Source organism: Mycobacterium sp. WMMD1722 (assembly GCF_049315205.1).
GTDB lineage: Bacteria > Actinomycetota > Actinomycetes > Mycobacteriales > Mycobacteriaceae > Mycobacterium.
Genome location: NZ_CP186056.1, coordinates 170,446 through 401,131, shown reverse-complemented (window position 1 = coordinate 401,131; position 230,686 = coordinate 170,446). Strand labels below are relative to the sequence as shown.

The 230,686-nt window shown below is 69.0% G+C and carries 196 protein-coding genes, 5 tRNA genes, 3 pseudogenes and 1 other annotated feature (2 of these 205 running past the window's edge); of the genes and pseudogenes, 74 read left to right on the top strand and 130 right to left on the bottom strand.

Annotation, left to right across the window (positions count from 1 at the left end):
* From ACN27E_RS01840 to ACN27E_RS01825, 4 genes are all read left to right on the top strand, one after another.
* Positions 1 to 559, top strand: the final stretch of a protein-coding gene (locus tag ACN27E_RS01840) for an alkaline phosphatase family protein (protein ID WP_422746332.1). It extends 1,151 nt beyond the left edge of the window; 559 of the gene's 1,710 nt are visible here — the last part of the coding sequence; the start codon falls outside the window, past its left edge; its stop codon occupies positions 557 to 559.
* Positions 560 to 565: 6 nt separating this feature from the next.
* Entirely contained in the window at positions 566 to 1,480 is a 915-nt protein-coding gene (locus ACN27E_RS01835) for a hypothetical protein (RefSeq protein WP_422746331.1), read from the top strand.
* Positions 1,481 to 1,531: 51 nt separating this feature from the next.
* Complete coding sequence (locus ACN27E_RS01830; protein WP_422746330.1) at positions 1,532 to 3,814, top strand: SpoIIE family protein phosphatase; 2,283 nt, start codon at positions 1,532 to 1,534, stop codon at positions 3,812 to 3,814.
* Between the two features lie 62 nt (positions 3,815 to 3,876).
* Positions 3,877 to 4,119 (top strand): hypothetical protein, encoded by a 243-nt coding sequence (locus tag ACN27E_RS01825; RefSeq protein WP_422746329.1) that lies wholly within the window; start codon positions 3,877 to 3,879, stop codon positions 4,117 to 4,119.
* Positions 4,120 to 4,341: 222 nt separating this feature from the next.
* Here the strand turns inward: ACN27E_RS01825 and ACN27E_RS01820 are convergent, their stop codons facing one another.
* Complete coding sequence (locus ACN27E_RS01820; protein ID WP_422746328.1) at positions 4,342 to 5,064, bottom strand: NUDIX hydrolase; 723 nt, start codon at positions 5,062 to 5,064, stop codon at positions 4,342 to 4,344.
* Between the two features lie 83 nt (positions 5,065 to 5,147).
* On the opposite strand from ACN27E_RS01820, the gene ACN27E_RS01815 reads away from it, so the two are divergent.
* Both ACN27E_RS01815 and ACN27E_RS01810 read left to right on the top strand, forming a co-directional pair.
* Complete coding sequence (locus ACN27E_RS01815) at positions 5,148 to 6,167, top strand: SPFH domain-containing protein (protein ID WP_422746327.1); 1,020 nt, start codon at positions 5,148 to 5,150, stop codon at positions 6,165 to 6,167.
* Positions 6,167 to 7,054, top strand: coding sequence for a hypothetical protein (locus ACN27E_RS01810; RefSeq protein WP_422746326.1), 888 nt, complete (start codon positions 6,167 to 6,169; stop codon positions 7,052 to 7,054). The genes ACN27E_RS01815 and ACN27E_RS01810 overlap by 1 nt, the downstream gene beginning before the upstream one ends.
* Before the next feature lie 103 nt (positions 7,055 to 7,157).
* On the opposite strand, the gene ACN27E_RS01805 is transcribed toward ACN27E_RS01810, so the two are convergent.
* The 6 genes from ACN27E_RS01805 to ACN27E_RS01780 form a co-directional block, all read right to left on the bottom strand.
* A tRNA-Ile gene (locus tag ACN27E_RS01805) sits at positions 7,158 to 7,231 on the bottom strand.
* 27 nt (positions 7,232 to 7,258) lie between these two features.
* A complete protein-coding gene (locus tag ACN27E_RS01800) occupies positions 7,259 to 8,095 on the bottom strand; it encodes a carboxymuconolactone decarboxylase family protein (protein ID WP_422750173.1) in 837 nt (278 codons plus the stop codon).
* Positions 8,096 to 8,117: 22 nt separating this feature from the next.
* Complete coding sequence (locus ACN27E_RS01795; protein WP_422746325.1) at positions 8,118 to 9,488, bottom strand: metallopeptidase TldD-related protein; 1,371 nt, start codon at positions 9,486 to 9,488, stop codon at positions 8,118 to 8,120.
* A gap of 31 nt (positions 9,489 to 9,519) precedes the next feature.
* Complete coding sequence (locus tag ACN27E_RS01790; RefSeq protein ID WP_422746324.1) at positions 9,520 to 11,037, bottom strand: TldD/PmbA family protein; 1,518 nt, start codon at positions 11,035 to 11,037, stop codon at positions 9,520 to 9,522.
* Positions 11,038 to 11,064: 27 nt separating this feature from the next.
* Positions 11,065 to 11,907, bottom strand: a complete 843-nt coding sequence (locus ACN27E_RS01785; RefSeq protein WP_422746323.1) for a CbiQ family ECF transporter T component — start codon at positions 11,905 to 11,907, stop codon at positions 11,065 to 11,067.
* A complete protein-coding gene (locus tag ACN27E_RS01780) occupies positions 11,904 to 13,952 on the bottom strand; it encodes a DUF2232 domain-containing protein (protein WP_422746322.1) in 2,049 nt (682 codons plus the stop codon). The genes ACN27E_RS01785 and ACN27E_RS01780 overlap by 4 nt, the downstream gene beginning before the upstream one ends.
* A gap of 91 nt (positions 13,953 to 14,043) precedes the next feature.
* On the opposite strand from ACN27E_RS01780, the gene ACN27E_RS01775 reads away from it, so the two are divergent.
* Positions 14,044 to 14,466 (top strand): MarR family winged helix-turn-helix transcriptional regulator, encoded by a 423-nt coding sequence (locus ACN27E_RS01775; protein WP_422746321.1) that lies wholly within the window; start codon positions 14,044 to 14,046, stop codon positions 14,464 to 14,466.
* Positions 14,467 to 14,495: 29 nt separating this feature from the next.
* Positions 14,496 to 15,701, top strand: coding sequence for an MFS transporter (locus ACN27E_RS01770; protein WP_422746320.1), 1,206 nt, complete (start codon positions 14,496 to 14,498; stop codon positions 15,699 to 15,701).
* A gap of 12 nt (positions 15,702 to 15,713) precedes the next feature.
* Here ACN27E_RS01770 and ACN27E_RS01765 read toward each other — a convergent pair whose 3' ends face one another.
* Positions 15,714 to 16,826: an esterase-like activity of phytase family protein gene (locus ACN27E_RS01765; protein WP_422746319.1), complete on the bottom strand. Its 1,113-nt coding sequence runs from the start codon at positions 16,824 to 16,826 to the stop codon at positions 15,714 to 15,716.
* A complete protein-coding gene (locus ACN27E_RS01760; RefSeq protein ID WP_422746318.1) occupies positions 16,823 to 17,560 on the bottom strand; it encodes a VIT1/CCC1 transporter family protein in 738 nt (245 codons plus the stop codon). The genes ACN27E_RS01765 and ACN27E_RS01760 overlap by 4 nt, the downstream gene beginning before the upstream one ends.
* A 100-nt stretch (positions 17,561 to 17,660) precedes the next feature.
* Between ACN27E_RS01760 and ACN27E_RS01755 the strand changes: the two genes are divergently transcribed.
* Complete coding sequence (locus ACN27E_RS01755) at positions 17,661 to 19,598, top strand: acyl-CoA dehydrogenase (protein ID WP_422746317.1); 1,938 nt, start codon at positions 17,661 to 17,663, stop codon at positions 19,596 to 19,598.
* Here ACN27E_RS01755 and ACN27E_RS01750 read toward each other — a convergent pair.
* Positions 19,595 to 20,083 carry an LppP/LprE family lipoprotein gene (locus ACN27E_RS01750; protein WP_422746316.1) on the bottom strand — a complete coding sequence of 163 codons (489 nt, stop codon included), beginning with the start codon at positions 20,081 to 20,083 and terminating at the stop codon, positions 19,595 to 19,597. The genes ACN27E_RS01755 and ACN27E_RS01750 overlap by 4 nt on opposite strands.
* 154 nt (positions 20,084 to 20,237) lie before the next feature.
* Here ACN27E_RS01750 and ACN27E_RS01745 point away from each other — a divergent pair, with 154 nt between their 5' ends.
* A complete protein-coding gene (locus ACN27E_RS01745) occupies positions 20,238 to 20,783 on the top strand; it encodes a hypothetical protein (RefSeq protein ID WP_422746315.1) in 546 nt (181 codons plus the stop codon).
* 202 nt (positions 20,784 to 20,985) lie between these two features.
* On the opposite strand, the gene ACN27E_RS01740 is transcribed toward ACN27E_RS01745, so the two are convergent.
* Positions 20,986 to 21,058: transfer RNA gene (locus ACN27E_RS01740), tRNA-Asn, on the bottom strand.
* A gap of 154 nt (positions 21,059 to 21,212) precedes the next feature.
* On the opposite strand from ACN27E_RS01740, the gene ACN27E_RS01735 reads away from it, so the two are divergent.
* Complete coding sequence (locus ACN27E_RS01735) at positions 21,213 to 21,461, top strand: hypothetical protein (RefSeq protein WP_422746314.1); 249 nt, start codon at positions 21,213 to 21,215, stop codon at positions 21,459 to 21,461.
* A 16-nt stretch (positions 21,462 to 21,477) separates the two neighbouring features.
* On the opposite strand, the gene ACN27E_RS01730 is transcribed toward ACN27E_RS01735, so the two are convergent.
* From ACN27E_RS01730 to ACN27E_RS01720, 3 genes are all read right to left on the bottom strand, one after another.
* Entirely contained in the window at positions 21,478 to 21,768 is a 291-nt protein-coding gene (locus ACN27E_RS01730; RefSeq protein ID WP_422746313.1) for a DUF7155 family protein, read from the bottom strand.
* Positions 21,769 to 21,850: 82 nt separating this feature from the next.
* A complete protein-coding gene (dnaG, locus tag ACN27E_RS01725; protein ID WP_422746312.1) occupies positions 21,851 to 23,797 on the bottom strand; it encodes a DNA primase in 1,947 nt (648 codons plus the stop codon).
* Between the two features lie 20 nt (positions 23,798 to 23,817).
* A complete protein-coding gene (locus tag ACN27E_RS01720) occupies positions 23,818 to 25,089 on the bottom strand; it encodes a deoxyguanosinetriphosphate triphosphohydrolase (protein WP_422746311.1) in 1,272 nt (423 codons plus the stop codon).
* A gap of 72 nt (positions 25,090 to 25,161) precedes the next feature.
* Here ACN27E_RS01720 and ACN27E_RS01715 point away from each other — a divergent pair, with 72 nt between their 5' ends.
* Positions 25,162 to 27,147: a TPM domain-containing protein gene (locus ACN27E_RS01715; RefSeq protein ID WP_422746310.1), complete on the top strand. Its 1,986-nt coding sequence runs from the start codon at positions 25,162 to 25,164 to the stop codon at positions 27,145 to 27,147.
* Between the two features lie 9 nt (positions 27,148 to 27,156).
* On the opposite strand, the gene ACN27E_RS01710 is transcribed toward ACN27E_RS01715, so the two are convergent.
* Positions 27,157 to 28,551, bottom strand: a complete 1,395-nt coding sequence (locus ACN27E_RS01710; RefSeq protein WP_422746309.1) for a glycine--tRNA ligase — start codon at positions 28,549 to 28,551, stop codon at positions 27,157 to 27,159.
* A 94-nt stretch (positions 28,552 to 28,645) separates the two neighbouring features.
* On the opposite strand from ACN27E_RS01710, the gene ACN27E_RS01705 reads away from it, so the two are divergent.
* Together ACN27E_RS01705 and ACN27E_RS01700 are read left to right on the top strand one after the other, a co-directional pair.
* Entirely contained in the window at positions 28,646 to 29,005 is a 360-nt protein-coding gene (locus ACN27E_RS01705; RefSeq protein WP_422746308.1) for an ArsR/SmtB family transcription factor, read from the top strand.
* The gene (locus ACN27E_RS01700) at positions 29,002 to 29,418 is read left to right on the top strand and encodes a Fur family transcriptional regulator (protein WP_422746307.1); all 417 of its coding nucleotides are present in this window, start codon (positions 29,002 to 29,004) and stop codon (positions 29,416 to 29,418) included. Before ACN27E_RS01705 ends, ACN27E_RS01700 begins: the two co-directional genes overlap by 4 nt.
* Here ACN27E_RS01700 and ACN27E_RS01695 read toward each other — a convergent pair.
* From ACN27E_RS01695 to recO, 3 genes are read right to left on the bottom strand one after another with little or no spacing between them, the layout of a single operon-like run.
* Positions 29,407 to 29,790, bottom strand: a complete 384-nt coding sequence (locus tag ACN27E_RS01695; protein ID WP_422746306.1) for a hypothetical protein — start codon at positions 29,788 to 29,790, stop codon at positions 29,407 to 29,409. The genes ACN27E_RS01700 and ACN27E_RS01695 overlap by 12 nt on opposite strands.
* Positions 29,791 to 29,793: 3 nt before the next feature.
* Positions 29,794 to 30,714: a decaprenyl diphosphate synthase gene (locus tag ACN27E_RS01690; RefSeq protein WP_422746305.1), complete on the bottom strand. Its 921-nt coding sequence runs from the start codon at positions 30,712 to 30,714 to the stop codon at positions 29,794 to 29,796.
* Positions 30,665 to 31,495 (bottom strand): DNA repair protein RecO, encoded by an 831-nt coding sequence (recO, locus tag ACN27E_RS01685; RefSeq protein WP_422746304.1) that lies wholly within the window; start codon positions 31,493 to 31,495, stop codon positions 30,665 to 30,667. The genes ACN27E_RS01690 and recO overlap by 50 nt, the downstream gene beginning before the upstream one ends.
* Before the next feature lie 62 nt (positions 31,496 to 31,557).
* Here recO and ACN27E_RS01680 point away from each other — a divergent pair, with 62 nt between their 5' ends.
* Together ACN27E_RS01680 and ACN27E_RS01675 are read left to right on the top strand one after the other, a co-directional pair.
* Positions 31,558 to 33,075, top strand: coding sequence for an amidase (locus ACN27E_RS01680; RefSeq protein ID WP_422746303.1), 1,518 nt, complete (start codon positions 31,558 to 31,560; stop codon positions 33,073 to 33,075).
* 281 nt (positions 33,076 to 33,356) lie between these two features.
* Positions 33,357 to 34,025 (top strand): MmpS family transport accessory protein, encoded by a 669-nt coding sequence (locus ACN27E_RS01675; protein WP_422746302.1) that lies wholly within the window; start codon positions 33,357 to 33,359, stop codon positions 34,023 to 34,025.
* Between the two features lie 8 nt (positions 34,026 to 34,033).
* Here the strand turns inward: ACN27E_RS01675 and era are convergent, their stop codons facing one another.
* From era to ACN27E_RS01650, 5 genes are read right to left on the bottom strand one after another with little or no spacing between them, the layout of a single operon-like run.
* Complete coding sequence (era, locus tag ACN27E_RS01670; protein WP_422746301.1) at positions 34,034 to 34,933, bottom strand: GTPase Era; 900 nt, start codon at positions 34,931 to 34,933, stop codon at positions 34,034 to 34,036.
* Positions 34,930 to 35,193: a cytidine deaminase gene (locus tag ACN27E_RS01665; RefSeq protein WP_422750171.1), complete on the bottom strand. Its 264-nt coding sequence runs from the start codon at positions 35,191 to 35,193 to the stop codon at positions 34,930 to 34,932. The genes era and ACN27E_RS01665 overlap by 4 nt, the downstream gene beginning before the upstream one ends.
* A gap of 46 nt (positions 35,194 to 35,239) precedes the next feature.
* On the bottom strand, positions 35,240 to 36,547 hold the full coding sequence (locus ACN27E_RS01660) for a hemolysin family protein (RefSeq protein WP_422746300.1): 1,308 nt from the start codon (positions 36,545 to 36,547) through the stop codon (positions 35,240 to 35,242).
* Positions 36,544 to 37,098 carry an rRNA maturation RNase YbeY gene (ybeY, locus tag ACN27E_RS01655; RefSeq protein ID WP_422746299.1) on the bottom strand — a complete coding sequence of 185 codons (555 nt, stop codon included), beginning with the start codon at positions 37,096 to 37,098 and terminating at the stop codon, positions 36,544 to 36,546. The genes ACN27E_RS01660 and ybeY overlap by 4 nt, the downstream gene beginning before the upstream one ends.
* Before the next feature lie 4 nt (positions 37,099 to 37,102).
* Positions 37,103 to 38,146 carry a PhoH family protein gene (locus ACN27E_RS01650; RefSeq protein ID WP_422746298.1) on the bottom strand — a complete coding sequence of 348 codons (1,044 nt, stop codon included), beginning with the start codon at positions 38,144 to 38,146 and terminating at the stop codon, positions 37,103 to 37,105.
* A gap of 116 nt (positions 38,147 to 38,262) precedes the next feature.
* Between ACN27E_RS01650 and ACN27E_RS01645 the strand changes: the two genes are divergently transcribed.
* A complete protein-coding gene (locus tag ACN27E_RS01645) occupies positions 38,263 to 38,868 on the top strand; it encodes a DUF998 domain-containing protein (protein ID WP_422746297.1) in 606 nt (201 codons plus the stop codon).
* Here the strand turns inward: ACN27E_RS01645 and ACN27E_RS01640 are convergent.
* Genes ACN27E_RS01640 through hrcA form a run of 3 tightly spaced genes read right to left on the bottom strand, consistent with a single transcriptional unit; the run spans position 38,830 to position 41,834 of the window.
* Positions 38,830 to 39,579, bottom strand: a complete 750-nt coding sequence (locus tag ACN27E_RS01640) for a 16S rRNA (uracil(1498)-N(3))-methyltransferase (RefSeq protein ID WP_422746296.1) — start codon at positions 39,577 to 39,579, stop codon at positions 38,830 to 38,832. The two genes, ACN27E_RS01645 and ACN27E_RS01640, sit on opposite strands and share 39 nt — an antisense overlap.
* 36 nt (positions 39,580 to 39,615) lie before the next feature.
* On the bottom strand, positions 39,616 to 40,773 hold the full coding sequence (dnaJ, locus tag ACN27E_RS01635) for a molecular chaperone DnaJ (protein WP_422746295.1): 1,158 nt from the start codon (positions 40,771 to 40,773) through the stop codon (positions 39,616 to 39,618).
* 17 nt (positions 40,774 to 40,790) lie between these two features.
* A complete protein-coding gene (hrcA, locus tag ACN27E_RS01630) occupies positions 40,791 to 41,834 on the bottom strand; it encodes a heat-inducible transcriptional repressor HrcA (RefSeq protein WP_422746294.1) in 1,044 nt (347 codons plus the stop codon).
* Between the two features lie 106 nt (positions 41,835 to 41,940).
* Here hrcA and ACN27E_RS01625 point away from each other — a divergent pair, with 106 nt between their 5' ends.
* Entirely contained in the window at positions 41,941 to 42,255 is a 315-nt protein-coding gene (locus tag ACN27E_RS01625) for a type II toxin-antitoxin system VapB family antitoxin (RefSeq protein ID WP_422746293.1), read from the top strand.
* Here ACN27E_RS01625 and ACN27E_RS01620 read toward each other — a convergent pair.
* The 8 genes from ACN27E_RS01620 to ACN27E_RS01585 are packed head-to-tail and all read right to left on the bottom strand — an operon-like array spanning position 42,252 to position 61,769.
* Positions 42,252 to 42,464: an MbtH family protein gene (locus ACN27E_RS01620; RefSeq protein WP_422746292.1), complete on the bottom strand. Its 213-nt coding sequence runs from the start codon at positions 42,462 to 42,464 to the stop codon at positions 42,252 to 42,254. The genes ACN27E_RS01625 and ACN27E_RS01620 overlap by 4 nt on opposite strands.
* Entirely contained in the window at positions 42,442 to 43,746 is a 1,305-nt protein-coding gene (gene mbtG, locus ACN27E_RS01615) for an NADPH-dependent L-lysine N(6)-monooxygenase MbtG (protein WP_422746291.1), read from the bottom strand. The genes ACN27E_RS01620 and mbtG overlap by 23 nt, the downstream gene beginning before the upstream one ends.
* Positions 43,743 to 48,068, bottom strand: coding sequence for an amino acid adenylation domain-containing protein (locus ACN27E_RS01610; RefSeq protein ID WP_422750170.1), 4,326 nt, complete (start codon positions 48,066 to 48,068; stop codon positions 43,743 to 43,745). The genes mbtG and ACN27E_RS01610 overlap by 4 nt, the downstream gene beginning before the upstream one ends.
* A 20-nt stretch (positions 48,069 to 48,088) precedes the next feature.
* Positions 48,089 to 53,287 carry an amino acid adenylation domain-containing protein gene (locus ACN27E_RS01605; RefSeq protein ID WP_422746290.1) on the bottom strand — a complete coding sequence of 1,733 codons (5,199 nt, stop codon included), beginning with the start codon at positions 53,285 to 53,287 and terminating at the stop codon, positions 48,089 to 48,091.
* The gene (gene mbtD / locus ACN27E_RS01600; RefSeq protein ID WP_422746289.1) at positions 53,280 to 56,213 is read right to left on the bottom strand and encodes a mycobactin polyketide synthase MbtD; all 2,934 of its coding nucleotides are present in this window, start codon (positions 56,211 to 56,213) and stop codon (positions 53,280 to 53,282) included. Before mbtD ends, ACN27E_RS01605 begins: the two co-directional genes overlap by 8 nt.
* On the bottom strand, positions 56,210 to 57,529 hold the full coding sequence (locus ACN27E_RS01595; protein ID WP_422746288.1) for a polyketide synthase: 1,320 nt from the start codon (positions 57,527 to 57,529) through the stop codon (positions 56,210 to 56,212). Before ACN27E_RS01595 ends, mbtD begins: the two co-directional genes overlap by 4 nt.
* A complete protein-coding gene (locus ACN27E_RS01590; RefSeq protein WP_422746287.1) occupies positions 57,526 to 58,263 on the bottom strand; it encodes a thioesterase II family protein in 738 nt (245 codons plus the stop codon). Before ACN27E_RS01590 ends, ACN27E_RS01595 begins: the two co-directional genes overlap by 4 nt.
* Positions 58,260 to 61,769 carry an amino acid adenylation domain-containing protein gene (locus ACN27E_RS01585; protein ID WP_422746286.1) on the bottom strand — a complete coding sequence of 1,170 codons (3,510 nt, stop codon included), beginning with the start codon at positions 61,767 to 61,769 and terminating at the stop codon, positions 58,260 to 58,262. Before ACN27E_RS01585 ends, ACN27E_RS01590 begins: the two co-directional genes overlap by 4 nt.
* 96 nt (positions 61,770 to 61,865) lie before the next feature.
* Between ACN27E_RS01585 and ACN27E_RS01580 the strand changes: the two genes are divergently transcribed.
* Positions 61,866 to 63,524 carry a (2,3-dihydroxybenzoyl)adenylate synthase gene (locus tag ACN27E_RS01580; RefSeq protein ID WP_422746285.1) on the top strand — a complete coding sequence of 553 codons (1,659 nt, stop codon included), beginning with the start codon at positions 61,866 to 61,868 and terminating at the stop codon, positions 63,522 to 63,524.
* Positions 63,525 to 63,546: 22 nt separating this feature from the next.
* Here the strand turns inward: ACN27E_RS01580 and ACN27E_RS01575 are convergent, their stop codons facing one another.
* The 12 genes from ACN27E_RS01575 to ACN27E_RS01520 form a co-directional block, all read right to left on the bottom strand.
* On the bottom strand, positions 63,547 to 63,975 hold the full coding sequence (locus tag ACN27E_RS01575; RefSeq protein ID WP_422746284.1) for an SRPBCC family protein: 429 nt from the start codon (positions 63,973 to 63,975) through the stop codon (positions 63,547 to 63,549).
* A gap of 50 nt (positions 63,976 to 64,025) precedes the next feature.
* Positions 64,026 to 64,448, bottom strand: coding sequence for a nitroreductase family deazaflavin-dependent oxidoreductase (locus tag ACN27E_RS01570; RefSeq protein WP_422746283.1), 423 nt, complete (start codon positions 64,446 to 64,448; stop codon positions 64,026 to 64,028).
* A gap of 81 nt (positions 64,449 to 64,529) precedes the next feature.
* Complete coding sequence (locus ACN27E_RS01565) at positions 64,530 to 67,919, bottom strand: pyruvate carboxylase (RefSeq protein WP_422746282.1); 3,390 nt, start codon at positions 67,917 to 67,919, stop codon at positions 64,530 to 64,532.
* Between the two features lie 26 nt (positions 67,920 to 67,945).
* Positions 67,946 to 69,700, bottom strand: coding sequence for a dihydroxy-acid dehydratase (locus ACN27E_RS01560; RefSeq protein WP_422746281.1), 1,755 nt, complete (start codon positions 69,698 to 69,700; stop codon positions 67,946 to 67,948).
* A complete protein-coding gene (locus ACN27E_RS01555) occupies positions 69,697 to 71,418 on the bottom strand; it encodes a phytoene desaturase family protein (RefSeq protein ID WP_422746280.1) in 1,722 nt (573 codons plus the stop codon). Before ACN27E_RS01555 ends, ACN27E_RS01560 begins: the two co-directional genes overlap by 4 nt.
* Position 71,419: 1 nt before the next feature.
* The gene (locus ACN27E_RS01550) at positions 71,420 to 71,731 is read right to left on the bottom strand and encodes a hypothetical protein (protein ID WP_422746279.1); all 312 of its coding nucleotides are present in this window, start codon (positions 71,729 to 71,731) and stop codon (positions 71,420 to 71,422) included.
* Between the two features lies 1 nt (position 71,732).
* Positions 71,733 to 73,187: an aminobutyraldehyde dehydrogenase gene (locus tag ACN27E_RS01545; protein ID WP_422746278.1), complete on the bottom strand. Its 1,455-nt coding sequence runs from the start codon at positions 73,185 to 73,187 to the stop codon at positions 71,733 to 71,735.
* Complete coding sequence (locus ACN27E_RS01540) at positions 73,184 to 73,768, bottom strand: TetR/AcrR family transcriptional regulator (protein ID WP_422746277.1); 585 nt, start codon at positions 73,766 to 73,768, stop codon at positions 73,184 to 73,186. Before ACN27E_RS01540 ends, ACN27E_RS01545 begins: the two co-directional genes overlap by 4 nt.
* 91 nt (positions 73,769 to 73,859) lie before the next feature.
* Positions 73,860 to 75,407 carry an APC family permease gene (locus ACN27E_RS01535; RefSeq protein ID WP_422746276.1) on the bottom strand — a complete coding sequence of 516 codons (1,548 nt, stop codon included), beginning with the start codon at positions 75,405 to 75,407 and terminating at the stop codon, positions 73,860 to 73,862.
* A 97-nt stretch (positions 75,408 to 75,504) separates the two neighbouring features.
* Entirely contained in the window at positions 75,505 to 76,509 is a 1,005-nt protein-coding gene (gene dmpG, locus ACN27E_RS01530) for a 4-hydroxy-2-oxovalerate aldolase (RefSeq protein ID WP_422746275.1), read from the bottom strand.
* Complete coding sequence (locus tag ACN27E_RS01525) at positions 76,506 to 77,450, bottom strand: acetaldehyde dehydrogenase (acetylating) (RefSeq protein ID WP_422746274.1); 945 nt, start codon at positions 77,448 to 77,450, stop codon at positions 76,506 to 76,508. The genes dmpG and ACN27E_RS01525 overlap by 4 nt, the downstream gene beginning before the upstream one ends.
* Positions 77,451 to 77,464: 14 nt before the next feature.
* Positions 77,465 to 78,427 (bottom strand): hypothetical protein, encoded by a 963-nt coding sequence (locus ACN27E_RS01520; RefSeq protein ID WP_422746273.1) that lies wholly within the window; start codon positions 78,425 to 78,427, stop codon positions 77,465 to 77,467.
* Positions 78,428 to 78,584: 157 nt separating this feature from the next.
* Between ACN27E_RS01520 and ACN27E_RS01515 the strand changes: the two genes are divergently transcribed.
* Both ACN27E_RS01515 and ACN27E_RS01510 read left to right on the top strand, forming a co-directional pair.
* On the top strand, positions 78,585 to 79,358 hold the full coding sequence (locus ACN27E_RS01515) for an IclR family transcriptional regulator (protein ID WP_422746272.1): 774 nt from the start codon (positions 78,585 to 78,587) through the stop codon (positions 79,356 to 79,358).
* A complete protein-coding gene (locus tag ACN27E_RS01510) occupies positions 79,355 to 80,116 on the top strand; it encodes an SDR family NAD(P)-dependent oxidoreductase (protein WP_422746271.1) in 762 nt (253 codons plus the stop codon). The genes ACN27E_RS01515 and ACN27E_RS01510 overlap by 4 nt, the downstream gene beginning before the upstream one ends.
* 3 nt (positions 80,117 to 80,119) lie before the next feature.
* On the opposite strand, the gene ACN27E_RS01505 is transcribed toward ACN27E_RS01510, so the two are convergent.
* From ACN27E_RS01505 to ACN27E_RS01495, 3 genes are all read right to left on the bottom strand, one after another.
* Entirely contained in the window at positions 80,120 to 85,267 is a 5,148-nt protein-coding gene (locus ACN27E_RS01505; protein WP_422746270.1) for a beta-ketoacyl synthase N-terminal-like domain-containing protein, read from the bottom strand.
* 73 nt (positions 85,268 to 85,340) lie between these two features.
* A complete protein-coding gene (gene hemW, locus ACN27E_RS01500) occupies positions 85,341 to 86,516 on the bottom strand; it encodes a radical SAM family heme chaperone HemW (RefSeq protein WP_422746269.1) in 1,176 nt (391 codons plus the stop codon).
* A gap of 33 nt (positions 86,517 to 86,549) precedes the next feature.
* The gene (locus ACN27E_RS01495) at positions 86,550 to 86,816 is read right to left on the bottom strand and encodes a YdeI/OmpD-associated family protein (protein WP_422746268.1); all 267 of its coding nucleotides are present in this window, start codon (positions 86,814 to 86,816) and stop codon (positions 86,550 to 86,552) included.
* Positions 86,817 to 86,954: 138 nt separating this feature from the next.
* On the opposite strand from ACN27E_RS01495, the gene ACN27E_RS01490 reads away from it, so the two are divergent.
* From ACN27E_RS01490 to ACN27E_RS01475, 4 genes are all read left to right on the top strand, one after another.
* Positions 86,955 to 87,080, top strand: coding sequence for an Ms4527A family Cys-rich leader peptide (locus ACN27E_RS01490; protein ID WP_422746267.1), 126 nt, complete (start codon positions 86,955 to 86,957; stop codon positions 87,078 to 87,080).
* Positions 87,081 to 87,200: 120 nt separating this feature from the next.
* Complete coding sequence (locus ACN27E_RS01485; RefSeq protein WP_422746266.1) at positions 87,201 to 88,889, top strand: nitrite/sulfite reductase; 1,689 nt, start codon at positions 87,201 to 87,203, stop codon at positions 88,887 to 88,889.
* A gap of 5 nt (positions 88,890 to 88,894) precedes the next feature.
* On the top strand, positions 88,895 to 89,611 hold the full coding sequence (locus tag ACN27E_RS01480) for a phosphoadenylyl-sulfate reductase (protein ID WP_422746265.1): 717 nt from the start codon (positions 88,895 to 88,897) through the stop codon (positions 89,609 to 89,611).
* The gene (locus ACN27E_RS01475) at positions 89,590 to 90,309 is read left to right on the top strand and encodes a sirohydrochlorin chelatase (RefSeq protein WP_422746264.1); all 720 of its coding nucleotides are present in this window, start codon (positions 89,590 to 89,592) and stop codon (positions 90,307 to 90,309) included. The genes ACN27E_RS01480 and ACN27E_RS01475 overlap by 22 nt, the downstream gene beginning before the upstream one ends.
* 7 nt (positions 90,310 to 90,316) lie before the next feature.
* On the opposite strand, the gene ACN27E_RS01470 is transcribed toward ACN27E_RS01475, so the two are convergent.
* The 6 genes from ACN27E_RS01470 to ACN27E_RS01445 form a co-directional block, all read right to left on the bottom strand.
* On the bottom strand, positions 90,317 to 91,378 hold the full coding sequence (locus ACN27E_RS01470; RefSeq protein ID WP_422746263.1) for a sulfate/molybdate ABC transporter ATP-binding protein: 1,062 nt from the start codon (positions 91,376 to 91,378) through the stop codon (positions 90,317 to 90,319).
* 18 nt (positions 91,379 to 91,396) lie between these two features.
* Entirely contained in the window at positions 91,397 to 92,209 is an 813-nt protein-coding gene (cysW, locus tag ACN27E_RS01465; RefSeq protein ID WP_422746262.1) for a sulfate ABC transporter permease subunit CysW, read from the bottom strand.
* Positions 92,206 to 93,048: a sulfate ABC transporter permease subunit CysT gene (gene cysT, locus ACN27E_RS01460; protein ID WP_422746261.1), complete on the bottom strand. Its 843-nt coding sequence runs from the start codon at positions 93,046 to 93,048 to the stop codon at positions 92,206 to 92,208. The genes cysW and cysT overlap by 4 nt, the downstream gene beginning before the upstream one ends.
* On the bottom strand, positions 93,045 to 94,103 hold the full coding sequence (locus ACN27E_RS01455) for a sulfate ABC transporter substrate-binding protein (RefSeq protein WP_422746260.1): 1,059 nt from the start codon (positions 94,101 to 94,103) through the stop codon (positions 93,045 to 93,047). Before ACN27E_RS01455 ends, cysT begins: the two co-directional genes overlap by 4 nt.
* A gap of 123 nt (positions 94,104 to 94,226) precedes the next feature.
* Entirely contained in the window at positions 94,227 to 94,316 is a 90-nt protein-coding gene (locus ACN27E_RS01450; RefSeq protein ID WP_422746259.1) for an Ms4533A family Cys-rich leader peptide, read from the bottom strand.
* Between the two features lie 129 nt (positions 94,317 to 94,445).
* Positions 94,446 to 94,643 carry a hypothetical protein gene (locus ACN27E_RS01445; RefSeq protein ID WP_422746258.1) on the bottom strand — a complete coding sequence of 66 codons (198 nt, stop codon included), beginning with the start codon at positions 94,641 to 94,643 and terminating at the stop codon, positions 94,446 to 94,448.
* 89 nt (positions 94,644 to 94,732) lie between these two features.
* Between ACN27E_RS01445 and ACN27E_RS01440 the strand changes: the two genes are divergently transcribed.
* The 3 genes and pseudogenes from ACN27E_RS01440 (at position 94,733) to ACN27E_RS01430 (ending at position 98,384) form a co-directional block, all read left to right on the top strand.
* The gene (locus tag ACN27E_RS01440) at positions 94,733 to 95,902 is read left to right on the top strand and encodes an FAD-dependent oxidoreductase (protein WP_422750169.1); all 1,170 of its coding nucleotides are present in this window, start codon (positions 94,733 to 94,735) and stop codon (positions 95,900 to 95,902) included.
* 191 nt (positions 95,903 to 96,093) lie between these two features.
* A pseudogene (locus ACN27E_RS01435) lies at positions 96,094 to 98,022 on the top strand (glycoside hydrolase family 15 protein); the annotation flags it as partial.
* Between the two features lie 98 nt (positions 98,023 to 98,120).
* Complete coding sequence (locus ACN27E_RS01430) at positions 98,121 to 98,384, top strand: ANTAR domain-containing protein (protein ID WP_422746257.1); 264 nt, start codon at positions 98,121 to 98,123, stop codon at positions 98,382 to 98,384.
* On the opposite strand, the gene ACN27E_RS01425 is transcribed toward ACN27E_RS01430, so the two are convergent.
* The gene (locus ACN27E_RS01425; protein WP_422746256.1) at positions 98,381 to 99,751 is read right to left on the bottom strand and encodes an MFS transporter; all 1,371 of its coding nucleotides are present in this window, start codon (positions 99,749 to 99,751) and stop codon (positions 98,381 to 98,383) included. The genes ACN27E_RS01430 and ACN27E_RS01425 overlap by 4 nt on opposite strands.
* 169 nt (positions 99,752 to 99,920) lie before the next feature.
* Here ACN27E_RS01425 and ACN27E_RS01420 point away from each other — a divergent pair, with 169 nt between their 5' ends.
* The 6 genes from ACN27E_RS01420 (at position 99,921) to ACN27E_RS01395 (ending at position 105,952) form a co-directional block, all read left to right on the top strand.
* The gene (locus ACN27E_RS01420; protein ID WP_422746255.1) at positions 99,921 to 100,841 is read left to right on the top strand and encodes a LysR family transcriptional regulator; all 921 of its coding nucleotides are present in this window, start codon (positions 99,921 to 99,923) and stop codon (positions 100,839 to 100,841) included.
* 124 nt (positions 100,842 to 100,965) lie between these two features.
* Positions 100,966 to 102,258, top strand: coding sequence for a flavin-containing monooxygenase (locus tag ACN27E_RS01415; RefSeq protein ID WP_422750167.1), 1,293 nt, complete (start codon positions 100,966 to 100,968; stop codon positions 102,256 to 102,258).
* Positions 102,251 to 102,694, top strand: a complete 444-nt coding sequence (locus tag ACN27E_RS01410) for a RidA family protein (protein ID WP_422746254.1) — start codon at positions 102,251 to 102,253, stop codon at positions 102,692 to 102,694. The genes ACN27E_RS01415 and ACN27E_RS01410 overlap by 8 nt, the downstream gene beginning before the upstream one ends.
* Positions 102,691 to 103,359 (top strand): DUF1028 domain-containing protein, encoded by a 669-nt coding sequence (locus ACN27E_RS01405; RefSeq protein ID WP_422746253.1) that lies wholly within the window; start codon positions 102,691 to 102,693, stop codon positions 103,357 to 103,359. The genes ACN27E_RS01410 and ACN27E_RS01405 overlap by 4 nt, the downstream gene beginning before the upstream one ends.
* Entirely contained in the window at positions 103,356 to 104,528 is a 1,173-nt protein-coding gene (locus ACN27E_RS01400; RefSeq protein WP_422746252.1) for a M20 family metallopeptidase, read from the top strand. Before ACN27E_RS01405 ends, ACN27E_RS01400 begins: the two co-directional genes overlap by 4 nt.
* Complete coding sequence (locus tag ACN27E_RS01395; RefSeq protein ID WP_422746251.1) at positions 104,525 to 105,952, top strand: aspartate ammonia-lyase; 1,428 nt, start codon at positions 104,525 to 104,527, stop codon at positions 105,950 to 105,952. The genes ACN27E_RS01400 and ACN27E_RS01395 overlap by 4 nt, the downstream gene beginning before the upstream one ends.
* Before the next feature lie 27 nt (positions 105,953 to 105,979).
* Here ACN27E_RS01395 and ACN27E_RS01390 read toward each other — a convergent pair whose 3' ends face one another.
* The 4 genes from ACN27E_RS01390 to lepA are packed head-to-tail and all read right to left on the bottom strand — an operon-like array spanning position 105,980 to position 110,070.
* Positions 105,980 to 106,666, bottom strand: coding sequence for a sensor domain-containing protein (locus ACN27E_RS01390; protein WP_422746250.1), 687 nt, complete (start codon positions 106,664 to 106,666; stop codon positions 105,980 to 105,982).
* Positions 106,666 to 107,415, bottom strand: coding sequence for a sensor domain-containing protein (locus tag ACN27E_RS01385; RefSeq protein ID WP_422746249.1), 750 nt, complete (start codon positions 107,413 to 107,415; stop codon positions 106,666 to 106,668). Before ACN27E_RS01385 ends, ACN27E_RS01390 begins: the two co-directional genes overlap by 1 nt.
* 38 nt (positions 107,416 to 107,453) lie before the next feature.
* The gene (locus ACN27E_RS01380; RefSeq protein ID WP_422746248.1) at positions 107,454 to 108,167 is read right to left on the bottom strand and encodes a sensor domain-containing protein; all 714 of its coding nucleotides are present in this window, start codon (positions 108,165 to 108,167) and stop codon (positions 107,454 to 107,456) included.
* 4 nt (positions 108,168 to 108,171) lie between these two features.
* A complete protein-coding gene (lepA, locus tag ACN27E_RS01375) occupies positions 108,172 to 110,070 on the bottom strand; it encodes a translation elongation factor 4 (RefSeq protein WP_422750165.1) in 1,899 nt (632 codons plus the stop codon).
* A gap of 45 nt (positions 110,071 to 110,115) precedes the next feature.
* On the opposite strand from lepA, the gene ACN27E_RS01370 reads away from it, so the two are divergent.
* Positions 110,116 to 110,769 carry a type II toxin-antitoxin system PemK/MazF family toxin gene (locus tag ACN27E_RS01370; RefSeq protein WP_422746247.1) on the top strand — a complete coding sequence of 218 codons (654 nt, stop codon included), beginning with the start codon at positions 110,116 to 110,118 and terminating at the stop codon, positions 110,767 to 110,769.
* On the opposite strand, the gene ACN27E_RS01365 is transcribed toward ACN27E_RS01370, so the two are convergent.
* Together ACN27E_RS01365 and ACN27E_RS01360 are read right to left on the bottom strand one after the other, a co-directional pair.
* A complete protein-coding gene (locus tag ACN27E_RS01365; RefSeq protein ID WP_422746246.1) occupies positions 110,770 to 111,378 on the bottom strand; it encodes a GNAT family N-acetyltransferase in 609 nt (202 codons plus the stop codon). It abuts the gene before it with no gap.
* Between the two features lie 19 nt (positions 111,379 to 111,397).
* The gene (locus tag ACN27E_RS01360) at positions 111,398 to 111,829 is read right to left on the bottom strand and encodes a CBS domain-containing protein (RefSeq protein WP_422746245.1); all 432 of its coding nucleotides are present in this window, start codon (positions 111,827 to 111,829) and stop codon (positions 111,398 to 111,400) included.
* 119 nt (positions 111,830 to 111,948) lie between these two features.
* On the opposite strand from ACN27E_RS01360, the gene ACN27E_RS01355 reads away from it, so the two are divergent.
* A complete protein-coding gene (locus tag ACN27E_RS01355) occupies positions 111,949 to 112,818 on the top strand; it encodes a ribonuclease Z (protein WP_422746244.1) in 870 nt (289 codons plus the stop codon).
* On the opposite strand, the gene ACN27E_RS01350 is transcribed toward ACN27E_RS01355, so the two are convergent.
* From ACN27E_RS01350 to ACN27E_RS01340, 3 genes are read right to left on the bottom strand one after another with little or no spacing between them, the layout of a single operon-like run.
* Positions 112,802 to 113,641: a transglutaminase family protein gene (locus ACN27E_RS01350; protein WP_422750163.1), complete on the bottom strand. Its 840-nt coding sequence runs from the start codon at positions 113,639 to 113,641 to the stop codon at positions 112,802 to 112,804. The two genes, ACN27E_RS01355 and ACN27E_RS01350, sit on opposite strands and share 17 nt — an antisense overlap.
* Positions 113,642 to 113,675: 34 nt before the next feature.
* The gene (locus ACN27E_RS01345; protein ID WP_422746243.1) at positions 113,676 to 114,650 is read right to left on the bottom strand and encodes an alpha-E domain-containing protein; all 975 of its coding nucleotides are present in this window, start codon (positions 114,648 to 114,650) and stop codon (positions 113,676 to 113,678) included.
* A gap of 12 nt (positions 114,651 to 114,662) precedes the next feature.
* Complete coding sequence (locus ACN27E_RS01340) at positions 114,663 to 116,180, bottom strand: circularly permuted type 2 ATP-grasp protein (RefSeq protein ID WP_422750161.1); 1,518 nt, start codon at positions 116,178 to 116,180, stop codon at positions 114,663 to 114,665.
* A gap of 317 nt (positions 116,181 to 116,497) precedes the next feature.
* Between ACN27E_RS01340 and rpsT the strand changes: the two genes are divergently transcribed.
* A complete protein-coding gene (rpsT, locus tag ACN27E_RS01335) occupies positions 116,498 to 116,758 on the top strand; it encodes a 30S ribosomal protein S20 (RefSeq protein ID WP_422746242.1) in 261 nt (86 codons plus the stop codon).
* 11 nt (positions 116,759 to 116,769) lie between these two features.
* Here rpsT and holA read toward each other — a convergent pair whose 3' ends face one another.
* Genes holA through ACN27E_RS01320 form a run of 3 tightly spaced genes read right to left on the bottom strand, consistent with a single transcriptional unit; the run spans position 116,770 to position 120,152 of the window.
* Positions 116,770 to 117,732, bottom strand: a complete 963-nt coding sequence (gene holA, locus ACN27E_RS01330) for a DNA polymerase III subunit delta (RefSeq protein ID WP_422746241.1) — start codon at positions 117,730 to 117,732, stop codon at positions 116,770 to 116,772.
* Positions 117,733 to 117,744: 12 nt separating this feature from the next.
* On the bottom strand, positions 117,745 to 119,313 hold the full coding sequence (locus tag ACN27E_RS01325; RefSeq protein ID WP_422746240.1) for a ComEC/Rec2 family competence protein: 1,569 nt from the start codon (positions 119,311 to 119,313) through the stop codon (positions 117,745 to 117,747).
* Positions 119,310 to 120,152, bottom strand: coding sequence for a ComEA family DNA-binding protein (locus ACN27E_RS01320; protein ID WP_422746239.1), 843 nt, complete (start codon positions 120,150 to 120,152; stop codon positions 119,310 to 119,312). Before ACN27E_RS01320 ends, ACN27E_RS01325 begins: the two co-directional genes overlap by 4 nt.
* Positions 120,153 to 120,296: 144 nt before the next feature.
* Here ACN27E_RS01320 and ACN27E_RS01315 point away from each other — a divergent pair, with 144 nt between their 5' ends.
* A complete protein-coding gene (locus ACN27E_RS01315) occupies positions 120,297 to 121,358 on the top strand; it encodes a dihydrodipicolinate reductase (protein ID WP_422746238.1) in 1,062 nt (353 codons plus the stop codon).
* On the opposite strand, the gene ACN27E_RS01310 is transcribed toward ACN27E_RS01315, so the two are convergent.
* The 6 genes from ACN27E_RS01310 to ACN27E_RS01285 all read right to left on the bottom strand — a co-directional run bounded on the left by ACN27E_RS01310 (position 121,355) and on the right by ACN27E_RS01285 (position 125,465).
* On the bottom strand, positions 121,355 to 122,197 hold the full coding sequence (locus tag ACN27E_RS01310) for a DegV family protein (RefSeq protein WP_422746237.1): 843 nt from the start codon (positions 122,195 to 122,197) through the stop codon (positions 121,355 to 121,357). The two genes, ACN27E_RS01315 and ACN27E_RS01310, sit on opposite strands and share 4 nt — an antisense overlap.
* Positions 122,198 to 122,199: 2 nt before the next feature.
* Positions 122,200 to 123,012 (bottom strand): diglucosylglycerate octanoyltransferase, encoded by an 813-nt coding sequence (gene octT, locus ACN27E_RS01305; protein ID WP_422746236.1) that lies wholly within the window; start codon positions 123,010 to 123,012, stop codon positions 122,200 to 122,202.
* Complete coding sequence (gpgP, locus tag ACN27E_RS01300; protein ID WP_422746235.1) at positions 122,999 to 123,691, bottom strand: glucosyl-3-phosphoglycerate phosphatase; 693 nt, start codon at positions 123,689 to 123,691, stop codon at positions 122,999 to 123,001. Before gpgP ends, octT begins: the two co-directional genes overlap by 14 nt.
* Positions 123,688 to 124,056, bottom strand: coding sequence for a ribosome silencing factor (gene rsfS, locus ACN27E_RS01295; RefSeq protein WP_422746234.1), 369 nt, complete (start codon positions 124,054 to 124,056; stop codon positions 123,688 to 123,690). Before rsfS ends, gpgP begins: the two co-directional genes overlap by 4 nt.
* On the bottom strand, positions 124,053 to 124,673 hold the full coding sequence (gene nadD / locus ACN27E_RS01290) for a nicotinate-nucleotide adenylyltransferase (protein WP_422750160.1): 621 nt from the start codon (positions 124,671 to 124,673) through the stop codon (positions 124,053 to 124,055). The genes rsfS and nadD overlap by 4 nt, the downstream gene beginning before the upstream one ends.
* Before the next feature lie 63 nt (positions 124,674 to 124,736).
* A complete protein-coding gene (locus tag ACN27E_RS01285) occupies positions 124,737 to 125,465 on the bottom strand; it encodes a GntR family transcriptional regulator (protein WP_422746233.1) in 729 nt (242 codons plus the stop codon).
* A gap of 147 nt (positions 125,466 to 125,612) precedes the next feature.
* On the opposite strand from ACN27E_RS01285, the gene ACN27E_RS01280 reads away from it, so the two are divergent.
* Genes ACN27E_RS01280 through ACN27E_RS01265 form a run of 4 tightly spaced genes read left to right on the top strand, consistent with a single transcriptional unit; the run spans position 125,613 to position 131,204 of the window.
* Positions 125,613 to 127,115 (top strand): amino acid permease, encoded by a 1,503-nt coding sequence (locus ACN27E_RS01280; RefSeq protein ID WP_422746232.1) that lies wholly within the window; start codon positions 125,613 to 125,615, stop codon positions 127,113 to 127,115.
* Positions 127,115 to 128,554 carry an FGGY family carbohydrate kinase gene (locus ACN27E_RS01275; protein WP_422746231.1) on the top strand — a complete coding sequence of 480 codons (1,440 nt, stop codon included), beginning with the start codon at positions 127,115 to 127,117 and terminating at the stop codon, positions 128,552 to 128,554. The genes ACN27E_RS01280 and ACN27E_RS01275 overlap by 1 nt, the downstream gene beginning before the upstream one ends.
* Entirely contained in the window at positions 128,551 to 129,963 is a 1,413-nt protein-coding gene (locus tag ACN27E_RS01270) for an NAD(P)/FAD-dependent oxidoreductase (RefSeq protein ID WP_422746230.1), read from the top strand. Before ACN27E_RS01275 ends, ACN27E_RS01270 begins: the two co-directional genes overlap by 4 nt.
* Complete coding sequence (locus ACN27E_RS01265) at positions 129,960 to 131,204, top strand: NAD(P)/FAD-dependent oxidoreductase (RefSeq protein WP_422746229.1); 1,245 nt, start codon at positions 129,960 to 129,962, stop codon at positions 131,202 to 131,204. The genes ACN27E_RS01270 and ACN27E_RS01265 overlap by 4 nt, the downstream gene beginning before the upstream one ends.
* Before the next feature lie 85 nt (positions 131,205 to 131,289).
* Here the strand turns inward: ACN27E_RS01265 and ACN27E_RS01260 are convergent, their stop codons facing one another.
* From ACN27E_RS01260 to ACN27E_RS01250, 3 genes are read right to left on the bottom strand one after another with little or no spacing between them, the layout of a single operon-like run.
* Positions 131,290 to 132,738 carry a vWA domain-containing protein gene (locus tag ACN27E_RS01260; RefSeq protein WP_422746228.1) on the bottom strand — a complete coding sequence of 483 codons (1,449 nt, stop codon included), beginning with the start codon at positions 132,736 to 132,738 and terminating at the stop codon, positions 131,290 to 131,292.
* The gene (locus ACN27E_RS01255; protein ID WP_422746227.1) at positions 132,738 to 133,613 is read right to left on the bottom strand and encodes an AAA family ATPase; all 876 of its coding nucleotides are present in this window, start codon (positions 133,611 to 133,613) and stop codon (positions 132,738 to 132,740) included. Before ACN27E_RS01255 ends, ACN27E_RS01260 begins: the two co-directional genes overlap by 1 nt.
* Positions 133,614 to 133,628: 15 nt before the next feature.
* Positions 133,629 to 134,885, bottom strand: coding sequence for a glutamate-5-semialdehyde dehydrogenase (locus tag ACN27E_RS01250; RefSeq protein WP_422746226.1), 1,257 nt, complete (start codon positions 134,883 to 134,885; stop codon positions 133,629 to 133,631).
* Positions 134,886 to 134,952: 67 nt separating this feature from the next.
* Between ACN27E_RS01250 and ACN27E_RS01245 the strand changes: the two genes are divergently transcribed.
* Both ACN27E_RS01245 and ACN27E_RS01240 read left to right on the top strand, forming a co-directional pair.
* The gene (locus ACN27E_RS01245) at positions 134,953 to 135,828 is read left to right on the top strand and encodes a ribokinase (protein WP_422746225.1); all 876 of its coding nucleotides are present in this window, start codon (positions 134,953 to 134,955) and stop codon (positions 135,826 to 135,828) included.
* 8 nt (positions 135,829 to 135,836) lie between these two features.
* Positions 135,837 to 136,670 carry an enoyl-CoA hydratase/isomerase family protein gene (locus ACN27E_RS01240; protein ID WP_422746224.1) on the top strand — a complete coding sequence of 278 codons (834 nt, stop codon included), beginning with the start codon at positions 135,837 to 135,839 and terminating at the stop codon, positions 136,668 to 136,670.
* A gap of 18 nt (positions 136,671 to 136,688) precedes the next feature.
* On the opposite strand, the gene ACN27E_RS01235 is transcribed toward ACN27E_RS01240, so the two are convergent.
* Positions 136,689 to 138,740 (bottom strand): NAD(+) synthase, encoded by a 2,052-nt coding sequence (locus ACN27E_RS01235; protein WP_422746223.1) that lies wholly within the window; start codon positions 138,738 to 138,740, stop codon positions 136,689 to 136,691.
* Positions 138,741 to 138,783: 43 nt separating this feature from the next.
* On the opposite strand from ACN27E_RS01235, the gene ACN27E_RS01230 reads away from it, so the two are divergent.
* The 7 genes from ACN27E_RS01230 to ACN27E_RS01200 all read left to right on the top strand — a co-directional run bounded on the left by ACN27E_RS01230 (position 138,784) and on the right by ACN27E_RS01200 (position 145,416).
* The gene (locus tag ACN27E_RS01230) at positions 138,784 to 139,323 is read left to right on the top strand and encodes a cysteine hydrolase family protein (RefSeq protein ID WP_422746222.1); all 540 of its coding nucleotides are present in this window, start codon (positions 138,784 to 138,786) and stop codon (positions 139,321 to 139,323) included.
* 76 nt (positions 139,324 to 139,399) lie between these two features.
* Entirely contained in the window at positions 139,400 to 140,455 is a 1,056-nt protein-coding gene (locus tag ACN27E_RS01225) for a glucose 1-dehydrogenase (protein ID WP_422746221.1), read from the top strand.
* An 85-nt stretch (positions 140,456 to 140,540) separates the two neighbouring features.
* Complete coding sequence (locus tag ACN27E_RS01220; protein ID WP_422746220.1) at positions 140,541 to 141,209, top strand: hypothetical protein; 669 nt, start codon at positions 140,541 to 140,543, stop codon at positions 141,207 to 141,209.
* A gap of 30 nt (positions 141,210 to 141,239) precedes the next feature.
* Positions 141,240 to 142,373, top strand: a complete 1,134-nt coding sequence (locus ACN27E_RS01215; protein WP_422746219.1) for a BTAD domain-containing putative transcriptional regulator — start codon at positions 141,240 to 141,242, stop codon at positions 142,371 to 142,373.
* A 50-nt stretch (positions 142,374 to 142,423) separates the two neighbouring features.
* A complete protein-coding gene (locus ACN27E_RS01210) occupies positions 142,424 to 143,896 on the top strand; it encodes a serine/threonine-protein kinase (RefSeq protein WP_422750159.1) in 1,473 nt (490 codons plus the stop codon).
* A gap of 29 nt (positions 143,897 to 143,925) precedes the next feature.
* A complete protein-coding gene (locus ACN27E_RS01205; RefSeq protein ID WP_422746218.1) occupies positions 143,926 to 144,762 on the top strand; it encodes an NAD-dependent protein deacetylase in 837 nt (278 codons plus the stop codon).
* Positions 144,763 to 144,771: 9 nt separating this feature from the next.
* Positions 144,772 to 145,416, top strand: a complete 645-nt coding sequence (locus tag ACN27E_RS01200; RefSeq protein ID WP_422746217.1) for a hypothetical protein — start codon at positions 144,772 to 144,774, stop codon at positions 145,414 to 145,416.
* Here ACN27E_RS01200 and ACN27E_RS01195 read toward each other — a convergent pair.
* On the bottom strand, positions 145,413 to 146,159 hold the full coding sequence (locus ACN27E_RS01195; protein ID WP_422746216.1) for a 3-oxoacyl-ACP reductase family protein: 747 nt from the start codon (positions 146,157 to 146,159) through the stop codon (positions 145,413 to 145,415). The two genes, ACN27E_RS01200 and ACN27E_RS01195, sit on opposite strands and share 4 nt — an antisense overlap.
* A gap of 112 nt (positions 146,160 to 146,271) precedes the next feature.
* Between ACN27E_RS01195 and ACN27E_RS01190 the strand changes: the two genes are divergently transcribed.
* Positions 146,272 to 146,826, top strand: coding sequence for a TetR/AcrR family transcriptional regulator (locus tag ACN27E_RS01190; protein ID WP_422746215.1), 555 nt, complete (start codon positions 146,272 to 146,274; stop codon positions 146,824 to 146,826).
* Positions 146,827 to 146,840: 14 nt separating this feature from the next.
* Here ACN27E_RS01190 and proB read toward each other — a convergent pair whose 3' ends face one another.
* The 11 genes from proB to ACN27E_RS01135 form a co-directional block, all read right to left on the bottom strand.
* Positions 146,841 to 147,944, bottom strand: coding sequence for a glutamate 5-kinase (gene proB, locus ACN27E_RS01185; protein WP_422746214.1), 1,104 nt, complete (start codon positions 147,942 to 147,944; stop codon positions 146,841 to 146,843).
* Positions 147,941 to 149,401: a GTPase ObgE gene (gene obgE, locus ACN27E_RS01180; protein WP_422746213.1), complete on the bottom strand. Its 1,461-nt coding sequence runs from the start codon at positions 149,399 to 149,401 to the stop codon at positions 147,941 to 147,943. Before obgE ends, proB begins: the two co-directional genes overlap by 4 nt.
* Positions 149,402 to 149,483: 82 nt before the next feature.
* The gene (rpmA, locus tag ACN27E_RS01175) at positions 149,484 to 149,750 is read right to left on the bottom strand and encodes a 50S ribosomal protein L27 (RefSeq protein ID WP_422746212.1); all 267 of its coding nucleotides are present in this window, start codon (positions 149,748 to 149,750) and stop codon (positions 149,484 to 149,486) included.
* 14 nt (positions 149,751 to 149,764) lie between these two features.
* Complete coding sequence (gene rplU, locus ACN27E_RS01170) at positions 149,765 to 150,076, bottom strand: 50S ribosomal protein L21 (protein WP_422746211.1); 312 nt, start codon at positions 150,074 to 150,076, stop codon at positions 149,765 to 149,767.
* 141 nt (positions 150,077 to 150,217) lie between these two features.
* Positions 150,218 to 153,115: a translation initiation factor IF-2 N-terminal domain-containing protein gene (locus ACN27E_RS01165; RefSeq protein WP_422746210.1), complete on the bottom strand. Its 2,898-nt coding sequence runs from the start codon at positions 153,113 to 153,115 to the stop codon at positions 150,218 to 150,220.
* Positions 153,116 to 153,408: 293 nt separating this feature from the next.
* Entirely contained in the window at positions 153,409 to 153,819 is a 411-nt protein-coding gene (gene ndk / locus ACN27E_RS01160) for a nucleoside-diphosphate kinase (protein ID WP_422746209.1), read from the bottom strand.
* Positions 153,820 to 153,849: 30 nt separating this feature from the next.
* Positions 153,850 to 154,257, bottom strand: coding sequence for a DUF4233 domain-containing protein (locus ACN27E_RS01155; RefSeq protein ID WP_422746208.1), 408 nt, complete (start codon positions 154,255 to 154,257; stop codon positions 153,850 to 153,852).
* Positions 154,254 to 155,663 carry a bifunctional tetrahydrofolate synthase/dihydrofolate synthase gene (folC, locus tag ACN27E_RS01150; RefSeq protein ID WP_422746207.1) on the bottom strand — a complete coding sequence of 470 codons (1,410 nt, stop codon included), beginning with the start codon at positions 155,661 to 155,663 and terminating at the stop codon, positions 154,254 to 154,256. The genes ACN27E_RS01155 and folC overlap by 4 nt, the downstream gene beginning before the upstream one ends.
* Positions 155,663 to 158,332, bottom strand: coding sequence for a valine--tRNA ligase (locus ACN27E_RS01145; protein WP_422746206.1), 2,670 nt, complete (start codon positions 158,330 to 158,332; stop codon positions 155,663 to 155,665). The genes folC and ACN27E_RS01145 overlap by 1 nt, the downstream gene beginning before the upstream one ends.
* A 60-nt stretch (positions 158,333 to 158,392) precedes the next feature.
* Positions 158,393 to 159,652, bottom strand: a complete 1,260-nt coding sequence (locus tag ACN27E_RS01140; protein WP_422746205.1) for a saccharopine dehydrogenase family protein — start codon at positions 159,650 to 159,652, stop codon at positions 158,393 to 158,395.
* Between the two features lie 11 nt (positions 159,653 to 159,663).
* Entirely contained in the window at positions 159,664 to 161,658 is a 1,995-nt protein-coding gene (locus ACN27E_RS01135; protein WP_422746204.1) for a S9 family peptidase, read from the bottom strand.
* Positions 161,659 to 161,682: 24 nt separating this feature from the next.
* Between ACN27E_RS01135 and ACN27E_RS01130 the strand changes: the two genes are divergently transcribed.
* Complete coding sequence (locus ACN27E_RS01130; protein WP_422746203.1) at positions 161,683 to 162,840, top strand: FAD-dependent oxidoreductase; 1,158 nt, start codon at positions 161,683 to 161,685, stop codon at positions 162,838 to 162,840.
* Positions 162,841 to 162,870: 30 nt separating this feature from the next.
* Here the strand turns inward: ACN27E_RS01130 and ACN27E_RS01125 are convergent, their stop codons facing one another.
* The 7 genes and pseudogenes from ACN27E_RS01125 to ACN27E_RS01095 all read right to left on the bottom strand — a co-directional run bounded on the left by ACN27E_RS01125 (position 162,871) and on the right by ACN27E_RS01095 (position 171,296).
* A complete protein-coding gene (locus ACN27E_RS01125; RefSeq protein ID WP_422746202.1) occupies positions 162,871 to 163,443 on the bottom strand; it encodes a transglycosylase family protein in 573 nt (190 codons plus the stop codon).
* Positions 163,444 to 163,661: 218 nt separating this feature from the next.
* Positions 163,662 to 163,889, bottom strand: a pseudogene (locus tag ACN27E_RS01120) (transglycosylase family protein); the annotation flags it as partial.
* Positions 163,890 to 165,022: 1,133 nt separating this feature from the next.
* A complete protein-coding gene (gene mobA, locus ACN27E_RS01115; RefSeq protein ID WP_422746201.1) occupies positions 165,023 to 165,589 on the bottom strand; it encodes a molybdenum cofactor guanylyltransferase in 567 nt (188 codons plus the stop codon).
* A gap of 19 nt (positions 165,590 to 165,608) precedes the next feature.
* The gene (locus tag ACN27E_RS01110) at positions 165,609 to 166,718 is read right to left on the bottom strand and encodes a 2-oxoacid:ferredoxin oxidoreductase subunit beta (RefSeq protein WP_422746200.1); all 1,110 of its coding nucleotides are present in this window, start codon (positions 166,716 to 166,718) and stop codon (positions 165,609 to 165,611) included.
* Positions 166,715 to 168,655 (bottom strand): 2-oxoacid:acceptor oxidoreductase subunit alpha, encoded by a 1,941-nt coding sequence (locus ACN27E_RS01105; RefSeq protein ID WP_422746199.1) that lies wholly within the window; start codon positions 168,653 to 168,655, stop codon positions 166,715 to 166,717. The genes ACN27E_RS01110 and ACN27E_RS01105 overlap by 4 nt, the downstream gene beginning before the upstream one ends.
* 521 nt (positions 168,656 to 169,176) lie before the next feature.
* Positions 169,177 to 170,268 carry a dihydrodipicolinate reductase gene (locus tag ACN27E_RS01100; protein WP_422746198.1) on the bottom strand — a complete coding sequence of 364 codons (1,092 nt, stop codon included), beginning with the start codon at positions 170,266 to 170,268 and terminating at the stop codon, positions 169,177 to 169,179.
* Positions 170,269 to 170,270: 2 nt separating this feature from the next.
* Positions 170,271 to 171,296 (bottom strand): Rieske 2Fe-2S domain-containing protein, encoded by a 1,026-nt coding sequence (locus ACN27E_RS01095; protein ID WP_422746197.1) that lies wholly within the window; start codon positions 171,294 to 171,296, stop codon positions 170,271 to 170,273.
* Between the two features lie 90 nt (positions 171,297 to 171,386).
* Between ACN27E_RS01095 and ACN27E_RS01090 the strand changes: the two genes are divergently transcribed.
* The 7 genes from ACN27E_RS01090 (at position 171,387) to ACN27E_RS01060 (ending at position 177,807) form a co-directional block, all read left to right on the top strand.
* A complete protein-coding gene (locus ACN27E_RS01090; protein ID WP_422750157.1) occupies positions 171,387 to 171,983 on the top strand; it encodes a TetR/AcrR family transcriptional regulator in 597 nt (198 codons plus the stop codon).
* A 49-nt stretch (positions 171,984 to 172,032) separates the two neighbouring features.
* A complete protein-coding gene (locus tag ACN27E_RS01085; RefSeq protein ID WP_422746196.1) occupies positions 172,033 to 172,716 on the top strand; it encodes a hypothetical protein in 684 nt (227 codons plus the stop codon).
* Positions 172,717 to 172,770: 54 nt separating this feature from the next.
* On the top strand, positions 172,771 to 173,850 hold the full coding sequence (locus ACN27E_RS01080; RefSeq protein WP_422746195.1) for a YncE family protein: 1,080 nt from the start codon (positions 172,771 to 172,773) through the stop codon (positions 173,848 to 173,850).
* A 9-nt stretch (positions 173,851 to 173,859) separates the two neighbouring features.
* Positions 173,860 to 174,684 carry a formate dehydrogenase accessory sulfurtransferase FdhD gene (gene fdhD, locus ACN27E_RS01075; protein WP_422746194.1) on the top strand — a complete coding sequence of 275 codons (825 nt, stop codon included), beginning with the start codon at positions 173,860 to 173,862 and terminating at the stop codon, positions 174,682 to 174,684.
* Between the two features lie 106 nt (positions 174,685 to 174,790).
* A complete protein-coding gene (locus ACN27E_RS01070; RefSeq protein WP_422746193.1) occupies positions 174,791 to 176,095 on the top strand; it encodes a nucleotide disphospho-sugar-binding domain-containing protein in 1,305 nt (434 codons plus the stop codon).
* Between the two features lie 109 nt (positions 176,096 to 176,204).
* The gene (locus tag ACN27E_RS01065; RefSeq protein WP_422746192.1) at positions 176,205 to 176,636 is read left to right on the top strand and encodes a ubiquinol-cytochrome c reductase iron-sulfur subunit; all 432 of its coding nucleotides are present in this window, start codon (positions 176,205 to 176,207) and stop codon (positions 176,634 to 176,636) included.
* 106 nt (positions 176,637 to 176,742) lie between these two features.
* Positions 176,743 to 177,807: a fatty acid desaturase family protein gene (locus ACN27E_RS01060; RefSeq protein WP_422746191.1), complete on the top strand. Its 1,065-nt coding sequence runs from the start codon at positions 176,743 to 176,745 to the stop codon at positions 177,805 to 177,807.
* A gap of 75 nt (positions 177,808 to 177,882) precedes the next feature.
* On the opposite strand, the gene clpX is transcribed toward ACN27E_RS01060, so the two are convergent.
* The 6 genes from clpX to ACN27E_RS01030 all read right to left on the bottom strand — a co-directional run bounded on the left by clpX (position 177,883) and on the right by ACN27E_RS01030 (position 182,896).
* On the bottom strand, positions 177,883 to 179,163 hold the full coding sequence (gene clpX / locus ACN27E_RS01055; protein ID WP_422746190.1) for an ATP-dependent Clp protease ATP-binding subunit ClpX: 1,281 nt from the start codon (positions 179,161 to 179,163) through the stop codon (positions 177,883 to 177,885).
* 331 nt (positions 179,164 to 179,494) lie between these two features.
* Positions 179,495 to 179,773 carry a hypothetical protein gene (locus ACN27E_RS01050; RefSeq protein ID WP_422746189.1) on the bottom strand — a complete coding sequence of 93 codons (279 nt, stop codon included), beginning with the start codon at positions 179,771 to 179,773 and terminating at the stop codon, positions 179,495 to 179,497.
* A gap of 126 nt (positions 179,774 to 179,899) precedes the next feature.
* Positions 179,900 to 180,559 (bottom strand): ATP-dependent Clp protease proteolytic subunit, encoded by a 660-nt coding sequence (locus tag ACN27E_RS01045; RefSeq protein ID WP_422746188.1) that lies wholly within the window; start codon positions 180,557 to 180,559, stop codon positions 179,900 to 179,902.
* The gene (locus tag ACN27E_RS01040; protein ID WP_422750155.1) at positions 180,556 to 181,158 is read right to left on the bottom strand and encodes an ATP-dependent Clp protease proteolytic subunit; all 603 of its coding nucleotides are present in this window, start codon (positions 181,156 to 181,158) and stop codon (positions 180,556 to 180,558) included. Before ACN27E_RS01040 ends, ACN27E_RS01045 begins: the two co-directional genes overlap by 4 nt.
* A 177-nt stretch (positions 181,159 to 181,335) precedes the next feature.
* A complete protein-coding gene (gene tig, locus ACN27E_RS01035) occupies positions 181,336 to 182,772 on the bottom strand; it encodes a trigger factor (protein ID WP_422746187.1) in 1,437 nt (478 codons plus the stop codon).
* 50 nt (positions 182,773 to 182,822) lie between these two features.
* Positions 182,823 to 182,896 (bottom strand) — tRNA-Pro (locus ACN27E_RS01030).
* 123 nt (positions 182,897 to 183,019) lie between these two features.
* Between ACN27E_RS01030 and ACN27E_RS01025 the strand changes: the two genes are divergently transcribed.
* Positions 183,020 to 183,090, top strand: a tRNA-Gly gene (locus ACN27E_RS01025).
* 120 nt (positions 183,091 to 183,210) lie between these two features.
* On the opposite strand, the gene ACN27E_RS01020 is transcribed toward ACN27E_RS01025, so the two are convergent.
* Both ACN27E_RS01020 and ACN27E_RS01015 read right to left on the bottom strand, forming a co-directional pair.
* Positions 183,211 to 184,677, bottom strand: coding sequence for an APC family permease (locus tag ACN27E_RS01020; RefSeq protein WP_422746186.1), 1,467 nt, complete (start codon positions 184,675 to 184,677; stop codon positions 183,211 to 183,213).
* Positions 184,674 to 186,065, bottom strand: a complete 1,392-nt coding sequence (locus ACN27E_RS01015; protein WP_422746185.1) for an FAD-binding oxidoreductase — start codon at positions 186,063 to 186,065, stop codon at positions 184,674 to 184,676. Before ACN27E_RS01015 ends, ACN27E_RS01020 begins: the two co-directional genes overlap by 4 nt.
* 249 nt (positions 186,066 to 186,314) lie before the next feature.
* Here ACN27E_RS01015 and ACN27E_RS01010 point away from each other — a divergent pair, with 249 nt between their 5' ends.
* Together ACN27E_RS01010 and ACN27E_RS01005 are read left to right on the top strand one after the other, a co-directional pair.
* Positions 186,315 to 188,738 carry a CocE/NonD family hydrolase gene (locus tag ACN27E_RS01010; protein ID WP_422746184.1) on the top strand — a complete coding sequence of 808 codons (2,424 nt, stop codon included), beginning with the start codon at positions 186,315 to 186,317 and terminating at the stop codon, positions 188,736 to 188,738.
* A 50-nt stretch (positions 188,739 to 188,788) separates the two neighbouring features.
* On the top strand, positions 188,789 to 189,553 hold the full coding sequence (locus ACN27E_RS01005) for a DUF1542 domain-containing protein (protein WP_422746183.1): 765 nt from the start codon (positions 188,789 to 188,791) through the stop codon (positions 189,551 to 189,553).
* Positions 189,554 to 189,562: 9 nt separating this feature from the next.
* Here ACN27E_RS01005 and ACN27E_RS01000 read toward each other — a convergent pair whose 3' ends face one another.
* From ACN27E_RS01000 to ACN27E_RS00960, 9 genes are all read right to left on the bottom strand, one after another.
* Positions 189,563 to 190,189: a C39 family peptidase gene (locus tag ACN27E_RS01000; RefSeq protein WP_422746182.1), complete on the bottom strand. Its 627-nt coding sequence runs from the start codon at positions 190,187 to 190,189 to the stop codon at positions 189,563 to 189,565.
* Between the two features lie 126 nt (positions 190,190 to 190,315).
* Positions 190,316 to 191,995 carry a cation:proton antiporter gene (locus tag ACN27E_RS00995; protein WP_422746181.1) on the bottom strand — a complete coding sequence of 560 codons (1,680 nt, stop codon included), beginning with the start codon at positions 191,993 to 191,995 and terminating at the stop codon, positions 190,316 to 190,318.
* A gap of 33 nt (positions 191,996 to 192,028) precedes the next feature.
* Complete coding sequence (locus tag ACN27E_RS00990; RefSeq protein ID WP_422746180.1) at positions 192,029 to 192,835, bottom strand: Fpg/Nei family DNA glycosylase; 807 nt, start codon at positions 192,833 to 192,835, stop codon at positions 192,029 to 192,031.
* Between the two features lie 15 nt (positions 192,836 to 192,850).
* Complete coding sequence (locus ACN27E_RS00985) at positions 192,851 to 193,330, bottom strand: ribose-5-phosphate isomerase (protein ID WP_422746179.1); 480 nt, start codon at positions 193,328 to 193,330, stop codon at positions 192,851 to 192,853.
* A 26-nt stretch (positions 193,331 to 193,356) separates the two neighbouring features.
* Positions 193,357 to 194,316 carry an isopenicillin N synthase family dioxygenase gene (locus tag ACN27E_RS00980; protein ID WP_422746178.1) on the bottom strand — a complete coding sequence of 320 codons (960 nt, stop codon included), beginning with the start codon at positions 194,314 to 194,316 and terminating at the stop codon, positions 193,357 to 193,359.
* A complete protein-coding gene (locus tag ACN27E_RS00975; protein WP_422746177.1) occupies positions 194,313 to 195,716 on the bottom strand; it encodes a purine-cytosine permease family protein in 1,404 nt (467 codons plus the stop codon). Before ACN27E_RS00975 ends, ACN27E_RS00980 begins: the two co-directional genes overlap by 4 nt.
* 55 nt (positions 195,717 to 195,771) lie before the next feature.
* Positions 195,772 to 196,215 carry a nucleoside deaminase gene (locus ACN27E_RS00970; protein ID WP_422746176.1) on the bottom strand — a complete coding sequence of 148 codons (444 nt, stop codon included), beginning with the start codon at positions 196,213 to 196,215 and terminating at the stop codon, positions 195,772 to 195,774.
* A gap of 39 nt (positions 196,216 to 196,254) precedes the next feature.
* On the bottom strand, positions 196,255 to 198,054 hold the full coding sequence (locus tag ACN27E_RS00965; protein ID WP_422746175.1) for an AMP-dependent synthetase/ligase: 1,800 nt from the start codon (positions 198,052 to 198,054) through the stop codon (positions 196,255 to 196,257).
* Between the two features lie 102 nt (positions 198,055 to 198,156).
* Complete coding sequence (locus ACN27E_RS00960) at positions 198,157 to 198,777, bottom strand: DsbA family protein (RefSeq protein WP_422746174.1); 621 nt, start codon at positions 198,775 to 198,777, stop codon at positions 198,157 to 198,159.
* 94 nt (positions 198,778 to 198,871) lie between these two features.
* Between ACN27E_RS00960 and pepN the strand changes: the two genes are divergently transcribed.
* Both pepN and ACN27E_RS00950 read left to right on the top strand, forming a co-directional pair.
* On the top strand, positions 198,872 to 201,493 hold the full coding sequence (pepN, locus tag ACN27E_RS00955) for an aminopeptidase N (protein ID WP_422746173.1): 2,622 nt from the start codon (positions 198,872 to 198,874) through the stop codon (positions 201,491 to 201,493).
* A 99-nt stretch (positions 201,494 to 201,592) separates the two neighbouring features.
* Positions 201,593 to 201,955: an HNH endonuclease gene (locus ACN27E_RS00950; RefSeq protein WP_422746172.1), complete on the top strand. Its 363-nt coding sequence runs from the start codon at positions 201,593 to 201,595 to the stop codon at positions 201,953 to 201,955.
* A 64-nt stretch (positions 201,956 to 202,019) separates the two neighbouring features.
* Here the strand turns inward: ACN27E_RS00950 and ACN27E_RS00945 are convergent, their stop codons facing one another.
* The 6 genes from ACN27E_RS00945 to ACN27E_RS00920 form a co-directional block, all read right to left on the bottom strand.
* Positions 202,020 to 203,210 carry a GGDEF domain-containing protein gene (locus ACN27E_RS00945; protein ID WP_422746171.1) on the bottom strand — a complete coding sequence of 397 codons (1,191 nt, stop codon included), beginning with the start codon at positions 203,208 to 203,210 and terminating at the stop codon, positions 202,020 to 202,022.
* A 36-nt stretch (positions 203,211 to 203,246) separates the two neighbouring features.
* Positions 203,247 to 204,431 (bottom strand): sensor domain-containing diguanylate cyclase, encoded by a 1,185-nt coding sequence (locus tag ACN27E_RS00940; RefSeq protein ID WP_422746170.1) that lies wholly within the window; start codon positions 204,429 to 204,431, stop codon positions 203,247 to 203,249.
* Between the two features lie 43 nt (positions 204,432 to 204,474).
* On the bottom strand, positions 204,475 to 205,296 hold the full coding sequence (locus tag ACN27E_RS00935) for a DUF1206 domain-containing protein (RefSeq protein ID WP_422746169.1): 822 nt from the start codon (positions 205,294 to 205,296) through the stop codon (positions 204,475 to 204,477).
* A gap of 140 nt (positions 205,297 to 205,436) precedes the next feature.
* Positions 205,437 to 205,910: a DUF5130 domain-containing protein gene (locus tag ACN27E_RS00930; RefSeq protein ID WP_422746168.1), complete on the bottom strand. Its 474-nt coding sequence runs from the start codon at positions 205,908 to 205,910 to the stop codon at positions 205,437 to 205,439.
* The gene (locus tag ACN27E_RS00925) at positions 205,897 to 206,127 is read right to left on the bottom strand and encodes a hypothetical protein (RefSeq protein ID WP_422746167.1); all 231 of its coding nucleotides are present in this window, start codon (positions 206,125 to 206,127) and stop codon (positions 205,897 to 205,899) included. Before ACN27E_RS00925 ends, ACN27E_RS00930 begins: the two co-directional genes overlap by 14 nt.
* A 27-nt stretch (positions 206,128 to 206,154) precedes the next feature.
* Complete coding sequence (locus ACN27E_RS00920) at positions 206,155 to 206,841, bottom strand: HNH endonuclease (RefSeq protein WP_422746166.1); 687 nt, start codon at positions 206,839 to 206,841, stop codon at positions 206,155 to 206,157.
* A gap of 145 nt (positions 206,842 to 206,986) precedes the next feature.
* Here ACN27E_RS00920 and ACN27E_RS00915 point away from each other — a divergent pair, with 145 nt between their 5' ends.
* The gene (locus ACN27E_RS00915) at positions 206,987 to 207,391 is read left to right on the top strand and encodes a globin (protein WP_422746165.1); all 405 of its coding nucleotides are present in this window, start codon (positions 206,987 to 206,989) and stop codon (positions 207,389 to 207,391) included.
* A gap of 25 nt (positions 207,392 to 207,416) precedes the next feature.
* Complete coding sequence (locus tag ACN27E_RS00910; RefSeq protein WP_422746164.1) at positions 207,417 to 208,985, top strand: glycoside hydrolase family 13 protein; 1,569 nt, start codon at positions 207,417 to 207,419, stop codon at positions 208,983 to 208,985.
* On the opposite strand, the gene ACN27E_RS00905 is transcribed toward ACN27E_RS00910, so the two are convergent.
* From ACN27E_RS00905 to ACN27E_RS00865, 9 genes are all read right to left on the bottom strand, one after another.
* On the bottom strand, positions 208,982 to 209,641 hold the full coding sequence (locus ACN27E_RS00905; protein WP_422746163.1) for a hypothetical protein: 660 nt from the start codon (positions 209,639 to 209,641) through the stop codon (positions 208,982 to 208,984). The two genes, ACN27E_RS00910 and ACN27E_RS00905, sit on opposite strands and share 4 nt — an antisense overlap.
* Positions 209,638 to 210,051 (bottom strand): acyl-CoA thioesterase, encoded by a 414-nt coding sequence (locus tag ACN27E_RS00900; protein ID WP_422746162.1) that lies wholly within the window; start codon positions 210,049 to 210,051, stop codon positions 209,638 to 209,640. Before ACN27E_RS00900 ends, ACN27E_RS00905 begins: the two co-directional genes overlap by 4 nt.
* Complete coding sequence (locus ACN27E_RS00895) at positions 210,048 to 214,877, bottom strand: NAD-glutamate dehydrogenase (RefSeq protein WP_422746161.1); 4,830 nt, start codon at positions 214,875 to 214,877, stop codon at positions 210,048 to 210,050. Before ACN27E_RS00895 ends, ACN27E_RS00900 begins: the two co-directional genes overlap by 4 nt.
* 57 nt (positions 214,878 to 214,934) lie before the next feature.
* The gene (gene ettA, locus ACN27E_RS00890) at positions 214,935 to 216,608 is read right to left on the bottom strand and encodes an energy-dependent translational throttle protein EttA (protein WP_422746160.1); all 1,674 of its coding nucleotides are present in this window, start codon (positions 216,606 to 216,608) and stop codon (positions 214,935 to 214,937) included.
* Between the two features lie 75 nt (positions 216,609 to 216,683).
* The gene (gene ssb / locus ACN27E_RS00885; RefSeq protein ID WP_422746159.1) at positions 216,684 to 217,148 is read right to left on the bottom strand and encodes a single-stranded DNA-binding protein; all 465 of its coding nucleotides are present in this window, start codon (positions 217,146 to 217,148) and stop codon (positions 216,684 to 216,686) included.
* 139 nt (positions 217,149 to 217,287) lie between these two features.
* A complete protein-coding gene (locus tag ACN27E_RS00880; protein WP_422746158.1) occupies positions 217,288 to 219,297 on the bottom strand; it encodes a cytochrome c oxidase assembly protein in 2,010 nt (669 codons plus the stop codon).
* A 43-nt stretch (positions 219,298 to 219,340) separates the two neighbouring features.
* Entirely contained in the window at positions 219,341 to 221,680 is a 2,340-nt protein-coding gene (locus ACN27E_RS00875) for a glycerol-3-phosphate 1-O-acyltransferase (protein ID WP_422750153.1), read from the bottom strand.
* Positions 221,681 to 221,682: 2 nt separating this feature from the next.
* Positions 221,683 to 223,275 carry an HAD-IB family hydrolase gene (locus tag ACN27E_RS00870; protein WP_422746157.1) on the bottom strand — a complete coding sequence of 531 codons (1,593 nt, stop codon included), beginning with the start codon at positions 223,273 to 223,275 and terminating at the stop codon, positions 221,683 to 221,685.
* Complete coding sequence (locus tag ACN27E_RS00865) at positions 223,272 to 224,750, bottom strand: wax ester/triacylglycerol synthase family O-acyltransferase (RefSeq protein ID WP_422746156.1); 1,479 nt, start codon at positions 224,748 to 224,750, stop codon at positions 223,272 to 223,274. Before ACN27E_RS00865 ends, ACN27E_RS00870 begins: the two co-directional genes overlap by 4 nt.
* Before the next feature lie 87 nt (positions 224,751 to 224,837).
* Between ACN27E_RS00865 and ACN27E_RS00860 the strand changes: the two genes are divergently transcribed.
* Positions 224,838 to 224,911: transfer RNA gene (locus ACN27E_RS00860), tRNA-Arg, on the top strand.
* Here the strand turns inward: ACN27E_RS00860 and ACN27E_RS00855 are convergent.
* Positions 224,880 to 226,286 (bottom strand): PE-PPE domain-containing protein, encoded by a 1,407-nt coding sequence (locus tag ACN27E_RS00855; protein ID WP_422746154.1) that lies wholly within the window; start codon positions 226,284 to 226,286, stop codon positions 224,880 to 224,882. The genes ACN27E_RS00860 and ACN27E_RS00855 overlap by 32 nt on opposite strands.
* A gap of 158 nt (positions 226,287 to 226,444) precedes the next feature.
* On the opposite strand from ACN27E_RS00855, the pseudogene ACN27E_RS00850 reads away from it, so the two are divergent.
* The 6 genes and pseudogenes from ACN27E_RS00850 to ACN27E_RS00825 all read left to right on the top strand — a co-directional run.
* A pseudogene (locus ACN27E_RS00850) lies at positions 226,445 to 227,091 on the top strand (pyrimidine reductase family protein).
* Positions 227,060 to 227,686, top strand: a complete 627-nt coding sequence (locus tag ACN27E_RS00845) for a class I SAM-dependent methyltransferase (RefSeq protein ID WP_422746152.1) — start codon at positions 227,060 to 227,062, stop codon at positions 227,684 to 227,686. Before ACN27E_RS00850 ends, ACN27E_RS00845 begins: the two are co-directional and overlap by 32 nt.
* An 83-nt stretch (positions 227,687 to 227,769) precedes the next feature.
* A complete protein-coding gene (locus ACN27E_RS00840) occupies positions 227,770 to 228,336 on the top strand; it encodes a DUF222 domain-containing protein (protein WP_422746151.1) in 567 nt (188 codons plus the stop codon).
* A 14-nt stretch (positions 228,337 to 228,350) separates the two neighbouring features.
* Positions 228,351 to 229,591 (top strand): IS3 family transposase gene (locus ACN27E_RS00835; RefSeq protein WP_422746150.1). Its coding sequence is split into 2 segments (ribosomal slippage): positions 228,351 to 228,636 and positions 228,636 to 229,591, totalling 1,242 coding nucleotides; the frame shifts between segments, so codons are not numbered across the junction.
* Positions 228,626 to 228,742, top strand: a sequence feature (AL1L pseudoknot). It overlaps the preceding gene by 117 nt.
* Before the next feature lie 194 nt (positions 229,592 to 229,785).
* Positions 229,786 to 230,538 (top strand): enoyl-CoA hydratase, encoded by a 753-nt coding sequence (locus ACN27E_RS00830; RefSeq protein ID WP_422746149.1) that lies wholly within the window; start codon positions 229,786 to 229,788, stop codon positions 230,536 to 230,538.
* A gap of 3 nt (positions 230,539 to 230,541) precedes the next feature.
* Positions 230,542 to 230,686, top strand: partial view of an acyl-[acyl-carrier-protein] thioesterase gene (locus ACN27E_RS00825; protein WP_422746147.1) — the 5' end (the start) only. 620 nt of this gene lie beyond the right edge of the window; the window shows 145 of its 765 coding nt (coding positions 1-145); the start codon lies at positions 230,542 to 230,544; the stop codon falls past the right edge of the window.

Below are 230,686 nucleotides of genomic sequence, written 5' to 3'. Positions count from 1 at the left end.
GCTGCTGGACGCGGTCGCCGCACGGGAAGCCGCCACCGGCGAGGACTGGACGATCATCGTGGTCACCGACCACGGACACCAGCCGCAGCAGGGCTTCGGCCACGGCTTCCAGTCGCCCGACGAGACGTCGACGTTCGTCATCGCCGACGGTCCCGACTTCGCCGACGGCGCGATCAATCTGTCCTACGAGATCGCCGATGTCGCACCGACGGTGGTGAGCCTGTTGGGCGCCATCCCCGACGGCAACATCGACGGCGTGCCGCTGATGTCGCTCAGCGGGGACAGCCTGATCCCGCCGGATCTGACCCAGGCGCTCGAGGCGGCGATCGCGGCCAACCAGTGGCCGGACCCCTTGACCAATCTGGCGTTGAGCGTCCGCACGATCTTCGCCACGATTCCCTACTACGTCGTGGACTTCACCGGCAGCCAGAACAATCCGCTCTACACGGTGACCGACATCGTCGCGCAGATCGTCGCGCAGCTGACCGGGGTGCAGGTGTTCCCGCCGGATCGTGCGACCCCGCGCCAGCCGCAGCAGCCCACCACCACGGCGGTGTGACGCTCGTTGACGACGAGCCTGCCCGCGGCGATCTTCGCCGTCCTGCTGACCATGGCCGCGGTGAGCTCCGCCCCGGCCCACGCACAGCCCAGCGCGCCGCCCGATCTGCGGGGTTACACCGCGGTGCCGCCGGACGGATTCATGACCGGGCGGGAAGCCTACTTCCAGACCCCTGACGGACTGCTGTGCGCGGTGCTGCCCGATCAGGGGCGGGCCGGCTGCGACGGACGGCTGCCCGGAACGACCGGCGGCGCCAACGAGATCGTGCTGGCCGCGGATGTCAATGCCCGGGGCCTGCGGACCACCGCGAGTCCTGGCTTCGTCAGACCGCTCGGCGGCGCGGCGCCCGTGCTCCGCGAGGGTCAGAAGCTGGCGGTCGGCGATTACGAATGCGGGGTGGGACCGGGGCCGTCCACCTCATGCACCAAGGGCTCGCCGCCGACACAATGGCTGGTGGTCTCACCCACCGGCACCGGCATCGGTCCGGCCACCACTGGCCTGCCCGACGGGTTCCCTGATCCCAACGATTACGTCGTCGGTGACGAAAGCTACATCGTCGGGGTCGGCGCCAAGAACATGTTCCCCGTGTTCACCGTCGAAGGCGGACTGACCTGTTCCATCGTCGTCTACAGCGGAGGCGAGATCGGTTGCGACGGTCCGCTTCCCGGCGTCCCGGGCGGCGAGAACGAGGTGTACACCCAACTGCCGGGTGCCACCGGGGTTCGCCACACCGACACCCCCAGATTCGCCACCCCGGCCTACCCGGGACCCGTGCGCCAGCTGCCCGTCGGGCACCGCGTCAACGGGATCGGCTCGACGTGCATGGCAATTGCCGGCGGAGTGGCGTGCTACGGCACACTCGCCGGAGCCGCGCAGGGCTTCGAGGTGTCACCAGAAGGAGTCTCGACGTTCGGCGGCTGACGTCGCCGTCGGTGGGACGCGGGTCAGGCGCGACTGGTTTGATGGACACCAATGCAAAGCGATAGCTGGTTACCATCCGCCGGACAGTCGGCTGAGCCGGTGGAGGACCTCGTCCCGGTGGGCACACCCATCGACCTGGACAACTGCGCTCGCGAACCGATCCACATCCCGGGCAGCATCCAGCCGCGGGGGGTCCTGGCGGTGGTGCGGGAACCCGAGTTCCGGATCCGCCAGGTCAGCCAGAACGTCGCCGAGCTGCTGGATCGGCCCGTCGAGGAGGTGCTCGGCGCCCACCTGTCGGCGCTGATCGGCGTCGAACAGGCTTCGACGATCGAGCAGGCGGCATCGAGTTTCAGCGATCTGCGCCAACGCAATCCGGTCGACCTGGTACTCGATGTCCGCGGCGTTCTCCGTCCGTTCGACGCGATCCTGCACCGTGAGCCGGGTGGCGTGCTGCTCGTGGAACTCGAAATCGCCTACGGAGAGCGGCCGTTCTCGTTCCCGAACACCTACCAGGCGGTGCGCAGTTCCATCGAGGAGCTCAACCGCGCGGCCACCCTGGGCGAGTTGTACGACCTGACGGCCGCGGCGGTGCGCGCACTCACCGGCTTCGACCGGGTGATGGTCTACCGCTACGACGCGGAGTACAACGGCGAGGTGGTCGCCGAGGCAAAGCGCTCCGACCTCAATTCCTTCCTCGGCCTGCACTACCCGGCATCCGACATTCCCGCCCAGGCCAGGGCGATGTACGAGAAGAGCTGGCTACGGCTGATCTCCGACGTCGACTATGTGCCGACCCCGCTCGTGCCGACCGTCGACCCGGCGGTGGGTGTACCGCAGGATCTGACCCACGCCACGCTGCGCAGCGTCTCGCCGATCCACATCGAGTACCTGAAGAACATGGGTGTGCGCGCCTCGATGTCGATCTCGCTGTTGCGCCACGGCCGACTGTGGGGCCTCATCGCCTGCCATCACTATGCCGGTCCGCACCTGCCCCCGTACGGCACCCGGGCAGCCGCGGAATTCCTCGGTTCAGCACTGTCGCTGCGACTGGTCGAAAAGTACGAGGGTGATGAGCTGGAGAAGCGCCTCGCCTCACAGGCGGTGTTGACGAAGCTGACCGCAGCCGCCGTCAACGAGGCGATACCGCTGACCGTCGCCCTGCTCGGAGCGCCCGATCTGCGCGATCTCGTACCGGCCGACGGCGTGGTCGTCGACATCCAGGGTGATCGGCGGGAGCGCGGCATCGTGCCACCTCCCGAGATCGTGTCGGCGGTCGCGTCGTGGGCGCTCCGGGGTGACGACGAGGTCGCCTGCACCGACGACCTGACCGGCGCCCTGCCCGAGGTGGACATCGACCCTCAGGTGGCGGCCGGCGCCCTCGTGCTGAACCTGCCGGACGGTCAGTCCGCGATCTGGTTCCGCCGCGAGGCAATCCGATCGGTGGACTGGGGCGGCGATCCGCACAACAAGGCGATCGCGGTTCAGGAGGGCGACGAGGTCCGGCTCAGCCCGCGCAAGTCCTTCGAGCGGTGGCGGGAAATCGTGCGCCAACGCAGCAATCCGTGGACGCCCAGCGAACTCGAATCGGCGGACTCGCTGCGGCGTTCGCTGGTCGAATCGCTCTACAACCGCACCCGGGACGAGCTACGTGTGGCCGAGATCCTGCAGCGCAGTCTGATGCCGGAGACCCTGCCGAGCCTCGACAACTGGCTGCTGACAAGCCATTACGAACCGGCTGGACAGGGCCGGGTGGGCGGCGACTGGTATGACGCATTCCAGTTGCGCGACGGCCGGCTGATCGTCGTCCTCGGCGACGTCGCCGGGCACGGAATCACGGTCGCGGGCACGATGGCTCAACTGCGAAATGCCCTGCGGGCGCAGCTTTTCGCGGGCAACGATCCGGCGGATGCGCTCGCGCAGCTCAACGATTTCAGCTCACATATGCTGCCCGGCGCGCTGGCCACGGTGGTGATCGCCCGCATCGAACTCGGATCCGGACACGTGGAGGCTGCCAGCGCCGGTCACCTGATGCCCTACCTGACGAACTCGGGAACATCCGCGGTGGCCGCGCCGATCCAGCTGTCCCCACCGATCGGCCTGCGGGGCGCGACGTACTCACAGAGCGAGTTCACCGTCGAACCCGACCACGGGATGGTGTTGTTCTCCGACGGTCTGGTCGAACGACGGGGAGAGGCGATCGACGACGGACTCGCGCGTCTGTCATCGACCCTCGGCCGGGCACGTGACGCACCGGCGTCGTGGCTGTGGACCGAGATGGGGTCGACCGACACCGACGACGACGTCACGGTCGTGACCCTGCGCCGCCTCTGACCTCTTGCGCCTTCACGCCGAAATCTACCGATCTTGAGGGCGGAGCAGCTACGCTGCCCGCCGTGAAGACAGCAGTGCTAACTATTGCGCTCGCGGCGGCGTTCGGGGCTGCCCCGATCGCGCCGGCGTCGGCTCAAGACTCGTGCGACCCGAACTACTCCGGTCCGTGCGTCCCCATCGCCAGTGATGTCGACTGCGCCGGTGGCAGTGGAAACGGGCCCGCCTATGTCTCCGGACCGGTCACCGTGGTCGGCAACGACATCTACGGCCTGGATCGCGACGGCAACGGGACCGGGTGCGAGTAGTCAGCCCTGCAGCGCGGTCATCCCCCCGCGCCGAGGGCGGCCGCCAGATCAGCTTCCGTCTTGGCCAGGAAGTTCTGGAATTCGTCGCCGACCATGAATGTCGTGGTGAACTGGCTCCTATCCAACGCGAGTAAGGCGGGCGGGGCTCGGACCCGCGACCTACGCGTGTCGGGTCTTGCCGTTTCTCGGACATAACCGCCGAACAAACGCCGACCGCGTACGTTATCGGGACCTTGCGGTCTGGGTCTGAAGCATTGGTGGGTAGAGCGTGGGTATCGGCCCCCGGGTGTAGAGCTGGGCCGGTCGTCCGCCATCGGGGTTGACGGTGGTGTGGCCCGTGGGCTGGAGGAATCCCTGCGTGCCCGTCACCTTCCGGTGAAAGTTCCGGGCGTCGAGTGTGGTGCCCCAGACGATCTCGTAGACGCGGCGTAGCTCGGCGACGGTGAACTCCGGTCGACAGAACGACGTGGCTACGGGGGTGTACTCCAGCTTGGCTCGGGCGCGCCGGAGACCGTCGTGGAGGATGCCGTGGTGATCAAAGGCGAGCTGCGCGTTCGCGAGCGCCCGGACCGGTGTCCATGCGGCTGCGGTGGCGTCCCCGCCTGCACACGGCGTCGCGGGGTCGGGAGTCAAACACAGGTAAGCCACCGTGATCACTCGCATGCGCGGATCGCGTTGGGGTGCACCGTAACTCCCGAGCTGTTCGAGGTGTAGGCGCGGGTTGGACAGCCCGGTCTCCTCCTCGAGTTCTCGTCGAGCCGCGTCGTCGAGATCCTCGTCGGGCCTGACGAAGCCTCCCGGTAGCGCCCACATGCCCTGGTAGGGCTCGATTCCGCGGCGTACGAGAAGCACGACGAGAGCGTCATCGCGGATGGTCAGCACCACCAGGTCCACGGTGACCGCGACGAGGGGATATCCCGCGGTGCCAGAGTCCGAGTTGGTCACACACCGAGATTAATCGTCATGTTGACGAGAATCCACCCGTGCAGTTATCGTCTAAGAGACGATAACTAGTGAGAGGACATAACATGGCCGTCATCACGCGCTACCCGTTCCTGCACCACCTCAGGGTTGCCCCGACGGTGCACGTCCGCGCGCTTCGCCGAGGCAAGGTGGTCCACGAGGGCGCCGGTGCGGCGTTCTGGTTCCGGCCGCTGAGCGCGGCGATGTCGGAGGTACCCCTCGACGACCGCGAACTGCCGATGCTGTTCCACGCCAGGACCGCCGACTTCCAGGACGTCGCCGTGCAGGCGACAGTCACCTACCGGATCACCGATCCGGTGCTGGCGGGCCAGCGCATCGACTTCGCGATCGACACCGACACCGGGCGGTGGCGCGCCAGCCCGCTGGAGCAGGTCGCCGGGCTGTTGACCGAGACCGCTCAGCAGCACGGAATGGACCTCTTGGCGCGCATGCCGTTGACCGTCGCGCTCGTCGAGGGCATCTCCGCGGTGCGGGCCAGCATGAGCGCGGGCCTGCGCGCCGACGACCGCCTGGTCGAGACCGGCATCGTGGTGATCGGCGTGCGGGTCGTCGCGCTGCGCCCGGAAGCCGACGTCGAGCGGGCGCTCCAGACACCGGCACGCGAGCAGGTTCAGCAGGAAGCCGACAAGGCGACCTTCGAACGACGTGCGCTGGCGGTCGAACGGGAACGCGCCATCGGCGAGAACGAGCTGCAGACCAGGATCGAACTGGCCCGCCGCGAGGAAGAGCTGGTCGCCCAGCACGGCGCCAACGAGCGTCTCAAGACCCAGGAGACCTGGGCCGCCGACGCCATCGCCACCGAGGCCACCGCACGCCGCGACGTGGCCCTGGCCGATGCCAGGGCGCAGGCGACCCGGCTGGTGGGTGAGGCCGATGCGGCCGCCGAGACCGCGCGCCTGGCCGCCTATCGCGACGTCGAGGAGGCCACGCTGCTGGCCCTGGCGCTCAAGGAGTTGGCCGCCAACCTCCCCCGCATCGACCACCTGAGCGTGACCCCGGACTTGGTGACACCGTTGCTCACTCGGCTGAGCGCCGGTCACGCCGGCGAGGGGGGTGACCGGTGATGCTGGCCCCACGGGTGGTGCTGGTGCACCGGCGTACCGAACTCGACGATGCGATCGCACGCCACGGCACGGCCGGTCAGGCTGCGTTCTTCCTGACCAGCCGCGGCCGCTCCATCGACGAACTCGAGCTCCGGCACGCCCTGGACCAGCGTGCGCTCGCCACCGTCACCGCCGAGATCCCCTCGCATTGGCGACGGGGTCGGGTCGAACGCGGCGATCTGTCCCGGTTTCTGTTCGAACCCGACGACGTCGTCGTGGTCGTCGGTCAGGACGGGTTGGTCGCCAACGTCGCCAAGTATCTCGACGGCCAACCCGTCATCGGCATCGATCCGGATCCGGACCGCCATCCCGGCGTCCTGGTGGCCCACGGGGCCGACGCCGCCGGCGCATTGATGCAAGCCGCGGTCGACGGGCACCCCGACGTCGAGTCCCGAACGATGGTCTGCGCGGTCACCGACGACGGGCAACAGCTCGACGCCCTCAACGAGATCTACGTCGGGCACGCCAGCCACCAAACCGCCCGCTACCGGCTGACCCTGCCCGACGGACGTGGCGAACGCCAGGCGTCCTCCGGGCTGATCGTGGCCACCGGCACCGGTGCTACGGGGTGGTGCCGCTCCATCTGGACCCAGTGCCACAGCGAGCTGACACTTCCCGATCCCACCGAAGCGCGACTGAGCTGGTTCGTCCGAGAGGCCTGGCCGTCTCGGACCAGCGGAACAACGCTCACCGAAGGAGACCTCGCCGGAACCGGGTTGATGATCGACGTCGAATCCGAGACCCTGGTGGCCTTCGGCGACGGCATCGAAACCGACGCCCTCCACCTCTCCTGGGGCCAACACCTCACCGTCGCGTTGTCCCGCAAACGCCTACGCCTGCTGCGATGACGCTCTGAACCGTGTTGCCGGAACGATGACGGTCTATCGCCACGGTCGTTTGCGATAGCGACCTCGACTCGAGGTCCTCGATCGTGAAAAGCAGCCTCTGACGTGGGGCGGGCGGGGCTCGAACCCGCGACCAATGGATTATGAGTCCACGGCTCTAACCGACTGAGCTACCGCCCCCGGGCGCTTGGCGCGCAGACCATGCTGTCACACCGCGTCGGCGAAGACCGTCTGGCCGTCGTCGTCGACGAGATACCGCTCGGTGCCCGACGCCACACGCGGCGCGTCGGCGGCCAATGCCACCGCGATCTTGTTCGTCGCGTTACGCATGACGTCGAGCGTCAACTCGATCCATTCGTCCTGGGAGAAGTGCTCACGCATCCCCGCGGCCACCTCGGCCGGGATCGCCCAGGGCGTCCAGACCAGCGCGTCGACGTAGCGCAACGCCGACTTGTGCCGTTCGGTCAGCTTCGTCGAGCGTTCGAAGTCCTCGATGTCGGCGTAGAGGTCTTCCGTGCCGCCCGCATCGAGGGCTTTACCCTCCCGCAGCGACTGGCACAGCCGGCAGTGATGCGCGGCCGCACCCCGCAGCCGCACCACCTCCGTGGTGACCGGGTCGAGTGCGCGCAACCGCGCCACCGACGGCACGAAATCGCCGAGCAGCACCCCGGCCGGATCTGTCTCGTGATCCCAGGCCACCGGCGCCGCGCTGCCGGGCTTGCTCAACCCGAGTGCGTCGAACCCCGCCCATACCCGCGGGACGAAGTCGGCGACGAAGATCGCCGCCACGACCCGAAAAGCGCTGTCCCCCAGTGCGGTGAGGAATTGCTTGCGTTGGTTCGCACCGATCCCGGCCACATCTGTGGCGAACTGCTCGGCGAACGCCGCCACCACCGACTCGCAGTCGGACTTCGCGTCGAACAGGTCGGCCTCCACCGGTAGCGGCGTCAGCCGCAGGGCCCGTCCACACGTCAACCGGATCACCGTGTCCAGCCGGGGGTCTCCCGACGACATCGTGACCAGACCGGACAGCTGCTCGAACACCGCATCGACGGGCACGAGGGGATTATTGCGCCTGACTGACCGACGACATGTGAAAGTCGGGAATTCGCAGCGTCGGCATGGCGGCCCTGGTCGCCCAGTCGCCCCATTCCCGCGGGAGTGTCACCTCGCTGGCGCCGGCCTCGGTGGCCCGCCGCAGCAGATCCAGCGGGCTCTCGTTGAACCGGAAGTTGTTCACCGCCGCGGTCACCTCGCCGTCCTCCACCAGGTAGACGCCGTCGCGGGTCAGGCCCGTCAGCAGCAGCACCGTCGGATCGACCGCGCGGATGTACCACAGTGTGGTCAACAGCAAGCCGCGCTCGGTGCCGGCCACCATATCCGCCAGGCTCGCCGTTCCGCCCGTCATCACCAGGTTCTCCGCCGGAACGGCCACCGGCTGGTCGAACTCCGCGGCCGCCGCCCGCGGGTAGGCCAGCGCATTCACGGTGCCGTCACGCAGCCAGTCGACCCGGTCGATGTCCATCCCGTTGTCGAACACCGACACCCGCTCCGAGGACGTCGCCGCGACCACGAAGGGCGTGCACGCCAATCCCGGTGCCGCCGGATCGGAGAACAGCGTCAGCGGCAGGTCGGTCAGCGTCTCCCCCACTCGGGTCCCCCCGGGCGCCGACAACGCCGTGCGGCCCTCTTGGGCGCCGCGGCCGTCCATGGTCCAGTTGAGGTAGATCATCATGTCCGCCACCGTGGACGGCGGCATCAGCGTCTCGTACCGCCCGGCGGGCAGCTCCACCGTGCGGCGCGACCAGTCCAGGCGCATCGAGAGATCGGCGAGCAGCACATCGGTGGGCACATTCACGAAGTCCGGCGTGCCGATTCCGGCCCAGGCGCTGCCGCCGCCTCGTTTGGCGTTGATCTCCACCGAGCCCGTCGGCTGGGTGTAGCGCCGCCGCAACCCGGTCGACGTCGCCACGAACGTGGTCTCCAATACGTGACGGGCGAAGCCGTAGAGCGTGTCCGCACCGCGGAAGCCGCGGGCCAGGCTGCCGGCCACCCCGGCGAACACCTCCGTGCCGGTCATCGGCACCGGGGTGCCCCAATCACCCGGCGTCTCGGTCGCCGCCAGGGCCGGCGCGGCATCCCGGGCCTCGGGCGCGGAGACGGCCGCGTCCTGCGAGGCCGCCACCAGAGCGGGGATCGCCGCGGGCTCCACCTCACTGGAGCGCACCGAACCCACCCGAGCCCGATCCCCCTGGCGGACAACCGAAATCACCGTCGTACTGCGGCTCACCGATTCGCCGTTGGTGGTCATCGAATTCCCCGCCCAGCGCAGCGACGCATCCGCCCGGTCGGCCACCAACACCACGGTCTCATCGGCCCGTCCCCGGCGCTGCGCTTCGGCGAGCACCGCCTCGACGACCTCCTGCGGTTCGATCATCGGCGTACCCCGATTGACCTCTTCGCTGCGCTCATCGGCCGGCCTCCTCACGGGTGTTGAGCACGTTGATGCCCCGGAACAGCGCCGACGGACAACCGTGGCTGACCGCCGCCACCTGACCGGGTTGCGCCTTACCGCAGTTGAACGCACCGCCGAGCCGCCAGGTCGACGGTCCGCCCACCGCCTCCATCGCACCCCAGAAATCCGTGGTGGTCGCCTGATAGGCCACGTCGCGCACCTGCCCGTCCAGCCGGCCGTCACGGATCCGGAAGAACCGCTGCCCGGTGAACTGGAAGTTGTAGCGCTGCATGTCGATCGACCACGATTTGTCCCCGACGATGTAGAGGCCGTCGGTCACGCGGGAGACCAGCTCCTCGGTGCTGACGTCCTCGGCCGACGGTTGCAGGGAGACGTTGGCCATCCGCTGGATCGGCACATGGTGCGGGGAGTCGGCGTAGGAACACCCGTTGGAGCGGGCGACCCCCAACCGCGGGGCGAACACCCGGTCGAGCTGATAGCCGACGAAGACGCCGTCGCGTACCAGATCCCAGCTCTGAGCCCGCACTCCCTCGTCGTCGAAACCGACCGAGGCCAGACCGTATCGAACCGTGCGGTCGGCGGTCACGTTCATCACCGGCGATCCGTAGCGCATCGAGCCCAGCTTGTCCGGGGTCGCGAAAGACGTTCCGGCGTAGGCCGCCTCGTAACCGATCGCCCGGTCGTATTCGGTCGCGTGGCCGATCGACTCGTGGATGGTCAGCCACAGGTTGGTCGGGTCGATCACCAGATCCGTCGGACCCGCGGTGACGCTGGGCGCCTTGGCCTTCTCGGCGAGCAGCACCGGCAGCTCGGCCAATTCGTCGGTCCAATTCCAGATCTCGTCACTCGCGAGCACCTCCCAGCCGCGCGCCGCCGGCGGCGCCAGCGTCCGCATGCTCTCGAACGTGCCCGCCGCGGTGTCGACGGTCACGGCCTCCAGCGTCGGCAGAACACGGACGCGCTGCTGGGTGATCGACGAACCGAAGGTATCGGCGTAGAACGTCTGTTCCTTGGCCGTGCTGAGCCCGGCCGACACGTGGTCCACGCCGTCCGCGGCGAGCAGTCGGCCCGAATATTCGCCCAGCACACCGATCTTGTCCGCCGCGGGCACCGCGAAGGGATCGACCAGGTAGTCCGACACCCAGCTGACGTCGCGGTACACCGGTTCGGCGGCGAGCTCGATGCGTTCGGCGTTGAGCGGAGCGAGCGCCTGGGCCACCTGCACGGCGCGTTGCGCGGTCGCCGCCGCCACCGCCGGGTCCAATTCGGCGTTCGACGCGAAACCCCACGTGCCGTCGACGATCACGCGCACGGCCAGCCCGATCTCACGGTCGAGGACGGCGGTCTCGAGCTCACCGTCGCGCAGTTGCACCCACTCGGTGGTGATCGCGTGGACCCGCAGGTCGGCATAGCTCGCACCGGCTGCCAGGGCGGCCGACAATGCGGCGTCGGCCAACTGGTGTCGCGGTAGCGCAAGGAAATCGGCGTCGATGTGTCGCGGCGCTGTCACGCCACCACCGTAGTAGCCGCCGGGCCGTCAGGTCGGGGCGGAGCTCGTCGGTAGCACCGTCAGCTCGACGGCCAGCGCCGCCCCGCACACCACGACGATGATCGCGAGCGCGATCCAATCCCTGGCTTTCGGACCGGCCGGTGCCGCGGCGATCTGGCCGGCCCCGCCGCGGGCGGTGATCGCGTCGCCCATCTCGTCGGCGCGGCGCAACGCCACGGTGATGGTCGCCGCCAACAGGTCGACGACCTCGATCAGCCAGCGCTTGCGGCGGGCCCGCCGGCTGGCCAGGTGCTGTTTGGGCCGCAGCCGGCGAGCGGCGTACAGCGTGGTGAACTCGTCGATAAGCATCGGGAATGCCCTCAGCGCCAACGCGATCGCCACCGACCAGTCGTCGACCGGGATGCGCAGCGAGCGTAAGGGCCGGCCGAGCTTTGCGATCGACGGGGCGATCTCGGCGACATTGGTGGTCCACGAGACCATCGCGCCCAGACCGAGCAGCACGATGGACAGCGCGGTGATGCGCAGGAAATTGAGCAGGCCGCCGAACCCGATCTCGATCGACCCGAAGTCGACCACCGGTGCCTTGCCGGCGAACGTCGCCGTCAGACCGCCGAGGAAGAGCAGGAACCACAGCCACCCCGGGATCGACGGCAGTGCGCCGCGCGGGATGTGCGCGATACGTGCGGCGATGACGATGAGCAGGCCCACGGTCAGGATGGGCACCCACCCTGGGTAAAAGGTCAGGAGCACCCCGATGGCGGCGACGATGATCAGCTTGGTGCCCGCCCACATCTGGTGAATCGCCGAGCTGCCGGGGACCGGGCGCAACAGCACCACCGGGCGGCGCTGCCGTCGTGCGGGTGTGGTCACGACACCCCTCCGGCGGCGGTCTGCGGGGATACCAGGGCACCGTCTTGCAGATGCAGCGTCCGCGAGCACAACTCTTCCATCCCCGAGAAGTCGTGGGAGATGACGACGACGGTCAGCCCGGCGGTCCGGCGCAGATCGGCCAGCAGTCGCAGCAGACCGCGGGCACTGGCGGCATCGAGCCCCGCCAGCGGCTCGTCGAGGATGAGCGCACGCGGCGAGCGGGCCATCAGCCCGGCGAGGACGACGCGGCGCATCTGGCCGCCGCTGAGCTGGTCGATGCGCCGATCCACCAGAGTCGAATCCAGGCCTACGGTGGCCAGCGCCCGCACCACCCGCCGGTGGTCATGCGGCGAGAATCCCGCGGCCGAGGCGATCTCCTCACCGACGCTGGTGCGCATCAGCTGAAGGCGCGCGGCCTGGAACGAGATGGCCACCGATCCGACCTGATCGCTGACAGGCTGTCCGTCAAGCAGGCACTGTCCGACCGTCGGCACCGTCAGGCCGGCCATGATCCAGGCCAGTGTGGACTTCCCCGACCCGTTGAGCCCGTGGATGAGCACACCGTCGCCCTCGGGCACCACGAAGTCGACCCCGCGCAGTGCGGGTTTCGCCCACGGCGTTCCGCTGCCGTATTCGTGGCCGACGTCGATCAGCTCGAGCACCGGGGTGGCCGCGGTGTCGGCGACCGGCGCGGTGGCTGTCGGCGCCTGCGCGGTCTCGACCATGTCCGTGTTGTCGGCGGCGCTGCCGTTGCCGGTGAGGTTGATCGTGCGGTCGGCGCTGCGCGCCTCGTCGTTGTAGTGGGTGATGTGCACCAGCGCCATCCGATGGTGTTCGGTCAGGCCGGACAGCACGCCCATCAGTCCCTCGCGACCGGCCTGATCGACCATGCTGGTCACCTCGTCGGCGATGAGCAGCGATGGTTCGCGGGCCAGTGCGGCAGCGACCGCCAGCCGCTGCAGTTCACCGCCGGACAGGCCGCCGGTGTCGCGCTCGGCCATGCCGTCCAGTCCGACCTCGGCGAGCAGCTTCGGCACGTCGGTCGTGGTGCCCGGCGGCAGACCCCACACGACGTCATCGGCGACCCGGGTGCCCAGCACCTGACTCTCCGGATGCTGCATCACCACCGCGGTGCCGCCGAGCCGGCCGAGGCCGACCGCGCCGGGGCGTTCGATCGTTCCGGAGGTGGGTTCGCGGCCCGCGAGCATCAACATCAAGGTGGTTTTTCCCGATCCGTTGGCGCCGGTGATCGCGACGTGCTCGGAACTCTCCACCGACAGTGACACCGGGCCCAGCGCGTCGTGGCCGGTGCCGGGGTACCGGAACCGGACATCGGTCATCCGGGTCGGTACCGGGGCGATCGGTCCGCTCTCGGGCAGTGTCTCGAGCTTGTGGACGTCGGGGATGCCGAGCAGGCGGCTGAGCACCCGCGACAGCGCCCACCAGCCCACCAGCGTGACGAACAGGATGCTCAGGACGCCCGAGCTGCCGATGAGCAGCGGCCAGTAGTGCAGCGCGGTGGCGAAGTCGTGTTTGAGCCGTTCGGCGACGCCCTCGCCGTCCGGGAGACGGGCGATGACCGCCGCCACGCCGTTGACGTTGGCGGTGATCGAATCGAAGATCAGATTGCGCAGTCGCGCCAGGACCGCCAGGGCCAGCACGGACGCCGCGCCGAAGACGGTTCCGGCGACCAGTGCGGTGATCAGGACCGTCGCGGTGCCCCGTCCGCGCCGTTTGACGATGCCGGTCAGTCCGCCGATGTAGGCGCAGTTGATCACGGTCATCATGCCGCCCATACCGGCGATGAGGAACGCGATCGTGGCGCCGGCGACCGTCGCGGCCAGCAGTACCCGCAACCGGTAGCGGTAGGCCAGCACGCCCATCGGGACCGTGCCGAGCAGCGATAGCGCGGCGGCGAACGGGACGACGACGGCGATGATGGCGGTGGCGGCACACAGTGCGGCCATCACCGAGGCCTGCGCCAGCTCACCCGGGTGCAATGATCCGGCACGTCGAGGTGGGCTCGCCGTCCCGGTAGCGGTCATCACCTGATTCTGCCAGCCTGAGGTGCAGAGGCCGTGCCCGCGGTCGGGCCCCGTCGGCCACTGCATAGCATTCCTATGTATCATGGCGGTCATGACAGGTGAGCATCTGGGCGCCGAACTGCTGTCCGTCGTCGCCAGGTTGAACCGGTTCGCAACCCAACGCACCAAGTTGCCGCTGCCGTGGGCCCAGGCCCGGTTGTTGTCGACGATCGAGGACCGCGGCGAGGCCCGGATCTCCGATCTGGCCTGTCTGGACCACTGTTCGCAGCCCACGATGACCACCCAGGTCCGCCGGCTCGAGGACGCCGGCCTGGTGTCCCGCACGGTGGACCCGCAAGACGGACGAGCGGTGCTGATCCGCATCACCAAGAAGGGCAGGCAGGTGCTGGCCGACGCGCGCATCGACCGCGGCGCGGTGATCGACCCCCGCCTCGAGCGGCTGTCGGCGACGGACCGCGAGACGCTCGCCGCGGCCGTCGGGGTCATCGAGCGGCTGCTGGCCCAGACCGACTGAACACCGACACACCAGAGGAGTCACCACGCATGTGGCGTCAACCCAAAGCCGTCTGGGCCGTGGCCTTCGCGTCCGTCGTGGCGTTCATGGGCATCGGTCTGGTCGACCCGATCCTCAAGCCGATCGCCGACAACCTCGACGCGTCGCCATCGCAGGTCTCTCTGCTGTTCACCAGCTACATGGCCGTGATGGGCGTGGCCATGCTGATCACCGGCGTCGTCTCCAGTCGAATCGGACCCAAACGGACCCTGCTGCTCGGTCTGGCGGTGATCATCGTCGGCGCCGGCCTGGCCGGGATGAGCGAGACGGTCACCGAGATCGTGGGCTGGCGCGCCCTGTGGGGGCTGGGCAACGCCCTGTTCATCGCCACCGCGCTGGCGACCATCGTCAGTTCGGCGCGCGGATCGGTGGCCCAGGCGATCATCCTCTACGAGGCGGCACTGGGCCTGGGCATCGCCGTCGGACCACTGGTCGGTGGGGTTCTCGGTGAAATCTCCTGGCGCGGGCCCTTCTTCGGGGTGTCGGCACTGATGGCCGTCGCGCTGGTGGCCACCGTCTTCCTGCTGCCGGCCACACCGCGCGCCGCGCGCGCGACCACGCTGGCCGATCCGTTCCGCGCGCTGCGCCACCGCGGTCTGCTCGGGGTGGCGGTCACCGCGCTGTTCTACAACTTCGGGTTCTTCACCCTGTTGGCTTTCACCCCGTTCCCGCTGGATCTGGGTGCCCACGAGATCGGACTGATCTTCTTCGGCTGGGGCCTGGCGCTGGCGTTCACCTCCGTGGTGGCCGCCCCTCGGCTGCAACATCGCTTCGGCACCGTCCGCACGCTGATCGTGAACCTTCTGGTGTTCAGCGCGACCCTGGTCGTGATGGCGGTGTGGACCGACAGCAAGGCCGTCCTCGCCACCTGTGTGGTGGTGGCCGGGCTGTTCATCGGCATCAACAACACCCTGATCACCGAGACGGTCATGAAGGCGGCGCCGGTGGAGCGCGGCGTCGCCTCGGCGGCCTACAGCTTCCTGCGCTTCTCCGGTGCGGCGGTGGCGCCCTGGCTGGCGGGGGTGCTCGGCGAGCAGATCAACGTGCACCTGCCCTACTGGGTGGGCGCCGCGGCGGTGCTGCTGGCCGCGGCGGTACTCACCCTCAGCCGCGGCCACCTGGGCGGCATCGACGCCGAGCAGGGTCAACGCGCCGAACTCGAGGATCAGGCCCGCGCGGTGACCGTCGGCGACTGACCACCGCCCCGCTCAGAGAGCGAAGGCCAGCACCTGGGTGATCTGGGTCGCCGAGAAGTTGTCGTCGCTGACCATGACCACCGTGCGCCGCCCATCCGGCAGCGTCGGGCCCAGCGTGATCCCCTCGACGTTGTCCAACGGCGTCAGACCCGGCGTCGTCGTCAGGTCGGCCAGCAGCGTCTTGCTCATCGCCCGGGCGGATTGTCCGGCCACCGCCGGCCGGGCCAGCACGTCGTCGGCGCCCGCGATGTCGGCCCGGTAGATCCGCACCGTCACGTGGGTGCCGTAGCCCCGTTCCACCACCAGAAACGACGAGTCGTCGAGCGCCACCAGATCGGAGAGCCCGTTGTCACCGCCGGGCCCAGCCGTCACCGGATCGAGTGGGTAGAGATATTGCGCTGCGGCGGAACGTGTTTCGGGATCCAACCGGGTCACCCGGGTGAGCGCCCCGCCGCCCTCGGCCGGGGGCGGACCATCCTCGTAACGGGGGCCCTCCATCGCGGCCCACAACCAGCGGCCACTCGGGGTCAGCGTCAGCCCCTCCAGGGCGCTGTTCTGCCGGGGGCCGCGCTCGTCGGCCGACATCCGCAACCCGTCGGGCAGGGTGAACTCACCCAGGTAGCGGCCATCGAGGTCGGCGATGCGCACCCACGGGTCGAGCAGCAGCGGCGCGGCCGGATCGTCGGTGCGCCGCTCCCCCTCGCTGGACCAGTACAGCCGCTGACGCCCCGCGTCGAACGCGATGCCCTCGGCGTCCGGCGGCACCACCGGTGGATCGGAGTCCGCGTCCAGCGGCCGAAAGGCAGCCCCGGAGGCGTCCAGCCAGGGCCGGGTCGAGAGGAGCTGCACGGCGTCCACGCCGTTGCCCGAGGTCGCGATCCGGGCGGTGTAGAAGCGGGCCGGGCTCTTCGCCGAGCGGTCGTCGCTGACGATGTAGTACAGGTCGCGACCCGGGTCGTAACTGATGCCGGACAGGCCGCCGACGACGGTGCCCTCGAACGTCGCGGCCCTCGGCACCTGCCGCTGGCCGAGATAGCGCAGGTCCGGCGGTTCGGCGTGCGCCGGCGCGCAGCCGCTCACTGTCAGCGCACCCGTCAGCAGCGCTGCGGCGACTGCGCGCGTCATCCGGTCACGGTGCCGATCAGCGACCCGACCGCATAGGTGGCCGCAATCGCCACCCCGCCGAGGGCGAGCTGGCGGGATGCGGCCATGACCACGGGTTTGCGGGTGAAACGCGCCGCGGTGCCTCCCACGATGAGCAGACCCACCCCGCCGCAGGCCAGCCCCGCCCACAGCGATTCGAAGCCGAGCAGGTAGGGCAACAGCGGGATCACCGCACCGATCGCGAACATCAGGAACGACGAGATCGCCGCGACCCAGGGGGACGGCTTCTCCCCGGGGTCCACGCCGAGCTCCTGCACCAGATGGAAGTTCAGCGCCCGGTTCTCGTCGCGGTGGATCTCCTCGCTCGCGGCTTCGGCGGTCGTCTCCGACATCCCCATGTCGATCAGCATGGCGGCGAGTTCGGCCTTCTCGGCTTGGGGATGGGCCCGGAACGAACGCCGTTCGACGAGCACCTCGGAGTCGATCTGTTCATTGGCGGTCGTCACCGACGTGTATTCGCCCAGAGCCATGGAGAACGCCCCGGCCAGCAGGCCGGCCACGCCGCTGAGGACGACGGTCTGAGCTGACGCTCCGGCCGCCACGCCGGCGATCAGCGCCGTGTTGCTGACCAGACCGTCCATCGCGCCGAAGGTGGCGGCGCGCAGCCAACCGCCGGTCACGTCCGCGTGCTGGTGGTCGAGGCTGTGCGGTCGGCCGCTCGGCGACGTGCCCGACGGCCGGTTCGACTCGGTCATGGGGATATTGAACGCTGCCGCACGGGGGGCTGCCCGGTCAGGTTGACCTGGGTTTGCCACATCACAGTTTCCGGGAGCGTTCAGCGGGTTACCGTCGAGTATGACCACCACTGCGGATCATCTGCGCAACTCTCTCGACGGCCGCTGGCGCGATGTGAAGAACGCCATGCGGGAGAAATTGTCCGACGAGGTATTCAAGCCGCACTACACCCCGAACACCGTCATCGCCCGGACCAAGGTCAACGAGCAGCTGCGCATCATGGCCGCGGCGGGTGCCGCCGAGGACGGCTTCGCCAAAGAGCACGGCGGCAACGGCGACGTCGGGGCGGCGGTCACCCAGATCGAGATGCTGGCGATGAGCGATCTGTCGTTGATGGTGAAAGCCGGTGTGCAGTGGGGCCTGTTCGGCGGCGCGGTGGAGAACCTGGGCACCGAACGCCATCACGAGCAGTACGTCCGGAAGATCATCGACTGCGACCTGCTCGGCTGTTTCGCCATGACCGAGACCGGCCACGGCAGCGACGTCCAGTCGCTGGAGACGACCGCCACCTACGACGCGTCGACCGGTGAATTCGTCATCAACTCCCCGACGCCGACCGCACGCAAGGACTACATCGGCGGCGCCGCCCAGACCGCCCGGATGGCAGCGGTGTTCGCCCAGCTGATCACCGAGGTCGACGGCGAGCCGGTCGGTCATGGCGTGCACTGTCTGCTCGTGCCGATCCGCGATGAGAACGGCAACGACATGCCGGGCGTCACCACCTCCGACTGTGACTACAAGGGCGGTCTGCCCGGTGTCGACAACGGCCGCATCGTGTTCGACAACGTGCGGGTACCGCGGGACAACCTGCTCAACCGCTACGGCGACGTCGCCGAGGACGGCACCTACAGCTCCCCCATCGACAACCCGAACCGCCGGTTCTTCACCATGCTCGGCACCCTGATCCGCGGCCGGGTCACCGTCGGCGGGTCCGGCGCCGCCGCCGCCCGGGTGGCCCTGGACATCGCGACCCGATATGCGTTGCAGCGCAAGCAGTTCTCCGCGCCCGAGGGCGACGAGGTGCTGATCATGGACTACCTCGTGCACCAGCGCAGGCTGCTGCCGCTGATCGCCCGGTCCTACGCGTTGCAATTCGCGCAGAACGAACTGGTGGCCAAATGCCATGAGCTGCAGAGCGCCGAGCACCCCGACGCCGAAGAGCAACGCGAACTCGAGGCCCGGGCCGCCGGCCTCAAGGCCGCCAACACCTGGCACGCCAGCCGGGCGATCCAGGAGGCCCGTGAAGCCTGTGGCGGCGCCGGCTATCTCGCGGAGAACCGGCTGATCGGGCTGCGGGGTGACATCGACGTGTTCACCACCTTCGAAGGTGACAACCACGTGCTCACCCAGCTGGTCGCCAAGGAGCTGTTGACCGCCTACGCCGACGACGTCAAGGGCATGAGCCCGGTGGAGTGGGTGCGGTTCGCGGCGAACTTCGCCGGCGAGCGGGTGCTCAAACGCACTGCGGCCGAGACGATCATGCAGACCATCCTGGACAGCCGTCAGGACAACGAAGAAGAGGGCAGCCTCTTCAACCGCGGTACCCAGGTGCAGATGTTCGAGGAACGCGAGGAGTACCTCATCTCCACGGTGGCCCGCCGGCTGCAGCGCCGGTCCAAGGAGATGAGCGCGTTCGACGCGTTCAACTCGGTGCAGGACCACGTGTTGCACGCCGCGCGGGCGCACATCGACCGGATCGTCCTGGAGGCCTTCGTGGCCGGCATCGACGCCTGTGAGGACGAGGAGGCCCGCCGCATCCTCGGCCTGGTCTGCGACCTCTATGCGCTCTCGGTCATCGAGGACGACAAGTCCTTCTTCGTGGAGCACCGGTTCCTGTCGACCGAGCGGGCCAAGCGGGTGACCAGTGGCATCAACGAACGCTGCCGCAACCTACGGCCGTACGCCGAGCTGCTCGTCGACGGCTTCGGCATCCCCGAACAGCTGCGCTACGCGGCGATGATGGATCCCAAGGAGTTGATGACGGCCGGACCGGCTTAGCCGCCGGGGATCGGATCCAGGGCCTCGAGGCCGCCGTTCTGCCCGACACCGAAACGCACGGTGCCGATACCCGTCGGGCAGCACGGCGCCTCGTCGCCCTGACGCCACTGGTACTGCACCGTCACCGAGTCCGTACCGCCGGTCAGCACCGACACGTAGGGACGCGGCTGCGCGGTCGCCGGGCCCAGGGGTGTGTCCCGGTCGAAGAACAGCACCTGCTGCGTGCTGTCCGGCCGCTGGGGGTCGGAGGAGATCTGTACCCAGTACAGCCGGCAATCCAGACTGTGGCCGCGGGCGACCTCGGTCCACGGCGCGCCCGCCTGCGGCGCCGCGGCGATCTCCCGTTGCACGGTGGCGGGCCTCGGCCCGTCGCCGGGCACACAGGTGTCCGCCTTCGGGGGCGGGGCACCGGGTGGGCTCCAGCCACATCCCGCTGCTATCAGGCCGAGCATCGACACCGCGTGCACCGTCCAGAAGACCCGCATGCGCCCCAGGTTACGGGCCGGACCAGCACAGCAACGATCCCCGTTTCCCAAGACGGGATAGTCGGCGCGATGCACTATTGACGCGTAAGTCGAACGTTTTGACGGCGTGATCGCCCTGGCAGGCCGCCCGCCGCAGCGAGAAAGGTCAATGAACATGTGGGCCAACAAGAGTTTTTTCCGGCGCGCTGAGCCGTCCACTTGGCACCGGCGGCGGTCCGTTGTGGTGGCGGCGGGTGTCAGCGCGGCGCTGCTCGGATCGATGCTGCTCGGCCACACCGCGGTCGCCTCGGCCGACGGTGTGGAGCGCCCCTCGATGTCCCCGGGTCCGTCCGGTGTCTCCCCGGGTGAGAACGGCACGAACACGGGTAGGACGGGGGTGGCACGCAATAGCATCACCGACGACGGCCCAGACACCCCGCGCCTTCCGGCGTTCCGCACCCAAGGAGGAACGTTCCTGCCCTTTGCCAACCTGCCGCGATTCGCCGACGACGAATTCCTCAGTTGGCTCTCACCGAGACAAATCCGGACCGAAGTCGACGCCGCTGACCACGAATTGGTCAGGATTCAGCGCCGCCCGACCTGGGAGCGCACCGTCCCGCCCGCTGGACTGATCGAGGGGGGACCGGATGTCCCGGTGGATGGCATCGTGAGCAACGAGCTGTTCTTGTCGTTTCCGCGGGTCCAGAACCAGTGGAAATGACGGCGGGGGTCGGCGCCTTGACCGGCCCTCCAAGAATCCCCCAAGAATCCTTGGAGAGCCGGGGGCCAATCTCTTCTTGTGACGCTCGATCGATCAGCCCTTACCTGATCGAGAAGGACGCTCCCCCGGTCGGCCCTTACCTGATCGGGAAAGCAGAAGGCGGGCCCATCGCCACCGACGATGGGCCCGCCTTCTCCTTCTGCTCCCCCGGCTGGACTCGAACCAGCAACCCTTCGATTAACAGTCGAATGCTCTGCCAATTGAGCTACAGGGGACCGTCCCGGCCCCACCTCGATGCGGACCGAGGAGTGACTCTAGCGCATGCACCGGGGGGCTTACCAACTCGCTCCCGGCGGGCTCCCCGACCCGGCGCGCACTGCCCCGCGTGAGGCAGGATGGAGGCACACACCGTCTCGTTGGAGGGTTCTGTTGTTCGGGTATGTCGCCGTATTGGCCGTCGGCTATGTGTTGGGCACCAAGGCGGGCCGGCGCCGCTACGAGCAGATCGCGGGGACCTATCGGGCCGTGACGGCAAGTCCCGCGGCCAAGGCCGTCATCGATTCGTCCCGCCGCAAGATCGCCGAACGTGTCTCACCCGACCCGAATCTGGTGACGTTGACGCCGATCGACGAGAAGACCGCGGTGCTGCGCCCCGAGGAGCGCACCGAGAACAACTGAGCGCAACGATGCGGGGCTACCGCATCCCCCCGACGCCCTGCTTGATGGTCTGACCGGGCGCCAGCGGGCCGGTGGCCACGCCGACCCCGCCACTGCCGAACGCGACCGACGGGGTGCCGATGCTGGCACCGTTGCCGTTGGAGCGGCCGAGGCAGATGCCGTCCTCCTTGTTGCCGTACCAGGCCAGGCACGCCGGAGCGGCGTGAACGCCCGCCTCGGGAGCGGTGAAAGCCGCGGCAGCGATGGGCGCAGCGACGGCGGCGGCCGCGAAGGCGCCGACGGTGACGAAGCGCTGGAAGCGAGTCATGGTTGCCACAGTGAAGATGCCTTCCGCTTTGCCGTTCCCCCGACGGTGTTATAGCGCGCTCACCATATCGCGTTACACCGGCTCACGCAGAGAGGTCGTCCCCGGCCGCCTGTTCGAGCAGGCTGCGGCGGTAGGCCTCCATGGCGACCAGGTCGCCGAACAACGCGTGGTACTCGTCGCCCTGCTCCACCGGAGACATCCGCTGCAGCTTCGATTTGACCTCGGCGATCTGGCGTCCGACCCATACCTCCTGCAGCCGGGCCAGCACACCGGCGATGTAGCGTGGCAGCTTCTCCTCGTCCTCGACGCGAAACGCCTCGGCGACCAGTTCGTTGATCAGGCCGGCGGCCGCGGGCGATCCGGTCTGGTCGCGTACCGCCTCGATCCACTGCGCCCCCGACATCCCCGCGGCGGTGCCGCCCGCGGCACCGAGCGCGGTCCGCACGGCCCGGTAGCCGGGATGGGTGAAGCTGTCCACGGTCAGCGCGTCGAACACCGGGCCGGCGATCACCGGGTACTGCAGCGCCGCTTTGAGCGCTTCGCGCTGCGGCCACAGCGTGGGATCGGTCGGATTGGGCCGGGCGACCGGCTCGTGCGCGGCCCGCTCCTGGCCCGCCGCCGGCGCGGGACGCCGCCGCCCCTTCTCCCGCTCGGGCATACCGCGCTTCTGCGCCTCCTCGCGCACCCGGGTGAGCACCTGCGCCTCATCGGGCCACCCGGTCCACCCGGCGAGCCGGCGGGCGTACTCGTCGCGCAGCGCATAGTCGCGGATGCGGGCGGCCAACGGCACGCACCGGCGCAGCGCATCGACCTGCGCCGACGGATCGTTGTCCAGGACGTCGCCGGCCGGGATCTGGCTGCGGATCGCGAATTCGAACATCGGGATCCGGCGCGCCACCAGATCGCGCAGCGCGTTGTCCCCCGATTTCAGTCGCAGGTCGCAGGGATCCATACCCTCGGCGGCGATGGCGACGAAGGATTTCCCGGCCACCTGCTGATCACCGTCGAACGCCTTGAGCGCGGCGGCCTGACCGGCGGCATCGCCGTCGAAGACGAAGATCAACTCACCGCGGTACCAGTTGTCGTCCATCATCAGTCGGCGTAGCAGCGCGAGGTGCCCGTCGCCGAATGCGGTGCCGCAGGAGGCCACCGCCGTCATCTCCCCGGCCAGGTGCATCGCCATCACGTCGGTGTAGCCCTCGACGACGACGGCCCGGTGCGATTTGGCGATGTCGCGTTTGGCGAGATCCAGCCCGAACAGCACCGACGACTTCTTGTACAGCACCGTCTCGGGGGTGTTGACGTACTTGGCCTCCATGGGGTCGTCGTCGAAGATGCGGCGCGCTCCGAAGCCGATGACTTCACCGCCGCTGGCGCGGATCGGCCACAGCAGCCGGCGGTGGAAGCGATCCATCGGCCCGCGCTTACCCTCGCGCGACAGCCCCGCCGCCTCCAGCTCCTTGAACTCGAACCCCTTGCGCAGCAGGTGTTTGGTCAACCGCTCCCAGCCCGACGGTGCGAACCCACACCCGAAGCGCGCCGCGGCCTGGGCGTCGAAATTGCGCTCCATCAGGTATTTCCGCGCGGGTGCGGCCTCCTCGGAAGTCAGCTCCGCGGCGTAGAACTCCGCCGCGGCGGCGTTCGCGGCGAGCAGGCGGCTGCGGCTGCCGCGGTCGCGCTGCACCGCGGTGCTGGTGGTGCCGGTGTAGGTGACCGTGTAGCCGACGCGGTCGGCCAGCAGCTCGACGGCTTCGACGAAGCTGACGTGCTCGATCTTCTGCAGAAAGGCGTAGACGTCACCGCCCTCACCGCACCCGAAGCAGTGGAAGTGGCCGTGGTTGGGCCGTACGTGAAACGACGGGGACTTCTCGTCGTGGAAGGGGCACAACCCCTTGAGCGAATCCGCGCCGGCGCGGCGCAGCTGAACGTAGTCACCGACGACGTCCTCGATGCTCACCTTCTCCCGGATGGCGGCGATGTCACGGTCGGGGATCCTGCCCCGCCCCCGTGTCGCTTCGCCTCCGGCCACCGAGTCAGTCTAGAGGCCGGTCACAGAGGGCGGGGCGAGCGCGCTTCGTGCACACGCTCCAGCCGACCCTCGGTGTAGGACGCGATCTGATCGACCACCGCGCGCAGCCGGGCTCCGTCGTCGCCGGCAGCGGTGAAGGCCGCCGCGAACTGGGGATCGAGGCTGCCCGGCGCCTGGGCCCACAGCGCCAGCGCCACCTCGTGGATGCGGGTGCGCTGGTCGGTCTGGATACCGAGGTGTCCGTGGTCGGACATGATGAAGTGCAGGGCCAGCGTCTTGAGCAGGGCCACTTCGGCGCGCACCAGAACCGGCACCACCAGATCGGCGTCGAAGCGCCGCAGCGGCGCCGTACCGGCGATCTCCCGCGTGTGGGCGATCGCGGCGTTGGCGAATCGGCCGACGAGTTCGCTGGTCAATCGTTTGAGCGCGACGGAAGCGGCCAGGGTGCCGTCGTACTTCCCCACCGCCACCACCACCGGGACCTCCGAGAGCCGCTGCGCCGCGGCCAACAGATCATCGGGGGTCAACGCCGGGAACGACCGCGCCCCCAGATGGGCCAGTGCGGCGGCCGCGTCGGCGTCGGCCAGCACCCGCAGATCGATCCGGCCGGACACCACCCCGTCCTCGACGTCGTGCACCGAGTAGGCGACGTCGTCGGCCCAATCCATCACCTGGGCCTCCAGGCAGGGCCGCTCGGCAGGGGCGCCGTCGCGCACCCACTGCGCCGCGGGCAGATCGTCGTCGTAGAAGCCGAATTTGCGGCGGTCGCCGAACCGTTGCCACGGATACTTCGTCACCGCGTCGAGCGCCGCCCTGGTCAGGTTCAGACCGGCCGAGTGCCCCTCGGCGTCGAGCACCTTGGGTTCGAGTCGGGTCAGGATCCGGAAGTTCTGCGCATTGCCCTCGAAACCGCCGAAGGACCGCGCGATTTCGTCGAGTGCACGTTCGCCGTTGTGGCCGTAGGGCGGATGCCCGATGTCGTGGGCCAACCCCGCGAGATCCACCAGATCGGAGTCGCAGCCCAGCCCGACGGCCATCCCGCGGCCGATCTGGGCGACTTCCAGGGAATGCGTCAGCCGGGTACGCGGGGTCTCCCCTTCGCGCGGACCGACCACCTGGGTCTTGTCGGCAAGGCGGCGCAACGCCGCACAGTGCAGCACCCGCGCACGATCCCTGGCGAAGTCGGTGCGGTGTTCGGTGTCGGTGCCCGGCAGCGAGGCAGCCTTGGGCGCTTCGGCCACCAGCCGCGCGGTGTCGAAGTCGTCGTAGCTGTCCTGTTGTCGTGGGCTCACCGAGGCATAGTCTGCCAGCCCGCCCGGGGGAAACTTCCGGCCCGGCCGACGCCTCGCACTACATTGGCGACCATGCGATTCGCCCGGCTCTTCGGCCTGCTCGCCGCGATCCTCACCGCTGTCACCCTGGTGGCTCCCGGTGCCGCCGCCGAACCTCCGCTCCGGTTGCCGACCTACATCACCGACCACGCCGGCGCGCTGAGCCCGTCCGGCCAGAGCCAGGTGCAGGCCGCCGTGGACCGCCTCTACAACGACCGCCGCATCCGGCTGTGGGTGGTCTTCGTCGACGACTTCTCCGGCCAGGACCCCCAGAGCTGGGCGCAGGCCACCTATCAGCGCAGCGGTCTCGGGGAACAGGACGCGATCCTCGCGGTGGCGACGGTCGACCGGGCCTACGCCTTCCTGGCTCGCCCCGACGCGCTGGGCGGCGCCGACATCGACGAGGTGCGCCGCAACGACGTCGAACCGCTGCTGCGCCGGGGCGACTGGGCCGGCGCCGCAGTGGCCGCCGCGGACGGTCTGAACAAGACGTCCTCCGGCGCCGGGGTCAGCTGGACCGGGATGCTCGCGGTACTGGGCGTCATCGCGCTCGGCCTGCTCGGGTTGGTGCTGTGGCAGCGGCGCAGGCGGCACAAGCGCCGGGAGGCCGAGTTCGCCGCCGCGCAACGCGTGGATCCGTCGGATCCCGAAGCGCTTTCGGCGGTGCCGCTGGAGGCACTCGACGAGCTGTCGCGCCGGATGGTGGTCGAGGTCGACAACGAGGTCCGCACCAGCGAGAGCGAATTGACACTCGCCGTCGAGGAATTCGGTGATCGTGACACCGCGGCGTTCACCCAGGCGGTGACCAACGCCAAGAACACGCTGGCCCAGGCCCTCAACGTGCGTCACATCCTCGACGACGCCGTCCCCGAGACCCCGCAGCAGCGCCGCGATCTGCTGACCCGGGTGATCGTGGCGGCGGCCAAGGCCGACCGGGAGCTCGAGGCGCAGCGCGATGCGTTCGCCCAACTGCGGGATCTGGTCATCAACGCACCGGACCGGCTGGACACGATGACCCGGCAGATGGTGGACCTGACGGCGCGGTTGACGCCGGCCGAGCAGACGCTGACCCAGCTGCGGACCCAATTCGCCGAGGCCGCACTGGTTTCGGTGTCCGACAACATCGACGAGGCCCGGCAGCGGCTCGAATTCGCCGACCACAACATCAGCACCGCACGGGGTCTGGTGGCGCGGCCCGCCGACCGACAGACCGGGCTGGTCGACGCCATCCACGCCGCCGAAGCCGCCCTCGGTCAGGCGCGCACCCTGCTCGACGCGGTCGACAGCGCCGCCACCGATATCAGCCGGGCAGTGGCGGGTCTCCCCGCGGCAATCGCCGACGCACAGAACGGCATCGACCAGGCCGGGTCGCAGTTGGCCCAGGGCAGACTCGCGGTCGCCACCGAGCTCAGCGCGGCTCGCGATGCCGCCGTCGAGGCGGTGGCGCACGCGCAGAGCGCGGGCAGTGCCGATCCGCTGGGCAGCTTCACCCGCCTGACCAAGGCCGACGCCGAGCTGGACCGCATGCTCGCCGACGTGGCGCAGGAGCGCCAGACCACCGAGCGACTCACCCGTCAGTACGACCAGGCGCTGTTCTCCGCGCAGTCACAGGTGCGGGCGGTCTCGGACTACATCGACACCCGCCGCGGCATCGTCGGCCCGGAGGCCCGCACCCGGCTGGCCGAGGCGGTCCGCCAATTGCAGGCCGCGCAGGACAAACGCGCCGACGACCTCGCCGCGGCGATCGCCCACGCCAACGGCGCCGCCATGCTGGCCGGCCAGGCGCAGTCGATGGCCAACGCCGATGTCGTTGCCGCCCAACGCCAGTTCAACGGACCCTACGGTGGTGGCGGGGGCGGTCAAATGGGCGCGGTGATCGGCGGCATCCTCATCGGCAACATGCTGGGCGGTGCGATGCGCGGGGGTTTCGGCGGCGGCGGATTCGGCGGCGGCTTCGGTGGTGGCGGATTCGGCGGCGGCGGAGGGGGCGGCTTCAGCGGCGGTGGCGGCCGCTTCTAGCCGCTCCCATCAGGCGCCCTTGAGCCGCACCGCCAGGTAGTCGCTGACCGCGTCGAGTGCCACCCGGTCCTGGGTCATGGCGTCGCGCTCGCGGATCGTGACCGCCTGGTCCTCCAGCGAGTCGAAGTCGACCGTGATGCAGAACGGCGTGCCGATCTCGTCCTGACGGCGGTAGCGCCGGCCGATCGCGCCGGCGTCGTCGAATTCGACGTTCCACGACTTGCGCAGTTCGGCGGACAGATCCCGCGCCTTGGGCGACAGGTCGGCGTGCCGGGACAGCGGCAGCACCGCCGCCTTGACCGGCGCCAGTCGCGGATCGAGCCGCAGCACGGTGCGCTTGTCGACGCCGCCCTTGGCGTTGGGCGCCTCGTCCTCGGTGTAGGCGTCGACCAGGAATGCCATCAGTGACCGCGTCAACCCGGCCGCCGGTTCGATCACGTAGGGCACATAGCGGGTGTCGGTGGCCTGGTCGTAGAAGGACAGGTCGGTGCCCGAATGCTTCGAATGCGTCGACAGGTCGAAGTTCGTGCGATTGGCGACGCCTTCGAGCTCACCCCATTCGCTGCCCTGGAACTTGAACCGGTACTCGATGTCGACCGTGCGGTCCGAGTAGTGCGACAGCTTCTCCTTGGGGTGCTCGTAGAGCCGGAGGTTGTCGCGATCGATCCCGAGGTCGACGTACCACTGCAGGCGGGTGTCGATCCAGTACTGGTGCCATTCGGCCGCGGTCGACGGCTCGACGAAGAACTCCATCTCCATCTGCTCGAACTCGCGGGTGCGGAAGATGAAGTTGCCCGGGGTGATCTCGTTGCGGAAGCTCTTGCCGATCTGGCCGATGCCGAACGGGGGCTTACGTCGCGCCGTGGTGACGACGTTGGCGAAATTGACGAAGATGCCCTGTGCGGTCTCGGGCCGCAGATAGTGCAGACCCTCCTCGGTCTCGATCGGACCGAGGTAGGTCTTGAGCATCATGTTAAAGTCGCGTGGCTCGGTCCACTGGCCCTTGGTGCCGCAGTCGGGGCACGAGATCTCCGACATCGCGACCGAATCGGGGTCGTCGAGCCCCTTCTTCTCGGCGAAGGCTTCCTGCATGTGGTCCTGCCGGTGCCGCTTGTGGCAATTCAGGCACTCAACGAGCGGATCGTTGAACACCTCGACGTGGCCGGAGGCCACCCAGACCTCACGGGGCAGGATGATCGCGCTGTCCAGGCCCACGACGTCGTCGCGGCCGGTGACGACCGACCGCCACCACTGCCGTTTGATGTTCTCCTTCAGCTCGACGCCCAGCGGACCGTAGTCCCAGGCGGACTTGGTGCCGCCGTAGATCTCGCCGGACTGGAAGACGAGGCCACGGCGTTTCGCCAGGTTCGCCACGGTGTCGATGATCGAGGAAGATGAAGCCACGGTGGACAAGAGTAGCGACCGGCCGCGCGCCCGCCGCCCCGTGTTGGCGCCAGCCCGTTGACATGCGCATGGTCGCATGTATTCTGGGTTCCTAATGAAAACCGTTTCCACGATACCGCCGGCCGATGGCCATTTTCATGCCTCGAGCCCTGCGCCGCCGTTGCCCAGCCGCGAGGTCCTCGACACCGCGGGCGAACTCCTGCGCGCCCTGGCCGCCCCGTTGCGGATCGCCATCGTGTTGCAGCTGCAGCAGTCCGCGCGCTGCGTGCATGAACTCGTCGACGCGCTCGGCGTGCCGCAACCGCTGGTCAGCCAACACCTGCGCATCCTCAAGCAGGCGGGCGTCGTGGCCAGCGAACGGTCCGGCCGGGAGGTGCTCTACCGCCTCGTCGACGCCCACCTCGCGCACATCGTCAACGACGCCGTCGCGCACGCCGCGGAGGGACACCAGTGAGCCCCGCACCGGTCCGCGCCACCCGCCAGCGCGCCGCGATCACCGAACTCCTCGACGAACTCGACGACTTCCGCTCCGCCCAGGAATTGCACGATGTGCTGCGCCAGCGCGGCGAAGGCATCGGCCTGACGACGGTGTACCGCGCACTGCAGTCGATGGCCGAGGCCGGGCTGGTCGACGTGCTGCGCACCGACACCGGTGAATCGGTCTACCGTCGCTGCTCCGACGAACACCACCACCACCTGGTCTGCCGGGCCTGCGGCTCGACCGTCGAGATCAAGGGCGGCGACGTCGAGGAGTGGGCCGCCAGCGTGGCCCGCGAGCACGGCTTCTCCGACGTCAGCCACACCATCGAGATCTTCGGGGTGTGCGGCGACTGCGCACAGATCCCCAAGACCGCCTCAGCCGACTAGCGCGCGGCGCACCTCGGCGCCGCCGGCCAGCACCAGCAGCACCAGCGTACGCAGCGCGTCGTCGCCCAGACCGGTTCCCGGAAAGTTGTAGCGCAGCAACACATCTGCGGTCTTCTTCTTCGCCGCCAACGACACGGTGCCCAACAGGGTGATGTGCGCCTGGGTGAGCACCGCACTGCGTAGCCGGTTGTCCAGCGGGCGGTCCCAGGCCAGGATCTGGGTGAGCGAGACCAGCTCGAGATCCTCGGCGATGGTCACCACCCGCAACGAGGCGATGGTGCCGTCATGGCGGACCGTCAGCGCACCGTCCTCTTCGCGGGTCAGGTCGACGATGTCGGTCAGCACCGCGGCCAGTCGTTGGGAGAAGTCCACCGGTCAGGCCCTACCGAAGCGGCGGTTGCGGTGAACGTACTCCTCGCAGGCGGCCCACAGATCGCGGCGATCGTAATCGGGCCAGAGCTTGTCCTGGAAGACGTATTCGGCATACGCCGACTGCCACAGCAGGAAGTTGCTCGCCCGCTGCTCCCCCGAGGTCCGGATGAACAGGTCGACATCCGGAATGTCGGCGCGGTGCAGATGCTTGGCGAACGTCGCCTCGGTGATCCGGCTCGGGTTGATCTTCCCGTCCACGGCCTCCTCGGCCAGCTGACGGGCGGCCTCGACGATCTCGGTGCGGCCGCCGTAGTTCACGCAGTAGTTGATCGTGATGACGTCGTTGTCGACGGTCATCTGCTCGGCGATGTCGAATTCCTTGATGACACTGCGCCACATCCGCGGCCGCGAACCGACCCAGCGCATCCGCACGCCCATGTCGTTGAGGTTCTCCCGGCGGCGGCGCACCACCTCGCGGTTGAACCCCATCAGGAAGCGGACCTCCTCGGTGCTGCGCTTCCAGTTCTCGGTGGAGAACGCGTACACCGTCAGATGTTTGATCCCGATTTCGATCGCACCGCAGGTGATGTCGATGAGCACCGCCTCGCCCATCTTGTGGCCCTCGGTGCGCCCCAGACCGCGCTGGGTGGCCCACCGGCCGTTGCCGTCCATCACCACCGCGACATGCTGGGGCACCTGGTCGGCCGGGATCTTCGGGGCTGCGGCTTTGGACGCGTGCTGCGGCGGACGGCAGAACCGGCCGTTGGTGTTGGGCGGCAATTCCGGGAAGACGACCGGCCACGTCGACTTGTCCGGAAACTCGGGATAGTCCTCGGCGGGCGCGTCGAGCTGGGGAAACTGCTCCTTCTTGCGCTCAGCTGCCCGCCGCGAGCTGCCCACCCGGTTCGTCACCACGGTGCACATCCTGCCGCAACACGGTGATGCGGTGGTCGGCGACCACATGATCAACCCGCTGGACCCGCTCCACCAGCGGCAACGTCCGTAACTGACGTTCCAGATACCACTGCAGATGAGCGGCCACCAGCCCGCTGGCCTGGCTGCGGTGCGACGTCGTCGACGCCTCGGCGGCGGCCCAGTCACCGTCGTGCAGCGCCGACATCAGATCCAGCACAGCCTGGGGTGGGGTGACCGACCCGGAGGGCCGGCAGTGCACGCACACACTGCCGCCCGCGGCGACGTGGAACGCCCGGTGCGGGCCGGGGGTGGCGCAGCGGGCGCATTCGGTCAGCGCCGGCGCCCAGCCCGCGATCCCCATGGCGCGCAGAAGATATGCGTCGAGCACCAGTTCCCGGGGCCGGCTGGCGTCGGCGACGGCGCGCAACGCCCCGACGGTGAGCCGGTGCAGGGCGGGCATCGGCGCGCGTTCCTCCCCGGCCAGCCGCTCGGCTGTCTCCAGAACCGCGCACGCACAGGTGTAGCGGCCGTAATCGCTGACGATGTCGGAGGCGAACGCATCGATGGCCTGAACCTGGGTGACGATGTCGAGATTGCGGCCGGGATGGAGCTGGACGTCGATGTGGGCGAACGGCTCCAGCCGAGCACCGAACTTGCTCCTGGTGCGGCGCACGCCTTTGGCGACCGCGCGGACCAGCCCGTGGTCGCGGGTCAGCAGGGTGACGATCCGGTCGGCTTCCCCCAGCTTGTGTTGGCGCAGCACGACGGCGCGGTCCCGGTACAGCCGCATTCGTCCAGTGTTCCACCCCGTCGCCCAGACTCCGGCGCGCAGCGCCGATAAGGTTGGGATCAATGGCCGACTCGTCTTCACCCCGATCCCGCCGCATGTCGTTCCCGACCCTGACCGACCAGCTCTATCAGCTCGCCAGCGGGGCGGTGACGGCCGAGGATCTGACCCGCCGGTCGCTGCACGCGATCGCCGCGAGCCAAGCCACTCTCAATGCCTTCCGGGTCGTCCTGACCGAACAGGCACTCGCCGACGCCGCCAGGGCCGACCGGTTGCGGGCCGCGGGCCGGGACCTGCCGCTGCTCGGCATCCCGATCGCGGTCAAGGACGACATCGACGTGGCCGGCGTGCCGACCCGCTTCGGCACCGAGGGAACCGTCCGGCCGGCCACCGCGGACGCCGAGGTGGTGCGCCGCCTGCGGGCCGCGGGTGCGGTGATCGTCGGCAAGACCAACACCTGTGAGCTCGGCCAGTGGCCGTTCACCAGCGGCCCGGCGTTCGGGCACACCCGCAATCCGTGGTCGCGCGAGCACACCCCGGGCGGTTCGTCGGGCGGCAGCGCCGCGGCGGTGGCCGCCGGACTGGTGACCGCGGCGATCGGCTCCGACGGCGCCGGCAGCGTACGCATCCCGGCGGCGTGGACCCATCTGGTGGGCATCAAGCCGCAGCGGGGGCGGCTGTCGACGTGGCCGCTGCCCGAAGCCTTCAACGGGATCACGGTCAACGGTGTGCTGGCCCGCACGGTCGCCGACGCGGCGCTGGTGCTCGACGCCGCGTCCGGCAACGCCCCGGGCGATCTGCACCGGCCTCCGCCGGTGCGGGTCTCCGATTTCGCCGCGCACGCCCCCGGGTCGCTGCGGGTCGCGCTGTCGACCAAGTTCCCGTTCACCGGCTTCCGCGCCAGGCTGCACCCGCAGATCGCCGCGGCGCTGCACGACGTCGCCGGGCAGTTGGAGCTGCTCGGCCACCGCGTGCGGCCCGCCGATCCGGACTACAGCCTGGGAATGTCGTGGAACTTCCTGTCCCGCAGCACGTCCGGGCTTCGGGATTGGGGTGAGCGGCTCGGCTACGACGTCGAACTGGACCCGCGGACCAAGGCCAACATGCGGATGGGCTGGCTGCTGTCGCAGGATGTCCTGCGCAAGGCGCGGGCGCGGGAAGCGGCCGCACAGACCCGGATCGGCTGGCTGTTCAACATCTGCGACGTCGTGCTGGCCCCGACCACCGCGCTACCCGCTCCCCTGGTGCACGATTTCGACGAGCGCGGCGGCCTGTCGACCGACCGCGCGATGATCAAGGCCTGCCCGGTGACCTGGCCGTGGAATCTGCTGGGCTGGCCCTCGATCAACGTGCCCGCCGGGTTCACCTCCGACGGGCTGCCGATTGGGGTGCAGCTGATGGGACCGGCGAACAGCGAACCGCTGCTGGTCTCCCTGGCCGCCGAACTCGAGGCGATCAACGGCTGGGCGGCGCGGCAGCCCGAAGTGTGGTGGGAGACCGCACAGATCCCACCGGGGACTGCGGGCCAGGACCAGACCGCACCGTCCAGCTCAGCCGAGGTCCAACTGCGCGAGACGGCCTGAGGACGTGGCGGCGCCCTTCGCGAGTGTGAAACCATTGCGATATTCGCGCCGGTTTCTCGCGGTGAGTACACACTCGACGACCCTCGCGCGCTCCGGCGAGCATAGAAACCCAAGCGGCCCGACTGTTTCGGGTCGCGCTGCCAGTTCTTGGCGATCAATGCGGGACGCCGCGTGCGTCAGAACACAGGGAGAATCCCTATTCCTCGCCAAACGATCCTGGTTTAGCCTCGATCTGCACGCTCGGGTCGGGGCTCCTCGCGCCTTCGCCAAAGGTAGTAATAGTGAGTATCACCGCCATAAGGGTCGTCGCCCCGACGTTGGGGCTCGTTGCCCTCATCGCCACCGCCTCGGTTTCGCTCGCCACGGCTGACCCACCGCCGCCCGGCTCGTGCGACCCCGGGTCCCTGCCCCGCGACGCGCGGCCCGGGGACGACATGTGCGTCAGCCGCGACTTCGCCCGGCGCACGGCACAGGAAAATGCTGATCCCGCCGCCAACAAGGCACCCGGTGGCGGGGACTACGGTCCGGAAACCTGCCTACCGGGCTTCGTGTGGCGTGAGGCGTTCGCCGGCGACACCATTTGCGTCACGCCCGACATCCGCGCGCAGAACCTGGCGGCCAACGCGAATCCGGGCGCCAATAAGTCAGGGCCTGGCGTAGATGAATTGCAGCCCACGCCAGCGCCACAGCAGGCCGCCTCGCGGACCGTCACGTTTGAGGTGACCGGAGCCGGCACCGTATACGCCATCGAGATGGATCCACCCAGCGGGAAGGTCGGCGAGAACACCGGTGTGCCGTTCACCCGGACCATCACGATAGGTCCCGATGTCGAACTCCTCCAGGTGATCGCGATCGGCAAGACCGGATCGCAGGGCTGTCGCATCCTGCTCGACGGCAGGGTCGTTGCCGAACAGCCGGTCGGCAACTCGCACTGCTCCTTCGCCCCCTGAGAGGCGGCTCAGAAGCCCAGCCGGCCCAGCTGTTTCGGATCGCGCTGCCAGTTCTTGGCGATCTTGACCCGCAGGTCGAGATAGACCTTGGTGCCGAGCAGCTTCTCGATCTGGGTCCGCGCGGCGGTGCCCACCTCCCGCAGCCGGGCCCCGCCCTTGCCGATCACGATGCCCTTCTGGCTGTCGCGCTCGACGTAGAGGATCGCGTGCACATCAATCAGATCGTCTCGGCCCTCGCGGGGGTTGACCTCCTCGATGACCACCGCCAGCGAATGCGGCAGTTCGTCGCGCACGCCCTCCAGGGCCGCCTCCCGGATGAGCTCACCCATCAGCACCTCTTCGGGCTCGTCGGTGAGCTCCCCCTCGGGGTAGAACGCGGGCCCCGGCGGCAGCTTCTGCGCCAGCACATCGGTGAGCACGTCGAGTTGTTCGCCCTTGGTGGCCGATACCGGCACGATGTCGACGTCCGGACCGGCGAGCTCGCTGACGGCCATCAGCTGCGCGGCGACCCGATCCTTCGCGACCTTGTCGATCTTGGTGACGATCACCACCAGGGTGGTGCGCGGCGCGACGGCCCGGATCTGCTCGTGGATCCATCGGTCCCCCGGCCCGATCGCCTCGTCGGCCGGGATGCACAGACAGATGACGTCGACCTCGGAGTAGGTGTCCTTGACCAGGTCGTTGAGGCGTTGCCCCAGCAGGGTGCGCGGGCGGTGCAGACCCGGGGTGTCGACGAGGATGATCTGGAAGTCCTCGCGGTGCACGATGCCGCGGATGGTGTGCCGTGTGGTCTGCGGCCGGTTCGACGTGATCGCCACCTTCGAACCGACCAGCGCGTTGGTCAGCGTGGATTTGCCGGTGTTGGGGCGGCCGACGAAACAGACGAATCCGGAGCGGAATTCGCTCACTGGACGGTGCCCGACCGGTCGGTGACGATCACCGCGGCGCCGGCCGAGAGCTCATGCACGGCGGCGACGCCGGGGTCGTCGGACGACCCACCCACCAGGACGGCCGCTTCCAGTCCGGTCGCCCCGCTGGACACCGCGGCGGCCACCGCGGCCTGCAGCGCGGTCAGGCCCAACGCGGTCAGGCCCACCGGCGCACCGGCGTAGGTGCGGCCGTCGAGATCACGCACGGCCGCCCCGCTGGCGGCCTCCACGCGTCCCATCGCCCCGCGCGCCAACGTCACCAGCTTCGCGTCCTCGGCGTCGAGTTCAGGCACCCCGTTCCTCCGCTTCGCTGTCGTCGTCCTCGTCTTCGGCCGGGCTGATCAGCACCGTGCCGATCCGTACCCGGCCCCGGTGGTCGGGGCCGCCCTCGGCCTTCAGCCGCAGGCGGTCCCACGTGACCTCGGCCCCCGGCAACGGCACCCGGCCCAGCTCCAGGGCGACCAGTCCGCCGACGGTGTCGACGTCGAGATCCTCGTTGACCGGAATGTCGTAGAGCTCGCTGAGGTCCTCGATCGGCAACCGCGCCGACACCCGGTACTGGCCGTCGCCGAGTTCCTCCACCGGCGCCACCTCGTCGGTGTCGTATTCATCGGCGATCTCCCCGACGATCTCCTCGAGCACGTCCTCGATGGTGACCAGCCCGGCGATCGCGCCGTATTCGTCGACCAGCAGCGCCATGTGGTAGCGGTCGCGCTGCATCTCCCGCAGCAGCTCGTCGAGCGGTTTGGAGTCCGGCACGAACACCGCAGGCCGCATCACCTGCTCGACGCTGGTGTCACGGCCGCCGTTGACCGAGTAGTAGGTCTGCTGGACAAGATCTTTCAGATAGACGACACCCACCACGTCGTCGACGTTCTCCCCGATCACCGGGATGCGAGAGTGTCCGCTGCGCACCGCCAATGATGTCGCTTGACCTGCTGTTTTATCGGATTCGATCCACACCATCTCGGTGCGCGGCACCATCACCTCACGGGCCGGGGTGTCGCCGAGTTCGAACACCGACTGGATCATCCGGCGTTCGTCGTCGGCGACGACACCGCGCTGCTGGGCCAGGTCCACCACCTCGCGCAGTTCGATCTCGGAGGCGAACGGACCGTGCCGGAAACCGCGGCCGGGGGTCAGCGCGTTACCGATCAGCACGAGTAACCGGCTGATCGGCAACAGCAGCACCGAGATCGCCTGCAGCGGAAGCGCGGTGTAGAGGGCGATCGGGTAGGCGTTCTGGCGGCCCAGGGTTCGCGGTCCGACTCCGACCGCCACGAAGCTGACGACCGCCATGATCGCTGCCGCGGCGGCCAGCCCCCAGCTGACGCCGAGGTGCCCGTCGAGGTAGGCGGCCAGCAAAACCGTCGCGGTCACCTCGCAGCTGATGCGCAGCAGCACGATGAGGTTGATGAACCGCGGACGCTCGTTCATCACCCGGGACAGTCGGACCGCGCCGGGCCGTTCCTCGCGGACCAGTTCTTCGACGCGGGCCATCGACACGGTGCTCAGCGCGGCGTCCATCGCGGCGAACAGTCCGCCGAAGGCGATCAGGACGAGGGCGCCGATGAGTTGCGGGAGTCCGTTCACCGCGTGTCGCCGTCATCCCAGGGATCGAAATGCCGGGATCGGTCCAGCAGCCGGCGGTCCCGTTCGGTCTGACGGTCCTGGTGGTAGGCCTCGACCTGTTCGGCCACCCACTCCTCGAGCAGTTCGCGCTGCAGGGCGAACATCTCCTTCTCTTCGTCCGGCTCGGCATGGTCGTAGCCGAGCAGATGCAGGACGCCGTGCACGGTGAGCAGCGCCAGCTCGTGACCGAGCGAATGTCCGGCCGTATCAGCCTGTTTCGCGGCGAACTCCGGGCACAGCACGATATCGCCGAGCATCGCCGGGCCCGGATCGGGCGCGTCGGGGCGTCCGCCCGGTTCCAGCTCGTCCATCGGGAAGCTCATCACGTCGGTGGGTCCGGGCAGATCCATCCACCGCATGTGCAGGTCGGCCATCGACGACGAATCGAGCAGCACCATGGACAGCTCGGCGGCCGGATGCACCTTCATCTTCCCGATGACGAACCGGGCGACACTGATCAATTCGTCTTCGGAGACGTCGATGCCCGATTCGTTCGACACCTCGATGCTCATGGAATCACCTTCGCGGACGGCCGGCGGACGCTCGCCGCTGGGCCCGGTTGAGCTGTGCGGGGTCCTCGAACCGGGCGTAGGCGTCCACGATCTCGGATACCAACCGGTGACGGACCACGTCGGCGCTGGTGAGTTCGGCGAAGTGGATGTCGTCGACATTGCCGAGCACCCGGGCGGCGGTCTCCAGACCCGACGCCGCACCCCCGGGCAGGTCGACCTGGGTGACGTCACCGGTCACCACCATCTTCGAGCCGAAACCGAGCCGGGTCAGGAACATCTTCATCTGCTCACCGGTGGTGTTCTGCGCCTCGTCGAGGATGATGAACGCGTCGTTCAGACTCCTGCCCCGCATGTAGGCCAGCGGCGCCACCTCGATGACACCCGCACCCATCAGTTTGGGGATCAGCTCCGGGTCCATCATGTCGTGCAGCGCGTCGTAGAGCGGACGCAGATAGGGGTCGATCTTCTCGCTGAGCGTTCCGGGCAGGAAGCCGAGACGTTCGCCGGCCTCGACCGCCGGCCGGGTCAGGATGATCCGGCTGACCTGTTTGGTCTGCAGCGCGCTGACGGCCTTGGCCATCGCCAGATAGGTCTTACCGGTGCCCGCAGGCCCGATGCCGAACACGATGGTGTTCGCGTCGATGGCGTCGACGTAGCGCTTCTGGTTGAGCGTCTTGGGCCGGATCGTCTTGCCGCGCCGCGACAGGATGTCCAAGGTCAGCACCTCGGCCGGCGACTCGTTGCCCGCGCCGGTCAGCATCGCGACGCTGTGCCGGATGGCGTCGGGGCTGAGCGCCTGACCACCGGAGACGATGGCGATCAACTCGGAGACGACGCGCTCGCCGAGTGCGACGTCGGCTGGTTCGCCGGACAGGGTGAGCGTGTTACCGCGCACATGGATCTCGGCGGCCAGCTGGGACTCGAGGGCTCGGAGGTTGCCGTCGGCCGAGCCGAGCAGACCCATCACGAGGTCGGGCGGAACATTGATGGCGCTACGCACAGGGGCCGAGACCGGGTTCGCGTCAGCGTTCGTTTCGCGGGGCGTCACGTGCGGTGTTCTGCCTGCTTTCTATGTTGTGACGGCGGTGCTACCGCTGGCCATCTTACCGTCGGGTACCACGGCGCCCCACTCCTTGAGCGCTGCTGGTTAACCTGGCCATGCGTATGCCCGCACCACCGACGCCCCGGCCCCGCGCCGCCGCAGCCGCATGGATCACCGGTGCGGTGGTGTATCTGGCCGCCGAGGCTCTCGCGGCCGGCGCATACCGGCCGGCCTACGACTACGCCCACGACTACATCAGTGAGCTCGGCGTGCCCGGCCAACCGCTGGCCGGCCTGATGAACGTCGCATTCGGTGTGCAGGGCGTGATGTTCCTGCTCGGAGCCACCCTGGCCCAGCCCCGCCGCGCCACCTGGCTGACGGCGTTCGCCGCCGCCAATGCGGTGGGAAATCTCCTGGTGGGGGCCGTGCACGCGGGATCGGGACCGCTGCACGTCGTCGGCGCGACCCTGGCCATCATCGGGGGGAACGCCGCGGCGGTCGCGGGCGCGGGTCTCGGTCGCCACCGCGGTTACCGGTGGACGTCCCGGGTGCTGGGCGTGACCGGGTTGGCGGGCGCCGCAGCGCTGGTCGCCCAGGCATGGACCGGCGTCGACGTGTTGCCCGCCGCGGTATGCGAACGCGCCGCGGTCTACCCGATCTTCGCGTGGCAGCTGCTCGCGGCGGCGTGGCTACTGCCAGCGCGGCGTGAGCACCCCCAGCGCGCCTAACGCCACCGCCGCGGCGGTCGACGTGCGCAGCACCGTCGGCCCCATGCGTACGGCGATCGCGCCGGCCTGCGTCAGCTCCGTCAGCTCCTCGTCGCTGATCCCGCCCTCCGGTCCGACGATCAACGTCAGCTCCGGCGCATCGGCCAGCGGCACGGCGGTCAGCGGTTTGGTGGCCGATTCGTGGAGCGCGAGCACCCACCCGCCCGCGGCCACCGCCGATTCCACCCGGCGCACCAGCTCGCTCGTCGTCACCACCCCGGTGACGGGCGGAATGACGGGCCGGCGGGACTGCCGGGCCGCTGAACGGGCGACCGCACTCCAGCGCCGCAACCCCTTGTCGACCTTCGCCGCGGACTCCCATCGCGCCACACAGCGGGCGGCCTGCCAGGCGATCACCGCGTCCGCGCCGGCCTCGGTGGCCAGTTCCACGGCCAGCTCACCGCGGTCGGATTTCGGGATGGCCTGCACGACGGTCACCGTGGGGACCGACGGGGCGACGGCGCGGCGCTCGAGCACCCGCGCGGTCAGCCGGCCCTTCTGGACGTCGGTCACCACACAGTGCGCCACCGCGCCGGCGCTGTCGCTCAGATCGAGGTGTTCACCCACCCGGATCCGGCGCACGGTGGCCGCGTGGTGACCCTCGTCGCCGTCGACCAGCGCCTCGGCGCCGGGCTGCGGGACGCGTTCGACGTAGAACAGCGCTGAACTCACCGGCGAATCCGCTCCGCTGCTCGCTGAGCGCCCACCTCAGCGGCCGGTGAACGTCTCGCGTAGTCGGCTGAACAGGCCGCCGCCGCCGTGCGACGCGGCGGACGCCGCGGTCGACCGGACCTCGGCGACATCCCGGGAACGGTGCTCCTTGAGTTGGCGCAGCAGTTCGGTGTCGGTGTGGTCGAGGCGGGTCGGGATGACCACGTCGATGTGAGCGTGCAGATCGCCGCGCACCCCGGATCGCAGATGCGGCATGCCGTGCCCGCGCAGGGTCGTCACCGCGCCGGGTTGGGTGCCGGCCGGAATGTCGATCTCGACCGGGCCTTCCAGGATGCCCTCCACGGTGACCGTGGTGCCCAGGGCCGCGTCGAACATCGGTACCGACACCGTGCAGTGCAGATCGTCGCCGTCGCGCAGGAACACCTCATGGGGCTTCTCGTGCACCTCGACGTACAGATCGCCGGCCGGGCCACCGCCGGGACCCACCTCGCCCTGGGCGGCCAGCCGCACGCGCATCCCGTCGCCGACACCGGCCGGGATCTTCACGCTGATCTCGCGGCGGGCCCGCACCCGGCCGTCGCCGCCGCAGCGGTGACACGGGTCGGGGATGACCTCGCCGACACCGCCGCAGACCGGACACGGCCGCGAGGTCATCACCTGGCCGAGCAGCGACCGCTGCACGGTCTGGATCTCGCCGCGGCCCCCGCAGGTGTCGCACGTGGTCGGGGTGGAGTCGCCGTGGGTGCCCTTGCCGTGGCACAGATCGCACAGCACGGCCGTGTCGACAGTGACCTGTTTGGTCACGCCGGTGGCGCATTCGGCGAGGTCGAGGCGCATCCGCAACAGCGAGTCGGACCCGGGCCGAACGCGTCCGATGGGACCCCGCGACGCGGTTCCGCCGCCACCGAAGAACGCCTCGAACACGTCACCCAGACCGCCGAAACCGCCGGGGAACCCGTTGGCCGAGGCGCCCGCGCCCTCGAGCGGATCCCCGCCGAGGTCGACGATGCGCCGCTTCTCGGGATCGGAGAGCACCTCGTAGGCGGCGCTGATCTCCTGGAAGCGGGCCTGGGCCTGTTCGTCGGGGTTCACATCGGGATGCAGCTCACGGGCGAGCTTGCGATAGGCGCGTTTGATCTCCTGATCGCTCGCGCCCTTGCTCACCCCGAGCAGGCCGTAATAATCGCGTGCCACGCTTACCTTTCGAGTGCTTACCGGCTGCCGAGTACTTCGCCGATGTAGAGAGCAACCGCAGCGACATTAGCGATCGTTCCCGGATAGTCCATTCGAGTGGGGCCCACCACACCCATGCCGCCGAACACCGTTCCGGAACGGCCGTACGCGGTGCTGACCACTGACGCACCGAGCATCTGCTCGGCCTCGGTCTCGTGGCCTATCCGTACCGTCACCTTGCCCGCTTCCTGCTGGGCGGCCAGCAGCCGCAGCACCACCACCTGTTCCTCGAGCGCCTCGAGGACCGAACGCAGTGAACCGCCGAAGTCCGCGGTGTTGCGGGTGAGATTCGCGGTGCCGCCGAGCAGCAGCCGTTCCTCGGTGTGCTCGACCAGCGTCTCGACCAGGACGGTGGCCGAGCGGCCGACGGCGTTGGCCAATCGGCCCGACAGACCGCTGCCGCCGTCGAGGTGGGAGGCCAGATCCGACACCGCGACCGACGCCGCCGAGAGCCGCTTGCCTTCCAGAGCCTTGCCCAGCAGATCGCGCAGCGTCGCCAGTTCGTGGTCGTCGATCGGGTCACCGAGTTCGACGATCCGCTGGTCGACCCGGCCGCTGTCGGTGATCACCACGAGCAGCAGCCGCGCCGGAGACAGCGCCACCACTTCGAGGTGGCGGACGGTGGACGTCGACAGAGTCGGGTATTGCACGATGGCGACCTGACGGGTCAGCTGGGCCAGCAGGCGCACCGCACGGCGCAGGACATCGTCGAGGTCGACTCCGCTGTCCAGGAACCTCAGGATCGCGCGGCGCTCGGAACTCGACAGCGGTTTGACGTCGTCGATGCGGTCGACGAATTCGCGGTAGCCCTTCTCGGTCGGGATCCGCCCGGAGCTGGTGTGGGGCTGGGTGATGTACCCCTCGGCTTCGAGCACCGCCATGTCGTTGCGGACCGTCGCGCTCGACACGCCGAGATTGTGCCGCTCCACGAGGGTCTTGGAGCCGATCGGCTCCTTGGTGGCCACGAAGTCGGCGACGATGGCACGCAGCACCTCGAAGCGGCGGTCATCGGCACTACCCATGTGTTCACCTCCGTCTCACGCACCTCACGGGCAGGATCAACCGCTATTTTACGGGGACCTGAGCGAGTGTGACGCAAGGGACGCTTCGCTGGACTAACCTTCTGCTGTGATCTTCAAGGGTGTGCGCGACGGAAAGCCATACCCGGAGCACGGCTTGAGCTACCGAGAGTGGTCGCGCATCCCGCCGCGGCAGATCCGCCTCGACGAACTGGTCACCACCACGACGGTGCTCGCGCTGGACCGGCTGCTGTCGGAGGATTCGACGTTCTACGGCGATCTGTTCCCCCACGCCGTGCGCTGGCAGGGCGTCAACTACCTCGAGGACGGTTTGCATCGCGCGGTGCGGGCCGCGCTACGAAACCGGACGGTGCTGCACGCCCGCCTCTACAACATGGACATGCCGTACGCCGAGCAGGTTTAGCCGTTCATGGCTTCTCGCAGGCTGCGCGGGCGCAGATCGGTCCAGTTCGCCTCGACGTAGGCCAGGCAGTCGGCGCGGCTGCCCGCGCCGAATACGACCTGCCAGCCGGCGGGCACGTCGGCGAATTCCGGCCACAGGCTGTGCTGCTCCTCGTCGTTCACCAGGACCAGAAAGGTGCCGTTGTCGTCATCGAAGGGGTTGGTGCTCATCGCTTCTCCTGTTCGCGCGATCGATCGAGGGCTCGCTCGTCCCGGTGAGTTCGGCACCGAGGACGCGGTCGGACAGCAGGCCCAGACAGCTCAGATTGGGAAATCCGGGGCCCTGGTTGAGACCCGCCAGGCCGGGCAGGAACAGCTTCGGCGTCACCCCCGCGACGGCGAGGTCGTGGCCGATCGACTCCTGCAGCGTTTCCCCGTGCAGCGGTCCGCCCAGACCCAGCTCGATCAGATCGCGGGCGTCCTGGCCGAGCAGCGGCACGAACCACAGCGGGTCGGCACCCTGACCGTCGATGACCAGGTCGAAACCGTGCACGGTCTCGAGGCGTTCCCCCGCCCGGTCGGTGTGCAGGGTCAGCCGGATCCGTCCGTCGCGCGGCACGGCGTGGGCGACCCGGCCGCGCAGGTGCCGGATCCGGTCGTCGGCCAGCAGCGCCTCCTGCACGCGCGCGGAGAACACGCCGCGGTCGGTGCGCAACATCGCGTCGCGCCGTTCGCTCGGGGTCAGACTGGTCCAGCCCGTCGGGTCGGAGAACAGCATGTTCTCGAAGAAACCCTCGCCGCGAGTGAACAGTGTGACCTGCGGGCTGATCACCGTGATCGTCGAAACCCGGTGGCGGAAGAGCTCGTTGAGCATCGACGCAGCCGTCTCACCGCCGCCGATCATTGCGACGCGGTCGGCGACGATCAGTTCGTGCGCCGCCGCACGACGCCAGAAGTCGGCGATCGACATGACCCGCGGGTGCCCGGGCAGCAGAGTGCGTTCCGCTTGACCCGGCCCGGTGATCATCACCGCGTCGGCGGTCAGCACGTCGGTGCCGGTGCTCAGCTGCCAGCTCCGCCCGGCCACCGATATCCGCTGCACCTCACCGCTCATCACGGTCATCCCGATCGCCTCGGCGACCCAGCGCAGGTAAGCCGCCCAACGCCGGTGGTTCGGTGCGGGTCTACCGCGGTCGATCCACTCCGCGAATTGGGAGGTGGCGATCAGATAGGCCTGCCAGCTGTGCCGGGTCATCCGTTCGTCGAGTTCGGCGTTGCGCCGGGGCACCAGCGCGGACCGGTAGGGGAACCCGATGTCCTTCTCGGGGCTGGTGCCGAGCCGGTGCTCACCGTCGGTCCAGCCACCGGCGGCGGTCCAGTTGGCGGCCACGCCGGCGCGTTCCACCACGACGACCTCCGGCGCGTCGACCCCCATGGCGCGCAGTTCGGCGGCTTTCGCGGCGACGGCGACGGCCTTGGGTCCCGCGCCGATCACGGCCAGGGTGGCGCTCATCGGGCTACCTCCTGCAGGATGTGCAGCCACAGGGACTGAAGGATCTCGATGTCGGCGGTGGACAGCACGTCGGGCAGGGTGCGCCACTGGGTGGCCAGCACCGGCCCGTCCGCGCCGGCGACCACCGCCGCGGTCACGGTGAGTTCATGTCGGACGGCCAGCTCCGGCTCCGGGATCAGCGACGCGCGGTTCAGCATCGCGCGGTCGACGCCGCCCACCCCGACGTCCACCCGGCCCAGATAGTTCAGCAGCAACTGCGGCTCCGGATACGCCGACAGCCGTTCGGCGGTGTCCGCGCGGAGATAGCGCAGCAGGCCGAAATCGATTCCGTGTCCCGGGATCTCGGGGACCGCGCGGTCACCGGCCACCCGCACCGGGTAGATCGCGCTGAGGAGGCCGACGGTCTCACCGGTGTCGGCCCCGTCGCCGATCGTGGCGTCGGCGCGGCCGTGGATCTCGACGGCGAGCAACGGCGCAGGTGTGTCCTGACCCCGCCGGGTCCGCCATGCGGTGATCGTGCGGGCCGCCGCCGCGGTCAGCAGCTGTGGCAGCGGCCCGGCGGCGAGCAGCCGCTGGGTCAGGGCCGTGTCGGCGTTCGTCACGGTGATCGAGAGGTCGCGGGCCCGGTCGGTGTCTGGCCGTACCCGGCGCGATCCGAGGTCGGGGTCCACACCGTCGAGTTGGGCCGCCCAGAAGTCGGCCGTGTCCAGTTCGGCGGCACGCCGGTGCAGGCGCGCCGACCACTGCCGGTAGGTGGTGTGTTCGCGCCCCGGCACGGGAGCGCGGCCCGCGGCGAGCGCGTGCCGGCCGGTCTCCAGTTCGCCGAGTACGACGCGCCACGAGGCCGGGTCCAGTGCGAGCACGTGCGCACTGAGCAGCAGCAGACCGGCGCCGTCGGCCGGCCGCAGCCACACCGCCGACCAGAGCCGGCCCGCCTCCGGGTCGAGCGCGTCCACGGCGCGCGCGGTCTGTTCGGCCACCGCGGCGGTGAGGTCCCCGTCGACCCGGACCTCGGCGAAGACGCTCTCGATGTTCCAGTCAGGTTGCGGGATGAACGCCATCGCGGCGCGGTCCAGGCGGCAGCGCAGCACCTGGTGCCCGGCGGCGACGCTGTCGAGCAGGGTGCGCACCGTGTCGGCGGTGACGCCGTCGGGCAGGGCGATCGCCTCGGTCTGCGCCAGTCGGCGGGGCTCACCGTGGTCATAGAGCCAATGCACGTTGGGCAGCACGGGAATCGGCGCGTCCGAGGTGGCGTCGGATGGTCCGGCGTCGCTGTGCGGGTCGGCTTCGGCGTCGATCGCCGCGGCGAGTTCGCGCAGCGAGCCACACTCGAGCATCAGCCTGGCGCGCAACGGGATTCCGCGGCGGCGGGCGGCCTGTACCACCGACAGCGCCACGATGCTGTCCATGCCGAGGGTGAGCAGATCCGCGCCGACGTCGATCTCGGGGGTTTCGAGCAGTTCGGCGACCGCCTCGGCCAGCGCCTTCTCGGTCGGGGTCTCCGGTGCGGCGGCCGGTACGGCCACCGCGGTGCCGTCGCGCTGGGCCAGTGTTGCGTCGTCGATCTTGCCGTGCGGGGTCAACGGCAAGGTGTCGAGCACGACGATGGAGTGCGGCACCAGGTAGCGCGGCAGCCGGGTGCTGAGCATCCGACGAAGATCGCCGACCGCCACCTCCTCACCCCCGGTGGCGGCGTAGGCCGCCAACCGCGGACCACCCGGGTGTCGGCGCACCGCGACGTGGGTCGCACGCACGGCCGGATGGGTCTGCAGCACGGCCGCCACCTCCCCCGGTTCGACGCGGAATCCACGGATCTTGACCTGGTCGTCGCTGCGGCCCAGATACTGCAGGGCGCCGTCGAGATCGCGGCGTACCACGTCTCCGGTGCGGTACATGCGGCCACCGGGATGGTGCGGATCGGCCACGAACCGGCCGGCGGTCTCACCGGGACGCCCGAGATACCCGCGGGTGGTCTGTGGTCCGGCGAGATACAGCTCACCGGCGACGCCGTCGGGGACCGGACGCAACCACGCGTCGAGGACGTAGGCCCTGGTGTGCCGGGTGGGCCGACCGATGACCGGGTCCTCGTGCTCGGCGATCGGGGCGACGACGGCTTCCACCGTCGTCTCGGTCGGGCCGTAGCAGTTGTGCGCGGCCATCCCGGTGCGCGCGCATTCGGCTCGGATCGACCGCCACGGGGCGGGGCCGATCGCCTCGCCGCCCAGGGCCAGCACCGCCAGCGGCACCCGGGAGAGCAAACCGAATGCCTGCAGCTGAGCGAACATCGACGGGGTGGTGTCGATCATGTCGATCCGGTGCCGGTCGATGGCCGTCACCAGCGCCTCGGCGTCGCGCTGGACCTCATCGCCGATGATGTGCACGGTGTGGCCGTCGAGCAGCGCCACCAGCGGCTGCCAGGCGGCGTCGAACGTGAACGACCAGGCGTGGGCCACGCGCAGCGGTCGACCGAGCCGCGCCGCGGCGGGCCGCAGGATGTGGTGTACGTGGTCGTCGCCGTAGGCGAGCACCGCGTCGTGGGTGCCGATCACCCCTTTCGGCACACCGGTGGTGCCCGAGGTGAAGACGACATAGGCGGCCTGGCCCGGTGCGGCGGCTGCGGGTGTCCAGTGGTCGTCGCCCGCGCCGGCCGCCGCCAGGAAGGCCTCGTCGACGACGAACGAGGCCGCGCTCTGACGCAGGATCTGGCCGATACGTTCGCCCGCCATCGCGGGATCCAGCGGCACGACGGCACCGCCGGCCTTGAGGATCGCGAGCATCGCGGTGACGTATTCGGGTCCGCGCGGAAGACCAACGGCCACCGGTGTTTCCGGGCCCACGCCGCGGCGGGACAGCTCGGCGGCGAGCCGGTCGGCGGCCATGTCGAGTTCGGCGTAGCTCAGCGCGCCGCCCTCCCAGCTGAGCGCGACGGCATCCGGGCTTCGACGCGCGGCCGCGGTGAAGGCCGTGTGCACCCCGGCCGACTCGACCGCCGAACGGGTGATGGCGGGCTGTCCCGACGGGACTTCGTCGTCGGCCAGGATGCTGAGGTCGCGCAGCGGTCGTTCCCAGCAGTCGATCAGGCGCTGCGTGGTGCGCAGCAATCGCTCACCGAGGCTGTGCGGGGTGATCGAACCGAGCGCACCGGAGAGCGTCTCCACGAGCACGGTCAATTCGCCGTCGCCGAGGTGGGCGGCGATGGTGACCGGGAAGTGCGACAGGCTCTCCAGGGCGGCCGGGGTGAATGTCGCGCCGTTGGCCTCGAACCGGTGGTCGCCGCCGACCAGACCGCCGGGCGGGAAGTTCTCGTAGACCAGCAGCGAGTCGAACAGCTCGCCGACACCGGCGATCGCCCGAAGCTCCGCGTGGCTGAGATGACTGTGTTCGCGCAGGGCAGCGGCCTCGCGCTGCAGCGCGGCGCACTGTTGCGCGACACTGCCGGCGGGATCGAGCCGCACCCGCAGCGGCACCGTGTTGATGAACAGACCGATCATCGTCTCGACGCCGGTGAGCTCGCTCGGGCGTCCGGACACCGTGACGCCGAAGACGACGTCGCGGCGATCGGTGAACACCGAGAGAATCACCGCCCAGGCCATCTGGACGAGGGCGTTCACCGTGACACCACGCGACCGGGCGGCTTCGCTCAGTTGCGCGGTGGCGGCGGCGTCCAGGCGCACCTCGGTGCGGCGCGGCAGCCCTGGGGTGGGTTCGACGGCGCTCAGCGCGGGAGTGAGCAGGGTCGGACCGTCCAGACCGGCCAGATGCTGCGCCCACAGCGCCCGGCCGGCGTCCTGGTCGCGGCCGGCGAGCCAGCCGATGTAGTCGCGGTAGGGCCGCGGCGGCGCGGCCAGTGCGGCCGGATCACCTCCGGCCCGGTAGAGGCCGAGCAGTTCCCCGACGAACAGCGGCAGCGACCAGCCGTCGATCACGATGTGGTGGGCGACGATCAGCAGTCGCCAACGCGCACCGGGCTTCTCGATCAGCACGAAGCGCAGCACCGGTCCGCGGCCGAGGTCGAAGGGCCGCCGCCGCGCTTCGTCCTCGACGTGTGCGGCCTCGTCGTCGCTGCGCACGCGGTGGTGTTCCCAGGGCAGCTCGACGCTGCGGGGCACCACCTGCACCGGACGAGGCAGATCACCCCGGAAGAACGACGCCCGCAGATTGGGGTGGCGCACCAGCATCGCCGTCGCGCACCGCTGCAGGAGCGGAACGTCCAGTCCCCCCGACACATCGGCGGCCATGGCGATCACATACGGATCGCCGTCGGTCCGGTCGGCGAGCACCGTCATGGAATAGAGCCCCTGCTGCAGCGGGCTCAACGCCATGATGTCCTCGATGGTCTGGGTCACGGGGCGCCTCCGTGCGATGCACCCCACGAAGCCGTCAAGGCCGCGAGTTCGTCGGCGGACAGACCCGAAGTGCTCATCGGCGCGTGGCTGGTGTCCACAGCGGGATCGCCGGCGGCCACGGTCGCCGCGTCGACCGCGGCGGCGAGTTCGTGCAGCGTGGGATGCTCGAACACCATGCGCGCGGTCAGCTTCAGCCCGTCGTCGCGGGCCCGGGCGGCCATCTGCACGGCCAGGATGCTGTCCCCACCGAGGGTGAAGAAGTCGTCGTGGCGATCGGTGACCGTGACCTCGAGAACCTGACCCAGCAGTGTCGCCAGGGCGCGCTCGGTGTCGGTGGCGGGCGGTTCGGCCGGTCCGCCCCCCGTCGGGCGCAGGTTCGGTGCGGCCGGCCGGTCGTCGGAACCGACCAATTCGAGGACACCGCGACCGGTCCAGCGTGCCCGGTCACCGGTGCGGTGCAGCCGCGCCCCGGGCACGGTGCCGAACGGTTGGGCGACGAAGCGGGTGGCGGTGAGGCCCGGTGTGTTCCAATGCGCCGCGGCCAGCGGACCGCCGCCGGTGTACAGGTCACCGACCACGCCGACCGGCACCGGCTGCAGCGCCTCGTCGAGGACGTAGAGGCTGTCGCCGCTCCATTCGTCGAGGATGCACTGCCGCTCGCCCGGCTCGCCGATCTGCACGTCGCGCAACGTCAGATCGGGTTGTTCGGCGAAGGTGGCCACCACGCGGGTCAGCCAGCCGACGAATCGCTGCGCAGTCTGGTGGGAGTAGAGCTCCGGCCGGTAGATCACATGGCCGCGGTATCCCTTCGACTCCTCGTCGGCGGCGAAGAAGTTCAGCGACAGGTCCGCGTGCGCGGCGTCGAATGTCGGTTCCAGCACGGTGACCGTCGTGTCGCCGTCGGGGTGGTGCTCGATCACCCGGTTTTCCGGGAGTTGTTCGCGCACATGGACGACCACGCTGAACAGCGGGTTGCGCGCCAGGGTGCGCACCGGGCTGACCGCGTCGACCACCTGGTCGAAGGGCAGATCCTGGTGGGCATAGGCGCCCAGCGCCATCTCGCGGGCGCGGCGGCACACCTCGCGCAGGGTGGGGTTGCCGCTCAGGTCGTTGCGCAGCACCAGGATGTTGATGAAGAAGCCGACGAGCTGATCCAGTTCGGGCTCCGAACGCCCCGCCACCGGAGTGCCGAGCGGGATGTCGTGCCCGCCGCCGGCCTTGTGCAGCACCACCGCGACGGCGGCCTGCAGCAGCATGAACTCGGTGAGGCCGAGATCGCGGCACAGCGCCGAGAGCTTCTCGCGTACCGCACCGTCGATGTGGAACTCGACGGCCTCGGCGCGGCCGCTGGGGACCGGCGGCCGGGCGAAGTCGGGGCGCAGCCCGGTCTCCTCCGGGACCCCGGCGAGCTGACGGGTCCAGTACGCGCGCTGCGGGGCGGCGACGTCGCCGTCCTCGGCCAGCAGCGCGGCCTGCCAGGCCCCGAAGTCGGCGTACTGCACCGGAAGTGGCGCCCACGCGGGCGCCTGACCCGACGTCCGTCCCTGGTAGGCGATCAGCAGATCGGTGAACAGCACGGTCGCCGACCAGTGGTCGCCGGCGATGTGGTGCATGACCAGCGACAGCACGAGCTGGTCGGGTCCGACGCGCAGGATCGCCGCGCGGATCGGCCGGTCGTGTTCGAGATCGAATACGTGGCCGCGTTCCTGGTCGAGTTCGCCGCGCAGCCAGTCCTCGCCCTGGCCCTCGGCGCGGCGCACGTCCACCGGCTCGCCGGCGGTGACGATCTGGTACGGCACGCCGTCGATCTCGCGGTAGACGGTGCGCAGGATCTCGTGCCGGTCGACGACGTCGCCGATCGCCGCGGCCAGCGCGTCGACGTCACACCGCCCGCGCAGCCGCGCCGCGAACGGGATGTTGTTGACCACACTGGGCCCGTCCACGCGGTAGGCGAACCAGGACCGCAGCTGCGCCGACGAAAGCGGCGCCGGCCCATCGAGATGCAGCGGGATCAGCCGCGGCCGGGCGGGCCCACCTCCGCCGGCACGGACCGCATCGACGTGTTCGGCGATCCGCGCCACGGTGGCGAGTTCGAAGACCTGCTGGACTCCGATGTCGACTCCGCACGCCGAACGCACTGCGGCGACGAGTTTCGTGGCGAGCAGGGAATGGCCGCCGAGGTCGAAGAACGAGTCGTCCGCGCCGATGGCTGCGCCGCGGCCGAGCAATTCGGCGAACAGGCCGGCCACCGCACGCTCGGTGTCGGTGCCGGGCTCGCGGAACTCGATCGTCGAGGCAATCTGCGGTTCGGGCAGGGCCGAGCGGTCGATCTTGCCATGGGCGGTGATCGGGATCGCGTCGAGCACGACGTAGGCCGCGGGCAGCATGTATTCGGGCAGCGCCGCGGCGACCCGCGAGCGGATCCGGTCCAGCGCCACCGACGCGCGGTCCTCGCCGCTGACCGGGGTCAGATAGCCGACCAGGCTCTTGCCCAGGCCGGGTAGATCGCTGACCACGACAACGGCCTGCCCGACGCTCGGATCGACCGAGATCGCGGCGGCCACATCGCCGAGTTCGATGCGAAATCCGCGGATCTTGACCTGCTCGTCGGCGCGGCCGACGAATTCGATGTCACCGGCGGCGTTGCGCCGGGCCAGGTCCCCGGAGCGGTAGAGCCGCCCGCCCGGGGTGAAGGGGTCGGCGACGAACCGCTCGGCGGTGAGGCCGGGTCTGCGGTGGTAGCCGTGTGCGACGTGCCCGCCGCCGATGTAGATCTCCCCGATCACGCCGACCGGAACCGGCTGCAGTGCATCGTCGAGCAGATGCAGGGTGGTGTTGATCTTCGGACGGCCGATCGGCACGATGCGGCTGCCCTGCTTGCCCTGCACCCGGTAGCGGCTGGCGTTGATCATCGTCTCGGTCGGCCCGTAGAAGTTGTGCAGCAGCGCGTCGAAGGTGGCATGGAATTTGTCGGCCACCTCACCGGGCAGCGGTTCCCCGCCGATCGGGACGCGTTGCAGGGTGCGCCACTGGTTGACCCCGGGCAGCGAGAGGAACAAGCCGAGCAGGGACGGCACGAAATGCATGGCCGTGATGCCCTCGTCGTGCAGCAGGTTGGTCAGGTAGCCGATGTCGTTGAGACCGCCGGGCCGGTGAACGACCAGCCGGGCGCCGCAGGCCAGCGTGCCGAACACTTCGGCGATGGACACGTCGAAGCTGGGTGAGGCGACCTGCAGCAGCCGGTCCGTCTGGTCGACCTGGTAGTCGCCCTTGAACCAGACGAAGTACTCCGCGATCGGCCGGTGCGGCACCGGGACACCCTTGGGCAGTCCGGTGGTGCCCGATGTGTAGATCAGGTACGCGGTGTTCTCCGGCAGCAGCGGCCGGATCCGGTCGGCGTCGGTGGGGTCGTCGGTGCGCATCCCGTCGAGGTCGCTGACCAGTTCGCGCACAACGATTTTCGCGTCGCAGTCGCCGAGGATGAACGACAGCCGGTCGTCCGGGTAGGTGGGATCGATCGGCAGGTAGACCGCACCGGCCTTGACCACACCGAGGGCGGTGATGACCAGTTCCGGCGATTTGTCGAGCAGGACCGCGACGCGGTCCTCGGTGCCGACGCCCTGGCCGATCAGCCAGTGCGCGACCCGGTTGGCGGCCTCGTTGAGCTCCCGGTAGGTGTAATGCCTGCCCTCGTAGACCATTGCGATGTTGTCCGGCGCGGCCGCGACCTGCGTGGCGATCAGGTCGGGCAGAGTGCTGGCCGGAGTGTGGAACCGCTCCCCCGTGGCGACCTCGTGCAGCCACGCCGAATCGGCGGCGTCCATCACGTCCAACCGGGACAGCACGGCGTCGGGGTGGTCCAGCGCGTTGCACAACAGGACCACGAAGTGGTCCAGCATCTGTTGCGCCAGCGCCGGTTCGATGATCTCGACGAGGTGTTCGACCTCGACCAGCGCGCCCTCCTCGGTGTCGAATTCGATCATCATCCCCAGCGGCAGCTGGGTGAGCTGGCTGCGCAGATCGGCGCGCTCGCACCGCACGCCGGGCGGGGTGAACCCGAAGCGGTCCGGTCCGCGGAATCCGAAGCTGACCCTGGTCATCCGCTCGGCGCCGTGCCTGCGGTCGGGATTGAGTTCGCGCACCACCGTGTCGAGGTCGATGCCCTGGTGGGCGAAGGCACCCAGGGCGGTGTCACGCGTCTGGCCGAGCATGTCGCGGAACGTCATCGCGGCCTGCGGGCGCAACCGCATGGCCACGGTGTTGCCGTAGTAGCCGATGCGCTCCTCGGTGCCCGCGTCGCGATTGAGCACCGGTGTCACCACCAGGAAGTCGTCGGCGTGGGTGTAGCGGTGGATGAGCGTGCCGAAGACCGCGAGCAGCACGGCGTACGGCGTGGCCCCGGTGTCGCGCGCGAGTTCGGCGACCCGTCGGCTCAACGGCGGGGTGAGCCGCGTCGAGGTGCGTGCCGAGCGCCAACCGGTGGGTACCGCCGACCCGGCCGGTCCGGGCAGTTCCAGCGGTTCGGGTGGATCGGCCATCACGGTGCGCCAGTACGCGAGATCCTCGTCGGTCGCCCGCGACGGCGCGGATCGCCGGGCGTCGAGTTCCTCACCCAGCGGAGCACCGGTGTAGGCGCGGGTGAGCTCGGCGAAGAAGATCTCCCACGACCCGTCGTCCCAGGCGATGTGATGGGCGACCAGGAGCATCACGAATTCGCCAACACCGGTGCGGATGAGGGTTATCCGCAGCGGTGCATCGACCGCGAGGTCGAACGGCGCGGCGAACTCGCGCTGGGCCAGCACCTCGAGCCGGAGTCGCTGCGCCTGGCCGGACGGATCGGTCAGCTCGGTGAGGTCGTGTTCAGTCCAGTGCGGTCGAAGATCGGAGTGCACGGTCGGCGCGGGCAGGCCGTTCTCGTCGGCCGCATAGGTGGTGCGCAGCACCGGATGCCGACGCGCCACAGCGTCCAGTGCCCTGCGCAGGGCGCCCGGGTCGACGTCACCGGTGATCCGGTAGGACAGGCACACGTTGAGCAGGGCGCCGGACGGGTCGGCGGCCTGGACGAACCACATCCGCAGCTGTCCGTCGGACAGCGCATCGGGCGAATCGGCGACCGCGGTGCCGCCGGACGACAGACCGCGCTCGGAGAGTTTGCGGCGCAGCAGTTCCAGGCGTGCGTCGGTGGTGTCAGTCACTCGAAGATGTCACTTTCTGGCGGAGCTCGGCGGCCAGTTCGGTGCCCGTGATGCCGCCCAGCAGGGTGGCCAGCGGGACCGTCTGGCCCAGAGTGCTTCTGAATCGCTTACGGAGGTCGAGGGCGAGCAGCGAATCGACGCCGAGATCGAACAGCGAGGCGTCCAGATCGATGCCGTCCTGGTCGGTGATGCTGAGAACGGCGGCGAGGGCGTGACGCACGGCCGACTCGGGGTTCGCCGGTAGCTCGGCCGGTGACGACGCCGCCGGTCGGGCAGGTTCGTCGTCGCCCAGGAAGATCCGCAGGCGGTGCGGATCGGCCGACAGCACCAGGGGGTCGGCCGGGTGATCAGCCATCCCGGCCTCGACGGCGAGCGCCGGTGGCATCGGGCACAGACCGGAACGTTCGATGCGGGCCGTCTCTGCGGCATCCACGATCGCGGTGGCGCCGTCGGTGGCCTGCCACAGACCCCACCGCACGGACGTGGCGTGCAGGCCGTCGGCGCGCAGCCGGGCGGCCATCACGTCGAGCATGCGATTGGCCGCCGCATAGGCGCCGTGCCCGTGGCCACCCCACAACCCGGAGATCGAGGAGCACAGCAGGATTCGGGCGTCGGATCGCAGCGGCCAGGTCTCGGTGATCCGGGACAGGCCGGTGACCTTTGCCGCAAAGGTGTGCGCTGCCGCGGCAGCGTCGAGCCGCTCGCCGGTCGCGAACGCGGCGGCCCCGGCGGTGTGGATGAGCAGGGACGCGCCCGCGGCACCGACCTCACCGGCCGCCTCCGCGAGCCGGTCCGCGTCGGTGATGTCGCAGGGCACCGAGACCACCTGCGCGCCATGGGGTGCGCGGAGCGCAGACAGCACGGCGGGGTCGACGGCACGGCGGCTGAGCAGCACCATGCGCCGGGCCCCGCGCTCGGCCAGTGCCCGCGCGTAGTGCATCCCTATCGCTCCCGCGGCGCCGGTGATCACCACCTCGTCGAGGGCACCGCTGCGCTGCGGCAACGGCGGCCCGGCGGCAGCGCCGGCAAGTCCGCGCCGGAATCGCTGGACCCCCGAACCCGGGTCCCGCAGCGCCATCTCACCGTGACCGGTCAGGACCGCATCGATGACGGTGGTCGCGGCCGAGCTGCGGGCGGGCAGGTCGAGGTGATGAAAGGTCCGCTCGGGACGTTCGAGGGCCAGGCAGCGATGGAGTGCGGCGATCGCGGCCGCCGACAGGTCCGGAACGTCGTCAGCGCGCACCTGCTCCCCGGCGACGGTGATCAACCAGATATCGCGGCAAGCCGGCCCCACCGCCGCGGGATACCGCAGCGCGCCGGCGCCGACCAGGTCGGTGACGGCCGCCACCGCGGAATCGGGATCGGTGGCGGCGAGTGCGGGCGCCACGATCACCGCCACCTCGGCGGCCTCGGGCGTCGACAGCGTGACACCGGCATGCCGGTCCGCGGCCGCCCGCAGGCGCTGTGTCAGCACATCGGCGGCGCCGCTCAGATCGAGGACGGCGAGCCGCGCGGAGGGTTGGCCGAGAGGTACCTGCGCGGCGGGCACCGGCCGCCACACTTCGTGGGCCACGGTCACCGTCGTCGGCGCCGGTAGGGGTTCGGGCCGGGCCCACATCGGCGTCGACCGCATGGGGGCGTAGGGGAAGCCGCGGCGCGAATCAGCCGCGGCCGGTGCGTAGACGCGCCAATCGTGGCCGGGGTCCGACAACGCGGCCGCCACCAGATTCGCCGCCAGGGCCTCGCCGATCGCCATATCGCGCCGGCCCGAACCGACCAGTACCGAGGGGGTGTCGCCGAGCCGGTCACCCATGGCGTAGAGCAGCGACGGATGGGCGGACAGCTCGACGAATGTGGTTGCTCCGCAACGGATGGCAGTGCTGACCGCATGGTCGAAACGCACGGTGTGCCGCAGGTTCGCCCACCAGTGCTCACCGAACGGTGTGCCGGCGGGCACGACGTCTCCGGTGGTGCCGCCGACGAACTGCACCGGGGTGTCGGCGAAGGTCGACTGCGGCAGCGCGGCGAGCAGGTCCTCGCGCAGCGGATCGAGGATGCTGGTGTGGACCGGGAAACCGACGGTGATCTCCCGAGCGAACCGGCCGTCCGCGCGGACCCGGCCGACGGCGGCCGACACGGCGTCCCGGTCCCCCGCGACCGCGACCGAGGTGGCCGAGTTGACGACCGCGAGTTCCAACCAGCCGGACGTGTCGGCGATCAGGTGCTGCGCGTCGTCGGGGCTGACGCCGAGTACCGCGACCGCGTGCTGACCGGTGAGCCGGTCGACCACGCCCGCCCGGGCGATCACCACGCGCACCGCATCGGTCAGCGTGATCGCGCCGGCGATGTAGGCGGCGCCGATCTCGCCGAGGCTGTGCCCGATCGTCAGATCCGGCAGGATGTCGCGTGCGTGCCACGTCCGCGCGAGGGCGACGGCGTGGCTGAATTGGGCCGCTTCGATCTCGACCTCGCTGAACGTCTCACCCGCCCCGGTCAGATAGCGCACCGGTGAGGCGGCTCCCGCCTCGGCGAACTCGGCCGCGCAGGCGTCGATCTCGGATCGGTAGACCGGCAGCAGCTCGTACGCCTCGGCGCCCATCCCCGGCCACTGGGTGCCCTGGCCGGGGAACACGAACGCGATGCGTCCGGTGGTCGCGTCGGCGCTCGTGCAGACCAGTGGATGGTCGGTGCCGTCGACGACCGCGCGCAGTCCAGCGGTGAGTTCGTCGCGGCTGCCGGCGCGGATCACGCTGCGGTGGCGGCGGATCCGCCGGGTATGCAGCAGCCGGCCGGCGACGGCGCCGACCGTCGCGTCCGGATCGCGGTCCAGATGGCGCAGCACCGCGGCGGCAGCGGCACGCAGGACGTCGTCGCCGTGGGCGCTCAACACCACCGGGATCCGGCCGTCGGGCAGCAGCCGGCTCACGCGAGTGCCCCGTGCCGGTCCGGCACCGCGACCACCAGATGGGTGTTGGTGCCGCTCATCCCGAACGCCGAGACCGCGGCGACGCGTTCGCCGTTGCACGCCGGCCATGGTGTCAACTTGTCGGCCAACCGCAGACCCGTGTTCTCCCAGTCGATCTCGCGGCTCGGCTCATCGGCGTGCAAGGTGGGCGGCACGGTGGCGTGCTCAGCGGCGAGCAGCACCTTGGCCAGTCCCAGCGCCCCGGCGGCGGCCTGGGTGTGGCCGATGTTGGATTTGACCGACCCGAGCAGGGGCCCGCGCCCGGGAGCGGCGGCGCCGTAGGTGGCGGCCAGTGCGTGCAGTTCGGTGCGGTCACCGAGCTGGGTTCCGGTGCCGTGTCCTTCGACCAGCCCGACGTCACCGGCGGCCACACCGGCACGCTGCATCGCGCGGGTGAACAGGCGTGTCTGCGCCGGTCCGCTCGGGGCGGTCAGCCCCACCGTGCGGCCGTCGGAGTTCACGCAGCTGGCGCGGATCTCACCGAGGATCGGTCGCCGGTTCCGCACCGCCTGGGACCGGCGCTGCAGGACGAACATGGCTGCGCCCTCCGCCCACACCGTGCCGCTGGCGTGGGCGCTGTAGGGCCGGCAGTGACCGTCATCGGACAGGGCGTGCTGCTTGGAGAATTCCACGAAGTATCCGGGCGACCCCATCACGCACACGCCGCCGGTCAGCGCGAGGTCGCAGTCACCGGTCCGCAGCGCCTGGACCGCCAGGTGCACCGCGGAGAGCGCCGAGGAGCACGACGTGTCGACGGTGACGGCGGGCCCGGCCAGATCGAGCGTGTAGGCGATCCGCCCCGAGATGACGCCCAGCGACGTACCCGTGATGAGATGCCCACTGTGGTGGCTGAACTCGGTCAGTGCGGGTCCGTATTCCAGCGCCGAGGCGCCGACGTAGCAGCCGACGTCGTGCCCGGCGAGGTCGTCGGGGTTGATACCGCTGTCCTCGAGCGCGCGCCAGGCCAGCCGCAGCGCCACCCGCTGCTGCGGGTCCATCGCGACCGCCTCGCGCGGCGATATCCCGAAGAACTCCGGATCGAAAACCGATGCGCTGGAGAGGAATCCGCCGAGATCGTGGATCGCCTTGAAGCCGTCGCGCCGCGACCCGGCGAACAGGTCGGCCAGCGCCCAGCCGCGGTCGGTGGGGAACGGAACGAGTGCTTCACGCTGCTCGCTGAGCAGGGTCCAGAAGTCCTCGGGGGTTGCGATCCCGCCGGGCGCCTCGACCGCCATGCCGACGATGACGATGGCATCGGCGCGGAGGTCTGTGGTCATCGGCCGCTCACCAGCGCCGCGACCGCATCGAGGTGTTCGTTGAGGTAGAAGTGGCCGCCGTCGAACGTCGAGGAGGTGAATCGGCCCGAGGTGTGCGACGCCCAGCGCTGCGACCACTCCCGACTGATGCGGTGGTCGCGGTCTCCGCGCAGGGCATGGATGTCGGCGGCGACGCGATCGTCGGCAGCACAGTGGTACCCGCTCAGCGCTCGGTAATCGGCCTGGACAGCCAGTACCAGCAGCTCGACGAAGTCCTCATCCTCGAGCAGCCGCGGGTCGGTGCCGCCGAGATCGACCATGTCGGCGAGCACGGCCCGCTCGGTGGTGGGCAGTGGCGCCGCCTCGGCGACCGTCGACGGCGCCTGCCCCGCCGACGCCCACAGGGTCTCGACGGGCACGCCGCCGCGTTCGGCGACGCGCGCGAATTCGAAGGCCACCACCGCGCCCATGCAGTGTCCGAACAGATTCAGCGGCGCGACCCGCTCCCATGGACCAGCGTCGAAGAGCTGGGCCGCGAGTTCCTCGATGCTGCCGGCAGCGGGGTGACGCAACCGGTCGGCGCGCTGCGGGTACTGCACGATGAACGTATCGACACCTCGGCCGGTCAGCGCCTTCGCCAGCCCGCGGTACGCCGCGGCCGCGCCACCGGCATGGGGGAACACCACCGTCGTGCTCCGGCCGGTGTCGCCGAAACGTTTGACCCAGGGCGCGAATTCGAGGTTCGTGGCCGTCATCGCTGCCGGGCGGAGGTCGATCCGAGTGCGGACGCCACATCGTCGGAGTTCATGTCGACGACCTCCAGGTAGAGCTCGGCCACCGCCTCGAGGCGTTCGTCCCCGGATTCGTGGCCCACCAGCCGGTCGGCGAGCGCGGCGACGGTGCGGGCGGCGAAGATGTCGGTGACCATGACGCCCGGCGAGTCGAGCCAGTCGCGGATCCGCGCGACGGTCTGGGTGGCCAGCACCGAATCGCCACCGAGTTCGAAGAAATCGTCGTCGATGCCGATGTTCTCGCGGTGCAGTACGGTCGCGACGATGTCGGACAGTGCCCGCTGCAGGGCCGTCGCAGGCATCCGGCGGACCGGGGTCGGATGCTGTGTGCGCGCGGCCATGCTCGCGGCGATCAGTGCGGCCACCGCCGCGCGGTCGATCTTCCCGCCGACGGTGAACGGGATCGTCTCGACGAATGCCAGGTGACTCGGGACCATGTGCGGCGGAACGAGTTCGCTCAACGCACGGGTCAGGTCACCGGTCGTCACGCGGGGATCAGAGGTCCGCACGATCGCGGTCAGCTGCTCCGCGCGGTCGCCGGGTGCGGGCAGCACCGCGGCCACCGCGGCGTCGACGCCGTCGATGCGGCGCAGCGCGGACTCCACGTCGCCGAGTTCGATGCGGTAGCCGCTGACCTTGACGCGGTGATCGGCGCGGCCGACGAAATCGAGCTGACCGTCGGGCAGGTAGCGCACCAGATCGCCGGTGCGGTACCAGGTTCGGCCGTCGCTCTCGACGAAGCGTTCGGCGGTCAGATCGGGCCGTCCCCGATAGCCGCGGGCGATACCGCGGCCCGACACCCACAACTCGCCCGGCACCCAGTCCGGGCAGTCCGACACGTCGACGGCCACGACTCGGCAGACGTTGTTGGGTAGGGGGCGGCCGAACGGCACAGCGGACCACTGAGCGGGCAGGTCGCCGGGCTCACAGATCGTGTTGTGGGTGGCGGTTTCGGTGGCTCCGCCGAGACCGGCGAATCGCACGTTCGGGGCAGCCGCCCGCAGCGCCCGCACCATATCGGTGCGCACCCAGTCGCCGCCGGTCGGCACGACCCGCACCGAAGGCAGTGCGGCCTGCTCATCGGCGAGGACTTCGAGCAGCATCTCCAACCAGCCGGGCATGAAGTGCAGGACGCTGACCCGGTGCTCGTCGATCAGCCTCGCCCAGCTGTCGGGATCACGACGCTGCGCCTCGTCGACCACCACCAGCGATCCGCCGGCGCGCAGCATGCCGAACACGTCGAGCACCGACAGATCGCCCTCGAGCGTGGACAGCGCCAGAGCGCGGTCGCCCGGCCCGATCCCGAAGTGGCCGTTGATGAATTCGACGGTGTTCATCGCCGCGGCGTGGGTCACCTCGACTCCCTTGGGTTCACCGGTGGAGCCGGAGGTGAAGAGCACGTAGGCGACCTGGTCGGGATCGATCGCGGCCGGCCTGACGTCGCGGGCCCGCGAGCCGACCCGCAGCGCCTCCTCGATCGTGAGCGCCGGCAGGGATTCGGGGACCGCGTCGCCGCACACCAGCGCCATGCGGACCGCGGCGCTGCGCAGGATGCTCGCGGCCCGCTCAGCCGGCTGGTCCGCGCCGATCGGGACGTAGACCGCGCCGGCGGCGTGGACGGCCAGCAGCGCGGTGACCTGCTCAGCGCATTTCGGTCCCAGCACGGCGACCGCATCGCCGGGTTTGATACCGGCGACGGTGAGCGCCGCCGCGACAGCCAGCACCTGCTCCCGCAGCTGCGCGTAGGTCAGCGTCCCCGACGAGCCGATGACCGCCGTCGCGTCCGGTGTCGCTGCGGCGCTGCGGAAGAAGCCGTCGTGCAGCGCGTCATCGCTGCGCGGGGCGGTGCTCTCCAGTGCCCGACGCACCGCCAGCTGCGCCGGCGGCACGGCCGGCGGATCGGTCGCATCCCAGGCAGTGTCGTCGATGGCCAGGCGCTCCAGTTCGGCCAGCTGGTAGGCGAACATCGCGTCGATGACGCCGGGACGGAAGGCGTCCTCGCGGACGTCCCAGTTGACCAGCAATCCGCCGGCGAACGGGGTCACCTGCGCATCGAGCAGCACCTGCGGACCCTGGGAGATATGCCATACCGGTGTGCCGAACTGGTCGGTGACGTCACCGGCGAACAGATCGCCCAGACCGAGCGCACTGGTGAAGACGAACGGTGCGAGCGTCGGGGTGCCGTGATGGCGACTCAGGTCGCGCAGCACCGACAGGCCGGAGTAGGTGGCGTGGCCGGCCGAGGTGTGCAGGGCGTCCTGCATCACCCGGGCGCGCTGAGCGGGCGTGTGCGCGTCGGTGAAGTCCACGTCGAGCATCAGCGAGGAGGTGAAGTCACCGACCAGCCGGTCCACATCCGGGTGGTAGGGCTCGCGCCCGAACATCGGCAGATTCAGCAGGAAGTGCCGGCTCGTCGACCAGCGGGCCAGGGTGCCGGCGTAGGACGCCGCGAACGCCATCGCCGGGGTGATCCCCCGGGCGCGGGCCGCGGCATAGAGACCGTCGCGCGCGGTTGCGTCGAGGAATTTCCAGCGCCGGGTCCCCCGGTGCGGATCGCGCTGTTCGGCGCGCGGGACCAGGGGCAGGGCGGGCGGTTCGGGGAGCTCGGGGATGCGCTCGGTCCACCAGGCCCGATCGGCGTCGGCGGCAGCGGGCGATGTCGCGGTGAACGCGCGGCGATACTCGCGGTAGGTGTAGCCCAGCTCGGGCAGCCGGTCGCCGCGGTACAGGGCGGCCAGGTCGGCCATGAAGTTGCGGTAGCTGACGGCGTCGGCGGCCTGCATGTCCAGATCGACGTGCAGGCGGGTCCGGCCGTCGGGGAGCAGGGTCAGCGCCAGTTCCAGGACTTCGCCTTCGAGCAGCTGATGCGACTTGCTCTGGCGGATCTCTTCGAGGCGGGTCTCGGCGGTCGTGGTGTCCACCTCGCGCAGGTCGGTCACCTTGACCGGCAGCGACCTCGCGCCGATGCGCTGCATGCCGTCGCCGAGGATCTCGACGCGCAGCATCGGGTGGCGTGCGGCGAGTTGGGCGGCCGCGGCGCCGAGCCGCGCGGGATCGACGCCGAAGCCGTCGAATTCCACGTAGAGGTGGGCGGCGACACCGCCCAGTTCGGTCAGTTCGTTGCGTCCGACCCAGAGCGCGTGCTGGATCGGGGCCAGCGGGAAGGGCGCGTCGTCAGAGTCACCGGCACCGGCACCGGCACTGGGCTCCTCCGGCGCCGCCGGGCCGTGTTCGCCGACGAGTTCGGACCATGCCGCCACGGTGGGATGCGCCGCCATGGCGGCGAACCCCACGTCGATGCCTTGGCGGCGCCACCGCCCGGACAGCGACATCATGCGGATGGAGTCGAGCCCGGAAGCAATCAGATCGGTGGTCGGATCCAGTTCGGATGGATCGACGCCGAGGAGTTCGGCGACCTCGGCCCGCACCGTTGCCGAATTCGTCGCAACGCTGTCCGCCTGGATGTTCACCCGTCCTCCAAACTCAGCATAGGCTGGCCTAACTTCGTGGAGGCTACCCTATATTCAGGGGACCCGACACTCCTACCAGAGGGGCCCTTCGACCTGATGAGCAGTGGTTTCCCGCACAACCGGGCCGATGCGACCGACGATCTGCTGCGCGGTTTCGTCCCGTTCCCGGCCGATCGAGCCGAGGAATACCGGCGCGCCGGCTACTGGACGGGACGCCCGCTGGAATCGATCCTCACCGACGCGGTGCGCGAGCGCCCTGATCATCCCGCCGTGGTCGATCGGCACCGATCGCTGACCTTTGCGGAGTTGACCGCCCGCGCCGACGGCGTGGCCGCCGCACTGGCCGCCCGCGGCATCGTCGCGGGCGACCGGATGCTGCTCCAGCTGCCCAACTCGGTGGATTTCGCCATCGCGTTCTTCGGTTTGCTGCGCGCCGGTGTGGTGCCGGTGATGTGTCTACCGGGGCACCGCACGGCCGAACTCGGACACTTCGCCGATGTCAGTGGTGCTGTCGGCCTGATCATCCCGGACCGGGCCGGTGGGTTCGACTACCGCGAGATGGCCGCCCAGGTGGCGGCTGGGCGGCCCGCGCTGCGCCACGTCATCGTGGACGGCGATCCGGGTCCATACGAGTCATGGGCCGAGGTGGTCGCCACCGACGGGCCCGGGCCGCAGCGTGGGCCCGTCGACACCTCTGCCCCAGCCGTCCTGCTGGTCTCCGGCGGGACGACCGGGTTGCCGAAGCTGATCGCCCGCACCCACGACGACTACCGGTACACGGCGGTGGCCAGCGCGCAGACCTGCCTGTTCACCCCTGACGACGTGTATCTCGTGGCGCTGCCCGCCGGACACAACTTCCCCCTGGCGTGTCCGGGCATGCTCGGGGCGATGACCGTCGGCGCCACCACGGTCTTCACCGCAGACCCGAGTCCGGAGGCCGCGTTCGCGCTGATCGACGAACACCGGGTCACCGTCACCGGACTGGTGAACGCACTGGGCAAATTGTGGGCCCAGGCGTGTGAATGGGAGCCGGTGCTACCGACGTCGCTGCGCCTGGTGCAGGTGGGCGGGTCGCGGATGAGTCCCGAAGAGGCCCGGTTCATCCTCGACCGGCTGACGCCGGGGCTGTCGCAGATCTTCGGGATGGCCGAGGGCATGCTGAACTTCACCCGACCGGGTGATCCGGTCGAGGTGGTGGTGCACACCCAGGGCAGACCGATGTCGCCGCACGACGAGATGCGGGTGGTCGACGAGCACGGTGTCGAGGTGGCGCCGGGCGAGGAAGGCGAGCTGCTGGTCCGCGGCCCCTACACCCTCAACGGCTATTACCGCGCCGACGAGGCCAACGCGCGCTCCTTCAGTCCCGACGGCTTCTACCGCACGGGTGACCGGGTCCGGATCTTCGCCGACGGTCCGTTGGCGGGCAACGTGGAGGTCACCGGCCGGATCAAGGACGTGATCCATCGCGGCGGTGAGACGGTCTCGGCGACCGACCTCGAGGACCACCTCCTCGCCCATCCCGCGATCCACTCGGCTGCCGCGGTGGCGCTACCCGATGAGTTCCTCGGCGAGAAGATCTGCGCGGCAGTGGTTTTCCGTGGACCCCAACTCACCCTCGCGGAGCTCAACGGGTTCCTCGACCAGCGCGGGGCGTCGACGCACGCGCGCCCGGATGTGCTGGTGCCGATGCCGGCGCTACCCACCACCGCAGTCGGCAAGGTGGACAAGACCAAGATCGTGAGCGCGCTGACCTGACAGCCGGGCGTGGGCGAATCCGTCAGAGTCGGCGGTCGGCCGCGGCCAGGATCGCCCGGAAGTTCCACGGCAGGAGCCGTGACGACAGCGCTTCCATCGGCCGGCCGCCGCCGCGTGCGGGGTGGCGGTAGCTGCTCGTCCAGGTGACGTGCGTACCGTCGCCGGTCGGCGTGAGAGTCAGCGTGCCGCCGTCGTGGTCGAAGGCGGGCCACGAACGCACGATGCGGTAGGAGTAGCTGCTCGGCGGGTCGTAGGCGGTGATCTCCTCGTGGAACCACATGCCGGTGGCCACCACCTTGCGCAGTGCGCCGACCCCGGGGCCGGATACCCCCTCGGCCCACCCGGCCCGGATGACCAGCGGAGCTGTGGTGAGGCTCGCCGGATCCGCCAGCCAGGCGAAGACCTGCTCCCGCGGTGCCGCGATGGTGCGCTCGACCCGGATCTCGACCATGCACCGATGTTAGGCCGCCGGCTCCAGCGGCGGCCGGGTGATGGTGCGAGTCAGCGCGCGTCCTGGGTACGCGCGACTTTCAGATACTTGTCGATGCCGAGACGCTCGTAGCGTCGTCGCTTATTCGGCGGCAGCAGCGGCAGCGCCGCCGCGGCGTCGACCACTTCGGGTTGGGTGACGTCGGTGGTCTCGCCGTCGGCTGTCAGCGTCGCCCGGCCGGCGGCGAGGACGTTGCGCAGCCAGTCGGCCTGGGTGCCATAGGCGAGCGGGATGAGGTAGCCGTCGGCGCTGCGGTCGGCGCCGACCGGCGTCGAATATTGCTTGCCCGACGTGCGACCGGTGTGGCGGATCGACGCGGCGTAGGAGTTCTTCCGCCCGGCGAATCTGCTCATGATCGGGTTGACGACGTACTTGTTCGACGTGCGGATGGCCGTCAAGAGCGGGGCCGGCCAGGAGCTGGGGGCGATCGCCATATCGTCGACACTAGCCAGTCGGTGCTGCGTGGCCACCACCGCAATCCGAGACACCCGATGATCCGCGGTTCTGAGGCGTGTTCAGCCGACCACCATCAACAGGTCACCGCCTTCGACCTGTGCGGTCGCCGAGACCGCGACACGGTCCACCGTGCCGGCCTTGGGCGCGGTGATCGCCGCTTCCATCTTCATCGCCTCGATGGTGGCGATCGTCTGCCCCGCCTCGACCGCGTCACCCGCACTCACCCCGACGGTGACCACACCGGCGAACGGCGCCGCGATGTGATCGGCATTGGTGCGGTCGGCTCTTTCGGCGGTGGGCACGGCCGAAGCGATGGTGTTGTCGCGCACCATGATCGGTCGCAGTTGACCATTCATGATGCACATGACGGTGCGCATGCCGCGCTCGTCGGGTTCGGAGATGGCCTCCAGTCCGATGAGCAGCTGCACCCCCTTCTCCAATTCGACGCGGTGCTCGTGCCCCTGGCGCAACCCATAGAGGAACTGGTTCGCCGACAGCCGGCTGGTGTCGCCGTAGGTGTCGCGGTGCGCCTCGAACTCCGTGGTGGGCCCCGGGAACAGCAGCCGGTTCAGCGTGGCCTGCCGCTTGGGACCCGGCTGAGCCAGGACCGCCTCGTCCTCGAAGGTCAGTGCCGCTTCGGAGGGTGCGCCGCCGCGGCCCGCCACTGCCTTGCTGCGCAACGGTTCCGGCCAGCCACCCGCTGGTTCGCCGAGTTCACCGCGCAGGAATCCGATGACGCTGTCGGGGATATCGTGACGCGCCGGGTCTTCGGCGAAGTCCTCGGCCGACACCCCCGCACCCAGCAGCGCCAAAGCGAGATCCCCCACCACCTTGGAGGAGGGCGTGACCTTGATCAGCCGGCCCAGGATCCGGTCGGCGGCCGCGTAATTGGCCTCGACCTCCTCGAAGCGCTCCCCGAACCCCAGGGCGATGGCCTGCTGGCGCAGATTCGACAGCTGTCCGCCCGGGATCTCGTGGGTGTAGACGCGTCCGGTGGGCGCCGGCGGACCTGCCGCCGCGACGTCGAAGGGGGCGTACACCTTGCGCAGCGCCTCCCAATACGGCTCCAACTCACACACCGCGGTCAGATCAAGGCCGGTGTCGCGGTCGGTGTGCGCCGCGGCGGCCACGATCGAACTCAGGGCAGGCTGACTGGTGGTGCCGGCCAGCGGGGCGGCGGCCCCGTCGACGGCGTCGGCCCCGGCCTGCCAGGCCGCCACATAGGTGGCCAGCTGCCCACCCGGGGTGTCGTGGGTGTGCACGTGCACCGGCAGATCGAACCGCTGCTTGAGCGCACCGACCAGGCGGGCTGCCGCCGGCGGGCGCAGCAGCCCGGCCATGTCCTTGACGGCCAGCACATGGGCGCCCGCCTCGACGATCTGTTCGGCGAGGCGCAGGTAGTAGTCCAGGGTGTAGAGCTGCTCGGCGGGGTCGGACAGGTCCCCGGTGTAGGACATCGCGACCTCGGCCACCGCGGTTCCGGTCGCGCGGACCGCGTCGATCGCCGGCCGCATGCTCTCGATGTTGTTGAGCGCGTCGAAGATCCGGAAGATGTCGATGCCCGCGGCCGCCGCTTCGTCCACGAACGCCGAGGCGACGAGCTGAGGGTACGGGGTGTAGCCCACGGTGTTACGGCCCCGCAGCAGCATCTGCAGACAGATGTTGGGCAGCGCCTCGCGCAGCGCGGCCAGCCGCTCCCATGGATCCTCTTTGAGGAACCGCAGCGCGACGTCATAGGTGGCGCCACCCCAACACTCCACCGACAGCAGCTGCGGCATCGTCCGCGCCACATACGGCGCCACCCGCAGCAACCCGGTGGAGCGCACGCGGGTCGCCAACAGTGACTGATGCGCATCCCGGAACGTCGTGTCGGTGACACCCACCGCGGGGCTGTCGCGGAGCCAGCGCGCGAAGCCCTCCGGACCCAGCTCGACCAGGCGCTGCTTGGAGCCCGCCGGGGGTGGCGCGGCCAGATCGACATCGGGCAGCTTGTCGTGCGGATACACCGTCGAGGGCCGCTCCCCGTGCGGCTTGTTCACCGTGACGTCGGCCAGGAAGTTCAGGATCTTCGTGCCGCGGTCCGCGCTCGAACGTGCCGTGAGCAGTTGCGGGCGTTCACCGATGAAGCTGGTGGTGACCCCGCCGGCCACGAAGTCCGGGTCGTCGAGCACCGCCGCCAGGAACGCGATGTTGGTCGCGACCCCGCGGATGCGGAACTCCGCCACCGCCCGCCGGGCCCGGCGCACCGCCGTCGCGAAATCCCTCCCCCGACACGTCACCTTCACCAGCATCGAGTCGAAATGCGCGGACACCTCAGCGCCCAGCAGGGTGCCCCCGTCCAGCCGGATTCCCGCACCGCCCGGTGACCGGTAGGCGGTGATGCGCCCGATGTCCGGGCGAAACCCATTGGCCGGGTCCTCGGTGGTGATCCGGCACTGCAGAGCGGCTCCGTGCGCGACGATCGCCTGCTGGCTGAGCCCCAGATCCGCCAGGCTCTCCCCCGCCGCGAGGCGCAACTGCGACGACACCAGATCCACATCGGTGATCTCCTCGGTGACCGTGTGCTCCACCTGGATCCGCGGATTCATCTCGATGAAGACATGATGGCCGCGCTCGTCGAGCAGGAACTCCACCGTGCCGGCGCACGAATAGCCGATGTGCCTGGCGAACGCCACGGCGTCGGCGCAGATCTGTTCGCGCAGAACAGGATCCAGATTCGGCGCCGGGGCCAGTTCGATCACCTTCTGATGCCGGCGCTGCACACTGCAGTCCCGCTCGAACAGATGGATGACATCGCCCTGGGTGTCGGCCAGGATCTGCACCTCGATATGGCGTGGGTTGATCACCGCCTGCTCCAGGAACACCGTGGCATCCCCGAACGCCGACTCGGCCTCTCGCGACGCCGCCTCGATCGCCTCCCGCAACGCCGCGGGCTCAGCCACCCGCCGCATCCCCCGGCCACCGCCACCGGCCACCGCCTTGACGAATAGCGGGAACTTCATCCCGTCGGCCGCGGCCAGCAGCTCATCGACATCGGCCGACGGCACGGAGGACGCCAACACCGGCAGCCCGGCGTCGCGCGCCGCGGCGATCGCCCGCGACTTGTTGCCCGTCAGCTCCAACACCTGCGCGGACGGTCCGACGAACGTGATGCCCGCGGCAGCGCAGGCCGCCGCCAACTCCGGATTCTCCGACAGGAACCCGTATCCCGGGTAGATCGCGTCCGCGCCGGCCGCCACCGCCGTCGACACGATCTCCTCGACCGACAGATATCCGCGCACCGGATGTCCGACCACACCGATCTGGTAGGACTCGTCGGCCTTGAGCCGATGGACCGAATTGCGGTCCTCGTACGGAAACACCGCGACCGTGCCCAATCCGAGTTCGTAGGCCGCGCGGAACGCCCGAATCGCGATCTCACCCCGGTTGGCGACCAGGACCTTGGACATCGACGAGATGGCGGGCGACGACCGGATCACCAACCGCCGACCCACCCTTCGAAGATCGCATCGGGTTCCTCGGCCGGACGTTGCGACCGCCCGACCAGGAAGTCGAAGTCACACCCCTGGTCGGCCTGGAGCACCCGCTCGACGTACAGGGCGGCGTAGCCCCGCGCGGGGATCTTCGAGGCGCGCGGCCGCGGAGCCGAGGCGCGGGCTTCGAGTTCGGCATCGTCGACCAGGAGGTCCAGTCGGCCGGCATGGGCGTCGAGGGCGATGATGTCGCCGTCACGCACCAAGCCCAGCGGACCGCCGGCCGCCGATTCGGGACTGACGTGCAGCACACACGTCCCGTAGGCGGTTCCACTCATCCGGGCATCGGAGATGCGGACCATGTCGGTGACGCCCTGCCGCAGGAGCTTGCTCGGGATCGGCAGCTGCCCCCACTCGGGCATCCCCGGTGCGCCCCGCGGCCCGGCATTGCGCAGCACCAGAACCGAATCCGCGCTGACCTCAAGGGCGGGGTCGTCGAACCGGGCCATCATGTCCCGCATGTCCTCGAACACCACGGCGGGCCCCTGGTGGACCAGCAGGCTCGGGGTGGCCGCACTGCATTTGATCACCGCGCCGGTGGGCGCCAGGTTGCCGCGCACCACCGCCAGCCCCTGCGGCGGCTGGAACGGCCGGTCCAGCGACGTGATCACCGCGGTGTCGGTCGCGGCGCCACTGGGCAGATTGTCGCCGACGGTCTTGCCGGTGACTGTCAACGCATCGGTGTGCAGCAGCGGCGCAACGGATCTCATGACCGCCGGGATGCCGCCGGCATGGAAGACCTGTTCGACCAGATGCGCACCGGCGGGCCGTACGTTGACCACCAGTGGTGTGCGCGCGGACAGCTGATGGAACCGGTCCAGGGTCAACGGCACTCCCGCCCGGCCGGCGATCGCGAGCAGGTGGACGATCGCGTTTGTCGAACCGCCGACCGCCAGCATCAGGGTGATGGCGTTGTCGAACGCCTCGGCGGTCAGCACCTGTGACGGCCGCAGCTGCTCGGTGGCCAGACCGACGGCCCTGGCGCCGACCTCCTCGGCCACCTGCAGCCGCCGCGAGTCCATCGCCGGCACCGCGGCGGCACCGGGCAGCGTCATACCCAGGCCCTCCACGAGGGTGGCCATGGTGGAGGCGGTTCCCATCTCCGGACAGTGTCCGCGCGACGGACCTGCCGCCGCCTCGAGCCGCTCGTAGTCGGCCATCGACATCCGGCCCGTCCGGACGTCGTCGATGTACTCCCACAGGTCGGTGCCCACCCCGAGCTGTTTGCCGTCGAACACCGCGGGAGACGCGGGCCCCCCGGTCAGCACGATGGCCGGCACGTCAGCGCTGGCCGCCCCCATGAGCTGCGCGGGCACGGTCTTGTCGCAGCCGCCCAGCAGGACCACCGCGTCGAACGGATAGGCGCGAATGGACTCCTCGACGTCCATGGCCATCAGATTGCGGAACAGCATCGTCGTCGGCTTCATCAGCTGTTCCCCGAGCGACATGGTGGGGAACTCCAGCGGAAAGCCTCCCGCGGCCAGCACCCCGCGGCGCACCGAGTCGGCCAGACCGCGAAAGTGCATGTTGCAGTTCACGACTTCCGACCAGGAGTTGCAGATCCCGACGATGGGCCTGCCCTCGAACGCCATCCGCGAGAACCCGGATGCGCGCATGGCGGAGCGATGGACGAAACCGGGAACGTCCTGGCCGGAGAACCACTTCGCGCTGCGTAGGCCGCTCGTCGGCGTGCTCACCGGACCCGTGCGGCGTAGGCGGTGATCCGGCGCAGTGCGGGTTGTCGGGCGGCCCGGTAGCCCACCCATCGCCCGGGTCTGGTCGACATCAGGGTGCCCACCATCCGCTGTTGCCAGGGCACCTTCACCGCCGACGTCGGGGCCGGCCGGGTGGTGGAGACACCGTCGGCGTCGGCGAGCGCGATCTTGGCCGCGTTGTGGCCGTTGGCGCCCATCACGCCGCCACCGGGGTGGGTGCCCGACCCGCACAGATAGTAGTTCTGCACCGGGGTGCGGTAATTCGCGAGCTCCGGGATCGGCCGGGCGCCGAACAGCTGGTCGAGCATCATGCTGCCGTGGAAGATGTTGCCGTCGGTGATCAGGTATTCGTCGTCCAGATCGTCAGGTGTGATGATCACCCGGTCGAGGATGTGATCGCGCAGATTCGGCGCGTAGGTGAACAGATCCTCCAGGACCAGATCGGCCCACTTCTCCTTCTCCGCCGCCCAGGTGGTGCCGGTCAGCTCCGAGGGCAGTTGCTGGATACCGAGCGTCATGGTGTGCAGCCCGGCCGGGGCCAGTGAATCGTCGGTCACCGACTGGGTGACCGCCTCGATGACGAAGGTGCTCGGGAAGGTGCCGCGACGCTGCGCCTCGTAGGCCTCCTCGAAGGCCTCCCGGCTGGGGCCGAGCAACTGATGCCCGTGGTGCTGCGGACCCTCCGAGGCGTCGGTGAACGGAAGATACTGCGGTAGTTCGTCGACGAGTAGGTGGATGCGGGCCATGGATCCACGGGTGTCGATGTTCTCGACGTCGCGGACCAGCTTGGCCGGCAACACCCCCGGCTCGACCAGGCGCAGCAACGAACGCTTCGGATCGGCGTTGGAGAACACCTGCTTCGCCGTGACCACCGAGCCGTCGGCCAACCGGACTCCGGTGGCGGTCCCGCGTTCGACGATCACCTTCTCGACCGGAGCCGAGGTGCGGATCGTGGCGCCGTGATGGCGGGCGCCGGCGGCCAGCGCATCGCTGATCGCGCCCATACCGCCACGCGCCAAGCCGAACTGCCCGAAGTTGCCGTTGAATTCGCCCCAGGAGTGGTGTCCGTAGGTGTATGCCGTGCCGGGCGTGGAGGGGCCGCCGAAGATCGAGACCATCCCGAAGAACGTGAGCATGCTCTTGAGCCGTTCGTCCTCGAAATAGCGGTCGAGCAGATCACGGACCGAGAGCAGGGTGAATTCGTCGAACAACGTCTGCTCCCCCGCCGCCTCGAAGGCGGCGAACACCTCGGAGCGTTCCGGTGGCGGCTTGAGCAGATAGGGCGTGACGAGACCGGCGAAGCGTTGCAGCCGAATGCCGAAGTCCAGGAACGCCTGCGCGTCCTTCTTGTTCAGCTTCTCGATCTCACGCAGTGTGCGGTCGGTCTCCTTCCACATCGTGAACGAGGTGCCGTCTCGGAAGAGGCTGTAGGACAGTGCATCCCCCTGGTACAGGTCCAGACCGAACCGGCGCAGCTCCAACTCGTCGATGATCTCCGGCCGCAGCAGGCCGGCGATGAAGGCGCACGACGACCATTTCGAGCCGGGGATCAGCTCTTCGGTGACACACGCGCCCCCGACGACGGCCCGGGCTTCGAGCACCAGGACCTTCTTACCGGCGCGGGCCAGATAGTTCGCGGTGACCAGGCCGTTGTGGCCTGCCCCGATGATGATGGCGTCGTACTCAGGTGTAGCCGGCATCTCAGTTCTCCTGCGGAAGCGGTGAATAGCGGGCGAGGACGGTGGTGACGCTGCCCGGTTCCACCAGTTGATCGAATCGCTGCACGACGGGTTTCAACTCCGGTGCCCCGTCTCGCACCTTCTCCCATTCGGGCCAGGACGTCACCGTCATGATCTCGACGACAGCGCCGTCCTCGGACAGATAGACGTCGAAACCACGGACGACGTCGAATCGCAGACATACCGGTCGGTCCAGTTCGGCCGAGAACCGTTCGAAATCCTCGGCGGTGACGCCGGGACGGAGCCGGAATGTGTTGATTGCGCTCACGGTCATGTCAGGCGCTCTCGCGGTTGATCATCACGTGCTTGATCTCGGTGTACTCCTCGAGTGCGTACACCGACATGTCCTTGCCGTTGCCGGACTGTTTGAAGCCGCCGTGCGGCATCTCCGGGGTGACGGGGAGATGATCGTTGACCCAGACCGTGCCGAATTGCAATTCGCTGGACGCCGTCATGGCCCGGCCGATGTCGTTGGTGAACACCGAAGCGGCCAAACCGTATTCGGTGTCGTTGGCCCACCCGATCACGTCGTCGCCGTCCCCGAAGCGGGTGACGGAGGTGACCGGACCGAACACCTCGGTGCTGACGATCTCGTCGCCCTGGCGGGCGCCCACCACCACGGTCGGCGCGGTGTAGAAGCCGGTGCCGGGGTTGTCGCCCTGAATCAGTTCGGTGTGGCCGGTGGCCTTCGCACGGGATACGAAGCCTTCGACCCGGTCGCGGTGGGCGGCGGTGATGACCGGGCCCATCGCCGTGTTCTCGTCGGCGATGTCACCCAGATCGAGTTCCTTGACCGCCTTTTCGAGTCCGGAGACCAGGTCGTCGTGCACCGCGTCGTGGACGTAGAGCCGCGAGGCAGCCATACAGTCCTGTCCGGAGTTGCAGAACGCACCCTCCATGATCTTCGCGACGGTCAGCGTGATGTCGGCGTCGGGATACACCAGCACCGGCGCCTTTCCGCCGAGTTCCAGGTGCAGCCGCTTGAGGTTGGAGTCGGCGGACGCCCGCATCAGGGCGCGGCCGGTGTTCACCGAGCCGGTCAGCGAACTCATCCGCACCACCGGGTGGCTGACCAGCCGGGCGCCGACCTCCTCGCCGTCGCCGGTGACGACGTTGAAGACGCCGGCCGGGAAGAGGTCCTGGGCCAGTTCGGCCAGCCGCAGTACCGAGAACGGGGTGTGCTCTGAGGGTTTGAGTACCAGCGTGTTCCCGGTGAGCAGGGCCGGGGAGATCTTCCAGATCGCCATCAGCAACGGGTAGTTCCACGGCGCCACCGACCCCACGACGCCGAGCGGGTCACGCCGGATGATGCTGGTCTTGCCGCGGACGAACTCGGTCGCCGCACGCCCCTCCATGGTGCGGGCCCCACCGGCGAAGAACCGCAGGTGGTCGGCGATCATCTCCATTTCCTCCAGCGCCAGACCGATCGGCTTGCCCACGTTGCGGGATTCGATCTCGGCCAGGGTGCGCACGTCGTCCTCCACCCGGTCGGCGAGCTTGAGGAATGCCCGCGCCCGTTCGCCCACCGGCGTTCTGGCCCAGTCGGCGAATGCGGCGTGGGCGGCGGCCACCGCTCTGTCGACGTCGGCCGCCGTGCCGTGGGCGATTTCGGCGAATGCCTCACCGGTCGCCGGCGCGGGCACCTGGTCGACCCCGCCGCCGCTGGCCTCGGTCCAGGCGCCGTCGATGAACATCTTGCGGTGAAAGGTCGCCGCGTTGTCAGAGGTCATGGTTTCTCCCGTTCAGAGTTGAGGCCGGCGTGGGCGGCCGTGGTGAGGAGTGCGCGGACCGCATCCTTGGAAATCGGTTGTTGGGCAATGGACATGTGCACCATCAGCCCTTCGATCACGACGTCGAGCAGCCGTGCGGTGGCCCGGTCGAAATGCTGGGCCAGGGCGTCCTCCGCGCGCTCCATCCACTCCTGGGTGATGCGCTTGTTGTCCGCCCGCCGAACGGCATCGCCGTAGAGCTCGTAGGTGATGGCCAGCTCGTTGGGGTGTGCGGCGAGATCGTCGGTGATCGCCAACACGATGCATTCGATGAGATCGTCGCCCGGATCGCAGGACGCCAACCGCTCCTCGAAGCGCGTCGCCAACCTCTCGACGTGCGTCTGGAAGGCGAGTTTGACGATGTCGTCGAGCGTCGCGAAGTGATAGGTGATCGAGCCGAGCGGGACATCGGCGGCTTCGCCGATCGCCCGGTGGGTGATGCCTGCGACGCCGTCGCGCGCGAGCACCGTCAGCGCCGACTCCACGATGCGCTCCTTCCTGTTCGGATCATGACGGCGGGCGCGCCGGGGGGCCGAGGTCATGATCATCCCTTCGTTAGGAACGTTTGTACTTATCGATAAGTACAAACGTACCTAACCATCGATGGATCTGCCGGGTTTCGGCGAACCCGCCCTAGACCGCTTCGGGTGCGGGTTCGGACAGTTCGCGTTCGTTGAGCGCCTTGCCCACCAGGGCGTACTTGTCGGGGGCGAAGAAGCGCAGGTAGACGCCGTAGGCCATGCCCGCCAGCAGGGCGACGAAGACCAGCGAGAGCATCACCGCGGCGGTGGCGCCCTGCACACCCAGCAGGATGTCGAGGCTGTTGAGCGTCAGCACGAAGAAGGCACCGAGCCCGACGATGGCCAGCAGGGGGGCGATCACGGTGTTCCAGGGCCGCTTGTCCACCTGCGAGCGCCGGAAGAAGACGAAGATCGCGATACCGGCGACCAGCTGGGAGAAGATCACCCCGATGGTGCCGATCCCGGTTGCCCAGGTGAACAACGTGGCGAACGGATCCTGGCCGGCCACGGCGAACGCGACGATGACGACGCCGACCATCAGGCTCTGCACGATCGACGCCACCCACGGCGTCTGGCGCCGGGCCAGGGTCCAGCCCAGCGGCTTCCACACCAGCGTTTGCCGCCCCAAGGAGAACAGATACCGCGAGACGTTGTTGTGGAAGGTGACGATGGCCGCGAATGTCGCTGTCACGATCAGGATCTGGAAGAGCAGCGAGATGTTGTGCCCGATGATGGAGTCACTGGCGGCGAAGATGAAGTTGCCGCCGGTATCGGTGGCGATCGCCACCACGTTGTCCAACCCGAGCGCGTTCATGATCAACCATCCGGAGACCGCGTAGAGGACGCCCATGAACGCGATGGACAGATACGTTGCGCGCGGAATCGTCCGTTCGGGATTGCGCGCCTCCTCGCCGTAGATGGCAGAACCCTCGAATCCGATGAACGAGGCGTGGGCGAACATCAGGGCGACCCCGAGCGCACCGCCGAGCACCACGCTGGGAGCAAACGGTTCGAGCGAGAAATCCGACGCCGGCACGGGGCCGCTGAACAGGCTGAACACACTCAGCACGGTGATCATCGTGACTTCCAGCGTCATGAACACACCGAGTACCTTCGCGCCGGAGTGCACACCCTGGATGCCCAGGCCCAGGCAGAGCAGCAGTGCGGTGAACGCGTACACCCACCACGGGATCTCCACCCCGAGCCGGGGGTTGAGCAGCTCGGAGGCGTAGTAACCGAATCCGCCGTACAGCCCGGCCTGGATCGCGTTGTAGGCGAAGATCGCCAGGGACGCCGACCCGAGCCCGGGGATGCGGCCCAACCCGAGTGTGACGTAGGCGTAGAAGGCGCCGGCGTTGGTGACATGGCGGCTCATCGCCACGTACCCGACGGCGAAGATCATCAACACCACCGCGGCGATCACGAATGCGCCGGGCATACCGACGCCGTTACCGGCCCCGATGATGATGGGATAGAGGGCCACCACGACGGTCAGCGGCGACGCCGCGGCGATGATGTAGAAGAAGATGCTCGGAACTCCGAGGGTGTTCTCCTTCAGCCCGTGGTTGCGCCGCCCGCCGCGCGGGAGGCTGTCGGCGGGACGTGCTGACGGCGTGGTCACCGGCCGTCGCGGTGGTGAGGATTGAGTGACGTTCTCCATGATCGTTCATCTCTCGTGACTGGGGAGGATGGCGGGTCGACTGCGTGTCCACGTGCTCGGCGACGGTCGCCGCGCACATAGGCGGGAAATGAAGTCCTCACCTCCTCATGTCGAGTGCGAGATCGGTGAGCAGGTCCTCCTGACCACCGACCATCGAACGACGGCCGGCTTCGATGAGGAGTTCGCGCGGTTCGACGCCGATGTCGGCCGCGACGCGCTCGGCATGCAGCAGGAAGCTCGAGTACACGCCGGCGTATCCGAGGGTGAGCGTCTCCCGGTCGACCCGCACGGGTCGCTGCTGCAGCGGACGCACGATGTCGTCGGCCGCATCCATCAGGGCGAACAGATCACAGCCGTGGTCCCAACCGTTGAGCTCGGCCACCGCGATGAACACCTCCAGCGGGCAGTTACCCGCCCCCGCCCCGAGCCCGGTGAGCGAGGCGTCGACACGGTGAGCGCCCTCTTCGACCGCGGTGAGCGAATTCGCCACGCCCAGCGCGAGATTGTGGTGGGCGTGCACACCGATCGCGGTCGACGGGTCCAGACCGGCCCGGTAGGCCTGCACGCGGTCGCGCATGTCGGCCATCGTCAACCGACCCCCGGAGTCGGTGACGTACACGCAGTGCGCACCGGCGTCCTGCATGATCTTCGCCTGCGCGGCAAGGCTGTCCGGGTCGGTCAGATGCGACATCATCAGAAAGCCGGCGACGTCGAGACCCAGATCGCGGGCCGTCGCAATGTGCTGTCGGGCGATGTCGGCTTCCGTGCAGTGCGTCGCGACCCGGACCGAGGTGACGCCGATGTCGACCGCCGCGTGCAGATCGTCGAGTGTTCCGATGCCGGGGATCAGCAGGGTGGTCAGCTTTGCGCGGTCGATGACCTCGGCCGCGGCCGCGATCCACTCGGCGTCGCTGTGCGCGCCCGCTCCGTAGGTCAGACTGCCGCCGGCGAGTCCGTCGCCGTGGGCGACTTCGATGGCGGCCACCCCGGCCAGGTCCAGTGCCCGGGCGATGCGTTTGACGTCGGACAATCCGAGCGAGTGGCCGACCGCGTGCATACCGTCGCGCAGGGTGACGTCCTGGACGTACACCTGCGCGCTCATCGCGAACTCCCGGTCAGCCGGCCGGCCGGCACCGCCTGTTCGGCGACCCGGACCGCCGCGGCGGTCATGATGTCGAGGTTCCCGGCGTAGTTGGGCAAGTAGTCGCCGGCCCCCTCCACCTCGAGGAACACCGTCACCTGCACGAGATCGTCACCGACGCCGCCCGCGAGCCGTCGCCGCGCATCCCGTTCGGGCACCGGCGCCACTCGGACGTCCTGCCGGAGCCGGTATCCCGGCACATACTGCGCGACAGCGGCCACCATGTCGGTCACCGCCGAGGCCAGCGCCGGCCCGTCGGCTACGGAGACCAGCGCAGCGACGGTGTCGCGCATGATCATCGGCGGTTCGGCCGGGTTGAGCACGATGATGGCCTTACCGCGATCGGCGCCGCCGACCAGCTCGATGGCGCGTGCCGTGGTCTCGGTGAACTCGTCGATGTTGGCGCGCGTCCCGGGACCGGCCGACCGGGACGCGATCGAGGCGACGATCTCCGCGTAGTGCACCCGGGCGACCCGGGACAGCGCCGCCACCACGGGAATCGTGGCCTGACCTCCGCAGGTCACCATGTTGACGTTGCGGTGTGCGGCCAGGTCGGCCAGGTTGACCGCGGGAACGACATAGGGGCCGATCGCGGCCGGCGTCAAGTCGATCACCAGCCGCCCGAACGGCTCGAGGCGAGCGTAGTTCGCACGGTGGGCCTCGGCGCTGGTGGCGTCGAAGATCACGTCGATCTCGCCGAAACCGCTCATCGCGATCAGACCATCGACGCCGTCGGCGGTCACCGTGACCCCGAGCGACGCCGCGCGGGCCAGACCGTCACTGGCCGGATCGATCCCGACCAGCGCGGCCACGTCGAGAACCGGGGATCGGCGCAACTTGTGCAGCAGATCGGTACCGATGTTGCCGGAGCCGATGATGGCCGCGCGGGCGCGCTGTGTCACTGACCCGCCCGCCGTCAGCTGCTCAGGACGGCGGCGCTGGCGCGGGGGCGCGGGGAGACCACCACGTCCGGGGCGCTGGTGCGGGCCAGTTCGTTGAGAATGGCGGCGTGGCGCACCTTGTGCCGGATCAGCTCCTCGTGGAATTCGGGCCGGACCCAGCCGTTGTACATCACCGCCTCGGACTCACCCGGTTCCACCTTGAAGTACACCGGGCCCGCCACCCGGGCGATGTCGCCGGCCTCCCACAGCCGGTTCATCCCACCGAAGGATTCGAAGGTCTCGGCCCAGACGTCGAGGGGAATGTCGACCGACCGCCGGATGGCGGCCAGCATGGGCCGGCTGAGATCCCCGACCGGATTGACACTGTCGGCGCCCAGCTCCTGCATGATCTTGATCGCCGCCGGGTTGGCGTGGCCGGCGTAGACCGAGATCTTGAACTTGGCGTCGGCGGGGATGTGCCCGGCGTCGCGGGCCTTGTTGAGAATGTCCAGAACCCCCTCGTCCCATACCAGGACGCCGCGGATGCCGGTCGAGAAGATCCGCAGGTAGTCGTCGAGCAGATAGCGAACGTTGTCCAGGCCGCGGACGCGCCGTCCGCCGGCCTGCCCCTCGGTGCTCAGGGCCTGACGTCCGAGGTCCCAACCGGTGCGCGGACCGGGGACGGCGATCAGCTCGATGCCGTTCTCCGCGGCGAGCACGGCGACGTCACGCAGTTCACCGGTGTTCAGCAGCGTGGTGCCGCCGCCGAAGGCGATGATGCGGTGGATGAACACATCCTGTCTGGCCGCCTCGTCCAGCAGCACCTCGAGGGTCGAAAGACGTTCCACACCAGAGATTTCCAGACGATAGCTGCCGCCGTCGTCGAACGTCTTCGTCGACGTGGCGAGCGTGTAGTCGTCGGCCGACAACAGGCCCTGCGAAGCCAGGATGCTGGCTCCGTCGACCTTCGTTGAACGGCTGTCGGCTGCGGTGGACATGGTTGCTCCTCTGCGGGGTGTTGCGGGTTTTTCACTAGGTGATATTCAACTTCGCTGGATGAAAACCTAAGGGACGCCGGGTGACCTGTCAACACCAACGCCGGATGTCGCTCGAGGGAACGGCGAGGCCTCACTGGGCACTGGTAGCCTTCACTGGGTGAAAACGGAGGCGCGGCCCGACAAGGGCGCGAACCTGATCGGTGTCGAACGCACAGCGCGCATCCTCAGCGCGGTGGCCGAGGCCGAGAACGGAAATCTGACCGAAATCGCAAGGCGCACAGAGCTCAACGAAGCGACGGTGCTGCGCTATCTGAACAGCCTTGCCGCGCTGGGTTACGTCGAGCGGTTCAATGCGGCCCAGTACCGACTCGGCTGGGAGATCTTCCGTCTCGGACAACGGGCCTTCTCCGGCCAGGTGCCCACCGACGTGGTGGTGCCGACGATGGAGCGACTCATGCTCGAGTTCAACGAGACGGTCAACTTCGCGGCACACAAGGAGCGCAGCGTCGTCATCCTGGAGGTCGTCGAGGGCCGGCGGGCGGTGACGAAGCTCAGCAACGTCGGGCAGTCCGACCCCTGGCACGCCTCGGCGCTCGGCAAGGCGCTGATGGCCAGCATGCCCGACAGTGTCTGGCACGACATCCTGGCCTCGGCCGGGCTGCCGGCGCTCACCGCACACACGATCACCTCGGTGAAGAAGATGTCCGCCGAGATCAAGGAGATCCGCCGCCAGGGATTCGCCGTCGACCGGGAGGAGGCCGCCGAGGAACTCACCTGTGTGGCCGCGGCTGTGCCCGCCGCGAACGGCGGTCCGTCGCGGTACGCCGTGAGCATCAGCTTCCTGACCCACCGGTTGGCCCCGGAGACACTGGAACATGCCGGTGCACAGGTGATCTCAGCCGCCGACGAGATCGCGAAGAAGCTTCCGTGACCGATGCCGCCCCGCGTCTCACCGGTAAGGCGACCCTGGTCACCGGCGCGACCTCGGGTATCGGACACGCCATCGCGGTCCGGCTGCACGCCGAGGGTGCCCACGTGCTGGCCACCGGACGCGACAGCGACCGCGGTCACGAACTGGCCGCATCGCTCGGCGACCGGATCCGGTTCCTGGCGGCCGACCTCACCGAACCCGACGCCGCCGACGTCCTGACCCAGGCGTGCGTACAGACCTTCGGCACCCTGGACGCCCTGGTCAACAGTGCCGCACTCGACCACACCGACGAGCTGGTGTCGGCCACCGACGCCGATGTGCGGCGGACCTTCGAGGTCAACACCTTCGCCGCGATCGCCCTGCTGCAGGCCGCGGCGAGGTCGATGACCCACGGCGGTTCGATCGTGAACATCACCTCCCGATTGGCGCTCATCGGGATGCCGACCATGGCGATCTACGCCGCGTCGAAGGGTGCGGTGCAGGCGCTGACGCTGTCGGCCGCCGTCGAACTCGCGCCGCGCGACATCCGGGTCAACGCCGTGGCCCCCGGAATGACCAGGACTCCGCTGTACGACGCCTGGCTGGCCGAGACACCCGATCCCGCGCGCACCGAGCAGGAGGTGGTGTCGCGAATTCCATTGGGGCGCATCGCCGATCCCGAGGACGTCGCGGCCGCGGTCGCCTACCTGGTCTCCGACGACGCGCGGTACGTCACCGGCACCACCGTCCGCATCGACGGCGGCTACACCGCGCAGTGACGGTCAGGCCGCCGAGTCCGCCCCGGCGCTCAGCAGTTCGACGACGCGCGCGGTCACGGCCGCAGCCGTGGGATGTTCCCACAGCAGCGTGGGGGGAAGCGTCAACCCGGTCTGCTTCTCCAGTGCGCGGCGCAGCGCGACGGTCATGATGGAATCGACGCCGATCTCGACCAGTGGCAGCCGGATGTCCACATCTGCCGGCGCACAACCGAGTTCGGTGGCCACCGCCGCGAGGACCTGGGCCGACGCCCAGTCCTGGAGGTCCACGTCGCCGCGGTCGGCGACGGCGGGCGCATCGGCGTCGCCGACTCCGGCCTGGTGGGGCGCCACGTCGGCGAACATCGGCACGGCGGCGGCCGCGGGCAGCACCGGCAGCACGACCACGTTCGGATCGTCGTCACGCAGCGCCGCGTCCAGCGACCGCATCGCCTCCTCGACGCCGATGGTCCCCATTCCCAGCGCATCGAGCTGGGCGCGCACGAATCCCGACGCCGACCCCATGCCCAGGCCGCGCCATGCCGTCCAGGCCACGCTCACGGTGCGGTCCCCGAGGCCGCGGCGGTGCCGGGCCATCGCGTCGAGATAGGCGTTGCCGCAGGCATAGGCGCCCTGGCCGGGGAAGCCGGCGAGGTAGCCGCACGAGGAGAACAGCACCATCCAGTCCAGCCGTCCCGGCGGGAACACCTCGTGCAGGGTTCGCATGCCGTCGACCTTCGGCCGCATCGTGGCGGAGAGATCGTCGGGGGTGGTGCTCATCAGCAGCGCACCCGCCTCGACCCCGGCGGCATGGACCACCCCGCGCACCGGCGGGAGATCCGCCAGGACGCCGCGCAGTGCGCCGGCCGCGCCGGGCGCCCCGATGTCCACCGCCGCGATCCGCACCGACACGCCCCGTTCTTCGAGCGCCGACACCACCGCGACGGTTTCCCGGTTACCGTCGGCGGGCCAGGCACTGCGTTCGGGCAGACCGGACCGGGACAGTAGCACCAGGCGCCGAGCGCCGAGATCGGCGAGTCGCTGCGCGAGTCGCAGTCCGAGCGCACCGGTGCCGCCGGTGATCAGATAGGTACCCCCGGGCGAACACCGCATCGGTGCCGCGTCGCCGGGCGCCGCGTCGGCCAGACGTGCGGCGTAGGCCACTCCCTCACGGACCACCACGACGCCGTGCCCGTGCAGGACACCCAGCGCACGCGGCGGAAGCCGGTCGCCGTCCACATCCAGCACGCCGCCCCACAGCTGCGGATGTTCGGCCGCGGCGACCCGCGCCAGACCCCACAGCGGCGCGTGGCCGAGGTTGTCGCCCTCGTGCACCCCCCGGGTCAGCACCCACAGCCGCGCCCTGCTCCGCGCGGCGTCCATCCGCTGCAGGATGCCCAGCACGGATTCGGCCGACGCCTGCGGGGTGTCGGCCCCGCGCGGCAGCACCAGCACCACCGCGCCGGGCACCAGATCGCCGAACGCCTCGGCACCGGACGGGCCGAGCATCCGATGCGGCACATGCGCCTCGTCGAGATCACGGGTCACGAACTGCCGGGTCACCTCGTCGCCGCCCACCAGCGCCACCTCGACGGGCGCGTCGCCGGCGGGCCAGGACACCGGATGCCAACTGAGGTGGTGCAGCAGGCGGCCGCTGTCGCGTCCACCCGCGCTCTCCAGCTCTTCGAACGTCATACCGGTCAGGGTGACCGACACCGCACCGGACTCTTCGGCGATCACCACGTCGGTGACGGCGGTGCCGGCGCGCCGGCGTACATGCACCAGCGCGACCGCGGGTGGCTTGTCCCTGATGTGGACGCGTTCGATGCGGGCGGGCATGCGCAGCCGCGGCGGACCGTCGAAAGCGGTGGAGGCGGCCGAGGTCGCCGCGTCGAGCAGGCCGGCCCATGTGGTCGGCGTGGATCCGTCGGGCTCGGCGGCGACCCGGGCGAACAGTTCACCGTCGCCCCGATGCAGCTGAAGGATCCGCCAGCCGAAACCCATCGCCGCAACGCCCAGCCCGGCGAGCGTCTCGACCACGTGGTCCGACGGCAACGGTTCGGTGCAGCGCGACCGGATGTCGGCCTCGTCGAGCGCGTCGGGCCCGGTCTCGGCGGCCGTTGCGGTCAGCGCCGTGCAATGGGTCAGCCAGCCGCTGTCCGGTCCGTGGCCGGATCCGTCGTCATCCTCGTCGACCACCCGCGAGGCCAGCGCCAGCGACCGGTCCTGCAGGACCACCTGGATGTCGCGGGGGCGGCCGGGCGGAACGGGTGTGCGCAGGTGGACGTCGACCAGATCGCCTGCCGCAGCGGCCGAGAAGGTGTTCAACAGCACCGCCGCGGGCACGATCTCGGTGCCCTGGACCGGGTGGTCGCCCGGGTAGGGCCGGGTCGACACGTCCAGCCGGGTCTGCCACACCCGTGACGGCACCGCACCGCTGACGTCCAGCCGTCCGCCGAGCAGGGTGTGGGTGTCTGTCTCGTGGAGGGCGCTCCCGCCCGGCGGTGTGGCGGGTGTACGCCAATGCCGCCGATGCATCCACGGTGTGCCGGGCAGCCCGTCGGCCCAACGGGTTCCGGGCGCGATACCGGGGTCGACGGGCGCGCCATGGCAGTACAGCGATCCCACCGCGGCCGCGATCGCCCGCCGTTGCGGCTGCTCGCGGCGCAGGACCGGCACCACGGCGTGTTCGGCGATCCCCAGATGGCTCAGCGTCTCCGAGATCGAGTGCGCCACCACCGGGTGCGCCGAGACCTCCAGGAACAGCCGGTGGCCGTCCTCGGCGGCGGCCGTCACGGCCTCGGCGAACCGCACCCGCGCGCGCAGGTTGGTCACCCAGTAGCCGGAGTCGCGGGGGGCCGACGATCGCGGGTCGCTCAACGCCGTACTGTACAGCGGCACGGCCGGTGGCCGCGACGGACCCAATTGCCCTGTGGAGCAAGCCAATTCGTCGGTCAGCGCATCCATCGCCGGGCTGTGGAATGCGACATCGGTGTTGACCCGGCGCACGGTCACGCCTTGCTCGGCCCATTCACCGGCCACCGCGGCGACCGCGGCGGGGGTGCCGGAGATGACGGTCGACTGCGGTGACGAGCTGATCGCGGCCACCACATCGGTGCGGTCGGCCAACCGCTGTTCGGCGTCGGCAAAGGCCAGACCCACCAACGCCATCGCGCCGTCGCCCTGTACCGCGCGGAAACCCCGCGCCCGGTAGCACGCGACCGCGGCGCCATGGGCCAGGTCGAACGCCCCGGAGACCACACCGGCGGCCACCTCGCCGACCGAATGGCCGATCACCGCCGCAGGACTCACCCCGCGCTCGCGCAGCACCGCGGCCAGACCCACCTGCATCGCGAACGTCAGCGCCTGCACCCGGTCGGTACCTCCCAGCTGTCCGGTGCGCAGCGCGTCGCGCGCGGAGAAGCCGAGCTCGGCGGCGAACACCGGTTCGACGCCATCGATCACCGCGGCGAACACCGGTTCGGCCGCCAGGAGTTCGCGCCCCATCCCCGGCCAGTGCGAACCGTGCCCGGAGAACACCCAGACCGCACCGTCGGCGGCCGCGACCAGCACCTCGCCGGTGACCACGCCGGGCTCGCGGCGCTCGGCGGCCACCGCGTCCAGCCCGGCGGCGAGTTCACCGCGGTCCTGGGCGATCACGGCGGCCCGGACCGATTCGTGCGAGCGTCGCGTCCACAGTGCCGCCGCCACGTCGGGAACCGAGACCTCCTGCCTGCGAAGGTGTTCGGCCAGGGCGGCCGCCTGTGCGTGCAGCCGGGACCGCGACCGCGCAGACACCGGAACAACCGTCGGCGCGGAGGTTCGGTCCTCGTGGGCCGCCGGCGCGGCGGGCGGCGCCTCCTCGAGCAGCACGTGGGCGATGGTGCCGCCGTAGCCGTAACTGCACACCGCCGCCCGGCGCGGTGCGTCGCCGCGCCGTGGCCAGGGCTCGACGCTCGTCGGGACCCGCAGACCGCTGCTCGACCAGTCCACCGCGGGGGTGAGGGTACGTACGCCCGCGGTCGGGGGAATCTGCTCGTGCTGCAGGGCCATCGCAGCCTTGATCAGGCCCACCACGCCCGCGCCGCCCTCGAGATGACCGACATTGGGTTTGACCGAGCCCACGCGGCACCGCCGGGCGTCGTCGCGCCCGGCGCCGTAGACCGCGGCCAGCGCGTTGAGCTCCACCGGGTCCCCGGTCGGCGTGCCGGTTCCGTGCGCCTCGACGAAATCGACGGTGTCCGGCGAAATTGCGGACAGCTCGCAGGTGCGCCGGAACAGGTCCTCCTGGGCGGCGCCGTTGGGCGACATGATGCCGACCGTGCGGCCGTCCTGCGCGACGGCGCCGCCGCGCACCACGGCGATCACCCGGTCACCGTCGCGGATCGCATCGTGCAGTCGTTTGAGCACGACGACGGCCGCGCCCTCACCGCGGCCATAACCGTCGGCCGCGGCGTCGAAGCTCTTGCATCGGCCGTCGGGCGCGGTCGCCCCGGCCCGGTCGAGCACCCGGGTCAGACCCGGGCCGATCAGAGCGCTGACTCCGCCGGCCAGCGCGAGCGAGGTCTCTGCGGTGCGCAGCAGCTGACAGGCCTGATGCACCGCCACCAATGAGGCCGCGCACGCCGCGTCGAGCGCGACGCTGGGCCCGCGCAGATCGAGCAGATGCGAGACGCGGTTGGCGATGCCGCACAACGAGGTTCCGATACCGGTCCACGCCTCGATGCCGGGCAGGTCCTCCATGACGAGCTTGCCGTAGTCGTCGGAGTTGACCCCCATGAGCACGGCGGTGTCGCTACCGGCCAGCGTCCGCGGCGAGACCCCGGCATGTTCGAGCGCCTCCCAGGACACTTCCAGCGCCAACCGCTGCTGGGGATCCATCAGTTCGGCCTCGCGCGGAGAGACGCCGAAGAACTCGGCGTCGAAGCCGGCGAGGTCGTCGAGGAAGGTGCCCCACGGCGTGGTCTCGCGCAGCACCGCGGCGTTGCGTGGATCGCGGCGACGATAGGGCTCCCACCGCTCGGCGGGAATCTCGCGGACGTCGCTGCCGCCGTCGAGCAGAAAGCTCCACAGGTCGGCCGGGGTGCTGATGGCGCCGGCGAGCCGGCAGCCGATACCGACGATGGCGATGGGTTCGGGAGTCTGGGTAGCCTTGCCTAAGTTCCCGCGCACCATGCGGACATGGTTGCACAGCAGCGTTCGTTCGGGGCGAGCACCTTAACGTTTCCTGTGGGCCCTGCGATCGACGTCACGCCAGCAGGCTGCGGACCACTCCGTCGGCCAGTAGCCGGCCGCCATCGGTCAGCACCAGGTGCTCGCCGTCCACCTGGACCAGACCGTCCCCGACCAGACCCGGCACACGGGACCGTTCCGCCGGCGCCAACCGGGTCAGCGGCAGGCCGCGGCGCAGCCGCAGGCGCAGCATGACGTCTTCGACGTGGACGACGGTGCCGTCGAGCACCTCATGATCGGCGATCGGCAACCCGCCGCCGGCCAGTGCTTCGGCGTAGGCGTTCGGGTGTTTGACGTTCCACCACCGGGTGGCGCCGAGGAAGCCGTGGGCGCCGGGACCCGCTCCCCACCATTCCCCGCCGTCCCAGTAGCCGAGATTGTGCCGGCACTCGGCGCCCGGTCGGGCCCAGTTGGACACCTCGTACCAGGTCAGCCCGTCCGCAGCGAGCCGCGCGTCGAGCAGCTCGTAGCGTGCGGCCAGCACGTCGTCGTCCGGCGCGGCCACCTCACCGCGGCGAACGCGGCGCGCCAGCGCCGTGCCGTCCTCCACCACCAGGGCGTAGGCCGAGATGTGGTCCACCCCGGCGGCGAGGGCGGAGTCGGCCGAACGGCGCAGATCGTCGTCGGTCTCCCCCGGTGTTCCGTAGATGAGGTCCAGGTTGACGTGCTCGAATCCGGCGGCGCGCGCCTCCGCCGCCGCGGCCGGCGCCCGACCCGGTGAGTGCACCCGGTCGAGCACCGCGAGCACGTGCCGGGCGACGGACTGCATGCCCAGCGACACCCGGGTGTAGCCGGCGTCGAGCAGCGCCTCGAACAATTCGGGCCCACTCGACTCGGGGTTGGCTTCGGTGGTGACCTCTGCGCCCGGTGCCAGCGTGAAGTGGTCGCGCACGCCGTCCAGGACGGCCCGCAGGCCCGCGCCGCCCAGCAGCGAGGGTGTGCCCCCGCCGACGAAGACCGTCTCCACCGCGGGTGGCGTATCGAGCGTTCGGGCGGCCAGCTCCAGCTCGCACCGCAGCGCGGCCAGCCAGCCATCCGGATTCGCGCCACCGAGTTCGCCCGGCGTGTAAGTGTTGAAATCGCAATAGCCGCAGCGCGTCGCACAGAACGGGACGTGGATGTAGATCCCGAACGGCCGGCCCGCGGTGGCGGTCAGCGCGGGCGCGCTCTGGGGCAGGGTTCGGACGGTCACCGCGTCCATCCTCCCAGTTGTAGCGACCGGTTGCTAACGGCCGGTGCGCTCGCGGTGCTTGCACCCCGGCCAGCAGCACGGCCTGCGCTTGCCCTCTTCCAGTTCCTCCTGCGTGCGGCGGATGCGGCGCTCCCGCGTCTTCTGCTGTTTGGCGTCCTCCACCCAGCAGATGAACTCGTTGCGGGCCAGCGGGGTGATGTCCTCCCACTTCGCCAGCACCTCGGGGTTGCCCAGCAGCGCCGCACGCAGGTCAGCCGGGAGCTCGTGCACGACTCCGCCGGGGATCGCCTTCACGCCCATGGGCCGAGCTTAGATCGGGTACCCCCGCGGCTCGTGCTGGATCGACACCCAGTGTTCGGTGGTGAACTCGTCGATCGCCCACTTGCCGCCGCCGCGGACTTCTGCTCATCGAGAGCGCAAATCTGGCCGGGTTAGGGCATGTGCGGCCAACCGTGGCACAATAGCCGGGTGACCACTGCCCCCACCCTGAACGCCGGCGTAGCGCTGGTGGTCCGGCGGCATGTGGACTTCAAGCGCGTGTGTACCAGCTGTTGTCTGCCTTGACGCGTTCGATCTAGGACCCAGCCCACCGATATCTCAGCTGGCCGCCGGATCTGCGCCGCCGGCCAGCCCCCGGTGATCCAGCGCGCTCCGAACGCCGGCTCTTGAAGGAGCCAGACCTCCATGACCGAGACTCCGGCCACGCCTCGTCCCGCAAAGCCCGTGAAGCGCCCCCGTGGCGAGGGCCAATGGGCGCTCGGCTACCGCGAACCGCTCAACGCCAACGAGCAGTCCAAGAAGGACGACAACCCGCTCAACGTGCGCGAGCGCATCGAGAACATCTACGCCGTCAATGGTTTCGACAGCATCGACAAAGGTGACCTGCGCGGCCGATTCCGGTGGTGGGGCCTCTACACCCAGCGCAAACCCGGGTTCGACGGCACCTGGACCGGTGACGAGAACACCGACATGCTCGAAGACGAGTACTTCATGCTGCGGGTGCGCAGCGACGGCGGCGCGTTGACCGCCGCGGCGGTGCGCACCCTGGGGGCCATCTCCACGGAGTTCGCCAGGGACACCGCCGACATCTCCGATCGGCAGAACGTCCAGTACCACTGGATCGACGTCAAGAACATGCCGGAGATCTGGCGGCGGCTCGACGAGGTCGGCCTGCAGACCACCGAGGCGTGCGGCGACTGCCCCCGCGTCGTGCTGGGTTCGCCGTTGGCCGGTGAATCGCTCGACGAGGTCATCGACGGCACGCCGGCGGTCAACGAGATCGTCAAGCGCTACATCGGCAAGCCGGAGTATTCGAACCTCCCCCGCAAGTTCAAGACCGCGATCTCGGGTCTGCAGGACGTGGTGCACGAGGTCAACGACGTGGCGTTCATCGGCGTTGTCCATCCCGAGCACGGGCCCGGCTTCGATCTGTGGGTCGGCGGCGGTCTGTCCACCAATCCGATGCTGGGTCAGCGGGTCGGCGCCTGGGTGCCACTCGACGAGGTGCCCGACGTCTGGGAGGGCGTGGTCAGCGTCTTCCGTGACTACGGCTACCGGCGGCTGCGGTCCAAGGCCAGGCTGAAGTTCCTGATCAAGGACTGGGGCATCGGCAAATTCCGGGAAGTCCTCGAGAACGAATATCTCAAGCGCCCGCTGATCGACGGGCCGGCACCCGATCCGGTCACCCGGCCGATCGACCACGTGGGAGTGCAGAAACTCAAGAACGGGCTCAACGCCGTCGGGGTCGCGCCGATCGCGGGCCGGGTGTCGGGAACGATCCTGACCAAGGTCGCCGATCTGGCCGAAGCCGCGGGCTCGGACCGGATCCGGTTCACGCCCTATCAGAAGCTGATCGTGCTCGACGTGCCCGACGAGAAGCTCGACGAGTTGCGCGCCGGGTTGGACGCCCTGGGCCTGCCCTCGACGCCGTCGCACTGGCGGCGGAACCTGATGGCCTGCACCGGAATCGAATTCTGCAAGCTCAGCTTCGCCGAGACCCGCAGCCGCTCCCAGGTGCTGGTGCCCGAACTGGAGAAGCGACTCGCAGACATCAACGCCCAGCTCGACGTCCCGATCACCATCAACATCAACGGCTGCCCGAATTCGTGCGCCCGTATCCAGGTCGCCGACATCGGTTTCAAGGGCCAGATGGTCGACGAGGGTGACGGTCCCGAAGAGGGCTTCCAGGTGCACCTGGGCGGCAGCCTCGGGCTGGACAGCGGTTTTGGCCGCAAATTGCGCCAGCACAAGGTGCTGGCCACCGAGCTCGGCGACTACATCGAGCGGGTCGTTCGCAATTTCGTGAAACAACGAGAGCAGGACGAGCGTTTCGCTACGTGGGCGCTTCGCGCCGACGACGCGGATTTGAGGTAACAGAGATGACCGAGACGACCGACACGATGACTGAGATCGCCCTGCAGGAACTCGCCGAGCGCGGGGCCGCCGAACTCGGCCCGCACGCCAGCGCCGACGATCTGCTGCGCTGGACCGACGAGAATTTCGCCGGCAACTACATCGTCGCGTCGAACATGCAGGACGCCGTGCTGGTCCACATGGCCGCCGAGGTGCGCCCGGGTGTCGATGTGCTGTTCCTCGACACCGGCTACCACTTCGCCGAGACGATCGGCACCCGTGACGCCGTGCAATCGGTGTACGACGTGAACGTCGTCAACGTCGAGCCGGAGCGGACCGTTGCCGAGCAGGACGCAATGTTCGGCGAAAACCTGTTCGCCCGCCAACCCAACGAATGCTGCCGGATGCGCAAGGTCGAACCGCTGTCCAAGGCGCTGCGTGGATACTCGGCGTGGGTCACCGGCATCCGCCGCGTCGAGGCGCCGACGCGGGCCAACGCGCCGTTGATCAGCTGGGACAAGGCGTTCGGCCTGGTGAAGATCAATCCGTTGGCCGCCTGGTCGGACCAGGACATGCAGGACTACGTCGACCGCCATGGCGTCCTGGTCAATCCGCTCGTCGACGACGGTTACCCGTCGATCGGCTGCCTGCCCTGCACCGCGAAGCCCGTACCGGGCTCCGATCCGCGCAGCGGCCGGTGGGCGGGCACCGGCAAGGTCGAATGCGGGCTGCACGTCTCTTGACGCTCATCCTCACCGCCCACGGCAGCGCCGATCCGCGGTCGGCGGCGGTCACCCACGCGGTGGCCGGGCGGATCCGGCGGCTGCGGCCCTGGCTCGACGTGCGGCCTGCCTTCCTCGAGCAGACCCGACCAGCGCTGGGTGACGTGCTCGCTCAGACCCGAGACGCCGTCGTCGTCCCGTTCCTGCTGGCCGACGCGTACCACGCCCGCGTCGACATGCCGGCGGTGATCGCCGCCTCGGGTCGTCCCGCGCACCGGGCGGCCGTGCTCGGCGAGGATCCGGCGCTGGTGGCCGTCGCGCATCAGCGTCTCGTTCAGTCCGGCGTCTCCCCCCACGACACCGCGGTGGCAGTGCTGGTGGTGGCGGTGGGGTCCTCGGATGCCACGGCCAATGCACAGACCGCAACGGTCGCGTCGGCGCTGTCGCGCGGCACCCGCTGGGCCGGCGCGCAGGTGGCTTTCGCGACGGGCCCACACGCCGACCTCGACGAGGCGGCGGCGCAGCTTCGCGCGCAGGGCGCCACCCGCATCGTGATCTCGCCGTGGTTCCTCGCCCATGGCCGGATCACCGACCGGGTGGCGAAATGGGCTGCGGCACAGAATATCCGGATGGCCGAGCCGCTGGGGTCGCACAACCTGGTGGCGGCAACCGTGTTGGACCGCTACGACGAGGTCAGCCAGGCGCACGCCGCCGCTTGAGACCTGCTCAGGCCGTGGTGAACTCGTCGGCCTCGTCGGCCGCGGGCGCTTGGGTGTCCCCGGGAATCGCCGGTACCCGGGTGGCGCGCACGTAGACGGTGTCGCCTTCCTTGAGCCCGAGCGCCTCGGCGTCGCCGCGGGTGATCTGGGCGGTGAACGGCGCGTGGGTGGCCGCACTGGTCAGCTCGATGCGCACCTCGAAACCCAGCATCACGATCCGGTCGATGGTGGCCCGGGTGACCCCCGCCGAGGACACGCTGCCGTCGGCTTGTGCGATCGCCATGTCCGGGTTGCGGCCGACGCGGATGTCGTGCGGCCGCACCAGGGTTCCGTTCAGCGATGACACCGCGCCGAGGAACGACATCACGAAGGCGGTGGCCGGGGTGTCATACACCTCGGTGGGTGATCCGACCTGTTCGATACGGCCCTTGTTGAGCACCGCGATGCGGTCGGCGACGTCGAGCGCCTCGGCCTGGTCATGGGTGACGAGCACCGTGGTGACGTGGACTTCGTCATGCAGGCGGCGCAGCCACGCGCGCAGATCCTCGCGCACCTTGGCGTCGAGCGCGCCGAACGGTTCGTCGAGCAGCAGTACCTGCGGGTCCACGGCCAGCGCGCGCGCCAGCGCCATCCGCTGCCGCTGGCCGCCGGAGAGTTGATTCGGATAGCGGTTCTGGAAGCCGGCCAGACCCACCACCTCGAGCAGGTTGTCCACCTTCTGTTTGATCTCCGCCTTGGGGCGTCGACGGATTCGCAGCCCGAACGCCACGTTGTCGCGGACGGTGAGGTGCTTGAACGCCGCATAGTGCTGGAACACGAAGCCGATGCCACGGCGCTGCGGCGGCACCTTCGTCACGTCGCGGCCGTTGATGGTGATGGTGCCGGTGTCGGGCAGGTCGAGACCGGCGATCGCACGCAACAGCGTCGACTTCCCCGATCCGCTGGGCCCGAGCAACGCGGTGAGCGAACCCGACGGCACCTCGAAGTCGATGTTGTCCAGTGCGGCGAAGTCGCCGTAACGCTTGTTGGCACCTCGTACGACGATCGCGGTGCCGGTCTGGGCGGTCATCTCAATTCCCCTCCATGCTCACTTGCTCTGGCGTGCCCGTCGGGCGTCCAGCAGCACCTGGACGATGAGGACGATCACCGCGACACCCATCAGCAGCGTCGCGATCGTGTAGGCGCCGTATTCGGCGCCGCGGTTGTAACGGTCGGCGACCAGCAGAGTCAGCGTCTGGGAGGTGCCGGGCAGATTCGACGACACCATGATCACCGCGCCGAACTCACCGAGCGTCCGCGCGATCGTCAGCACCACGCCGTACGTCAGCCCCCACCGGATCGACGGCAGGGTCACCTTCCAGAAGGTCTGCCACCAGGTCGAGCCCAGCGTCGCGGCGGCCTCCTCCTGGTCGGTGCCGATCTCGTGCAGCACCGGTTCGACCTCCCGGATCACGAACGGCACGGTGACGAAGACGCTGGCGAGTACGATGCCGGGGAATCCGAAGATGATCCGCCACCCCAGCCCGCTGTCGACGAAGCCGAACAGTCCCGCCGAACCCCACAGCAGGATCAACGCGACGCCGACCACCACCGGCGACACCGCGAACGGCAGGTCGATCACCGCCTGCAGGATCGTTTTGCCTCGGAATTTGTTGCGCGCCAACACCAGTGCGGTCGGCACCCCGAACAGCACGTTCAGCGGCACCACGATGGCGACCACGAGCAGAGACAGTTGCAGCGCCGAGATCGCCGCCGGCGTGCTGACGGATTCGACGAACGCGCCGATGCCCGGGGAGAAGGTGCGGAACAGGATCAGTCCGACCGGCACGATGACGAGCACGACGATGTAGGCCAGCGCGAGGTAGCGCAGCAGGTGCTTGACCACCGGCGACAGGATCATCCCGAGAGCTCCTCGCGCTTGGCCGCCCGGGCGCCGATGGCCCGCAGGATGAACAGCACCACGAAGGAGATCACCAACAGCACGATGGAGATGGCCGCGGCGCCGGTGCGGTCGTCGTTCTCGATCAGCGTGCGGATCCACTGGGAGGACACCTCGGTCTGGCCGGGCACCGCGCCGCCGATCAGTACGACCGAACCGAATTCACCGATCGCCCGGGAGAACGCCAGGCCCGCGCCCGACAACAGCGACGGCAGCAGCGCCGGAAGGACCACCCGGGTGAAGATCGTCAGGTTGTTGGCGCCCAGCGAGGCGGCCGCCTCCTCGGTCTCGTGGTCGAGTTCGAGCAACACCGGCTGCACCGACCGCACCACAAACGGCAGCGTCACGAACAGCAACGCGACGCCGACGCCCCACTTCGTGTGCTGCAGGTGCAGACCGACCGGGCTCGCGGGGCCGTACAGCGCCAGCATGACCAGGCTCGCGACGATGGTGGGCAACGCGAACGGCAGGTCGATGACCGAATCGACGAGGCGTTTGCCGGGGAAGTCGTCGCGGGTCAGCACCCAGGCGACGATCAGACCGAAGACCAGGTTGATCAGCGTCACGGCCACCGAAATCGTCAGGGTCACCCGGAACGACGACAGCGCCGCCGGCGAGCTGACCGCATCGGCGAACGCCCGCCAGCCTCCGCCGGCGGATTGCCACACGATGGCGGCGAGCGGCAGCAGGACGATGACACTCAGCCAGATCGAGGCGGCGCCGATCCGCAGCGACGTGGTTCCGTACCGGCCGGGACGCAGCGGGCTCGGGGCGGTGTCCGGCGTCAGGGCTGCCGTCATCCAGTCGCCTGCTTGTAGATCTTGGTGATGCTGCCATTGTCCTTGTCGAACAGCGCGGGATCGATCGCGTTCCAGCCACCGAGATCAGCGATGGTCCACAGCCGCTCCGGCGTCGGGAAGTCGTCGGCGAAGTCCTCGGCCACCCCCGGGTCGACCGGCCGGAAGCCCGCCTCGGCCCACAGCTTCTGGGCTTCGGGCGTGTACAGGAAATTCTTCAGCGCGGTCGCCTTGTCCGCATGCGCCGAACTGGTCACCACCGCGACCGGATTCTCGATCTTGAAGGTCTGCGGCGGGTTCACGTGTTCGACGGGCTTGCCCTGCCGCTCGACGTTGATCGCCTCGTTCTCATAGCTGATCAAGACGTCACCGGTGCCCTGCAGGAACACGTCGGTGGCTTCGCGCCCCGAGCTCGGGCGGGTCTTCACGTGGTCGCTGACCAGCTGGTCGACGAAGTCCAGACCGGCTTGCGGGTTCTGGCCGCCATTGCTCTTCGCGGCGTAGGGAGCGAGCAGGTTCCACTTGGCCGAGCCGGAACTCAGTGGGCTCGGCGTGACGACCTCCAGCCCGGGCGCCAGCAGGTCGTCCCAATCCCTGATGTTCTTGGGGTTGCCTTTGCGGACCACCAGCGATACCACCGATCCGAACGGGACGCCTCTGGTGGCGTCGGCGTTCCAGTCCTCGGCCACCTTTCCGGCCTTGACCAGACGGGTGATGTCGGGTTCCACGGAGAAGTTCACGATGTCGGCCGGTTTACCGTCCTGCACGGCGCGGGACTGGTCACCCGATGCGCCGTAGGACGTGGTGACCGCCGTGCCCCTGCCGTCCTCGGTCGCGGCGAAGGCGGGGATGATCTTGCTCCAGCCCGGCTCGGGCACGGCGTAGGCGACCAGGGTCAGCGTGGTCTCGGCATTCGAGGCGCCGTCCCCGCCCGGAACGTCACTGGCGCCGCCACCGCACGCGGCCAGCACGGTTGCGGTGAGGCCGAGCGCAGCCGCGGTACGCCACCGGTTGGCGAACGGGGACAACGAGAACGGCGACCTGCGGAACTGGGGCATGTGTGGCCTTTCCTTGCGGCTGTGGAGGGGAGGACGAGCACCCATCGATGCGGCAAGGGAGAAGATCTCAGGTCACGACAGCACGACAGCCGCCACCGATCCCACACCGCTCACGGGCAGGGTTCAGCGACAACAGTCGACGTCGGCAACAGCGCAATCACCTACGGCGATGAGCGCCAGGATGTGGCACTCGTCGCCGGACGCTGCATACATGGCGCGAACAATAACAGAGCCGACCGACCCGCCTCACCCGAAGTGATCAGCGGGTGACCAGCCACATGACGATGACCAGCAGCACCAGAGCGACCAGGATGAGCGTCACCCGGGACCGGGGCATACCCGTCACAGCGGTTCCCCGCCGTCGTCGTGGCGGGCGCGGCGCAGCACCTTGATGCCACGGCCGAGGATCCCGTCGAGCAGCACCGCCGCCGCGTAGGCCAGTACCAGGACCACCGGCATCACCACCGCGGTCTGCGCGACGAAGCCCAGACCGGTCAGCCACAGCTCGACGCCGTCCCACCAACTCAGGAATGCGCCCACCACGTCAGCCTAGGCGATGCAAAGATCGACCCGTGCCTACTGGGAACGAGGACACCGATTGCATCGTGGCCGGCGGCGGGCCGGCCGGCATGATGCTCGGACTGCTACTGGCGCGGGCCGGCGTACGGGTCACCGTCATGGAGAAGCACGCGGACTTCCTGCGCGACTTCCGCGGGGACACCGTGCACGCCAGCACGTTGCGCATGCTCGACGAGCTGGGTCTGGGACCGGCGTTCGCCCAGGTGCCCCACCGGTTGATCGACACGATCACCATGGAGATCCAGGGCACCCCGGTCGGAATCGACCTGCGCCGAATCCCGGGTCCGCACAAGCACATCGCGCTGGTGCCGCAGTGGGACTTCCTGGAGTTGCTGGCCTCCGCCGCCGAGCGGGAGCCGACGTTCACGCTGCTGCGCAGCACCGAGGTGCTCGGACCGATCCGGGACGGCCGCCGCGTCGCCGGCGTGCGGTACCGCGACCCCGCCGGCGCGACCCGCACGCTGCGCGCCGCGCTCACCGTGGCCTGCGACGGACGCGGATCGACGCTGCGCGAATCGCTGGGGATGACACCGACGAGCTTCGGTGCGCCGATGGACATCTGGTGGTTCCGGCTACCCCGGTCCGCCGCCGATCCGCACGGGCTGGCCGGCATGCTCTCGCGCGGGCATGCCTGTATCGCGATCGACCGCGGCGACTATTTCCAGATGGCCTACATCATCCCCAAGGGCAGCGATGCGGCACTGCGGGCCGAGGGCATCGACAGCCTGCGCCGCCGGGTCGTCGATCTGGTCCCGTTCCTGGCCGACCGCATCGAGGAGCTGACCTCCTTCGACGACGTCAAGTTGCTGGACGTCCAGCTCAACCGGCTGCGCCGCTGGTACACCGACGGCCTGTTGCTCATCGGCGACGCCGCCCATGCGATGTCGCCGGTGGGCGGTGTCGGCATCAACCTCGCGGTGGCCGATGCGGTGGCCGCGGCCGCGGTTCTCGCCGCCCCCCTGCGGGAGCACCGGCTGAGCACCCGCAGCCTGGCCAGGGTGCAGGCCCGCCGCTGGCTGCCCACCGTGCTCGTGCAGGCCGCGCAGCGGATGATGCACGCCCGGGTCATCGCCGCCGCGGTCGGCGACGAGTCGGATGCCCACGGTGCGCCCGCGCCGGTTCGGCTGGTCAATCGCACCCCGGCGTTGCGCACCCTGCTCGGCGCCGCGGTGGCGATCGGACCGTTTCCCCAACACATCCCGGGCTTCGCCCGCCGCTGACAACGATCCGTCACCGAGTCGCCGGGATCGGCCCGCCGCCTGTCCCCACACCCGATCTGTGGACGCCGGGCCGGTCGGCAGTCGATGATGTGCGCATGGTTCTGCAAGACACCGGGTCGTCGGACTCCGAGACCGGCGCCGCACCGCCCACCCTGCTCCGCGACGAACCCGAGACGCCGCTGACGCTGACCTCACCGGTGCCGTACGCCCCGACGCTGCGCAACCCCTTTCCGCCCATCGCCGACTACGGGTTCCTCTCCGACTGCGAGAACACCTGTCTGATCTCGTCGGCGGGGTCGGTGGAATGGCTGTGCGTGCCCCGGCCGGACTCCCCCAGCGTGTTCGGCGCCATCCTGGACCGCGGTGCCGGGCATTTCCGGCTCGGCCCCTACGGCGTCACCGTTCCCGCCGCCCGCCGCTATCTGCCCGGCAGCCTGATCCTCGAGACCACCTGGCAGACGCACACCGGCTGGTTGATCGTGCGCGACGCGCTGGTCATGGGCCCCTGGCATGACCTGGAGCGACGCTCCCGCACGCACCGCCGCACGCCGATGGACTGGGACGCCGAGCACATCCTGCTGCGGACGGTGCGGTGTGTCAGCGGCACCGTCGAGGTGGTGATGAACTGTGAGCCGGCGTTCGACTACCACCGCGTCAGCGCCGAATGGGAGTACTCCGGGCCGGCCTACGGGGAGGCGATCGCCCGCGCCAACCGCGACCCCGACAGCCACCCCACGTTGCGGCTGACCACCAATCTGCGGATCGGCCTGGAGGGCCGCGAAGCGCGGGCGCGCACCCGCCTCAAAGAGGGTGACAACATCTTCGTCGCGCTGAGCTGGTCGGGGCACCCCGCGCCGCAGAATTACGAAGAGGCCGCCGACAAGATGTGGCAGACCAGCGAAGCCTGGCGACAGTGGATCAACGTCGGCGATTTTCCGGACCACCCCTGGCGGGCCTATCTGCAGCGCAGCGCGTTGACGCTCAAGGGTCTCACCTACTCCCCGACCGGCGCGCTGCTGGCGGCCAGCACCACCTCGTTGCCGGAAACGCCGCAGGGCGAACGAAACTGGGACTACCGCTACGCGTGGGTGCGCGATTCGACATTCGCGCTGTGGGGTCTCTACACCCTCGGACTGGACCGGGAGGCCGACGACTTCTTCGCGTTCATCGCCGATGTGTCCGGAGCCAACAACGGCGAGCGTCACCCACTGCAGGTCATGTACGGCGTCGGCGGGGAGCGCAGCCTCGAAGAGGCCGAGCTGCACCACCTTTCCGGCTACGACGGCGCGCGGCCGGTGCGCATCGGCAACGGTGCGTTCAACCAGATGCAGCACGACATCTGGGGCACGATGCTCGACTCGGTGTATCTGCACACCAAATCGCGCGAGCAGATCCCCGAAGCGCTCTGGCCGGTGCTGAAGAACCAGGTCGAAGAGGCGATCAAGCATTGGCGCGAACCGGATCGCGGGATCTGGGAGGTGCGGGGCGAACCGCAGCACTTCACCTCCTCGAAGGTGATGTGCTGGGTGGCGCTCGACCGCGGCTCCAAACTCGCCGAACTGGAAGGCGAGAAGAGCTACGCCCAGCAGTGGCGGGCCATCGCCGAGGAGATCAAGGCCGACATCATCGCCAACGGCGTCGACTCACGCGGGGTGTTCACCCAGCGCTACGGCGACGACGCGCTCGACGCGTCGCTGCTGTTGGTGCCGCTGGTGCGCTTCCTGCCGCCGGACGATCCCCGGGTCCGCGCGACGGTCCTGGCGATCGCCGACGAGCTCACCGAGGACGGCCTGGTCCTGCGGTATCGCACCGAGGAGACCGACGACGGGCTGTCCGGCGAGGAAGGCACGTTCACCATCTGTTCGTTCTGGCTGGTGTCGGCGCTGGTCGAGATCGGTGAGGTGAGCCGGGCCAAGCATCTGTGCGAACGACTGCTCTCGTTCGCAAGTTCGCTGCACCTCTACGCCGAGGAGATCGAGCCGCGCACCGGCCGCCATCTGGGCAACTTCCCGCAGGCGTTCACCCATCTGGCGTTGATCAACGCGGTGGTCCACGTGATCCGGGCCGAGGAGGAAGCCGACAGCTCGGGGGTGTTCGTCCCCGCCAACGCGCCGATGTAATCGGAGATTCAGCGCGTTTTCAGCATCACGGTGTATTTAAAGTCTTGTCGCCGTCGGCATCGACGCGCAGCATGGTCTTGCCAGAGTTAGGGGACAGCATGGAGCACCGCACCGACGCGACATCGCGCCGCGTCATCGATATCGCGATCGGCATCCTGGTGGGTCTGCGCGGGTGCTCGGAGCGCCAGGCCTTCGACGAGCTGGTCTCGGTCGTACGGGCGACCGGGTTGGGCATCGGCCGGGTGGCCTCCGGACTGGTCGCGCTCGCCGGAGGTTCGGCGTCGGCCGACGACGCCGAGGTGTTCACCGTGTGGGGCGAACTGATCCGCGGCGCACGGCGGGTGGCGGTCGCGACCGCCTAGACCCCCGACGGCTGGGCCGGCGCCGATGTGGATGCGGTGCGGGTCTTCTCGGCCAGGGCGATGTCGTCGCGCAGCAGATCGATACCGCGGCTCTCCCGGATCGTCAGCATCGTCACCAGACCCAGCACGCCCATCAGGATGAGGTAGAACGCCGGCATCATCTGGTTGCCGGTCTTGGCGATCAGCCACGTCAACAGGTAGGGCACGGTGCCCGCGAAGATCGCCGCCGTGACGGCGTAGACGATCGACAGACTGGTCTGCCGGGTCCGGGTGGGAAACAGCTCGGCGACGGTGACCGCATGCACCCCCAGCACGATCGCCAGGATCAGGCCCAGCCCGACGGTGCTGACCAACCCGGCCCAGTCCGCGCCGGAATGCATCACCAGGAACAGCGGGTAGGACAGCACGATCAACAACAGCGACGCCACGATCAGCGGGGGCTTACGGCCGACGCGATCGGACAGTGCCCCGAACATCGGCACGGTGATCAGCGCGGCGACCGACGCGGCGGTGGAGAACAGTGCGGCGTTCTGGGCGGTCATGCCCAGCTCGATCTCCTGGTAGGTCAGCAGGTAGACCAGCACGATGTAGAACGTCACGTTCATCATGATCTCGACGCCGCTCATCTGCAGCATCTGCTTCCAGTTGCGGGTGAAGGACTCCTTGACCGGGCTCTGCGGGACGGCGTCGAGCTCGGTCAGTTCCCGGAACTCAGGGGTGTCCTCGATCTTGCTGCGGATGTAGAAGCCGATCAGACCCAGCGGCGCGGTCAGCAGAAACGGGATGCGCCAGCCCCAGGAGGTGATGGCCGCCTCGTCGAGCACCGAGTTCAGGACGAACACCGCCAACGACGCGCCCAGGAACCCCAGCAGGGAACCGACCTCCAGGAAGCTGACTCCGAACCCTCGGCGCTTGGTCGGTGAGTACTCGGCCAGAAATGCTGCGGCGCTGCCGAATTCGCCGCCGGCGGCGAGGCCCTGGATGACGCGGGCGAAGATCAGCAGGATCGGTGCCCAGATGCCGATACTGGCGTAGGACGGCAGCAGGCCGAGCAGCAGTGTCGACGCCGCCATCGCGAGGATGACCAGGGTCAGCGTCTTCTTACGACCGAAGCGGTCACCCAGCGCCCCGAAGAGCAGCGCCCCGAGCGGTCGCACGCCGAACGAGATGGCGAACACCCCGAACACCGCGAGCAGGGCGGCGGTCTTGTCCTGCTCGGGGAAGAAGACCAGCGACAGGGTGGAGGCCAGATAGGCGTAGATGGCCCAGTCGAACCAGTGCACGAAGACGCCCACCGATCCCGCGGCGATGCTCTTACGGATGCTCTTCTGGTCCACCAGGGATTCCGGGGCCGCTGGTTCGGTCATATCTGCTCCCTCACTTGTTCACCCGCGGCCGGGGCCCGAGGGGCCGACCTGTGATGTGGTCAACAGTGCGCTTCGTTGCACGATCCTGTACAGCGGATCTTTCCGAACTTTGAGATCGGTTTTGTTGATACAGTCCGCCGAACGGTGTCGCCGTCCACGGAGGTGCGGGTTGTCCGATTACACGTTGCGGCAGCTCACGTATTTCGTGGCGGTGGCCGAGACCGGCAGCGTGACCAGAGCCGCTGCGGCCGTCCACGTATCGCAGTCGGCGATGTCGGCTGCGCTGGCCGACCTGGAGAACGCGCTTTCGGTGCAGCTGCTGGTGCGTCACCATGCGCGCGGCGTCACCCTGACCCCGGCCGGACGGGAGCTGCTGGTCGCCAGTCGTCAGTTGCTTGCCTCGGCGTCGGACCTGCGCGCGGTGGCCCAGGGCCTGGGCACCTCGCTGAGCGGCACCCTCTCCATCGGTTGCTATGCCGTCGCCGCGCCCTATCTGCTCCCGGAACTGCTCTCGTCGGCGGCCGAACGGCTCCCGAAGCTGCACCTGGAGACCACGGAGGTGGATCTCGCCGATCTGGCCGAGGGTGTCGCCGACGGCACGTTCGAACTCGGTATCGGTTACGACCTGGTCGACGACGTCAAGCTCGCCCGCTGGCCGCTGTTCACGCTGCCGCCGTACGCGCTGGTCGCCGGGTCGCACCGGCTGGCGTCGCGCGATCAGGTCGACCTCACGGAGCTGGCCGGCGAACCGATGGCCCTGCTGGACCTCCCGCACAGCCGCGACTACTTCCAGCGGGTGTTCGCCGCCGCCGACGTGGCGCCGCAGATTCGATTCCGGTCCACCACCGTGGAGACCTGCCGTGCCCTGGTCGGACGCGGCCTGGCCTATACGGTGCTCAACCTGCGAGCCGCCGTTCCGATGGCGCTCGACGGTCACCCGGTGGCGGCGGTGCCGCTCGGCGGACATCCACCCGTGATCACCGTCGTGCTCTTCACCGCCGTGGCCGCCCGTCCCACCCGGCGCGCCAGCGTGGTCGCCGAGCTGTGCCGCGATCTGTTCGGCGGCGGCATCCCGGCTGACGCGCCCTGACGTCACTAGACCGGTTATTTCGATGCCACACATCTGATGAATGAGTTGTACAGATGCTGTGCCCCGGCAGCACGATGGGTGCGTGGTCGCACACACCCCGTCAGAACAGCCCAGGGAGGCCGACGTGCCGATCGAGGACACCGAGGTACTCGTCGTGGGGGCCGGTCAGGCCGGCATCGCCATGAGCGAGCATCTTAGCGCACACGGCGTGCCCCATGTGGTCGTCGAACGTGACCGCATCGCCGAACGGTGGCGCTCCTGGCGGTGGGACTCCCTGGTCGCCAACGGCCCCGCCTGGCACGACCGGTTTCCGGGCCTGGACTTCGACACCGACCCCGACGGCTTCGCCGGCAAGGAGGAGGTCGCCGACTATCTGGTCTCCTACGCGCAGAAGATCGACGCTCCGATCCACACCGGAGTCGAGGTGCACTCGGTGCAGAAGGTCGACGGGCGCAGCGGATTTCGTGTACAGACCTCCGCCGGTGAGCTGCGCGCCCGCTTCGTCGTCGCGGCGACGGGTGCATTCCAGAAGCCGGTCGTGCCCGAGCTGGTGCCCGACAGTGCGGGCATCCACCAGATCCATTCCAGCGCCTACCGCAACCCGCAGCAGCTTCCCGCGGGCGCCGTGCTGGTCGTCGGCGCCGGATCCTCCGGAGTGCAGATCGCCGACGAGTTGCAGCGGTCGGGCCGTCAGGTGTACCTCGCGGTCGGACCGCATGACCGTCCCCCACGCCGCTACCGCGGACGCGACTTCTGCTGGTGGCTCGGTGTGCTGGGCAAGTGGGACGCCGCGGCACCACCGCGCGGCGCCGAGCACGTCACGATCGCCGTCAGCGGTGCGCGCGGCGGGCACACGGTGGACTTCCGCGAGCTCGCCGGGCGGGGAATCGTCCTGCTCGGCCGGGCGACCCGCTTCGACGACGGCGTGCTGCATGTGGCCGACGACCTGCGGACCAATGTCGAGAACGGCGATGCCAACTATCTGTCCATGCTCGACGAGGCGGACGCCTACGTCGCCCGCAACGGACTGGACCTGCCCGAGGAGCCCGAGGCTCGCCTCATCGGTCCCGACCCTGCGTGTATGACCGACCCCCTCGATGAAATCGACCTCGCCGCAACGGGCATCACCTCGATCATCTGGGCCGTCGGCTTCTCCTTCGACTATCGCTGGTTGCAGGTCGACGCCTTCGACGAGGCCGGACGGCCCCGCCATCAGCGAGGCGTCTGCACCGAACCCGGCATCTACTTCCTCGGTCTGCCGTGGCAGTCCCGCCGCGGATCGAGCTTCATCTGGGGGGTCTGGCACGACGCGAAATTCATCGCCGACCAGATCGCGATCCAGCGCAGCTATCTCGCCTATCGGACGCCCGAGCTCACCCACCCTGATCTGAGAAAGGACGCCACACCAGATGAGTGACGTAATGCCGCCGACGACGACCCACCGGCGGATCCGGCCGTTCAACACCAGGGACACCTATCCCGAGCAGGACCTCGACAACGACCTGTGCCAGGCCGTCGTGGCCGGCGGGGTCGTCTACCTGCGCGGTCAGATCGGCCAGGATCTGGACACCCGGGAATCGGTGGGCGTGGGCGACGTCGCAGCGCAGGCGGAGAAGGCGATGGCCAACATCGCCATGCTGCTCGAGGAAGCCGGCAGTGGACTGCGCGACATCGTCAAGGTCACCGTGTACCTGGTGGACATCCGCTACCGCGAGCCGGTGTACCGGGTGATGGGCCGCTGGCTCAAAGGCGTCCACCCGGTGTCCACCGGACTCGTCGTCGATGCGTTGGCCCGCCCGGAATGGCTGGTCGAGATCGACGCGACCGCCGTGATCAGCGAGCCCGCGTCGTGACGCTGTCCCTGGTCGTCCGCGACGGCGACGCATTCGGCATGATCATCACCTCCTCCAGCCCGGCGGTCGCCTCGCGCTGTGTGCACCTACGCGCCCGTACCGGCGCGGTGGCCAGCCAGAACGTCACCAATCCCGGCCTGGGCGCCGTCGCGCTCGACGCGCTGAGCGGTGGCGCCGATGCACACGGCGCACTCGACGCCGCGGTGTCGGCCGATCCCCACCCCGAACACCGTCAGCTCATCGTCGTCGACCGCACCGGGCGGGCGGCTGTGCACACCGGTGCCAGCGCACTCGGTGTCCATCACCAGGTCGTGGCCGAGAATGCCGCCGCCGCCGGCAACATGCTGCGCGACCAGGGCGTGGTGTCAGCCCTGCACGACGGCTACCGCCGGTCGCAGGCGCCGACCCTCGAGCGGCGACTACTCGACGGACTCGTCGCCGCGATCGCGGCAGGCGGTGAAGCCGGTCCGGTGCACTCCGCGGGGCTACAGGTGACCGAAGACGTGCCCTGGCCCGTGACCGACCTGCGCGTCGACTGGCACGACGACCCGATCGGCGAGTTGCAACGACTGTGGGAGGTGTGGGAGCCGCAGAAGGCGGATTACCGCATCCGCGGACTCGACCCGACCGCGGCCCCCTCCTACGGGGTCCCGGGGGATCTGTGAGCACCGGACTCGGCGACGCCGTCAGCGCCACCGCCGCGCAGACCACCGACACCATTCTGGCGCTGTCCCACGATCTGCACGCCCACCCCGAGATCGCCTGGGAGGAGGTGCGGTCCTGCGCCCGGGTCGCGGCCGATCTGGCCGACGCGGGCTTCACCGTCGAGGACCACTTCGCCGGACTGGCCACCGCCTTCGCCGCCCGACGCGGTAGCGGGCCCCTGCACCTGGCCGTATGCGCCGAGTACGACGCTCTGCCGGGGCTCGGACATGCGTGCGGCCACAACATCATCGCCGCCATCTCCACGGGGGCGGCGATGGCGCTGGCACCCTACGTCGACGATCTCGGGATCACGCTGTCGGTCATCGGGACACCCGCCGAAGAAGGCGGCGGCGGCAAGATCGAGTTGCTCGAACGCGGCGGGTTCGACGGTGTGCACGCGGCGGCCATGGTTCACCCCGGGCCGGTGGACGTGGCCCGCGCCGAACCGTATGCGGTGTCGCACAGCCACATCCGATTCGACGGTAAGGCCGCGCATGCGGCGGCCTATCCGGATCGCGGTGTCAACGCCGCCGACGCCTTCACCATCGCGCAGGTGGCCATCGGGCTGATGCGCCAACAGCTTCCGCACAGCGTCCGGGTGCACGGCGTGATGACCAACGGCGGCGAAGCGCCCAACGCGATTCCGCAGCGCACGGAGGGCCGATGGTATGTGCGCGCGGGCACGCTGGCCGAACTGGCCGGTGTCGAACAGCGCGTGATCCGATGCTTCGAGGCCGGGGCGCTGGCCACCGGATGCACCGTGACGGTGACACCGGAGAGCAAGCCGTACGCCGAATTCCGCACCGATGACGGTCTTCTCGCCACCTACGTGCGCCGGGCCGAGCAGCTGGGCCGGCGGTTCAGCACGGGCGCGGACTCCCTGATGAACCGGGCGTCCACCGACATGGGCAATGTGTCCCAACGCATTCCGGCGATCCACCCCTACATCGGAATCGACTCGCTGCCCGCGGTCAATCACCAGCCTGAATTCGCCGCCGCGGCCGTCACACCGGCCGCTGATCGAGCCGCCGTGGACGGGGCGCTCGCCCTGGCGCTCACGCTCCTCGACGCGGCGTCGGACGCCGCGACACGGGCGCACCTCGTCGACGCAGCGGGACGACTCTCGTGACGTCGACAGCTGTGCGGGTGGAACACGATCTGCTGGGCGAGTACCCGGTGCCGCGCGACGCCTACTACGGCGTGCACACCGCACGCGCCCTGGACAACTTCCCGATCAGCGGTGTCCCGATCTCCCGGTACCCCGAACTCGTCGTCGCCCTCGCCTGCGTCAAGATGGGCGCGGCGCGGGCCAACCGCGGATTCGGTCTGCTGGGCGCCGAACGCGCCGAGGCGATCGTCACCGCCTGCGAGGAGATCCGGGACGGCCGGCTGCACGACCAGTTCGTCGTCGACGTCATCCAGGGCGGTGCCGGGACGTCGACGAACATGAACGCCAACGAGGTGATCGCCAACCGGGCCCTCGAACTGCTCGGCCGGGCGCGCGGCGACTACCCCCATCTGCATCCGCTCGAGCACGTCAACCTCGGGCAGAGCACCAACGACGTCTACCCGACGGCACTCAAGGTCGCCCTGCAGTTCGCGGTCCGTCGGCTGCATGCCGCGCTGTCCGAGCTGGTCTCGGCGTTCGCGGACAAAGCAGTCGAGTTCAAGGCTCACCTGAAGATGGGTCGCACCCAGCTCCAGGATGCGGTGCCGATGACCCTGGGTCAGGAATTCGGCAGCTACGCCGTCATGGTCGGCGAGGACGCCGACCGGTTGCGTGAGGCGGCCGAACTGATCGCCGAGATCAACCTCGGCGGCACCGCCATCGGCACGGGCATCAACTCCCACCGCGGATATGCCGCCGCCGTCTGCGCGGAGTTGCGCGCCATCACCGGATTGCCGCTGGTCACCGCGGCCAACCTCGTCGAAGCCACCCAGGACGTGGGGTCCTTCGTGCAGCTCTCCGGTGTGCTCAAACGCACCGCGGTGAAACTGTCGAAGATCTGCAACGATTTGCGGTTGCTGTCCTCGGGCCCGCGGGCGGGATTCGGCGAGATCAATCTTCCTGCCGTACAAGCGGGTTCGAGCATCATGCCCGGCAAGGTCAACCCGGTGATCCCCGAGATGGTCAACCAGGTCGCGTTCGAGGTGATCGGCAACGACGTCGCGATCAGCATGGCCGCCGAAGCCGGGCAGTTACAGCTCAACGCCTTCGAACCGATCATCGCGCACAGCCTGTTCGAATCGCTGTCCCACCTGACGGCCGCCTGCGACACATTGCGGGTCCGATGCGTCGTCGGGATCACGGCCAATGCCGAGCGCATGCGCGCCACCGTCGAACGGTCGATCGGTCTGGTGACCGCTCTGAACCCCTACATCGGCTACGAAGCAGCGACGCAGGTGGCGGCCGAAGCCCTCGCCACCGATGCGGACATCGCCTCGCTGGTCCTGGACCGTGGGCTGCTCACCGCAACCGAACTGCGGGCCATCCTGCAACCGGAATGTCTGACCCAGCCGCGCGACAGCGACCTGCACCGGGTCAGCGGCTGAGCAGCTGGGCCCGCGCGCGGTTCGCCCTCAGCGCTTCGCCGCATTCGCCACCATCTCGGTGGCGATGGTGGCCGCCTCGTCGGTGATGGCGTATCCGCACGCCCACGCCTCCACCGTCACATTCGACACCGCCGAGAGCGCGTGCTGGCAGGCCCAGCCGTCGGCGTCGCGCTGTTCGGACATCTGGGTCAGCAGACCGCCGTCGAAGCTGACCGGCGCCATCTCCCACACGAAGGTCGACGACCCGTCGTCGACGGTGACGTCGCCGTCCTGACACTTCTCCCAGGTGTCGCGGGACGAGTCGAGGAAGCCCTGCGCCTTCTCGGCCGACGGATAGAGCACCGCGGTCTGCTCGACCCAGTGATCGTTGTCGTCCTGCGGCTCTCGGGCCACCTGATCGCGCACCGCGGTCCACCCGCTGTCGGCGTACACCGGATCTTCGGCGCCGTAGATGGCGCCCAGACACGTGGGATCGGACATATCAGCGGAGTGGTCGGTCATCTCGTCGAGCTCACTGGTGACGATCATCTGCGTCGCGCCGACGATGCCGTTCAGCTCGCCGATCGACAGCAGCACCCGGTCGAGCTGCGCTTCGGTCAGCGGCGGCACATCCGCGGGCACCACGCCGGCGGCGCGCACGGCCCGGCCGTCCACGGTGCTGACGCACCCCGACAGCGCCAGCACCGCGGCCAGCGCCGGCAGGACGCCGCGCATCAGCCCGCCACCTTGCCGAGCATGACGTCGGCGACGTCGACCGCATCGTGGGCACCGCCGGCCAACGCATCGGCCACATCGGTGATCTCGATGTCGACGATGCAGTCGTCGGCGACGCCGAGCGCGCGCTGCAGCGTGACACCGGCGTCGCCCGCGTCGTGCACCACCACAGCGGACACCAGTCGCGGATCGACGACGACATCGCTGATCCGGCTCTGCTCACCGCCACCACCGGCTTGCTGCAACACCATGGTGCGGCCGTCGCACTGACGCCACTTCTCGGCAGCCGAGGCGAAGAACGCCTGCGCATCGGCGGCCGAGGCGAACTGCACCACTCCGAAATACCCAGTCACCGACGGTCCGTCGAGCCCGCCGCCGGCCCACGACCGGGTGGCGACCGCGTGCACGGGGCTGTCGGCGTAGGTCATCTGCTGCAACCGGTAGGTGGCGCTGACACATTCGGCCGGCACGGCTTGGGTCTGCTCCACACCCCGCAGCAGCATGTCCGCGCCGCCCTGCACGAGTTGACCCATCAATCCGGTCGGTGCGATCCCCAGGGCCCCGGAGAGCTCCTGCGTCGTCGGCAGTACCTGATCGAGCGCCCGCGCGACGTGCGGCACCGGGGACGGCGGGGGCGCCACCCCCGTCCCCGGTGCCGTCCCGACCGCCCGGCCGTCGACCTGCGACGCGCAGCCGGCCAGCAGCAGGCAGGCGACGGCGACGGGCCACACCGGGCGCGCGGACAGCATGCCCTCTTCTAGCACGCCGGCGCCCGTCGCGCGCTCGTTCAGACCTTTTGCAACATCGCCTCGACAGCGCGCACCGCCTTGGCGCGGTTGTCGCCGCGGCGCTCGCCCGCGGCCGTCACCGCCAGCGACACCTCGGCGATCGTGTCGCCGCGCACCCCCAGCGCTCGTGCGTATTGCGAGCGACCGACCGCGGGCGGCAGCTGCGTCACCACGGTCGCCGACAGGACGGCGTCGGTGGTGGTCACGTCGGTGATCTCGGCGGACAGCTGGGCGCCGTTGGCGCCGCGCAACCGCTTGTCGACCGTCCGGCCGTCACACGCGCGCCACTGGTCCGACATCGCCGCGAAGAGCCGGCGGGCGGCAGCGGCCGTCGACAGCCGCACCACCACCGCGTCGGCACCCGAGACCGCGGCGCCCTCGGCGAGGGTGAAATAACTCTGCCGGGCCGCCTCCAGCACCGGCGCGTCGGCGTAGGCGAACCGCGGTGCGGTGTCGGTGACCGCGACGCAACCGATCGGCGACGCGTCGGCGTCGGTGCGGAACCCGTCGGGCAGGATGTCGGCGCCACCGGTGAACGGGGCGAACCCGAACGTGCTCAAGCCGTTTCCGACGGCCGTGGTGAGCTCCGCTTCGGTGGGCAGCAGACCGAGCGTCGCGGCGGCCGGGCGGGCTGCACCCTCGACCGTCCGCCCGCATCCGGGCAGGCTCAGCGTCGCGCTGCACAGCACGATCGCGACCGCCACCCGGAACACCGGGCTACTTCTTCGGTTTGTCGCCGGCGGCGTCGGTGGACAGTGCCGCGACGAAGGCCTCCTGCGGCACGTCGACCCGTCCGATGGTCTTCATCCGCTTCTTGCCCTCCTTCTGCTTCTCCAGCAGCTTGCGCTTACGGGTGATGTCGCCGCCGTAGCACTTGGACAGCACGTCTTTGCGGATCGCGCGGATGTTCTCGCGGGCGATGATCTTGGAGCCGATCGCGGCCTGCACCGGCACCTCGAACTGCTGGCGCGGGATCAGTTCCTTGAGCTTGGTGGTCATCTTGTTGCCGTAGGCCGACGCGCTGTCCTTGTGGACGATCGCGCTGAACGCGTCGACCGCCTCACCCTGGAGCAGGATGTCCACCTTGACCAGATCGGCCTCCTGCTCACCGGCCTCCTCGTAGTCGAGGCTGGCGTAGCCGCGGGTGCGCGACTTCAGCGAATCGAAGAAGTCGAAGATGATCTCACCCAACGGCATGGTGTAGCGCAGCTCCACCCGCTCGGGCGACAGATAGTCCATCCCGCCCAGTTCACCGCGCCGCGACTGGCACAGCTCCATGATCGTGCCGATGAACTCGCTGGGCGCGATGACGGTCGTCTTCACCACCGGCTCGTAGACGGCTCGGACCTTGCCCTCGGGCCAGTCCGACGGGTTGGTGACCACCAGTTCGGTGTTGTCCTCCTGCACGACGCGGTAGACCACGTTCGGCGAGGTGGAGATGAGGTCGAGGTTGAATTCCCGCTCGAGGCGCTCGCGGGTGATCTCCATGTGCAGCAGCCCCAGGAAGCCGCAGCGGAATCCGAAGCCCAGCGCGACCGACGTCTCGGGTTCGTAGGTCAGGGCGGCGTCGTTGAGCTGCAGCTTGTCCAGCGCGTCGCGCAGCACCGGATAGTCCGACCCGTCGACCGGGTAGAGCCCCGAGTAGACCATCGGCTTGGGCTCGCGGTAGCCGGTCAGCGCCTCGGTGGCACCCTTGCGGGCGGTGGTCACCGTGTCGCCGACCTTCGACTGTCGGACGTCCTTCACCCCGGTGATCAGATAGCCGACCTCGCCCACGCCGAGACCGTCGGAGGCCTTCGGTTCCGGGGAGACGATGCCGACCTCGAGGAGTTCATGGGTGGCCCCGGTCGACATCATCGCGATGCGTTCCCGCGGGGTGATCTTGCCGTCGACCACGCGCACGTAGGTGACCACGCCGCGGTAGATGTCGTAGACCGAGTCGAAGATCATCGCCCGGGCCGGGGCGTCCGCGTCCCCGGTGGGCGCCGGGATCTGGCGGACCACCTCGTTGAGCAGTTCGGTCACTCCCTCGCCGGTCTTACCTGAGACCCGCAGTACGTCCGAAGGCTCGCAGCCGATGATGTGGGCCAGTTCGCCGGCGTAACGGTCGGGGTCGGCCGCAGGCAGATCGATCTTGTTGAGCACCGGGATGATGGTCAGATCGCGGTCCAGTGCCAGGTACAGGTTGGCCAGTGTCTGCGCTTCGATGCCCTGCGCGGCGTCGACCAGCAGCACGGCACCCTCGCAGGCCTCCAGCGCGCGGGACACCTCGTAGGTGAAATCAACATGGCCAGGCGTGTCGATCAAATGGAGCACGAACTGCTCGCCGTCGACCTCCCACGGCAGCCGCACGTTCTGCGCCTTGATGGTGATACCGCGTTCGCGCTCGATGTCCATCCGGTCGAGGTACTGGGCGCGCATCGAGCGGTCGTCGACCACGCCGGTGAGCTGCAGCATCCGGTCGGCCAGGGTGGACTTGCCGTGATCGATGTGGGCGATGATGCAGAAATTCCGTATCTGCGCCGGCGCAGTGAAGGTCTTGTCGGCGAAACTGCTGATGGGAATCTCCTGGTAGACATGCTGGCCGGGCACCGGGTGTGCCCTTTGAAAGGGTATCGACCCGGGGCCCTCGCGGCACAATCGCGGCCGCCGGGTTCCCCTATGCTCGAAGACATGCCGCCGCCATGGAAGAGGTTCCAGCAGGTCGCGGGGACCGTCACGAGAAACCTGGTGTTCAACGAGGCACCGAAGATCATCCGTCAGCTGCAGCAGGCCGAGAACCGCCCGCGCACCGTGCAACAGGGCATCCAGCAGGGCTTGAAACTGGCTGCCGGCGCCGGGCTGTCGGCGCTGGCCGGGGCCGCCGCCGCCAACGTGGCCAACTCCGCCACTCCCGCGATCGCCGCGGGGCGTCCGGTGACCAGCAACAGCGTGCCCACCGCCCACCGAGCCCGCAAGATCGTCTACGCCCCCGACCTGGACGGCCGGGCCGATCCGGGCGAGATCGTGTGGACCTGGGTGGTCTACGAGGACGATCCGACCCGCGGCAAGGACCGCCCGGTGCTGGTCGTCGGCCGGGACCGGCGCACGCTGCTCGGTCTGATGCTCTCCAGCCAGGACCACCACCGCGACGACCCCGATTGGGTGGGTATCGGCAGCGGCGATTGGGACTACGACGGGCGCGCCAGCTGGGTGCGGCTGGACCGGGTGCTCGACGTGCCCGAGGAGGGCATCCGGCGGGAGGGCGCCATCCTCGAGCGGGACCGCTTCGAGGTCATCGCCGCCCGGCTGCGCGCCGAGTACTCCTGGAGCTGACTACCGCGGCGCCCGCCACATCGCCGTCATGACCGGCCCACCGTCGGGCAGCACGATCTCCCCGGTGATCTCGAATCCGAACCGCAGGTAGTACGGGATGTTGTCCGGATTGCTGGACTCCAGATAGGCCGGTGCGTGTTCGGCGTCGACCCGGTCGAGCCGTGACCGCATCAGGGCGTTCCCGAATCCGGCGCCCCGCACCGTCGGATCGCTGCCGATCACGGCGAGATACCAGTGCGGCTCCTCCGGGTGGTGCTGCTTCATCAGCTCGGTCAGCTGCTGCCCGCGCACCGATCGGGCCCCCATCGCCAGCAGGAATGCGGGCAGCATGAGCATTTCCTCGCGCCGCGACTGTTTCCAGCGTCCCGGCGGGTCCCACAGCGCCGCGGCGCCGGTGCGGTTGCCCTGTTCGGCGACCTCGCAACCGCCGCCGCCGAGGAAGTGGTGTCGCACCATGGTGGCGAACATCCGCGGTAGACCGCGCGCACGGCGCCGGCCGTCGGGCATCATCCAGGCCATCACCGGGTCGTCCTGGAAGGCCCGCGCTAGCACCCGGGACAGCCCGCCGATGTCGGTCCTCGCCGCGGGACGCACGTCGACGGCAACCATCCGCCCACCATCGCACAGATCAACCGCCGGTGATGTAGGCCTGCAGGTGTTCCTGTTCGGCCTGCAGCAGCTCCATCCGCAGCTTCACCACGTCACCGATGCTGACGATGCCGGCCAGCCGCCCGTCGACGACCACCGGGACGTGCCGGACCCGGTTGTTGGTCATCACCGCCGACAGGTCGTCGACGGGTTCGTCGGGCGTGCAGGTGACCACCAGGCCGGTCATGATCTCCGACACCGGGCGGCGCAGCAGATCGGCGCCGCGTTCGTGCAGGCGGCGCACCACGTCGCGCTCGGACACCATGCCGACGATGCCGCCGTCGGGTCCGACGACGACCATGGCGCCGATGTTGTGGGTGGCCAGTTCGGCCAGTAGACCCGTCACCGTCGTGGTCTCGGTGACCGTGGCCACCGACGATCCCTTGCTGCGCAGAATGTCCGCGATGCGCATGGGCCCTCCCCTGTGACTCAGCTCACACCAGGTTAAGACTCGGCGGCGGAGAGCGGAACGGAAGCGCGAATCATGCCCAATCCGGCCACATCGATCCGATCGTGGGTTAGGTATGGCAGATGATCGAAGTCACCCTGCTCGGCACCGGCAGCCCGGTGCCCGATCCGCGCCGGGCCGGTCCGGCGACCCTGGTGCGTGCCGGCGGCCAGACTTTCCTGGTCGACTGCGGGCGCGGCGTGCAGATGCGGCTGGCGGCCGCGGGCGCCCCCGCGAGCGGACTGACCGCACTGCTGCTCACCCATCTGCACAGCGACCACATCGCCGACCTCGGCGACCTGTTGATCAGCCGCTGGGTCACCACGTTCACCGACCAGGTGCCGCTGCCGATCATCGGCCCGCCCGGAACCGCCGAGGTGGTGCAGGCGACGCTGGCGGCGTTCGGTCGCGACATCGGCTACCGCATCGCCCACCACGCCGACCTCACCGCACCCCCCGCGGTGGACGTCCGGGAGGTGACCGACGGCGCGGTGTGGGAGCACGCCGGGGTGAGCGTCGTCGCGGCCCCCACCGACCACCGGCCGGTGGCCCCGACCGTCGGCTTCCGCGTCGAGCATGCCGACGCCTCGGTGGTGCTGGCCGGGGACACCGTGCCGTGCGAGAGCCTCGATGCCCTGGCCGACGGGGCGGGCGCGCTGGTGCACACCGTGATCCGCAAAGACCTGATCGAACGCCTTCCGCAACAACGGATCCGCGACATCTGCGACTACCACTCCTCGGTGGAGCAGGCCGCGGCCACCGCCGAGCGGGCCGGCGTGGGGATCCTGGTGCTGACGCACTACGTGCCCGCCATCGCGCCCGGACAGGAAGAGGACTGGCGGGCGCTGGCCGCGACGGTCTTCCCCCGCCAGATCGAACTCGGCGACGATCTGCACCGGGTGGAGGTGCACCCCGGCGTCGGCGCACGGTCCGGCGTCAGGCCAGCCGGGTGATCTCCACGACGACGTCCAGGTCGGTGGACCCCTCGCCGGAGTAGATGCCCTTCAGGGGCGACACGTCGGAGTAGTCGCGCCCGACACCGACGCTGATGTACTGCTCGTTGATCGCCTTGTCGTTGGTGGGGTCGTAGTGCCACCACCCGCCGGTCCAGGCCTGCACCCAGGCGTGACTCTGCCCGTCGATGGTCTCGCCGATGGTGGCCTTCTTGTTCGGGTGCAGATAGCCCGATACGTAGCGCGCGGGAATGCCCATGCTGCGCAACAGGATCAACGTCAGATGCGCGAAGTCCTGGCAGACGCCTTTACCCTCCCGGTGCGCATCGAGTCCGGACGAGTGCACCCCCGTGGTGCCCGGCACGTACTCCAATTCGCTGTGCACCCAGTTGGCCGCGGCCGTGACGGCCTCGTGCGGTTCGTGATATTTGGCGATGCGCTCGGCCACCCTGGCGATGCGTTTGCTCTCGGGCGTGTAGTGGGTGGCGGTGAGGACCTCGTCGAACCGGTCGATGACGGCCAGCCCGCGCAGATCGTCCCAGGTGATCGGCTCGGCCGGCGGCTCGTCGACGTCGGTCTCCACCACCGAGGACGCGGTCACTTCGAGTTCGGCGTGCGGGGCGTGCAGGTCGAACGCGGTGACCGCGGTGCCCCAGTAGTCGACGTAGCGGTATTGCCGGGTGGCGGGCACCGTCTCGATCCGGTTGAGGATGACGTTCTGGCGGGTGTCCGAACGCGGTGTCAGCCGGGCCTCGTTGAACGAGGCGGTCACCGGCGATTTGTAGGCGTATCCGGTCGCATGGACCACGCGCATCCGCCACATCAGCAACTCCTCTTCGCGCAAGCGCTCATCGCCACTAGATCTCCCCCTCTTCGATCACCAGCGCGTTGCGCCCGGCATCGGTCCACGCCACCCAGGGGGCGGAATAGAAGAACTGCAGCGCCAGCGCCTCGGTGACGTCGTAACAGGTCTGCTGCAGGCCGGCCAGGCGGGTTTCGAGCGTCTCGAGCAGCACGCCGGGCTGCAGGAACTCGAGTTCGCTGCGGGCCCGGCCGAGGAGGCGTTGCGCCTCGACGGTCGCGCCGAGCCGGTTGTGCGGCCGGTTGAGCAATTCGTCGAGGCTGTGTTCGGCCAGGCGCAGCGAGTAGAAGATCGACCGCGGGAACAGCCGGTCCAGCAGCATGAACTCGACCACCCGCCCGGCGTCGAGCACCCCGCGGTAGGTACGCAGATACGTGTCGTGCGCGCCGGCCGAGCGCAACAGCGTGACCCATGCCGGTGACGACGCACTGTCACCGACCCGCGACCACAGCAGCCGCACCGTCATGTCCACCCGCTCGAGCGCCCGGCCCAACACCATGAATCGGTAACCGTCATCACGGGAGAGCGTCGAGTCGGCCAGCCCGGCGAACATCGCCGCGCGGCCCTCGACGTAGGACAGGAACTCGTGCGGGCCCAGACGTTTGGCGGCGCGTTCGCGTTCGGCCAGCGCGTTGTATGTGGTGTTCAGGCACTCCCAGATCTCGACCGAGGTGACTTCGCGTGCCCCGCGGGCATTCTCACGGGCCGCGGAGATGGAATCCACGATGGACATGCCGCCGGACGAATCGCGGGTGAACGCCACCCGATCGGTCAGCGACCACACGTCGAGTGCGTGGTCGGGCGCCTCCATGCCGAGAACCCGCAGCAGCGTGCGCGACGCCCAGTCGGGGTCGACGCTGGAGTCCTCGAGCAACTGGTGCACCGTGACGTCGAGGATGCGGGCGGTGTCGTCGGCCCGTTCCACGTAGCGCCCGATCCAGTACAGCGATTCCGCGTTGCGTGCCAGCATCAGATCACCACCTCACTGCTGTTGCTGCTGTTGTTGCTGATCGACCGTCTGCGTCTCGCCGTTGCGAGATGCCTTGCCGCCCTTCGTTGCCCGCGGAAGCGAGCGGACCACCTCGGCGGCGGCCAGCTCGCGATCGGCACCCGAGGTGCGCGACGCCAACACCCAGGTGTCCTTGGAGCCGCCGCCCTGGCTGGAGTTGACCACCAGCGACCCCTCGGGCAGCGCCACCCGGGTCAGCCCGCCCGGCAACACCCACACGTCGTCGCCGTCGTTGACCGCGAAGGGCCGCAGGTCGACGTGGCGCGGCGCGAGTTTGTCGCCGATCTGGGTCGGGACGGTGGACAGCTGCATCACCGGCTGGGCGATCCACCCGCGTGGTTCGTTGCGGATCTTCTTGCAGATGGCGTTCAGCTCCTTGTCGGACGCATCGGGACCGAACACGATGCCGTATCCGCCGGAACCCTCGACGGGTTTGATCACCAGCTCGGCGACCCGGTCGAGGACCTCCTCCCGCTCCTCCTCGAGCCAGCACCGGAAGGTGTCGACGTTGGCCAGCAGCGGCTTCTCGCCGAGGTAGTACTCGATGATCGTCGGCACGTAGGTGTAGACCAGTTTGTCGTCACCGACGCCGTTGCCGACCGCGCTGGAGATCACCACATTGCCCGCCCGGGCGGCGTTGAGCAGCCCGGCGACCCCGAGCACCGAGTCGGGGCGGAACTGCATCGGATCGAGGTACGCATCGTCGATACGCCGGTAGATGACGTCGACCTGCCGCTCGCCTTCGGTGGTGCGCATGTAGACGGTGTTGTCGCGACAGAACAGGTCCCGGCCTTCGACGAGTTCGACACCCATCTGCCGGGCCAGCAGCGAGTGTTCGAAATAGGCGGAGTTGTACACCCCCGGAGTGAGCACCACCACGGTCGGATCGGCCTCGTTGGAGGCGGCGGCGTTGCGTAGCGCGCGCAGCAGGTGTGAGGCGTAGTCGCCGACCGCACGCACCCGATGGGTGGCGAACAGGTTGGGGAATACGCGCGCCATCGTCCGGCGGTTCTCCATCACATACGACACCCCCGACGGGGAACGCAGATTGTCCTCCAACACACGGAAGTCGCCCTTGTCGTCGCGGATCAGGTCGATGCCGGCGACGTGGATGCGCACACCGTTGGGCGGCACGATGCCGGCGGCCTCCCGGTGGAAGTGTTCGCACGAGGTCACCAGCCGGCGCGGGATGACCCCGTCGCGCAGGATCTCCTGCTCGCCGTAGATGTCGTCGAGATACATCTCCAGAGCCCGCACCCGCTGGGTGATACCGCGTTCGAGGCGGGTCCACTCGGCGGCGGAGATGACGCGCGGCACCAGGTCCAGCGGCAGCGGGCGTTCCTGGCCGGACAGCGAGAACGTGATGCCCTGGTTGATGAAGGCGCGGTCCAGCGCTTCGGTGCGGGCGGCGAGCTCCGAGGCGTCCGACGGCGACATCTCGGCGAAGATGCCCTTGTACGGTCCGCGGACGTTGCCCTGCGCGTCGAACATCTCGTCGAACGCCCGGTCGTATCCGCCGACGCGGTTGTACCCGTCGAAGACCCCCTCGTGAGGTTTGGCCTTGGCGGTACCCGAGCGCGATGATCGAGCGGCGGTCCCCGTGGGCGTTGCGGTGGGCACTGTGCGGGCGGTCACGCCACCACTTTGCCTGACCCGGTGCGTTCCGGCAGGCCAGGGGCACTCGCTTTGGGAGATCGGGGACCTCGCTGGTACCCTGAACAGTCGCTGCCCGCCGCCATCGGCGTGGCCGAAAGACTTTGTACGCACACCCGAGAACACATACTCGAGACCAAGAAGGACAGCTCTACGTGGCCAACATCAAGTCGCAGGAAAAGCGCATCCGCACCAACGAGCGCCGCCGGCTGCGCAACCAGTCGGTGAAGTCCTCGCTGCGCACCGCCGTGCGGCATTTCCGCGAGGCCGTGGACACGGGTGACAAGGACAAGGCCGCCGAGCTGCTGGCCAGCACCAGCCGCAAGCTGGACAAAGCCGCCAGCAAGGGCGTCATCCACAAGAATCAGGCCGCCAACAAGAAGTCGGCGCTGGCCCTGGCTCTGAACAAGCTCTGAGCGCCTCGGCGTCAGTCGCCGACCAGTTCGGCCACCCGGCGCACCGCTGACTCGAGTGCGTAATCGGCGTCGGCTGCCGCGCCCTTGACATCGGCGTTGAGCGCCGCGACCACCCGCATGGCCTCGGCCACCGATCCGCGCGACCACCGTCGCGCCTGCTTCTGTGCCTTCTGCACCCGCCACGGCGGCATCCCGACCTCACCTGCGAGCCGGTAGGGATCCCCGGACAGCGGGCCCACCCGCGCGATGGTGTGCACCGCTTCGGCCAGCGCATCGGCCAGCACCACCAGTGGCTCACCGCTGAGCATCGCCCAGCGCAGCGCCTCGGTCGCCCCGGCGACATCGCCCGTCACCGCCTTGTCGGCGATGTCGAATCCCTTCACCTCGGCGCGACCCGAGTGGTAGCGCCGCACCGCGGCCGCATCGACCTCTCCGGCCGTATCGGCCACCAGCTGTGAACACACCGCGGCCAGTTCGCGCAAGTCGGAGCCGACCGCGTCGAGCACCGCGGCGACGGTGTCGTCGGAAACCTTCACCTTGGCGGTCCGGAATTCCCGGCGGACGAAATCGGCTCGCTCGCCGGCCTTGGTGATCTTCGCGCACGGATGAACCTCGGCGCCCAGCTTCTTGAGCTGATCGGCCAGCGCCTTGGCCCGGCCGCCCCCGGAGTGCACCACGACCAGCATGGTGCCCCCCGGCAGATCCGAGGCCGCGGCGGTGATCAGGGCGACGGCGTCCTTACCGGCCTCGGCCGCAGCCTCGAGCACCACCACCCGCTCGTCGGAGAACAGCGACGGGCTCAGCAGTTCGGCGAGCTCACTGGTGCTGACCTCACCGGCCCGCAGCCGATCGACGGGCACGTCGGGGGTGCCCGCGAGCTTGCGCGCACTGCGCAACACCGCCGCCACCGCACGCTCGACCAGCAGTTCCTCATCGCCCAGAACCAGATGGAGACCATCGACCGATCCGCTCACCCGCCGATGGTTTCACGCCGGGCCGACAGCCCCGCCCCCAGTGCCCCCGCCCACGTGGCCCGCCACCGCCCACGCCAGCATGCCCACCGCGACACCGGCCACGATCAGCCGCGCCCAGCGGCGCCGCCACAGCAGCACGGCTCCCCCGCCGCCGGCGGCCACCCATGCCAGACCCGCCCAGCCCGCCGGCACCGGCAGCACCGCCCCCGGCGCCGACGCCGCCCACTCGGCCACCCGCAGCAGCCACCACAGCTGCGGACCGGTGAACCGGATCAGCAGCCCCGCACCTGCCGGCCACAACGGACACAGCGCAGCCGCCGCGGTGCCGATCACCGTGATCGGCGGAATCACCGCGGCCACCGCAAGATTGGCCGCGACGCCCACGATGCTGACGGTGCCGGAGATGGCGGCCACCAGCGGTGCGGTCACCAGCTGTGCGGCCAGCGCCACCGCCACGGCGTCGGCCAGCGCTTTGGGCCAGCCTCGCCCGACCAGCCGGCCCGACCAGACCGGGGCGATCACCACCAGACCTGCGGTCGCCGTCACCGACAGCGCGAAACCGGCGTCGACCGCGAGTTCCGGTGCGGCGATCAGCAGCAGCAGCACGCTGGCCGACAGCGCCGGGATCGCCTGGCGCCGGCGGTGCGTCAGCACAGCGACCAGCGTGACACCGCCCATCACCGCGGCCCGCAGCACGCTCGCCGACGGCTGAACCACGATCACGAACGCAGCCAGGACGAGCGCGGCCAGTACCGCCGCCGCCCGCGGGCCGATCACGCCGGCGCCGAGCAGCACAGCGCCGCACACGATCGTCACGTTCGCGCCCGACACGGCGGTCAGATGGGTGAGGCCCGCAGCCTTGAAGTCGTCGGTCGTGCGCCCCGGCACCGTGGAGGTGTCGCCGAGCACCAGCGCGGGCAGCATCGCCGCCTGGTCGGCGGGCAGTGCCCCCCGTGCCGCCTCGGCGAAGCCGGTGCGCACCGATTGCGCCATCCGCTGCACCTGCGGCGCGGGACCGAGGCTGGGCTCGCCGGTCGCCGAGAGCACCGCGACGGTGAGATCGCGCCGGGCCGGTCGGCCGACCTGGGCGCGAAATGTCGCCGGGCGGCCCGCGCCGACCTGCCCGAAATCCGACGCCGAGGCGAAAACCACCACGCGCCCGAATGATTCGCTGCCATCGAGTTCCCCTAGGACCCCACGAAACATCAGGCGCCCGCCGCCGACGTAGCGCGGACTGTCGCTCGGCGTGACCGTCACCGTGGCAGTGGTGCCGTAGCGACCGGTGAGCGGATGGTCGCGAACATGCTCGGCGCGCAGGATCACCGCCGTGGTGAACGCCACGCCGAGCACCGCGACCGCCAGCACCCCACCTGCGACCCGACGCACCGCCGACGCAACGGTCGGCTCGCCGCTGACCCAGCAGGCCAGCGCGGCACCGCCCACCAGGCAGCCGAGCAGGACCAGCACTGCCGCACCGCGCGGCCACGAGATGCCCGCCGCGGTGACCGCCCAGCCGGTCAGCGCCGCGGGCACCAGCCGCAGATCCAGATGCCGGCCTTCGGGAATTACGGAGCCGATCACACATGGACCAGATCTCGCAGCTTGGCCAGCCGCGCCGGACCGATTCCCTCGACGTCGCCGAGCTGGTCCACGCTGCTGAAGGCGCCGTTCGCGTCGCGCCAGGCCACGATCGCCGCGGCGGTCACCGGGCCCACGCCCGGCAGGGTGTCGAGTTGCTCGACGGTGGCGGTGTTGAGGTTCACCGGCTCGCCCGGCTCGGGGGCACCGGATCCCGGAGCCGGCGGCGCCGGCGAGGCGTCGGCCGGGCCACTGGCCGAGCTGCCCATGGTCGGTGGCGCCCCGGGCGCCGGCGCGACGCCGACGATGATCTGCTCACCGTCGCTGAGCCGACGCGCCATGTTCAGCCCGATCAGGTCGGCGCCCTCGACGGTTCCTCCCGCCGCCTCCAGGGCATCGGCGACGCGGGCCCCCGCCCCGAGTGTCACCAGCCCCGGTTTGTGGACCAGTCCGACGACGCTGACGACGACCTGCGTCTCTGCCGCAGGGTGGTCCGGCGCCGGCGACCCCGACGAGATCATCTGCACCGGCGGCAGATTCGCCGTGGACACCGGAGGCGGGCTGTCCCGCCACACCGTGAACACCGTCACCAGCACCGCCACCGCACCGAGCACTGCGAGCCCGACGACTCCCGCCCGTCCCGGATCCGCCCGCAACGCCGCCAGCCACTCGTACCGGCGGCCTGATCCCGCGGTGTCGGCGGCCTCCGGCAGCCACCTCGACAGCGTGGTGTCCGACGGTCCGGTGTCCGTCGGGGTGGAGTCAGGCGCAGCGCCGTGCTCGTTCTCCAGTTCGGCGCCCATGCGGCGCTGCAGCCGTTCGGCCGGTTCTTCGGTCCGCATGTGCCCGACGGTAGGGAGCCACGCGGTCAGATCCGCGGCGTCGACGCTCCTCCGGGACCGGCTTGTGGATGAACACGGCGCTGTGGATGGTGCGCAGCCCCTAGTGTCGACTGCGCACGCAGACTCGACGAGGAGGCCCACCCTGTGACCGCACCGACGACCCGCCCGCTACGCGTGATCCAGTGGACGACCGGCAACATCGGCCGTCGCTCGCTGCACGCGATCATCGGCCGCGACGACATGGAACTGGCCGGGGTCTACGCCCACGGGCCCGACAAGGTGGGAGTCGACGCGGCAGACCTGGCGGGGTGGCCCGAGCCCACCGGCGTCACCGCCACCAACGACATCGACGCGCTGCTCGCGCTGCGGCCCGACGCCTGCTGTTACAACCCGCTGTGGCCCGATGTGGACGAACTGGTCAAACTGCTGGAGGCGGGGGTCAACGTATGCTCCAGCGCGGCGTGGATCACCGGGGGCAAGCAATCACCCGAGGACATCGCCCGCATCGAGAAAGCTTGTGCGACAGGAAATTCAACGATCTTCGGCAGCGGCGCCCACCCCGGCATGACAAATATGGTGGGGATGGTGCTCTCCGGTGCCTGTGAACGCGTCGACGAGATCCGCATCACCGAATCGGTGGATTGCTCTACCTACGAGTCGGCCGGCACGCAGACCGCGATGGGATTCTCGCAGGACCCGGACACCCCCGGGCTGGCGGAGAGCGTGCGGCGCGAGAGCGAGGTCTTCGCCGAGTCCGCGGCGATGATGGCCGACGCGATCGGAGCGAAGCTCGACCGGATGACCTTCGACGTCGAGTTCACCACGGCGACCGGGGACACCGATCTGGGCTTCATGCAGATCCCCGCGGGCACCGTCGGTGGCGTGTACGGCTATCACCGCGGCTGGGTCGGTGACCGCAACGTCGTCAGCGTCGGCTTCAACTGGACGATGGGCGACCACGTCACCCCGCCCAAGCCGCTGGAACACGGTCACGTCATCCAGGTGTTCGGGCTGCCCAACATGCGCACGGTGCTGCACTGTCTGCCCCCGCGCGACTGGACCGAACCGGGGTTCATGGGGCTCGGCATGATCTACACGGCAATGCCGGTCACCAACGCGGTACCCGCGGTCGTCGCCGCCCCGCCGGGCATCGTGACGCTCAAGGACCTGCCACCGGTGACGGGCCGAGCGGCCAGCGCCGGTTAATTCTCCGGCGCGAGGCTGATCACCACACCCACCGCACCGGCACCGAGGTGGATGGACAGCACGGGTCCCATATCGGTCACGGTGAGCGTCTCCAGCTGCGGCAACCGCTCGGTGAGGGCGGCTCCGAGCGCATCGGCCACATCGTGGTTGTCGACATGGTGGACGGCCACCGCCGCCCGCCGTTCGCCGATCACCTCGACCACCTGGTCCACCAACGCGGTATGGGCCTTTGATGTCGTTCGGATACGTTGGGCGAGAACCAGTCTGCCGTCCACGTCGAGCCGCAACAGCGGTTTGAGCGACAGCGCAGTGCCCAACCACGAGGCCGTCGTACCGATCCGGCCGCCGCGGCGCAGATTGTCCAGTCGGTGTACCACGATGAACGCCCGTCCCCGCCCGACGGCGGCCCGTGCGCCGGCCTCGACCGCGTCGAGATCGGCTCCCTCGCCGGCGCAGCGGGCGGCGGCCAGGGCGACGAACCCGACGCCCATGGCTGCGGACCGGGAGTTGACCACCCGCACCGCCGAACCGAATGCCCGCGCCGCGCCCACCGCGGAGCTCAGGGTGCTCGACAACGCCGCCGAGATGTGAACGGCCACGACGCCGTCCCCGCCGCTGTCGGCGAGTGCGCGCCGGTAGGCGTCGGACAGCTCGGCGGGCGTGGATCCGGCGGTGGTGACCTGGGCGCGGGTGTGGATGTCGTTGGGTATCGCATCCACACCGTCGCGCAGATCGCTGTCCTCGAGCAGGACGTGCAGCGGCACCTGCCGGATGCCGAACCGTTCGAGATCCTCGGGCGACAGCCGCGAGGAGGCATCGGTGACCACCATCACCGTCATGGTCAGGCCTCGGTGAGTGCTTCGGGGACACCGGCTTTCGCCAGCGCCTCGAGCATCAACGCCGCCACCGCCTGGTGTGCCTCGAAATTCCAATGGATCCCGTCGGGGTTGCCACGCCCGCCCAGCACGTGTTCGGCGACGGCCGCTTTGAGGTCGACCAACGGAACATGCTGCGTCGCCGCCCATTCGGAGATCGCCCGCACCGTTGCGGGTCGGCCGTGGTGAGCCTTGCCGTAGGTCTGGGCGATGTGCACCGAGGGCAGCGACGCGACGATCGGGATCCCGGGACGATTGAAATCGATGGCGCCACGGGTCATCTCGAGGTACTCCGCGCTCAGGTGGGGAGGCAGGGCGGAGGCCGCGATCGGTGACAGCCGAGGTTGCACCCAGCCGTACCCGTCGCGCACCCAGCGGCGCAGCCACGGCGGACGGACGTAGCGGATGAGCTCCCGCAGGGCCGTCGGCAGCGGCGAGGGCAGGGAGTCCATTCCCCCGGTCGCGAAGACCACCGCGCCGGCGCGCGGCAGCGCCGCCCAGGCCCGGGGATCCTGCGTCGCAGCCCACCACACGTCCCGGCAGGTCCAGCCGATCCGCCCGATCAGCTCCAGATCCCAACCGAGTTGATCGGCAACGACATTCGGCCATATCCGCGGATCGTCCGACGGGAGGCCGCCGGTCGGGCCGTAGTAGGCCAGGGAGTCGGCGAAGACGAGCAGTGCCCGGCGGGCAGGAGCGGAGCGACCGGGGGAATGTTCCCGGCGGGCCGGAGCGGAGCGACCGGGGGAATGTTCCCGGCGCGGTTCAGAGGACGTCATGGCCGACCTGCGCGGACGCGTTCCACACGTCCAACCGCCATCGGATGCCGTCGAGCGCCATGTCGTCGGCCCCGTCGTCGCCTCCCGCGTGGCCGGACAGTTGAACCCAGCTGGCATTACCCATGCCGCCGAGCACCGGCCAGTTGTCGACCGGCAGTCCCAGCAGATCGGCGGTCAGCGCGGCGATCAACCCGCCGTGTGCGACCAGCACCACCGGGCGATCCGGCTCGCCGTCGGCGTCCGAGCCCCAGCCGGACTGGGCGCCGACCAGTTCGGCGACCAGCGGGCGGCTGCGTCGTGCGACGTCCACCCGGCTCTCCCCGCCGTGCGGCGCCCAGCGGGCATCGTCGCGCCAGGCCAGGCGGGCTCCCGGCGCGACGGCGTCCACCTCCAGGTGCGTCATGCCCTGCCACTCACCGAGGTGGGTCTCGCGCAGCCGGCTGTCCACGGCCACCGGCATCCCGGCGCGTTCGCCGAGCGCATCGGCGGTGTCGAGCGCTCGCCGCAGATCCGAGGAGACGATGGCCAGGGGGTGTCGCTTGGCCAGCGCCTCGGCCGCGACCACAGCCTGTGCCCGGCCGAGTTCGGACAACTCGGTGTCGAGCTGTCCCTGCATGCGGCGTCCGGCGTTGTATTCGGTCTGGCCGTGCCGCAGCATCACCAGCCGCCGGACCCTCATGGCTGGTCGTCCAGATGCACCGGCACCACCGGGCAGTCGCGCCACAGCCGGTCGAGTGCGTAGAAGTTGCGTTCGTCCTGATGCTGGATGTGCACGACGATGTCGACGTAGTCGAGCAAGGTCCAGCGGCCCTCCCGGGTGCCCTCGCGCCGGGCGGGCTTGTGCCCGGCCAGGCGCATCTTCTCCTCGACCTCATCGACGATGGCGTTGACCTGGCGTTCGTTGGAGGCCGAGGCGATCACGAAGCAGTCGGTGATGACCAATTGCCCGGACACGTCGATCACCACCACATCGTCGGCAAGTTTCGAGGCCGCCGCGCGGGCGGCGATCGTCGACATCTGGATGGCTTCGTCGGAGGCAGTCATAGCGGTACGTCCTCGGTGGGTGATGCGGGCGGGTCGGGGAGATAGAGCCTGCGCTTGGTCACGTACTGCACGACACCGTCGGGCACCAGATACCAGATCGGCCGGGCTTCGGCGGCCCGCTTACGGCAGTCGCTCGACGAGATCGCCAGGGCGGGCACTTCGACGAGGGACAACGCCTCGGGCGGCAATTCCCGCATGGCCGCCGAGATGTGTTTGCCGTCGAGTTCGTAACCGGGCCGGCTGACGCCGACGAAGCGGGCGATGGAGAACATCTCCTCCCAGTTCTGCCAGGACAGGATCGAGGCCAGTGCGTCGGCGCCGGTGATGAAGTACAGCTCTGAATCGGGGTTGAGGGCCCGCAGGTCGCGCAGGGTGTCTTTGGTGTACGTCGGCCCGCCGCGGTCGATGTCGACCCGGCTGACCGAGAACCGCGGGTTGGCGGCCGTGGCGATCACGGTCATCAGATAGCGGTCCTCGGCGGCGGTGACCGAGCGGTTGTGCTTCTGCCACGGCTGACCGGTCGGCACGAACAGGACCTCGTCGAGATCGAAGAGATCGGCCACCTCGCTGGCGGCGACCAGGTGGCCGTTGTGGACGGGGTCGAACGTCCCGCCCATCACGCCGAGCCGCCGAGGTGGAGAATGCACGAATAGCGAGCTTACGGCAGGCCACGAGCCCGCTCAGACCGGTGAGCGGTCGTCCGTGAGCAGTTCGGAGACCTCGAAGGCGGCGCGATCGGCCCGGTAGACATCGCGCGCGTACTCCACGCAGCGGCCCGTCGTGTCCTCGGTGCGCCGCGTCAGCAGGGTTCCCGCCGAGCCGGCACGCACGCCGAGCTGCGCGCTGGAGGCGTCGTCGAGGACGATCGATTCGAGCACCGCGGTGGACCGGGCGAGCGCTACGCCGTAGCGCTCGCGCAGCACCGCCCACAGGGAGCCCTCCTCGGGGACATCGAGGATGCCCGGGGTGAGCTGGGCGGGCAGAAACGTCGTCTCGAGGGCGAACGGAATGTCGTCGACGCTGCGCAGCCGGTGGAACACATGGACCGAGGCGCCGTCGTCCAGATCGAGCGCCAGCCGCACCGCCGGGGTGGGGTGTTGCTCCTCGGCCCACAGCAGCCGCGCCGCGGGACGGCGTCCGAGCCGCGACACCTCCTCGGAGAAGCTGCCGATGTGGAATCGCACCCGGGGTTCGGCGACGAAGGTCCCCCGCGGGGGCTTGCGGTAGACCACGCCTTCGCTCTCCAGCAGCGACAAGGCCTGACGTGCGGTCATCCGGCTGACGCCGTGCTGTTCGGCCAGCTCGCGTTCCGACGGCAGCAGCGTATGCGGCCCCAGCTGGTCGGTGATGATCCGGTCCCGCACCAGGGCCGCAATGGCGAGGTGCCTGGGCGGATCGGCTGCCGGCATGCCGTCAGCGTAGCCAGCACCGGAGGACCCGGGTCGGACCAGGACAACCGGCCGTACAGGTAAACGTCTCGTTACCGGGTTGACGATGACGTGCGCCACACCCTAGCTTTGGTCCAACCACATGGTCTATACCACCTTGGAGGATGGATGTCCGGTCCCGAATCGCCCCGCGGCGGCGACGCCGCCGAGCTCGCTCAATTCGGTTATTCGCAGTCCCTCGAACGGCGCACCGGGCGATTCGCATCGTTCGCGGTGGCCTTCGCGTTCGTCTCGATCGCGACGGGCATCTTCACCACCTACGGTTCGGTGCTGAACTCCTCCGGGCCGATCGGCATCTGGACCTGGCCGATCGCGGTCGTGGGCCAGTTGGCGGTCGCGTTCGTGCTGGGGGCACTGGCCTCACGCATCCCGGTGACCGGCTACCACTACCAGTGGATGTCGCGGCTGGCCAACCCCGTCCTGGGTTGGATCATCGGCTGGATCTCGTTCACCTTCCTGGCCATCGTCGTGGTCGCTGTCGACTACACGATCGCCTCGACGATCCTGCCCGCCCTGTTGCACTACGAGGGCACCGCGACCATCGCGTGGGTGGTGACCGCCCTGGTCCTGCTGGCGCAGTTCCTGCTGGTCGCCCTGTCCACCCCCTGGGCCGAGCGGGTGAACAACGGCTTCGTCACCCTCGAGCTGATCGGCATGGTGGCCTTGACGGTGCTGTTGCTCGTGGTCGCCGCCATCCGCGGTGACATGGACTTCGCGAATCTGTTCAGCCGCGGCGCCGTGCCGGCGGAAGGCTATTGGAGTTTCGGCGACCTGACCTCAGCCGGGCCCTGGATGCTGGGCTTCCTGCTCGGCGCGTTCACCATCGTCGGCTTCGAATCGGCGGCCAACCTCGCTGAGGAGACCCACGACCCCGAACGCGTGGTGCCCCGCGCGATGTGCCAGGCCGTGCTCGCCTCGGGGATCCTGGGCTTCCTGTTCCTGGTCGCCGTCACCCTGGCCGCCGGGGACCCGATCGCACTGGCCGAATCCGGTACTCCGATCGCCGACGTCATCGCCACCACGCTCGGGTCGGTGACCGCGACGCTGCTACTCGTCATGGTGGTGCTGGCGATCTTCGCCTGCGGCCTGGTCATCATGATGACCGGGGTGCGGCTGACCTGGGCCATGTCGCGCGACGAGCGCTTCCCCGGGTGGCAGCAGTGGAATCAGATCTCCCCTCGTTTCCACACGCCGCTCAAGGCCGCGGTGCTGTACTTCGTTGTCGCGCAGCTGATCCTGGCCATCTTCTCGCAGACCGAGACCGCGCTGTTCACGCTGTTCAGCGCGGCGACGCTGCTGCCCGCGGTGCTGTACGCCGCGACGGTGGTGCTCTACCTGATCAAACGCAAGACGCTGCCGGCCAACGGGAAGTTCGACCTGGGCGCCTGGGAGATGCCGGTGGTGGTCGTCGCGGTGGTCTGGCTGGTGTTCGAGTTGGCGCTGTTCCGCGATTCCAGCTTCAAACAGGCCTGGGCATACGTCATCGTGATGGTGGTGGTGGGTGCTCTGTATCTCGGCTACCTGCTGGTCACCCGCGGCCGGCAGAGCCTGTCGATGCCCGAGATGACCTCCATCGACGCCGAACTCGACCGTGAGGCTGCAAAGGACTGATGACGTATCTGCTGGCGATCGACCAGGGCACGTCGGGGACGAAGGCGATCGTCGTCGACGAACGGGGCACCGTCGTGTCCGTCGCCGAGGTGGGGCTGCGACCGCAGTACCTCGGCCACGGAGCGGTCGAACAGGACCCCAAGGCACTGTGGCGGTCGGTGGTCGAGGCGGGTCGGAAAGCGTTGGCCCACGCCGGTGTCCCCGTCGCAGCGGTGGCGCTGGCCAACCAGGGCGAGACGGTGCTGGCCTGGGACCGCGACACCGGCCGCCCGCTGAGCCCGGCAATCGTCTGGCAGGACCGCCGCGCCGAATCGGTGTGCGCACCGCTGGCCGACTCGGCGCAGCACATCGCCCGGCGCACCGGCCTGGTCCTCGACCCCTACTTCTCCGCACCCAAGATGGCGTGGCTGCGCGGCAATCTCACCGGTGACGGCGTGGTCACCACGACCGACACCTGGTTGGTGCACCGGCTGTGCGGCGCGTTCGTCACCGACGCGTCGACCGCGAGCCGATCGCTGCTGACGGCACTGGATCGGATGGCCTGGGACGAGGAACTGCTGGGGCTGTTCGGGCTGGCCGGCGAAACCCTGCCCGACATCGTGGACAGCGACGACATCGTCGGCACCACCGACGTCTTCGGGCCGCCGATTCCGGTGACCGGGCTGATCGTCGATCAGCAGGCCGCCCTGCTCGCCGAGAGCTGCCTGGAACCGGGCGCGGCGAAGTGCACTTACGGCACCGGCGCGTTTCTGCTGGCGCAGCTCGGGGCGACGGCCGCGCTGTCGTCGACGGGGTTGACGACGTCGGTGGCCTGGCGGCTGCGGGAGCAGACGTCCTACTGCGTCGACGGGCAGGTCTACACGGCGGCCTCGGCGGTGCGCTGGGCGATCGAGTTGGGTCTGGTGCCGGCCGCCGATCAGCTCGACACCGTTGCGGCCGAGTCCAGTGACGGGGTGCTGTGCGTCCCGGCGCTGGCGGGTTTGGCTGCGCCGTACTGGGATTCAGCCGCCACGGCGTCGTTCTCCGGGATGACGCTGGCCAGTGGCCGCGGCCAGCTGGTGCGGGCGCTGCTCGAGGGCGTCGCCGCGCAGATCGCCGCCCTGGCCGAGCTGGTCGCCACCGACCTCGGGCAGCCGCTGACCCGCTTGCGCGTCGACGGCGGACTGACCCGCTCGACGGTGTTGATGCAGGCACAGGCCGATCTCGGACAGATTCCCGTCGAGGTCTACCCGTCGCTGCACGCGACCGCACTCGGCGCGGCCGCCTGCGCTCGCCTGGCGCTCGACGGCACACTGTCACCCGCCGACGCGGTGGGCACGTGGACGCCCGACCGCACGTACGAGCCACGCTGGTCGGCGGACCGGGCCGCCGACCACCTGTCGCGATGGCACACCGCCGCCCGCCATACGCTCACCTCGAAGGAGACACCGCAACCATGACCGCCCCCGATATCAGCGACGTCGTCGTCGTCGGCACCGGCATCGTGGGAAGCGCGATCGCCCGGGTGCTGGCCGGCACCCGGCTGTCGGTAACCATGGTCGAGGCCCGCAACGACGTCGGCGACGGCACCAGCAAGGCCAACACCGCACTGCTGCACACCGGCTTCGACGCCACCCCCGGAACGCTCGAATCCCGCCTCGTCGCACGCGGTTACGCATTGCTCAGTGAATACGCCGAGCAGACCGGCATCCCGGTCGAGTACACGGGTGCCCTGCTGGTCGCGTGGACCGACGAGGAGCGCGACGCGCTGCCCGGCCTGAAGGACAAGGCCGAACGCAACGGGTACACCGCCTGCGAGATCGTCGATGCCGACGGGGTGTACCGGGTCGTCCCCGATCTGGGACCCGGCGCCCTGGCCGGTCTGACCGTGCCCGGGGAATCGATCATCTGCACGTGGACGACCAACCTCGCGCTCGCCACCGACGCGGTGCGGCGCGGAGCCCGTCTGCTGACCGGCGCAAAAGTCACTGCGGCACAACCGGGGAGCGACTACACCACGTTGACGACGGCTGCCGGGGAGGTGCGGGGGCGTTGGATCGTCAACGCTGCCGGTCTCGGTGCCGACCAGCTGGACGCGGCGTTCGGACACCAGCGCTTCACCGTCACTCCGCGACGCGGAGAGCTCCTGGTCTTCGACAAGCTGGCCAGGCCGATGGTGCCGCTGATCGTGCTCGCCGTGCCGTCGTCGCGGGGTAAGGGTGTGCTCGTCAGCCCGACCATCTACGGCAACGTCATGGTCGGCCCCACCTCGGAGAACCTGACCGACCGCACCGCCACCGGCACCAGCGAAGCGGGTTTCGACTTCCTCCTCACCAAGGGCCGCGCGCTGATGCCGACGTTGTTCGACGAGGACGTCACCGCCACCTACGCCGGTCTGCGCGCAGCCATCGACTCGAACGACTACCTCATCGACGTCGACGACGATCAGCGCTACGTCCTGGTCGGCGGAATCCGGTCGACCGGCCTGACCGCGGGCATGGCGATCGCCGAGTACGTCATGGATCTGCTCGGCGGTACCGGGCTCGACCTGACGGCGCGCCCCGAGTTGCCCGCTCCGCCACGGATGCCCAACATCGGTGAGGCGGGCCTACGCGCGTATCAGGACGCCGCTCGCATCGAAGCCGACTCCGCCTACGGGCGCATCGTGTGCTTCTGCGAGCGGGTGACCGCAGGCGAGATCCGCGACACCTTCCGATCCCCCATTCCACCAGGTGATCTGGACGGCCTGCGCCGCCGCACCCGGGTGATGAACGGCCGCTGCCAGGGCTTCTACTGCGGCGCCCACACCCGTGCGTTGCTCGCATCCGGCGGCGTCGAGAACGGCGCTGCCGTGGCGGCCGTCCGATGACGAACGAACAGCACGTGGCGGTCGCGATCGTGGGCGGCGGACCGTCCGGGCTGACCGCCGCGGCCGAACTCGCCCCCCAGGTCACCGGGGATGTCCTGGTCATCGAACGCGAAGCCGAGACCGGCGGAATCCCCCGGCACAGCGACCATCTCGGCTACGGTCTGCGCGATCTGCGGCGGTTCCTGTCCGGGCCGGACTATGCGCGGCGTCTCACCGCCCGCGCACGCGACGCCGGTGCGCAACTCGAGACCGAGGCGATGGTGACCGGCTGGAGTGGTGAACGTCGCCTGAAGATCACCTCGCCGCGCGGCCTGCGCAGCGTCACTGCCGATGCGGTCGTACTCGCCACCGGCGCCCGGGAACGGCCTCGGCCCGCCCGGCTGATTCCCGGCGACCGCCCCGACGGCATCTACACCACCGGGCAACTGCAGAATCTCGTGCATCTGCACCACGCCCGGGTCGGCGACCGGGCGCTGATCGTCGGGGCCGAACTGGTCAGCTGGTCGGCAGTGCTGACGCTGCGCGAGGCGGGTTGCGTTCCCGTTGCGATGGTCAGCGCCTATCCGCGCTCGGAAGCCTATGCGGCTTTTCGCATCCCGGGTCGGGCACTGATGACCGGACCGGTGCTGACCCGCACCCGGCTGGTCGGAATTCATGGCAAGGGCCGCGTGCACAGCGCCACCGTCGAGAACCTCGACACCGGGGTGCGCACCCGGATCGACTGTGACACTGTCGTGCTGACCGGCGACTGGATTCCTGACCATGAACTGGCCCGCACCGCGGGTCTGGCGATGGACCCCGCTACCCGCGGCCCGGCCGTCGATGCCGCGCTGCGCACCAGCGCCTCCGGCGTGTTCGCGGTCGGCAATCTGCTGCACCCGGTGGACACCGCCGACGGCGCCGCGCTCGACGGCCGCCACGTCGGGGCGGCGGTTCGCCGCTGGCTGAGCGACCGGGCCACGCCGCCGGCAGGTGTGCGCATCCGCACCGAGGGACCCTTCAGATGGGTTGCCCCGCAGCTGATCTCTCCCGGTGGCGGGACGCCCGCCCGAGGGCATCTGCTGTTCTGGGTCGACGAGTACCGGCGGATGCCCAAGCTGAAGGCGGCCCAGGACGGTCGCGTGCTGGGGACCGTGCGCACCGCGTGGCCGGCCGCACCGGGCCGGGTGTACCGCGCGCCGTGGTCCTTGGTGGCAGACGCCCGCACCGACGGCGGCGACGTGACGGTGTCGTTCGCCTGACAGTCGCCCGCGAGCAGACACAAAATCGCACTGTTCGACGTCGCATCGTGCGATTTCGTGTCTGCTCGCGGGGGGATCTCCGTCGCTAGATCGGCAGCAGCTGGTCGATCACCCCGGCGAGCTGTTTGGCCGACCGGCATTCGTGCATGGTGATGATGTCGGTGTAGCGCGGCACCGCCGAATCGCCGCTGCCCCACAAGTGCAACGGTTCCGGATTGAGCCAGTGCGCGTGGCGGCTGGCATTGACCATGCGGGCCAGCAGTTCGGTCTCGGGATTGCGGTAGTTGTTGCGCGCATCGCCGAGAATCAGCAGCGAACTGCGGGGCGACAGCGCGGTCGGATACTTGTGCAGGAACGAGACGAAGGCATTGCCGTAGTCCGAATGGCCGTCGCGCGTGTAGACCCCGGCCTCGCGGGTGATCCGCTGCACCGCGACGGCCAGATCCGCGTCGGGTCCGAAAAGTTCGGTGACCTCGTCGGTGGTGTCGATGAAGGCGAAGACCCGCACGCGCGAGAACTGTTGGCGCAGCGCGTGAACCAGCATCAGGGTGAAGTGGCTGAATCCGGCGACCGACCCCGACACGTCGCACAGCACGACGAGCTCCGGCCGGGCCGGATGCGGCTTCTTGAGCACGACGTCGATCGGCACTCCCCCGGTCGACATCGACTTGCGCAGGGTCTTGCGCAGATCGATCTCCCCGGCGCGGGACCGGCGGCGCCGGGCGGCCAGCCGGGTGGCCAGCGTGCGGGCCAACGGTGCGACGACGCGGCGCATCTGGCGCAGCTGTTCTCCGGACGCGCGCAGGAATTCGACGTTCTCGGCCAGCTGGGGCACGCCGTACATCTGGACGTGTTCGCGGCCGAGACGCTCGGCGGTACGTCGCTTCGTCTCGGCCTCGACCATTTTGCGCAGTTGGGTGATGCGTTGCGCGGCGATCGCTTTGGCGATCTGCTCCTGGGTCGGGGTGGGCTCGTCGCCGTAGGGTGCGAGCAATCCGGCCAGCAGCCTGCCCTCCAGGTCGTCGAGGTTCATCGCCTTGAGCGCCTGATACGACGAATACGACGGACCCCGGCTGGAGTCGTACCGGCCGTAGGTCTCGATGATCTGGGCGATCATCGCGGTCAGCCGCGCGTCGAGATCGGCCAGGTCCGGGTTGTCGTCGAGCAGCTCGAGCAATGCCTCCCGCATCGCTTCGACGTCCTCGGGCAGCAGCCCCTGGTCGTCGTCCTGTCCGTCGGGATCCTCGTCGACCAGCACCGTCTTGCCGCCGATCGCCGCCGGGAAGAACAGATCGAACAGCGTGTCGTAGGTGTCCCGGTGATCCGGGCGGCGCAGCACCGCGCAGGCGATACCTTCGCGTAAGGCCTCCCGATCGCCGAGGCCGAGTACCGACATCACCCGTCCCGCGTCGACGGTCTCCGACGGGCCCACCGAGATGCCCTGTCCGCGTAGCGCTTCGACGAACTCCACCAGGTGTCCGGGAATGCCGTGCGGCGCCAGTGGCTGGGGCGGTCGGACCCGGCGGGCAGCCATCAGTTCAACCGCAGCTCGCCGGCAGCGCGCTGCTGGTCGGACTGGTGCTTGAGCACCACCCCCAGCGTCGCGGCGATCATCGCGTCGTCGATGGTGTCCATGCCCAGCGCGAGCAACGTGCGGCCCCAGTCGATGGTCTCGGCCACCGACGGCACCTTCTTGAGCTGCATCCCGCGCAGCACCCCGATGATCCGCACCAGTTCGGCGGCCAGATGCTCGGGCAGTTCGGGCACCCGCGAGAGCAGGATGCGCCGCTCCAGATCCGGGTCAGGGAAGTCGATGTGCAGGAACAGGCACCGCCGTTTGAGCGCCTCGGACAGCTCCCGGGTGGCGTTCGAGGTCAACAGCACGAACGGCTGACGCTCGGCGGTGATGGTGCCCAATTCGGGGACCGTCACCGCGAAGTCCGACAGCACCTCGAGCAGCAGACCCTCGATCTCGATGTCGGCTTTGTCGGTCTCGTCGATCAGCAGCACGGTCGGTTCGGTGCGCCGGATGGCGGTCAGCAGCGGCCGAGACAGCAGGAACTCCTCGCTGAACACGTCGGTCTTGGTCTGGTCCCAGTCCGACGCGCCGGCCTGGATGCGCAGGATCTGCTTGGCGTGGTTCCACTCGTAGAGTGCGCGGGACTCGTCGACACCCTCGTAGCACTGCAGCCGCACCAGCCCCGATCCGGTGGTCTGGGCGACGGCGCGGGCCAGTTCGGTCTTGCCGACGCCCGCCGGACCCTCCACCAGCAGGGGTTTGCCGAGGCGATCGGCGAGAAAGACGGCGGTGGCCGTCGCGGTGTCGGGTAGGTAGCCGGTCTCGGCGAGCCGGCGCGAGACATCGTCGATGTCGGCGAACAGCGGGGCGGGGCGGGCGGGGACGCTCACGCTAGGGTCTCCGATCTATGCGGGGCGGGTGTGGCCGGTAACAGGCGAGCCCCACACGATCCACTTGGTAGAGGTCAATTCCGGCAGGCCCATCGGGCCGCGAGCATGCAGCTTCTGGGTGCTGATGCCGATCTCGGCACCGAAGCCGAACTGCTCACCGTCGGTGAACGCCGTCGAGGCGTTGACCATCACCGCGGCGGCGTCGACCCGCTCGGTGAACCGTTGCGCGGCAGCCAGATCCGTCGTCACGATCGCCTCGGTGTGGCCGGAGCCGTATTCGTTGACGTGATCGATCGCGGCGTCGACGCCGTCGACCACCGCCAGCGCGATGTCCATCGAGAGGAACTCCGTGCGCAACTCGTCTTCCGACGGGTCGGCGTGCACGGTCACCCCGGCGTCCTGCAGGGCCTTGGTCAACCGCGGCACGGCCTGCTCGGCGATGGCGGCGTCGATGAGCACCGACTCGGCGGCGTTGCAGACGCTGGGGCGGCGGGTCTTGGCGTTGAGCAGGATCGACTCGGCCACCTCCAGATCGGCCGCGGCATGTACGTAGACGTGGCAGTTGCCGACACCGGTCTCGATGGTGGGCACCTGGGCGTCGCGCACCACAGCGTCGATCAGACCGGCCCCGCCGCGGGGGATCACCACGTCGACCAGACCCCTGGCCTGGATGAGATGGGTGACGCTGGCGCGGTCGTGGCTCGGCAGCAGCTGCACGGCATCGGGGTCGAGATCCTCGGCGACCAGTGCCGCGCGCAGTGAATCGACCAGCGCCGCGTTGGACTGGGCGGCCGAGGAACTGCCACGCAGCAGCACCGCGTTACCGGATTTGAGCGTCAGCCCGAAGGCGTCGACGGTGACGTTGGGCCTGCCCTCGTAGACGATGCCCACCACACCCAGGGGCACCCGCTGCTGGCGCAGCTGCAGCCCGTTGACCAAAGTGCTGCCGCGCAGCACCTCACCGACCGGGTCCGGTAGCCCGGCGACCTGTCGCAGGCCGGTGGCCACCCCGTCGATCCGTTGCGGGTTGAGCGCCAGGCGGTCGAGCATCGCGGCCGGAGTGCCCGCCGCGCGGGCGGTCTCGATGTCCTGCTCGTTGGCGGCGATGATGATGTGGGCGTCCATCAGGATCCGGTCGGCGGCCGCGCGCAGGGCCCGGTTCTTGGTATCGGTCGACAGGATCGCCAGCGAACGCGAGGCGGCGCGGGCCCGGCGGGCGGCGTCGTGAACCTGCGCACGCAGATCGGCAGCTGCGGGGGCGTGCACACTCATCAGCCCAGGGTATCGGAGGTCTGCGGGTCCGCCCGCGGCGGATCCACAGCTGGTCTAGCGTTGGTTCATGGCGACGACGCGGGTCTGCGTGGTGGGCAGTCTCAACGCCGATCTGCAGTTCCGCGTCCGGTCGCTGCCCCGGCCCGGCCAGACCGTGCTGGCGACGTCGATGACGGCGGTTCCGGGCGGCAAGGGCGGCAATCAGGCCGTGGCCGCCGCGCGAGCCGGCGCACAGGTATGCCTGGTGGCCGCAGTCGGCGAGGACGCGGCCGCCGGGGAGCTGCGCCGCCACCTGGCCGACAACGGCGTCGACCTCACCGCGGTGACGACGGTGCCCGGCCCCAGCGGCACGGCGGTGGTGGTGGTCGACTCGGCCGCCGAGAACACCATCGTGGTCTCGGCCGGCGCGAACGCCCACCTCGACGTCGGATCCGAGCCGGTGCGCGCGGTCATCACGGCCGCCGACGTCGTGCTGCTGCAGCTGGAGATACCGCTGCCCGTCGCGCTCGACGCGGCGCGCACCGCCCGCGCCGCCGGCGCTCTGGTCGTCGTCAACGCCTCGCCGGCCGGCGCCGCTGCACACGATCTGCTGGCGCTGTCGCACGTGGCCGACGTGGTGGTGGTCAACGAGTCCGAAGCGGGCGAATGGCACTGGCCGGTGCCGCACCTGGTGATCACCCGGGGCGCGCGTGGCGCCAGCTATCTGGGTGCCGAGGAACGCTTCGACGTGCCGGCCCCGGCGGTGAACGCCGTCGACAGCACCGGCGCCGGCGACGTATTCGCCGGTGTGCTGGCCGCGTCGTGGCCCGCGGGACACGAGGAGGCGTTGCGACGGGCCTGCGTGGCCGGCGCCCTGGCCACCCTCGTCGACGGCGCGGGCGACTGTGCACCGACCGCGGCGGCGATCGCCGACGCGATGAGGCGACACGCCAACCAACAGTGAGGACAGCGGTGACGTCAGAGCAGACCGAACAGCACACTCCCCGGCCACCCGAGGGCGACTGGCTGGGCACCCAGTTCCTTCGCTTCACCCGCGAAGGCGCCTTCGGTGTGTGCACCCTCGATCGCCCGCAGGCGCGCAACGCGATGACCCCGGCGATGTACTTCGGCATCAAGTACGCGGTCAAACACGTCGACAACGATCCCGATCTGGCCGGGTTGTTGATCACCGGCACCGATGACGTCTTCGCCCCCGGCGGCGATATGGGCGGCGGCGGCGCGGACAACTGGCTGACGTTCGGTGCAGCCCTGGGGATGGACGCGCTGCCCTTCGACACACTGCGCCAGTCCGTCAAACCGGTGGTGGCCGCGGTCAACGGACTGTGCCAGGGCGGCGGGATGCAGATCGCGCTGTGCGCCGACATGGCGGTGGTCAGCGAGCGCGCGACGTTCCGCGTTCCGGAGCTGTACCGCGGGATCGCCGATACGTATTACAGCCACATGCTGGCCCGGTTGATCGGTCCGGTGCGGACCCGCGATCTGATGTTCACCGGCCGCACGCTGTCCGCGACGGAAGCTCTGGATTGGGGTCTGATCGCGCGTGTGGTAGCCCACGAGGAGCTGATCGAGACGGCGAAAGACGTTCTGGCGCAATGCTGCCGGACCGCGCCGAGGGCTCGATCGGTGATCAAGTCCAGCCTCGACGACTACATCGGCCTCTATGACCGGATCGGCATGCAGGCCAGTCTGGGTGCCCCCGAATCGATCGAGGGCTTTCTGGCGTTCAAGGAACGGCGCTCCCCGAACTGGGTGCATCCCGAACTGCGGATCGACGGGCGGCTATGACGAAGCGCCACGCTCACATCAGCCCCGGGGTACGCACCTCTCGATCTCGTCCAGCCACACCCGTGCCGACATGTCCGAAGGCGCCCGCCAATCGCCGCGCGGCGAAAGTGAGCCACCTGCGGACACTTTAGGGCCGTTGGGTAGCGCCGACCGCTTGAACTGGCTGAACGAATAGAACCGCTGGGCGAACACCTGCAGCCAATGCCGGATCTCTTCGAGCGAATAGGTCGGCCGGTTGTCCTGCGGATAGTCGACGGGCCAGTCGCCGCGCTCGGCATCGCTCCAGGCGTGGTAGGCCATGAACGCCACCTTGGACGGGCGGAAGCCGTAGCGAAGCACCTGGAACAACGAGAAATCCTGCAGGACATACGGTCCCACCTTGCCCTCGCTGCTCTGGATCTCCTCGTCCTCACCCGCGGGCACCAACTCGGGGCTGATCTCGGTGTCGAGCACCGACTGCAACACCTCGTTGACCCGGTCGTCGAACTGCTTCGACGAGATCACCCAGCGAATCAGATGCTGGATCAGCGTCTTGGGCACACCGCCGTTGACGTTGTAGTGCGACATCTGGTCGCCCACCCCGTAGGTCGACCAGCCCAGCGCGAGCTCCGAGAGGTCCCCGGTGCCGAGCACGATGCCGCGGCGCTGGTTGGCCAGCCGGAACAGATAGTCGGTGCGCAATCCGGCCTGGACGTTCTCGAACGTCACGTCGTAGACCTTCTCGCCGCGCGAGAACGGGTGGTCCATGTTCGTCAGCATCAATTCGGCCGTCGAGGTGATGTCGATGGTCTCGAAGGTGACGCCCAGCGCCTCGGCGAGCCGGGTCGCGTTGTCCTTGGTCCGCTCGCCGGTGGCGAACCCCGGCAGCGTGAACGCCAGGATGTCGCTGCGCGGGCGGTCCTCGCGGTCCATCGCCCGCGCCGCCACGATCAGCGCGTGGGTGGAATCCAGGCCGCCCGACAGACCGAGCACGATCTTGGGGAACTCCAGTGCACGCAACCGCTGTTCGAGCCCGGCGACCTGGATGTTGTAGGCCTCGTAGCAGTCCTGCTCGAGCCTGGCCTCATCTGCGGGCACGAACGGGAACCGTTCGATCTCGCGGCGCAGCCCGATATCCCCACCCGGCGGGTCGAGGGTGAACTCGATACGGCGGAACGTGTCCTCGTCGATCAGGTGATGGCGGCGGTTGTCGTCGAAGGTGCCCATACGAACTCGTTCGTTGCGCAACATCTCGACGTCGACGTCGGCCACCGACCGCCGCGACCCCTTCGGGAACCGCTCTGACTGCGCCAGGCACACCCCGTTCTCCCAGATCATGGTCTGCCCGTCCCAGGCCAGATCGGTGGTCGACTCACCCTGCCCGGCTGCGGCGTACACGTATGCCGCCAGGCACCGAGACGACGCCGAGCGGGCCATCAGATTCCGGTCCTCGGCCCGGCCGATCGTGATCGGGCTGCCGGACAGATTGGTCAGCACGGTCGCGCCGGCCAGCGCCGCCTCGGCGCTCGGCGGCACCGGCACCCACATGTCCTCGCAGATCTCGACGTGCAGCACGAACGCGGGCAGATCCGCGGCAGCGAACAGCAGATCCGGACCGAACGGCGCCGCGATGCCGGCGCCGCCGCCCACCACGATCTCGCCGCGCTCGTCGTCGCCTGCAGCGAGTTGACGCTTCTCGTAGAACTCGCGGTAGTTGGGGATGTAGGACTTCGGCACGACCCCGAGGATCTGTCCGCGATGAATCACCACGGCGGTGTTGTAAACCCGGTTGCGGTGGCGCAGCGGCGCGCCCACCACCAGCACCGGCAGCAGGTCCGCCGAGCCGGCGACGATGTCGAGCAGCGCCGCCTCGACCGCCTCGAGAAGCGCGTCCTGCAATACGACGTCCTCGATCGAGTAGCCGGTCAGCGTCAGTTCCGGAAACACCGCGAGACCGACACCGTCGTCGTGGCATTCGCAGGCCAGCGCCAGCACCGATTCGGCGTTACCCGCCGGGTCGGCGAGGGCGGTGGTGTGGGTGACCGCGGCGACGCGCACGTAACCGTGCCGGTAGGCCGAGTAGAAATCCATGCCCACATTGTTGACACAAACGGTTCGGGGTATGCCTGCCCCCATGAGTAAGACTGCCGTCCTCGTCGTCGACATGATGAACACGTACGAACATCCCGATGCCGACAAGTTGACACCCAACGTCGCCGAGATCATCGACCCCATCGCCAAGCTCGTATCCGATGCGCGCGGTCGCGATGACGTCGACCTCATCTACGTCAATGACAACTACGGCGACTTCACCGCGGAGTTCAGCGACATCGTCCGCTCCGCGCTCAACGGCGCCCGCCCCGACCTCGTCAAACCCATCGCGCCCGAGCACGGCTATCGGCTGATGACCAAGGTCCGCCACAGTGCGTTCTACGCGTCGCCGTTGGCCTATCTGCTGAACCAGCTGCAACCGGAGCGTCTGGTGATCACCGGCCAGGTCACCGAGCAGTGCATCCTCTACACCGCACTCGATGCCTACGTCCGGCACTTCCAGGTGGTCATCCCCCGCGACGGGGTCGCACACATCGACGCCGAGCTCGGTGCCGCGGCACTGCGCATGATGGAGGAGAACATGAAGGCCGAGGTCATCGCGGCGGCGGACTGCCTGCGCTGACCCGCAATTCGCTGGATTGTTGCTGTGAAGCAACAATTGCCGTTTGTGCCCAGTCCCGCGCGGTAAGTCTGCACGCATGCAGGCACTGACCGTTCAGCCGGGGCACACCGGGACATTGGCCGTCGGCGAGGTCGACGACCCCGAGCACGATCCGGACGAATTGCTGGTAGACGCGGTGGCGATCGGCATCTGCGGCACCGACAAGGAGATCGCCGGTGGTGACTACGGTTGGGCGCCGCCCGGCCGGGACACGCTGGTGCTCGGGCACGAGTCCCTCGGCCGGGTCGTCAGCGCCCCGGACGGCAGCGGATTCACGGCCGGAGATCTCGTGGTCGGAGTGGTGCGCAGACCCGACCCCGTCCCGTGCCCGGCGTGCGCCCGCGGCCAGTTCGACATGTGCCGCAACGGCCGCTACACCGAGCGCGGTATCAAGGAGGTCGACGGATACGGCAGTCAGCGCTGGACCGTCGAGCCCCACTACGCCGTCGCCCTCGACCGCGAACTCTCCGAGGTCGGTGTGCTGATGGAACCGACGACGATCGTCGCCAAGGCCTGGGAACAGATTCACCGGGTCGGCCAGCGCGCGTACTTCGAGCCGCAGCGGGCGCTGATCACCGGCGCGGGCCCCGTCGGACTGTTGGCCGCGCTGCTCGCCGTCCAACAGGGGTTGGACACCCATGTGCTCGACCGGGTCACCGACGGTCCGAAACCCGGCATCGTGGCAGCCCTCGGCGCGACCTATCACCATGACGACATCGACGACGTCGCCAAGCGATTGCAACCCGATGTGGTGATGGAGGCGACCGGCGCTGCTCCGGTGGTGTTCGGCGCCATCGCCAACACCGCCCGCTACGGCATCGTCTGCCTGACCGGTGTCTCCCCCGCAGGACGGCGGCTGCGCATCGACGCCGGGGCGGTGAACCGTGAACTGGTGTTGGAGAACGATGCCGTCGTCGGTTCGGTGAACGCCAACCTCGGCCATTACCGGCAGGCCGCGGACGCTCTGGCGCACGCCGACAAGGACTGGCTGGGCAGCCTGATCACCCGTCGGGTGCCCCTGGCGCGGGCGCATGAGGCGTTCACCGCGGAGCAGGGCGACGTGAAGGTCGTCGTCACGTTCGACGGCTCCTGATCCGACGCCAAGGCCCCGCCAAGAATCCTTACAGCCGGGCGGCTGATCCTCACCTCATCGACATGCTGAGGGAAGGACACCGCAGATGAAGCACTCGACCGCCATGCGCCGCGCCGGCGCCGCCGCCGCCCTGATCGGCGCCGCCACACTGGGACTCGCCGCCCCCGCGGGCGCGGCCCCCGCGACGATGTTCGGCGATCCCGCCGCTGCGGCGGCCTACTGGGCGCCGCAGACCCTCGACGACTGCGCGTTGATGTCCGTGGCCGACGTGGTCGGTCAGGTCACCGGAACCGCCCCCAGCGAGGAGGAGATCATCGGGCTGGCGGCGACCATGCCGAGCCCCAACCACCCCGGTTCGATCTACTTCCCGCCCGATGACGCCGACAACCCGAACTCGGGCAACGGCACCGATGCCGACGATCTACCCGTATTGCTCGCCCACTACGGCATCAAGGCCACCATGACCGACGACGACACCGCCGCGTCCGCCGGAGAACCCACCGGGATACTCGCCCTGCAGCACGATCTGGCCGACGGCCGCCGGGTGATCGCCTTCGTCAACAGCGAGACCATCTGGAACACCGACGGCGACCGCAGCCGACCGGACCATGCGCTGGTGGTCACCGGCGTGGACACAGCCAAGGGCATCGTGCACCTCAACGACAGCGGCACCGACGACGGCTGCGACGAACAGGTGCCGGTCGCGACGTTCGGCGACGCGTGGCGCGACCACGTCATGGTCGTGACCGCATAGGGTCGGTTCAACCCGTCACCCATTACGACGATGGAGAACCCGGTGCTCGACTTCGGACTGCTCGGTCCGCTGCAACTGGCCGTCGACGGCGTCGACACGCCGCTCGGCACGCCCAAGCAGCGGGCGGTCCTGGCGCTGCTGCTGATCAACCGCAACCGCGCGGTGAGTGTGGACGCACTCACCGACGCGGTGTGGGCTGATGCTCCGCCGGCCGGAGCGCGCGCCAGCCTGCACTCCTACGTCTCGAACCTGCGCAAACTGCTGGCGGTGCCCGGTGCGCGGTCCTCGCTGGCCAGCGCGCCGCCCGGCTATCGCCTGACCGTGCCTGCGGGCGACTGCGACTTGGACCGGTTCGTCGCCGCCCGGACCACCGCCGCCCAGGCGGCCGCCGCCGACCGCTTCGAAGCCGCCGCGCGCGAACTCACCGAAGCGCTGACCCTGTGGCGGGGCCCCGCGCTGGACGATCTGCGTGGTTTCGCATTCGCCGATGCCTTCTCCACCGCACTCAGCGAAGACCGGCTGGCCGCCATCACGTCCCGGGCCGAAGCGGAACTCGTCTGCGGCCGCGGCGCCGCGCTGATCAGCGAACTGGAGAAGCTGACCGCCGAGCACCCGTACCGGGAACCGCTGTGGACGCAGCTGATCAGCGCCTACTACGTGAGCGAACGCCAATCCGACGCGCTGGAGGCCTATCAGCGGCTGCGCACCACCCTGGCCGACGATCTGGGCGTCGACCCGGGACCGTCACTGCGGGCGCTCTACGAGAAGATCCTGCGTCAGGAGCCGCTGGACATCCGTCGGGCCGCCCACACCGCCGCCGTCGGCACCGTGACCGTGCTCGAACAACGCACCGCGGTCAGCGCCGCGTCCGCCACCGGGTGGCTGATCGGTCCCGACGGCAGCCGCTATCCGCTGCAGACGATCGCCACCCGGATCGGCCGGCTGCCCGACAACGACATCGTCGTCGACGACGCCATGGTCAGCCGCCACCACGCCGCGGTCATCGACACCGGATCGGGCTACATGCTCAGCGATCTGCGGTCCTCCAACGGTGTCGAACTCGCCGGCCAGCGGATACACGGGAGCGTGCCGTTGACCGACGGCGACGAGTTCACCATTTGCGGGCGCCAGTTCACCTTCGTCGTCGACGGCTCCGACGGGTAGTACCGTTTGCTTCTGTGACCAGCGGCCCGCAATCCTCGCGTGCGGGTTCGATGTTCGGCCCCTACCGGTTGATCCGGTTGCTCGGCCGCGGCGGTATGGGTGAGGTCTACGAGGCCGAGGACACCGTCAAAGGCCGTACGGTTGCGCTGAAGCTGTTGCCCGAAGGGCTCTCTCACGACCCCGTGTTCCGCGAACGGCTGCAGCGGGAGGCCAGGGCGGCCGGCCGCCTGCAGGAACCCCACGTGGTGCCCATCCACAATTACGGGGAGATCGACGGTCACCTCTACGTGGACATGCGGCTGATCGACGGCATCGATCTGCGCAGCGTTTTGCTGCGCGGCGGACCAATGCCACCGGCCCGCGCGGTCGCCATCGTGCGCCAGATCGCCGCGGCGCTGGACGCCGCCCACGCCACCGGAGTGCTGCACCGCGACGTCAAACCGGAGAACATCCTCGTCACCGCCGACGACTTCGCCTACCTCGTGGACTTCGGCATCGCCAGCGCCGCGAGCGAACAGTCCCTCACCGAAATCGGTACCACGGTAGGCACCTTCGCCTATATGGCGCCGGAGCGGTTCGGCAGCGGTTCGGTCACCCACCGGGCCGACATCTACGCGCTGGCGTGCGTGCTGCACCAATGCCTCACCGGGGCCCAGCCCTATCCGGCCGACAGCGTCAGCACCCTGGTCACCGCCCACCTGATGGAGCCACCGCCGGTACCGAGCCGGTTACGGCCGGGCATCCCGTCCGCCTTCGATGCGGTGGTCGCGCGCGGGATGGCCAAGAGCGCCGAAGACCGCTACGGCAGCGCCGGCGAGCTGGCCCGCGCCGGGGAAGCCGCCCTGGGCGATCACGCCGCGCCGCCACCGGCCGGACAGACCGACACGATGCCCGCGATCGCAGTGCCCGCCGTCGCACCCCCGCACCGGCGGGCCAGACGGACCGCGGCGGTGATCGGCGCGGTGGCCGTCGTCGTCCTGATGGTCGCCGGCGGGGTCGCCGTGTGGCTGACCGGGCGCGACGACCACGCGACCGGTATGGCGGCGACGCAGACGATCACCCGCACCGTGTTCCGGCCGGCCGACCCGTTACCGAGTACCGACGAGGATCTGCCGCCCGCCGACCGTCAACTGCTGCAGGCGATCGTGCACGCCGACACCTGCGCACCGGACAAGGAACGCATCGGGGCGGCGGTGGCGGCCGTGAGCTGCGGCCCGACGTCGCCGTCGAGCGGTCAGCAGACCGCGTATTTCGCGCTCTTCGCCGACGTCGACAGCCTCGACCGCGCCTTCGCGGACCTGATCGCCGCCGACGACCTCACCGCCTGCCCGAACTCGGAGGAGTCGCCGACGAACTGGGATTACGAGGACGCCACCCCCGACGAACCCGAGGGGTCGCTGGCCTGCGGCACCTACGAGGGGTTCGCCGACATCGTGTGGACCCGCAATTCCGACCTGGTGCTCGGCACCGCCCGCGGCCGTCACCTCGACCGCCTCTACGACTGGTGGCTCGACAACGCCTGACGCCCGCGGCGATCCGTACCCTGGGCAGAGTGGAAGCCCCGGAATTGGTCGGTCTGCTGGCCGGCCGTCGCGTCGCGGTGCTGACCGGTGCCGGTATGTCCACCGACTCCGGCATTCCGGATTATCGCGGCCCTGACTCGCCGCCCAGCAACCCCATGACGATCCGCCAGTTCACCGCCGATCCCCAGTTCCGGCAGCGCTATTGGGCCCGCAACCACATCGGCTGGCGGCACATGGCTGCGACGCTGCCCAATGCCGGACACCGCGCGTTGGCCGCCCTCGAGCGACTCGGCGTGCTGAGCGGGCTGATCACCCAGAACGTCGATCTGCTGCACACCAAGGCGGGCAGCCGGCACGTGATCGACCTGCACGGCACCTACGCGCAGGTCATCTGCCTGGATTGCGGGCACACCATGTCGCGCGCCGCGCTCGCCGAGCGACTCGAGGCCGCCAACCCGGGATTCCTGGAACGGGCCGAGGCGGTCGGCGGCATCGCCGTCGCACCGGACGCCGATGCCGTCGTCGATGACACCGCCGGCTTCCGCGTCGTGGACTGTCCGGTGTGCGACGGCATGCTCAAACCCGACATCGTCTACTTCGGAGAGAGCGTGCCCAAACAACGCGTCGAACGCGCCTATGCGATCGTGGACGCCGCCGACGCGCTGCTGGTGGCCGGTTCGTCGTTGACCGTCTTCTCCGGCTACCGCTTCGTACGCCATGCCGCGGCGCACCATCTGCCGATCGCGATCGTCAACCGCGGGCCCACTCGCGGCGACGACCTCGCCACGGTCAAGATCGACAACGGCTGCTCCCCGATGCTCGCGCTGCTCGCCGACGAGCTGCCCGCACTGGCGAGTTCCGCTTAGATGGGCGGGGTGCCCGCACTCCCCGACCTCATCGGCCCCGATCCCGACGACGGCCGCTTCGCCATCGGTGTCGGCGATGCACTGGCCCGGCTCGTGCCCGGCCCCGAGGCCCTCGACGACCTGCTCCGCCTGCTCAACCGCTTCGGCGGCATCGCGATCAGCGACGAGTCCATCGAATACGACGGGGACTCCGTCGACTGGGACGACGTCAAGGAGATCCGCACCCACGCGTTGCTCGGATACCTGTTCTCCGGTGCACTGGACCGGCAGGTGGACCGGCTGCCCCTGCCATGGTTCCCGTTCCGCGGCCTGCTGGTGGAGACGGTCGCCCAGGTCGCACTGACGGCGCTGGTCGCCGCGAGCGGGCGGGTGCTCAGGGGAGCCGAGGACGTGCGCATCCCCAGCGACGTGCGCTACCGCGGGCTCCTGCGTGAGCGCGAGCTGTCCCCCGGCGTGCTGGCGGCGTTGCTGCTCGCTGCGCCGGCCGTGCAGCAACAGCTGGCGACGGCCGCGCAGCGCCACGGCGTGGCGGTGACGCGAGCCGACCATGACGCCCTCGACGATGCCAACCGCCGGGCACGTCAGGTGCGCAGCGCGGCCCTCTCGCTGTCGCGGGCGCTGTACCGGACGATCGCGGCCCGGTCCGGCGGTTAGACGGTGAAGCCACCGTCGATGTTGAGGTGTGCGCCGGTGAGATAGCCGGACTCCGGACCGGCCACGAAGCTGACCAGCGCCGCCACGTCGCCGGGGTGGCCGTAGCGTCCCTGTGCGGTGACCTGTTTCAGGCTCTGGGCGAAGTCCCCGCGGTCCGGATTGGCGTCGGTGTCGATCGGGCCGGGCTGCACGTTGTTCACCGTGATTCCGCGTGGCCCCAGATCGCGGGCCAACCCCCGGGTGAACGAAGCCACCGCACCTTTGGTCATGCCGTAGACCGACAGACCCGGTCCCGGTATCCGCTCGGCGTTGATGCTGCCGATGTTGATGATGCGTGCGCCCTCGCCCAGATGCTTGATCGCGGCCCGGGTGGTCCAGTACATGCCGCCGATGTTGATCGCCACCAGACGGTCGAACTCCTCGGGCGGGAATTCGTCGAACGGGGCGATGTGCGCGACGGCGGCGTTGTTGACCACGATGTCCAGCCCGCCGAGCGCGGCGACGGCCTGCTCGACCGCGTCGGCGTTCTGATCCCGATCAGCCGCGTCGGCATGGATGGCCACCACCACGGCCCCCGCGCCGGTCAGATCGGCGACCAGCTCGTCCGCGCGGTCCGCCGAGGCCGCGTAGGTGAATGCGACCGCGGCGCCGTCGGCGCTCAGTCGCCGGACGATCTCGGCGCCGATGCCCCGCGATCCGCCGGTGACCAGTGCTCGCCGACCGGCCAGGGGTGCTGTGCTCATCAGGTGACCTCTCGTTAATTTCGAACCGACTTGTTACTTAGTATGGTGAGGTCAAGTCGGTCGTCGGCGGCATCATTCCCGCTGTGATCGGTATCACAGGAGGTGATGGTCGGTGTCCGTCGGCCGCCCGCGGGAGTTCGATCCGGACCAGGTCGAGGACGCGGCGATGAAGCTGTTCTGGGAGCGCGGCTTCGACGCCGTCTCGATCTCGGACGTGACCGCCGCGACCGGAGTGAACCGCCGCAGTGTGTACGCCGAATTCGGATCCAAGGAGAACCTGTTCGACCGGGCGCTGCGGCGTTATCTCGCCGGACCCAGCGCCTACACGGCCGAGGCGCTGACCCGGCCGACGGCGCGCGGCGTGGCCGAGGCGATGGTGCACGGCGCGGCCGACACGGTCAGCGGGGAGGTGCGCGGCTGCCTCACCGTCGGTGCGGCGCCGGGCCTGGCCGAATTCCGCGAGGCGACGGTGCGCCGCCTGGCCGAACGGTTCGACGCCGCAGTGGCCGGGGGTGAGCTGTCCGGCGTCGACACGGCCGTTCTGGCGCGCTGGATCGCCGCGGTGTGCCAGGGAATCGCGATCCAGGCCCGCAGCGGAGCGGACCGTGCCGAACTACACGCGATCGCGGACCTGGCGTTGGCGGGGTGGCCGGGCGGCGACTCCTGAGGGGTCGGCGAACGTCAGACCGCGACGAGGTCGTCGGCGTGTACGGCCGGTCTGCGCATCTCGGCCGGAAGATCCGACAGGGACCGACCGAGCATCGTCGCCAGTTCGGTGGCATCGTAGGCGACCACGCCGCGGGCGACGGGGGTGGCATCCGGACTGCGCAGTTCCACGACGTCACCTCCGTAGAAGCGGCCCGATATCGCGGTGATGCCCGCGGGAAGCAGCGAACGCCGCTGTCCGACAACGGCTTTGACTGCCCCCTCGTCGAGGGTCAGCGCACCGGCCGAATCGGCGGCATAGCGCACCCAGAACCGCCGCGCCGACATGCGTTCGGCACGCGGGGCGAACACCGTGCCCACCGAGGCGTCCGAGAGCGCGGTGCCCGCGTCTGCGGCGGCGGCCAGCAGGACGGGAACGCCGGCGTCCGCGGCCAGCAGTGCCGACGACAGCTTCGACGCCATTCCCCCCGTGCCCAGGTGACTACCCTGACCAGCGACCACACCGTCCAGGTCATCGGGACCGGCGACCTCGGGGATGAACCGGGCGTTGCCCTTGCGCGGATCGGAATCGTAGAGCCCGTCGATGTCGGACAGCAGCACCAACGCATCCGCGCCGATGAGATGGGCGACCAGCGCGGAGAGCCGATCATTGTCCCCGAAGCGGATCTCGTCGGTGGCCAGGGTGTCGTTCTCGTTGACGATTGCCACCGCATGCAGAGCCCGCAATCGATCCAGCGTGCGCTGAGCGTTGTTGTGCGCCACCCGCATCGAGATGTCATGCGCGGTCAGCAGCACCTGTCCGACGGTGCGCTGGTAGCTGGCGAACGCGGTACTCCATGAGTTGATCAGTGCGACCTGTCCGACACTGGCAGCCGCCTGTTTGGTCGCCAGATCGGTGGGCCGTCGGGTCAGCCGCAAGGGTTCGATCCCCGCGGCGATCGCTCCCGACGACACGATCACCACGTCCGAGCCCGCCCGCATACGCATCTCGATCGCCTCGACCAGGGCAGCCAGCCGGTTGGCGTCGAAGACACCGGACGGCGTGGTCAGTGCGGTGGTACCGATCTTGACGACGATGCTGCGGGCGGTGCGGACCGCCTCGCGGTGCCGGCTCGTCATGTGTCGGCGTCCTCCTCATCGCCTCCGGGCCTGCGACGTTCGCGCCGCGCGGCCTTGCGCTCGGTGGCGCGGACACGATCGGTCTGCTCGAGGCGCACGTCGGTACCGCGACCGGACATCTGCATGTCGACCCCGGCCGGGGTCTGCGGCTCCCAGTCGAAGGTCATGTCACCGATGGTGACGGCGCAGCCGGGCCTTGCGCCCAGGCGTAGCAGTTCCTCCTCGACACCGAGGCGGGCCAGCCGGTCGCCGAGATATCCGACGGCTTCGTCGTTGTCGAAGTCGGTCTGGTTGATCCAGCGCTCGGGCCGGGTACCGCGGACCACGAAACCGCCCTGTCCGTCGGGTTCGACGCTGAAGCCGGATTCGTCCACCGGGACAGGCCGGATCACCGGGCGACGGGGCACCACCGCCGGCTGCGCCTCCTGGTAGGTCCGGACCAGCTCCCACAGCGCGAAGGTCAACGGCCGCAACCCCTCCCGGCTGACGGTCGACACCTCGAACACCGGCCAGCCGAACCGCTCGACGACATCGTCACGGACGAAGTCGGCGAGCTCGCGGGCGTCGGGCACGTCGATCTTGTTCAACACGACCGCTCGTGGCCGCTCGGCGAGGTCACCGAGCGCCTGATCGCCCTGCAGCGTCGGCCGGTAGGCGGCGAGTTCGGCCTCGAGCGCCTCGATGTCCGAGACCGGGTCGCGACCGGGTTCGAGTGTCGCGCAATCCACCACGTGCACGAGGACGGCACAGCGTTCGATGTGGCGCAGGAACTCCAGCCCCAGTCCGCGTCCCTCCGAGGCGCCGGGAATCAGGCCTGGCACATCGGCCACGGTGAACGTGTGATCGCCGGCCGAGACGACGCCGAGATTCGGCACCAGGGTGGTGAACGGATAGTCGGCGATCTTGGGCTTCGCCGCCGAGATCGCCGACACCAGCGAGGACTTCCCGGCCGAGGGGAATCCGATCAGGCCGACATCGGCGACCGTCTTGAGTTCGAGGGTGAGATCACGCGTCTCACCCTGCTCCCCGAGCAGCGCGAAACCGGGCGCCTTGCGCGCGCGAGAGGCCAGCGCCGCATTGCCGAGGCCACCGCGTCCGCCGGCGGCCGCTTCGAACCGCGTGCCCGCCCCGATCAGATCGGCCAGCACCCGCCCGTGCTCGTCAAGGACGACGGTGCCGTCGGGGACCCGGACCTCCAGATCGGCACCGGCCGCGCCGTCGCGGTTGCTGCCGGCGCCTTGTTTCCCGGACGGAGCGACGACATGCGGATGGAAGTGAAAGTCCAGCAGGGTGTGCACCTGCGGGTCGACGACCAGAACGATGCTGCCGCCGCGACCACCGTTGCCGCCGTCAGGTCCGCCGAGGGGTTTGAACTTCTCGCGGTGCACCGACGCGCAGCCGTTACCGCCGTTGCCGGCCCGCGCATGGATGACCACACGGTCGACGAAGCGCGGCATGGGATTCCCTTTCCGTCGAGTGTGAAGCTACTGCGACAATTCAGCCGAGAATTCGCAGTAGCTTCACATTCGCGGCAGAGGCTCAGGCCTCCTGGCGGGGCACCGGCACGATGCTGACGTGCTTGCGGCCGCGTCGGGTGCCGAATTCGACCGCGCCGGGCGCGGTTGCGAACAGGGTGTCGTCACCGCCGCGGCCGACGTTCACGCCCGGATGGAAGTGGGTGCCGCGCTGGCGGACGATGATCTCGCCGGCCTTGACGACCTGGCCGCCGAACCGCTTGACGCCGAGCCGCTGGGCGGCGGAGTCACGACCGTTGCGCGAGCTGGACGCGCCCTTCTTGTGTGCCATGTCTTCGCCTCCAGTTACTTGATGCCGGTGACCCGCAGGACCGTCAGCTGCTGACGGTGACCCTGACGCTTGTGGTACCCGGTCTTGTTCTTGAACTTGTGGATCCGGATCTTGGGGCCCTTGGTGTGCTCGAGCACCTCACCGGTCACCAAGACCTTGGCCAGATCATCGGCCTTGGTGGTGACGTTGGCGCCGTCGACGACGAGCGCGACGGGCAGCGACACCGAAGCGCCGGGCTCGGAATCGAGCTTCTCGACCTTGACCACGTCACCGACCGCGACCTTGTACTGCTTGCCGCCGGTCTTGACGATTGCGTAGCTCGCCATCGTGTCCTTCTTCTTCTTCGTCTCGTCTACAGGCGCGCGCCAAGAGGAGCGGCGCTTGTCTGGGGGTCCGACAGCCGCCGGCAAGGCCTGGCGACAACCGCTCAAGGGTACGTGAGCAGCGGGTTGAGGGTCAAACCACGGTCACTCCGCACTGGGCGGTCCCGCTGGGCGGGCGGCAGCGCGCCGCCGCATCCGCCGCGCCGGAGCCGCGATCACCTGCGGTTCGACGTCGTCATCGTCCTCATCGGAGTCCTCGTCCTCATCGGAGTCCTCGGAGTCCTCGTCGGTGTCGATGACGTCGATGTCGTCGTCATCATCATCCTCGTCGTCGTTGTCGAGGTCGATCTCGTCATCGTCATCGGAGTCGTCATCATCGTCCGTGTCGTCCGTGTCGTCTTCTGAGTCACCGGCCGAGTCGTCGTCGAGTTCCTCGGCAACCGCATCGTGGACCTTGTCGGCGTCGTCGATGGCGTCGGTGTCGTCGATGGCGTCGGTGTCGGCGTCCTCGGTGTCATCCTCGTGACCGCCGTTGGCGGCAGCCATCGCCTTGAACATCGGATGCTCCCCCGCGGGGTGGGCCGGAACCTTGATCACCGGGACGTCCGCCGGCGCTTCTTCGGTCTTGGCACCCTTCTTACCGCGCTTGCTCCGCCGGCTGCCGCTGCCGCCGCCGTTGCCCGATTCCGACTTGCGGCCGTTGGGGGCGGCGTTGTCGACGGGATCGCCGTGCAGCACGATGCCCCGGCCCGCGCAGTGCGGACACTGCGTGGAGAACGCCTCGATGAGCCCGGTACCCAGCCGCTTGCGGGTCAACTGGACCAAACCCAGCGACGTCACCTCCGACACCTGGTGGCGGGTGCGGTCCCGGGCGAGCGCCTCGGTGAGCCGGCGTAACACCAGATCCCGATTGGATTCGAGCACCATGTCGATGAAGTCGATGACCACGATGCCGCCGATGTCGCGCAGCCGCAGCTGGCGCACGATCTCCTCGGCGGCCTCGAGGTTGTTGCGCGTGACCGTCTGCTCGAGATTGCCGCCCGAGCCGGTGAACTTGCCGGTGTTGACGTCCACGACGGTCATCGCCTCGGTGCGGTCGATGACCAGCGTGCCCCCCGAGGGCAACCAGACCTTGCGGTCCATGGCCTTGGTGAGCTGCTCGTCGATGCGATGCACGGCGAAGACGTCCGGGCCGTCGCCGTTGGTCGGCTCGTACTTCGACAGCCGCGGCATCAGGTCGGGAGCCACCGACTCGACATAGGAGTTGATCGTGTTCCAGGCCTCGTCGCCGGAGACGATGAGCCCGGAGAAGTCCTCGTTGAACAGGTCGCGGATCACCTTGACCAGGACATCGGGTTCCTCGTAGAGGGCGACCGCGGCGCCGGCCTTCTTCGCGGTGATATCGGCGGCCTTGGCCTCGATCTGCGTCCAGCGTTCCTGCAACCGGTTCACGTCGGAACGGATGTCGTCTTCCTTGACGCCCTCGGACGCGGTGCGGATGATCACGCCGGCATCGGCCGGCACGACCTCGCGCAGGATCTCCTTGAGGCGCTGACGCTCGGTGTCGGGCAGCTTGCGGCTGATCCCGGTCGACGAGGCGCCGGGGACGTAGACGAGATAGCGACCCGCCAACGAGACCTGCGTGGTCAGCCGCGCACCCTTGTGGCCGACCGGATCCTTGCTGACCTGCACGACGACGTAATCGCCCGGCTTGAGGGCCTGCTCGATCTTGCGGTTCTGGCCGCCCAGCCCGGCAGCCTCCCAATTGACCTCGCCGGCGTAGAGCACACCGTTGCGCCCGCGGCCGATGTCGACGAAAGCCGCCTCCATCGAGGGCAGCACGTTCTGCACGATGCCGAGGTAGATGTTGCCGACCAGCGACGCCGACGCCGCCGACGTCACGAAGTGCTCGACGATGACGCCGTCCTCGAGCACGGCGATCTGCGTGTAGCGGGCGCCTTCGTGCGGCGGTTCGGTGCGGACCTTGTCACGCACCACCATCACGCGTTCGACGGCTTCACGGCGCGCCAGGAATTCGGCCTCCGAGAGGATCGGCGGCCGGCGGCGTCCGGCGTCGCGGCCGTCGCGGCGGCGCTGACGTTTGGCCTCCAGCCGCGTCGAGCCACTGATGCCCTGGATTTCGCCGTCACCGCTGTCGCCGGACTTGCCGCTCTTCTCGCGCGGCGCGCGCTCGTGCACCACGGTGTTCGGCGGGTCGTCGGGAGAACCGCCGTCGGAGTCGTCGGACGACCCGGACTTGCGCCGCCGGCGCCGCCGGCGACGGCGCGACGCGCTGTCGCCGCCGGAGCTGTCCTCGTCGCCGCCGTCGTCGTCGGAATCGTCGTCGCCGGACTGGTCGGCGTCGGCGTCGGTGTCAGGCTCGGACTGACCGTCCGCCGGGGCGGATCCGTTCTCGCCGTCGCCGTCCTCGTTCTGCTCCCCGCGACCGCGTCCCCGGCCGCGGCGACCGCGCCTGCGACGCCGCGCCGCCCGCCGTTCGGCCTGATCGTCGTCCTCGGAGTCGTCCGAGGCGTCGGAGGCCTCGGAATCGTCGTCGTCGTCCTCGTCATCGGCGGATGGTTCGGGCTGCCGGCGCACCGGTTGTGGCGCCACGAACAGCGGCAGATAATCCGCGGGTTCGGCGGGCGGGGTCTCGAGCAGCAACCGCGATTCGGGCTCCTCGGCCGCGGGCTCCTCGGCTGGGGGCGGCTCGGCCGCGTCGGTGGGGGTCGCATCCGGCAGCTCGACGGCCTCGTCCGGCGCAGCAGCCTGGGGTGGCTCGAACGGTGTCGGCGAGAGCGGCTGTTCGGTGACGGTCTCGGCGGCCAGCGCCTCGCGGACCTTGTCGGCCTCGCTCTGGTCGATGGTCGAGTGCGCGCTGCGGGTGCGACCGTCGAATTCGGCCAACGCATCGAGGACTCGCCTGCTGGTGGTGCCGAGCACCCTGGCCAGCGAGTGAACCCTCAGCCGTTCCGGTCGCTTCTCCCGGAGCTGAGGCTGTTCTGTCGAATCCTGGGCTTGAGTATTTTCACTGTCGGCCACGTATTCTCCTCAAGCCCCCGGGCGCGTCGTGTCGACGCGGCCACGCGAGGGCTTCGCTGTTGTGCCCGGGATGGCTTTCCCCGGACCTGTTGTGGTCTCGCTCCGAGCGGCCCCAGGTGAGGGGCCCACACGGTGCCTGGCTGAATGACGGCTGGACGGTCGGCGCCACACCGAGGGCGGTGGTCGCGCTCGTCGAAGTCTTCATTCGGGCGACGGACTCCGGTTGAAGTCCGGCTACCCGCGACCAGTATCCCACATCACGCGGCGCCGATAGACCAGGCGCCGCGAACCGGTCAGCGGCCGGGGAACCAGAGCTCGATCTCGCGCACCGCGGACTCGGGCGAATCGGATCCGTGGACGAGGTTGTCCTGGGTGACCAAGGCCAGGTCACCGCGGATGGTTCCGGGGGTGGCCTTCTCGACCGGATCGGTGCCGCCGGCGATCTGACGGAACGCCGCCACGGCGCGCGGCCCCTCGACGATGGCGGCCACCACGGGCCCGGAGGTGATGAATTCCAGCAGCGACGGGAAGAACGGCTTGCCCTCGTGCTCGGCGTAGTGCTGGCGCGCGAGGTCGTCGCTGACGGACTTGAGCTCCAGGGCCGCGATGGTCAGCCCCTTGCCCTCGATCCGGCTCAGGATTTCTCCCACCAGCCGCCGCTGCACGCCGTCGGGCTTGATCAACACCAGGGTCCGCTCAGTCACGGCGCACAGACTACTAGGAGCGCGGCCAGGTCAGTCCAGACCGTCTTGCTGACCAGGCAGCAGACCCCGGGCCTCCCGCCGCCTGACCTCGGCGCGCAGATAGACGATCATCAGCCAGACCACCGTGAAGACGACGCCCATGACGCCGACGCCCGGATAGATCAGCCAACCCGCCAGCAGGCCGATCTGGACCGCCAGATTCGCCCATATCGCCCACGGTCGGCCCTGGATACCCGACATCAGCACCAGCAGGACCGCGAACCCGACGAGGTAGACCGTCGACGCCGCGGTCAGGCCGCCGCCGACCGACCCGACCACGGGCAGGGCCAGGAGCACGACGATGGCTTCGAGAATCAACGTGCCCGCCATCACCCCGCGGAAGCTCTTCCACGGGTTCGGCGGGGACGGTGTCCGATCGGTCGGCGGTTGATCGGTCATTGCGGGTCCCGCCCGAACAGGGTGCGGGCGGCACCGGCGGTGACGACCGAGCCGGTGATGACCATCCCCGCCCCGGAGAGACCTTCTCCGTCGCTCCCAGCCTCCTCGACCAGCGCGGTCGCGGTCTCGATGGCATCGGCCAGTGTCGCGGCGGTGAGCACCCGGTCCTGGCCGAAGCGCTCCTCGGCGCGCATGGCGAGCACCTCGACGTCCAACGCCCGCGGCGAGCCGTTGTGGGTCACGACGATCTGGTCGAACACCGGCTCGAGTGCGGCCAGGATGCCGTCGACGTCCTTGCCCGCCATCACCGACACCACGCCGACCAGGTAGCGGAAGTCGAATTCGGACTGCACCGCGTCGGCCAGCGCCGCCGCGCCCGCCGGATTGTGTGCGGCGTCGATGAACACCGTCGGCGCGCTGCGCATCCGTTCGAGCCGCCCCGGACTGGTGACCGCGGCGAATCCGGCGCGCACCGCCTCGACATCGAGCTGACGCTGAGCCCCCGCGCCGAAGAAGGCCTCCACTGCGGCCAGGGCCAGCACGGCGTTGTGCGCCTGGTGTTCGCCGTGCAGTGGCAGAAAGATCTCGGGATAGACCCCGCCGAGCCCCTGGAGTTCGAGCAGCTGACCGCCGATCGCGACCTGGCGGGATCGCACGGCGAACTCCGAGTCCTCGCGGGCCACGGCGGCGTCGGCCCGCACGGCCTCGGCCAGCAGCACCTCCATGGCCTCGGCGGGCTGGCGGGCGATCACGGCGACGGTGTCGGTCGGCACCAGATCGTCGCGTTGGCGGGTGATGATGCCCGCCTTCTCCCCCGCGATCTCGGCGATGGTGTCCCCGAGATAGTCGGCGTGATCCAGACCGATCGGAGTGATCACCGCGACCGGGGCGTTCACGACATTGGTGGCGTCCCAGCGCCCGCCCATGCCGGTCTCGACGACCGCGACGTCGATGGGGGCTTCGGCGAACGCCGCGAAGGCCATCGCCGTGACGACCTCGAACTTGCTCATCGCGGGTCCGCCCGCCGCCTCGGATTGGGCGTCGACGAGCTGCACATACGGTTCGATCTCGGTGTAGGTCTCGACATAGCGGGCCGGGCTGATCGGCGCGCCGTCGATCGAGATGCGCTCGACCGCCGACTGCAGATGCGGACTGATGGTTCGGCCGGTCCGGCGGTGCAGCGCCGTCAGCAGCGCGTCGATCATCCGTGCCACCGACGTCTTGCCGTTGGTGCCCGCGATGTGGATCGACGGATAGCCCCGCTGCGGCGAGCCGAGAATCTCCATCAACGCGTTGATCCGCGCGGTGGACGGCTCGATCTTGGTTTCCGGCCACCGCTGGTCGAGCAGATGCTCGACCTGCAGCAGTGCCGCGATCTCGTCGGGGGTCGGTGCGGGCCCGTTCATCACTGCGCCGGCAGACCGGCCAGTCGCGCCGTGATCCGCTCGACCTCTTCCCGAGCCACCTGCTGGCGGTCGCGGATCTTGTCGACGACCTCGGCCGGCGCTTTGGCCAGGAACGCCTCGTTGCCGAGTTTGCCTGTGGTGCCCGCCAATTCCTTCTCCGCGGCGGCCAGGTCCTTCTCCAGTCGGCGGCGCTCGGCGGCCACGTCGACGGTGCCCGACGTATCCACCTCGACCAGCACTGTCGCCGCGGAGAGCCGCACCTCCACCGAGGCCGACGGGGCGAAGTCGTCGTCGGGCTCGGTCAGCCAGGCCAGCGCGCGGAGCGCCGGGACGTGTTCGTCGAGCGCCGCGGCGGTGATGTGCGACAGCCGTGCCGGAACCCGCTGGCGGTCGGCCAACCCTTGATCGCTACGGAAGCGACGCACCTCGGTGATCAGCCTCTGAGTGTCCTCGATGCGTTGCGCGGCAACCGCATCCGGGGCGAAACCCGACGGCTGCGGCCAGTCGGCGATGACCAGTGACTCACCGCCGGTCAACGTCTTCCAGAGCACCTCGGTGACGAACGGCATCACCGGGTGCAGCAGTTTGAGCAGCGTGTCGAGCACCGCCGCCAGAACCGCGGTGGTGTGCGAAACACCCTCCCCCAGCTGCACCTTCGCCAATTCGAGATACCAGTCGCAGAATTCGTCCCAGGCGAAGTGGTACAGCGCCTCACATGCCCGGCTGAACTCGTAGCCGTCGAAGGCGGCGTCGACCTCGGCGCGCACCTCTTCGAGTCGCCCCAGGATCCAGCGGTCGGCGTCGGTCAGCGCGCCGGAATCCGGCAGCGGCGCCGGACTCGCGCCGTTCATCAGGGCGAATCGCGTCGCGTTGAACAATTTGGTGGCGAAATTGCGCGACGCCCTGGCGTGGTCCTCGCCGATGGCGAGGTCACCACCCGGGCTGGCGCCCCGGGCCAGGGTGAACCGCAGTGCGTCGGCCCCGAACATCTCCACCCAGTCCAGCGGATCGATGCCGTTACCCCGCGACTTGCTCATCTTGCGGCCATGCTCGTCACGAATCAGGCCGTGCAGGAACACGTTCCGGAACGGCACCTGAGCCGGCCGGCGGCCGCCGCCGGTGATGGCCGCGTCGTCGCCGACGAACGTGCCGAACATCATCATCCGGGCGACCCAGAAGAACAGGATGTCGTAACCGGTCACCAGGACGGTGGTCGGATAGAACTTGTCGAGCTCGGGCGTGCGGTCGGGCCAGCCCATCGTGGAGAACGGCCACAGCGCCGACGAGAACCAGGTGTCGAGGACGTCGGGATCCTGCTCCCAGCCCGGCGGCGGCGTCTCGTCGGGGCCGACGCAGACGGTCTCGCCGTCGGGTCCGTGCCAGATCGGGATGCGGTGACCCCACCACAGCTGGCGCGAGATGCACCAGTCGTGCATGTGGTCGACCCAGGCGAACCACCGCGGCTCCAGGCTGGCCGGGTGAATCACGGTGTCGCCGTTGCGCACTGCGTCGCCGGAGGCCTTGGCCAGCGACTCCACCCGGACCCACCACTGCAACGACAGCCGGGGTTCGATCGGTTCGCCGCTGCGCTCGGAGTGTCCGACGCTGTGCAGATAGGGCCTCTTCTCGGCGACGATGCGGCCCTGCTCGGCGAGCGCTTCGCGCACCCTGACCCGCGCTTCGAAGCGGTCCATACCGTCGAAGCGGGTCCCGGTGTTGGCGATGCGACCCTTGGTGTCCATGATCGACGGCATCGGCAGTCCGTGACGCATCCCGATCTCGAAGTCGTTCGGGTCGTGCGCCGGCGTCACTTTCACTGCGCCGGTGCCGAATTCGGGGTCCACGTGTGAGTCGGCGACGATGACGATTTCGGTGTCGAGGAAGGGGTGCGGCAGCGCGGTGCCGACCAGCGCGCGGTAGCGCTCGTCGTCGGGGTGCACGGCGATAGCGGTGTCGCCCAGCATGGTCTCCACCCGGGTGGTGGCGACCACGATGTGCGGTTCGTCGTCGGACAGCGCGCCGTACCGGAACGAGACCAGTTCACCCTCGACGTCCTCGTACTTCACCTCGAGGTCGCTGATCGCGGTCTCGAGCACCGGCGACCAGTTCACCAGGCGCTCGGCCTGATAGATCAGGCCGGCGTCGTACAGCCGTTTGAAGATGGTGCGCACTGCGCGCGAGAGGCCTTCGTCCATGGTGAAGCGGTCGCGGCTCCAGTCGACCCCGTCACCGATGCGGCGCATCTGGGCGCCGATGGTGCCGCCCGATTCCCGCTTCCAGTCCCAGACCTTGTCCACGAACAGTTCACGACCGAAGTCCTCTTTGGTCTTACCGTCGACGGCCAGCTGCTTTTCCACCACGCTCTGTGTCGCGATGCCGGCGTGGTCCATCCCCGGCAACCACAACACCTCGAAACCCTGCATGCGCTTACGGCGGGTCAGCGCGTCCATCAGGGTGTGGTCCAGCGCATGGCCCATGTGCAGACTGCCCGTCACGTTGGGCGGCGGCAGCACGATCGAATAGCCGGGCTTGTCGCTGGTCGGGTCGGCGGTGAAGTATCCCGCGTCCACCCACCCCTGATAGATGTCGGCTTCGACGGCGCCCGGCTCCCACGATTTGGGCAGTGCGGTCGCGTCGTTGCCGGCGGAGGGGCGGGTGCTGGCGGTCACCGGTCAATTCTAGGGAGCCGCACCCGCGCCGGCCGAACGGGTCCCGCGGCCCACGGCGGCTCAGGCCAGCCGCGACGTCTCCAGCGTCACCTCGGCGGCGGGGAACCGGGCCAGCAGCGCATCGCCCATCGCCGCGGCCGGGGTGAGAACGCCCCGCAGCTCCGAGAGCTTGTCCCGGTCCAGCGCCAACGCCAGACCGCACTCCCCGAGCAGAACCGCGGTGGCCTTGTAACCGGGGTCACCTCGCTGCGACATCCGGGCCAGGTAGCGCGCGCCGGTGGTCGTGGTGGTGTAGGTCTCGACGGTGTAGTGCCCCTTCTCCCGGGCCTGCTCGCTGGGCCCGGTACCCGGAGCGGGCAACACCCGTTCCAGCAGGGGGCGGGGCACGCGGTGGAAGTAGCGCGAGCCCAGCCCCATCACCGCAGCGTTGCCCCCGGTCATCATCGCGGCCGCGAGCGGCGCGACCGGTGAGCGGCCCACGCTCATCAGCTCCGAGTATTCGAAGCGGCGGCCGTAGGCGTAGTCGAGCAGCGCGTTGCTGCGCCGGACTATCCGGGTGTTGGCCGCGGCCATCACGAACGCTCCGGTCCAATAGCCGGCCAGCTCCGGGGCGATCTCCGCGCCGCGCCGCCACCGGATGTCGGGCTGCGCGCCCAGCTCGGGTTCGGCATGGCGATCGGGGCTCAGCGTGTAGGGGTCGTTCATCTGACGGCGCGCGTCGGCGTCGGTCGAGGCGGTGTTGAGCACCTCGAGCATGGATGCCAACGTGCCGCCGGACACCCCGCCCGCGAACGACCGGACCACCAGGCTGGTGTCGCCCAGTTGCCCCTCGCCGTCCTGGGTAGCCAGGCGATGAAGGGCATAGACCGTGAGATCCGAAGGGACGGAATCGAAGCCGCAGGAGTGCACGATCCTGGCGCCGGTGTCGACGGCCTGTTTGTGGTGCAGATCGATGCTGTCGCGGATGAACATCGTCTCGCCGGTCAGATCGGCGTAATCGGTGCCCGCCGCGGCGCACGCGGCAACCAGCGGCATCCCGTACTTGGTGTAGGGACCCACCGTGGTGATGACCACCTGCGTACGGGCCGCCAGCGCGTTGAGCGTCGAGGGCTGGGAGGCGTCGGCCGAGATCAGCGGCCATTCGGCGGCCTGACCGCCGAGCGAATCACGCACCTTGAGCAGCTTGTCCTGCGATCGGCCGGCAAGCGCGATACGCGCCGGGCCGCCGCGGTCGGCCAGATATTGCGCGGTGAGCTTGCCGGCGAAACCGGTGGCTCCGTAGACCACGATGTCGAACTCACGCTGCGATGCCTGGCTCATGCTCTTCGACGCTACCCGAGCAGCTCGGGCAGGTCGGCGTCCCGTCCGAGCACGTGCTCGGCGAGGAAGGCGAACACCACCTGGTACCAGATCTTCGCGTGCTGCGGCGCCAGCACCCAGTGGTTCTCCGACGGGAAGTTCAGGAAGCGGTGCGGGCCACTGCCGGACTCATCAGCGGGCAGCCGGGATCTGGTCAGCAGCTCGTACCAGAGCCGAAGCGCCTCGCCCATCGGGACGCGATAGTCCTTGTCGCCGTGGATCACCAGCATCGGGGTGGCGATGTGTTCGACGAACAAATGCGGCGAATTGCGTTCGGCCATATCGGGAGTCATCTCGCGCGCCCACCAGTAGGCGCCGTCGGTGGTCGCTCCGAACTGGTCGAGCGCCCACAGGCCGGCGTGGGTGACGATGGCGTCGAACCGGTCGGTGTGCCCGGCGATCCAATTGGCCATGTAGCCGCCGAACGAGCCGCCCATCACCGCGGTGCGACCGTCGTCGACACCCGGAACGGCCGCGGCGGCGTCGGTGGCGGCCATCAGGTCGGTGAACGGTGCTGCGCCCCAGGCGCCCCAGCCGCGTTGCACGAAATCCTGCCCGTAGCCCGTCGACAGCGCCGGATCGGGCAGTAACACCGCGTAGCCCTGGGCCACCATCAGCCAGGGGTTCCACCGCCAGTGCCAGGCGTTCCAGCTGGCCAACGGCCCGCCGTGCACCCACAGCAGCAGTGGTGCGGGGTGCTCGGCGTCGGCTCCGGCGGGCACGGCCAGCCAGGAGCGCACGGCCACACCGTCCTCGGTGACGGTGGACAGTTCACTCAACGCGCCCGGCAGCGGTGGTGCCGCGACACACGCCAGCTCGGTCAGCGATCCATCGGGGTCGATGCGCACGGGGTGCGGCGGCGCGGCGTAGCTGCTCCGCAGCGCGTAGATCACCCCGCCGGGCGCGGCACTGACATCGGTGTAGGTGTAGTCGTCATCGGTGAGCCGCCGGACCCGTCCGCTTGCCGGGTCGACCGAGAAGACCGGTCCGCGGCCGTTCTCGTCGGCGGTGACCAGCAGTGCGGTGCCGTCCCGGGTCCAGGTCACCGAGGTCGGCCACCGATCCCAGCCGGCCGTCAACTCACGAACCTGGCCCCCGAACGTCAGATGACACAGCGTGATCCGAGGCGCAACCAGCGGTGTCGACACGGTTTCCCGGGTGAACGCCACCGCGGTGCCGTCCGGCGAGATGGCCGGGTTGTCCAGGTCGGCGTCCTGATCGTCGGCGAGGGTGGCCCGTTGCCCGCTGTCGAGATCGATGCGGACCAGCCTGCCGCGCAGGGCGGCACCGGGTGACGGGTCGTACCACGAGGTGACGATGAAGCGACCGTCATCGCTGAGACTCATTCGGGCGTCGCGCAGCCCGCCGCCGGGGTGCGGGGCCAGGTCGCGGCCGTCGGCGGAATCGAACAGATGCGGTTGATCGGGCCCGAGGTCGTGATCCCAGTGGCGCACCGGATATCCGCGGTGCAGCACGGCCGACACCTTGTTGTCCTTGCGCAGCGCGCGAAGTCGCTTGTCCTCGTCGAGGTCGGTGGCCGAGGCGAGCACCGGAACGTGCACCGCGGTGCGCGCCGCGGCCCGGGCGGTGAGCACGCCGTTGACACCACCGGGCGAGGTGAACTCCTCGACCGCCTCGCCGCCATCGGCGGGCAGCCGCCACAGCGCCGCCGGCGGCGCCGCGTCGTCCTTGGTAGGCCGCGAGGCGAGGAAGAGCAGATCACCGGTGTCGGTGAAAGCGGGGTTGCGCTCGCCTTTGGCGCCACGGGTCAGCCGGCGTGCGGGCGCCGCGCCGCGCGTATCCAACTCCCAGACCGCGGTGACGAACTCGACCCCGGCGTCATCGATCTCGCTGATGGTGGTGACCACCCGCGTGCCGTCGGGAGAAACGGTCAGCCCGGACACCCTGGGCAGGGTCAGGTAGTCGTCGAGGTCGGCGAACGGCGTCGATTCGGAACGGGGCGTCACGCCTGCACACGCTACGTTCGTCCGGTGACGGACGACATCCTCATCGTCGGCGCCGGCATCGCGGGACTGGCCACTGCGGCCGCGCTGCAACGGCGCGGCGTCCGGGTCCGTGTGCTCGAGGAGCGGACCGATCCGAGCGCCGGCGCAGGCATCAGCATCTGGCCGAATGCGCTGGCGGCTCTCGACGAGATGGGTCTCGGTGATGAGGTGCGGGCCTCGGGCGGCAGAGTGACCGCCGGCGCGGTGCGCTGGCGGGACGGCTCGTGGCTGCGCAAGCCGTCGGCCGATCGCATGGTGCGTGCGCTGGGCGAGCCGTTGGTCGTGACCCGCCGCGCCGACCTGTCCCGCATCCTCTCCGGTGCCCTGGAGCCCGGCACTGTGCACACCGGCGTGCGCGTCACGACGGTTCGAGCGCTCCGGTCCGGGGTGCGCGTGGAGTTCGGCGACGGCGCCGCCCGCGAGGTGAACGCCGTCATCGGCGCCGACGGCGTCGGCTCTGTGGTGGCCCGCCACCTCAACGGCCCGCTGGACCACAGATACGCCGGTTACACGGCCTGGCGTGGCATCGCCGAGTACCGCCTGAGGCCAGAACTCGCCGGGCAGACCCTCGGGGCTGGCACCGAGGTGGGCCACGTTCCCCTGGGTTCCGACCACACCTATTGGTTCGCCACCGAACGGGCGCCTCGCCAAGCGTCGACACCGGACGGTGAGCTCGGCCATCTGCAGCGCAAGTACGCCGGATGGGCGGATCCGGTGCCTGCGGTGCTCGCCGCGACGGATCCGTCGGACGTGCTGCGCAACGATCTCTACGACCGGGAACAGGCGAAGGTCTGGTCGCGCGGACCTATCACCCTGGTCGGCGATGCGGCGCACCCGATGCGTCCGCATCTGGGCCAGGGCGGCTGCCAGGGCATCGAGGACGCCGCCATCCTCGCTCGGTCGGTGGCCGGCGCCGCCGACCTGCCGACAGCCTTCGCCCGCTACGCCGAGTTCCGCCGCAGGCGCGTCCGCGCGCTGGTGCGCGAATCGCAGCTGATCGGGCGGGTGGTGAACCTGCGACCGGCCTTGCTCAGCGGGTTGGCCAGCCGCGCGACGGTCCTGATACCGGAAGCGGCGGTGGCCAGGCATCTGGCGTCCATCGCCGCGCGCTCGGCGTTCGTTCCCCCGGATGAGCCCAGCTGAGCGGTCTCGGCAGCAGCGCGCGCGACGTGTTCAGCGCTGCCGGGTCACCCCGGTCAGCGGGCTGAGCATCGAGCACACCTTCTTGAGGTCGATCACGCCCAACACGCTGCCGTCGCGGACCGCTGCGCACCCGGTCGCGGCGGGGCGGGCGGGAACCGGTGGGGGGATTGCGGAGGGGCGGACGGGGGTGGCGGCGGGACGGGTCGCCGGCGCCGGGGCCGACGGCGGCGCGGGCGGGTTGGCCCAGGCCGCGGCGCTCGCCGATGCGAGGCCGCGCGGGCCGCACTTCGGCCACGCCTTGATGCCCTGCTTGGCCAGCACGCGCTCGGCGACGACGATCTGCTCGCCACGTGAGGCGGCCGCCGGATTGCCGCGGCCGCCGTGGGAGGACCAGGTGGCCTGTTTGAACTGCAGACCGCCGTAGTGACCGTTGCCGGTGTTGGTGGCCCAGTTGCCGCCCGATTCGCAGTCCGCGACGGAGTCCCAGTTCAGGGTGTCGGCAGCGGCGGTGCCGGTGGACAGGAACATCGGCACCATCGCGCACGCGGCTCCGATCACCGCGAGCCCGAAACTTCGAAACAGCGCCTTACGGATGTTGATCATGTGCGGTCCTTCCCCGACCGTGTCTGACACAAGGCCCGCTCTGGAATCGACGCGCGTTTCCGGGGCGGTCATTCACTGTGTCGCGTGACCCACATCACGTGTTATCCAAGTTGCGAAAGTTTTAGGAGTTATTTAACTGACGTAAGAGGCTGGTGAGAGCAAAGAGGCGGTGCCGGGCCGGTAGGCCCTGCACCGCCTCTTTCAGCGCTTTCGGTCGGTCAGCCGTGGCTGCCGCAAACCGGCCACGCGCCGATGCCCTGGCTGTTGAGCACGTTCTCGGCCACGCGGATCTGCTCCTCGCGCGACGCGTTGTGCGCCGAGCCCGAGCCCCCGTTGGACGCCCAGGTGCTCTGGGTGAATTGCAGGCCGCCGTAGTAGCCGTTGCCGGTGTTGATCGACCAGTTGCCGCCCGACTCGCAGGCCGCGATGGCGTCCCAGTTCACACCGCTGTCCGCATTCGCGGTACCGGCGCCCAGCGCCATCGGGGCCACTGCAAACGCCCCGGCGAGTGCTGCCAGTCCAAACGTCTTGCGGATGTTCTTCAACTTCGATCCTTTCGCCAAGCGCGCGCCGACCGCCGCCCGCAAGTGCGGGCGGGCATCCCAGATGGAGTCGGGAGAACTGGGGCCACACCGTCTCGGTCAGGTGCGGCAGTAGGGAGCTGAGATGCTCCGCCGGGCGTCGCCCGGCCTCCGCTCGGCTCTGCTGGCCGGTCCGCGGACTACTCACGCGCAGGTTCTCGGTTAATGAAATTATTTGCTCTCGTTTGGAGCCGTTAGGGACCGTACAAAGCGTCCGGACAGAAGTCATATCCGCACCGCACCGATCTGCGACAGATAACGACAAGATCACGACGCGTTGAATTCGGCGAAATGCGCTGGTCAGCAGGAAAAACAAGGGTGCCGCGGCGGCGACGGGCACGCTGCCGATTCGTGAGCCAACTCACCGCCTTTTTGTGGCGTGGACCACCCGCAACCAGGTTTCGACGTGGGCCGAAGGGGGCAGCGATCATGGTGAACCGCCCCGATGTCGGCACCCGAGACGCGCCGAAGGCCACCACCGCCGCACCGGTTCGCTGCGCACCAGGGAGATCTGCCCAACGGAAAGATCGACCCATATCGTTGTCCGACAAAGCTTTTGAGTACCCCCACCTGAGTCTCGATCGCGGGCGACCGCACACCGGGCCGATCGGCGCACCGTCCGATCGTCGGCTGACCAGTGCGTTTCCGCGCCGACCGGTTCGTCCGGGCGACCAGCCGGGAGGGCACCGCACCGGCTGCGCGGAAATGGTTGTGACACGCGGACTGCATTCCTGCCTATTGCCGAAATGAGCCGTCTGGAGCGGAACGCCACAGCGCGCGCCAGCACGTGCGTGATGCCGCCGAGATATGCACTCCGCTAGGCGATCTCGCCCGCACACCGGTGCGAGTACGCGCTGATGGGGATTGATGAAGAAGAATAGTCCACCACCCGGAAAATGGACCTCGATTACATCAATTTCGCGTCGGAATATCCCGAATTTCAGCTTCGACGCACAATAGCGACATGTCGAGCAATTTGCTGAACGCGGTGCGCCGGGTCAGCTCAGATCGTCGGCGGTGTTGACGTTGGTCAGCGCGCGCTGCGCAGGCAGGACGATCCGCTGGGTGTCGACGGTATCCACCAGCGCGCGCATACTGCGCTCGCCGGCAGCGACCAGGGTGGAGACCCGCCCGGCCAGATCGGTGCGGTACACACCGGCCAGATAATGCACGCGGCCGTCCCACGGCACCACGACGTCGACCCCCAGGCGCGCGGCGGGGATGGCCAGCTGGTCGATCAGCTCGGCGGTCAGGTACGGCATGTCCACGGCGCAGACAAACGCCCACTCGTGGCCTGCCTCGGCGGCCGCACGCAGCCCGCGACCGGTGGCCAGCAGAGGTCCGACACCGCGCACCTCGTCGCGCAGCACGTTCGCCGACAGGTCCGGCAGAGGTTGACCGGGCGCTGCGATGACGAACACCGGGGCGCAGCGCTCCCCCACGGTGGCGACCACCTGCTCCACCAGCGTGGAACCGTTGAGCACCACGGTCGCCTTGTCGCGGCCCATTCGCCGCGACGCCCCGCCCGCCAGCACGACGGCGGCCAGCGGCACGGGGGACGTCACAGGGGTGACGTTAGCGCACCTACTCGACGGTCCAGGTGTCCTTGCCCCGAAGCAGAGATTGCAGGGCGGCCGTGTCGTGCGGCTTCGCCTCACGCGCCGAACGCACCTGCTCCCGGGCCGCGTCGTCGTATGTGGGCCGGTGCACCTGCCGGAAGATGCCCATCACCATGTGATCGAGGTTCTGCTCGGAGAGGCGCGAGAGCGCGAACGCATAGGCCGGATCATCGACCGTGGCGTCGTGTACGACGATCTCATCGGCGGACACGTCGGCGGTCTTGGCCACCTCGAGCCCGAAGCCGGACTTGACCACGCAGTACTCACCGTCGGCGCCGAACGTGATCGGCTCGCCATGGGTGACGTTGATCAGCCGATCCTCGGCGCCTTCCTTGCGCAGCGCGTCGAAAGAGCCGTCGTTGAAGATCGGGCAGTCCTGCATGATCTCGACGAGCGCGGCGCCACGATGGGCCGCGGCTCCGCGCAGCACTTCAGACAGCCCCTTGCGGTCGGAGTCCAGTGCGCGGCCCACGAACGTCGCCTCCGAGCCCAGCGCCAGCGACACCGGGTTGAACGGATAGTCCAGCGACCCCATCGGCGTCGACTTGGTGACCTTGCCGACCTCGGAGGTAGGTGAGTACTGCCCCTTGGTCAGACCGTAGATCCGGTTGTTGAACAGCAGGATCGTGATGTTGACGTTGCGGCGCAGGGCGTGGATCAGGTGGTTGCCGCCGATGGACAGCGAGTCGCCGTCACCGGTGACCACCCACACCGACAGATCCGGCCGGGCCAGCGCCAGACCCGTCGCGATCGTCGGCGCCCGGCCGTGGATCGAGTGAAAACCGTAGGTCTCCAGGTAGTACGGGAACCGGCTGGAGCAGCCGATGCCGCTGACGAAGGCGATGTTCTCGCGGCGCAGGCCGAGCTCGGGCAGGAAGTTGCGGATCGTGTTGAGGATGACGTAGTCGCCGCACCCGGGGCACCAACGGACCTCCTGGTCGCTGGTGAAGTCCTTACCCTTCTGCGGCTGGTCGGTGGTGGGCACCCCGGCCGTCTTTGACAGGGGCGTCAGATTCAGGTCGGACCCGAGCAACTGGGTCGACCCGCGATCCGCTTCGCTTCTCGCTGTTGTCATGCGTTGGCCTCCACACCGGCCGCGGCGCGCTCGATGGTGGCCGCAGCCAACCGCGCGAACGTGGCCTTCTCGTTTTCCTTGTCTGCCAGAGTCCCGTCGAGCGCCGAGTCGATGATGCCCTCCACCTCGTCGGCCAGGAACGCCATGCCCTCGACCTTGGTGACCGGCTGCACGTCGACCAGGAAGCGCGCCCGTAGCAGGAGCGCGAGCTGGCCCATGTTCATCTCGGGAGCCACCACCTTGGGGTAGCGGGTCAGCACCTCGCCCAGATTCGACGGGAACGGGTTGAGGTGACGCAGATGCGCGTGCGCGACCTTGAGGCCCTTGCGCCGGGCCCGCCGGCACGCCTCCCCGATGGGGCCGTAGGAGCTGCCCCAGCCGACCAGCAGCAGCTCGGCGTCACCCGTCGGATCGTCGACCTCGAGGTCGGGCACCGTCACGCCGTCGACCTTGGCCTGACGCAACCGCACCATCAGATCGTGGTTCTTGGGCTCGTAGCTGATGTTGCCCGAACCGTTCGCCTTCTCCAGACCACCGATGCGGTGCTCCAGCCCCGGGGTGCCCGGCACCGCGAACTGGCGGGCCAGCGTCTCGGGATCGCGCGCATACGGCGCGAACGCCTCCCCGGGCTGGGTGAACGTGTGGTCGATGGCCGGATAGCTCGCGACGTCGGGAATCCGCCACGGTTCCGAACCGTTGGCGATCGCCCCGTCGGACAGGATCATCACCGGCGTGCGGTAGGTCAGCGCGATCCGCGCGGCATCGACGGCGATGTCGAAGCAGTCCGACGGTGACCGGGGGGCCAGGACGACGACCGGCGATTCGCCGTTGCGGCCGAACAGCGCCTGCAGCAGATCGGCCTGCTCGGTCTTGGTCGGCAGACCGGTCGACGGGCCGCCGCGCTGGACGTCGACGACGACCAGCGGCAGCTCGGTGATCACCGCGAGACCGATGGCCTCCGATTTGAGCGCGACGCCGGGGCCCGAGGTGCTCGTGACGCCGAGCGCTCCGCCGTAGGACGCACCGATGGCGGCGCCGATGCCGGCGATCTCGTCCTCGGCCTGGAAGGTGAGGATGTTGAAGTTCTTGTGCTTGGACAGCTCGTGGAGGATGTCCGACGCCGGGGTGATCGGATACGTGCCGAGCACCAGCTGGGTGTCGGCCAGCACGCTGGCCGCGACCAGCCCGTAGGACAGCGCGGTGTTACCGGACACCTGCCGGTACTCACCGGCCTTCAGCTTGGCCGGGGCCACCTCGTAGGTGGTCGCGAACGCCTCGGTGGTCTCGCCGTAGTTCCAGCCCGCTTTGAGCGCCAGCACGTTGGCCTCGGCGACCTCGGGTTTGCGGGCGAACTTCTCCCGGATGAACGCCTCGCTGGCTTCGAGTTCGCGGCCGTACATCCAGGACAGCAGGCCGAGCGCGAACATGTTCTTGGCGCGCTGGCCGTCCTTCTTGGTGGCCCCGATGGGCTCGACCGCGCCGAGCGTCAGGGTGGTCATCGCGACGGCCTGCACGACGTAGTCGCTCAGTTCGTCGGTCTCCAGCGGATTGGCCTCGTACCCGACCTTGGCGAGATTGCGCTTGGTGAACTCGTCGGAGTTGGCGATCACCAGGCCGCCCCGCGGCAGGTCCTTGACGTTGGCCTTCAGCGCGGCCGGGTTCATCGCCACCAGGACATCGGGGCGGTCACCGGCGGTGAGGATGTCGTAGTCGGCGATCTGGATCTGGAACGACGAGACACCGGGCAGGGTGCCCTGCGGCGCGCGGATCTCGGCGGGATAGTTCGGCTGGGTCGCCAGGTCGTTGCCGAACAGGGCGGCTTCGGAGGTGAACCGGTCGCCGGTCAGCTGCATACCGTCGCCGGAGTCACCAGCGAATCGGATGACGACCTTTTCGAGCTTCTGCCTCGGTGCGGCTCCGTTGCTCTCGAGACCCATCCCCCTGCCTTTCGCAGTCCGTCTGCGGCCCACCGAGTCGCGGCCGGATTCGACGCGCCGTGGGGTGGCTTCGCGCCGCAGTAAGTTTGATGTCACTCTCAGTACCGATTATTGCACTTCTCTTAGGCATCGCCCTACCACACGGACGGCCCTGCCGCAGCCCTGGGTCGGTGAAATGTCCTGCTCAGCGACGTGAACGCCGCGCGATCACGCCAGCGATGTGGTCTTCGTCACGTTTAGAGAACGCCGTTCTCCTAAGAGATCGGTTACCCAGCGGTAGCTAGCCGCTAGCACCCTCGGCCGGGTCCGCGGTCCGCCGCTCGTGCCACCGGAAGCGCAGCATGAGGAGCTGACGGTGCGCACGCCACCCCACCGACAGCGGATCACGCCAGGCGGCGGAGGGCTGCGGTCGGCGCCGGCGGGCAGACGCATTCATACCTCCATTGTGACGACGTTCGTCCGGTCGGCATCCCGACGCGCGCCGCCGGTGGATGTCGATTCGGTGAACGCCGTACCCGCGGTCACTTCTTGAAACGGCCGGCGAACCCTCTCAGCGGGAGGTCCGCGCTGGTCAGCAGACCCGGCGGAGCGGCAACGACGGACGTGATGGCGTTGAGCGCAGGCAGCCCGGTCACCGTCATCCCGATCGAGGCGAACGATGCCGGGTCGGACAGGTCGACGCCCGGTTTGGGGAAGATCATGTGCTTGTTGTAGATGTGCGGATCGCCGGTGATCTGGGTGATGTAACAGCCCTTGATGTCCCAGCTCGGATCGGTGTGCGGGGTCATCTGCCACTCCAGGTGGGTCTCCACCTTCGGCACGCCGCCGACCATGCCCTGGTACTTGATGTAGTTGCCGCCCAGCGATCCCTTGGGCAGCTGGTACCAGCCCAGGTCGACGTCCTTGGTGCAGGCGCCGAGTTCGTAGGAGAACGTGACCTCGTCGAGTTCGAGGTCGAAGCAGTCGGCCATCAGCAGGACGCTGTCGGCGAATACCCGCGTGTACTTCTCCAGCTTGCCGGGGATCGAGGGATCGTCGACGGGTAGGCCGTAACCGACCTCGATCCAGGTGTCCCTGCTGTGGTGACACGACACGTCCACAGATTCGATGGTGGTGACGTTCTCGATCTCGGCGACGTCGGCTGAGCACACGATGCCGAGAATCTGATTGACGCCCGGATTCATCCCCGTCCCGTAGAACGTCGAACCGCCCTTCGCGCACGCCTCGGCGAGCACGCGACTCACCGGCTCACCCGAGTGGTGCGGATGGTTGTGGTCGCGGTGCCAGCCGGTGATCCAGTCGGCCGTGGTGACGATGTCGATGCCCGCCTCGAGCACCTGGACATAGAGATCCTCGTCGGGGAACACCCCGTGGAAAGTCAGCACGTCCGGCTTGGCGGCGATGATCTCCTCCACCGAGCCGGTCGCGGTCACGCCGAGGGGCGGCAGACCCACCAACTCGCCGACATCGCGGCCGACCTTCTCCGGGGTGTAGCAATGCACCCCGATCAGCTCGAGGTCGGGATGGGCGCCGATGCGCTTGATCATCTCGCTTCCGACGTTGCCGGTGGCGACCTGGAACACCCGGATCGGCGCCCTGGTGGGAGCGTTCATGTTCAGCCTTTCTCCAATGCGGCGTAGACCTCCGCGGCGCTGCCGCCGATACCGTCGGGGTAGAACTGCCTGGCCCAGTTGCGGATCGCGGTGAAGCCCTCGAATTCCGAACTGGCCAGGGCGGGTGGATCCGAATAGCGCTGGTGGCACCAGATGTGGATGTCCTGACTGAACTGCCGGATCACTTCGTCACCGAACATCCGCGCCTTGTCCTGCGCGCGCTGGTCGTCGCGGCCGGGGGTGCGGCCGATGTAGACCATGAACCGGACATCCGAGGTGGATTCGTCGACCGGTGTGATCGCCGAGATGGTCCGGTTGTCCACCATGCCCCAACTCTTGGTCACCGCGATGCCCAGACCTCCGTTGATGGCCTCGACCCCACTGCCGACATCTTCGATCTTCTGCTGGTCATCACCTTCGAAGGTGATGGTGAAATCGACGTAGGAGACGGGTTCGGCGAAATCGTGGCGGGTGAACACCGGGACGATCGGCGTCTGGTGGACGAATTTGAAGTGGGCGAAATCGACGCCGTTTTCCAGCACATACTGCGGATGCAGTTCGAGGGACGCCCGGAACAACCGCTGCTGCGGGTAGTACTGCTCACCGATGGCGCCACCCTCGAACGACGAGAACACATCGGGCACATCGAAGTACGGCTCGCGGCCGTCGACGTCGTGCCAGATGTAGACCGACTCGTTGCGCTCCAGCACCGGATAGGTCCGCATCCGCCGGCCCCGGTTGGGCCGGGGCTCGTAGGGGATGCACACGTTGCGCCCCTCGTGATTCCACTGCCACCCGTGGAACGGGCACGCGATGACCTCGCCCTCGACATGCCCACCGTGCCCGAGATGTGCGCCGAGGTGTTCGCAGTAGGCGTCCATGACCGTCAGCCGCCCGGACTCCGCACGCCAGGCGATCATCTCGCGGCCGAAGTACTTCATCCGGTGCACGTCACCCGTGCCGACCTCGTCCGACCACGCGACCTGGAACCAGCCCGTGGGCGTCATCGACAGCGGCGGCTTGGCCATTGCACGACAATCACAGAACCCTCTACGATTCGTCAAGTGTCAGAACTGACCCGTCGGACCAACCGCCGAGGCCAGGCCACCCGCGACGGCATGCTCGACGCCGCGCTGCGTGCGCTCGCCTCCGGTGACGTCGCCGCCGCGTCGGCCAATCGCATCGCCAAGGACGCCGGAGCCACCTGGGGCGCGGTGAAGTACCAGTTCGGCGACATCGACGGGCTGTGGGCGGCTGTGCTGCAGCGCACCGCGCAGCGCCGCGGCCACCTGCCGTCGCAGGCCACCCCGGACGCCCCCCTGCGGGAGCGGGTGGCGGCCATCATCGATCTGCTCTTCGACGGGCTTTCCGCACCGGACTCCCGGGCCATCGAGACCCTGCGCGCCGCGCTCCCCCGCGACGGCGCCGAACTCGAACGGCTCTACCCGCAGACCGCCGCCGAACTGCAGTCCTGGGGCCGCACCTGGATCGCGGCGTGCCAGACCGCCTTCGCCGACGTCGATGTCGACCCCGAACGCGTTCGCGAGGTGGCGTCGTTCATTCCCGGCGCGATGCGCGGCTTGGTCTCCGAACGCCAACTCGGCAGCTACTACGACCTGGACGTCGCCCGCCGTGGTCTGACCAACGCGATCGTGACCTACCTGCAGCCGGCCACGTCGAGAATCCGCCAAGAATCCGGAGAGCCCGACCGGTGATCCTCATCTGCACCACGGCGCCACCGGCGCCCGCAGTCAGGAGGACATCATGCGCAACCTCGTCACCGTCGCCCGCACCGCCGTCGTCGCCGGTCTGATCGGCGCCACCGCCGTCGGGCTGGCCGGCTCCGCGGCCGCCGCCGATTCGGGCGCCCTGTACGGCGATCCGGCCGGCGCGGCCCAGTACTGGGCACAGCAGACCGAGGGCGATTGCGTGCTGATGGCCGTCGCCGATGTGGTCGGTCAGGTCACCGGCGACATGCCTACCGAGGCCGAGATCATCGCCACCGCGGCGAGCACGCCGAGCGAATCGCATCCCGGCATGATCTACACCCCCGACGACTCCGGTGACCCCAACGCCGGGGCCGGCACCAACGGTGGCGACGTACCGGCGCTGCTGCGGGTCTACGGCATCGACTCGGACTACACCGACGCCGACCGCGGCGGCAAGAACGGCAACATCGATTCCGGATTGGATGCCCTGCAGGACTACCTGGGCCAGGGGCGCAAGGTGATCGCGATCGTCGACGCCTGGACCATCTGGGGCGAGCAGGACCAGTCCGACGGCAGCAACCACGGTCTGGTCGTCACCGGCGTCGACACCGGGTCGGGCATCGTGCACCTCAACGACAGCGGCGTCGAGAACGGCGCTGACGAGCAGGTTTCCATCGACACCTTCGTCAAGGCGTGGCAGTCGGCCGCCGACGAGACGATGATCGTCACCCGGGCCTGAGCTTCGTCACCGCACCGTCACTGGGTCCGCCCGCTGAACGGGTATGGCCACACCATGTCGTTTGTCCGCAGCACCGCAGCCGGTGTGCTCGCCATCGCCCTCGCCGCCGGGTGCGCGTCCGCGCCCCAGCAGCCACCGCCCGCCACGCCGACCACCACCGGCCTGTTGCCGTCCGGGGTGCCCACCGAGGGCAATCGCCCCGCCGCCGATGATCTTCCGCCGCCCGCCGAACCCCAGCGGGCAGCCGCGCCGACGGCCACGCTGCCGGGGCGCACCGTTGCCGTCGGCGCCCAGCCGGAAGGCATCGTCGCCGACGGACCGACCCGCACCGTCGCCGTCCTCAAACGCAACCCCGACGAACTGGTCCTGCTCAACGCCGACACCGGTGCGATCACCGGCCGGACGCCGCTACCCGGATCCGGGCGCCATCTGCAGCTGGCCCGACCCGGCGGGCCGGTGCTGGTCCCGGTGGAGAGCGCCGATGCGCTGGTCCGCGTCGATCTGCCCGACGGTCGGGCGCAGGCACAGATCGTCACCGGCACCTTTCCGCATGACGCGTCGCAAGCGCCCAACGGCACCGTCTTCGTGGCCAACGAACACGGCGGGACGGTCGCCGTGCTGCGCGGCGACGACATCGTCAAGGTCTTCACCGACAGCGTGCAGCCCGCCGGCCTGGCGCCGGTCGGCACGTCGATGGGACTGCTGGACGTCCGTAAGAACGATCTGACCGTCTACGACACCGACGCGCTGACCATCGTCGGGTCGACACCGGCCGGTGCGGGGCCGACCCACCAGGTCGCCGACAAACACGGCCGGCTGATCGTGACCGACACCCGCGGCGACGCGGTCCGCGTGTTCACCCCGCGCCCGCAACCGCGTGAGGTGGGCATGGTGGCCCAATCCGGCGGGCCGTACGGAATCACCTACGACCCGACCCGTGATCGGGTGTGGGTCGCTTCGTCGGGCACCAACGAGGTGGTCGGCTACGACATGGCTCAGCCGACCCCGCGCGAGGTGGCCCGCTTCCCCACGGTCCAGAACCCCTACACCGTCGCCGTGGACCCGGTCACCGGACGTGTGTTCGTGGCGGGGGTGACCACCGGGGAGGTGCAGTTGGTCGACGTCCCCGCCTAGTCTGGACTCATGGGCCGGGTCACCGCGCGCCGGCGCGCGCATCACGTCACCGCGGCCGACAGCGTCGCCCGCCCCGAAACCCTCGTGGTCGAGGAGCCCCTGGAGATCCGGCTGCGCGGTGAGCCCCTCACCGTCACGATGCGCACTCCCGGTGCGGATGTCGAACTCGCCCAGGGCTTCCTGCTGACCGAGGGGGTGATCGGACACCGTGACGATGTGCTCACCGTGCGGTACTGCCGAGGCGCCGACAGCGACGGAGTCAACACCTACAACGTCCTCGATGTGGCGCTCGCCCCGCACGTGCCCGCGCCCAGCACCGACGTCCGGCGGAACTTCTACACCACCTCATCCTGCGGGGTCTGCGGCAAGGCGTCGCTGGAGGCGGTCCGGCTGACCAGCCGGCACAGTCCCGGCGACGAACCCTCGACCGTGGCCGCCACAGTGTTGTCGGCGATGCCGCAACGCCTGCGCACAGCGCAGAAGATCTTCGCCAGCACCGGCGGCCTGCACGCCGCCGCGCTGTTCACCACCGACGGCGACATGCTGGTGGTGCGCGAGGACATCGGCAGGCACAATGCGGTCGACAAGGTCATCGGCTGGGCGCTCGAGGCCGACCGGATCCCGTTGAGCGACACCGTTCTTCTGGTGAGTGGCCGGGCGTCCTTCGAATTGACCCAGAAGGCCGTCATGGCGGGCATTCCGATCATGGCGGCCGTGTCCGCGCCGTCGTCATTGGCCGTCGATCTGGCCGCCCAGTCGGGGGTCACCCTCGTGGCGTTCCTGCGCGGCGAGTCGATGAACGTCTACACCCGGCCCGACCGGGTCACCCGCTGACGTCTCGCTGATCTCCACCGGATCTCCACCGAATCTCCAAGCTCAGTGCGGCGCTCCTGGCCGACCATCGACTTCCCGATGGACAACGCCTCACCAGGAGCACCCCATGTCGCAGATCCTGATCGCCTCGATGTCGCCCATCGGCCACATCGGACCCCTGCTGAACCTCGCTCGCGGACTCGTCGATCGCGGCGACGACGTCACCGTGCTGGCCTCGGCGGCACGGGCCGCACTGATCCGCGCGACCGGCGCGCGGGCCGCGGCCCTCCCGCCCGAGACCGACATCGACGAAACCCGACTCGACGAGCAGTTCCCCGGCCGCTCGGCCACCCGCGGGATCCGGCGGGTCGATTTCGACGTCACCAACATCTTCGTCAGACCGATGCCCGGTCAGGCCACTGCGCTGGCGGAGCTGCTGGCGCACAACCACTTCGACGCGGTGATCGCCGACGCGATGTTCCTCGGCGTCGTGCCATTCCTGCTCGGCGACTCGTCCGCGCGGCCACCGATCCTCTCCTACGCCACCACGCCGCTGATGATCAGCAGCCGCGACACCGCCCCGGGAGGCCTCGGATTGGCGCCGTCGTCGAGCCGGCTGGGCCGGCTCCGCAACCGCGGGCTCACCGCATTGACCCAGCGGGTCTTCCTGCGTGGCTCGCAGAATGCGACCAACCGGCTGCTGGACCGGCTGAACACCCGCCGCCTGCCGGTGCCCGTGATCGAGGCGGGGCTGCTCGCCGACCGCTTCATCGCCCCGACCGCACCCGAATTCGATTACCCGAGAGGCGATCTGCCGGCGAACGTGCGCTATGTCGGGCCGGTCCACCCCGCGCCGACACTCGGGTTCCGCCCGCCGTCGTGGTGGCATCTACTCGACGGCCGCAGGCCCGTCGTTCACGTCACCCAGGGCACCGTCGACAACGCGGATCTGAGCCGGCTGCTGGTTCCGACCATCGAGGCGCTGGCCGGAGCAGAGGTGACGGTGGTGGCCACCACCGGCGGCCGCCCACCGTCCCGGCTCGGCGAGCAGCTACCCGCGAACACCGTTGTGGCCGAGTATCTTCCGCACGACCTGCTGCTACCGCAGGTGGACGTCATGGTGACCAACGGTGGATACGGCGCCGTGCAGCGCGCATTGGCAGCGGGCGTGCCGATGGTGGTCGCGGGTGACACCGAGGACAAGCCGGAGGTCGCCGCACGGGTGGCCTGGAGTGGCGCGGGGGTGAACCTGCGGACCGGAACGCCGTCACCGCGCGCTGTCCGCACGGCGGTCCGTTCGGTGCTCGACACGCCCGGCTACCGCGAGAATGCGCGGCGGATGCAGGCCGCACTGGCCCGCCGCGACGGGGTGGCCGAGATCGCGGCATTGGTGGACGAGGTGATCGCCGAACGCAGTGAGCGCGTGCGGTGATGTCGGGTATGACGAAAATGGTGTTGTCGGCCCGTCGCCGGGTCTTGCCGTGGATCATTTCGCTGTGATTCGCCCGCACCCGTGGCCTCGGGCCGTGAAAGGAGTATCGATGCAGTTTCCCGTGGGGCTGTCCGCGTCACGCCGTCGCGTCGTCGTGGGCGCCGCCCTCGGCTTGCTGACCGCTGTGGTGAGCGCCTGTTCGACGTCCGGCCGGAAGCCCGCCGAGTCGTCGAGTTCCGACGCCGGCGCCGAGCCGGCACCGGGTGCCGCGTTGGCGAAGACCACCGACGTGCCGGTCGGATCGGGTGTCATCGTCGGTGACACCGTGGTCACGCAACCGACGGCGGGGGCCTTCACCGGCTTGTCGGCGACGTGCACGCACGCCGGGTGCACGGTCTCCGAGATTCAGGACGCCGAGATCGTCTGTCCGTGCCACGGCAGCCGGTTCAACCTCGACGGCACGGTGGCGCGGGGGCCCGCGACCCAACCGCTCGAGGCCCGCAGAATCGACGTTCGGGGCGGCGAGATCTACGCGGGCTGAGACGGCCGCTTGTTCCGCGTAAGGTGATCACAAGACCCGGTCCGGCACGGACGGTCTACGGCGTGCGACGGATTCGGCGCACCACCCCACCACAGCAAGGACCCGCGTGGCAATCAGGCAGGTCGCTGCGTTTGCGCACCTCAGCGAAACAGATCTCGAGGCGCTGACCCGCGAACTCGACGCGATCCGCGCCGATGTCGAAGACTCCCTCGGCGCGCGCGACGCCGCCTACATCCGGCGGACCATCCGCCTCCAGCGGCTGCTCGACCTGGCCGCCCGCGTCGTGATCCACCGCAGTCGGTCCCGCCGAGGCTGGCTGCTCGGCACCATCGCCCTGGCCACCGCGAAGAGCATCGAGAACATGGAGATCGGGCACAACGTCGGTCACGGGCAATGGGATTGGATGAACGATCCCGAAATCCACTCCAGCACCTGGGAGTGGGACATGGCGGGCCTGTCGTCGCAGTGGCGGTACTCGCACAACTACACCCACCACGTCTACAACAACGTCATCGGCGTCGACGACGATCTGGGCTTCGGCGTGCTGCGGGTCTCCCCCGACCAGGAGTGGAAACGTGACTACCTGGCGGCGCCGGTACGAAACGTGCTGCTGGCCCTCATCTTCGAGTGGGGCATCGCGCTGCACGGCCTGCACGCCGCCCGGGATCGCGCGCTCGAGATCGGCGGATCCAAGGGCGGTCATGAGCTGGCGGCCAAGGTCGCGCGCCAGGTGGGCAAAGACTACGTCGCCTTTCCCGCACTGAGCGGACTCCGCTGGCGGCACACGCTGGCCGCCAACGCCGCTGCCAACGTACTGCGCAACATGTGGGCGTACCTGGTGATCTTCTGCGGGCACTTTCCCGACGGCGCCGAAAAGTTCGACGCGGACGTCCTCGAGAACGAGACGCGGGGCGAGTGGTATCTGCGTCAGATGCTCGGTAGCGCCAACTTCGACGCCGGCCCGGCGATGGCGTTCATGAGCGGCAACCTCTGCTACCAGATCGAGCACCACCTGTTCCCCGATCTGCCGAGCAACCGGTCGGCCCAGATCGCGCGACGAGTGCGTGCGCTGTGCGACAAATACGGCCTGCCATACACGACCGGTCCGCTACCCCGCCAGTACCTGCAGACGCTCCGCGCCATCCACCGGTACGCGCTGCCCGACCGCTGAGGGTCCGCTTCGCCGAGAAACACTCAGGGCTGTGAATCACGTGGATTCACAGCCCTCAGTGCGGTTGGGTGAACGCTACGCGCTCTTGTCGCGGCGCTCGCTGCGCGAGGGCTTGCGCGGCACGATGGTCGGCAGCACGTTGTCCTGCACGGTCTCCCTGGTGACGACCACCTTGGCGACGTCGTCGCGGCTGGGGATGTCGTACATGACCGGCAGCAGGACCTCTTCCATGATGGCGCGCAGTCCGCGTGCGCCGGTGCCGCGGTGGATCGCCTGGTCGGCGATCGCTTCGAGCGCCTCTTCAGCGAACTCGAGCTCGACGCCGTCCATCTCGAACAGCCGGGTGTACTGCTTGACCAGTGCGTTCTTTGGCTCCGACAGGATCTTGACCAGCGATTCCTTGTCCAGATTGGTCACCGAGGCGACGACGGGCAGGCGGCCGATGAACTCGGGGATCAGACCGAACTTGATCAGATCCTCGGGCATCACCTCGGCGAAGTGGTCCTGGGTGTCGATCTCCGCCTTCGAGCGCACCTCCGCGCCGAAGCCCAGACCCCGCTTGCCCACGCGGTCCGAGACGATCCTCTCCAGGCCGGCGAACGCACCCGCCACGATGAACAGCACGTTGGTGGTGTCGATCTGGATGAACTCCTGGTGGGGATGCTTGCGTCCACCCTGCGGCGGCACCGAGGCCTGCGTGCCCTCGAGGATCTTCAGCAGCGCCTGCTGCACACCCTCACCGGAGACATCCCGGGTGATCGACGGGTTCTCGCTCTTGCGGGCGATCTTGTCGACCTCGTCGATGTAGATGATGCCGGTCTCGGCGCGCTTGACGTCGTAATCGGCGGCCTGGATCAGCTTGAGCAGGATGTTCTCGACGTCCTCGCCGACGTAGCCGGCCTCGGTCAGCGCCGTGGCGTCGGCGATGGCGAACGGGACATTGAGCATCTTGGCCAGCGTCTGCGCCAGGTAGGTCTTACCGCAGCCGGTGGGGCCGAGCATCAGGATGTTGGACTTGGTCAGCTCGACCGGCTCGGAGCGCGAATCGCGGCTCTTCTCTCCGGCCTGGATGCGCTTGTAGTGGTTGTAGACCGCCACGGCCAAGGTGCGCTTGGCGGTGTCCTGTCCGATGACGTAGCTCTCGAGGAATTCGCGGATCTCGGCGGGCTTGGGCAGCTCGTCGAGTTTCACGTCGTCGGCGTCGGCCAGTTCCTCTTCGATGATCTCGTTGCAGAGATCGATGCACTCGTCACAGATGTACACGCCGGGACCGGCGATGAGCTTCTTCACCTGCTTCTGGCTCTTGCCACAGAACGAGCACTTCAGCAGGTCACCGCCGTCTCCGATACGCGCCATGGTGGTGGGGTCCTACTTCCTGTCGACGTCGGACAATCGGATGCGCTGGGTCACATCGCAGATCCGTGCTGGCCGCTTGAGATGGCCTGGTTCTCGACGCTACCCGCTTGTTCTCGCGCAAGGCGACCCTAAAGCCGAATCGCGCCGGTGGTATTCATCTGTGGTGGCGCCAACATATCGCCTGAAGGGTCATTGACCCGCCCAAACGCGCCGCGGTGTCCCTGGCGTGTCGTCGCCGTTACCGGACCGAGAGTACCGACGTCCGCACAGATCTGCCCTCGGCCCGTACGGGGGCCTCGATTGCCCGCACGAGTCCGGATGCGCTCAGACCTCAGCGAGGTCCGGGGCCAGCCGGCCCCGGGCCCACCGGACCCGGACCCACGGGGCCGACGACGCCGCCGACACCTGCCGGACCGACGGGTCCGATCACCGGATTGGGCGGATTGACATATACGGTGACGGGCTCACACTGCGCCAGCCCGGCGTCCCAGTACGTTCCCGCCGGGCACTCCTGCGCCGATGCCACGACGGGCGCCACTGCTTGGGACAACACCCCCGCTGCCATCGCCAGCGTCACTGCGGCCACCACCGACCGACTCCGTATTCCCACCGTCGTCACCTTTCTCCTCCGGCTCGTGCACCGTCACCCCCGTGGATCAGATTCCCACGTCCGCGGGCGTTGCGGCACGGTTTGCCGAAGCTGCGGAAAGGCAGCACCGAGTGGTCGGACCGATGGTCAGGACGTCTGCGCGGACAGCTTCCGGTACTCGAGGACCGTGTCGACGATCCCGTATTCCTTGGCCTCGGCCGCGGTCAGGATCTTGTCGCGATCGGTGTCCTTGCGGATCACCGAGCTCTCCTTGCCGGTGTGGCGCGCCAGGGTGTCCTCCATCAGCGTGCGCATGCGCTCGATCTCCTTGGCCTGGATCTCCAGATCGGAGAACTGACCCTGGATGACGCCGCCCAGCGCGGGCTGGTGGATCAAGATGCGGGCGTTGGGCAGTGCCAGGCGCTTGCCGGGGGTCCCCGCGGCCAGCAGCACCGCGGCGGCCGAGGCCGCCTGGCCCAGGCACACCGTCTGGATGTCGGCGCGCACGTACTGCATGGTGTCGTAGATCGCCATCAGCGAGGTGAACGAGCCGCCGGGCGAGTTGATGTACATCGTGATGTCGCGGTCGGGGTCGAGCGACTCAAGGACCAGCAGCTGCGCCATGACGTCGTTGGCGGACGTGTCGTCGACCTGTACGCCGAGGAAGATGATGCGTTCCTCGAACAGCTTGGCGTACGGGTTGGACTCCTTGACCCCGAAGCTCGAGTGCTCGATGAACGAGGGCAGGATGTAGCGCGATTGCGGCTGCAGCCGGGGGTCAGCCTGAGGATGCACGTGGTCGGTCATTTGTCTAGTCCCGCTCCTGGTCCTGCGCCGTTGACGCTGGCGCTGGTGATGATGTGATCGACGAAGCCGTACTCGAGGGCCTCCTGCGCGGTGAACCAGCGGTCGCGGTCGGAGTCGGCTTCGATGCGCTCGATGGTCTGGCCGGTGAACTCGGCGTTGAGCCGGAACATCTCCTTCTTGATCGAGGCGAACTGCTCAGCCTGGATCGCGATGTCGGCCGCACCGCCGGTGATGCCGCCGAGGGGCTGGTGCATCAGGATGCGGGCGTGCGGCAGCGCGTAGCGCTTACCCTTGGCGCCCGCGGCGAGCAGAAACTCACCCATCGAGGCCGCCATGCCCATCGCGTAGGTGGCGACGTCGCACGGCGCCAGCACCATCGTGTCGTAGATCGCCATCCCGGCGCTGATCGAGCCGCCGGGCGAGTTGATGTAGAGGTGGATGTCCTTGGTGGGGTCCTCCGCGGACAGCAGCAGGATCTGGGCGCACAGCCGGTTGGCGATGTCGTCGTCGACCTGTGAGCCCAGGAAGATGATGCGCTCGGCGAGCAACCGCTCGTAGACCGAGTCCTGGAGCGTGAAACCGCTCGCCCCGCCACGCATGTCCGTCACGACTAGTTACCTGCTTTCTTTACGTCTGGGTCGCCAGTGCGATATCGCCGCCGCAGCGGCTTCGTGGAGTTGCTCTTCGTGTGTTGGTCTGTCAACGACACTAACCAACCTCGGGCAGCCTGCACTCCCCGACGGCCGCGAGTTCGCTCAGAGCGTGGCCCCGAGTCGTCACTCGGACCTGGCGACCTCGTCCTCGGTCTCGACAGCCTCGGTCTCGACAGCCTCGGTCTCGACAGCGGCGGTCTCGTCGCCGGCCGGCTCGGCCTCGGTCGCGCCGGCCTCGCCGGACGGTCCGAAGAATTCGGCGGTGTCGATCTCGTTGCCCTCGGTGTCCTTGACGGTGGCTCCGTGCACGACCGCGGCGATGGTCAACCCGCGGCGCACGTCGGCGAAGATCGACGGCAGCTGGTTGTTCTGCTGCAGGATCTGCAGCAGCTGCTGGGGTTCGATGCCGTACTGACGCGACATCAGCACCAGCCGCTCGGTGATCTCGGCCTGGCCGGGCTGGATCTGCAGTTCGTCGGCCAGCGCGTCCATCAGCAGCTGCGTCTTCACGGCCTTCTCGGCGTTGCTGCGGTTCTCGGCGTCGAACTCCTCGCGGCTGCTGCCCTGCTCGGCGAGCTGCTCGGCGAACTTGTCCTCGTCGTGGTCCATCCCGTGGATGGCGTTGTGCAGCGTGTCGTCGACCTGGGACTGCACCACCTTCTCCGGCAGCGCCACCTCGGTCTGCTCGAGCAGCAGCTCCAGCGCCTTGTCGCGGATCTTTTCGGCCTGCTGCACCCGCTTGACCCGCTTGACCTGCTCGACCAGGCTTTCGCGCAGCTCGTCCATGGTGTCGAACTCACTGGCCAGCTGGGCGAACTCGTCGTCGGGCTCGGGCAGCTCACGTTCCTTGATGGACTTCACCGTGACGGTCACCTCGGCCTCCTTACCGGCGTACTCGCCGGCGGCCAGCGTGGTGGTGAACTTCTTGGTCTCGCCCTCGGAGGCACCGATGATCGCCTCGTCCAGACCGTCGATCAGCTGACCGGAACCGATCTCGTGGGACAGACCCTCGGTGGCGGCCTCGGGGACCTCGTTGCCGTCGACGGTGGCCGACAGGTCGATGGAGACGAAGTCGCCGTTCTGGGCGGGACGGTCGACGCCGGTGAGGGTGCCGAAGCGGGCGCGCAGCGTCTGCAGCTCCGCGTCGACCTCTTCATCGTCCACCTCGATCGGGTCGACCACGATCTCCAGCGCCGACAGGTCGGGCAGCTCGAACTCGGGGCGGACGTCGACCTCGGCGGTGAATACGAGATCCTCGCCGTACTGCTTGTGGGTGATCTCGATCTCGGGCTGACCGATCGGCTGGACGTCGGAGGTGGTGACGGCCTCGGTGTAGCGGATCGGCACCGCCTCGCCGATCACCTGGTCGAGCATCGCCTCGCGGCCGACGCGGGCCTCGAGCAGCTTGCGCGGCGCCTTGCCGGGCCGGAAGCCGGGCAGCCGGACCTGCTGAGCCAGCTGCTTGAAGGCGCGGTCGAATTCGGGCTCCAGTTCTGTGAAGGGCACCTCCACGTTGATGCGAACCCGGGTCGGGCTCAACTTCTCGACGGTGCTCTTCACTGTGGTTACTCCTCGATCTCGATGTCTGCGGTCGTGCGGGCGGGTGCGCGTCGGGGTGACAGGATTTGAACCTGCGGCCTTCCGCTCCCAAAGCGGATGCGCTACCAAGCTGCGCTACACCCCGATGTCGTCTCGGTCCGCGCTGCATGTCGCTGCGCTGACCACGCGAGATACTACGGTGTCACCGCGCGGGAACCTCAATTGGATTTGATGCGGTGCGCGCCGGTACAGTCTCAGATCGCAACATGCGGGCGTAGCTCAATGGTAGAGCCCTAGTCTTCCAAACTAGCTACGCGGGTTCGATTCCCGTCGCCCGCTCCGAGAGAACGCCTGTGGTAGGCGCGTTATTCGAGGTCGATGGGGCTTTTGGCCGCGCTCGATGCCCCACCACCGATCCCCGTCGGCGGCAGCCGCTGCCCCCGGGGCCCGGCCGCACCGTCAGCCCAGGATGGCGGCGTCGCCCGGCTCGTTCTCGAGGACCGCGCGGTCGAATTTCCACATGTACAGGAAGTACGCGGCGCCCACGGCGAACTGACCCGCGACCAACAACAAGGTCGCCGCCGTCGTCGAGGACACCAGCACCACGAACAGCGAGAAGACCACCCAGACGAGGGCCGCGAAGGCGACGGGCCCGTCGAATCGTCCGAGGTCGAAGCCGCCGCGCTCGGAGTGGACGAACTTCTTCCGTGCGGTCAGGTAGAGCACGACCGTCATCAGGTAGAGCGTTATCCCGATGATGGCGCCGGTGGCGATGAGTTGATTGAGGGCGTCGCCGGGCATCGCGACCATCAGGATCACTCCGACCGCGAGCACCAGCAGGGTCGCCGGGATCGGGGTCTGGGTCCGCGGGTTGACCCGCTTCATCACCTGGTGGCCCGGGAACCGCCCGTCCCGCGACATCGCAAAGATATAGCGCGACGTCGACGCCATGGCGACCAGCGCGGCACCGAAGAACGCCACCGCGATCGCGGCGAGGAAGGGCCGTTCCAGCCCCGGACCGATCTGCTGACGCATGATCTCGGCGACCGGGGAGTCGCTCGCCGAGGCGGCCGGGAGATCCCTGATCGCCATCGTCAGGATCACGAGGAACACCAGGCCCAGCGTCGCCGACGCCACCACCGCCCCGATGATCGCGCGCGGCACGGTGCGCGTCGCGTCCTTCGCCTCCTCCGACATGTTGGCGGGTGTCTCGAACCCGACCAGGGTGCTGAAACCCATCAGCGTGGCCGCCATCAGCCCACCGCCGATCGCCAGATAGTTGGGCTCGTTCTCGGTCACCCCGCGCGAGAACACGTTGCCGGCCACCCCGTCGCCGGTGACGATCATCGCGACCGCCAGGGCGATTCCCAGGACGACCAGGATGCCGATCTCGACGCCCACCGACAACGAGTTCACCCAGCCGACGATCTTCGTGGCCGCGATCGCGAGCACTGCCTGGATCACCAACAGCGCCACCGTGAGCACCCGGCCCGTCGTCTCGGAGGGCGCCATGCCGAACAGCGGCATCAGACACTGGGTGGCCAGGGCGTTGTCGATCGCGACCGGTCCGGTCACGGCGCCGAGGAACGCCAGCCACCCGAAGGCCCAGCCCAGCTTCGGGCTGGCCAGTCGCGACCCCCACGCGTAGGCACCGCCGCTCAGCGGTATCCGCGCGGCCAACTGCGCGTAGACCAGCGCCACCAGCAGCTGACCCACCCCGATCAGGGGGAACAGCCAGATCCCCACCGGTCCGGAAAATCTCAGCACATCGTCGTAGGTGGCGAAGATGCCCATCACCACCGAGACCGAAGCGAAGCCGATGGCGAACATCTGGAAGCCGGACAGCGACCGCTTCAGCTCCGGTTCGTACCCGCAGTCTTCGCAGAATTCGTCGGCGACCTCGTCGCCGCTGGCAACGTGCGTCATCGGTTCGTCTCACCTTCTGCAACGATGCTCTGTTCGTAGCTGAAGACGTTGTCGGGGTCGTAGCGGGCCTTGACCGCTCGCAGCCGCTCGACGTTGGCCCCCCAGTACGCGCTCGCCCAGTCGGCCTGTCCGGCGTTCGGCACATTGGAATAGGCGCCCGCGACGAAGGGGGCCAGTGCTGCGGCGAAGTCGGCGAACCAGGCCAGGGCCACCTCGGTGAGCGGATCGTCCGTCGCGCGGACGCCGTCGCCGCGGACACCCCAGCCCGCGCCGGGCTCGGCATAGAACAGTGCGTCGCGATGGGCGAACGCCGAACCGCCGGCGGGCTCGGTGCGCCGCACCGCTCCCCCGAAGGCGTTGGTGAAGTAGTTGCACTGTGGCCCAGGCGCGTTGGCCATGAATGCGGCGACGATGTCGATCGCCTCCGGCGGGAACGGCTGATAGACGAACTGGGACCAGAACTTCCAGTTGGACGCCTCCTCGGCCGGGGGAATCTGGAAACCCGCGTAGGTGTCCGCCCACGGCCCGGTCGTCATCGACACCTCGGGATCTCCGATCGACACCATCGGTGCGAGCAGTTGCGCCGCCTCGGATTCGGATCCCGACGTCAGCACACCGATCAGCGTGATCCCGCCGATGCCGATCTCCAGCTGACTGGTGAGGCGCTCGTCGGTGTAGGGCGCGCAGCGCTGCCACGCGTCGAACACCGCCGCCAGATCGTCCAGCCCGGCCCACGTCGCGGTGACGTAGACCGGCTCGGTCATCGGGTGGATGCGATAGGTCAGGGCGGTGACGATCCCGAAATTGCCGTTGCCCGCGCCCCGCAACGCCCACAGCAGATCGGCGTTGTCGTCGGATGAAGCAGTGATCACCTGCGCGCCACCGTCGTTCGAGGCGACGACGATCTCCGCGGCGATCAGATTGTCCGATGCCATGCCGAAGGTGCGGGTCAGCAGTCCGAAGCCCCCACCCAGGGTGGCGCCGACGAGTCCGACCGATCCTTCGGTGCCGGTCGGCGCCGCCACCCCGGCGTCGCCGAGAACGGTGACGGCTTCGAGCTGGTTGAGCCCGGCGCCGACGGTCGCTGTGCCCGCGACGGTGTCGACGGTCGCCGACTTCAGATCGCTGACGTCGATGACGATGCCGTCGTCCACACTCGACCAACCCTCGAGGCTGTGCCGGCCGCTGCGCACCCGGAGAGGGACACCGTTGCGCCGGGCCCAGGTGAGCGCATTGACGACGTCGGCGGTGTCCTGGGCGAACACGATGACGGCCGGCCGGTGGCTGAACAGGAGGTTGAAACCAGCGCTGGCTGCGGCATATGCGTCGTCACCGGGGACGACCACCCGCCCGGTCAACCCGGTCAGCTTCGTTGCGCTCGACGTCATGACGCCACCCTTCGCCCATGGCGGGCACCCCTGGCCGCGTCCGGAAATGAGTATGGGGCTTCGACGGCGTCGACGATGCGTATCGCGCTACGGATATTTCGAGGCGGTCTCCGGGCAGGCGACTGCGCCGGGCAGCGGCGAACCGTGACCCGTACGCGGAGCGCAAGTATCCACATTCGGCATCGGGGCGCCCTGCTTCCGCGTAATCTCCCCTGCGTTCAGGGGTATTGACGTCGCCGAAGGACGGAAATGAGCGCAGCGCGGTATATCGGTCGGGTCGGCGGTCTTGCCGCCGCACTGGGCGTGGGCGTGGTCATCTTCCTGGCCTCGGGCGAGGCATCGGCCGACACCGCGGACGGCGGCGTCTCGCGGGCGTCGGCCTCTGACACTCGGTCGGAGTCCGCCAGTACCGCTGTGCCGAGGACGGCCGCCGTCGAGCGTGGGCCCGCCCGGACCGGCAACGACGCCGAACCGGCCGCCGATGACGACACCCCGGTCCGCGTCTCCTCCCGGGTGTCAACCAGGGTTGACGGCGCCCAGATGAACGGTGCCCAGGACAAGGGTCCCCGGGACGACGGTGCCCAGGACAACGGTGCCCCGGTCACGCGGCTGTCCGCGTCCCGGGTCGCCGCCGCGGAGGAGGCCGCGACGCCCGAGAGCTCTGACCCGCCTGCGGGCACCTCTGCGAGATTGACTGCGCTGCAAGCGGATGCGGCATCGGGATCCACCCCATACGAGCCGATCGTCGGCCTCTACCAAGGCGTCATCACCGGCGACAACATCGCACCGACCGGCCGGCTGAACTATTCCGTGGTCGGCGATCCCGTCGCCGGGGGCAAGGTCACCCTGGACGCGACCACCGGTGACTTCAGCTTCCTGCCCTACTTCGGCGGGCTGACCGCGGCGCCCACCGACCGCTTCGAGGTTCTCGTCGCCGAGCGCTCGCCGATCGACGATGCGCTCGAGGGGTCCGAGATCGCCAAACTCATCGTCACCCCGCTGATCCGAGAACTCCATCAGATCCCGCTGCTCAGCGATGTGCTCGCGCCGGTGATCGGGCGCTCGCGGGTGTACACCGTCGAGATCCCGGTCAGCGCGTTCACCAGCGGCGACCCGATCGCCTTCACCACCACCATCCAGTCCTTCGACGGCACCCCGATCAGCACCAACTACTTCCCGGCCCTGGGTCTGCGGACCGGCCAGGTCGCGCCGACCATCCTCAACGGCCCCAGCCTGGCGACGGCCGGCTACACCGACCCCACCCAGCTGACCACCGTCTCCGGCCTGGTCCCCGGTCTGGCGCTGCTGCGAGCCAGCGGTTACAACGTCATCAGCTGGGATCCGCGCGGCGAGTTCGCCTCCGGCGGACTGCTGCACCTGGACTCCGAGAACTTCGAGGCCCGCGACGTCTCGGCGATCATCGACTGGATGTCCATGCTCCCGGGCACCAAGCTCGGGCCCGGCCCGGCCGGGCTCGATCCACTGATCGGCATGGTCGGCGGCTCCTACGGCGGTGGGATCCAGCTGACGTCGGCCGGCACCGATCAGCGGATCGACGCGATCGCCCCTGGCATCGCCTGGAATTCACTGACCTCGGCGCTGTATCCGCAGGACACGTTCAAAACGTCGTGGGCGTCGCTGCTGCTGCTCGCGCTGGTGGCCACCGGTGCGCGGATCGACCCGCAGATCTACGTCGGTATCGCCACCGGCGTGCTGTTCGGCGACCTCGGCGACGGATCGTATGACTTCCTCGCCGACAACGCCCCCGCCACAGTCGTCCGCAACATCACCGCCCCGACGCTGTTCCTGCAGGGCACCGTCGACGACCTGTTCACCCTGCAGCAGGCCCTCGACAACGCGATGGCACTGAACCCCGACGTGCCTAGCAAGATGATCTGGTACTGCGGCGGCCACGGCGTGTGCCTTGACCCGGTGAACACGTTCGAGCAGACCAACTTCCTGGTCTCCGAGCAGCTGGCGTGGATGGACACCTACGTCAAGAACAAGGGCACCGGCACCCCCGCGTTCCCTGGCCCGAAGTTCACCTGGGTCGATCAACTCGGCGACTGGTACTCCTCGGACTCGATCCCCTTCGGCGGCGGAGACCGAACGGTCGAGGTTCGCAGCGACGGCGGCCTGCTCCCGGTGCTTCCGGTGCTCGGTGGTTCCGGCCCGCAGTCGCTGGCCGCCTTCCCGGTGTCGCTGGGGCTGGCCTCGAGTTCGAATCAGGGGCTACGGGTCACGGTGCCCTCGCAGGCGGCCACGACACATTTCGTCGGCGCCCCGCAGCTGACGCTGACCTATTCCGGTTTCGGTACCGCTCGTTCGGTCTTCGCTCAACTGGTCGACGATCAGACCGGCCGGGTGCTGGGCAACCTCGTATCCCCCATCCCGGTGGTACTCGACGGTCGCGAACACACGGTCACCGTCCCGATGGAGAACATCGCGTACACGATGAATCCCGGTGCGACGCTCACCCTGCAGATCGTCGGATCCTCCACGGTGTACGAGAATTTCGTCGCGTTCGGAGCTCTCGACATCAGCCGGGTCGGCCTGAGCCTGCCGGCCACCGATCCGGCCAACATGTGGTCGCGCGACATCGTCTCGGCGACGCTGCCGGCGATTCCCGGAGCGAGCGCCTACCCCGGGCCGCTGTTCGGCATCCCGCGCTGAGCTGGTTTCGCGCACCGCGAAACCCTCCGGTGCGTCGGTAGGCTGAACGCATGAACGGCGTTCTGCTCGTCCTGATCATCGTGGTCATCGCGGCGCTCGCGCTGGCCGTGTACAGCTCGTCGAAGAGGTCCGGGCAACGCAACGCCGAATCGCTGGCCGACGCCAAGGCCGACGCGCGCCGCGTCATCGAGCGGCTGGGCGGCCAGGTGCTCAACCTCAGCGGCTCCGATGAGGCGTCCAAGCAGGCGCTCGCCGATGCGTCGGAACGGTATACGGCCGCGTCCTCGCAGATCGAGCAGGCGACGTCGGTACGCCAGGCGCAACTGGCCAAGGAGAGCGCTGTCGAAGGGCTGTACTACGTGCGCGCCGCGCGCACGGCCATGGGTATGGACCCCGGTCCCGAACTCGAGTCGCTCACCGGCCAGCGCTCGGCCGGGACCGTCACCGAGGACCGCCGCGTGCAGTTCGAGGGCCGCGAGATCGAGGCGTCGCCCACACCGTCGCAGCGCACTCCCAACTACTACCCCGGCGGGCAGGTGGCCGGACGACCCGTCCCGGCCGGGTGGTACTCCGAACCGTGGTGGAAGCCGGCGCTGGTCGCCGGGGCGTGGGGCATCGGCTCGGTGCTGCTGTTCGACGCCCTGTTCTCCGGCATGTCGGGCACCGGATACGACGCCGGCTTCGCCCAGGGTTACGACGCCGGGTTCGACCAGGGGCAGGGCGGCGGCTTCGACGACGGCGGCGGCGGCGACGGTGGGGGCTGGGGTGACTTCGGCGGCGGCGACTTCGGTGGCGGCGACTTCGGCGGCTTCTGATCCGACCGACTAGGTCGTCATCACCATCTCGTTGCCACTGGTCTGCCAGGCCGCCAGGAAGGTCTCGATCGGCACCTGTTCGTTGGCGCCGTCCTCGGCTCCACTGTCGTTGAGGTGCACGGTATTGGTGTCGGTGTTGACTCCGGTCACCACCAGGGCGTGGTCGGCCTGGCTGCGGTCTCCGGGCACGTCCCAGATCGTTTCCCCGTTGAGGTTCACGATGACCGCACCCTGGCGGCCCAACACTCCTTTGAGCGCCTCGAAATTCGACCCGCCGACGTACTGGGCCGGAACGCCGTAGTGGTCCAGCACGATCGGCAGATCCTTGAAGATGCTGCCCGCGTTCGGATCGTTGGGGTCGTCTGACTGGTCGTAGATCATATCGCCGGGTTCGGCCACGCTGGGCACCGTCTTGGCCCAGGACGTGATCTCCTCCTCGGTCGGCGCGGTGCCGGTCATCTGGCCGACGACGTCGGCGGCGGCCATCATCGCGCAATCGTCGTAGGACTGCTCACGCCAGTACTCGGCGGCGCCCTCCGGGTCACCGAATTGGTCGGCCCGGGCCATCCCCGCCAAACCGATCGCGGCCGCGGCGATGCACCCGGCCGCTGCCAGGCGGATGACGTTGTCGCCCATGAGAACCCCTCTCCTGACCAGCCCGGTGGCCCGGGCGGTCAGCAGAGACTCACCGCACGCGCTTGGCGGAATCTTGGCAGATTCTTGGAGCCGCAGAGGTCCGATCGCGGGTTTTCGACGGCTCGGTCAGAACCGGCTGTCCAGACGCGCCGACACACCGGCCTCCTGCAGATCGAGGCGTTCGAGCATGGCCCGCACCGCCTCGTCCTCGATCCGGCCGGCGTCGCGTTCGGCGATGAGGGCGTTGCGCTGCGCGCACAGCACCTCCCGGTAGAGCTTCGAGAACGCCTCGGCGCGCGGAGTGTGGGACTCCGGATCGGGCATCTCGTCGGCGTCCTGGGACTGGCGGGCGATCGTGCGCTGAATGTTGTTCAGCGTCATCGGGTCCAAACCCGAGGGCGGGTTCGCGGCGAAGTGGGCCAGCACCTCCCCTGCCGCATCGTGCACCACCGTCTCGGCTTTGCGGGTCTCGTCTTCATCGGACCGCCGGTCTGCCCGGAATGATGGTCGCAGCCACCGGATCAGCACCGGCAGGGTCCAACCCTGCAGGAGCAGGGTGCCCACACTGACCGCGAAGGCGATCGCCTGGATGGTGGCGCGCTCGGGGAATGCCTCCCCCGACACGGTGGTCAGCGGGATGCCGGACGCCGCGGCCAACGTGACCACGCCGCGCATACCCGTCCATGACACCACCACGTTCTCCTGCCACGTCAGGGATCGCCGGTCGGCCAGCACCGACAGGCGGCTGGGCCGCTCACGTCGGCGCGACCCCAACGCCCCCCGGGCGCCGTGGGGCACCGGCACACTGAGCTTCGATTCGACTTTGCGTGACAGCATGTTCCGGCCGAACATCAGGAACACACACACCGGGCGGATCACCAGCACGACCAGCAGGACCACGCCGGAGGCCAACGCGACCTCGACAAGCGATTCGTGTGCCTCGTTGAGGTCCTCGAGGACGAAGCGCAACTGCAGCCCGATGTAGGCGAAGACGAAGGCCTCGAGCATCACATCGACCGAATTCCAGACGTACCGCTCCTGCAGTCGGGTCTGGTATCCCGCATCCAGCGACCCGTGCCCCACCACGAACCCGGCCACCACCACCGCCAGCACTCCGGACGCGTGCAGATGCTCCGCGGAGATGAACGCGGCGAACGGCACCACCAGCCCCTGGATGGTCTCCAGACCGGGGTTGGCCAGCCGGCGGCGGATCCACAGCGTGACGAAGCCGAGGGCGGCGCCGACCACGGGGCCCAGCAGCGCACTGTAGGTGAACAGCAGCACCGGATTCTCGATGTAGGCGCGGCTGCCGGCGACCTGCGCGACCGCGATCGAGAACAGGGCCAGCGCGGCCGCATCGTTCACCAGGCTCTCCCCGGTGAGGATGGCCATAACCTTCTTCGGCAGACCGAGCCGGCGGCCCACCGCGACGGCGGTCACCGCGTCCGGCGGCGCCACCACCGCACCCAGGATCAAGGCGGAGCCGAAGGTGAGCGAGGGCACCAGCCAGGACGCCACACCCGCCACCGCGAACGTCGTGATCACCACGAGTCCGACGCCCAGACCGAGGATCGGCCGGATGTTGCGCAGGAAGGTGGGGAACGAGAAGTTCAGCGCGGCCGAGTACAGCAGCGGCGGCAGCACGACCGACAGCAGCACCTCGGATTCGAGTTCGACGCCCTTGAAGTCGGGGGCGAAGGACACCACGAAGCCGACCACCACCAGGACGAGCGCGGGTTCGAGCCCGCGGCGGTGGGCGATGGCGGTGACGACGATGGCGCCGACGACGACGAGGATCAATTCCACCGGCCGATTGTGCCCGACCCGATCAGGCGGCGCTCAGTGCTGGCAGGTGGGGCACCAGAACAGGTTGCGACCTTCGAGTTCGGCGGTGCTGATCGGGGTTTGGCAGATGCGGCACGGTTCGCCGGCGCGGCGGTACACGTAGGTGCGGGGCCGGCCGCGTCGATACGACGGCGCGCCGTGGTCGTCTTCGGGGCGCAGCGTGACGATCCGGCCGCGCCGCACGCCGACCTTCATCAGGGCCACCAGATCGGTCCACATCGCATCGAACTCCCCCGCCTCGACGTTGGTGCCGAGCCGGTACGGGTCGATGCGGTGGCGGTAGAGCAGTTCGTTGCGGTAGACGTTGCCGACGCCGGCCAGCACCGACTGGTCCATCAGCAACGCGCCGACCGGCCGCTTGGACCGGTTGATCCGCGACCAGGCGGGCGCCGGATCGGCGTCGCGGCGCAGCGGATCCGGTCCCAGGCGCGCCAGGATGTCGGACACCTGCGCTTCGTCGACCACCTCACAGGCGGTGGGACCGCGCAGATCGGTGCCGTACCCGTCGCCGACGATGCGCATGCGCACCTGTCCGACCGGGTCGGGCGGCGGTTGGTCGGGGTCGACGGTGAACTCGTCGAACCGCCCGTACAGGCCGAGGTGGACGTGCACGATCCGGCCGTTGCGGTAGTGGTGGAACAGGTGCTTACCCCAGGCGCTGGCGCCGGTGAAGGTGAAGCCGTCGACCATCGCCGCACCTTCGACGAAGCGCAGCTGCGGACTGCTGACCCGCACCCGCTGTCCCTTGAACCGCTTCTGGTGCAGTCGGGCCAGCCGGTGCAGCGTATGGCCCTCGGGCATCGGACCGGATCCGCCTCAGGAGCCGGCGCCGGGCACCGGCGGCGCCTCGTGGGTGCGCTCGTATTCGGCCAGGATGTCGATCCGGCGTTGATGCCGTTCGGCATTCGACCACGCGGTGGTGACGAACGCGTCGACGATCGCCAGCGCCTCGGCTTCGGTGTGCATCCGGCCGCCGATGCCGATCAGCTGCGCATTGTTGTGCTCGCGGGCCAGGCTGGCCGTCTCCACACTCCAGGCCAGCGCGCACCGGGCGCCGGGCACCTTGTTCGCCGCGATCTGTTCGCCGTTGCCCGAACCGCCCAGCACGATGCCCAGACTGCCCGGGTCGGCGACGGTCTTCTCGGCCGCCGCGATGCAGAACGCCGGATAGTCGTCCTGTGCGTCATAGGTGAACGCCCCGACGTCCACCGGCTCGTGGCCGGTGCTGCGGAGATGCTCGATGATCGCCTGCTTCAACTCGAAGCCCGCGTGGTCCGACCCCAGGTAGACGCGCATGGCCGCCATTCTGGCAGACGCGATTCTCAGCCCACGGTGATGGCGTCGAGGCGCTCCTTGATGAAGTCCGCCGACGTCACCGCCGCCAGGCCCGATACCCGGCCCACCGGCGGGCTCAGCGGTGTCACCGTCGCGTCGTGGTTGGCCTCGTAGAAGTAGATGAGCGACACCAGATCCTCCTCGGGGCTCTCCGGTTGCGGGGGCAGGACCCGGTGCCGGCCAGACGGCCAGCGCCGCCCGCTCCAGTACTCGAGGAGGTCGCCGATGTTGACCGTGAGGGCCGCCGGATCGTAGGGCGCATCGGTCCATCCATCGGCGTCGGAGAAGACCTGCAGACCGCCGGCGCCGGGCTCCCGGTCCAGAATCGTGACCGTTCCGAAGTCGGTGTGCGGACCGATCCGGAACTGCCCGGGCTGCGGCTGCCCCACCACGCTGACCGGCGGGTAGTGGTTGATGTTCATCGTCCACGTCGGGCGGCTGGCGAGCTCGGTGAACGGGTTGGCCGCCAGCCCCAGAGCATGGGCGAACAGCGCCAGCAGGTCGTCGGCGACCCGGCGCATCTGCTCGGTGTAGGCGGTCACGAGCTCGGCCAGTTCGGGCACCTCGGTCGGCCAGACGTTGGGCGCGAACCAGATTCGGTCGACGTCGGGATCGCCGGTGGCGGTTTCGGCGCCCAGGCTGTAACTCTCCTTGAGGTCCGGCGGGGTCTCGGTGCCCTCGGCGTATCCGTTGGCCTCGGCGCCCGGTCCGATCCAGCCGTGACCGCCCACCGGAACCGAGTAGCGCTGCTTGACCGGCTGCGGCTGGCCGAAGAACCGCCGGGCCGCCCGGCGCACGTCGGCCGCCAGTTCCGGATCGACGCCGTGGCCCTCGACCAGGATGAAACCAGCTCGTTGCAGCCCGGCGTCCACCTCAGCGGCGACCTCGTCGGCCTGGTCCCCGCCGGCGTACCACCGCCGCAGGTCGACGGTCGCGATCGGACTCACGCGGCGACCCGGCTGGTGGCGATCTTCGACCGGCACAGCGCCAGGTAGCAGCCCCCGGCGATCAGGAAGCCGGCGAAGAACGTGATGTCGCCGAGTTGCGGCGCCACCGAGGTGACCGCACCGACGAAGCGCTGCTGGTTCGAGAACAGCAGCACCGAGACGATCAGGCCGATCAGGAAGGCGCACAGGCCGTTCCAGTTGCTGTAGGACCGGTCGTAGAGGAATTCGGCGATCGGACGACCGCGCCGCAGGTACTGGTCGGCGAACATCACCCCCAGCCAGGGCCCGATCCAGTAGGCGATGATCAGCAGGAACGCCTCGTAGCTGTGAGCGGCGTCGGGCAGGGCCCACCACGCCACCAGGAATCCGGCAACCCCGAAGAACACGGTGACCAGTGCCCGGGCGACATGTGCCGGCAGCTTGATGCCGAGGGTGACGAAAGCCATTGCGCCGGAATAGACATTGATCGAGTTGGCGGCGACGGCGCCGACCGCGATCGCCAACAGCGTCGCCTTGGCCAGCCAGTCGGCCAGCGGGCTGGTGAATGCGGCGGTCGGATCGCCGAGCGCATCGCCGCCGCCGATCGTCACCGACGCGGCGCCGACCGATTCGAGCACGAGACAGGACAGGAACAGGCCTGCTGCGGCGAACATGCCGGTGCGGCGGGTGTTCACCGTCGCCGGCAGATACCGGGTGAAGTCGGCGGCATACGGCGTCCAGCCCGCGGCGTAGCCGAAAGCCGTTCCGACGGTGAGCAGGAATCCACCCATGCCGCCGACACCGCCGGACGGTGCGGCCGCGCCGAGGTCGGCCTGGGTGAGGATCGCCACCGAGGTCGCGGCGAAGATGACCGCCAGCGCCGGGAACGTCCAGCGTTCGAAGGCGTGCACCAGGTTGTGGCCGAAGAACGCCAGACCCGTCTGCAGCGCCACGATGACCAGCAGTCCGACCAGCGGGCCGAAGCCGAACAGCGTCGACAGGGCGTAGGCGCCGCTGACGCTGTTGGTCGCGAACCACCCGACACCGGCGGTGATCGACATCAGCACCGCGGGCACCGCGTTGCCCTTGAAACCGAAGGCCAAGCGCCCCAACACCATCTGCGGCACGCCGTGCAACGGGCCGCGGGCGGACAGGACGTAGTGGGCGATGGCGCCCAGGCCGGTGCCGACGACGATGCCCGCCACCGCCTGCCAGAAGGTCATCCCGTACGCGGCGACGGCAAGCACGCCGACGAACACCGTGGCGAACTCCAGGTTGGGCGACGCCCACGTCCACAGCAGCTGACGGGGGGTGCCGTGCCGATCGGCTTCGGCGATGTACTCGTTGCCACCCGGCTCCACCGCCGCGATCTTGTCGCGGTAGCTGCCGTCGGTCCGGTGCTCGGCCAGTGTCACCCTCATACCGTCGTACCGCCGCACGTCGGCCGCAACCGGGGTTAACCAACCGGAAACAAACCTATCGCCCGATGTCTTCGTTCCACAGTTCCGGATTGGCCGCGATGAAGTCGGTCATCAGCGCCGCACAACGCTCATCGTCGAGCACGGTAACCGCGACGCCGTGCTCGGCCAGCCAGTCGTGACCGCCGGTGAACGTCCGGCTCTCCCCGATGACGACCGCGCCGATGTTGAACTGGCGTACCAGACCGCTGCAGTACCAACACGGCGACAGCGTGGTCACCATGGTGGTGGTGTGGTAGCCACGCTGCCGGCCCGCATTGCGGAACGCGTCCGTCTCCGCGTGGATCGACGGGTCGTCCAGTTGCACTCGCCGATTGTGACCGCTGCCCAACAACGTCCCGTCCGCCGAGAAGAGCGCGGCACCGATCGGAATACCGCCCTCCGCGAGTCCTTTTCGCGCTTCGTCGTAGGCGACCTCGAGCATCTCGGCTGGTGTGCGCATCCGCCGATGGTAAGCCTCTCGGCCCACTCGCGAGTGGCGTCAGGAGTAGAAGGAGTCCAGCACCTTCTTCTGCTGATCCTGCACGACCGAGCGCTTGACCTTCAAAGACGGTGTCAGCTCACCGTTCTCGATCGACAGGTCGTGGTCGAGCAGCTCCCACTTCTTGATCGTCTCCCACCGGTTGAGTTGCGCGTTGAGCTTGTCGACGTAGTCGCCGATCATCGCGCGCACCTCATCGGATTTGACCAGTTCGCCGTAGGACTTGCCACCCAGTCCGTTCTCCTTGGCCCACCCGTCGATGGCCTCGGGATCCAGCGTGATGAGCGCGACGCAGAAGTTGCGCGACTCGCCGAACACCAGCATGTGACCGGCATACGGGCACAGCGCCATGAACTTGCCCTCGATCGCCGGCGGCGCAACGTATTTCCCGCCGGAGGTCTTGAACAGCTCCTTGAGCCGTCCGGTGATGGTGAGGAAGCCGTCGTCGTCGAGTTTGCCCCGGTCACCGGTGCGCAGCCAGCCGTCGTCGGTGAGGGTCTCGGCGGTCTTGTCCGGCAGATTGTGGTAGCCGTCCATCACGCACGGACCCTTGATCTGCACCTCGCCGTCCTCGCTGAGCCGGACCTCGGAGCCGTCGAACACCTGCCCCACCGTGCCGAGCTTGTAGTCGTCGAGGCGGTTGATGAACGCCCCGGCCGCGGTCTCGGTGAGTCCGTAGCCTTCCAGGATCAGCAGGCCCGCCGCGTGGAACCATTCGGCGATCTCACCGTTGAGCGGCGCCGAGCCGGAGATCATGAACCGGACGCGCCCACCGAACACGTCACGGATCTTGCTGAAGACCAGCCGGTCGAAGAGGCCGTGGGCCACCTGCAGCGGCAGCGGAACCGACTCACCCGCGCGGCGGCGCCGGCTGACCTCGCGTCCGACGCCGAAGGCGGCGTTGAACAGCACCTCCTTCACGCCCTTCTGCTGGGTGGCGACCTTGGCGTGGGCCTTCTCGAAGATGCGGGGCGCCGCACCCATGAACGTCGGCTTGACCGTCCCCATGTTCTCCACGATCTTGTCGACGCGCCCGTCGATCGCACTGGCGAAACCGCAGGCGAGCTGCGCGGAGATCAGCACCTTGCCGAATGCGTGGGCCAGGGGCAACCACAGCAGCTGCAGGTCGTCCTCGCCGAGAATGCCGAACCCGGCGATCGTCTCACCCTCGTACACCCAGGCCCGGTGCGCCAGCCGCACCCCCTTGGGCTTACCGGTGGTGCCCGAGGTGTAGATCAGCGTGGCGAGCTGGTCGGTGCCGATGGCCTGGGACCGGTCGCGGACCTCGGACGGGTGCTCCCGCAGATGCGCGCGGCCGGCCTCCATCAGCTCCTCGAGGGTGAGCACCCAGTCGCCGTCACCGCTGCCGTCGAACAGCACGACCTTCTCCACCCCGGGCAGCTCGTCGCGGCGCTCGCGCAGCTTCTCCATCTGCGATTCGTCCTCGGCGAAGACGAACCGCGATTCGGAGTCCCCGAGGATGTACGCCGTGTCCTCCGCGTTCGTCGTCGGGTACACGGTGGTGGTGGCTGCCCCCGCGCACATGATCGCGAGATCGGCCAGGATCCACTCGTAGCGGGTGCTCGAGGCGATGCCGACACGTTGTTCGGATTCGATGCCGAGCGCGAGCAGCCCGGCCGCGAGGGCCTCGACCTGGTCGGCGGCCTCGCGCCAGCTCAGCGATGTCCACGAGCCGCCCTCGAGCCGGCGGAACGCCTCCCGGTCCGCCGACTTCTCGACGCGGTCGAAGAACATCGTGGCGACGTTCGCCTGGGTGGTGGTCGTCGTGTCAGCAGACATCATCGTCTCCGGGGACTTGTGGGGAACGTGGCGTGGGGAACGTGGCCCCCTTTGTACCCGGAGATCGACGATTCGACGCCGTTATGGCAGCCGAAGTCCGCCTCAGTCGAACTCGGGGCTCTCCGTGCGGGTGCGCTTGAGTTCCCAGAAGTGGGGATACGACGCGAATGTCACCGACGCGTCCCACAGCTTGCCGGCCTCCTCGCCGCGCGGAATACGCGAGAGCACCGGGCCGAAGAACGCGACGCCGTTGACATGGATCGTCGGCGTGCCGACGTCCTCTCCGACGGCGTCCATGCCCTCGTGATGACTGCGGCGCAGCGCCTCGTCGTATTCGGTGGACGTGGCGGCCTCGGCGAGTTCGGCGGGCAGCCCCACCTCGGCCAGTGATTCGGCGATGACCTTGGCGAAGTCGGGGTCGGTCTCGCGATAGCCCTGGTTGTGGATGCGGGTGCCCATCGCGGTGTACAGCGCGGGCAGCACCTCGCGGCCCTTGGCCTGTTCGGCGGCGATCGCGACCCGCACCGGGCCCCAGGCGGTCTTCATCATCTCCCGGTACTCGTCGGGCAGATCGCGACCCTCGTTGAGCACGGCCAGGCTCATCACCCGGAAGTTGACGTCGATGTCGCGCACCTTCTCGACCTCGAGAATCCAGCGGGAGGTGATCCAACACCACGGGCACAGCGGGTCGAACCAGAAATCTGCTCTCGACTTCTCGGCCATTCGCGGGTTCCTTTCGGGGGCGTGGACAGCTGTCGTCGGACACAACCGGACGAGCCCGAGCTGTGTTCCCGTTCGAGGTCTAGGGTTGACGGGCGTGGCACTTCCCAATCTGACCCGTGACCAGGCGGTCGAACGCGCAGCGCTGATCACCGTCGACAACTACCGCATCGAGCTGGACCTCACCGACGGCTCCGGAGGGCAGGAGCGCAGCGACCCGGGAAGTGCGCCGGGCGGTCCGGGTGAGAAGACGTTCCGGTCGGTGACGACCGTCGAATTCGATGCGCTGGCCGGCGCCGACAGCTACATCGACATCGCTGCGGAATCCCTGCGCGCGGTGACCCTCAACGGTCGCGATGTCGACGTGTCCGGCTATGACGAGTCGACCGGGATTCCGCTCGACGGTCTGGCCGAGCACAACGTGCTCGTCGTCGACGCCGACTGCCGCTACTCCAACACCGGCGAGGGTCTGCACCGCTTCGAAGATCCGGTCGACGGCGAGGTGTATCTGTACTCGCAGTTCGAGACGGCCGACGCCAAGCGGATGTTCGCCTGCTTCGACCAGCCCGACCTCAAGGCGACGTTCGACGTGACCGTGACCGCCCCCGCGCACTGGCAGGTGGTGTCCAACGGCGCACTGGAGGGCACCCGCGACGATGGTGCGGCCAAGACGCACAGCTACGTCACGACGCCGAAGATGAGCACCTATCTGGTCGCGCTGATCGCCGGGCCCTACGCCCGCTGGGATGACCTGTACCGCGACGAACACGGTGAGATTCCGCTCGGGCTGTTCTGCCGGAAGTCGCTGGCGGAGTTCATGGACGCCGAACGGCTGTTCACCGAAACCAAACAGGGTTTCGCGTTCTATCACGACAACTTCGGGGTGCCGTACGCGTTCGGCAAGTACGACCAGCTGTTCGTGCCCGAGTTCAATGCCGGTGCGATGGAGAACGCCGGCGCGGTGACGTTCCTGGAGGACTACGTCTTCCGCAGCAAGGTGACCCGCGCATCGTATGAGCGCCGCGCCGAGACCGTGCTGCACGAGATGGCGCACATGTGGTTCGGCGATCTGGTGACCATGAAGTGGTGGGACGACCTGTGGCTCAACGAGTCGTTCGCGACGTTCGCCTCGGTGCTCTGCCAGGCCGAGTCGACGGAGTACACCGAAGCCTGGACCACCTTCGCCAACGTCGAGAAGTCCTGGGCCTACCGCCAGGACCAGTTGCCCTCGACCCATCCGGTGGCCGCGGACATCCCCGACCTGCACGCGGTGGAGGTGAACTTCGACGGCATCACCTACGCCAAGGGCGCCAGCGTGCTCAAGCAACTGGTGGCCTACGTCGGGAAGGAATCCTTCCTGGCCGGCCTGCGCGATTACTTCCGCGACCACGCGTACGGCAACGCCACCTTCGGCGATCTGCTCGGGGCGCTGGAGAAATCCTCGGGCCGCGATCTGTCCGGCTGGGGCCGCCAGTGGCTCAAGACCACCGGCCTGAACACGCTGCGCGCCGACTTCGACGTCGACGGTGACGGTCGCTTCACCCGCTTCGCGATCCGGCAGAGCGGTGCCGCACCGGGCGCCGGCGAAACCAGGGTGCATCGGCTCGCCGTCGGCGTCTACGACGAGGACCCCACCACCGGCAAGCTGGTGCGGACGCATCGTGAGGAACTCGACGTCGAGGGCGACATCACCGAAGTTCCTGCGCTGCAGGGGATTCCACGAGGCAAACTGGTGCTCGTCAACGACGACGACCTGACATACTGCTCGCTGCGCCTGGATACCGATTCACTGCAGACGGTGCTCACCCGCATCGCCGACATCGCCGAGCCGCTGCCCCGCACGCTGGCGTGGTCCGCGGCCTGGGAGATGACCCGCGAGGCCGAACTCAAAGCGCGCGATTTCGTGGCGTTGGTGATGAGCGGTGTCCACGCCGAGACCGAGGTCGGGGTCGCGCAGCGGCTGCTGCTGCAGGCGCAGACCGCGCTGAACTCCTACGCCGATCCCCAGTGGGCGGCGACCAACGGCTGGCCGGCTTTCGCCGACCGGCTGCTGGAGCTGGCCGGCGAGGCCGCGCCGGGGTCCGACCACCAGCTCGCCTTCGTCAACGCGCTGTGCAACTCGGTGCTGTCGCGTCATCACGTCGCGGTGCTCTCGACGCTGCTGGACAACGAGCCGGCCGCGGTGAATCTGCCCGGGCTGGTGATCGACACCGATCTGCGCTGGCGCATCGTCACCGCGCTGGCCGCCAGCGGTGACCTCGACGCCGACGGGGTCGACACGCCCTTCCTCGATGCCGAAGCGCGTAGCGACCCGACCGCCGCGGGCCGGCGTCATGCCGCCGCCGCATCGGCGGCACGCCCGCAACGGGCGGTCAAGGACGCCGCCTGGGAACGGGTCGTCGAAGACGACACCCTGGCCAACATCACCACACGCGCGATCGTGGGCGGATTCGTGCAGCCCGGTCAGCAGGAGCTGCTCGCGCCGTACACCGACAGGTACTTCTCCGCCATCTCCGGGCTGTGGGAGCGCCGCTCCAGCGAGGTCGCACAGACGGTCGTGGTCGGGCTCTACCCGTCGTGGGACATCAGCCCCGACGGGCTGGCCGCCGCGGATCGGTTCCTCGACTCCGACGTGCCGCCCGCGCTGCGCCGGCTGGTACTCGAGGGCCGCGCCGGGGTGCAACGATCGCTGCGGGCGCGCGAATTCGACGCGGGCTGACCCCTCTTCCGCGAGCGGGCGTGTCTGCCCGCGACACGCCGACCGACGTCGGCAGTTCGCGCACGCTCGTCGCCGGCGAACGGGCTTAGGCTCACGCCCATGGCGGGCACCAACAGTCGCCGGGCGCGGGCGGCGCGGCGGCGTCAACGTCGCGTCGCGGCGGTGGTCAACGACCTGACCGCGGCACAGTGGGCGGCGATCAAGGCGGCGTGGCCGGGCTGCGCGTACTGCGGGACGACCGGCGTTCCGCTGCAACGTGATTGCGTCATGGCGATCTCGCGCGGCGGTCGCTACACCCTGGACAACGTGGTTCCGGCGTGTGCCGCCTGCAATGCCAGCAAGTGCAACGACGAGGTGACCGGGTGGCTGCGCCGCAAGCGGCTGGACGAGCGGGCGTTCCTCGAGCGGTTCGTGCAGGTGCGTTCCGAACTGCTCGCTACCGCGCAGAGTGGGTCAGCATGACGCTCTGGGGATGGCCGGCCGCGAGCGTCCGCGTCGGGACAGACGGCACTAGCGTCAGACGGCGCTATCGCCGTCGCGACCGAGCCGCCGCCGGCTTCTGCTGATACATCAGCTCGTCAACGCGGCCAATCAGATCCGCGACGTCGCGGTCGTCGGTGGAGGCCTCGACCTGACCGATACTGACCGTCACCCGCAACGCTCGTCCGGTGTCGTCGGTCAGGTTCGCCAAACGGTGCGAAATCGTCCGTTTCAGGGCTCGTATTCGCGCGGGGTTCGCGTCGACCAGTCCGACGCAGAATTCGTCCCCTCCCACCCGCGCCGCGAAATCGTGCAATTGGATCTCCTGGCGCAGCACCGCTCCGATCGATTCGAGGACGCGGTCGCCCGTGGCGTGACCGAAGTGGTCGTTCACCGCCTTGAAGTCGTCGACATCGAGCAGCAGCAGGCTCAACACTGATTCGCCGCGGTGGACGCGAGCCAGCTCGCGGGTGAGTCGATCCAGAAAGCTGCGCCGATTCGACAGCGACGTCAAGGGATCGGTCTGTGCAAGCATCTCCAGTTGGCGCTGCAGCTCTTTGAGCACGGTGATATCGCGGGCGGCGTTGAGGACGGTGCGTACCGATCCGTCGGGGGCGAACTCCGGCACAGCGCGGAACAGGAAATGGCGCGGCCCCTGGGAAGTGGGGAATTCAAACTCTCTCTCGACGGATTCGCCGGTCGCGAAGACCCTGCGATAGTCCGACTGCCACATGTCGACCAGGTGTGCCGGCATCCCGAGCTCCCGGTGGTCTTTGCCGACGAAATCCGCGGCCGACAGCGGTGCGGTGACCTCGTCCAATGCGGGGTTCACGTATAGATGCCGAATGTTGCGGTCGTGCCGGGACACGATGTCGGGCAGGTTCTCCACCAGGGCGAAGAAGGCGTCGTCACGCAACTGTTGGGCGGTGGGCAGCCGCACGAGGATCACGTACTCCGCGCTCCCGGAACCCGCTGCGACGGGCTGGATGACACAGTGCCAGGTCTGAGTTCCGGCACCCGGCAACATCAGTGGAGCGCCGAAACGGCCCGCGGAAACGGCGAGCCGCAGCCCGTCCATGACGACGGTGAAGTCGTCATGGTGACTCGGGGAATCAGCAAGCGCCGCAAGGGCCGGTGTGCGCGAGACGATGACGAGATCTGCGTCGGCGTCGGTGCACAGCAGCGCGGGCACCCCGGCCGCAGCGAGGGTGTCGATCCATCGTTGTCCAGCCCCCATGGGCGAAGTGTAAATGGTCCGCGGGTAGCGGATCGGTCAGCCGGGTGCTTCGTGATCCGGTCGAGCGCGGTGGAATTTGACGTCGTACATCAATGCGTCGACGCGGCCCAGGAGGTGCGGCACATCGCCGTCACTGGGGTCGGCGGCTGCATGTCCGATGCTGACGCGGACCGGCGTGTCGGAAGATCCGCCCACATCCAGCTGCGCGATCCGTGCAGCGATGCGATCGACGAAGTCCGGCACGGTCGATGCGTCGACATCGAAGAGGGCCACGCAGAACTCGTCGCCACCCAGTCGCGCCGCAACGTGCGGAAAGGGGGTCTCGGTGAGCAGACTTCGACCGACCGCCTCGAGAACCCGATCCCCGGCACCGTGGCCCAACCGATCGTTGATCTCCTTGAAATTGTCGATGTCGATCATCAGCATGTGCAGCCGCCCCGTTCCTGCGCGGACCCGCTCCAGCGCCGGCTCGACCCGGTCGACAAAGCTGCGCCTGTTCAACAGCGACGTGAGCGGATCGGTCTGGGCGAGCTGTTCGAGTTCGTACTGCAGGCGCTTGAGTTCGGTGATGTCCCGCACGATCGCCAACACGGTGTTGACCCGCCCGTCGTGGTCCGGTTCGGGTACGGCCCAACCGCTGTAATGGCGTAGGCCCGAGACGCCGGTGTAGTCGAACTCCGCCTCCGCGGGCTCACCGGTCTCGAACACCTGTCGGTAGATCGACTGGAAAGTGGTGACGAGTTCTTCGGGGGTGCCTGTTTCACGATGGTCTTTGCCGATGCGCGCCTCGGCGCTCACGCCGGTGGCGGCTTCGATCGCCGGATTGACGTAGACGTACCGGAACTGACGATCGTGGCGGGTGACGACGTCTGGCAGGTTCTCCACGATCGTGAAGAACGCATCGTGGTGATCGTCGAGACCCTCGGGCATCGCCATGATGCAGACGGCCGTGTCGGGAGGCTCGTCTGCGCGGTGGACGACGCACTTCCACGCCGGATCGGTCCCCGAGATCACCAGCGGTGATTCGGCGCCCGGCGCCGGCCAGCCGCGGTCGAGTTCCGACAGCAGATGACGTTCGTCGAGGTGGTCGGTGAGGGCGTGCATGACGCGGAAGAAGTCCGCAGTGCGCTCGAGGATGACGACGCCGGTGTCATCGCGGCGGCACCGGAAGGCCGCAACACCCGCCGCAGCGAGACTGTTCAGCCACTCGTGTGGCGCCATGGCAGGAGATCGTAGCGATGTTTGCCGAATCCGGCGATGGCGCTCACATCCGCGCGTACCGGGTCAGGGTGAAGCTGTACATCCCGTAGGCAGCGAAGCCCGCCGCGGCGACGGCCATCAGCGCCAATCCCGGCCCGGTCGTGCCGAGCGCCTTGACCGCGGCGTCGATTCCGCGGGCCTTGGTCGGGTCCGCGTCGACGACGGCCACGATCACCAGCAGGCCGGCGATCCCGAGCACCAGTCCTTCGCCGACGTAGCCGACGAAGCCCAGAGTGGTGATGACCGGCCCGACCGGATCGGTGAGATCGGCGCGGAAACGCCGCGACGCACCCTTGTAGGCGTTGTAGCCGCCGATGATCGCGATCGTCGCGCCCGCGATCACGAGCCCGACGCGCCCCCACCCCTGCTGCATCAGCCGGGCGGTGATGCCCGCGCTCTGGTCACCACTGGACTCGCGGCTGCCGAGGGCGTATCGCACCGCAGTGGTGGCGACGCCACAGTAGACGAGCAGCAAGCCGAGCGCTTTGAGCCGGTTGAGCAGGCTGTGGTCGTTGAGGTGCGGTCGGTGACCTTCGGCCGGGTGGAGTCCGACCAGCGCTTCGGCGAGCCGCCACAGCGCGAGCGGGACGATCGCGGCGGCCAGGATCCACAGCGCCGTCACGCCCCCGGTGGTCTGGGCGACCGTCTCCAGCGCGCCCGACGGGTCCGCGTGTGCGCCGCGCGTCCCGACGGCGATCCGCACGATGAGATACGCGATGAGCAGGTGCAGCAGACCGCTGACGGTGTAACCCATCCGGGCCGCGAACCGCAGGCCGTCATGGCGGGTGAGCCGGAGGATGAACGCGGCGCGCCGGACCTGACTCACGGGAGGGGGTTACCCCGATCAAGCCGTGTCAACGTGTCATCCGAGTGACGACGCGCACCGATCTCCCGCCCGCGAGTGTGCGCAAATGTCCGCCGATCACCGGCGTGTCGCGTGCAGACACGCGCGCTCGCGGAAAGGGTTCAGCGGGGCGAGACGCCGGCCGACAGCACGCGGATACCGCTGATCAGCCCGTCGATGAGGTTGCCCTCCTGGAACGACGCGGCAGCGGCGGACACCCCGAGCGGGGCGGCCTCCTCGATGCCGCGGTTCTTGACCTCGGAGCCGTACACCACCTCGATGGCGCGCTGGTCCGGCGAGACGGCCAGCAGCACGGCGTTCTCCGGCGTCGGCACCTTGGCCAGGAGCTCGCGCGCGGTGGCCGCGGTGTCAGCGCCGAGATCACCGATGTAGACCGCGAAGCGGGCCTTGGCGCCCCTCGAGCCATACTTCAGCGCGTCGTCGAGGGTGACCAGATCCCGGGTCGGGAAGGGGTAGTGCACCGACAGCTCGCCGGGCTCGGTGACCCCCGAGAGCCGCCCGCTGGACGTCAGCGCCCAGCCGCGGGGCAGGTCGAGGTCGTGACCGGCCGCAGTCGCGATCTCACCACTTGCCACTTGCGCCGCCTCCTACTGTCACGTGGTCGCCAAGGTGCCCGCCGTGTCCGTGATCGGCCGGCTCTTCGGCCGCCCACAGGATCGGTGCGTGCGTCCAGGGATCGGTCATCTTGTACGTCGCCGGGTGGGCGGGCTTCCCGCGCCAGATGAACAGCGCCAGCACCGCGGCCAGCCCCAATGGCACGAGCAGGAACAGGGAGTGGACTAGGGGGGTCACGAGCACAAACCGTATCCCACCCGGCCGTCAGGCCGCGCCCTCACCCAGATATCTGATCCAGGCGGGGTCGAGTTCCTTGACCGTCGACAGCAGCCGCCAGTGCTGCCCCTTGGGCGGCAGGGGCACCGAGCGCAGCGCCCAACCGAGGTCGGACAGCAGGTGGTCGGCCTTGCGATGGTTGCACGGCGCGCAGGCGGCGACACAGTTCTCCCAGGAGTGGTCGCCGCCGCGGCTGCGTGGCACCACGTGGTCGACGGTGTCGGCCTTGGCGCCGCAGTACGCGCAGCGGAACCGGTCGCGGTGCATCAGCGCCGCCCGGGTCATCGGCACCCGCGCCCGGTAGGGCACCCGAACAAACGTCCGCAACCGGATCACCGAGGGCACGGTGATGCTGCGCGAGGCCGAATGGATCACCGGCCCGGCCGGATCGTCGTGGACGATATCGGCCTTCCCGCACATCACCATGATCACCGCCCGCCGCATCGGCAGAGCGGTCAACGGCTCGTAGGTGGAGTTGAGCAACAGCACCCGGCGGCGGCCCCACAGCGATCCGTCGTGGCCGGGCAGCGGGGGCTCGACTCCGTGCTTCTCGAAGACTCCGTGTTTCTCGACACGGTGCAGGACACTGGGCATCGCCGCGGGGCCCGGAACTCCGGCCGCGGCCGCACGCTTGTGACCAGCCGGTTTCGCCGGGCTTCTCTTGCGATGCGCCATTGGTCCTCCGGTGAGACAGTCCACCACGGATCCACGACGAGCGCACGACAATTCGGGCCGTGTTCGCAGGTCAGTCCGGTGAACTTCCGGTGACGGCCGCGACGCGAGGGGTCCCGAACCCGGCCGGACGCCGCCATGGACCACAATGGATGGGGTGACGCAACCAGCGCGGTCGTTCTACGACGAGGTCGGCGGGCACGACACCTTCACCGCGATCGTGGCCCGGTTCTACGAGCTGGTGCGCGAGGACGAGATCCTGCGCCCGCTCTATCCCGAGGACGAACTCGACGCCGCCGAGATTCGGTTGCGGATGTTCCTCGAGCAGTATTGGGGCGGGCCCCGCACCTACTCCGACCAGCGCGGTCACCCCCGGCTGCGGATGCGCCACGCCCCGTTCCGCATCGGCTACATCGAACGCGACGCGTGGCTGCGCTGTATGCACACCGCGGTGGCCGAGATCGATTCGCAGACCCTCGATGACGACCACCGCCGCGAGCTGATCGCCTATCTCGAGATGGCCGCCCAGTCGATGGTCAATTCGCCGTTCTGATCGGCACAGAGGACAATCGGGGACGATGACAGCCGAGACTCCCTGGTGGTCCAGGGCGACGTTCTACCAGGTCTACCCCCGGTCCTTCCGCGACAGCAACGGCGACGGCATCGGCGATCTCGACGGCGTGCGGGCCGGCTTGGATTATCTCCGCCAGCTCGGGGTCGACGCGCTGTGGCTCAACCCGGTGACCGTCTCGCCCATGGCCGATCACGGCTACGACGTCGCGGATCCGCGCGACATCGACCCGATGTTCGGTGACATCGAGGCGCTCGACCGGCTGGTGTCCGAGGCGCACGAGCGCGGGATCAAGGTAACGATGGACCTGGTGCCCAACCACACCAGCTCCCAGCACCCGTGGTTCCAGGCCGCCCTGGCCGCAGGCCCGGACACCGATCAGCGGGCGCGCTACCTCTTCCGCGACGGCTCCGGGCCGGGCGGCATCCATCCGCCCAACAACTGGGTCTCGGTGTTCGGCGGACCGGCCTGGACGCGCATCGTCGAACCGGACGGTGCCCCCGGACAGTGGTATCTGCACCTGTTCGATCCCGAGCAGCCGGACCTGAATTGGGAGAACCCGGAGATCTTCGAAGATCTCGAAAAGACGTTGCGATTCTGGCTGGACCGCGGGGTGGACGGTTTCCGCATCGACGTGGCGCACGGGATGAGCAAACCGCCGGACCTGCCCGACATGGAACTGGCCGAGCACAAGCTGCTGGCCGACGCGGGCAGTGATCCGCGCTTCGATCACGAAGGTGTGCACGACATCCACCGCGGCATCCGTTCGGTGCTCGACGACTATCCCGGCGCGGTCGCGGTGGGCGAGGTGTGGGTCTACGACAACGAGGCGTTCGCCGCGTATCTGCGTCCCGACGAACTGCACCTGGGTTTCAACTTCCGGCTGGTGCGGGCGGAATTCGTCGCGGCCGAGATCCGTGACGCGATCGAGAATTCGCTGGCCGCGGTGGCCCTGCAGGGCGCCACGCCGACCTGGTGTCTGTCCAACCACGACGTCGAGCGCGAAGTGAGCCGCTACGGCGGCGGCACGGCCGGCCTGGCCCGGGCCCGAGCGATGGCCCTGGTGATGCTGGCGCTGCCCGGCACGGTGTTCGTCTACAACGGTGAGGAACTGGGTCTGCCCAACGTGGACCTGCCCGACGACGTGCTACAGGACCCGGTGTGGGAACGCTCCGACCACACCGAGCGGGGACGCGACGGCTGCCGGGTGCCGATGCCGTGGTCGGGCGACGAACCGCCCTTCGGATTCTCGGCGGCGCCCGAGACGTGGCTGCCGATCCCGCCGGAGTGGTCGGGGTGGACGGTGCAGCGCCAGGACGGCGACCCCGATTCGACCCTGAACTTCTTCCGCCGGGCACTCCGATTACGCCGGGAGCGAACGGAATTCGACGGGACGACGCTCGATGAGCTGAGCGCGCACGGCGATGTGCTCACCCTGCGGACGTCCGCGGGATTGACCTGTGTGCTCAACGCCGGCTCACAACCCGTACCGCTCCCCCCGGGTGAGGTGCTGCTGGCCAGCAGCGCACCCGAGGACGGGCAGCTGCCGGCCGACGCGGCCGCCTGGATCGGCTAGCGCAACACGACCGCGGGGTCGCCACGGCGACGGTAGACCGAACCGAACCGCGCGTCGATGCGCAGCCAACTCGGCAGGGCCCGCACCCGGACGATCTCCTCTGCGCTCAGCATGTCGCCGGTCTGCGGTAGGAAACCCATTGCGGTGAGCGCGAAGACGCAACGCATCGGCACCCCGACGGTCTCCTCGTCCGCACTGACCGCGACCACCTCCTGGTCGAGCAACGATGACGGCGGCCCGTGCGCGCTCCCGTGTTCGCGGGCCAGCGCACCACCGCGTTGTGCCAAGTCGAGCACGGCGCGGGCAGGTATGTCGTCGAGGTGGACGAACCCGGTATCGGGGGGCAGGCCGGTGCGCCATGCCGAATCCATCGGGAACCCGGGGTCGACGTATCCCGAGGTGTCCATCGCGGCCAGCCCGGTCCCGAGCGCGTCGGCGCCGGCGCACATGTCGCCCGGCGACATCCGGCCGGCGACCACCCGGCTGGCCAGCACGTCGAAACCGGTTGACACCCAGGCGATCAGAGCGTCTGGGCGGCGTTCACGCAGCCGCACCACCGCCGCATCGTCGAGTCGCTGCGCGCGCTCGGCGAAGGTGGCCAGGTCGTCGCGATGGCTGCGGTCCGCGAGCCAGATGCCGCGTTCCGGGGTCCTCATCGCTGGTAGCGCTGCAGATATTCGCGCTGCGCCGGCGTGAGGCGCACCAGCCGCTGCTCCTCGATGTGGACGGCGGCCAACTGGGTCTCGGCGATCACCGAGGGCTTGGTTCCGGATTCGGCACCCACCGGCCGCACCTCGTAGCCGATGGTGAAGTCGACGGCCCGGACTCGCTTGGACCACATGGTGACCTGCAGGGGCGAATCGATCAGCCGCAGCTGTCCCTTGTAGCTGATGTTGACCTCGGCGATCAGCAGACCGATGGTGATGATGTCATCGCCGAACGGCTCGAGCAGGAACGGGATCCGCGCCTCTTCGAGGATGGTGACCATGGTCGCGTGGTTGATGTGCTGATACATGTCGATGTCGGACCACCGCACATGCACCGGCGCCACAAAGCCGGCGTTCACCCCGAAGACCCCGTTCCGCTCGTTCTCGTCATGCTCCGGATCTGACGCGCCGCCACCGACAGCGTCGCCAGATCGCGTTCGCCGCCCTCGTATATCTCGGTGAGTGTGCGGCGGGCCCGCGCGACCCGGGAGCTGTTCGTGTGTTCCCACTCGGCGATCTTCTGCTCACCGGTCTCGCCGGGCTCACCGGCGCCCAACACGTCGAAACACAACGAGCGCAGCGAACCGTAGATGTCGTCGCGGATCGCCAGCCGTGCCAGGGAATGCCAACGGTCACCGCGCGGCAGCTGCGACACCGAGGTGAGCAGGCTGTCGGTGTTGAGGTGGTCCATCAGCGCGAAGTACGTGTCGGCCACCTCAGCCGGATCGCGGTCGTCGATGTCGGCGATGTCGATGATGTCGAGCAGACTGAACCGGTAGAGACCCGTGGCCACCATGTACGCCAGATCCCGCGGTGCGCCGTGGCCCGCGAACTCACCGGCCTCCTTCTCCACGATGGCCTGGTCGTCGCCGCGAAGCCACTGCGACATCCGCGGCGTCAGCGCGGCGACCTTCTCGGCGAAGCGGTTGATTTCGGCGCCGACGGCCAGCGGCTGCGGCCGGTAGTTGATCAGCCACCGGCTGGCCCGATCGATCAGGCGGCGCAGGTCGAGGGTCATGCGATCGCTGATCGACACCGGTATGCCGTTGGCCTGGGAGGCTGCGCGGATCTGACGCCAGATATCTCCGACGCCGAAGATGGCGTTGACCGCGACGAAGCTGCGGACCGCGTCGACCGGACCGACACCCATGTCCTCGGTCACTCGGTAGGCGTAGGTGATGCCGCTGGTGTCGACCAGATCGTTGACCAGCATCGTGGTCACGATCTCGCGGCGCAGTTGGTGTGAACGGGTGTCGGCGCCGAACTTCTCCCGCAGCATGGACGGGAAGTATGTCGGCAGCCGCGCGGCGAACGCCTCTTGGTCGGGTAGGTCACTGGCGAGCACATCATCCTTGAGCGCCAGTTTCACGTGAGCCATCAGCGTCGCGAGTTCCGGTGAGGTGAGCCCGATCCCGGCGTCGAGGCGCCTGCGGATCTCCTTGTCGGTCGGCAGCGCCTCCAACTCACGGTTGAGTCCCCGCTCGGCGACGAACTCGCTGATCATTCGAGCGTGCACCGACAGCAGGCCGGCCGCGTTGGCGCGGCTGGTGCCCATCAGGTCGTTCTGGTCCTCGTTGTCGGAGAGCACCAGTCGACCGACCTCGTCGGTCATCGACAGCAGCAGCTCGGTCCGCTCGGCGGCGTCCACCTTGCCCGCAGTCACCAGCGAGTCGATCAGGATCTTGATGTTGACTTCGTGGTCGGAGCAGTCCACCCCGGCGGAGTTGTCCAGGGCGTCGGTGTTGATCCGGCCGCCGGCGAGGTCGAACTCGATCCGGCCGCGCGATGTCACACCGAGGTTGCCGCCCTCCCCGATCACCTTCGCGCGCACCTGGTTACCGTTGACCCGGATCGGGTCGTTGGCACGGTCTCCCACGTCGGCGTCGGATTCGGTCTCGGCCTTCACGTACGTGCCGATGCCGCCGTTCCACAGCAGGTCGACCGGCGCCCTGAGGATCGCCTTCATCAGCGCCGGCGGGGTCATCTCGTCCCGGTCCCCGTCGAGGCCGAGCACCTCCCGCACCTGGGGACTGATCGGGATCGACTTGCCCGCACGGGAATACACGCCGCCGCCCTCGCTGATCAGGGATGTGTCGTAGTCCTCCCACGACGAGCGGGGTTGGTCGAACAGCCGCTTACGCTCTTGGAACGACGAGGCCGCGTCCGGATCCGGGTCGAGGAACACGTGCCGGTGGTCGAACGCGGCGACCAGGCGGATGTGTTCGGAGAGCAACATGCCGTTGCCGAACACGTCTCCGCTCATGTCGCCGATGCCGACGACGGTGAAGTCTTCGGTCTGAGTGTCGAGCCCCATCTCCCGGAAATGCCGTTTGACCGATTCCCACGCACCTTTGGCCGTGATGCCCATGGCCTTGTGGTCATAGCCGACCGACCCGCCCGAGGCGAACGCGTCACCGAGCCAGAATCCGTAGGACAGCGCCACCTCGTTGGCGATGTCGGAGAACGTGGCCGTGCCCTTGTCGGCGGCCACCACCAGATAGGCGTCATCGTCGTCGCGGCGGACCACGCCCGGAGGCGCAGTCACCGCACCGGTGGTCTTGTCGACGTTGTCGGTGACGTCGAGCAGACCGCTGATGAAGAGCTTGTAGCAGTCCACACCGGCGTTGCGCTGTGCCTCGCGGTCGGCGGCGGCGTCGCCGGTGGGCACCGGCGGATTCTTGACCACGAACCCACCCTTGGCGCCGACCGGGACGATGACGGCATTCTTGACTGCCTGCGCCTTGACCAGGCCCAGGATCTCGGTGCGGAAGTCCTCGCGACGGTCGGACCACCGTAGTCCGCCGCGGGCGACGTAGCCGAACCGCAGATGGACGCCCTCGACGCGGGGCGAGTAGACGAAGATCTCGAATTTCGGTCTGGGCAAGGGCAGTTCGTCGATCAGGCCGGGATCGAGTTTGATCGACAGCACGTTGCGGGCGCGCGCGGACTCCTGACGGGTGACGAAGTAGTTGGTCCGCAGAGTCGCCTGGATCATCGACGCGAAGGCGCGCAGCACGCGGTCGGTGTCGAGGCTGACCAGCGCGTCGATATCGGCGGCCACCGCCTTGGCCGCGTCCTGGGCGCTGCGCCGGTCGGTATCGCCGTCGGGATCGAAGAGGGCTTCGAACAGCTCGATCAGCGATGCGGCCGTTCCCGGATTGTCGTTGACGACGGACTCGATGTGCGACTGGCTGTACGGGAAGCCGGCCTGGCGGAGATATTTCGCGTAGGCCCGCACCACGGTCACCTGGGGCCAGGTCAACCCGGCCCGCAGAACCAGCTCGTTGAACCGGTCGATCTCCATACGTCCGTGCCAGATGGCGGTGACCGCATCGGCGAACCGCTGCGCGGTGGCGTCGCGTTGGGCCTCGTCCTCGGATGCCCGGGGCATGGTGGGGTGCGGCGAGATGTTGAACCGGTAGATCCATACCGGCAGGCCGTCCGGGCGGGTGACGGTGAAGGGGCGTTCTTCGAGCACCACGACGCCCATCGACTGCAGCATGGGCAGGAGCTGACTCAGCGATGCCGATCGGCCGCCCAGATACCAGGTCAGCTGACCGACACGGTCGTCGCGGCCCTGCGTGAAGACCAGCTTGACCGAATCGTCGTGCAGCTCCTGCACGATCGCGATGTCGGCGATGGCGTCGCTCGGGCTGACGGCCTGCTTGTAATCCTCGTGGAAGGCCTCGGCGTAGTGCTCGGCGACGCCCTGGCCGAGATCCTGCGCAGCGACCGCCCCCAGCAGGCGGTCCCCCCAGGTGCGGGCCGCCTCGGTGAGCAGCCGCTGGATCCGGTCCTGATTGCCCGGCGAGACGTCGACGTCGCCGGGCCGGGTGCCGCCCGGCAGGCGAACCGTGAAATGAACGACCGCCCAGGGCGATTCGCTGACCCGCGCGGAATAGTCGATGCTCTCGCCGCCGAGTTCGGCGACCAGGATGTCCTGCATCTGCAGCCGGACCGCGGTCGTGTAGCGGTCGCGTGGCAGATACACCAGACAGGACACGAAATGCGCGAGGCTGTCCGCCCGCAGGAAGAGCAGGGCGCGGCGGCGTGAACCGAGGTCGACCACCGCCATGGCCATTTCGAGCAGATCCTCGGCGGTCAGCGCGAACAACTCCGGCCGCGGAACCGTCTGGATGATGTCGAGCAGCAGCTGTTCGGGGTGGCTCGGATCTTCCTGCGCCATCCGCAGCGCGGCGTCCACCCGTCCGCAGATCAACGGGATGTCGAGCACGTTGGCGTTCATGGCCGCGACGGTGAACAACCCGACGAAGCGGTGTTCGACGACGGTTCCGTCGCCGGACTGCTCGCGGATGACGACGATGTAGGGGTAGGTGCCGTAGCGCAGATAGCTCGGAATCGTCGCCTGTGCCAGGGTCAGCAGTTCGCCCTCACGGGTCAGCGGCGGCAGCACGTCCTCGCGACGGCGCAGGGCGCCCAGACGGCTGTCCCGCTGCACCGAGGACTCGCCGTCATCGACGGGGCAGCGCTGGCAGCCCAGCAGGACGAAGTGCCCGTCGGCCAGCCAGCGCAGCAGCGCAGCGACATCCGCGCGATCCGGCGCCCGGAACCGACCGTCGTCGGTGTCCAGGGCATCGGCCAGCGACGTCAGCGCCGCACCCATCGCTTCGCGGTCGCGGGCGATGTCGCGGACATCGGCCAGGATCGCCGGCAGCAGTCGCCGGACGTCGTCGACGGCGTCCCGGTCGGCGGAACGCGACAGCTCGATGTGGATCCACGCCTCGTCGAGCCCGTCGCCGTCGCCGTGGCGGGCGGGGTGGACGTCCTGCAGTTCCCCGGCCGCGTCACGGCGCACCCGGAACACCGGATTCATGATCGCCCGATAGGTGACGCCGCGGCGATGCAGCAACACGGTGATCGAGTCCAGGAGCATCGGCCCCTGATCGGTGACGATCTGCAGGGCGGGTCCGAAGCCGTCCGGGTCGTCGTCGCCGTAGCTGGCGACGAGCGTCTCGCCGGCCTGTCTGTGCTGGGCCAGCCGGCGGTGCGCACTGACCACGTCGTCGGAGATGCCGGCATCGGATGAGCCGGCACCGCCGCGCGGGCTGGACCATTGCGTCGATGCGGTGACGGCGCCGACGTCCGATGCGTCCGCGTGTGGTCCGCGGTAGGTCGCGCGATAGGCACGGGCCAACTCGTCGGTGTCGGCGCTACCAGCCGTCATGCGGACCACTCCTGACTCACCCCGCCGGCGTCCGTCGTTGGACGCGCAGGAGCGACCTTAGTCCCGCGTCAGCCGGCGATGTGTGACCCTGTGCGGACGGGCGGCTTCGACACCGAGTCGTTGCACTTTGTTCTCCTCATAGGCGCCGAAGTTGCCCTCGAACCAGAACCATTTGGCCTCGTTGTCGTCGTCACCCTCCCACGCCAGGATGTGGGTGCAGGTGCGGTCGAGGAACCAGCGGTCGTGGGAGATCACGACGGCGCAGCCCGGGAACTGTTCCAGGGCGTTCTCCAGCGAGGACAGCGTCTCCACGTCCAGATCGTTGGTCGGCTCGTCGAGCAGGATCAGGTTCCCGCCCTCCTTGAGCGTGAGCGCGAGGTTCAGCCGGTTGCGCTCGCCGCCGGAGAGCACTCCCGCCGGCTTCTGCTGATCGGGCCCCTTGAAGCCGAACGCCGACACGTAGGCCCGCGACGGGATCTCGTTCTGGCCGACCTCGATGTAGTCCAGTCCGTCCGAGACGACCTGCCACACGTTCTTCTTGGGGTCGATGCCGGCCCGGTTCTGGTCGACGTAGCTGAGCTTGACCGTTTCGCCGACCTTGACCGTGCCGCTGTCGGGTTGCTCGAGACCGACGATGGTCTTGAACAGCGTGGTCTTGCCCACGCCGTTCGGGCCGATCACCCCGACGATGCCGTTGCGCGGCAGCGTGAAGGACAGATCCTTGATCAGCGTGCGGCCGTTGAAGCCCTTGTCCAGGTGTTCGACCTCGACGACCACGCTGCCCAGGCGGGGCGGCGTCGGGATCTGGATCTCCTCGAAGTCGAGCTTGCGCGACTTCTCGGCTTCGGCGGCCATCTCCTCGTAGCGGTCCAGCCGGGCCTTGTTCTTGGCCTGCCGCGCCTTGGCCCCCGAGCGCACCCACGCGAGCTCTTCCTTGAGCCGCCGCTGCAGCTTCTGGTCCTTCTTGCCCTGGACCTCCAGGCGTTCGGCCTTCTTCTCCAGATAGGTGGAGTAGTTGCCCTCGTAGGGATAGGCGCGGCCACGGTCGAGCTCGAGGATCCACTCCGCGACGTTGTCGAGGAAGTACCGGTCGTGGGTGACGGCGAGAATGGCACCCGGGTAGGAGGCCAGGTGCTGCTCGAGCCACAGCACACTCTCCGCGTCGAGGTGGTTGGTGGGCTCGTCGAGCAACAGCAGGTCGGGCTTGCTCAGCAGCAGCTTGCACAGCGCGACGCGGCGCTTCTCACCGCCGGACAGGTGGGTGACCGGCTCGTCGGGCGGCGGGCACCGCAGCGCGTCCATCGCCTGTTCGAGCTGGGAGTCGATGTCCCACGCGTCGGCGGCGTCGAGCTCCTCCTGCAGCGCCCCCATCTCCTCCATCAGCTCGTCGGAGTAGTCGGTGGCCATCAGTTCGGCGACCTCGTTGTACCGATTGAGCTTGGCTTTGATCGGGACCCCGTCCTCGACGTTCTCGCGGACGGTCTTGTTCTCGTCGAGGACCGGTTCCTGCATGAGGATGCCGACCGTCGCCCCGGGCGCCAGGAACGCGTCTCCGTTGTTGGGCTGGTCGAGACCCGCCATGATCCGCAAGACGCTCGACTTACCGGCCCCGTTGGGGCCGACCACGCCGATCTTCGCGCCCGGGAGGAAGTTCAGATTGACGTCGTCGAGGATGACCTTGTCGCCGTGCGCCTTGCGGACCTTGCGCATCGTGTAGATGAATTCGGCCATGCCGTGGTGTTGCCTTTCGAAAGAGGACGTCCAGTGGTCTAGCTCGCGGACCATCCTAGGCGTGGCCGTCCGGCGCTAAGCCGTCAGTGGCAGGCCCTCGTCGATCTGGTCCGCGTGTTCGGTGCGAATCTCGGTGGCTGCGGCGTCCGCCGATCCGTCGGTATCGACCGTCGACGGCTCGGACTGCTGACGCCGATCCAGACGGGCCCCGCAGCGGGCCAGGTCGGGTCCGACCGCGGTGGCGCGGACCTCTACCGAGGACCGCCGGTTGCCGTCCCGGTCGTCGTACTCACTGGTGTGGATGTGCCCGACGACGATGACCGGATCGCCCTTGACGAGCGCGGCACTGGTGCCGGCGACCACCCGCCCCCAGCAGCTCACCGTGACGAACAACGAATTGCCCGCCTCCCATGTTCCGTCGGCGGTGCGGCGCCGCGAATTGCTCGCCACCCGGAACCGCACCATCTCCTGCTCCCCCACCCGGCGGTGCACCGGGTCGGTGACGATGGTTCCGACGACGTGAAACGGTGTCTCGAACATTGCTGTGCCTCGCTCTTCTCCTCCGTGCGGCACGGTCGCCGCTGAGACACATTCAGCGCGCCGGCACCGACCGAACCGGGTCGCCGAGGCCTCCGGACGGCGGCCCTGTGGATGAACGAGGCGCTGGGGATGGCCCGGCTCAGCGGCCTTCTCGGCGGGCCAGTTCGGCCAGCATCGCGTTGTAGGCGGTCAGATCGGCGTCGTCGTCGCGGTCGGCCGCCCGGTCGAGCCGTTTGGCGGTGCGCTGATCGCTGCGCCGCCACTGGATCAGCAGGGAGAGCATCACCAGCACCAGCGGCACCTCGCCGGCCGCCCAGGCGATGCCCCCGCCGAGTTTCTGGTCGGCCAGCAGATCGCCGTGCCAGGGCAGCTGCAGAGACCGGTAGAAGGTCTCGCCGAGCACCGTCTTGGTTCCCATCAGCACGACTCCGAAGAAGGCGTGCAACGGCAGCGATGCGAACACGATCCCGAGCTTGCCCAGCTGCGGCAACGGCCGCGGGGTGGGGTCGACACCGATCACGACCCAGTAGAAGAGATAGCCGCTGAGCAGGAAATGGACATTCATCAGCACGTGGGCGGCATGGTCGTCGACCGCCGCGTCGAAGATGCCGCCGAAGTACAGCCCGTAGAAACCGGCCACGAACAGCACGAGCGCCACGAAGGGGTTGGTCAGCACCTTCGACACCCGGGAATGCAGGGCGGCCAGCAACCACTCCCGCGGCCCCGGCGGCGCCCCGCGTCCGGCGGTCGGCAGCGCCCGCAGCGCCAGGGTCATCGGGGCGCCGAGTACCAGCAGGACCGGCACGAGCATCGACAGCAGCATGTGCGCCACCATGTGCACGCTGAACATCGCGGGCATGTATCTGCCGATCCCCGATGACGTGGTGATCAGCAGCGTCGCGCAGCCCAGCAGCCAGGCCAGGGTCCGCCCGGGCGGCCAGGCGTCGCCCCGGCGCCGCAACCGCCGCACGCCCACCAGATAACCGGCCGCCAGCACGACGGCCGCGGTGCCCAGAATCAGGTCGAACCGCCAGTCGAACAGCGCCCGCTCCACGGTGAGCGGACCGTCCAGGCCGTACCCGATGGCCACCTCGACCGGAGTGGGTTCGCTGACCGGCGGTGGCGGCGGGGTGCGGCCGAGGCCGACGGCGATTCCGAACGTCACGCCGAAGAGCACCGCCTCCACCAGCGCCAGCCGCAGGAGCGCCCCCCGCGCGTCCGGATCGGTCTGCAGCGCGGCCACCCCGCGGCGCCGCTGCTGCCAACCCAGGATGCCGAGCGCCGTCAACGCCACGGCCTTGCCCGCCACCAGCCGGCCGTAGTCGGTCTGGAACAGATCCGCGGGGGTCATCCGCACCAGCGCGTTGATCACCCCGCTGAACGCCATCGCCACGAAGCACCACAGCGCCAGGGCCGAGAATCGGCGCGCGGCGAGGGCCGCGTGGTCACCCCGGCGCAGCGCGTGCGCGAGCAGCGCCAGCAGCCCGCCCGCCCACAGTGCGCCCGCCACCAGATGGATGATCAGGCTGTTGGTGGCCAGATCGTGGGCGCCGCCCGAGGACGAGTGACCGGTCAGCGCGAGCGGCATGAGCGTCAGCAATGACCCGGCCAGCAGCAGCGGCGTCCAGGACCAGCGCAGCACCGGCAGGGCGGCCAGCGTCACCACCGCGGCGAGCAGGGCGGTCCACCGCCACGCTCCCGCGATGTCGACCAGACTCGCCACCGACCAGATGTCCAGCGGGTTGAGATGGTCGCGGAGCGGCTGGCCGGACACGTCGGAGACCGTCAGCGGCACGAGCAGCGCGGCACACACCGTCCACACCGCCGACGCGCCGGTGCCCAACCGCAAGGCCCGGTAGCCCGACGCGTCGAGCACCCCGTTGGCCTGCGGGGGCACCAGGAACGCCGCGCACAAAAACCCGCCGACAGCCACGACGGCCGCGATCTCGCCCGCGGCACGCACGAACGGCAGGCCGTACGTGGTGACCGGTCCGGGATCGGGCAGACCGGTGGCGGTCAAGGCCTCGGCCAGCGACAGCGCCCCGATGGCGGCCGCGGTGACGCCGGCCAGCACGGCGATGCCGAACAGCAGCGGTGCCACCGGTGCGGTGTGACGGCTGCTGCGCGCCTTGTCGACGACCGTGCTCATGAGTCCAGCGTATGGCGTGTTCGGCGCCACACCGCCGGGCGGCTCACGAGGCTGATGCGCCGTGCCGCCTCGCCTCGCGTTCGAAGAACTGACTGCGCGAATACCGGTCGACCTTGTCCATGTCGGCCAAGATGTCGCGCAATTCGGTGAGGAACGCCGACCGCCGCGCCCCCAGTCCGGCGGACTCGGTGAGCAGGCCCTGGTCGGCGGCCACCTGGCGTGCGGTGGCGAACAGCAGAGCCGACACCGACTCCACACTGCGGAGCCGGTCCTGTGCCACGTATTGGCGACCGATGCCCATCGCCCGGTCGGTCAGCTCCTTCTCGCCGATCTCCGCCGGGGCGTCACACAGTGCGTCGGCGACGAGTTCGTAGGCCTCGAAGTACGGCCGCAGCATGGCCCCGGCGATCAGCGGGCGCTTGGCCCGCAGCAGCTGATCGATCTGCTCGCCCCCGGCAGCGACCTGGGACTCCCAGTCCTCATGCCAGGACATCTCCTCGGCCAGGTGTTCCCGGAAGGCCGCGGAGTCGGCGAAGTAGAAGTCGAACTTCAGCAGATCGCGCAGCCGCGCGGCCTGCGACCAAAACGCGTCGAGCCGGTCGCCGTCGGCCCGTGCCGCGTGGGCCAGGGCGAGTTCGACGATGGACGTCTCGAGGAACGCATGGATCAGCGTGTTGCGGTAGAACGCGGCCTGGTGTTCGTCCTCGGCGGCGATGTACCACACCGGTTCCCTGCCGCTGTCCACCCGCGTGATCGGATGCCCGCCGGACAGTGCGTCGACCGCCGACTGGACCCCTTCGAGCGACCGCAGCCGCAGCGCACTGTTGGTCAGGGGCAGATCTCTGCGCGTCAGGTAGTCCAGCGAGTCCTGCAGCGTGTGGTGCAGCTGCTCGAGGGTGAGCGCCACGCCCCGCGTGGCGAGCAGCAAGGCCGACACCAGCGCGGTCGCATTGAGCGGGGTGACCTGGAGGATGCGCCAGGCCACCTCGAACGCCATCTTCTGCATGGCCAGCCGCTTGGCGGCCTCGTCGGTGGCGGTCGGGCCGCCCGGCTCTCCCAGGTACTGACGCATCGACACCGCTTCGGGGAATCGCACGTAGATCTTGCCGTAGCTGCGCTCCCCCTGCGCCTTGATGTAGTTGTACAGCCAGCTCACACCCTCGGGGGTCTTCTCCCCGCCCCGCGCGTAGGCGGCGTACTCGGCGATCTCGTGCAACTGGTCGAAACTGATCGACACCGGTTGGAGCAGGATGTCGTCGCTGCGCCCGGCCAGATAGGCGTCGGCGACGTAGGCCAGCAGACCGAGCTTGGGCGGCAACATCTTCCCGGTCCGCGATCGGGTGCCCTCGATCGACCAGCTGAGGTTGAAGCGCTTCTCGACGACGTATCCGACGAATTCCTTGAGGACGTACTTGTACACCGGGTCGCCGGCCACATTGCGCCGGATGAAGATGACTCCCGAGCGACGCAGCAGCGGACCCATGAAGCCGAAGGAGAGGTTGATGCCGGCGAACATGTGCACCGGCGGCAGGCGGTTCTCCTGCATCGCCGCGGGGACCACCGCACCGTCGAGGTAGGACCGATGGGAGAACAGCAGCACCGCGGGGTGGGTCTCCAGATCGTGGCGTAGCCGGGCGATTTCGGGCTGGTCGTAGTCGAAGTTGGGATCGAATCCGCGTCGGGTGATCAACCGGCTGAGGTTGGGAATCAGATCCACCGAGACCCGGCTCCACCCGGTGGCGAGTTCGTCGAGCATCTTGCCCGCTTCCTCGACGGTGGCGCCGGGAATGCTCTCCAGCCCGGCCCGGAATCGACTGGATGCCAGGATCTCCGGCTTCACCAAGCGCGGCGACTTGTATTCCGGACCCAGCAGCCGGTATTCGACGCGTTCGATCGCCAGGATGGCCCGCCGCACCACGAATCGCGCGAACTCACGAGGGTTCTCGGCGACGGTGTGTTCGCTCCATTGTTGGCGCAGCTCGGAGACCTTCGCCGGTTCGCCGGCGATGACGCGGGCCCGGGACCGATCGCGCTTGAGGATGCGTCTCTGCAGGATCTCGGGGGGCCGATAGGTGTCACGCCCGGAGATCAGTGCCACCACCTTCGACCGCGTGGGCAGTCCCGCCGGTACCCAGAACACCCGGACCGGCACGACGGTGCGGTCCTCGTCGGACTCGAGTTCCTCGACCAGGGCGGCCAATACGGCGGGCGACGGGTTGTCGTCGACCGGCAACTGCAGCACCTCGACCTTGACGTCGGGGCGGTCGCGCCGCTGCGCCTCCAGCCATTCGTCGAGCAGCTTCACCTCGGCCGGCGACGAGGCCGCGGCCAGCACCAGCGTGTCGTCGGTGGTGCTGAAGCTCGCGTAGTAATCGTCGGGCATTCTCACGGGCGGCCTTTCGCGCCGGGCTTGTCGGTCGTGGCCTGCTGCGAGGCTCTCTTCGCGGGTGCCTTCTTCTTCTTCGTCTTCGCGGGGGTGCGCTTGTACAGCGCGGGTTCCGGCAGCTTGCCGTGCGGCCAGGCCTTGAGGGTGTCGAGGTAGATCTTGCGAATCTCTTCGATGCGCTCGGGCAGTTCGTCGAGAGTCCAGTCGTCGGTCGGGATCGGCGGGTACACCGCGACGTCGACTGTGCCGGGGTTGAACGTGCTGGAATCGCGGGCGGCGACGACCTCGGCATTACGGATCACAATCGGCACGATGGGGACGCCCGCGGCCATCGCAATGCGGAACGGCCCCTTCTTGAAGGGGCCCACCTCGAACGTGTCCAGCCGGGTGCCCTCGGGCGCGATCAGAATCGAGATACCCTTGCGGGCAAGTTCTTCGACCTTGTGCAGGCTCTCGATCGCGGACTGCGGATCGTCGCGGTCGATGAACGCGGCGTCCATGACCTTGCCGATGGGGCCCATCAGCGGATCCTTCTCCAGCTCCTTCTTACCCACCGAGGTGAAGTCGGTCTCCACCAGCCGACCCGCGATCAGCGGATCGGCCTGGTTGCGGTGGTTGAAGATGAACACCGCCGGCCGCTGCGCGGTGAGATTCTCCCGCCCCACGACGTTGAGGTTGATCCCCGCGGTCGCCAGCAGCAGCCTGCTCCAGTTGGACGTGAAGAAATTGACCCCGGTGCGGCGATTGCGGGTCAGCAGTCCGACGCCGAGTGCGCCGGCGGCAACGGGCATCAACGACGCGACACCGGCGACGGTGCGCAGCTGCGAGATCGGGCTGCTGCCACTGCGACTGGTGAACCGCAGCACGGGCCAGCCGCGTTTGGCGGCGACCGCCGCCAGCTTGCCGGCCGGGTTGGTCGGACGCGGGTTGCCGACCAGGTACATCAACGCGACGTCCTCGTCGCCGTCGGCGTAGAAGTAGCTCTTGGCCAGGTCCACGCCGTTGCGCGCGGCGAACGCCTGTACGGCGTTGGCCTTACCCGGACCCCACAGGATGGGCCGCAGCACCTCCCCGGTGATCAGTCCGTCCTCATCGGTCTCGAACTTGTTGCTCAGCACGTTCTCGATGCCGAGGAACCGCGCGACCGGCTCGACCTGCACGGTCAGGGCCGACGAGCTGAGCACCACGGTGTGGCCGCGGGCCATGTGCGCCCGCACCAGCTCGCGCATCTCGGGATAGACCCGATTACGAACATGCTGCATGAACAGTCGTTCGGCCAGCTCGTCGAGATCGGTCATCGAACTGCCGCGCAGCATCCGCGCGCCCTTACCGATGAGGTCCTCGAACTCCGACCGGCCCAGCTGATGGTTGAGCCCGGCCTGCACCATGCCGATGAACTCTCCGACGCTCATCTGGCGACGGCGAAGCCGGTCCTGGGTCATGATCACACCGGTGAAGCCGGCCACCAGGGTGCCGTCGAGATCGAAGAACGCGCCGACCTCGGGTCCCTCCGGTGCGGCCATGATCTCGGCGACCGATCCGGGCAACCGCATCGTCCGCGGATCAGACAGCTGGTCGTCGTCCGAACTCATTGCGGCGCACTCCCATTCGACGATGAAGTAGGTCGGTCGGCGATCGCGGCCGGCGACGCCCGGCCCGGCCCGGCCAGCGCCAGCACCTCGTCGAAACCGTCGAGCAGGCATTCGGCGAACAGGTCGGTGTCGGTGATCGACGCGCGGTCGTAGCGCGCGGTGACGGTGCAGTAGCCCGACCGGGACACCAGGACGACCATCATCGCCACCCCGGGCAGCGGCCCGATTCCGTACTGGCGCAGCACCTTCGCGCCGGCGATGTAGGTGTCGCCCGCGTAGACCGGCACGTTGCTCGCCTGCACGTCGGAATTGACGACCGATCCCGCCATCGCTTCGAGGATCTGGTCGGGCAGCAGGCTGGCGATCGGGGCGACGGCGCCGATCATGTCGAGTGCGCGCTCCTCACGCTTGCGGGTCATCTGCGCCCGGACCTTCACGATGCGTTGCGCGGGGTCGGCCACGCCGACCGGTGCGGCGAGGTTGATCCCCACGAAGCGGTTGCCGCCGGCCGGGTCGGCGTCCGACCGGAGGCTGACCGGTACCGCCATCGGCAGCCTGGCCACCGGGACTCCGAGCGCCTCGTGATAGCGGCGCAGCGCCCCGCAGAGCCCGGCCAGGTAGGCGTCGTTGATGGACCCGCCGGCCGCCTTGGCGGCCTTGTGCAGGTCGGCGAGCGCCATGTCGATGGCCTCGCTGCGAGTGGACAGGCTGCGTCTACGCAACAGTGGCGACGGATCGCCGACCGAACCCATCACCCGAGCGCTGGAGCGTGCGTAGTCGACCACACCACCCACGCTGGAACGCGGGTCGCGCACCACCCGGCCGGCCGCATGGATCGCTCCGCCGACGGCGCCGCGAGCCGCGCCGAACAGCGTGAAAGGCAACCGGTTGATGCCCTGGCGCATCAGATCGTTGGGTGAGAGATCCTGCGGTATCGGCAGCGGCGGTATCGGTTGATCCGGCGGGTCCCGCTCCAGGTCGTAGACGCTGGCGAACATCTCGACGCCACCGACACCGTCGGTGACCGCGTGGCTGAAGTGCAACATGGTGGCGGCGCGTCCACCTTCGAGGCCCTCGACCAGCGTCGCCGTCCAGAGCGGACGGCTGATGTCGAGCGGCGACTGCAGCGCGATCTCGGCCAGGTCGATCAGCTGGCGCATGGAACCCGGTTCGGGGATGCGCAGCCGCCGGACGTGGAAGTCCAGGTTGAAGTCGGGGTCGACCACCCAGCGCGGCGCGACCGTCGGCAGCGTCGGCATCACGACTTTCTGGCGCAACCGCAGGACTTTGCGCGACGCGTACTCGAAGCGGTTGCGGAACCGGTCCCAGTCGGGCGCGGTGTCGAGGATCTCGATGGTCAGGATGCCGGAGCGGGTGCGCGGGTTGGCCTCGCCGCGATGCAGGATCTGGTCGAAGGGACTGAGCTCCTCCGCAAGCCCCGCCGCGTCCGATTCCGGCACGTCGCTCGTCGCCACCTTCGCATCCTCCTCGTCACCCGTGACTGCTGCACACACGCTAGTCCGCGGGCGCGCGGCGCGAGGCGAGATACACTCACCGTCGCTGCCTCCGTAGCTCAGTTGGATAGAGCAAGGGCCTTCTAATCCCTAGGTCGCAGGTTCGATTCCTGCCGGGGGCGCTTCGTGCTGTGTCATCGTCGTGCGCGCTGATTCGACTCCTGACTCGGCGTCGCGCCCAGACCGTGTCGGCCCGGTGTGACGGTCGGCGGCCGCGGCCACGTCGGTCGACCTTTCGCGACGCCCGTCGCGTCGCGCGACGGGATCCGGCCGGAACGTCGGCCCGGGCTGCTCCGATCGCTGCTCCGACGGTGCGGGGCCGACGTCGACCGGGGCGGGTTTGATCGGTCCGCCCACCCCGTACATGCCGGCAGCCTTCGTCCGCAGCGGCCGGCCCAGACCGGAGGCCTGCAGACCGTCGTCGATGCCGACGGGCACCGCACGCAAGACGTCGGCGAGGCCGCCGAGCGGGTCCGGCATGCGCAGAGCCGCCGACGCCATCTCCCCCGGCGACCTGGCACGGTCGTAGCCCTTCTCGACGATCACCCGCAGCGGGGCGTCCAGGGCCAGCAGCAGCGGCCGGGGTATCCCGATCTGCTCCAGCGGCCGCAACATCGGGAGAAGGTCCGTTCCGATGGTGTGGTACTCGGTGTCGCCGTAGCGCCGGACGTCGGTGTCGACCGCATCCTCGGCGAACGCCGTCTCGGGAACCTCGTACTCGTAACTGCCGTGCAGATACAACATCCCCGCGAGGGCGTTCAGGTCGGCCAGCAGATTCTGCGGGTACCGCGGGAAGTCCGACCAGCCGTCGTACTGTCGGCTCACGTCGTAGGTGGTGACGTCTTCGCCATTCCAACCCAGACTGGTGGTCGGCGTCGGGCCGGACAGCGGGATGTCGAGAATCGGAATGGTGAAACCCTGGAAACGCGAGAGGATCCCGCCGTTGGGCCGCGCCGGATTCGACTGCAACACGTAGGCGATCCCAGGATCCTGGCGGCTGGCCTTGTACTGACCGACGATGACCGCACTCTGCGAGTACCCGTACACCACGATGGTGTCGTCGTTCGGCGCGGTGCCGTTCGCCGCCTCTTCGTTGCGTTCTCGCCGGATGCGCTCGCCCAGGCGTTGCACGCCTTGAGCCACCGACGCTCCGTAGGTGATATCGCCCAGTCCACCGTAGGAAAACGGCCAGAAGTCGCCCGCGTATTCGACTTCGTCACCGCTATAGGGATCGTCGCCCTCGTCCACGGTGAGCACGGTGCCGCCGAAGGTATTGGCCAGCACGGTGTTCGCGAACTGGACGAACGCGGTGTCGTCATCGGTGTAAGACCCGATCTTGGTGCCGCGCAGGTAAAGTCCCTGGGCCACCATGGGCACCGGCACACCTGACACCGACACGGCCGCCAGCGCCACCGCATCGACCGGTGAGAACGCCAGCGTGACAACCCCGAGGGGCACCGCAGCGGCCACTCCCCACGACTGCCAGATTGTGTGCATCAGCCTCCCCTTCTGCTGATGGTGCTCCCTTGACCTTGATTGCGAGAGCGAAATGCGGAGAGCCGACGTGACGGGATCGCCGGGGGTTCGGTAATACTGCTCAGATGCCCGAATCGAGGGGACCACACCTCGCCGCTGTCGGCGGCCTCGACGAACTGATGCCGTTCTACGCGAACGCGCCGAAGGGGCTGCGCGCCAACATGATCTTCAGCGCCGACGGCGCCGCGGCCTTCGCCGGCCGCGCCGCATCACTGTCGGATGCGGTGGACCAGGCGCTGGTCCGCGAACTCCGCGGCTTCGCCGACGTGGTCCTGGTCGGCGCGGGGACGGCCCGCGCCGAGGGTACGGTCCCGTCCGGCTGAGTGCTCTGCCGATGAACCGGGTGGTCCCGCCGATCGCAGTGGTGAGCCAGTCCGGGAAGCTGCCGGAGACCCTGTTCGCCGACCCGTCCCAGCGCCCCATCCTGGTCACGAGTGCGCGCGCGGCGCGCGCGCAACTGCTCTCCGACGACGAACGGCGTGACGTGATGATCGCCGGCGAGGACACCGTCGATCTCTTCGACGTCATCCGCCAGTTCCGCGGCCGCGGCAAGCACCGCATCCTGTGCGAGGGCGGCCCCACCCTGCTCGATGCGCTCACCGGCTCCGACCTGGTGGACGAGATCTGCGTGACGGTCGCGCCCCGGCTCGCCGGCATCCAGGACGTCGGGCTCGGGGCGGGCGCGCTGGCGGCGCCGATCGACATGAAGCTCGACCATGCACTGACCCACGACGATGTCTTGTTCCTCAAGTACTCCCGTGCGTGACGACGATGCCTACTGGAACCACAACACGGCCTATCACCCCTGGCTGATCGGTATCGCGTCCCGGCAGCACGGCGATGTACTCGACGTGGGTTGCGGTGACGGACTGCTCGCCGCACGGCTGTCGACGGTGTCGCGGACGGTCACCGCACTGGAACCCGACCCGACTGCCGCACAGCGGGCCCGAGATCGACTGGCTGCCAATGCAACAGTACGAGTGACCGAGTGTGACTTCGCGTCCCTGGATACGGACGGCGCACGCTTCGACCTCATCACGTTCGTTGCCAGCCTGCACCATATGCCGTTGCGGCCCGCACTCACACGTGCGCGCGAGATGCTCCGCCCCGGCGGCGAAATCGCCGTCGTCGGACTGTCGGCGAACCACTCGGCCACCGACTTCGCGTGGGCAGCCGCCTGTTTACCCTTGGTGCGCATCGGTTCGTGGTGGCACCACGAGAGTCGTGACGTCGGTGTGGTGACGACGACTCCCCGGGAGGACCTGGCAGCGATCCGCTGCATTGCACGCGACGTCCTGCCCGGCGCCTCGGTGCGCCGCGCGCTGTACTACCGCTTTCTGTTGCGCTGGCAGCGACCGTGACTCCCACGTGCGTTCGAAAGTAGTTGTCCACAGGCAGCTTTGGTGATCCTACTTTGTCGGTGGTTCGTACTAGTGTTCGAAGTATGGACAGGGCGGATCTGCAGTCGGCACTGAGGCGGTGGGACGCCGCCCGCGCCGAACTGGCCGCCTTCGCCTTCGACACCCTGACCACCACCGAGAAACTCGCCCTGGTCGAACATGTCGAACGCGCCCAGCGTCAGGATCTCGCCCTGAGCCACACCGTGCTGGCAGCCTTCGCCACCGACGCCGACCCCCTGGTGTTCGGGGAACGCTCGCTGCGCACCGTGATCGCCACCCGACTGCACATCGACCCCACAGACGCCGGCCGCCGCTTGAAGGACGCCGAGCAACTCGGCCCCCGGCGGTCATTCACCGGCCAACCCCTCCCACCGGCGCTGCCCGCCACCGCCGAAGCCCTGGCCCGCGGTGACATCGGGGCACGCCACATCGCCGAAATCCGCAAAGCCATCAGGGACCTACCGCCCTGGGTCGACACCGCCACCCGCGACCTCGTCGACGACACACTGGCCACCGTCGCGGCGGGGCTCAACCCCGAACAACTCCGCACCGCGGCCACCCAACTACTCGCCCACCTTGAACTACCCCAGGTTTCCTTCCGATCTTTATAGGAGGATTGGAAGTTATGCCCCGTCAGTATCCGCCCGAGTTCCGGGCGCGTGCGATGCGCATGTTGGACGCCTCGTTGGAGGACTCGCAAGTGTCGGAGTTCGAGGCGATTAGGTCTGTTGCGAGCAAACTCGGGGTGGCCGAGGAGTCGGTGCGGCGGTGGCGGCGCAAGGCGCAGATCGATGCCGGTGAGCGCCCTGGCACCTCGACCGCAGAGCATGAGGAGATCCGCCGGCTCAAGCGCGAGGTATCCGAATTGCGCAGAGCCAACGAGATCTTGAAGTCCGCGTCAGCGTTTTTCGCAGCGGAGCTCGACCGCCCCGGGACGAAATGATCGCCTTCATCGATGCTCATCGGGATCAATTCGGGGTCGAGCTCATCTGCCGGGTTCTGCGGGCAGCTATCCCAGGGTTCATGACCTCACGGGGGTACCGGTCAGCGATCACCCGGGCGCCGTCAGACCGGGAACTGCGCGACGAGCAGCTCATCGATGACCTGCGCACCGTGCACCGTCAGAACTACTCGGTCTACGGCGTCAAGAAGATGCACCAGGCGATGAAACGCCGCGGCTGGGTCCTCGGACGCGAGCAGACGCGCAGGTTGATGCGCAAGGCCGGCCTGCGCGGTGTCCAACGCGGCAAACCGGTGTTCACCACAGTCAGCGATCCGGCTGCCCCGCGGCCCGCCGACCTGGTCAACCGCCGCTTCGGCACCGCCGCACCGAACCGGCTGTGGGTCGCCGACATCACCTACGTGCGGACCTGGCAGGGCTATTGCTACACCGCCTTCGTCACCGACGCCTGCACCAAAGCGATCAAGGGATGGGCCGTATCGGCGACGATGCGCACCCAAGACCTCCCATTGCAAGCATTCAATCATGCTGTGTGGCAATCGAACTGCGATCTATCCGAGTTGGTCCATCATTCCGACCGCGGATCGCAGTACCTATCGCTGACCTATACCGACCGGCTCGCCGAACTCGGGATCGCCCCGTCGGTCGGCTCGCGCGGCGACAGCTATGACAACGCCCTCGCCGAGTCGGTCAACGCCAGCTACAAAACCGAGCTCATCCACCCCAACCGACCGTGGCGAAGCATCGCCGACGTCGAGTTGGCAACTGCCGAGTGGGTCGCCTGGTACAACCAAGAACGCCTGCACGAGAATCTCGACTACACGACCCCAGACGAACACGAGGCCGCCCTGACCGGCACCTCACCCCATGTGAGCCAGCCCGTCCCGGCCCTCACACAACCATAGGAAGAAAACCTGGGGTAGTTCACTGCTCATCAACGCCACCGACTGGACCACCCGACACCACCACGGCAGAACCGAATGGCTCCCACCACCCCACCTCGACACCGGCCAAACCCGGGTCAACCACTACTTTCACCCCCAGCGCTACCTGCGGGACGCCGACGGCGACGAGGGTGACCCTGACTAGGCTGGGCTGCGTGTCCGATTCGGTTCTGGTGCAGGTGGACGACCACGTCGCCCTGATCACCGTCAACGATCCCGACCGTCGCAATGCGGTCACCTTTGAGATGTCCGCTGCGCTGCGTTCGGCAGTCGATGCCGCAGAAGCTGATTCCGACGTACACGCGTTGATTGTCACCGGCGCCGGAAAGGCGTTCTGCGCGGGCGCGGATCTGACGGCGCTCGGCGAGGCGACTGAGGAGGGGCTGCGCCGCATGTATGACGGATTCCTCGCGGTGGCACACTGCACGCTCCCGACGATCGCCGCCGTGAACGGCGCCGCGGTGGGGGCCGGATTGAATCTGGCGCTGGCGGCCGATGTGCGGATCGCCGGCCCGGGAGCGCTGTTCGACCCGCGATTCCAGAAGCTGGGCATCCACCCCGGGGGCGGCGCCACGTGGATGTTGCAGCGGGCGGTCGGGCCGCAGGTGGCACGCGCGTCACTGCTGTTCGGCATGCGGTTCGACGCCGAAACCGCTGTCCGTCACGGCCTTGCGCTCCAGGTCGCCGACGATCCGGTGGCAGCGGCACGCGAACTCGCCGCCGGGCCGGCCGCGGCTCCACGCGAAGTCGTCCTGGCGACGAAGGCATCGATGCGAGCGACGGCCAACCCGGGTGCGATCGACATAGACCAACATCACATCGCGGTGGACACCGAACTCGGACCGCAAGCGCAATCCATCGAGTCACCGGAGTTCGCCCGTCGCCTCGCCGCCGCCAAACGGAAGTAGCCGATGGCCGCGGACCCCGTCGACCGTCGGCTGGCTCGACTGCCGGACACCGGCTACGTGTACCGCACGGCGTGGCGGGTGGCGACCGGTGACATCGGCAGCGATCTGACCCTGCGACTCGACGGAGTGGCCCGCTACATCCAGGAAG

Coding starts and splice junctions, on each gene's coding strand:
- ACN27E_RS01830 (WP_422746330.1), top strand. CDS start 1,532: ATGCAAAGCGATAGCTGGTTACCATCCGCCGGACAGTCGGCTGAGCCG.
- ACN27E_RS01815 (WP_422746327.1), top strand. CDS start 5,148: ATGGCCGTCATCACGCGCTACCCGTTCCTGCACCACCTCAGGGTTGCC.
- ACN27E_RS01810 (WP_422746326.1), top strand. CDS start 6,167: ATGCTGGCCCCACGGGTGGTGCTGGTGCACCGGCGTACCGAACTCGAC.
- ACN27E_RS01795 (WP_422746325.1), bottom strand. CDS start 9,488: ATGATCGAACCGCAGGAGGTCGTCGAGGCGGTGCTCGCCGAAGCGCAG.
- ACN27E_RS01780 (WP_422746322.1), bottom strand. CDS start 13,952: ATGACCGCTACCGGGACGGCGAGCCCACCTCGACGTGCCGGATCATTG.
- ACN27E_RS01775 (WP_422746321.1), top strand. CDS start 14,044: ATGACAGGTGAGCATCTGGGCGCCGAACTGCTGTCCGTCGTCGCCAGG.
- ACN27E_RS01770 (WP_422746320.1), top strand. CDS start 14,496: ATGTGGCGTCAACCCAAAGCCGTCTGGGCCGTGGCCTTCGCGTCCGTC.
- ACN27E_RS01765 (WP_422746319.1), bottom strand. CDS start 16,826: ATGACGCGCGCAGTCGCCGCAGCGCTGCTGACGGGTGCGCTGACAGTG.
- ACN27E_RS01760 (WP_422746318.1), bottom strand. CDS start 17,560: ATGACCGAGTCGAACCGGCCGTCGGGCACGTCGCCGAGCGGCCGACCG.
- ACN27E_RS01755 (WP_422746317.1), top strand. CDS start 17,661: ATGACCACCACTGCGGATCATCTGCGCAACTCTCTCGACGGCCGCTGG.
- ACN27E_RS01750 (WP_422746316.1), bottom strand. CDS start 20,083: ATGCGGGTCTTCTGGACGGTGCACGCGGTGTCGATGCTCGGCCTGATA.
- ACN27E_RS01745 (WP_422746315.1), top strand. CDS start 20,238: ATGTGGGCCAACAAGAGTTTTTTCCGGCGCGCTGAGCCGTCCACTTGG.
- ACN27E_RS01730 (WP_422746313.1), bottom strand. CDS start 21,768: ATGACTCGCTTCCAGCGCTTCGTCACCGTCGGCGCCTTCGCGGCCGCC.
- ACN27E_RS01715 (WP_422746310.1), top strand. CDS start 25,162: ATGCGATTCGCCCGGCTCTTCGGCCTGCTCGCCGCGATCCTCACCGCT.
- ACN27E_RS01705 (WP_422746308.1), top strand. CDS start 28,646: ATGAAAACCGTTTCCACGATACCGCCGGCCGATGGCCATTTTCATGCC.
- ACN27E_RS01690 (WP_422746305.1), bottom strand. CDS start 30,714: ATGTGCACCGTGGTGACGAACCGGGTGGGCAGCTCGCGGCGGGCAGCT.
- recO (WP_422746304.1), bottom strand. CDS start 31,495: ATGCGGCTGTACCGGGACCGCGCCGTCGTGCTGCGCCAACACAAGCTG.
- ACN27E_RS01680 (WP_422746303.1), top strand. CDS start 31,558: ATGGCCGACTCGTCTTCACCCCGATCCCGCCGCATGTCGTTCCCGACC.
- ACN27E_RS01665 (WP_422750171.1), bottom strand. CDS start 35,193: ATGGGACGCGTGGAGGCCGCCAGCGGGGCGGCCGTGCGTGATCTCGAC.
- ybeY (WP_422746299.1), bottom strand. CDS start 37,098: ATGAGCATCGAGGTGTCGAACGAATCGGGCATCGACGTCTCCGAAGAC.
- ACN27E_RS01645 (WP_422746297.1), top strand. CDS start 38,263: ATGCCCGCACCACCGACGCCCCGGCCCCGCGCCGCCGCAGCCGCATGG.
- hrcA (WP_422746294.1), bottom strand. CDS start 41,834: ATGGGTAGTGCCGATGACCGCCGCTTCGAGGTGCTGCGTGCCATCGTC.
- ACN27E_RS01620 (WP_422746292.1), bottom strand. CDS start 42,464: ATGAGCACCAACCCCTTCGATGACGACAACGGCACCTTTCTGGTCCTG.
- mbtG (WP_422746291.1), bottom strand. CDS start 43,746: ATGAGCGCCACCCTGGCCGTGATCGGCGCGGGACCCAAGGCCGTCGCC.
- ACN27E_RS01610 (WP_422750170.1), bottom strand. CDS start 48,068: ATGGCGTTGAGCCCGCTGCAGCAGGGGCTCTATTCCATGACGGTGCTC.
- ACN27E_RS01595 (WP_422746288.1), bottom strand. CDS start 57,529: ATGACCACAGACCTCCGCGCCGATGCCATCGTCATCGTCGGCATGGCG.
- ACN27E_RS01590 (WP_422746287.1), bottom strand. CDS start 58,263: ATGACGGCCACGAACCTCGAATTCGCGCCCTGGGTCAAACGTTTCGGC.
- ACN27E_RS01580 (WP_422746285.1), top strand. CDS start 61,866: ATGAGCAGTGGTTTCCCGCACAACCGGGCCGATGCGACCGACGATCTG.
- ACN27E_RS01575 (WP_422746284.1), bottom strand. CDS start 63,975: ATGGTCGAGATCCGGGTCGAGCGCACCATCGCGGCACCGCGGGAGCAG.
- ACN27E_RS01570 (WP_422746283.1), bottom strand. CDS start 64,448: ATGGCGATCGCCCCCAGCTCCTGGCCGGCCCCGCTCTTGACGGCCATC.
- ACN27E_RS01565 (WP_422746282.1), bottom strand. CDS start 67,919: ATGTCCAAGGTCCTGGTCGCCAACCGGGGTGAGATCGCGATTCGGGCG.
- ACN27E_RS01555 (WP_422746280.1), bottom strand. CDS start 71,418: ATGCCGGCTACACCTGAGTACGACGCCATCATCATCGGGGCAGGCCAC.
- ACN27E_RS01550 (WP_422746279.1), bottom strand. CDS start 71,731: ATGACCGTGAGCGCAATCAACACATTCCGGCTCCGTCCCGGCGTCACC.
- ACN27E_RS01545 (WP_422746278.1), bottom strand. CDS start 73,187: ATGACCTCTGACAACGCGGCGACCTTTCACCGCAAGATGTTCATCGAC.
- ACN27E_RS01540 (WP_422746277.1), bottom strand. CDS start 73,768: ATGACCTCGGCCCCCCGGCGCGCCCGCCGTCATGATCCGAACAGGAAG.
- ACN27E_RS01535 (WP_422746276.1), bottom strand. CDS start 75,407: ATGGAGAACGTCACTCAATCCTCACCACCGCGACGGCCGGTGACCACG.
- dmpG (WP_422746275.1), bottom strand. CDS start 76,509: ATGAGCGCGCAGGTGTACGTCCAGGACGTCACCCTGCGCGACGGTATG.
- ACN27E_RS01520 (WP_422746273.1), bottom strand. CDS start 78,427: ATGTCCACCGCAGCCGACAGCCGTTCAACGAAGGTCGACGGAGCCAGC.
- ACN27E_RS01505 (WP_422746270.1), bottom strand. CDS start 85,267: ATGGTGCGCGGGAACTTAGGCAAGGCTACCCAGACTCCCGAACCCATC.
- ACN27E_RS01495 (WP_422746268.1), bottom strand. CDS start 86,816: ATGGGCGTGAAGGCGATCCCCGGCGGAGTCGTGCACGAGCTCCCGGCT.
- ACN27E_RS01490 (WP_422746267.1), top strand. CDS start 86,955: ATGTGCGGCCAACCGTGGCACAATAGCCGGGTGACCACTGCCCCCACC.
- ACN27E_RS01485 (WP_422746266.1), top strand. CDS start 87,201: ATGACCGAGACTCCGGCCACGCCTCGTCCCGCAAAGCCCGTGAAGCGC.
- ACN27E_RS01480 (WP_422746265.1), top strand. CDS start 88,895: ATGACCGAGACGACCGACACGATGACTGAGATCGCCCTGCAGGAACTC.
- ACN27E_RS01475 (WP_422746264.1), top strand. CDS start 89,590: ATGCGGGCTGCACGTCTCTTGACGCTCATCCTCACCGCCCACGGCAGC.
- ACN27E_RS01470 (WP_422746263.1), bottom strand. CDS start 91,378: ATGACCGCCCAGACCGGCACCGCGATCGTCGTACGAGGTGCCAACAAG.
- cysW (WP_422746262.1), bottom strand. CDS start 92,209: ATGATCCTGTCGCCGGTGGTCAAGCACCTGCTGCGCTACCTCGCGCTG.
- cysT (WP_422746261.1), bottom strand. CDS start 93,048: ATGACGGCAGCCCTGACGCCGGACACCGCCCCGAGCCCGCTGCGTCCC.
- ACN27E_RS01455 (WP_422746260.1), bottom strand. CDS start 94,103: ATGCCCCAGTTCCGCAGGTCGCCGTTCTCGTTGTCCCCGTTCGCCAAC.
- ACN27E_RS01450 (WP_422746259.1), bottom strand. CDS start 94,316: ATGTATGCAGCGTCCGGCGACGAGTGCCACATCCTGGCGCTCATCGCC.
- ACN27E_RS01440 (WP_422750169.1), top strand. CDS start 94,733: ATGATGCTCGGACTGCTACTGGCGCGGGCCGGCGTACGGGTCACCGTC.
- ACN27E_RS01430 (WP_422746257.1), top strand. CDS start 98,121: ATGGAGCACCGCACCGACGCGACATCGCGCCGCGTCATCGATATCGCG.
- ACN27E_RS01425 (WP_422746256.1), bottom strand. CDS start 99,751: ATGACCGAACCAGCGGCCCCGGAATCCCTGGTGGACCAGAAGAGCATC.
- ACN27E_RS01410 (WP_422746254.1), top strand. CDS start 102,251: ATGAGTGACGTAATGCCGCCGACGACGACCCACCGGCGGATCCGGCCG.
- ACN27E_RS01390 (WP_422746250.1), bottom strand. CDS start 106,666: ATGCGCGGCGTCCTGCCGGCGCTGGCCGCGGTGCTGGCGCTGTCGGGG.
- ACN27E_RS01385 (WP_422746249.1), bottom strand. CDS start 107,415: ATGCTGTCCGCGCGCCCGGTGTGGCCCGTCGCCGTCGCCTGCCTGCTG.
- ACN27E_RS01370 (WP_422746247.1), top strand. CDS start 110,116: ATGCTCGAAGACATGCCGCCGCCATGGAAGAGGTTCCAGCAGGTCGCG.
- ACN27E_RS01365 (WP_422746246.1), bottom strand. CDS start 111,378: ATGGTTGCCGTCGACGTGCGTCCCGCGGCGAGGACCGACATCGGCGGG.
- ACN27E_RS01360 (WP_422746245.1), bottom strand. CDS start 111,829: ATGCGCATCGCGGACATTCTGCGCAGCAAGGGATCGTCGGTGGCCACG.
- ACN27E_RS01355 (WP_422746244.1), top strand. CDS start 111,949: ATGATCGAAGTCACCCTGCTCGGCACCGGCAGCCCGGTGCCCGATCCG.
- ACN27E_RS01350 (WP_422750163.1), bottom strand. CDS start 113,641: ATGTGGCGGATGCGCGTGGTCCATGCGACCGGATACGCCTACAAATCG.
- ACN27E_RS01345 (WP_422746243.1), bottom strand. CDS start 114,650: ATGCTGGCACGCAACGCGGAATCGCTGTACTGGATCGGGCGCTACGTG.
- ACN27E_RS01340 (WP_422750161.1), bottom strand. CDS start 116,180: ATGTTCGACGCGCAGGGCAACGTCCGCGGACCGTACAAGGGCATCTTC.
- ACN27E_RS01320 (WP_422746239.1), bottom strand. CDS start 120,152: ATGCGGACCGAAGAACCGGCCGAACGGCTGCAGCGCCGCATGGGCGCC.
- ACN27E_RS01310 (WP_422746237.1), bottom strand. CDS start 122,197: ATGACGGTGATGGTGGTCACCGATGCCTCCTCGCGGCTGTCGCCCGAG.
- octT (WP_422746236.1), bottom strand. CDS start 123,012: ATGACGTCCTCTGAACCGCGCCGGGAACATTCCCCCGGTCGCTCCGCT.
- gpgP (WP_422746235.1), bottom strand. CDS start 123,691: ATGAGGGTCCGGCGGCTGGTGATGCTGCGGCACGGCCAGACCGAATAC.
- rsfS (WP_422746234.1), bottom strand. CDS start 124,056: ATGACTGCCTCCGACGAAGCCATCCAGATGTCGACGATCGCCGCCCGC.
- nadD (WP_422750160.1), bottom strand. CDS start 124,673: ATGGGCGGGACGTTCGACCCCGTCCACAACGGCCACCTGGTCGCCGCC.
- ACN27E_RS01285 (WP_422746233.1), bottom strand. CDS start 125,465: ATGCCGGCAGCCGATCCGCCCAGGCACCTCGCCATTGCGGCCCTGGTG.
- ACN27E_RS01280 (WP_422746232.1), top strand. CDS start 125,613: ATGTCCGGTCCCGAATCGCCCCGCGGCGGCGACGCCGCCGAGCTCGCT.
- ACN27E_RS01275 (WP_422746231.1), top strand. CDS start 127,115: ATGACGTATCTGCTGGCGATCGACCAGGGCACGTCGGGGACGAAGGCG.
- ACN27E_RS01270 (WP_422746230.1), top strand. CDS start 128,551: ATGACCGCCCCCGATATCAGCGACGTCGTCGTCGTCGGCACCGGCATC.
- ACN27E_RS01265 (WP_422746229.1), top strand. CDS start 129,960: ATGACGAACGAACAGCACGTGGCGGTCGCGATCGTGGGCGGCGGACCG.
- ACN27E_RS01260 (WP_422746228.1), bottom strand. CDS start 132,738: ATGGCTGCCCGCCGGGTCCGACCGCCCCAGCCACTGGCGCCGCACGGC.
- ACN27E_RS01250 (WP_422746226.1), bottom strand. CDS start 134,885: ATGAGTGTGCACGCCCCCGCAGCTGCCGATCTGCGTGCGCAGGTTCAC.
- ACN27E_RS01245 (WP_422746225.1), top strand. CDS start 134,953: ATGGCGACGACGCGGGTCTGCGTGGTGGGCAGTCTCAACGCCGATCTG.
- ACN27E_RS01235 (WP_422746223.1), bottom strand. CDS start 138,740: ATGGATTTCTACTCGGCCTACCGGCACGGTTACGTGCGCGTCGCCGCG.
- ACN27E_RS01230 (WP_422746222.1), top strand. CDS start 138,784: ATGAGTAAGACTGCCGTCCTCGTCGTCGACATGATGAACACGTACGAA.
- ACN27E_RS01225 (WP_422746221.1), top strand. CDS start 139,400: ATGCAGGCACTGACCGTTCAGCCGGGGCACACCGGGACATTGGCCGTC.
- ACN27E_RS01220 (WP_422746220.1), top strand. CDS start 140,541: ATGAAGCACTCGACCGCCATGCGCCGCGCCGGCGCCGCCGCCGCCCTG.
- ACN27E_RS01215 (WP_422746219.1), top strand. CDS start 141,240: ATGGAGAACCCGGTGCTCGACTTCGGACTGCTCGGTCCGCTGCAACTG.
- ACN27E_RS01210 (WP_422750159.1), top strand. CDS start 142,424: ATGTTCGGCCCCTACCGGTTGATCCGGTTGCTCGGCCGCGGCGGTATG.
- ACN27E_RS01195 (WP_422746216.1), bottom strand. CDS start 146,159: ATGAGCACAGCACCCCTGGCCGGTCGGCGAGCACTGGTCACCGGCGGA.
- proB (WP_422746214.1), bottom strand. CDS start 147,944: ATGACGAGCCGGCACCGCGAGGCGGTCCGCACCGCCCGCAGCATCGTC.
- obgE (WP_422746213.1), bottom strand. CDS start 149,401: ATGCCGCGCTTCGTCGACCGTGTGGTCATCCATGCGCGGGCCGGCAAC.
- rpmA (WP_422746212.1), bottom strand. CDS start 149,750: ATGGCACACAAGAAGGGCGCGTCCAGCTCGCGCAACGGTCGTGACTCC.
- rplU (WP_422746211.1), bottom strand. CDS start 150,076: ATGGCGAGCTACGCAATCGTCAAGACCGGCGGCAAGCAGTACAAGGTC.
- ACN27E_RS01155 (WP_422746208.1), bottom strand. CDS start 154,257: ATGACCGATCAACCGCCGACCGATCGGACACCGTCCCCGCCGAACCCG.
- folC (WP_422746207.1), bottom strand. CDS start 155,663: ATGAACGGGCCCGCACCGACCCCCGACGAGATCGCGGCACTGCTGCAG.
- ACN27E_RS01140 (WP_422746205.1), bottom strand. CDS start 159,652: ATGAGCCAGGCATCGCAGCGTGAGTTCGACATCGTGGTCTACGGAGCC.
- ACN27E_RS01125 (WP_422746202.1), bottom strand. CDS start 163,443: ATGATCAACATCCGTAAGGCGCTGTTTCGAAGTTTCGGGCTCGCGGTG.
- ACN27E_RS01110 (WP_422746200.1), bottom strand. CDS start 166,718: ATGACAACAGCGAGAAGCGAAGCGGATCGCGGGTCGACCCAGTTGCTC.
- ACN27E_RS01105 (WP_422746199.1), bottom strand. CDS start 168,655: ATGGGTCTCGAGAGCAACGGAGCCGCACCGAGGCAGAAGCTCGAAAAG.
- ACN27E_RS01100 (WP_422746198.1), bottom strand. CDS start 170,268: ATGAACGCTCCCACCAGGGCGCCGATCCGGGTGTTCCAGGTCGCCACC.
- ACN27E_RS01095 (WP_422746197.1), bottom strand. CDS start 171,296: ATGGCCAAGCCGCCGCTGTCGATGACGCCCACGGGCTGGTTCCAGGTC.
- ACN27E_RS01090 (WP_422750157.1), top strand. CDS start 171,387: ATGCTCGACGCCGCGCTGCGTGCGCTCGCCTCCGGTGACGTCGCCGCC.
- ACN27E_RS01085 (WP_422746196.1), top strand. CDS start 172,033: ATGCGCAACCTCGTCACCGTCGCCCGCACCGCCGTCGTCGCCGGTCTG.
- ACN27E_RS01080 (WP_422746195.1), top strand. CDS start 172,771: ATGTCGTTTGTCCGCAGCACCGCAGCCGGTGTGCTCGCCATCGCCCTC.
- fdhD (WP_422746194.1), top strand. CDS start 173,860: ATGGGCCGGGTCACCGCGCGCCGGCGCGCGCATCACGTCACCGCGGCC.
- ACN27E_RS01070 (WP_422746193.1), top strand. CDS start 174,791: ATGTCGCAGATCCTGATCGCCTCGATGTCGCCCATCGGCCACATCGGA.
- ACN27E_RS01065 (WP_422746192.1), top strand. CDS start 176,205: ATGCAGTTTCCCGTGGGGCTGTCCGCGTCACGCCGTCGCGTCGTCGTG.
- clpX (WP_422746190.1), bottom strand. CDS start 179,163: ATGGCGCGTATCGGAGACGGCGGTGACCTGCTGAAGTGCTCGTTCTGT.
- ACN27E_RS01045 (WP_422746188.1), bottom strand. CDS start 180,559: ATGACCGACCACGTGCATCCTCAGGCTGACCCCCGGCTGCAGCCGCAA.
- ACN27E_RS01040 (WP_422750155.1), bottom strand. CDS start 181,158: ATGCGTGGCGGGGCGAGCGGTTTCACGCTCCAGGACTCGGTCTACGAG.
- ACN27E_RS01020 (WP_422746186.1), bottom strand. CDS start 184,677: ATGACGCACGTTGCCAGCGGCGACGAGGTCGCCGACGAATTCTGCGAA.
- ACN27E_RS01015 (WP_422746185.1), bottom strand. CDS start 186,065: ATGACGTCGAGCGCAACGAAGCTGACCGGGTTGACCGGGCGGGTGGTC.
- ACN27E_RS01010 (WP_422746184.1), top strand. CDS start 186,315: ATGAGCGCAGCGCGGTATATCGGTCGGGTCGGCGGTCTTGCCGCCGCA.
- ACN27E_RS01005 (WP_422746183.1), top strand. CDS start 188,789: ATGAACGGCGTTCTGCTCGTCCTGATCATCGTGGTCATCGCGGCGCTC.
- ACN27E_RS01000 (WP_422746182.1), bottom strand. CDS start 190,189: ATGGGCGACAACGTCATCCGCCTGGCAGCGGCCGGGTGCATCGCCGCG.
- ACN27E_RS00990 (WP_422746180.1), bottom strand. CDS start 192,835: ATGCCCGAGGGCCATACGCTGCACCGGCTGGCCCGACTGCACCAGAAG.
- ACN27E_RS00985 (WP_422746179.1), bottom strand. CDS start 193,330: ATGCGCGTCTACCTGGGGTCGGACCACGCGGGCTTCGAGTTGAAGCAG.
- ACN27E_RS00975 (WP_422746177.1), bottom strand. CDS start 195,716: ATGAGGGTGACACTGGCCGAGCACCGGACCGACGGCAGCTACCGCGAC.
- ACN27E_RS00970 (WP_422746176.1), bottom strand. CDS start 196,215: ATGCGCACACCAGCCGAGATGCTCGAGGTCGCCTACGACGAAGCGCGA.
- ACN27E_RS00965 (WP_422746175.1), bottom strand. CDS start 198,054: ATGTCTGCTGACACGACGACCACCACCCAGGCGAACGTCGCCACGATG.
- ACN27E_RS00960 (WP_422746174.1), bottom strand. CDS start 198,777: ATGGCCGAGAAGTCGAGAGCAGATTTCTGGTTCGACCCGCTGTGCCCG.
- ACN27E_RS00950 (WP_422746172.1), top strand. CDS start 201,593: ATGGCGGGCACCAACAGTCGCCGGGCGCGGGCGGCGCGGCGGCGTCAA.
- ACN27E_RS00945 (WP_422746171.1), bottom strand. CDS start 203,210: ATGGGGGCTGGACAACGATGGATCGACACCCTCGCTGCGGCCGGGGTG.
- ACN27E_RS00940 (WP_422746170.1), bottom strand. CDS start 204,431: ATGGCGCCACACGAGTGGCTGAACAGTCTCGCTGCGGCGGGTGTTGCG.
- ACN27E_RS00920 (WP_422746166.1), bottom strand. CDS start 206,841: ATGGCGCATCGCAAGAGAAGCCCGGCGAAACCGGCTGGTCACAAGCGT.
- ACN27E_RS00915 (WP_422746165.1), top strand. CDS start 206,987: ATGGATGGGGTGACGCAACCAGCGCGGTCGTTCTACGACGAGGTCGGC.
- ACN27E_RS00910 (WP_422746164.1), top strand. CDS start 207,417: ATGACAGCCGAGACTCCCTGGTGGTCCAGGGCGACGTTCTACCAGGTC.
- ACN27E_RS00905 (WP_422746163.1), bottom strand. CDS start 209,641: ATGAGGACCCCGGAACGCGGCATCTGGCTCGCGGACCGCAGCCATCGC.
- ACN27E_RS00895 (WP_422746161.1), bottom strand. CDS start 214,877: ATGACGGCTGGTAGCGCCGACACCGACGAGTTGGCCCGTGCCTATCGC.
- ettA (WP_422746160.1), bottom strand. CDS start 216,608: ATGGCCGAATTCATCTACACGATGCGCAAGGTCCGCAAGGCGCACGGC.
- ssb (WP_422746159.1), bottom strand. CDS start 217,148: ATGTTCGAGACACCGTTTCACGTCGTCGGAACCATCGTCACCGACCCG.
- ACN27E_RS00880 (WP_422746158.1), bottom strand. CDS start 219,297: ATGAGCACGGTCGTCGACAAGGCGCGCAGCAGCCGTCACACCGCACCG.
- ACN27E_RS00875 (WP_422750153.1), bottom strand. CDS start 221,680: ATGCCCGACGATTACTACGCGAGCTTCAGCACCACCGACGACACGCTG.
- ACN27E_RS00870 (WP_422746157.1), bottom strand. CDS start 223,275: ATGAGTTCGGACGACGACCAGCTGTCTGATCCGCGGACGATGCGGTTG.
- ACN27E_RS00855 (WP_422746154.1), bottom strand. CDS start 226,286: ATGCACACAATCTGGCAGTCGTGGGGAGTGGCCGCTGCGGTGCCCCTC.
- ACN27E_RS00845 (WP_422746152.1), top strand. CDS start 227,060: ATGTCTTGTTCCTCAAGTACTCCCGTGCGTGACGACGATGCCTACTGG.
- ACN27E_RS00840 (WP_422746151.1), top strand. CDS start 227,770: ATGGACAGGGCGGATCTGCAGTCGGCACTGAGGCGGTGGGACGCCGCC.